The organism is Aestuariirhabdus litorea (assembly GCF_003864255.1).
Taxonomy (GTDB): Bacteria; Pseudomonadota; Gammaproteobacteria; order Pseudomonadales; family Aestuariirhabdaceae; genus Aestuariirhabdus; species Aestuariirhabdus litorea.
In genome coordinates, this window is sequence record NZ_QWEZ01000002.1 from 515,833 (window position 1) to 739,909 (window position 224,077).

Here is a 224,077-nt window from a genome sequence, read left to right on the forward strand (position 1 = left end):
TCGTAACCCCTCCGGGCGTTGCTGCCTCAAGGAGTTTCCGCGATAAGGGGCTTAGGGCAGGGCGGTATGGTGACCGGCGACCCGGTAGGCTTTGCCGGAGCGCTCAAGCCGCAGGGTCAGGCAGCGCTCCTCGTTACTGGGGTCCTCCGCATCCTGATACAGCAGGGTCAGTTTGCCCGCCGATTCGTCCCAGAAGGCTCGCTCGAATGTCCAGCGGATGCCACTGCTTTGTTGGTGGGAGCTGGCCAATTCGGCACACTGTCCGGGCTTGAGTCCCGCCTGGGTAAGCTCCTTCTCGTTTTGCAGCAGCACCAGCTGCCGGGAAAGTCGAATCACGCTGCGCTCCTGGGTTGGGTGGGTCAGTGTAAAAAAAAATCACGGCGAAAGATACGCAGCAGGGCGGCGCGGGGAAGCATCGCGCTCGGGCGCGCATGGTCGCCAGCCAGAGTCAGGTTTTCGCCGCGTAGCATGGACTCGGGGCGTGGCGAAGGGTAGTATTTCGCCGGAATTTTGAGCAATAACCCCTTGTTACAGGACCGCGCCATGAGCCTCGCCAACAAAGTACTGGCAGTGAATAATGATCTGCCCATCCGCACCAACAGCCCTGTCCACAGCGGCAAAGTACGCTCCGTCTACTGGCTGACCGATGCCGATAGCCAACGCCTGATCCGCGAGCGTGGATACGATGTCGCCAGTGACGCACCGCTGGCGATCATGGTGATCAGCGATCGTATCTCCGCCTTTGACTGCATCTGGCACGGTGAGGGCGGGATGAACGGTGTACCGGGCAAGGGGGCCGCGCTTAACGCGATCTCCAACCACTGGTTCAAACTGTTCCGCGAACAGGGCTTGGCCGACAGCCATATCCTGGAGATTCCCCACCCCTTCGTATGGATTGTACAGAAGGCGCGTCCGGTGATGATTGAGGCGATCTGTCGCCAGTACATTACCGGCTCCATGTGGCGTGCTTACTCCAAGGGCGAGCGCGAGTTCTGCGGCATCCGTATTGCCGAGGGGCTGGATAAGGACCAGCGCCTGCCGGAATTGCTGATTACCCCCTCCACCAAGGGCATTCTCAAGGGTATCCCCGGGGTGCCCGAGGCGGACGACGTCAACATCACCCGCCAGAATATCGAGGATAACTTCGAGGCGTTCAATTTCAGCCGCAAGGAGGATATCGATTACTACGAGCGACTGCTGAAGGAGGGCTTCGATGTGATCAGTGCCGAGCTGGAGAAGCTTGACCAGATCTTCGTTGATACCAAGTTCGAGTTCGGTTACGTCACCGATGCCAGTGGTCAGGAGAAACTGATCTACATGGACGAGGTGGGAACCCCTGACTCCTCCCGCATCTGGGACGGCGCCAGCTACCGCGAAGGCAAGGTGGTGGAGAACTCCAAGGAGGGCTTCCGTCAGCTGCTGCTGAACCATTTCCCCGATCCGGACATCCTGCTTAACAAGGATCGCATGGCCGAGCGCCAGGCGTTGGCACAGGACAACGCGCTTCCGGAGTCGGTGTTGATGGCGGTCTCCAAGACCTACGTGGATATTGCGGAGAAGATTACCGGCCAGACGTTGGTGATGTCGGACAACCCCAAGGCGGAGATTATCGAGATTCTTCGGGACCAGTTTGGTCTTATTGACTAGATAGCGACCGCCTTGCGGTCATCGCGGGGGAGCTCTCCCCCGCGTTCTTGCTGACCGGGCTGCACCTAAACGGTGCGCAGATACCATTTGTACTCCAGGTCGGAGATCGACTTTTCGAACTCCACCATTTCGTGCTCCTTACAGATGCAGTAGGTGTCCAGGAAGTGCTTGCCGAGATAGCTGATCAGCGGCTCCGACTCCTCCAGCAAGCGTAGTGCGTCACGCAGGTTGTCCGCCAGGCTCGGCTCGAGCTGCTTGTAGGCGTTGCCGCGCAGCACCGGGGGGCACTCCATGCGGTTGACCACCCCATGGTGGATGCCGGCCAGGATCGAGGCCATCACCAGGTAGGGGTTGGCGTCGGCGCCGGAGACCCTGTGCTCAATGCGAGTGGCGGCGCGGTCGCCGGCCGGAATCCGCAGCGCGGTGGTCCGGTTATCCACTCCCCAGCTGGGGGTGTTGGGGGTGTAGAAGTCGGGCGAAAAGCGGCGGTAGCTGTTGACGTTGGGGCAGAACAGCGCCATCGAGGCTGGCATCAGCTCCAGCAGTCCCGCCAGGGCATGCATCATCAACGGCGTAAAGCTACCGTCGGCGTTGGCAAAGGCGTTCTCACCCAGGGCATCGAGTACGCTGACATGGATGTGCATACCGTTACCGGCAAGGTCTGGATAGGGCTTGGCCATAAAGGTGGCTTCGAAACCGTGCTTGGTAGCGATGCTCTTGATCACCCGCTTGAGCAGGATACCGTGGTCGCAGGCGGCCATGGGGTCGTCCACGTGGTGCAGGTTGACCTCGAATTGCCCCGGGGCGTATTCGGCAATGATGGTGTCGGCAGGAATGCCCTGTTGTTGCGCGCTGTGGATCACATCTTCGAGGAAGTCTGCATAGTCATCCAGGTCATCCATCGAGTAGACTTGGGTGTTGTTCTCTCGCTTTCCCGACACCGGGGAGAGCGGTGGTTGCGGGGTGAGCTCGGGTGAGAATTCCTTGTCCAGCAGATAGAACTCCATCTCGACGGCGACCACCGGCTTGACCCCCAGCTCCTTGAAGCGCTCTACCACTCCGGCCAGTACCTGGCGGGGGTTGATCAAAATAGGGGTGCGGTCTGCTTCGTGCATGGTCATCAGCACTTGGGCGGTCGGGCGTCGCTGCCAGGGCACCAACGCCAACGTCCCGGGAACGGGGTAGCAATACTTGTCGGCGTCACCGGTGTCCAGGCCAACACCGGTTTCCTCAACGGTGTTACCGCGGATATCGAGGGAGAAGAGCGACTCTGGAAGGCAGATCCCTTTGCTATAGGCCTTGGCCAGCACGGAGGGGTCGACGCGCTTACCGCGGATGACGCCGTTCATGTCAGGGATCAACAGATCAATGGTGGTGAGTTCGGGGTGCTGTGCTAAAAAATCCGCCCCCTCTTCCTTATAGTCCGCAGAGTGCATTCGGGTTACCTGTTTGTAAAATATATTTATCAATGTATGTTTGAAATTCAGTGAATCCTAAGGCGCTATCAAAGTCAAGCGAGGGGCGCTTAGGTCAAGGGCTGGATCGCTATTTTATGCACCAAACTGGCAACCATAAACCCTTTTTATGCACAAAATGGAAGCGCGGGTCGATTTTTTCAAGAGGCTCGACCTTGGCGCAGAAAGAATCTTTGTGTTGCATTTTTTTTAATGATATCGTGTGAAAAATCGAACAATAACTATGCAAGCCAGGGTAGATGTATGTCCAGCAACAACGCAGTAAGCCACGGTAAACCTATGGTGGGTATCTCTGCCTGCACTCGCCAGCTGGGCATTCACCCTTTTCATGTGGCGGGCCACAAGTACATTGCGGGCGTGGTGCAGGGTTCCGACGTTCTGCCGGTGATCATCCCGTCGCTGGGAGAGGGGCTGGATGTCAAAGCTACTCTGGCAAGGCTCGACGGTCTGCTGCTGACGGGATCTTACTCCATGGTTCAGCCCCATCTTTACGGTGCGAACAGCAGTGTTGACCCCTCCGAATACGACCTTGGACGGGATGCCACCACCTTGCCCCTGATTCGCGAAGCGATCGCCAGCGGCGTACCGATCCTGGCGATCTGTCGTGGCTTTCAGGAGATGAATGTTGCCTTTGGTGGCACTTTGCATCAACGCTTGCACGAGGTAGGCGGCTACCAGGAGCACCGCGAAGATAAAGAGCAGACCATCGACCAGCAGTATGCGGTTGCGCATCCGGTGGCCATTCAACCGGGTGGCGTGCTCGCCTCTCTGGTGGACGGAGAGTCGGCGATGGTGAACTCATTGCATACACAGGGGGTGGACCGTCTTGGCGACGGTCTGCGGGTAGAGGCGTGCGCAGAAGATGGATTGGTGGAAGCCTTTTCTGTCGAAGGTGCTCCTGCATTCAGCTTGGCTGTGCAGTGGCACCCGGAATGGAAAGTGGCCGAGCATCCCTTTTATCACGCCATATTTACTGCCTTTGGTGACGCCTGTCGCCGGAGGGCCCAAGAGAACAATCGAGGTTAATCATGGAAGCCATAGAGAACTGGCTTAAAGAAAACGGCATCACGGAAGTGGAGTGCCTGGTTGCAGACTTTACCGGTATTGCCCGCGGAAAGATCATGCCAGCCAACAAGTTTATGCGCGAGCGCGGCATTCGCCTGCCGGAGTCGGTCGCCCTGCAGAGTGTCACCGGTGACTATGTTGCCGATGATCTCTATTACAAGCTGATCGATCCTGCCGAGATCGATATGCGCCTGCACCCCGACGAGAACGCGATGTTCCTGGTGCCCTGGGCGCTGGAACCGACCGCTCAGATCATTCACGACACCTACGACAAGCAGGGCAACCCGATTGAGTTGTGCCCGCGCAATGTCTTGAAAAAGGTGATGGCTCTATACGAAGCCAAGGGCTGGAGCCCGGTGGTGGCGCCGGAGTTGGAGTTTTACCTGACCAAGCCCTGCAACGACCCTGACCTGCCGTTGGAACCACCTGTTGGGCGCTCGGGGCGCCAGGAGAGTGGTCGCCAGTCCTTCAGCATCGATGCGGCCAACGAATACGATCCCCTGTTTGAGGATGTGTACGACTACGCCGAGGCGATGGGACTGGATGTGGATACCCTGATCCATGAAGAGGGAACCGCGCAGATGGAGATCAACTTCCTGCACGGAGACCCGGTTAACCTGGCGGATCAGGTGTTCCTGTTTAAGCGTGTGGTGCGTGAAGCCGCACTGAAGCATGATGTGCGGGCCACCTTTATGGCGAAACCGGTGGAGGACGAGCCGGGCAGTTCCATGCACGTGCACCAGAGCCTGATGGACACCAAGACCGGCAAAAACCTGTTCAGCAATGCCGACGGTACCCGCTCTGAACTCTTTATGAACTACATTGCCGGCCTGCAGAAATATATTCCATTCACCATGCCGCTGTTTGCCCCCAACGTGAACTCTTACCGCCGCCTGCTGCCGGATACCTCGGCGCCGGTGAACGTGGAGTGGGGAGAGGATAACCGTACTGTCGCCCTGCGCGTACCGGACTCTGGCCCCGAGGCGCTGCGGATCGAAAACCGCATTGCCGGTGCCGACGCTAACCCCTATTTGGCGCTGGCCGCCACGCTGCTCTGCGGATACATGGGCATTATGGAGGGGTTGCAGCCGAGCAAGCCTGCCTCCGGTAGTGCCTACAAGATCCGCGACCGAAACATGCCGGTTCACCTTGAGCATGCGTTGGAGAAAATGGAAAGCAGCGAGGAGATTAAAGCCATGCTGGGTGAAAAGTTCATCCGGGCTTATGTCGCTGTAAAGCGCGCGGAGTATGAAAACTTCAAACGGGTCATCAGCTCCTGGGAGCGAGAATACCTGCTGTTGACCGTATAACGAGACGGCGTGATGAAGCGCCCAATGAACACTTTAGGTGAACTATGACAATTGATATGAAAGCATTGGATACCGCACAACTGCAGGCCCTGGATCGCGAGCATCACTTGCATCCTTTTACCGACTTCAAACAGTTGGGTGAAGAGGGGACACGCGTGATTGAGCGTGCAGAGGGAATCTACCTGTGGGATAGCAACGGCAACAAGATGCTGGATGCCATGGCTGGCCTTTGGTGCGTCAATATCGGTTATGGGCGCAAGGAGCTGGCAGAGGTTGCCTATGAGCAGATGCAACAGCTGCCATTTTACAATGCCTTTTTCAAAACCACCCATCCGCCCGCTATCGACCTGGCCAAACTGATCTCAGAAGTGACACCGGCTCATATGAATCATGTGTTCTTCTGTGGCTCGGGTTCTGAGGCGAACGATACCGTGTTCCGCATGGTGCGCCGCTACTGGGACCTCAAAGGTAAACCCAACAAGAAAACCTTTATCAGCCGCATCAATGCGTACCACGGCTCAACTGTGGCGGGTGCCAGTCTGGGCGGCATGGGTTATATGCATGAGCAGGGTGACCTGCCGATTCCCGGCATTGTCCATATTGCCCAGCCTTACTGGTTCAAGGAGGGGGGAGACCTCTCTCCCGAAGAGTTTGGTATCAAGGCGGCGCAGGCGCTGGAGGAGAAGATTCTCGAGCTGGGTGAAGATTCGGTCGCGGCCTTTATCGCCGAGCCGATCCAGGGTGCTGGTGGCGTGATCGTTCCACCGGAAACCTACTGGCCCGAGATCAAGCGCATTCTCGACAAGTACGATATCCTGCTGGTGGTCGACGAGGTCATCTGCGGCTTCGGACGTACCGGGCATTGGTTCGGTAGTGACTACTACGGACTCAAGCCCGACCTGATGCCGATCGCCAAGGGGCTCTCTTCCGGCTACCTGCCGATTGGCGGCGTGGTGGTTGGAGAGCGGGTTGCCGAAACCCTGATCGAAGAGGGCGGTGACTTCAACCATGGCTACACCTATTCCGGCCACCCGGTGTCTGCAGCGGTAGCCGCGGCCAACATTCGCATCCTGCGGGATGAGGGTATCGTCGACCGCGTTCGTGAGGAGACCGGCCCCTACCTGCAGAAGCGCTGGCGCGAGCTGGCGGACCACCCGCTGGTGGGCGAAGTGCGTGGTGTAGGCCTGGTGGGCGCCCTTGAGCTGACCAACGACAAGGCGGCGCGCACCCGTTTTGATGACAAGGGTTCAACCGGTACCCTGTGCCGGGACTTCTGCTTTAACAACGGTCTGGTGATGCGGGCAACCGGCGATACCATGATCATCTCTCCTCCGCTGGTGATTACCAAGGAGGAGATCGATGAGCTGGTAGAGAAAGCGAGATACTGTCTCGATCTGACTGCCAAAGAGCTGGGTGTCATCTGATCCGTTATGGGTCGGATCGTCGATCAAAAAGGGGGTAGCCTGCTACCCCCATCCATGAAAACGGGGGAGGTATTTTTAACCATACAACCGACTGAACCGATGAATAATAAAGACTGGATTGAGCTATTGACTGAGTTGAGTAGTGTTAGCAATAGTTAGCCTTCGCATAAATATAACCAGCAACAGGAATAGTCTATGAAGAATATGATTAAAAACGGCGTAATCAGTCTCACCACTGCCTGCGCATTGGCCGCAGGCAGCCAGGCGATCGCTGCCGAGCGAGTACTCCACGTTTACAACTGGTCCGATTACATTGCAGAGGACACCATTGCCAACTTCGAGCAAAAAACCGGTATCAAGGTGACCTACGACGTATTCGACTCCAACGAGGTGCTGGAGGCCAAGCTTCTCTCCGGTGGTTCAGGTTTTGATGTGGTTGTACCCTCTGCTTCCTTCCTTGCACGCCAGGCGCAGGCCGGTGCCTTCCAGCCGCTGGACCGTGCCAAGCTGAGCAACTGGGGCAACCTGGATGCTGATATGATGAAGAACCTGGAGGTATACGATCCAGGTAACAAGTACTCCATCCCCTACCTGTGGGGAACCACCGGTATCGGATACAATCCGGACAAGGTGAAGGCTGCACTGGGCGATGCTGCCCCGGTCGATAGCTGGGACCTGTTGTTCAAGCCGGAAAACGTCAAGCAGTTGGCCTCCTGTGGTGTCGCCGTACTGGACGCTCCCACCGAGATGCTGCCTGCCGCGCTTAAGTACCTGGGCAAGGATCCCAACAGCACCAACCAGGCTGACTACGATGCCGCGACTGAGCTGCTGCTCTCCGTGCGTCCCTATATCACCTATTTCCACTCCTCCAAGTACATCTCTGACCTGGCCAATGGCGACATCTGTGTAGCCGTGGGTTGGTCTGGAGACGTCCTGCAGGCTGCTGATCGTGCCTCCGAAGCGGATAACGGAGTGACCGTTGAGTACGTGATTCCTAAAGAGGGCGCTGGCATGTGGTTCGATATGCTGGCCATTCCAACCGATGCCAAGAACGCAGACGAGGCGTACGAGTTCCTGAACTACCTGCTGGAGCCTGAAGTGATGGCGGGTATCTCCAACTACGTGGCCTATGCCAACGGCAATCGTGAAGCGACCAAGCTGGTTGACGAGGAAGTCACCTCCAACCCTGGTATCTACCCGACTCCAGCGGCGGCCAAGAACCTTTATCCCTTCAAGGTTCTGCCCAAGAAGATCGATCGTATCGTGACTCGTGCCTGGACCAAGGTGAAATCCGGCCAGTAACCGGACCGGCCACAGCGAGCGAATCCTCGCTGTGGCTTTTTAATCTTTAATTGTTATCTAATGTCGGAGATCCCGAATCATGGCAGTTTCATCGGAGTTAAACTCTTCCGGACAATCTTCTGAAGCGAGTAATAGCATTCAGGACACACAACAAAAAGAAAAACCAACGCTGTTATCGATTGAGAAGATCACCAAGCAGTTTGACGAGACGAAAGCCGTTGATGATGTCTCTTTGACGATCAAAGAAGGTGAAATTTTTGCACTTTTGGGGGGCTCTGGCTCAGGCAAATCAACGCTGTTGAGAATGCTGGCTGGTTTTGAAAAGCCTACCGCGGGTCGAGTTTTCTTGGACGGGGAGGATATTACCGACCTTCCGCCTTACGAGCGCCCGATCAACATGATGTTTCAGTCCTACGCCCTGTTTCCCCACATGAGTGTGGCCGACAACATTGCCTTTGGCCTCAAGCAGGATCGAATTCCTAAAGCTCAGATCAAGCAGCGGGTTGATGAGCTACTGGCCCTGGTTCATATGTCCGAGTACGCGCGTCGCAAGCCTCACCAGTTATCCGGTGGTCAGCGTCAGCGAGTGGCACTGGCCCGCAGCCTGGCGAAGCGACCCAAGCTCCTGCTGCTGGATGAACCCATGGGTGCCCTGGACAAAAAACTCAGAACCCGGATGCAGCTGGAGGTAGTCGAGATCCTGGAAGAGGTGGGTGTGACCTGTGTGATGGTAACCCACGACCAGGAAGAGGCCATGACCATGGCCGACCGCATCGGGATCATGGACCTGGGGGAGATCGTACAGGTGGGATCACCGGTCGATATTTATGAAACCCCCAACTCACGCATGACCGCCGAATTTATCGGATCGGTCAATATTTTCGATGGCAATATCCTCGAGGATGAGGCGGGATACGTCACCGTCCAGCCCGACGATATGCCACAACAGATCTACATTAACCACGGTATCACCACCCCTGAAGATAACCTCCGAGTCTATGTGGCCATTCGCCCGGAAAAGATCGAGATCACCCGCGAGCAGCCCGAGCATGAGACCAACTGGAGCGAGGGCGTGGTCAATGATATCGCCTACCTGGGTGGCCACTCGGTTTATTACATCAAGCTGGCCTCTGGAAAAGTTGTGCAGTCCACCTTCTCCAACGTAGAGCGCAAGATGGGACGGCCAACCTGGAACGACAAGGTGTTTATCAGCTGGGGACCTGAAAGCTGCGTGGTGCTGACCTCATGAGAATCAAGAAATACATACCCGGCGGGCGCACGCTGGTTATTGGCATACCCTATACCTGGCTGGCGCTGTTTTTCATGGTGCCCTTTGCACTGGTTGCCAAGATCAGCTTCTCGGAAGCGCAGATCGCCATTCCGCCCTATAGCGATGTTTTCCGCTATGTGGATGAAACCCTGACCGTTGTCCTTAATCTGGGCAATTACCTGTTCCTGACCGGCGATGATCTCTATATCGCCGCTTACTGGGGCTCGGTGCAGATCGCCTTCATCTCCACCCTGTTATGCCTGCTGCTGGGGTACCCCATGGCCTACGCCATGGCCCGTGCGGACGACAAGTTGAAGACCGTACTGCTGTTGCTGGTGTTGCTCCCCTCCTGGACCAGCTTCCTGATCCGTATCTACGCCTGGATCGGTATCCTCAAAAATAACGGCCTGATCAACAACCTGCTGATGGGGTTGGGAGTCATTGATGATCCGATCATCATGCTCAATACCAACTTTGCGGTTTACGTGGGTATTGTGTACGCCTACCTGCCCTTTATGGTGCTGCCGCTGTACGCCAACCTGGTGAAACTGGATGGCAGCCTGCTCGAGGCCTCCTCCGATCTGGGTGCGCGCCCCTGGAAGACCTTCCTGACCATCACCCTGCCCCTCTCCAAGGCGGGTATTATCGCCGGCTCCATGCTGGTGTTTATCCCGGTGGTGGGTGAGTTTGTTATCCCTGAGTTGTTGGGCGGCCCGGAAACCCTGATGATCGGAAAGGTGCTCTGGCAGGAGTTCTTCAACAACCGCGACTGGCCGATTGCCGCTGCCCTGGCGATTGTGATGCTGGCGCTGCTGAGTGTGCCGATCGCCTGGTTCCATCACTACCAGTCTAAAGAGATGGAGGGTGCCGCATGAGAAAGTTATCCTTCTCCAGTGTGATGCTCTGGTGTGGGCTGGTCTTCCTTTACCTGCCGATGCTGATCCTGGTGATCTACTCCTTTAATGAGTCGCGCCTGGTGACGGTATGGGCCGGTTTCAGCACCAAGTGGTATGGCGAGCTGTTCGAGGATCCGCAGCTGATGTCGGCGGTCTGGATGAGCTTGCGTATCGCCTTTGGCTCCGCCTGCATGGCGGTGATACTGGGTACCATCGCCGCCTTTGTGATGGTGCGCTTTCGCCGCTTCCCGGGTAAAACCGCCTTCTCCAGCATGATGACCGCGCCGCTGGTTATGCCCGATGTCATTACCGGTCTCTCCCTGTTGCTGCTGTTTGTGGCCATGGCGCAGATGATCGGGTGGCCGGCAGACCGGGGGTTCCTCACCATCTGGATTGCCCACACCACCTTCTGCATGGCCTATGTGGCGGTGGTGGTCTCCTCCCGATTGCGGGAGATGGATATTTCGGTGGAGGAGGCGGCCATGGATCTGGGGGCCACCCCGCTGAAAACCTTTTTCCTGATCACTATCCCCATCATCGCGCCGGCTCTTGTGGCAGGTTGGCTGCTGGCCTTTACCCTATCACTGGATGACCTGGTGATCGCCAGCTTTGTCTCCGGTCCGGGCTCGACCACCTTGCCGATGGTGGTGTTCTCCTCGGTGCGGCTAGGGGTAACGCCCAAGATCAACGCGTTGGCCACCTTGATTATCCTGACGGTATCCATCGTTGCCTTTATCGCCTGGTATATGGCTCACCGCAGCGAGAAACGCCAGCGGACCATGGCCAGCAACGCCGGGGAATAGCCGGCAGGCCCCTAAAAAAACACCGGCCATGAGCCGGTGTTTTTTTTTATCCCTGAGGGGTGCTAGATCACCTTGCCAGGGTTAAGCAGGTTTTTGGGGTCCAGGGCCTGCTTGAGGGTTTTCATCAGCGCTATCTCCACATCGCTGCGGGAGCAGGGTAGGAATTGGCGTTTTTCGAGGCCTATGCCATGCTCCGCCGATACGGAGCCGGCGAGGGGCACCAGCTTTTCGTAGACCAGGGTTTCCACCGCGTGGCGGTTGGCGTCGGTGTCGGCACCGGTGGTGATGATCAGGTGCAGGTTTCCATCGCCCATGTGCCCGAACACCAGCAGGCGCGCCTCGGGCCAGCGTGAGAGAAGTGTGGTCTCAACCTCTTGCACGTACTGCTCCATGGCTTTGATGGGCAGGCTGACATCGAAGGCGATCAAGGGGCTCATCGCCTGAACAAGGGTTTCGATGTCATCGCGCATGGCCCAGAGATTATCGGCCTGGGTTTCGGACTGGGCGATAACGGCGTCAAGTAGGGTGCCTGACTCCAGCGCCTCACCAAGGATCTGTTCGAAGCGCTGTGCGTCTTCATCGGCACTGTTACCTGTGGCTTCGATCAATACGTAGTAGGGGAGGTCGGTAGGCATGATCACCGGGTGCTTACCGGTCTGCTCGGTCATCAGGCGGTAGAAGTTACCCCACATCACCTCGAAGGAGCTGAGCTGGCCACTGAGGCTGGCACTGAGCTCGCGCAGCAGGATCGAGAGCTGGGCAAAGCTTTCGACGCCTACAAAGGCCGTGTTGCGCGAGCGGGGAAGGGGGTGCAGCCTTAACACGGCACGGGTGACGATGCCCAGGGTTCCCTCGGTACCAATGAACAGATGTTTGAGGTCATAGCCGGCGTTATTTTTCAGCATTTGGTTCATGGAGGAGAGCAGGGTACCGTCCGCCAGTACCGCCTCCAGGCCAAGCACCTGTTGGCGCATCATGCCGTAGCGAAGCACGCTGTTGCCCCCGGCATTGGTGGCGATATTGCCGCCAATGGTGGCGGTGCCGCGGGCACCCAGATCCAGGGCAAAGAGCCACCCCTTGTCGGCCGCGGCCTCCTGCACTTTTTGCATGGGGGCGCCGGCCTGAACAACGAGGATACCGGCCTGCTCGTCGAACTCCTCAATAGCGGTCATGCGCTCGAGGGAGATGGCAATCTCGTGGGGTTGGGCCGTGGCACCGTTGACCAGGCCGGTGAGGCCTCCCCAGGGCACGACGGGCTGGTCGTTGCGGTGGCACAGCGCCATCACCTGCGACAACTCTTCGGGGGTGGCGGGACGGACAATCGCCCGGGCTTCGCAGCTTCCCTTACCCAGGGACATGGCAGGTCGTTGGGCAACGTCTGCACCGAGCAGTAAGCCCGCGTCGCCGACGATGGCATGAAGATCCTGAAGAATGGTTTCCATAGGCGCCCTTTTTGTTATTGATCGGTGGAAGGATCTCAGCTCCGGCTCAAAACTGAGCGATAACTGTAGCCTACAGGGTAGGGGGTTAGCGCCGGAAAGTCTGCCATGTAGATGACAGTGTGGCGCAGGCCAACGGCTTTGGTGAGTTACTCCGGTTCATCCTGTTGGGCGAGCATATGCAACTGGTGCGGATCAATGATGCGGATATGTCCGTAGTGATAGTCGAGCACGCCGTCGTCTGACCACTCCTTAAGCAGTTTGTTGACCGCCTGGCGGGTGGCGCAGACCGAGGAGGCCAGCATCTCCTGGGTCAGGTCGAGTTCAATGTAGCCCTCCTTTGAGGGACGCCCCGCGAAGGATTGCAGGAAAAGGATCTGGTGCGCCAGCCGGCGCCGAAGGCGGAAGAAGGCACCGGATTCATACAGGCTGATCATCTCCCGGGTGCGTTGACACAGATGCTCACAGAGTACGCGATCGATCAGGGGATAGAGGGTACGTAGCGCCTCGAAGTCGGCGTAATCAAGCCGGTGGAGCTCGACGGTGCCAACGGCAATGGCGTCATGGGGGCGAGGCCCCCTATCGAGTACGGAGAGAAAGCCAAAGCAGTCCTCGGGTCCATAGATGACGTAGGTGGCCTCTTTGCCGCGCTCAGAGACGGCCCGCAGGCGTACCGAGCCGCTGATGATCTGGTACTGGTTATCCCCCACCTCACCGCGTCGGTAAATGTAGTCGCCGTCATTGAAGGTTTTGCGGCTCATGCGCTCGTGGATGACGTGGCGAAGGGAGGGAGGGAGGCGCTGGATCCAGTTGGCTGAGAATGGAGTGGTCATGGCAGGATTAGGGGCAGTGGTTCAGAGGCCGGGGAACCGGTGGCTGTACGCACCGATAAGGAACGCAAAAGCAGCCGCGGGTGACCATCCATGCTAGCGTGGGTGGCAAGGGGCTAGCAAGGCCACGGCCCATGAGGAGAGGTTCCTGGGCGCCGGATTGGCGCCCTTTGGCTCTGGTTAGCGCGGTTTTTTGGCTTTAGGCTTGGCGGCTTTGGCCGGCCGCTTTGCAGGGGCCGCTGAGCTAGTCTCGGTGCTGGCTCCCAGGCGACGGATGTTGAGCTTCTGCTGGCAGACCCAAGTACGGCGCAGCGCCTCAAAGGTCTCTTTAGGCATACCCTCCGGCAGGTCGACCGTGCTGAAGTCGTCGAAGATCTCGATATGGCCAATAAACTGACTGTCGATCTCGGCCTCGTTGGCGATGGCACCCACCAGGTTGCCGGGCTTTACGCCATGCTCGTAGCCCACATCCACCTTGAAACGCTCCATCACTACCTCGGGGTGGTCCTTGAGGGGCAGCGGCCGGTCAGAGGTGGACTTGGGTTTCTTGCGCTCGTCGTTCCGTTTGGCCCGTTCCGGGCGCTTTGCAGGGGCGGCATCAACCACTCTCACCGACTCTTTGCGGGGTTTTGGCTCGTTCTCATTAAGCAGGAAGGGCTTGCCCTTCTGGGTGAGGCTGGCGAGGGCTGCAGCGATCGCCAGGGGGTCGATCTCCTGGTCCTCGCTGAGTTCTGCCACCATGCGGTGATAGAGATCGATGTTTTGGTTCTCGAGGGTATCGAGTATCTGCTGCTTAAAGCGGCTGATGCGGTGCTGGTTGATATCAACCGCCGAGGGGATCTCCATCGGGGCGATGGGCTGGCGGGTGACCCGCTCAATGGTTTTCAGCATACGGCGTTCGCGGGGGGCAACAAACAGCAGCGCCTCACCCTTGCGACCGGCGCGACCGGTTCGACCGATGCGGTGCACATAGGACTCGACATCGTAGGGGATGTCGAAGTTCACCACGTGACTGATGCGCTCGACATCGAGCCCGCGTGCCACTACATCGGTGGCGATAAGGATATCGAGTGCCCCCTTTTTGAGGCGGTCAACGGTACGCTCACGCTGGTTTTGCGGGATGTCGCCGTTGAGCGCCTCGCAAGCATAGCCGCGAGCCGAGAGCTTTTCGGCCAGATCAACGGTGGAGGTTTTGGTGCGCACAAAAACCAGCACCGCCTCAAAGGGCTCCACCTCCAGGATACGGGTGAGGGCATCCAGCTTGTGCAGCCCGCTCACCTGCCAGTAGCGCTGGCGGATGGTTTTTGCGGTAGTGGTGGCCTCCTGGATACTAACTTCCTTGGGGTCGCGCAGGTGACGCTGGGCGACCCGCTTAATCTGGGCCGGCATGGTGGCGGAGAAAAGCGCGGTTTGCCGGCTGGAGGGGGTGTGCTCAAGAATCCACTCGATATCATCGATAAAGCCCATGCGCAGCATCTCGTCGGCTTCATCCAGTACCAGCGACGTGAGACCGTCGAGTTTCAGGGTGCCGCGGCGGATATGGTCCATGACACGACCGGGGGTACCCACCACCACCTGTACACCGCGCTTGAGGTGCTTAAGCTGTTGGTCGTAGGCCTGGCCGCCATAGATGGGCAGGACATGGAAGTTAGGCAGAAAGCGGGCATAGGTCTGGAAGGCCTCGGCCACCTGAATCGCCAGTTCGCGGGTAGGCGCCAGAACCAACAACTGAGGGCTCTGCAGGTTCACATCAATGCGTGAAAGAAGCGGTAGGGCAAAGGCTGCGGTTTTACCGGTACCGGTCTGGGCCTGGCCCAGCAGGTCGTGACCCTCGAGCAGAAAGGGGATGCTTTGGGCCTGAATGGGGGAGGGCGTTTCATAGCCTACCTTTTGCACGGCTTGCAAGACGGCGGGGGCAAGCCCGAAAGAGGCAAAATCGGTGGCGTGGTCAGCAGACATAGATGGGGAACTCGCGTGGTGGCAGAGCGGTACAGGAGGCGGGCCGCTTGGCCTGAGTGAAAAAGGGGCGCAATTATAGCAAGATAAGTGCCAGAAATCTTCTGCTAACTGATGGCGCGATCAAACCCAGTATAGACGCAGAGCCGGTTTGCCCGGCAGATTTTAATGGGAGGAAGAGCGGGGGAGGGGGGGCTGATGGAGGTGCAGGCCTGCTCGATCATACGTTGGGTGATCGGAAGCTCGTTTCCCTGATCGCCGATCAGCGCCATGTAAGTGACATTCTGGGGAAGGGACAGAGGCGTGATGGCAAACGCAGGGGTCGGTTTAGCCTGTGTCATAGCGAGCTCCTGGTGGGTTTGAAATCCATCTTAGGTGAGAGAGATGAAGGTTTTGTTAAGCGCGCCGGATTTCTGAGAGGCTGTTAATGGCGGTCGAAATAAGTGCCCGCTATGATGGGGTGAGACAAACAGAAAGGTGAGTATGATGCGTTCTTTAGGGGTAGTAATGGTCACGATAATGCCTGTATTGGCAGGTTGCATGGGGCCCACGGTGACAGAGGATATGCTGACATGCCCCGAGGACCGGTCCGTATTCCAGATCTGCACCATGGACTACAACCCGGTCTGCGGGCTGCGCAAGGATGGTACCGAAAAGAGCTACAGCAACTCCTGTGGGGCGTGCAGCGACACCCAGGTGCTGGCTTACCAACTGGGGGAGTGCCAATAGGTTCATAGCGGAAGGAGGGGCTCCTATAGGCTTTGTGAATGAGGGGTTATTTTCCTAACCCCATGCCCCCGCCCGTAGACAGCCGGTACAATTTGCTCATCACTGATGACCTGTGCCGGAGGGCGATATGTATTTCAAATTTAACGAGCAGACCGAGCAGTTAAAAGCCCGCTTGCAGAACTTTATGGATGACCACGTTGTGCCCCGGATTGGCCAGTGGCACGAAGAGGTTGAGCAGCAGGGTATCTATCCGCCCAGTTTTATGGAGGATCTCAAGGCGCTGGCTCGTAGCGAGGGGTTGTGGAATCTGTTTCTGCCCGGGCTGCGGGAGGATGAGCCAGGGACTCGGTTGAGCAACCTGGAGTACGCCCCCCTGGCTGAGATTATGGGGCGTGTCCCCTGGTCTTCCGAAGTGTTCAACTGTAATGCTCCCGACACCGGCAACATGGAGCTGCTCCATATGTTTGCCAATGAGGAGCAGCGGGAGTCCTGGTTGAAGCCCCTGATGGAGGGGAGTATCCGTTCCGCGTTTGCCATGACCGAGCCGGATGTAGCCTCCTCGGACGCGACCAATATCCAGACCCTGATCCAGCGCGATGGCGACCATTATGTGATTAACGGTCGCAAGTGGTTTATCACCGGTGCGGCACACCCCAACTGCAAACTGCTGATCGTCATGGGGCAGACTAACCCCGAGGCAGAGGTGCACCAGCGCCAGAGCATGGTGCTGGTGCCGATCGATACCGACGGCGTCGAGATTGAACGTAACATCACGGTGATGAATCACCACTCGCCTGAGGGGCATTGTGAAATCCTGTTCCGCAATGTGCGGGTGCCGGTAAGCAACTTGCTGGGTAGTGAGGGGAGCGGTTTTGCCCTTGCCCAGGCTCGCCTCGGCCCTGGCCGCATTCATCACTGCATGCGCACCATCGGCATGGCAGAGTTGGCCCTGGAGCTGATGAGCGATCGGGTGCAAGAGCGCAAGGCCTTTGGTCGCTACCTGCACGAGCACGGAACGGTGGCCGAGTGGATTGCGCTCTCGCGTATGGAGATCGACCAGACTCGCCTGCTTGTGTTGCGTGCTGCCTGGATGATGGATGAGGTGGGGGCCAAGGCGGCTCGCAAGGAGATCGGTATGATCAAGGTGGCGGCGGGGCGCATGCTGACACAGGTCGCCAATCGGGCGATACAGGCCTTCGGGGCTATGGGGTTGAGCCCGGACACGCCTCTGGCCAATATCTGGTCGGGCGGTCGTATGTTGCAGTTTGCGGATGGTCCCGATGAGGTTCACCTGCGCAGCCTGGCGCGCATGGAGCTGAAGGATCGGGCGGCCCGTCGGGGTGACTCAGCACGCTACATGACGCTGCCTGAGCGGCGCTAAGCGCTGGTGACTCCGGCCCTGGATTTGGTACGCTGGGGCCATTACACAGGAGTCGCCGGATGCCCGAATTACCCGAAGTTGAAACCACCCGTCGCGGCATTGCCCCCTATCTGGAGGGGGCAGAGGTGGAGGCGTTCGAGGTGCGTGAGCCACGCCTTCGCTGGCCGGTAGAGGCGGCCATTGCTGGTCGCATCCAGGGGCAAAGGGTAGAGCGGGTGGAGCGTCGGGGCAAATACCTGCTGGTCCAGTTTGCCGAGGGGACCCTGCTGATCCACCTGGGGATGTCGGGTAGCCTGCGGGTATTGATGCGGGATACACCCCCCGGTAAGCACGACCACGTGGATATCTGCCTGAAAGACGGCCACCGCATCCGTTTTTGTGACCCTCGCCGTTTCGGCGCCATGGTGTGGACTGAGTCGCCAGCCAGTCAACACCGGTTACTGGCCTCCCTTGGGCCGGAGCCCCTGGGGTCGGAGTTCGATGGGGACTACCTCTACAGACGCAGCCGCGGTCGGCGCAGCCCCATAAAAAGCTGGCTGATGGATAGCCACGTGGTGGTCGGCGTAGGCAATATTTACGCTAACGAGGCGCTGTTTCAGGCGGGTATCGACCCCCGACGAGCAGCCGGCCGGGTCTCCCGCCAGCGCATGCGGTTACTGGCTACCGCGGTAAGGGAGGTGTTGGCGTCGGCGATCGAGCAGGGGGGTACCACCCTCAGGGATTTCGTTGGCGGGGATGGCAAGCCAGGCTATTTCAGCCAGCAACTCCATGTTTACGGGCGCGGGGGGCAACCCTGTACCCGCTGTGGTGAGGCGCTGGTGGGTGTTCAGCTGGCCCAGCGCAGCACCGTATACTGTCGGTACTGCCAACGTTAGTGCGGCAGCACCCCTAACAACAATAAACCCTAATAAAGGGGGCCCAGGAGCCCCGTGACGATTCAGGTAACAGTCGATGAGCAGTAACTATTACCCCCGCAGCCCCTTCGCCGAGTGGGCTGGCAATACCGTCCTTAAAACCCTCGGTTGGCGAATTGACGGCGAACTTCCAACCCTGCCCAAATACGTGGCGGTGGTGGGCTACCACACCTCCAACTGGGACTTTGTGATTCTGATCGCTGCCAAGCTGGTAATGCGCCTGCGGGCTCGCTGGTTTGGCAAGCACAGCCTGTTTAAATGGCCTTTGATGGGTCGCCTGTTCAGGGCCTGGGGAGGGATTGCCATCAAACGCCATCGATCCCACGGGGTGGTAGAGCAGGCGGTGGAGGCGTTCGATCGGCATTCCCACTTTGTGCTGGGACTATCCCCGGAAGGGACGCGCTCCTTGACTCGGGGGTGGAAGGCGGGTTTTTACCACATTGCCCGTGGGGCCCAGGTTCCTATTCTGCCAGTAGCGCTGGATTTTGAGCGCAAACGCATTGTGGTGGGCGAGGCGAGGATGCCGGCACAGACCTATAGGCAGGAGCTGGAGCGGCAGCTGCGTTTTTATAACCAGTTTCCCCCACGCTACCCGGAGCGGGCCTGGCGGGGGGAGGAGGAAGCACCCACCAGCTCACAAAAGCGAACGCTGACCGGGTGTTAACGAGCATTGTTGTAGAACTTTGTTATAGTTAGTACTCGACCGGGCAACCCCGGTAAGACGGACAGCTGGAGGGAACGGAGATGCGAGGTTTAAGATCAAAGGCAGTGGCGTGGATGACCGTCCTGCTGACCACCACCGTACTGGCAATGCCTGCCAGGGCTGCGGTTGATGACCGGGCCGCGAATGAAAAAGACTTGAAAGCCTATCGAATGGCCGCTGAAGTGGTGGTACGTCCGGTGTCGTTTGGCCTGCTGGTGCTGGGCTCAGCCGCCTTTGTGCTGACCCTGCCGTTCTCGGCGCTCGGAGGCAATGTGGGTGAAGCGGCCGACAGTCTGGTGGTGGGCCCCTTCGATGCCACTTTCAGGCGCTGCCTGGGATGCACCGAACGGGAGTTTTGAGGGTCCTGTGCGATGGGGTGAAGTGATGGCTTCACCTCCACCGCAACCCGCTCAAGCGCTGGTGATGATGTTGTATTTCTCCTGCAGTTCCTCCTGGGTCTCCTCGTGGTCGGGATCTTTGGGGATGCAGTCTACCGGGCATACCAGTACACACTGGGGCTCGTCGTAGTGACCCACGCACTCGGTGCAGAGGTTGGGGTCGATCTCGTAGATCTCCTCCCCGGGAGAGATTGCACTGTTGGGGCATTCGGGCTCGCACACATCGCAGTTGATGCATTCGTCGGTAATCATCAGGGCCATAAAAGCTTCTCTTCGTTTTTCCTGCGCCTTATCGGCGACTTTATAAATAGTTAGGCAGTGGCGCCATGAAAGCGTTCCTTGAGGGCGGTTTCCACGACCGGGTGAACAAACTTGGATACGTCTCCGCCAAGGGAAGCGATCTCCCGTACCAGTGTTGAGGAGATATAGGAAAACTTTTCGGAGGGGGTCAGAAACAGGCTCTCCACCGAAGGGGCCAGTACCCGGTTCATATTGGCCAGCTGGAACTCGTACTCGAAGTCGGATACCGCCCGCAGCCCCCGCAGGATGACGTTGGCGTTGCGCTGGGTGACGAATTCGGCCAGCAGGTTATTGAAGCCGATCACTTCTACATTGCTCAGGTGTGAGGTCACCGATTCTGCGAGCTGGATGCGAGTCTCCAGATCAAACAGGGGCTTTTTCTTGGGATTGTCTGCTACCGCGATTACCACCTTATCAAACAGGCGAGCAGCGCGGTTAACCAGATCGCCGTGGCCGTAGGTGATCGGATCGAAGGTACCGGGATAAATGACGGTATTCATCGTATCAGCAGGTTCCGTATAGGGTTAGCCCGAATAGGGTTCAAAGGATGGGGATGGTAGCCCAAACACCGCTCCGGTACAAACTCCATACCCCTTGAACTCGCCGGGGCTCAGCCCGGCGGGCGGTCGCCCAGCTGTTTGGCCAGGGCGGTGGCCTGTTTGCAAGCCAGCCCGTAGATGGAGAGCTGAGGGTTGGCACCGATGCTGGTGGGGAAGGCAGAGCCATCAAAAACACTGAGGTTTTCCAGTTGGTGGTGACGCCCCAGTGAGTCGATAACGGAGTTATTGGGATCCCGCCCCATCATGCAGCCCCCCATCACATGGGCACTACCCACCATCATGCGATAGGCCTGCATGGGCAGGCGGTCAATCTGCTCGCGTACCTTGCTGAGTGAGTCGAAGTACTGGCTGTCCTGATGACTGGGGCGCACCCGCTGGGCGCCGGCGGCAAACTGGATCTCCGCCATGCTGTGGAGTGAGCGCCTGAGGCCGTCCCACAGGTAGTCGGTGAGGGGGTAGTCGAGCACCGGTGTGCCATCGTTGCGCAACTGCACGTTACCCCCCTGGCTGAGAGGGTGAAAGCCGTCCCGCATCAGTGCCAGCATTACATGGGTATTGGGCAGGGCCTCCATCACCTGGTGCAGCGAGTCGCCGGTGGTTTTGAACAGGGCCGCGGTTAGTGCCGGTTGCAGGGGAGGCACTTCGAGCTTGTAGGAGAGGGGGCCGGTGACGCCTTGATCCCACTGGAAGTGGTCCGAATAGACCGATTGGGGAGCGCCGTAATAGCCCTCCACCGGGTCGGGCATCTGCGCATAGCTGAAGGAGACCGGGTGCAGGAAGGTGCGCCTGCCGAGCAGGCTACTGGGATTGGGAACATTGGAGCGGATCAGTAACGCGGGGCTGCCGATGGCGCCGGCGGCGAGCAGGAAGTGGCGGGCCCGAATGCGCAGGGTGACGCCAGTGGGCTTGGCGCAGCGACTGTCCATCGCCGAGCAGACCAGCTCGGTGACCCGCTCTCCCTCCCAGCGCAGGTATTGTGCCCGTGCCAGGTAAAGCAGTTCCGCTCCCTGCTCAAGGGCCGCGGGTATGGTGGTTACCAGCATCGACTGCTTGGCGTTGGTGGGACAGCCGGTACCACAATAGCCGAGATTCCAGCAGCCACGCACATTACGCGGGATGATCGCGCTGCTGTAATTCAGTGCTTCGCAGCCTCGGCGCAGCAGGTCGTTGTTCTCATTGGGCGGCATCGCCCACTGCTCGATACCCAGCCGCTGCTCCATGCGCTCGAACCAGGGGGCCATGGCCTCCGGCTCGAAGCCGTCGATACCGTAGTGGTCGCGCCAGTGCTCCAGGGTCGGGGCTGGAGTACGAAAACTGGAGGTCCAGTTGACGACGGTGGTGCCGCCCACCGCTCGCCCCTGCAGGATGGTGATGCCGCCATCCTTGGTGGTTCTTGCACTGCCTTCCTGGTACAGGTCGGCGTAGGCGGTCTGCTCATCCATGTTGAAATCGTTGGAGGAGCGCAGCAGCCCCTCCTCCACGATCAGCACCCGCAGCCCGGCCCTGGCCAGAATCTCGGCGCTGGTCCCGCCTCCGGCTCCGCTGCCGATGATCACCACATCGGTTTCAAAGCTGTGGTCCTGCTCAAAAAGGGCACCCTTGTGCACCTTCCAGCCCGACTCGATACCGCGGCGGATAGGGTCATCAATCGCCATGGTCGATCTCCCGTAAATAGTGGTTGTGCGTATGGTAGTTCGGTTAGTAGTGGTTCGGTGAGGTGATCAGCTGGTCCTGGTAGGGTGGGCCGGGGTAGCCCACGGCGGGCCAACTGTCGGGCACCAGATACCAGGCCATCACCATCAGCTGCATCAACTGGCTGTAGCCCATGCGCAAGGTGGCCAGTGAGCTGTCCCGCCAGCGCAGCAGGAAGGCGTTAAGCTGTTCATCACTGGCCGACGACCAGCCCCCCCAGACGCCGGTCAGCAGGCCCCGAGTGGCACTGCTGTGCAGAAGGTCCAGCAGTTGCGTCAGCTGTTCCTGCAGCGCCGGTGAAATATGGGCAATAAAGCGGTCCAGCGAGGTGATTGCCTCCGCCAGCTGGCGGTCGCGCCGGGCGGATTCCGGGGCGAGGCTGCTGCCCAGCACCACTGGGTAGAGTGCCGCAAAAAAAGCCTGGTCCTCGGCCCTCAATCGTTGCAACCCTGTGGCGGCCGGAGGTTGTCGGGAGCAGCCCCCGAGACTGGCCAGGGTGCCCGATCCGGCCAGCAGCAGGGTACCGAGCAGACCGCTGCGCAAAAGCCGGCGGCGACTCGGGTCGGTGGCTTGCCCATCGCGCATAAAGGGGGTCATGGAGTACCCTCCCTATCGAATAAAGAGCTTATAAAGCAGTCGGTTAATCGGCTTGTTGTAGGGGGGGAAGATCATGCGCGCGGCGTTGAACTTCTGCTTGATAAACACCCCCTTGGCCTTGGAAAGGGTCTGGAAACCCTCTTTGCCATGGTAGTGACCCATGCCGGAGGGGCCGATACCGCCGAAAGGCATATCATCCACCGCCACATGGAACAGGGTCTCATTGATGCAGGCACCGCCGGAGTGGGTGTTTTCCATCACAAACTGTTGGCTCTGCTTGTCATAGCTGAAGTAATAGAGGGCCAGGGGGCGGGGGCGATCCTTCACATAATCCAGCGCCTGCTCAAGGGTGTCGTAAGGGACAATGGGCAGAATGGGGCCGAAGATCTCATCCTGCATCAGGGTCATTTCGTCGGTGGCTGCCTGCACAATCTGCAGTGGCATGCAGCGGCTGGCTTCATCGCCGTCGTCTCCCAGGGAGGTGACCCGCGCCCCCTTCTCGACCGCATCCTGCAGCCAGGCGTTAAGACGGGAGTGCTGGCGCTGGTTGATCACATGGGTGTAGTCGGGATTGCCCTTGAGACTGGGGAACATGCGAGTGAAGGCGGTACGATAGGCTTCAACGAAGGCCTCCTCCTTCTCCTTCGGCACCAGTACATAGTCAGGGGCGACGCAGGTCTGGCCTGCGTTGAAGGATTTGCCGAAGCAGATGCGCTCGGCAGCATCGGCCAGAGGGACATCCGGACCCACGATAGCGGGGGATTTACCGCCCAGCTCGAGGGTCACGGGAGTGAGGTTGTCGGCGGCGGCGCGCATGACGTGGCGGCCGACGCTGGTGGAGCCGGTAAACAGCAGATGGTCGAAGGGCAGCTCGCTGAAGCGGGCTCCTACCTCGGCTTCGCCATTGATCACTGCCACCTCCTCTTCGCTGAAGGCCGCCTCCACCAGCCGGGCGAACAGCTGCGCGGTGGCAGGGGTGTACTCGGACATTTTAACCATGGCGCGATTACCCGCTGCCAGGGCCGTGGTCAGGGGGCCGACCGCCAGGAACAGGGGGTAGTTCCAGGGCACTACAATGCCCACCACCCCCAGAGGCTGGTAGACCACCTGGGCCTTGGCCGGCGCCAGGTGGGCACCGACGTGGCGCTTACTGGGTTTCATCCAGCGCTTGAGGTGTTTGATGGCGTAATTGACGCCCTGAATGCTGGGCATGATCTCCGCCAGCAGGGATTCGTCGCTGGAGCGGCCGCCAAAATCCTCGTTGATGGCTTCAATCAGCGTCTGCTGGTGGTCGAGGATCATCTGCTTCAGCTTTTTCAGGTCCGCGATGCGCTTATCCGCGGAGGGCATGGGAGCCTCACGGAACGCCTGCTGCTGACGTTTGAACAGCGCTTGCATGCGCTCCATCTGTTGCTGTTGTTCGCCGATCTGTTTTAATTCGGTGGCCATGGGGTGTCTCCGCGATCTGGGTCAGGTTGGAAGCGGTGTGACCGCTCCTCGGTGTTATGGTTGGTCAGATATTAGTCTGGTCAATCTAGAGTAATTGCTCTAAAGTGTCAAACAGAACCTAACAGGTGAACTGCCGGTGGCCAAGCTAAAAACCCGTGATCGTATCCTCCATGCCAGCCTGGAACTCTTTAACGAGGTAGGGGAGCGTAACGTAACCACCAACCATATCGCGGCGGACCTGGGCATCTCGCCGGGTAACCTCTATTACCATTTTCGTAACAAGCAGCAGATCATCTACGAGCTGTACCTCGGTTACGAGGCTGAGATCAAGCAGATCCTGAAGTTACCCGAGGGCCGTCCCCTGACCCTGGAGGATAAGCGGGGCTACCTGGAAAACATCTTTGAGGGGATCTGGCGCTTCCGCTTTTTCCACCGCGACCTCGAACACCTTCTCGATTGCGATCCGCAGCTACGTGCAGGCTACCGGGCGCTGGCCCAGCACTGCCTGGTGCAGGGCAGGGCGATCTATCAGGGGCTGGTGGAGGCCGGATATCTCAAGGCCTCCCCCGAGGAGGTGGAGGCGCTGGCCTACAACAGCTGGATTATCATGACCTCCTGGGTGGGCTTTTTGCGAACCGTGGTACAGGAGGAGGGGGATCCGACCCTCACCTCCGACATGATCCGGCGGGGCATCTACCAGATCATGGCGCTGGAGAGGGTGTTTTTGACGGAGTTTGCCCGTGAGCAGTTTCGCCCTATGGAGGAGGAGTTTTTCGCCCCGATAGGGGGGGAGCTCTAGGGCTGTCGCTGGAACAGGCGGTAGCTCACCTGGCCGGCACTCTTTTCACGGTAGAGGGTCCAGTTGGAGGGCAGGGACTCCAGGCTCAGCTCTTTTTCGCACTCTACATAGATGCGGGCCTCCTCCGCCAGCCATCCGTTGGCTTCCAGCAGCTCGCAGCAGCGGGCCAGCATCTGGCGTCGAAAGGGGGGGTCGAGGAAAACCAGGTCGAACCGCTCGGGGGCCGGCTGCGCCAGCTGCAGCAAGGCATCTCCCTGGATCACCCGGCCACGCTGGTCATTGAGGGTGGCCAGGTTGCAGCGCAACTGCTGGGCGACCCCCTGGTCGAACTCCAGCAGGCAGGCCTGCGCTGCCCCCCGCGATAGCGCCTCCAGGGCCAGGGCCCCGGTGCCGCTAAAACAGTCGAGGCAGCGACTGCCTGGCACCCAGGGCGCCAGCCAGTTAAAGAGGGTTTCCCGCACCCGGTCAGGGGTGGGGCGCAGCCCCTCGCGATCGGCCACCGGCAGTTTTCGGCCCCGCCAGAGCCCGGCGATGAGGCGCACCTGGGAGGGGCGCCCTGGGGGTGCGGCCTTGCGCGGTGAGGGTTTCGGCTTTGCCATTAGTCTGCCTGTTCAGGCGCGGCCTGACCCACGGTGAGGGTGATCAGCTTTTGCGGGTCGAGGTGGCGCGCAAACGCCGCTCGAATCTGCTCAAGTGATACCGACTCGATCTCGCTCAGGAACTGCTCTAGCTGGTCCAAAGGCAAGTCGTAAAAGCCGATGGAGCCGAGCTGGCCAACGATGCTGCTGTTGCTGGCGGTGGTCTGGGGGAAGCTGCCAAGGATATTCTGCTTGGCGGTCTTCAGCTCCTGCTCCGTGGGCCCCTCGGCCAGGAAGCCGGAGAGGGTCTCGTTAACCACCTGCAACGCCAGCTCCGTCTGGTCAGCACGGGTTTTGAGGCTGACCAGGAAGGGGCCGCGTTCACGCATGGGGGCAAAGTGGCTGTATACGCCGTAGGTGAGCCCCCGTTTCTCGCGCACCTCTTCCATCAGCCGGGAGCCGAATCCGCCGCCGCCGAGGATCTCGTTGCCCACGTAGAGGGCCGCATAGTCCGGGTCGCCTTTGGCGACGCCAAGTCCACCAATAAGGATCTGGGTCTGCTGGCTGTTGTGGTCAATATGGGTCTGGATAGGGCCTTCGAGGGACGGAGGCTCCGGCAGTGCGGGAGCGGGTTCACCGCTGGCCAGGCTCAAGCTCACCTGCTCGACGATCGCCTCAGCCGCGCGGCGATCGAGGTCGCCGACCAGCGAGATCACCAGGTTGCGGGCCACGTAATAGCGCTGGAAAAACCCCTGTAAGTCAGCTTGTGTCATCGCCTCCAGGCTCTCTTGGGTTCCCCGGCTGGGGGTGGCGTAGGGGTGGTCCCCGTAGAGGTCACTGAAAAAACGCAGGTTGGCCAGTTCCCCGGCACGCTGTTGTTGGTACTCCAGGGAGGCGATCGCCTGGTTTTTGGTGCGCGCAAGCGCGTCTTCGGGGAAGTTGGGCTCGCTCACCACCTGGGTAAACAGTGCCAGAGCCGGTTGCAGTTGGGCGCTGGCGCTCAGGCTGCGCAGGGAGACGATGCCCATATCGCGGTAGGCGCTGGCACCGAACTCAGCCCCCAGCCCTTCAAAGCCTTCGGAGATCTGACCGGCATCGAGCTGGCGGGTGCCTTCGCCGATCAGGCCGCTGGTCATCATGGCCAGCCCCGCCTGGTCGCCATCCCGGGCCGAGCCGGCATCGAATACCAGGCGCAGGTCCACCATCGGTAATTCGGGAGCGGCGACAAAGTAGACCCGGGCGCCATTGGAGGTATTCCAGTGCTGGATCTCCAGTGGCCGGCGTTTAACCGTGGGGTTGGCCTCGATCGCAGCCAGGGACTCGAACCGTTCAACAGCTGGCGCAAGCAAGACGGGGGTCGGGCTCGGCTCGGCGGCAGGGGTCGGCTGCACGTCACTTACGGCGGAGCGGTTCAGCAGGACAATGGCCAGCGGCAGGGTGGCCACCAGCGTCCACAGGAAGAGACGATTAATGCGGGGTTTTTGCGCTTTCATGGGTGCGGTGCTCATCTACTGGCTGGCGGTGGCTTTAGGGCTGAGGGTGGCAACGGTGACCCGTTCCCGGGTCAGGTATTTCTGCGCCACCTGCTGGATCTGTTCGGGTGTGATGGCGTTGAGGCGGTCAAGCTCCTGGTCGGCTACCCGCCAGCTCTGGCCAATACTCTCTAGAATGCCGATCTGCTGGGCCTGGCTGGAGATGGAGTCCTGCTCGTAGACCAGTGAGGAGATCACCTGTGCCTTGATGCGGTCCAGCTCCTGCTGGGACGGCGGGGTCTGCTTCAGCTGCTCGATCTGTTCCCAAAAGGCGCTCTCCAACTCCTCCAGATCGTGGCCTTTCTGGGTGTTGGGCACGCCACTGAAGGTGAACAGGCTGTCGCCCCGGCTGAAGGCACTGTAGCCAACCCCGGCGCTGGAGGCGACTTCGCTGCCCCGTACCAGTCGGGTTTCGATGCGAGCGCTGTAGCCGCCATCGAGCACCCCCGACAGCATGCGCAGGGCGTAGGTTTCCCACTCCTGCTCCGCGGTGTTGAGCACCGGCACATTAAAGCCCATGTACAGCGACGGGAGGCGGGCCGTCTCCAGCTCCATCTCGATGCGGCGGGCTCCGGGGGTATTGATCTCCACCAGGGGTTTGACCTGCGGATGGGGGCGCGCCGGTATAGGGCCGAAGTAGCGGGTCGCCAGCTGCAGTACCTCTTCGGGGTCTACATCGCCAACCACCACAACGATGGCGTTATTGGGGCTGTACCAGTTTTGGTACCAGCGGCGCAGGTCGTCGGCTTGCATCGACTCGAGATCCTGCTGCCAACCGATCACCGGGTTGCCATAGGGGCTGGCCTGGTGAGCGGTGGCCTGGAAACGTTCGTAAGTGATCCCCTCGGGGCGATCTTCCACTCGTTGCCGCCGCTCCTCCAGCACCACCTGCCGCTCGCGGGTGAACTCCTCATCGGAGATCACCAGGTTCTGCATTCGCTCCGCTTCCAGTTCAAAGCTCAGGGGCAGGCGGTTGGCCGCCAGGACTTGGTAATAGGCCGTGGCATCGCGGCTGGTAAAGGCATTTTCACTGGCGCCGACACGGGCCATGATGCGTGAAAACTCACCGGTTTCGAGGCGCTTGCTGTCCTTGAACATCATGTGCTCAAGCAGGTGGGAGAGGCCGGTATGACCGACCGACTCGTAACTGGAGCCGATACGGTACCACACCTGGGAGACCACCACTGGCGCCCGGTGGTCCTCGCGAACGATCAGTTTAAGGCCATTGGGTAAAACGTATTCGTGGGTACTGCTGGCGGCGGCGAAGCCCTGGCTGCTGATAAAGAGCAGCCCAAGCAGGGAGGCGAGACGCCCCGAAAGCCAGAAAAAGCGCATGGTGGGATCGGTCCTGTATGAACGTTTACGAATGTCGAAGCGGGCTGACTAGTGATAGGATACCCATTATTCTGAGCACCGGCTATCGAACTGCCAGGGTTCCCGTTGCCACTGATTTTTGTAGATAGCCCGTTACACGATTGGTTCCATAGTTTGGGCGCATAGCCCGGGATAGGTTCATGTCCGAGAAAAAACGCTGGTTCTGGCAGCGCGGCGATAGCGCCACCCCTGAAAATGAAAACAGCACTGCCGATCACCCTGAGGTTGAGCAGCCTGAGGCTAGCGCCGCCGAGCCCGTGGCAGAGGTGGCCAGCGTCACCACCCGCCAGGAGCCCCAACCGCAAGAGAGTTCCCAGGAGGGTCTCTTTGGCCGCATGAAGCGGGGCCTCGCCAAGACCCGGTCGGGGCTGGTTGCCGGGGTGACCACCCTCTTCATTGGTAAAAAGGAGATCGATGATGACCTGCTGGAGGAGCTGGAAACCCAGCTGCTGGTGGCGGATGTGGGGATGGCCGCCACGCGGGAGATCATCGATGGCCTGATCCAGCGGGTCAAGTACAAGGAGCTTGATGATGCCGACGCCCTGTTGGGGGCCCTCAAGTCCGAGCTGCGGACTCTGCTGGAGCCTGCCAACCGGCAGCTGGCTATCGATGACAGTAAAACCCCCTTTGTCATTCTGGTGGTAGGGGTCAACGGGGTGGGTAAAACCACCACCATTGGCAAACTGGCCAAGCGGCTTCAGGTCGAGGGCAAGCGGGTGATGCTGGCGGCCGGTGATACCTTCCGGGCGGCTGCGGTTGAGCAGCTGCAGGTGTGGGGAGAGCGTAACGAGATCCCGGTGATCGCCCAGCATACCGGGGCGGATAGCGCCTCGGTGATCTTTGATGCCGTGGAGGCGGCGAGGGCACGCAATATCGATGTGCTGATCGCCGATACCGCCGGTCGCCTGCACAACAAGGATAACCTCATGGAGGAGCTGAAAAAGGTCAAGCGGGTGATGGGCAAGCTCGATGACAGTGCCCCCCACGAAGTGCTGTTGGTGGTCGATGCCAGCACCGGCCAGAACGCCCTTAACCAGGCCCGCGAGTTCAATAAGGCGGTCTCCCTCAGCGGTATGGCGCTGACCAAGCTCGATGGTACCGCCAAGGGGGGCATCGTGTTCGCCATGGCCCAGGAGATGAAGTTGCCGATCCGCTTCCTTGGGGTTGGTGAACAGATCGATGACCTGCGCCCCTTCGTGGCCGACGAGTTTGTTGATGCCCTCTTTGATATGGACCGCCTCTAGGGCTTGGGAGCGGTTGTCCAGTGATCCAGTTTGATCAGGTGAGTAAGCGCTACCCTACCGGCCAGGTAGGGCTGGAAGGGGTTAGCTTTCACATTAACGCGGGGGAGATGGCCTTTCTGACCGGCCACTCCGGGGCCGGCAAAAGCACCCTGCTGAAGTTGGTGATGCTGATGGAGCGGGCCACCCACGGCCAGGTTCGCATCGCCGGTCGAAACCTGCGCTCCATGGGGCGGGGCGAGATCCCGGCGCACCGGCGGGAGATCGGCGTGGTGTTCCAGAATCACCAGCTGCTGTTCGACCGTTCGGTTTTTGAAAATGTCGCCTTGCCCCTGCAGATCTCCGGCTATTCCCGGGTGGATATCGGCAAGCGGGTGCGGGCCGCGCTGGATCAGGTGGGCCTGCTGGATAAGGAAAAGCTGCCCCCTATTAGCCTGTCGGGTGGCGAGCAGCAGCGGGTGGGTATTGCCCGCGCGGTGGTCCACAAGCCCAAGCTGCTGCTGGCCGATGAGCCCACCGGCAACCTGGACCCCGGGCTGTCGGCCGAGATCATGACCCTGTTCGAACGCTTCAACCAGGTGGGGGTGACGGTACTGATCGCCTCCCACGACATGGCGCTGATCGAGCGCATGCGCCACCGTGTACTGACCCTGAACCAGGGGAGGCTGGTGGCCGATGGCTGATTATCCACGGGGCGCCAGCCGCAGTGGGCGGGGGGCAACCCCTGCCGCCCGACCGAAGGCTGCAGATCCGAAGCGCAGTGCCGAGTCCGGCGCACGACGCAAACGGCCCGCCGTGCAGCGTAAGGCGCGTCCCCACAGCGGTGACCGACTGGGGGGCGCCTTGCACCACCACCGGCAGATGGGGGTGCAGAGTCTGCAAAAACTCCTGCAGGCGCCAGCGGCGACGCTGATGACCTGTCTGGTGATGGCGGTGGCACTGGTCCTGCCGAGCGTGATGCTGGTGGCGGTGGCTAACCTCAAGCAGCTCAGTGCGGGCTGGGACGGTTCCCCCCAGCTGACCCTCTACCTGCGCGAAGGGGCCCAACACAGCCCCCTGATGCAGAAGCTGGGGGCCGACCCCCGCATCGAGTCCCTGGTGTACCTCTCTGCCGAGCAGGCCCTGGCGGAGTTTGAGCAGTATTCCGGGCTGGCCGATGTGACGGCCCAGCTGGAGGACAACCCCTTACCGGCGGTGTTGATTCTGCGTCCGCAGTTGGAGGCCCTGCAGGGCGAGCTGGGGCGCCAGCTGGTGGATGAGATGCAGCAGCTGGCGGATGTTGAGCTGGCCAGTCTCGATCTTCAGTGGGTGGAGCGGTTGCGGCAGATCCTGCAGCTGGGTGAGCGCAGTAGCCTGCTGCTGGCGATGCTGCTGGCGGTGGCCGTGCTGCTGGTGATCGGTAACACCATCCGCCTGGCGATCGAAAACCGGCGCAACGAGATTCTGGTGGTCAAGCTGGTAGGGGGTAGTGACGCCTACGTGCGACGCCCCTTCCTCTACACCGGCGCCTGGTACGGCGTTGGGGCGGGCCTTCTGGCGGCGGTGCTGGTGCAACTGTTGGTGTTACTGGTCGAGGGGCCGGCGGCGCGCCTGGCGGCTCTCTACCAGAGCCAGTTTCAACTGCAGGGGCTGGGATTCAGCGCTTCCCTGGCGCTGGTGCTGTTGGGGGCCGCGCTTGGCTGGTGCGGTGCCTGGCTGGCGGCGGTACGCCACCTGCGGGAGATAGAGCCCCGCTGACAGGAGAGGTCCAGGGGCGGGCCGTTCAGGTGTCGCTAAGGGGTTGATATTCTTATGCATAATTTGTCTAAGTTGGAACTTTCAACCCTATTCGCACTCTTACAGGCAGGATGCTAGAATTCACGGTCCATCAACCTATGGAGCTTTTTAATTAATGGGCAAAGAACTGCAACGAGTCGAGATGCTGGTACCGGGGCGTGACCTCGATGCTTACATTCGTGCGGCAAGTAGTGTGGCCATTCTCTCCGCCGAGCAGGAGCGGGAGCTGGCTGAGCGCCTGTTTTTTGAGAACGACCTGGAAGCCGCCCGGCAGATGGTTTTGGCGCACCTGCGCTTTGTGGTGCATATCGCCCGCAGCTACTCAGGCTATGGCCTGTCGCAAGCTGACCTGATTCAGGAGGGTAATGTGGGCCTGATGAAGGCGGTACGTCGCTTTAACCCCGAAAAGGGGGTTCGACTGGTCTCCTTTGCGGTGCACTGGATTCGCGCCGAGATTCACGAATTTATCCTGCGAAACTGGCGTATTGTGAAGATCGCCACCACCAAATCGCAGCGCAAGCTGTTCTTCAATCTGCGCAGCAACAAGAAGCGCCTGGCCTGGTTTACCAACGAAGAGGTCAGCAGCCTTGCCCGGGATCTCGGGGTCGATGAGAAAACAGTGCGTGAGATGGAGGGCCGCATGGCCAGCCAGGATACCTCTTTCGACAGCCCGCTGGGCGACGATGAGGACGCCGCCTACCTGGCACCGGCCTACTACCTTGAGGACAAACGCTTTGATCCGGCGACCCAGCTGGAGGAGGCGGACTGGAACCAGCAGTCGATCGACAGCCTGGAGAACGCCATGTCCCAGCTGGATGAGCGTAGCCGCGATATTTTACAGCAGCGCTGGTTAGCGGAGGAGAAATCCACCCTGCACGAGCTGGCCGCCCAGTACGGGGTATCGGCCGAGCGTATTCGCCAGCTGGAAAAGAATGCGATGAAAAAGCTCAAGGGCTCCATGCTGGCCTGAGGCTAGCGCACATTGCACGTCAAAAGGCTCCCGCGGGAGCCTTTTTTAATGGGGTCAATATGCCCGCTTAAGCCAGCTTGAACTGGCCGACCAACCCCTTCAGGTTTTCCGAGAGCTGTGCCAACTCCTCGGTGGCAACCGCTACCTGCTGGGCTCCGGATGAGGCCTCATGCTGGCTTTCATTGATCATGCTGACGGAACGGTTGACCTGCTCGGCGACCGCGCTCTGCTGCTCAGCGGCACTGGCTATCTGGGTGTTCATCTGGGCAATCCGGTCCACCGACTGGTTGATTTCAACCAGGGCTGAGGCCGCCTGCTCGGACAGCTCAACGGCCTGGTTGGCCTTCGCGTAGCCGCTGTTCATTGCCTCGACGGATTGTTTGGCCTCGCTCTTGAGGCTGCCGATCATGGTCTGGATGGTACTGATCGAATCCTGGGTACGTGAAGCCAGGGTTCGCACCTCATCGGCAACCACCGCGAACCCCCGCCCCTGTTCGCCGGCACGGGCCGCCTCGATGGCGGCGTTGAGCGCCAGCAGGTTGGTCTGCTCGGCGATGGAGGTGATCACCTCGAGAATCGAATCGACGTTTTCCGTTTCGTTGCTGAGGCGGGTGATGGCCTCGCTGGTGTGCTCTATATCAAGTGCCAGTTCATGGATCGAGTGGTTAACCTGCTCGACGGTCTGCTCCCCCTTGCGCGCCTCGGCCTCTGCGGTGGCGGTTGAGTCCGCTGCGTCGGAGGCATTGTGGGCGACATCGCGCACCGTGGCGGACATTTCGTTCATGGCAACCGAGGTCTGGCTCAGTTGCTCGGTTTGTAGCTCGATGTTCTTGGCGGTGCGGGTGGTGATGGTGGCCACCTCATTGGTGGCACCACTGAGCTGCTCGGTGGCTGCCGCAATCTGGGAGACCATATCCTGCAGTTTCAGGCTCATCCGCTGCATGGCGCTGAGCAGCTGGCCGGTTTCATCGGTGGAACGGGCCTCAATCTGCACCGTCAGGTCGCCGTTAGCCAGCCGCTGGGTGGCATCGACCGCTTGCGCCAGAGGGCGGGTGATCGCCCGCGTAATAAGGGTTCCCAGCAGCATGCCTAACAACACTGACAGCACAGTAAGAACGGACATGCCGGTAAACGCGGAGGCCTCATCGGCGTGAACGGTCTCAAGGGCATGCTCGGTCATCGTTTCGATGCCCTTGAGAATGGTCGCAAGGTGCTCGTTGATGGCGGCCTGGGAACTCTCCAGTGCCAGCACGGAGGCTTCCGTCACGGTCTGACCCTGATCCAGTTGTGCCAACAGCTGTTCAACCTGTGCTTCAAAGGCCTGGTGTTCATGCTCTGTCTCTTTCAGGGCGCGGCTCAGGGTCTCCAGTTCGGCGGCTAATTGAGGGCTGAGAGCATGGCTCTGGGCCTGGACCAGTATGGTCTCCCCCTGTTTGATCTCTGCATTGATCTCGGCGGACAGCGCAGTGACCTCTTCGTGCAGGAGGGCGATCGTTTGGTTGCTGCTGGTCATACCCGCCAGGCGCATGGCGCGCTCGATACGGATGGCGGTTTCCAGCTGTTTGATGGTGATATCGGAGACCACTTCGATCAGCGGCATATCCTCGGACTGTACCGTTTGCAGTTCGTTGCCGATGGCGTTCATTTTGAACAGGCCGAAGGCGGATGTGATGACGAGCAATGTCGTCAGGAGGAGGATGATAAAGCCGATCTTTTTGCCGATACTAAGGTCGTGAAAAAGTTGCATGGGAACGCCTCACTCAATAGGTGCAGCACCCAAAGTCAGCGCTCCAGTGGCCAGCAACCCCTGCCAGGACGAGCTATGAACCTGAGCGATGGGTGCGCAGTATGATTTGCATACAGACCAAGTCTAGAAGCATATTCCGGCGACGGTTGATAAATGTCAACAACCGGGGTGACGACCAGCGCTATGAAGGGCTCTAGTCGAGCGAGTTGGGCGGCGGAGTTGGCGCGAGCCTGACGGCACAGTACTTGAATTCCGGAATCTTGCCAAAGGGGTCCAGTTTGGGGTTGGTGAGCAGGTTGGCTGCCCCCTCGGCGAAGCAGAAGGGGATAAAGAGCGAGCCGGGTGGCACGGCTTCGTCGGCTCGCAATAAGGCCTTCATGGCGCCGCGGCGGCTCTCAACACGAACCGCTTCCCCGGCTTGCAGCTTCCACTCCCGCAGGGTCAGTGGGTGGGCACAGACTATGGCCCCTGGCTCCAGCGTATCCAGTACCCTGCTGCGTCGGGTCATGGCGCCGGTGTGCCAGTGCTCCAGCAGGCGGCCGGTGGAGAGAATCAGCGGATACTGGCTATCGCAGGTCTCGTCCGGGGGCAGCAGGGTGGCGGCAACCAGCCGCGCCTTGCCACTGGCGGTCGGGAAGCGATCAGCAAACAGCACATCGGTCCCCTCCCCGTCCGGGGTAGGGCAAGGGTAGGTGACCGAGTTCTCTCGCTCCAGGCGCTCCCGGTCGATATGGGTGAGCGAGGGCATCGCTTGTTGCATCTCCCGGTAGATCGCCTCGGGTCCTGGGTAGGCCCAGTCGAGCCCCATCCCCTGTGCAATGGCCTGGATAATCCACCAGTCCTGGCGGCATTGACCGGGCAGGGAGACGGCGGGGCGCCCGAGTTGAACCTGGCGGTTGGTGTTGGTCACGGTACCCGACTTTTCCGGCCAGGCGGAGGCGGGCAGAATGACATCGGCGTAGGCCGCGGTTTCGGTGATAAAGAGATCCTGGACCACCAGGTGTTCGAGGCGAGCGAGGGCCTGCCGGCTGTGGTTAAGGTCGGGATCCGACATAGCCGGGTTTTCCCCCATGATGTACATGCCGCGAATCTGGTCGTGGTGGATGGCGTCGATCATCTCCACCACGGTAAGCCCGGGCTGGGCCGCCAGCGGGGACTGCCACAGTTGCTCGAAACGGGCGCGGGCCTCGGCATTATCCACCCGCTGGTAGTCTGGCAGCATCATCGGGATCAGGCCCGCGTCGGAAGCACCCTGCACATTGTTCTGTCCCCGCAGCGGGTGCAGGCCGGTCCCGGGTCGCCCGACCTGCCCACACAACAGGGCCAGGGCGATCAGGCAGCGGACGTTATCGGTGCCGTGGGTGTGCTGGCTGATGCCCATGCCCCAGAAGATCATGGCCCGCTCCGCACGGGCAAAGAGGCGAGCCACCTCGCGAATGCGTTCAGCGTCGATGCCGCACAGCGGCGCCATCGCCTCGGGAGAGTAGTCGTCCAGGTGCGCCTGCAGGGCATCGAATCCCTCCAGTCGCTCGGCCACGAAACGGTGATCGTAAAGGGATTCGCGGATAATCACATGCAGCATGGCGTTGAGCAGGGCCACGTCGGAGCCGGGAGTGAGCTGCAGCAGATGGCTGGCGTGTTCGCGCAGGCTGTGCCCGCGGCTGTCGATCACCACCAGCTGTGTGCCGTTGCGGGCCGCCTGTTTGAAGAGGTTGGCCGCCACCGGGTGGTTGGACTCCGGGTTGCACCCGATCACGATGGCCACTTCGGCATTGACCACCTGCATAAAGGAGGCGGTCACGGCGCCACTGCCAATCCCCTCCAGCAGGGCCGCTACGGAGGAGGCGTGACAGAGACGGGTACAGTGGTCGACGTTATTGCTGCCGAAGCCGGTGCGCACCAGTTTCTGGAACAGGTAGGCCTCTTCGTTGCTGCCTTTGGCGGATCCCAGCCCGGCCAGAGCACTGGCGCCATGCTGGTGCTTGAGCCGAACCAGCCCTTCGCAGGCTCGCTCCAGCGCCTCCTCCCAGCTGGCCTCGCGGAAATAGCGGTCGCGCTCGGCCGGGTCGAAGGGGGCGCCTTTGGGGGGCGCATCCTCGCGGCGGACCAGGGGCACCCTGAGTCGGTCAGCGTGGTTGATGTAGTCGAAGCCAAAGCGGCCTTTGACGCACAGGCGTCCCTCGTTGGAGGGGCCGCTACGCCCGTCAACCGCAATGATGCGGTCGTTGCTGACCTGGTATTCGAGCTGGCAGCCAACGCCACAGTAGGGGCAGATGCTGTGCACCCGCTGCTCTACCGGTTGCCGGCTCAGGGGGGCCGCGGGGAGCAGGGCGCCGGTGGGACAGGCCTGGACACACTCGCCGCAGGCAACGCAGGTGGAATCACCTAGAGGGTCATCCAGGTCAAAGCCGATGCGAGCCTCAGTCCCCCGGCCGCTGAGGCCAATGACACGGTTAACCTGAAGATCCTGGCAGGCCTGGCGACAGAGCTGGCAGTTGATGCAGGCACTGTGGTTAACCCGAATGGCGCTGTGACTCAGGTCATCAAACTGGGCATCGCCGCCCGGGAAGCGGCTGTGGCTTACCCCCAGGGCACCCGCCCAGTGGTGCAGTTGCTGGTGCTCCTCGCTGGAGCGGCCATTGGGCAGGTCGCTGACCAGAAGCTCCAGCAATCGAGCCCGGTTGCGCTGTACCCGCTCGGAGCCGGCGCTATTGACACGCATCCCTTCGCTGACCTCGCGGCGACAGCTGGGGGCCAATGCCCGCTCTCCCTCGATCTCGACCACGCAGGCGCGGCAGTTGCCATCGGATTTGAAACCGGGGCGATCGGAACAGCAGAGGTGGGGGATCGCCTGGTGGGGTTGGGCGGCCTGCAGGATGGTTTGTCCCGGCTGCGCGCTGCAGGGCTCGCCATCGAGGAAAAAGGTGATGCGGTTGTCGCTCATTGGGCGCCCCCCTGGGTGGCAAGCAGCTCGGGGAAATAACGGATGAGGCTTAGAGCGGGGTTGCAGGCCGCCTGGCCCAGACCGCAGATGGAGCTGTCGAGCATCAGCTCACCGAGTTCCTCGATCAGGGCGCTGTCCCAGCGCGACTGCGCCACTAATCGCAGCAGGCGGTCGGTGCCGAGACGGCAGGGGGAGCACTGGCCGCAGCTCTCCTCGCGGAAAAAGTGGGCGAGATTGCACACCAGCGCCCGCAGGTCATCCTGGTCTGAGAGCACCAGCACAGCCGCGGAGCCGATAAAGCATCCGTGGGCCTGCAGGGTGCCGAAGCCCAGCGGGAGGTCCGCCAGCCGTGCCGGCAGGATGCCTCCGGAGGCGCCCCCCGGCAGGTAAGCCAGCAGCCGGTGACCAGGAAGCATGCCGCCGCAATGCTCCTCGACCAGTTCATTGAGGGTGATGCCGGCCGGCGCCTGTTTGACGCCGGGGCTCTGCACCCGACCGCTGACGCTGAAGCTGAGCAGTCCCTGCTGGCCGCGGCGGCCGAGGTCGCTGAACCACTGGCCGCCGTGTTCAAGAATCTCGCGCACCCGATAGAGGGTTTCCACGTTGTTGACCAGGGTAGGCCGGTTAAAGAGGCCTCGTTCGGCGACGAAGGGGGGACGCTGGCGGGGAAACCCACGCTTACCCTCCAACGACTCGATCAGGGCCGACTCCTCTCCACAGATGTAGGCGCCAGCGCCCCGGCGTAGTTCGATATAGCCGGGGGCGATCAGCTCGGCCTGCTCAAGGGCAGAGATCTCCTGCTGGAGCAGCAGGCGGATCGCCGGATACTCATCACGCAGGTAAAGGTAGCAGCGCTCGGCGTCGATCACCCAGGCAGCGATCAGCGCCCCCTCCAGCATGCGGTGAGGATCGCTCTCCAGGTAATGGCGATCCTTACAAGTGCCCGGTTCTCCCTCGTCGGCATTGATCACCAGATAGCGGGGCGAGGGCTGCTGGCGCACCGTCTGCCACTTGCGGGCGGCGGGAAACCCCGCCCCCCCCAGCCCCCGCAGGCCCGCACGTTCGAGCTCATCCATCACCTGCTGGGCACTCATCTCCCGATTCCGGCAACGCTCGAGCAGGCGATAGCCGCCACTGGCCCGGTACCCTTCGAGGTACAGTGCGGGAGGGAGGCGGGCGTGGTCATCCCGGGCGTCGATGGCGGCCTGAACGGAGTCGACTCGTGCTGAGGGCAGGCTATGGTGTCCCACCTGCACCGCCGGGGCCGTGGTACAGAGCCCCATGCAGGGGCTGCGCTCAAACTGCACACCGGGCTGGGGCCGGTCGCCCAGGGCTTTCCACAGGGACTCAGCGCCGGCCAGGGCGCAGCTGGGGTTGGTGCAGACGCGGACCTTGAGAGGCTTCTGCTCAGGGAGGTGACGATCCTCCACCAGATCGAAATGGGCGTAGAAGCTGGCCACGTCCCACACTTCGGCCTGGCTGATGCCGAGGCGCGAAGCGAGGGTGTAAAGCTGGGACTTGCTGATCGCCCCGAATCGGTCCTGGATGGCATGCAGGTATTCCAGCAGCCGGTCCCGTTGCAGGGGGGCTTCCCCCAACAGTAGGTTCAGGGTGGCCTGTGCCTGGGGGTCGCTGTGACGGCCTCGGGGCCGATGGCGGGGGACCGGGCGGGCAGGCTTATGATCTGAGACGGACATGATACTTTCCCTGAGACGAGTGCCTTAATCATAGAAGTCGGAGTTGTTGCTGTGCAACGGCTGGGGTGGCTGGGTAATCTCCGATATAATGCGCCCCCAATAGTAAGTCGGCGCGATGGAGTTCAAAAGCGAAATGCGCTTGATTAAGTGGATGATGGGCCTCGGTGCCCTGGGGGGTGGCTCGGCGGTGGCTCTGGGGGCCTACGGCGCCCATGGGCTGGAGGGGATGCCTGCGCCCTTGCAGCTGGCCTACCAGAGTGCGGTCCAGTACCAGTTTTACCACAGCCTGGCCCTGTTGCTGGTGGCGCTGTTCCTGCGCTTTGGGTTCAGTCGCTGGCTGCGGGTGGCGGGACTGGCTTTTGTGGCCGGCTTGCTACTGTTCAGTGGCTCGATCTACCTGCGCCTGCTGCTGGGCGTCGAGCTACCGCGGCTGTTGACCCCCGCCGGTGGAGTGGCGTTTATGGTGGGGTGGGCCGCCGTGGCCCTTGCCGCCTGGTGCCAAAGTGCGACTAAGGAGACAGAATGCAGATCCAGTTAAACGGAGAAGCGTATCAGCTGGAAGAGGGTAGCACCCTGGCGACCCTGATCACTGGTTTGGAGATGACAGGACGTATTGCGGTCGAGCTCAATCTTGAGATCGTGCCGCGCAGCGAACACGCAGAAAAAGTGTTACAGCCCGGTGATCGGGTCGAAATTGTGCGCGCCATTGGCGGCGGCTGATGACGGTGCGCTACAGAGCCCTTATTACAGAGGACAGGACAATCAATGCAACAGGATAAACCTTTTGAGATAGCCGGGGTCCAGTACGGCTCCCGCCTGCTGGTAGGAACCGGTAAGTACCGGGACCTGGATGAAACCGCAGCGGCCATCGAGGCGAGCGGCGCTGAGATCGTCACCGTAGCGATTCGTCGTACCAACATCGGCCAGAACGCCGACGAGCCCAACCTGCTGGACCGTATCTCCCCCGAGCGCTACACCATTTTGCCCAACACCGCCGGCTGTTACACCGCCGAGGATGCGGTCCGCACCTGTCGCCTGGCGCGGGAGCTGCTGGATGGTCATGACCTGGTCAAGCTGGAGGTGCTGGCGGACCAGAAAACCCTTTTTCCCCACGTCACCGAAACCCTGAAAGCAGCCGAACAGCTGGTGGCCGACGGCTTCAAGGTGATGGTCTACACCAGTGACGATCCGGTGGTGGCCCGTGAGCTGCAGGAGATCGGTTGTGTAGCGGTGATGCCGCTGGCGGGCCTGATCGGCACCGGTCTGGGCATCTGCAACCCCTACAACCTGCGCATCATCCTCGAAGAGGCTCGTGTGCCGGTGCTGGTGGACGCCGGGGTAGGTACTGCCTCCGACGCCACCATTGCCATGGAGCTGGGGTGCGACGCGGTACTGATGAACACCGCCATTGCCCACGCCGGGAACCCGGTGCTGATGGCCTCCGCCATGCGCAAGGCGATCGAAGCGGGTCGCGAAGCCTATCTGGCGGGTCGCATGCCCAAGCGCCAGTATGCATCCGCCTCCTCCCCCCTGGATGGTACCTTTTTCTGATGAGCGACAGTCCCGATAACCCAAGCCCTGACAACGTAGAACACCCCCGCCGTATTCGCAGTTTCGTGCTGCGGGCCGGGCGTATGACGACCGCCCAGCAGCGGGGGTGGGATGAGGGACGGCCCCGCTTCGGCCTCACTCTGGAGCAGGGGGCCCTCGACCCGCAGCAGGTATTCGGTCGCGATGCGCCGAGGGTGCTGGAGATCGGCTTCGGCATGGGGACCTCGTTGCTGGAGATGGCGAAAAATGATCCCGCGCGGGATTTTATCGGCATAGAGGTGCACCGCCCCGGAGTGGGTAGCCTGCTCAACGAGGCGATGAAAGCCGGTATCGAGAACCTCAGGGTCTACTGCGACGATGCCGTGGAGGTGCTCAACCGCTGCATCCCCGACGGCTCCCTGGCTCGGGTGCAGCTCTATTTCCCGGACCCCTGGCACAAGAAACGTCACCACAAACGGCGTCTGGTGCAGCCCGGATTTGTGCAGCAGATTCGGCACAAGCTGGCGGTCGGGGGGGAATTCCACATGGCCACCGACTGGGAGAACTACGCTGAGCAGATGCTCGAGGTGATGGAGGCGGCCGAGGGCTACCGCAACAGCGCGGGCAGCGGCCAGTTTACCCCGCGCCCCGACTACCGGCCGCTTACCAAGTTCGAAAAGCGCGGTGAGCGCCTTGGCCACGGGGTCTGGGACCTGGTGTTCGAGCGCATCGACTAAGGGTCGCCGCAAGCCTGTTTCGCGCCCGTTCGGGAAGGGGCTGGCGGGGAGCCATCGATCCTTGGTTGCGACACTCTGAAGGCGCTGAATGGATGGAGGTGGTCAGATTATTACCTAAACCCCGAGGCGTTTGCGCTCGGGGCTTAGCTCGAGGGGATATGCCTATCCTTGAACGCGCTTTATGGTAAGGTTTGAGCCCTATGGCGGGAGCCTTTGGGGCCGGAGCAGGGAGCAGAAGGGGCAGTGACCAGAACGTTAAGAGCGGAGGACGTGTACAGCCGCCTGTTGCGGGGCCTGGCGATGGTCGCGCTGCTGCTGTGCCTGCCCGTGCGGGCGGAACCGGTGCTGGTGGCGGCGGCTTCCAGCCTCAAGTTTGCCCTTGAGGAGGTGCTGCAAGGTTACCAGGCCGAGGGCAAGGGAGAGATACAGCTGGTGTTTGGCTCCTCCGGTAACTTCTATCGCCAGATCCGCCAGTCGGCGCCCTACCAGCTCTATCTGTCGGCTGATGAGTCCTATGTGCAGCAGCTGCAGCGGGCGGGCTTGACCGAAGGGGAAGGGGTGGTTTACTGCGTGGGTCGGTTGGCCTATTTCGCACCCACGGGCTCTCGGTTGCAGCCGGAGCAGGGCGTGGAAGATCTGCGTCGGGCGCTTGAAGAAAAGCGGCTGACCCGGTTTGCGATCGCCAATCCTGCCCACGCCCCCTATGGGCGCGCCGCCCGGGAGGTGTTGCAGCGGCTGCAGTTGATGGAGTCGATCGGCCCCTACCTGGTGATGGGAGAAAACGTTTCCCAGGCCACCCAGTTTGCGACCAGCGGCGCCACCGACGGTGGGCTGATCGCATACTCCCTCGCAGTATCACCGCCGATAGCCGCCCGCGGGCGCTATTCGCTGGTGCCCGATCATCTCTATCAACCCCTCCTGCATCGGGCGGTACTGATCAAGGGGGCCGGAGCCGGGGCGCGAAGCTTGTACACTTACCTACAGTCGGAAGCGGCGAAACGGGTATTCGCGCGCCACGGATTTGGCCTTTGAGGAGTCTCTAGCATGGATTGGAGCGCCTTTTCTCTCTCCCTCAAGCTGGCGCTGTGGACACTGCTGCTGTTGATGCCGATCGGCTTGCTGGTGGGGCGCTACCTGGCCACTACCAAAATGCGCGGCAAGCATTGGCTGGAGGCGGCCCTGACTTTGCCGTTGGTACTGCCGCCGACGGTCTTGGGTTACTACCTGCTGGTCTCCATGGGGGGGCAATCCTGGTTGGGCGGGGCCTGGCAGTGGCTGTTTTCGCGCCCACTGGCCTTCAGCTTCGAAGCCATATTGCTGGCCTCCCTACTGGTCAACCTTCCCTTTGCGATCCAGCCGGTGCAGCGCGCTTTCGAGCGTCTCGATCCTGCGTTGCTGGATGCCGCGGCCTGCTGCGGCCTGAGTCGCTGGCGCATGTTCTGGCGTATCGAGTTACCGCTGGTATGGCCCGGACTGGTCACTGCCGCGGTAATGACCTTCGCCCACACCCTGGGCGAATTTGGGGTAGTTCTGATGGTGGGCGGTAGTATTCCGGGCCAGACCCAGACCTTGTCGATAGCGATCTACGACCGTATGCAAACCTTTGACGCCGAGGGGGCGGGGGTAATGTCAGCGACCCTGGTGGGGGTTGCCCTGGTCGCCGTGACCATCAGCCTGTTCAGTATGCACCGACGACGAGGTGGCCATGGACGATAGGGCATTAAGGCTCTCGATCCAGCAGCAACGGCCGGTGTTGCTGGAGGCCGATCTGAGTTGTGAGGCTGGCGAGATGCTGGCCATCGTGGGACCCTCGGGTAGCGGCAAGTCGACCCTGCTGCGAGCGATTGCGGGACTGGGAGCGCCGGTGCGGGGGGTGATTCGCTGCGGCGGTCAGCTGTGGCGCGATTCCTCTGCGGGGGTTCGCCTGCCCACGCGTGAGCGGGGGGTGGGCATGGTGTTCCAGCAGTACGCCCTTTTTCCTCACCTCAGTGCATTGGAAAACGTGATGGAGGCGGTAACCAGCCTGCCGAGGGCCGAGCGAGCCGAGCAGGCCCAGCGCTGGCTGGCGCGGGTGAATATGTCCGGCCTTGAGCAACGCCGGCCGGAACAGCTGTCCGGCGGACAGCAGCAGCGGGTGGCCCTGGCCCGAGCGCTGGCGGGCAACCCCCGGCTGTTGCTGCTGGATGAGCCCTTCGCCGCAGTGGATCGGGTGACCCGGGAGAAGCTCTACCGTGAGTTGGCAACTTTGCGCCGTAGTCTGTCGGTACCGGCGTTGCTGGTGACCCACGATGTGGAGGAGGCGCTGATGCTGGCTGACCGCCTCTGTATCTTCGCCCAGGGGCGGGTGCTGCAAAGTGCGAGTGCGGCGGAGCTGATTGCACGGCCGGCGGACGGGCAGGTGGCTAGGTTGGTGGGACATCGCAATATATTCCGGGCCGATGTGATTCGACATGACCACTCCAGTCAGCAAACGGTGATCGAGTGGCGCGGGATCCGCCTGGTGGCAGGGTTGCAGGAGCGATTCCCGGTTGGCAGCCGGGTGAGCTGGGTGATCCCCCGTTCCCGGGTGCTGCTCTATACCCCGCGCGATGGGCTGGAGCAGCGTGAAAATACAGTGGTTGGCCAGGTTCATGAGTTAGTGCCCCTGGGCGATATGGTGGCGGTCACCGCTGCGGTGGCTGAGGGGGGGCGACCGCCGATTCACCTGATGTTGCCCGCACATGTGGTTAGCCGCCGCCGTATTGAGGTTGGCAAGGCGCTGCACATGACGCTGGAGGCGGAGGGGATCTGGCTGATGCCAGGGGATCGCTATCACATTGAGGACGATGCGCAGCCGGTAACCTCTCAGGTCGGTGCGCCACGGTAATAGTGCCAGAGGAAAAGAGAAGCGGTGCTGCGCCAGGGGCTCCAGGCAGCGGTCATCTCCCGCGCCTGCCTGGGGGTGGGTTTTTGCGGCAGCCCCTTGAGTCGACCCAGGGCCACCAGCAGGGCGAGGTCATCGGCGGGAAAGATATCGGGGCGCTGGAGGGAAAACATCAGGTAGATCTCCGCGCTCCAGCGACCAAAACCGCGCAGGGATGAGATCACCTCAATTGCCGCCTGGTCTTCCAGCCGGGCCAGCCCGTCGATATCGAGGCGCCCGCTGGTCACCGCCTCGGCCAACCCCCTGGCGTACTCAATCTTGCGGAAGGAGAGCCCGGCGGCTCTAAGCGTTGCGGCTTCCAGCTCCAAAAGGGCGCTGGCCGTGACACGAGGCATCAGTGCCTTGACCCGTCCCATGATCGCCTGAGACGCCTGGGTGGAGATCTGTTGGCTGACGATCGTGGCGAGCAGGGTCTCAAAGCCGGGCGGCCGCATACGGGGAGGCGGCGGCCCTATCCGGGCGAGTGCCTGGGCCAGTTGGGGGTCGCTTGCGGCCAGAGACTGCATCGCCCTGGTAATCTGTGCGCTATCCATCGGTGGGTGCCTCCAAACCACTCCATCCAGTTTAGTGTTCGAGCTGCCTTGGGGTAAGCCCTCCTGAATCTTTGGCGCGGAGATCGGTGACAAAGGGCGTTTGCCGATAAAATGCCACCAATCATCAAAAAAGGGTTTTAGAAATTGGCGCTTGCTGGTATTTTGATCAGCCTAAATGGCCGTTTAATACGTACGATGGTGCCATTTATCGGCGTGATCGGGGCAAAGGGTGGACCTGTCCCAGCAGAAAACAATAATCAAACCGGCGGAGCAGCAACCCCTCGCTGCCAAAAGCCGGATGCGGAGAGCTTGTATGAATCGGTATGTAGTGGCACTGGGCAGTTGCCTGGTAATGGGCGTCGCTGTGGCGGCAGTACCTGAGGATCAGGCGCAGCGCCTGGGAAAGGACCTGACGCCCCTGGGGGCTGAAAAAGGGGGCAACTCAGCGGGCACCATCCCCCCCTGGGCGGGTGGCATCCTGCAACCGCCTGCCAGTTATGTCGAGGGTAAGCAGCACACGGACCCCTTTGCCCAAGAACAGCCCCTGTATGAGATCAGTGCCGAAAACCTGGACACCTACAGCGAATTGTTAAGCCAGGGGCATCAGTACCTGCTGGCCAACTACCCGGGCTATAAGATAAAAGTGTTTCCGAGTCACCGAACCGCCTCGTCGCCCGACTATATCTATCAACGAACCCGTGAAAATGCGACCCGGGCCGAACTGATCTCTCGCGGCAACGGCGTCACTGGCGCAGCCGCCGGAGTCCCCTTCCCGATACCGGGAGATGGCCTGGAAGTGATCTGGAATCATATTCTGCGCTATCGAGGTAACAGCATCCGGTTTACGACTAATCAGGCGGCTGTTCATCGTGGTGGCAACTATACCCTTGTGCGCCAGGCCAAGGAGATTCTGTTTGAGTACGGGCAGCCGGAGATGACGCCGGAAGAGCTGGGCAACAAGATCTTTTATTACAAATATGATGTAACCTCACCTGCCAAGCTGGCGGGAAATGCACTGCTGGTGCACGAAACCCTTGACCAGATTCTCTCGCTTCGTAGTGCCTGGCGCTATACCGCCGGACAGCGTAGGGTCCGCCGACTGCCGGTGCTGGCCTATGATGACATCAGCCCCGACACCGACGGTATGCTAACAACCGATAGTGTGGATATGTACAACGGTGCGCCTAACCTCTACGAGTGGAACCTCCTGGGCAAGAGAGAAATGCTGGTTCCCTACAACAGCTACGCGCTGCACAGTGACCAGCTGGAGTATGAGCAGATACTGCAGCCCAAAATGGTCAATCCTGAATATGGTCGTTACGAGCTGCACCGGGTATGGGTGGTGGAAGGTAGTCTGCGAGACGGGCTAAGTCATCGTTACACCAAGCGTCGCTTCTATGTGGACGAGGACAGCTGGCAGATCCTGATGGTCGACCTCTACAACGAGGAGGGTGAGCTGCAGTATTTCCAGGAGGGGCACCCCATCAACTACTACGAAGTACCGGTCGTGGCATCGACACTGGAGGTGCTCTACAACTTCGACAGTGAGCGCTATTTTGTCGATGGCCTGGATAATCAGGAGTCGCCCTACGATTTCAGCTTTAAGACCCGCTCGCGCAACTTCTCATCCAGCGCTATGCGCCGCAAGGGCACCAAATAGAGACCGTTTGAGCTGGCCCCGGTGTGAACCGGGGCTAGTTGTTTCGGTCCGCGGCAAATCCGATCAGGATAAAGACCAGCAGTAGCACCGGTGAAAGCATCTCGTTATTGAGCTGGCCCAGTGCCCTCGCCAGAAGCGGGCTTAGTAGAACCAGTGAGGCACCGTAGCCGATGGCGCAGACCAGGATAAAGATCGCGGTGCGCAGCAGGAAGTTGAGCTGGCTGATGTTGCGTTTGATGGCGCGGTTGAGGCTGGAGCCATAGATCACCATCAGTGTAGCGATGATGGCGAGGGCTATCTCGGACAGGTAGCCGCGCAGCCAGTGGGAGAGGTTAATAAAGAGATCGGCAATCGGTTCCATAGCGGTCAGGGTAAAAAGAGTTCCAATAGGTTGTTGAGAAACAGGCGCCCCTGCGCGGTCGGTTGCAGGCGCTCGCCAGCGTGGATCAGCCCCTTTTCAATCGCCTGTTGCAGCGGGCGATGGATGAGATCGAGGGGCAACCCTGTGCGTTCGCTGAACAGGTTGAGTTCTACCCCGTCGTTGAGACGCAGGGCATTCATCATAAACTCGAGCGGTAACTCGCCGGCCTCAAGCACCCGCTGGCCGGCGTTAAAGTCCTTGTCGCGTGCGAGGTATTGGCTCGGCATCCGGGTTTTCCAGTTGCGGGTGATTACCCCCTCAGGGGAGCTGAACTTGCCATGGGCACCGGCGCCTATGCCGATGAAGTCACCGAAGCGCCAATAATTGAGGTTGTGCCGGCTGGGTTGGTCGGGACGGGCGTAGGCAGAGGTTTCGTACTGTTGGAGACCGGCCTCGGCCAGCAACGCTTGACCCTGTTGTTGCATCGCCCACAGAGGCTCCTCCGCCGGTAGTTGAGGAGGGCGTGAATAAAACTCTGTATTGGGCTCGATGGTGAGCTGGTACCAGGAGAGGTGGTCGGGGTTGAGGGCGATGGCCTGCTTGAGATCGGCGAGGGCCTCTGCAGGGCTTTGCCCAGGCAGGCCAAACATCAGGTCCAGGTTGATGCGCTCGAAGCCTGCAGCGCGAGCCTCTGCAAAAGCCTGCTGGGCCTGGTGGGCACTGTGGATACGCCCGAGCAGTTGCAGCTTGAGGTCGTCGAAGCTCTGAACCCCGATCGAAAGCCGATTGATGCCGATCTCCCGATAGGCACTGAAACGGCCGTGTTCGGTGGTGCCGGGGTTGGCCTCCAGGGTGATCTCGATGTCGTCACTGAAGCGAGACTGTTGCTGCAGCCCCTGAAGAAGCCTCCCCAGTGCAGCCGGGCTGAACAGGCTGGGGGTGCCTCCGCCAATAAAGAGGCTGCTGATGGGGCGATCGCGCAGGTGGGACGACTCGCTGGCAAAATCCCGTAGCAGGGCCTCGACATAGGCCTCCTCGGGTAGATGGTCACCGGCGGCGTGGGAGTTGAAGTCGCAGTAGGGACACTTGCGCACGCACCAAGGGATATGGACATAGAGTCCGAGAGGAGGTAATTGCATCGGCGACAATCAGGCGAGCCGAAGCTGCTCGACCAGCGCCTGCATCGCCTGACCGCGATGGCTAAGCCGGTTTTTGATCTCCGGTGGGAGCTCGGCACTGGCGCAGTGCTCGCTGGGCACAAAGAATAGCGGGTCGTAACCGAACCCCTGGTCGCCGCGAGGGGCTTCCAGTATGAAACCTTCCCAGGTTCCCTGGCAGATCAGCGGGGTGGGATCCTTGGCGTGACGCATATAGACCAGCAGGCAGCGGAATCGAGCGGTGCGTTGCTCCGTCGGTAGGCCGAGCAGCTCGTCCAGCAGCTTCTGGTTGTTGTCGGCATCGGTCGCTTCAAACCCGGCGAAGCGAGCCGAATAGATACCCGGAGCGCCATTGAGCGCGTCCACTTCGAGCCCGGAGTCGTCGGCAATGGCGGGTAACCCGGAAACCAGGCAGGCGTGGCGAGCTTTGAGAATGGCGTTCTCGACAAAGCTGAGGCCGTTTTCCTCTACCGATTCGATGGAGAACTGGCTTTGGGGCAACAGCTTGATGCCAAGGCCGCCCAGGCGATGCTGCAGCTCATTCAATTTGCCTCGATTATTGCTGGCCAGGACCACTTGCTGGATCTCGGTCGACATGGTGCCGGTTACTCCTGGTAGAGTGTGTGGGTGAATTTAAGGGTCAGCCGGGTGCCGTCGGCGGTCTCAATATCAACGTTGTAGTGCAGCACCTCTTCGTTGATGAAACGAAAGCTGGCTAGGTAGTAGATCGCGCTGCCCTCCTCAATGGGGAGAAACTCGAGGCTCTCCTGCTGCTGGATCAGGTTGGCGGTTTTTCCGACCAGCTGGGCCTTGACTGCCTTGTTGCCGGAGGCGGTTTTCTGGTGCACCGCGATGTTGAGGATGCCGATGTCCTGCCCCCGCTTGAGACCATAACTGCGGGCTACATCGGGTTTCAGGAAGGTGCTGTTAAAGACGCTGTAGTGGACGCTGTAGCCATCGAACTCCTTGACGCTTTGCAGCTCGTTGGCGGCCGCTGCAAGGGGCAGGGCGACCAGCAGCAGGGTGAACAGGCGAGAAAGTTGGCGAATCATGGTAAGTGCCTCCCGGTCGGGTAAGGGTGGATTAGCGCGTCAGGTGGTAGATGGCAATCTCACCAAAGAGATTGGGGGATAGCTTGCTGAGCCAATGACCCTGATGGGTTTGGTCCACCACTAATCGATCCAGAATGTGCAGGTTTTTCTGGAAGCAGAGCGCTTCAAAATCCTTGAAGGTACAAAAATGGATGTTGGGGGTGTTGTACCAAGTATAGGGCATAAATTTTGAGACCGGCATGCGCCCGCGCCAGCCCAGATAGGCCCTGCAACGCCAGTGGCCGAAGTTGGGGAAGGTGACGATACACTCGCGCCCGACCCTTAGCATCTCGTCCAGAATGAGGTCCGGGTAGTGGACCGCTTGCAGGGCCTGGGTCATGACCACAGTGTCGAAACTGCGGTCGCTGAAATTGTTCAATCCCTTGTCAAGATCCTGCTCAACCACGTTAACACCGCGCTCGACGCATTGGGCGATGTTATGGGGGTTGATCTCCAGCCCATAGCCCTGAACCGAACGGGTCTGGCTGAGGTATTCCAGCAGGGTGCCATCGCCACAGCCAAGATCCAGTACCCGGGAGTTGGGCTTGATCCAGCGTTGTATGCATTCAAAATCACTGCGCATCCGTGGACACCTCATTAGCAACGCGCGACAAATAGGCCGCCAGGGCTTCCATATAGCGGGGAATGGGCATCAGGAAGGCATCGTGGCCCTGGGGGGCGTCCACCTCGAGATAGCTGACATCTTTACGGGCCTCCAGCAATGCGGTCACGATCTCCCGCGAGCGCTCCGGTGCGAAGCGCCAGTCGGTGGTAAAGGAGATGAGCAGGAATTTGCAGAGCGCGGGCTTGAGTGCAGCCGCCAGGTCGTCGCCCTGTTCGCGGGCAGGATCAAAGTAATCCAGCGCCTTGGTCATCAGCAGGTAACTGTTGGCGTCGAAGGCTTCCGAAAAAGTCTGCCCCTGGTAACGTAGGTAACTCTCAACTTCAAAGTCGACCTCGTAGCCGAATTTAAGCTTGCCACTGCGCAGCTCGCGGCCAAACTTTTCACGCATGGAGTCATCGGACAGATAGGTAATATGGCCAATCATCCGAGCCAGCTTAAGCCCTCGTCGAGGCAGCGTATTGTGCTTCTGGTAACGCCCCTGATGGAACTCCTCGTCGCTCATGATCGCCTGGCGAGCCACTTCATTGAAGGCGATGTTCTGGGCTGAAAGTCGGGGGGCAGAGGCGATCACCAGCGCATAGCGAAGCCGCTCAGGGTAGGCGATTGACCACTGCAAGGCTTGCATCCCTCCCAGGCTTCCCCCCACCACGGCGGCCCACTGGCTGATGTTGAGGTGGTCTGCGAGCAGGGCCTGGCTATTCACCCAGTCGTGCACCGTTACCATGGGGAAATCGGGTCCGTAGTGGTGGCCGCTGGCGGGGTCAATAGAAGTGGGACCACTGGAGCCGTGACAGCCGCCCAGGTTGTTGAGGGACACTACAAAAAAGCGGTTGGTGTCGATCGGTTTTCCCGGGCCGATGGCGCTGTCCCACCAGCCCGGTTTCTTGTCCTCTATGCTGTGGTAGCCAGCAGCATGGTGATGACCGCTGAGGGCATGACAGATCAGGATTGCGTTACTGCGCGCGGCATTGAGCTCACCGTAGGTTTCATAGACCAGGGTAAACTCCGGCAGGGAGCGTCCGCTGAGTAATTTGAGGGGTTGCTGGAAGTGAGCAACCTGAGGCTCTACAAGGCCGACGGAGTCTGCGGGAATCGATACGGGCATAGGGCTGCGTGGGTCCGGAAGAGGAGTCAGGCAAGTCTAATGAGAGTGTCGCTGCGGCGCAACAAGGGGGGCGCTTTTGGACACCCCCCTTGTTGCGCAATCCCGGGTGCTTTGGGTTCAGGCCACCGATTGGCCGTGCAGATTAACTACCTTGCGACTGCGCAGGAAAGGAGGGGGCTTGCGGAACTCCTTAAGGACAGTCTCCAGTACCTGCAGCTGCATCTCCTGGGTGTGGATCATCGTGGTGAGCCGATCCATCTGCTGTTGGTGGTTCCGGTTCTCCTGGGTAAGGGACTTGAGGCGAATCATCTGTTGTTCAAGCAGTTGTTTCTGTTCGAGCATATTTTGCATTAGAGGGAGTAGGACGTCGCTTGCCCAGTGTTCCACCTGCCCGTGTAGCCGCTCAAACAGCTTGTTGATCTCGCTCACCAGGGTGGCGAAATAGCGGCTGACGACAACGCTCTGTTCAGTAAGCAGGGTTTTGAGCTGTGAACGAAAGCGGTCCGATTTGCGCTGTATAACACGAAGTTCTCTCGTGTATTGGTCCACATCCAGGGAAGGGGGCTCCATAAATGTGCCGGGATGCTCGCGACAGTAGCGACTGTAGATGGAATCGACCATCTTGTCGGCCAGTTTGGACTCTATCTGCAGGTTGTTGAGGTCGAGATAGAGGTTACGAAACAGCAGCTCCACAGATTGGTTCATCCCCAGGGTGGTCCAGCTACCGCTCATCTCGCGATGCAACGCACTGATGTGGTCATTGAACTGGTTGCTGTTACAGGCGGATTTAAGCATCTGCTGTTGGCGCATCAGCAAGCGGCGGTTGGCCCGCATGGCGATCAGGCGCTTCTGGTGCTGGTCGTATTTTTGATGGGCCTCCTCTTGCAACTCATAGATCATATGGTTGTTGTCGGACTTATTCCCCTGCAACTGCTGCTGGCGCTCGCGGGTCTGTATCAGCTGTTGGCTAAGGGCGTTGCGGCTGTTCTGGATCAGCTGCAGCATCTGCTTGACCACAGTGGTCTCCACCAACTGCTCTTTTTTCAGGATCAGGCGTTCGCAAAGCAGGGTCTCAAGCTGTTGAATCTGGCTGCGCGCCAGCAGTTTGTCATCATTTTTCACTTTCGCCAGCAGCGCCTGCTTGGCGGACAGGGTCATTACATCCTGGCTGTCGATGCGAAGCTGTCGTGCGCTGGCTTCCCTGACCTGGTCAATGGAGCGCTGGGTAAACTCCGGTCCCTGCAGGTCATCCCAAAGGATATCGATCTTGTTGAGGACTGCGTAGAGTGATCCCTGGGTATCTTCATCGAGCTGGCGAACATGGTGCTCCCACACCTGCATATCACTGGCGGTAACGCCGGTGTCCGCACTGAGCAGATAGATGATCGCCTGGGCATTGGGCAGCATACTGAGGGTGAGCTCAGGTTCGCTACCCAGAGCGTTGAGGCCGGGGGTATCCAGTATACGGATGCCCTGGCTGAGCAGCGGGTGGTCGTAGTTGATCATGGCGTGACGCCAGGCAGGAATCACCACCTGGCTGCGGTCTTTGTCACAGTGATCCAGGGAGGCGGGATCGAAGCCGAGCTGCCGAGCCTTCTCTACCGTGACCGTTTTGGTGCGTGCAACCTCGGTAAACGCCTGGGTCATCGCCTGGGGGTCACGGCTGTCGAAAAAGATGGTAACCCAGTGTTCGGGGATGCGTTTGAAACCCGTGATACTGGTGCTCGCCATGCGGGTTTCGATCGGCAGCAAACGGATGAAGCAGCGCTCGCTCTTGCGGTCGTAAAACATCTCCGTCGGGCACATGGTGGTGCGCCCGGCCTGGGAGGGCAGCATTCGCTGGCCGTACTGGGAGAAAAAAAGTGCATTGATCAGCTCGGTCTTGCCGCGGGAAAACTCCCCTACAAACGCGAGCGTAATCTCATCCTGCCGCAATACCTTGGCGGCGCGTTCCAGTTTTCCCTCAATCTCGGGGTTACTGACTTTGTTACTGCGCATCCAGGCGCGGTAGATGGACAGCTGCTTGATCAGGTGGTGCTTCCACTTGATGTAGGCATCAACCTGCTGGGTCAGCTTACCTGTACTCATAATCTCTGTCCTATGTCCCGCCGCTGTCCAGCCACTCAGTCAGGGCCAGTGGGCAGGCCATTGAGTTGATCCCGCGGATAGGTGCGGGGACAGCGTGAAACAGTATCGGTGTTGGTCTGGGTTTTACCTTAGTAAACAGGCATATAAATACAATAATTAATTCACTTTATACTTGATAAAGTGACACTGTTAGCGATTTCTGCCGATTATCCGAGCAGAGCCTGGAAGACGGCGGGCAAGATCTTCTGCAAGGAGATGATGATCAGCACGATGGCCATCAGCGACAGGTCCAGGCCACCTATCGGTGGAATCACCCGCCGTACCCGGCTACTCAGTGGCTCGGTAATCTGGTGCAGTAGCATGAGCGCCGGATGGTAGCTACCCGGAGCAACCCAGCTGGCAATGGCGATGATGATCAGGCTCCAGAGATAGAGGTTAAGGACGGTATTGATCAGCTCATAAAGACTGTTGACCAGGGCAAATCCCAAAGGGGGCGTCATGCCCTTAAGGGCAAACAGCAGATACACCAGGGCCAGCTGTAGCAGCAGCGCCAAAGCCAGAGAGGCGATATCCACCCCCCCTACACCCGGAATGAGCCTGCGCAGGGGAATCAGCAGCGGGTTCGTCGCCTTGACCACAAACTGCGACAGGGGGTTATAGAAGTCGGCGCGAACCAGCTGCAGGATAAAACGAATCAGGACCACCATGATGTAGAGGCCGCCAATGGTATGGATCAGGAAGCTGAGCGTGTCTTGCAGGGCTGCTGACATAAGCAGGGGTTCTCCGGTTGTTTATCGTCAGACTACTATGATTGGGTCCACTTCTTAAGTAAGCAAGTTATTTGGTGAGCTCGGCGGCCATCTCGGCGGCACGGGCGTGACAGCGACCCATCGCGGATTCCACCAACTGGGGCAGGCCTCCCTGTTCAAACGTTCGAATGGCCTGCTCGGTGGTTCCTCCCGGGGACATCACCCGGCGCTTGAGCTCGCCGGCATCCACATCGCTTTCCTGGGCCATTCGGGCGGCCCCGAGTGCGGTTTGCAGGGTCAGCTCGGTGGCGCTTTCGCGGCTCAGGCCAAGCTTTTCACCGGCGGCGATCATCGCTTCCATCATCATGAAGTAGTAAGCCGGGCCACTGCCCGAGACGGCGATGACCGCATCGATCAGCGCCTCACGGTCGACCCAGCTGAGAATGCCGACGGCTGCGAACAGGCTGCTGGCAATCTCCCGTTGCTCAGCGGTGACCACCGCATTGGCAAACAGGCCGCAGGCGCCGGTGCCGACCAGAGAGGGGGTGTTGGGCATGCTGCGAATGATGGGCAGCCCACCGCCACTCCAGCGGTCCAGTGCCTCCACGGTGATCCCGGCGGCCACCGAGATGATGAGTGGGCGGCGTTGCTGCAGCGTCTCCGAGAGCTCCTTCAGCAGGGCCTGCATGCCCTGGGGCTTGACGCCGAGGATGACCACGTCGGCCTGGCGCACCAGCTCGGTATTGTCGGTGCTGGTTTGGATGCCGTAGCGGGCCTTCAGTTGCTCCAGCTTTTCCGGTGTACGCGTACTTCCCCAGATGCGAGCGGCATCGTAGCCCTGTTGAATGAGTCCGCCAAAGATCGCCTGGCTCATGTTGCCGGCACCAATAAAGGCAAGGGTGGGTTGGGTCATGGGGAGGTCCTTGAGGTGGTGTTGCGGCTGCCGAACAGGGCGGTGCCGATGCGTACAAAAGTGGCGCCCTGGGCAATGGCCGCTTCCAGGTCATTGCTCATGCCCATGGAGAGGGTATCCAGGGGTTGGTCGGGCAGCTGCTCGCGCAGTTGAGCCAGCGCCTGACTGAGGCGGGCAAAGGGTTGTTGCTGGGCGTCAAAGTCATCACTGGCGGCGGGTATGGCCATGAGGCCCCGCAGGGCGAGGTTGGGGCAGCTGGCCACCTCCGCGGCCAGCGCCGGCAGCGCCTCGAGAGGAACCCCGGCCTTGCTCGGTTCATTGCTGATATTCACCTGCAGGCAGACATTAAGGGGCGGGCGCTCCGCTCCACGGGCTTCGCTCAGGCGCCGGGCAATTTTGGCGCGCTCGACGCAGTGGATCCAGTCGAACTGTTGGGCCATTAGAGTGGTCTTGTTGGACTGGATGGCGCCAATAAAGTGCCAGACGATATCCCGCCCCTTAAGCGCCTCGATCTTGTCGAGGGCCTCCTGCAGGTAGTTCTCCCCGAAGTGGCGCTGGCCGGAGAGCCAGGCGGCCTCGATATCGGCCACTGGCTTGGTCTTGCTGACGGCCAGCAGCTCAACCGGGTCGGTGCGCTGGAAGCGGTTGCAGGCGGCATCAATGCGCTGGCGCACGAGCTCAAGGTTGGCGGCGATTTGTGACATAGGTAGACTGGTTAACCTGTTAACGCTTTAACGCTCAGGGATACTAAACTATATCCCTTAAAATCAAAATGTTAAGCTGGGCTGACGATAGGGGTGCGGGCACAGGCCGCGACCGTTAAGACTGGTATCACTGGGGATCTTTATGGACATTACGGAACTGCTGGCGTTCTCTTCCAAGCAGGGAGCATCGGATCTGCACCTGTCGGCGGGTTTGCCACCGATGATTCGTGTGGATGGTGATGTGCGGCGTATCAACCTGCCTGCGCTGGAGCACAAGCAGGTTCATGCGCTGATCTACGACATCATGAACGACAAGCAGCGCAAGGATTTTGAGGAGTTCTGGGAAACCGACTTCTCCTTCGAGGTGCCCGGGGTGGCGCGTTTCCGGGTCAATGCGTTTAACCAGAACCGGGGTGCCGGTGCAGTGTTCCGGACCATCCCCTCCAAGGTGCTGACCATGGAGGACCTGGGAATGGGGCAGGTGTTCAAGGATGTCTCCATGGTTCCCCGGGGGCTGGTGCTGGTGACCGGGCCCACGGGTTCCGGAAAGAGTACCACCCTTGCGGCAATGATCGATTACATCAATGACAACAAGTACGAGCACGTACTCACCATTGAGGATCCCATCGAGTTTGTGCACGAGTCCAAGAAGTGCCTGGTGAACCAGCGGGAAGTGCACCGGGATACCCTCGGTTTCAACGAGGCGCTGCGCTCCGCCCTGCGGGAAGACCCTGATATTATCCTGGTGGGTGAGCTGCGGGACCTGGAAACCATTCGTCTGGCGCTTACAGCGGCCGAAACCGGTCACCTGGTGTTCGGCACCCTGCACACCACCTCCGCGGCCAAGACCATTGACCGGGTGATCGACGTATTCCCTGCCGAGGAGAAGTCGATGGTGCGCTCGATGTTGTCGGAGTCGCTGCAGGCGGTTATCTCCCAGACGCTGTTGAAACGCATTGGCGGCGGCCGGGTAGCGGCCCACGAGATCATGATCGGTACCCCTGCGATTCGTAACCTGATTCGGGAGGACAAGGTGGCGCAGATGTACTCAGCCATCCAGACTGGCGGCTCGCTGGGCATGGTGACCCTCGACCAGTGTCTTAAGGACCTCTTGTCGAAAGGACTCATTAGCCGTGAAGGCGCCCGCGAGAAGGCAAAGATTCCGGATAATTTTTAAGCCGATAGTTTAAGCTAGCCAGAGTAGTTAATCTCCGCTGTGCGCTACTGCGAGCGGAGAGCCGGGCTCTCCGGTGATACGCTCGGAAAGCAACATAACCCCAAGACCGAAGGGAAGGATGGAGTTCACCGATGGACTTTAACAAGCTGCTCAAACTGATGGTGGAGAAGGGCGCCTCGGACCTGTTTATTACCGCGGGCGTCGCCCCCAGCATGAAGGTGAATGGGCGGGTGGTTCCCGTCACCAAGACCGCCATGAGCCCGGAGGTGACCCGCGAAACGGTGCTGGGGGTAATGAACGAAAACCAGCGTCGTGAGTTTGCCGAAACCCACGAATGCCAGTTTGCCCTGAGCGCGCGAGGCATCGGTCGATTCCGGGTGAGCGCCTTTTACCAGCGCAACCTGGTGGGTATGGTGTTGCGACGTATTGAAACCTCGATTCCCAAGATTGATGGCCTGGGACTACCTCCCATTATCCGCGACCTGGCGATGACCAAGCGTGGGCTGATCATCTTCGTGGGGGGGACCGGTACCGGTAAGTCGACCTCGCTGGCGTCCATGATCGGCCACCGTAACGCCAACTCCACCGGTCATATCATCAGTATCGAGGACCCCATCGAGTACATTCACCAACACAATGGGTGCATCATCACCCAGCGTGAGGTGGGTATCGATACCGACAGTTTCGAGGTGGCCCTCAAGAACACCCTGCGTCAGGCGCCGGATGTGATCATGATTGGTGAGGTACGGACCCGGGAGACCATGGAGTACGCCGTGGCATTCGCCGAAACGGGTCACCTCTGCCTGGCCACCCTTCACGCCAATAACGCCAACCAGGCTTTGGACCGGATCATTCACTTCTTCCCCCCCGATCGCCACGGCCAGACCTGGATGGATCTGTCGCTGAACCTCAAGGCGATTGTCGCCCAGCAGTTGATTCCGACACCGGATGGCAAGGGCCGGCGCGCGGTTATCGAGGTACTGCTCAATACCCCCCTGGCGTCCGATATTATTCGTAAAGGGGCGGTACACGAGCTCAAGCCGTTGATGATCAAGTCCACCGAGCAGGGGATGCAGACCTTCGACCAGGCGCTCTTCCAGCTCTACAACCGGGGGGAGATCACCTACGAAGACGCCCTGGCTTACGCAGACTCGCCGAACGATTTGCGTTTGATGATCAAGCTGGGTTCGGAGTCCGATGCGGAGCACCTGACCGGTATTGCCGGCTCGTTGTCGTTGCAGGATACCGACGACGACAAAGGGGGCAGAAGCTTCCGTTAGGTGGTGCTATCGCCCTGGTGGGTCTCCAGCCAGCTGGTCAGGATCAGTTGCGCTGCGAGACCGTCCACCGGGCGCTCATTGTAATCCCCGCGGTGGCCCAGCTCGCGGGCACGCTCCTTGGCCTCGCGGCTACTAAGGCGCTCGTCCACGGCGATCCAGGGTTTCTGGAAGCGGCCGTTCAGGCGGTTGCCAAATTTTCTGGCGCGGACACTCATCTCGCTATCGCTGCCATCCATATTCAGGGGAATGCCTACGATCAGCGCATCGGGCTCCCACTCGCGGATCAGCTTTGCCACCTCGTCCCAGTTGGGCACGCCATCACGGGCCCTGAGGGGAGGCAGTGGTGAACTGGTGCCGGTCAGGGTCTGTCCTACGGCGACTCCGATGTTCCGTAGGCCGTAATCAAACGCCATGACCTGGCGTGGTGGGCGGGCCATCAAGCGTGACCGCTGTCGGGTGCGAGGCGCTGAAGGTCAACGCCGATGGACGCGGCCGCCGCCTGACGCCGAAGGTGGATGGGGGTATTGAACAGGAGTTCGGGGGACGCCTCACAGGTCAGCCAGGCGTTTTCCTTGATTTCGGCTTCCAGTTGCCCGGCGCCCCAGCCGGCATAACCCAAGGCAATAATGATCTGCTGGGGGCCTCGCCCCTCAGCGACCGCCTGCAGAATATCCCGTGAGGTGGTCAGGTTGATGCCGGGTGCCACCTGCAGGGTGGATTCCCAGACCTGCTGGGAGTCGTGCAGTACGAAGCCTCGCTCCAGTTGCACGGGGCCGCCGGCACAGATCACCTCCTCCTGGTGGGCGGCCTGCTCGAGATCCTCAATGCCAATCTGCCGATAGATCTCGCCGAGGGTGAGGTTGGTCGGGCGATTAATGACGATGCCCATGGCACCCTGGTCGTTGTGCTCGCAGATATAGGTAACGGAATCCGCGAAATTGGGATCCGCCATATGGGGCATGGCAATCAGGAACTGATTGCGCAGGCTGTTCGCTGTTTCGCTGCTCATAAACCTAGTATTGGGGCGCCCCTGTGCTTAGGCAAGGGGTTAGTTGCTTGAGAGTATATTGCTCTTCTCGAATTTCCAGGTGCGGATGATCTCGAGGATATCAACATCTTTGAGGTCGGGGGTGAAGGGGGCAAAAGGGGCGGCTAGCTTGACGATGCGAATGGCGGCATCATCCAGCACTGCTTGACCGGAGCTTTTGAGGATTTTGACCTCATGCAGTCGGCCGTCGGGCCGCAGGGCGACAAGCACCGTCAGCTGGCCATAAATTTTTTGCCGCCGAGCCTCCTCCGGATAGTTCAGGTTACCCACGCGCTCGATCTTTCGACGCCAGGTCTCCTTGTAGTAGGCCCCCTTGTCCTGCATGGTGGAGGCGGCCGTGATGCGATGGATGCGAGGGCGCTTGGCGTACTGCTGGCGCTTCTGCAGGAATTGCGCCTCAAGGCTGGCGATTTCGGCGCTCAGGTCGATCTTCTGGCGCGCTTTTTGTGCCTGCTCCACGGCGGGGTCTGTCTTGTTCTGGCGCAGTTGAGGCGCCTGCTCTGGCGATTTATTCAGGGTCGCCAGCGGCTTCTTCTGGGCCTTTTCAACCTGCCGTGGTTCAGCGGCCGTCTGCGGTGGAGGGGCGATGGATTTGATCTGGTTTTCCTGGATAGGGGATACCTGGTCGGTGCTGGGAAGCGCCTTCTCCTCCAGACTGCCGCTGCCCTTCTGGTTCGCCTGTGCGAGGTAGTCGGCCTCTTTAACCTCCTCCAGGGTTTTGAAGCTGGCCAGGGTGATTTCCAGCGTCTTCGAGAGGTTGGGGGGGTCGAACAGGTCGAAGCTGATTCCCAGCACGATGGCAGCATGCAGAGCGGTTGCCAGGAACAGCATAAAGGCGAGACGGTCGTTGGCACTCGCTGTGGATTGAGGGTTGGCCATAGTCAGCGAAGGGCTTCCTGCCTGAGTTGAAGTGCCCAACTGTTTATCATGTGCGACGACCCTTGGGAATCAGGGTGGCGATGGTGTCCATCAGTTGCCCGCCAATGTCGAGGCCAAACTGATCGTCCAGCTCGCGGATACAGGTGGGGCTGGTGACGTTGATTTCGGTAAGGTAATCGCCGATCACATCAATGCCGACAAACAGCAGCCCTTTCTCTCGCAGGGTGGGGCCGACCCTGCGGGCAATCTCCCAGTCCCGTTCGCTGAGGGGGCGGCCCACGCCGCGGCCGCCTGCGGCTAGGTTGCCGCGGGTCTCACCGCTGGCAGGAATACGGGCCAGGCAGTAGGGGATGGGCTCACCGTTGATCAGCAGGATGCGCTTGTCACCATCGAGGATTTCGGGAATATAGCGCTGCGCCATGATCTGGCTGCGACCGTGTTGGGTGAGGGTCTCGAGAATCACACTGAGGTTCGGGTCACCCTTGGTGACCCGAAAGACCGAGCTGCCGCCCATGCCATCGAGCGGCTTGTAGATCACATCCTCGTGGGTGGCGGCGAAGGCTTTCAAAAGGTCCGCTCGACGAGCCACCAGGGTCGGTGGTGTGCAGTCAGGGAACAGGGTGGCGAACAGCTTTTCGTTGCAGTCACGCAGGCTTTGGGGGCGGTTGACCACCAGGGTTCCCTGCTGCTCCGCCTGTTCCAGCAGGTAGGTGCTGTAGATGAACTCGTTATCGAAAGGGGGGTCTTTACGCATCAGGATCACATCCAGCTCTGCCAGGGGGCGAGGCTGGGCGTCACCGAGGCTGAACCAGTTGTGGGGATCGGCGGCAACCGATAGCGGGCGCATCATGCCACAGGCCTCGCCGGCCTGCTGGAAAAGATCCTTCTGTTCCATGTAGTGCAGGGTCCAGCCACGCTGCTGGGCGGCGAGTAGCATGGCGAGAGAGCTGTCTTTTTTGAAATGGATCTGATCGATCGGGTCCATCACAATGCCCAGTTGCACACTCATGGCGGAGATTCCTGTTGCTGAATTTAAGGCCCGAAGTGTAACCAATCAGCCCGCTAAAGGGGAGCGATTGCCGCGCCCATCGTCAACCTTCAAGAGGGGAAGTTGACAGAAAAGTTATCGATCTCTCACAACGTGATAAAAACCCCTAGGAATTGGCCGTAACTACCTGTGGTTTTATAGATTGCATGTGCGATGTATGTTAAAACAAGTCGTTGGAAAGGATATGAATTACACTCCTTGAGGTTGGGTGCGGCGCGGCATCCAGACGCCAACGTGGATTTCACGACCGAATGATGACGGGGTCAGAAGAGAATGGAAGATAATTTCGAGAGCTTGAAGGTGATGGTGATCGATGACAGTAAAACCATCCGCCGCACAGCTGAAACTCTGCTCAAAAAGGTTGGTTGCACGGTTATTACGGCGATCGATGGTTTTGATGCCTTGGCCAAGATAGCGGACACCCGCCCGAATATCATTTTTGTTGACATCATGATGCCGCGGCTCGATGGCTACCAGACCTGTGCCCTGATCAAGAACAACAGTGCTTTTAAATCCACTCCGGTGATCATGCTCTCCAGTAAGGATGGCCTGTTTGACAAGGCCAAGGGGCGAATTGTGGGGTCGGACCAGTACCTGACCAAACCGTTTAGCAAGGAAGAGCTGCTCGGGGCTATTCGCGCACACGTGCCGGCTGAATAGCACTAACTAATCGAAAACGGCCGTACCGGCCGCTATTGAACGCGAAGTAGATGGGGGAGCAATGGCTCGAGTATTGATCGTTGACGATTCGCCAACGGAAACGTTGAAGCTGCAAGGTATGCTGGAAAAGAATGGCCATGAGGTACTCAAGGCTGATAACGGTGCGGACGGTGTTGCGCTCGCCAAGGACCAGAAGCCGGATGCGGTGTTGATGGATATTGTGATGCCGGGCCTGAACGGCTTCCAGGCAACTCGCCAGCTCAGTAAGGATCCGGCGACCTCCCATATCCCTGTGATCATCGTCACCACCAAGGATCAGGAAACTGACAAGGTGTGGGGGCGTCGCCAGGGAGCCAAGGATTACCTCACCAAGCCGATCGACGAATCCGTGCTAATGAAGACGTTGCAAAGCGTTCTCTCCTGACCGGAGCTACGGGTAGCGGCATGACATATACGCAAGGGGAAGACCCGACTCCGTTTGAACGACTCAAGGAGATGGCGGCTCTAAGCCACCGGCATGCCCGTGGTTTGCCTCTTCAGGTTGAGTTGAAAACCTACTGGAGCGGTATCGGCTTTCGCTTGGGGGGGCAGCGCTACGTGGCTCCTCTGGGGGAGGTGGCTGAAATTCTGACGGTGCCCGGTTATACCCGCCTTCCTGGCGTAAAAAACTGGGTAAAGGGTATTGCCAATGTCCGAGGCCGACTGTTGCCGGTGATGGATCTGGGGGACTTTCTGGGGCAGCCCCTCAGTGCCCGGCGAACCCACCGGCGTATCTTGGTGGTGGACCACGAAGAGGTGTTCAGTGGGCTGGTGGTGGACGAAGTGATGGGGATGCAGCACTTCGTTTCAGACAGCTTCGACCCCGATCTGCCCGAAGACCTCTCGCCTGCGATCAAGCCCTTTATCAACGGTGTCTACGAGCGCGAGTATCAATGGCAGGTGTTCAGTTTATTTGCCCTGGCACAGCACCCTGATTTTATGCAGGTGGCTGTCTAGGTAGTTTTTTTCAGCCCTTAGGGCAACGTGATAAAAAGGCCATAGTGGAGGCCCGATAACAATGAAGGCGACTAATTCAGGTGTTCAAACCAACCGGCTCTCAGCGATCATGTTCGTTGTCCTGGTCCTCTCCCTGGTGGGGATGATTGGCAACTTCTGGTACGTCAACCAGCAGGCGGACTACGACAAGGAGTTTATCGCGCACGCGGGGGAGATGCGGGTACTTTCCCAGCAGATCGCCAAAAACGCCCTGGAGGCGGCCGGTGGTAACAAGGAAGCGTTTGAGCTGCTGCATGAAGCGCGGGACAAGTTTCAAACCCACTATGACATGATGCAAATGGGCGCCACCAGCATGCACGAGGCTGATGAACACGGGGGCGAGGGCGACCAACACGGCAGCACGGAGAACATGGCGAAGGTCGCCAAGGCGGCCAGCCATCTGATGGCCGAGATGAACCACCCCATGCTGGCCGAGATGGGCTCTGCCCGTGCCGATGAGCAGCTGGCTGAGCTGACCAAAACCTGGAATCGCACCAAGAAGGGGGCCGATGCCATTCTCGCCAGTGAGGAGACGGTGCTCTCTCTCCATGAGGTAGCGGCCGCGCTGGCGGAAACCATCCCCCAACTGCAGGTGGAATACGATGAGGTGGTGGAGATCCTGCTGGAAAACGGTGCCCCGGCTGACCAGGTCGCCATTGCCCAACGCCAGTCCTGGCTGGCGGAGCGGATTGTGGGGAGTGTCAACCGAGTGCTCGAGGGTACCGAGGACTCGGTAATGGCCGCGGACAGCTTTGGGCGTGATGCCGGTCTGTTTGGGCGAGTGCTGAACGGTATGATCGAGGGTAACCTGGCCATGCGTATCAGCCAGGTCAGCGATAGCGAGGCGCTCGACCGCCTGAACGAGATCGCCGAGCTGTTTGAGTTTGTAAACGGAAGCGTGGATGAGATCCTGGAGACCTCTCCCGAGCTGTTCCAGGTGCGTGAAGCCTCAGACCAGATCTTCGAGTTGACTCAGCAGTTGCTGCTGGAGACCTCCACCCTGGCCGAAATTTTTGAAACCATGGAGGATGAGCGCTTCTGGTCCTCCGAGACCGCGGTACTCTTCGGTTTGATCGCGGTGGCGGCCATTGTCCTGATCGGTGTCAGCATGGTGGGCAATACGCGTAAGCGTCTGGAAGAGACAGCCAGCCAGAACGAGTCCAACCAGGCGGCGATCATGCGACTGCTTGACGAGCTGGCCGACCTGGCGGATGGTGACCTGACCGTGTCGGCGACCGTAACCGAGGACTTCACCGGTGCGATTGCAGACTCCATCAACTACTCCATCGAGCAGCTGCGTGCACTGGTAACCACCATCAACGAAACGGCGGTACAGGTGGCCTCGGCTGCCCAGGAGACCCAGGCAACTGCGATGCACCTGGCGGAAGCCTCCGAGCACCAGGCGCAGGAAATTGCCGGTGCTTCTGCCGCAGTAAACGAGATGGCGGTCTCCATCGACCAGGTATCGGCAAACGCCTCCGAGTCCGCATCGGTAGCGGAGCGGTCGGTATCCATTGCAAACAAGGGCAACGAGGTGGTGCAAAACACCATCCTCGGTATGGACACCATCCGTGAGCAGATCCAGGACACCTCCAAGCGGATCAAGCGACTGGGTGAGTCTTCCCAGGAGATCGGGGATATCGTATCGCTGATCAACGACATCGCCGACCAGACCAACATTCTGGCATTGAACGCCGCGATTCAGGCGTCCATGGCCGGTGACGCGGGTCGAGGCTTCGCGGTAGTAGCGGACGAGGTACAGCGATTGGCGGAGCGTTCCTCTGCGGCAACCAAGCAGATCGAGGCGCTGGTTAAGACGATCCAGGCGGATACCAACGAGGCGGTTATCTCCATGGAGCACACCACCTCTGAGGTGGTCAAGGGTGCGCACCTTGCACAGGATGCGGGTGTGGCCCTGGAGGAGATCGAGAAGGTATCCCAGAACCTTGCGGAACTGATCCAGAACATCTCCAACGCTGCACGCCAGCAGGCCTCCTCCGCCGGCCATATCTCCAACACCATGAACGTTATCCAGGAGATTACCTCCCAGACCTCTGCCGGTACCACCGCGACTGCGAACTCGATCGGTAACCTGGCTGAGATGGCGTCTGAAATGCACCAGTCCGTCGCAGGCTTTAAGCTCCCAGAAACCGAGTCGATAGGATAAGTCGCTGAGCGATGACGTTGGCGGCAGGCCAGGACGCAGGTCCCAGGACGATGATGACGAACAAGTGGTCGATGCAACCACTGCCGGAGATGGACGAGAGCCAGTTCGAGCAGTGGCAAGCTCTGCTCGAAAGCCGCACTGGCATGCGGGTTACCGAGCAGCGTAAAACGTTTCTGCAGACCAGTGTGGGTATGCGGATGCGTGAGCTGGGGTTGAGTGACTACCAGAACTATTACAACCGGGTGAGCCAGCATCCCCCGGGAGGCATGGAGTGGACCCTGCTGGTGGATCGCCTGACGGTGCAGGAAACCAGCTTTTTCCGCCACCAGGCTTCCTTCGACCGGGTACAGCGCTTTCTGGCAGAGCGTTCAGACAAGGGCGGTACCATCGAGATCTGGTCGGTGGGTTGCTCCACTGGAGAGGAGCCCTACTCCCTCGCGATGCTGGCCCAGGAGACTCTGCAGGACAGTGGTTGCTATTTTGGGATCAGTGCCACCGACATCAGTGCCCCCGCGCTGGCCAAGGCCCGGCAAGGGATCTATTCAGACCGTAAGGTTGAGGCGCTGCCGAGGGAGCGGGCAGAACAATTTTTTACTCCGCTTGAGAAGGGACGTTATCAGGTGGTGAGCCAGTTGCGGGATCGCGTCTGCTTCTCGCAGGTGAATGTCCTCGAACTGAGCAAAACCCCGATGCATGGCATGGACCTGATCTACTGCCAGAATCTGCTGATCTACTTCCGTCGCTGGCGACGCAAGGAGATTCTGAACCGGCTTGCTGAACGCCTGGCACCGGGGGGGCTTCTGGTGGTAGGGCTGGGCGAGGTGGTGGATTGGAGCCATCCCGACCTGGAGCGTGATCGAGACCCGGCAACGTTGGCGTTTCGCAAACGTGTCAGTGGGTAAGTGAGAGGACTCAGGAGTAACTATGGCTGATCACCACGACTACGTAGCCCTCGACTGGGTTAAGGGTGAGATTCAGGAGACCCTGACGCAGGCGCGTCAGGCACTCGAGTCCTATGTTGAGAACCCCGAGGACAGCACCCGGATCCGCTTCTGCCTTAACTACATCCATCAGGTGCATGGCACCCTGCAGATGGTTGAGTTTTATGGCGCCGCCCTGCTGGCGGAGGAGATGGAGGTCCTGGCCCAGGCCATCATGAATGGCCAGGTCAGTAATCCCGACGAAGCCTACCAGGTACTGATGCAGGCGATACTGCAGCTGCCCGCCTATCTGGAGCGGGTGCAGGCCGGGCGCCGTGACCTGCCGGTCATCCTCATGCCGGTATTGAATGACATGCGCGCGGCCCGCGGTGGAAGCCTGCTGTCGGAAACCTCACTGTTCAAACCCAACCTGAGCCACCGGAACCCAAAACTTCCAATTGGTGCCCTTAAGCGTTTCAGCGGCGACAATTTCACCGCCTTCATCGGCAAGCTACGCCAGATGTACCAGTTTGCCCTGGTGGGGTTGCTACGGGACCAGAACACAGCCGAGCACCTCGGCTACATGACCAAGGTCTTTGGCCGTCTCGAGCAGCTGTTGCTGAAAACGCCGGTAGGCCAGCTGTGGTGGGTCTGTGTGGGCATTATTGATGGACTCGCCAGCGGCGCGATCCCCATGAGCACCAGTATCCGTCACCTGCTGCGCCAGGTCGACGGGGAGCTGCGCCGCATCATGAAGGGGGGCGCGGAGGCGCTTAACCAGCCGGCCCCCGATGAACTGCTGAAAAACCTCCTCTACTATGTCGCCAAGGCAGAGGATGAGAGCCTGCGCATTCGCGAGATCAAGGACAAGTTTGACCTCGACGACGCCCTCCCCGACGAGGCCACCGTGGATGAGCAGCGCCAGTTGATGGCAGGCCCCGATAAGGAGGCGATCGGCTCGGTCGTAGCAGCGCTCACCGAAGAGCTGGTGTCGGTGAAAGACGCACTCGACCTCTTTGTCCGTACTGAAAATCGTGACCTGGGAGAGCTCTCCCAGCAATTACCATTGTTGAAACAGATCTCCGACACCATGGCGGTCATGGGGCTGGGGGCGCCGCGCAAGGTGTTGCAGGAGCAGCTGGAAAGCCTGCAAGAGATCGTGGAAGGCGATCGTCATCTGGATGATGCGGTGCTGATGGATATCGCCGGATCATTGCTCTTTGTTGAAGCCACCCTGTCGGGAATGGCCGGGGATAGTGCTAATGCCCAAGGGGGAAGTAGCGGGGATATGCCCCCTACCGAGCTCAGCGATGTACACCGGGTGGTGGTGCGTGAGGCGCGTAATGGGCTGGAGCAGGCCAAGGACTCCATCGTCCAGTTCATCGGCTCGAAGTGGGACCACAGTGAGCTGGAGGATGTCCCGCAGATTCTGGATACCGTCCGCGGCGGACTGGCAATGATTCCGCTGGAGCGTGCGGCGAAGCAGCTGGGCGCCTGTGCCGGATTTATTCGGGACTCGCTGATCGCGACCAAAGAGGTTCCCGAGTGGCGAGTGCTGGATACGCTGGCCGATGTGATTGCCAGTATCGAATACTACCTTGAGCGCTTGTCCGAAGATCAGGCCGAGCAGGCGGATCTGCTGCTTGATGTGGCTGACGAGAGCCTGGCAATACTGGGCTGCGAGGTGGCGCGCCCGCCGCTTGATGAGACGGCTATCGCCGATCAGGCGTTGGAGGTAACTTCGCCGCCCCTGGAGGCAGTTGAAGAGGATTCAGAACCTGTCGAAGATACGCTGGCGCCGGAGCCAGCCGGCGTAACTGAAGCCCCTTCGGCAGGGCACGAGGTGACACCGGTTGAAGCCGACCAGGCCGAGCAGCCTGATCCGGCAGCGGCGGAAACAGTGGCAGCTGACCGGGATACGCCCGATGCCACCGAAGAGCCGACTCCTCCGCTGGCCAGCGTCGATGAAGAGGAGGACATGATCGATGACGAGGTCATCGAGATCTTCATTGAGGAGGCCGAAGAGGTTCACGAAACCATTTCAGAATTCTTCCCCAAGTGGCGTAGCAATCCGGCTGACTCCGGATCACTGACGGAGGTAAGGCGAGCCTTCCATACCCTGAAGGGCAGTGGGCGCATGGTGGGGGCCAATGTGGTAGGTGAGCTGGCCTGGTCGATTGAAAACATGTTGAACCGGGTGATCGACCATACGATCACCACCAGCGAGCCGCTGTTTGAGCTGATTGAGGGCGTGCGCCAGCTGATTCCCCAGCTGATGAAGGATTTTGAGCAAAAGTCGCAGCAGGAGACCGACCAGGTACGCCGGCTTATGGCGCAGGCCGAGGCCTACTCCAAAGGCCAGCCCTGGGAGCCGGCGCCACAGCAGGCAGAGCATGAAGAGGTGTTCGAGGTGGTTACCGATGAGGTGATCAAGCCTTTGGACCTGGAAGGTAGCGAAGCCGAAGAGGCCGAGGTGGTCGAGGTAGAGCCCGCTACCAGCCTTGAGGATGACGATTCCGATGCCGCCTTGTTGGAGATCTTTAGCGGGGAAGCCAACGCTCACCTGCAGGAGGCCGATGCCTTTGTTGCCTTGTACAACAGCAAACAACACCCCCTGACCATCAGTGAGGAGCTGCAGCGGGCACTGCATACCCTCAAGGGGAGCGCCCATATGGCGGGTATCACCCCGGTGGCGGAGGTAGTAACCCCCCTTGAGAAATTGATCAAGGAGTTGCGTGGAAACCTGATCAAGGCGGACCGCGAGGTGGTCGATCTGTTGGCCAGGGGCTCGGCCATTGTCCATGAAGCACTGACTCGCCTGCGGGTAGATGAAACCCTGGAGATTCCCCAGGCGGAGGAGTATTGCGCGGCCTTGCTGGAACTGCATGATCGCTATCTCGCGGCCAAGCGGGAAGCCGATGCAGCGAGCGGGCGCGATACCCAGATGTTGACCGTCTTCCTGGCCGAAGGGATGCAACTGCTGCTCGATGTAGAGGCCTGGCTGCCGGGGTGGATGGAGCATTGCCGGCCCGACAATCAGTACGAAGCCCTGTGCAAGGAGTTGGATACCCTGGCTCGCGGCTCATTGATGGCGGACCTGGCCCCTATATCGGATCTGGCTGAGGGGCTCAAGGCCACCTACAGCGGACTGGTGGGGCGGCACTTGATGGCGGGTGAGGAAGCCCGTACGTTGCTGGTGGAGGCTCACGAAGCCCTGCTCTTCATGCTCGACAGCATGGCTGCCCAGCAGGAGGTCGCACCACGCCAGGACCTGATTCAGCGGTTACGCGCTTTGCCAGAGACGTTATTGCTGGAGACAGAGGCGCCAACTTCCGTCGTTGAAGTCGATGACGAAGCGCTTGAGGGGCTGGATCAGGAGGAGACGGAAGAGATCCTGCTGGACAGTATTGCGCCGCTCGAAGCCCTCCAGCAACAGTATGTCGGTGAGCTGCCGGAAGCCGCGGCGGAGGAAGCGGCGGAGCTGCCACTAGCGGAAATCGACGAGGAGGCACTTGACAGCCCCCTGCCGGAGATTACGCTGGAAGCCGAAGCCGAAGCCGAAGCCGAAGCCGAAGCCGAAGCCGAAGCCGAAGCCGAAGCCGAAGCCGAAGCCGAAGCCGAAGCCGAAGCCGAAGCCGAAGCCGAAGCCGAAGCCGAAGCCGAAGCCGAAGCCGAGCAGTGGCAGGCGGTGGACGTCGATCCTGAAATGGTCGAAATCTTCCTCGAAGAAGCGGTCGACATCATGGATCGAGCGGCGGGCTCACTGCAGAACTGGCTGGAAGGCAGCACCCGCAAGGATGAGCTGGACCAGCTGCAACGGGACCTCCATACCCTCAAAGGGGGCGCCCGGATGGCAGGCATAGCCGCCATCGGAGATCTTAGCCATGAGCTGGAGTTCCTTTACGAAGGCTTGGGCAACGGTCGTTATGAACCCTCCACGGAGCTGGGTGAGCTGATCCAGGCGTGCCATGATCGCCTTGCGGTGCAGATTGAGGACGTTGGCAGTAGTGGCGGCTGTGTGCCGGCCCAGGCCTTGATCGGAGCGATCAGCCGCTACCGGGCCAACCCCGATGCGGGGGTGCAGATGGAGGCAGTGGGCAAGCCAGCGTCCCCCGGCACCCCCGCACCAACCGAACCGGAGCCCAGTCAGGTGGCTGCCGTTCCGGCCGTCGAGGAAGCCGAAGAGCTGGAATTCGATCGGCTGGACCTGAGCGAGATCGATCCCGATATTCTGGAGATTTTCCTTGAAGAGGCGGGTGACCTGCAGGAGGGGATTGAACAGAGCTGCGAAGCCTGGAGCAAGGCCCCCCAGGACGCCGAAGCCGCTGCCGAGTTGATGCGCCAGCTGCACACCCTCAAGGGGGGCGCGCGCATGGCCTCCATTACCCACCTGGGTAACTATACCCACGATTTTGAGATGCTGGTGACCCGTGCCCAGCAGGACCTCGCCAACCTGCCAGCGGATCTCTTTGATGAAGTGGAGGTGCGCCAGGATAAGCTATTCAAACACCTCGAAAATATCCGTCGCCAGGTGCAGGGCGGTGCAGCTGAGCCCGCTCCCGGCCCAGCAGCACCCGAAAGCGGCGGCGCGTCGGACAGCACCGAGAAGAGCGCAGAAGTTGTCCCTTTTGCGCCGCGCGAAACCGACAGTAGCAGTGAAGTGGCCCCCGCTGTGGTGGGGGCTGCCGAGGCGCTAAAACAGCCACGACGGATGCCGCAGGAGATGGTGAAAATCTCTGCGGATGTGCTGGAGGAGCTGGTCAACCTGGCGGGTGAAACCAGTATCTCCCGGGGCCGTGTTGAGCAGCAGGTTAATGATTTCATCTACTCGCTTGATGACATGCACGCCACCATCAACCGGGTCCGCGAGCAGCTACGCCGTCTCGATATCGAAACCCAGACCCAGATTATCTCCCGCCACGAGGCAGAGTCGGGGGTGCGAGAGCTGGAGTTTGACCCGCTGGAGATGGACCAGTACTCCGAGCTGGCCCAGCTGTCGCGCTCGCTGGTGGAGTCGGCCACTGACTTGATGGACCTCAAGGATGGCCTGACCGACAAGGCTCGGGATGCGGAAACCCTGCTGTTGCAGCAGGCACGGATCAACACCGAGCTGCAAGAGGGGCTCATGCACACCCGCATGGTGCCCTTTAACCGCATGATGCCTCGACTGCGCCGGATTGTACGCCAGGTATCGGGTGAGTTGGGCAAGCGCGTCGACTTGCAGGTGGTCAACGCAGACGGCGAGATGGACCGTACCGTGATGGAGCGGATGGTGGCACCGCTGGAACATATGCTGCGCAACGCCATCGATCACGGCATAGAAGCCGACCCCGCTGACCGAAAGGCGGCGGGAAAGGATGTAAAAGGGACCATCAAGATCGCCTTCTCCCGCGAAGGGGGCGATGTCGTCTTGCGAGTCAGCGACGACGGTCGGGGGGTCAACCTGGAGGCGGTGCGTAACAAGGCCATCGAACGCGGCCTGATGGACCGCAACTCCAGCCTGACCGACCACGAAGTGATGCAGTTTATCCTGCAGGCAGGCTTCTCCACGGCCAAGCAGGTAACCCAGATCTCCGGAAGGGGCGTGGGCATGGATGTGGTGCACTCCGAGATCAAGCAGCTCGGCGGCAATGTCACCATCCATTCGGCCCAGGGTAAAGGCTCCACCTTTGTGGTGCGCTTGCCCTTTACCGTATCGGTCAACCGCGCCCTGATGGTGTACATGGGGGATGATCTCTACGCCATCCCGCTCAATACCATTGAGGGGGTGTTGCGAATCAGCCCTTACGAGTTGGAAGCCTATTACCAGGATCCCAGTCTCGAGTTTGAATACGCGGGCCAGGGCTATCAGGTGAAGTATCTGGGTGAGGTGATGCAGCAGCGTCCCCAGCCCTCCATGGAGGGGGTCACGACTCCGCTGCCGGTGTTGCTGACCCGCGGAGCGGAGCACTCGGTGGCGCTGCAGGTGGACTCCCTCGCCGGTAGCCGTGAAATCGTGGTTAAGTCGATTGGTCCCCAGTTTGCCGGCGTTGACGGCGTGTCGGGGGCCACCATCCTGGGGGATGGCCGGGTAGTGATCATCCTCGATCTGGTAGCGATGATCCGTTCCAGCTTTGCCCACGACGCATTGCCGGTGGGAGTGACCATCGACATCGAGGCGGACAGCGAAGCCGAACAGGCCGCGGCCGAAGAGGAGGCTCGACAGCCACAGGTGATGGTGGTCGATGACTCCGTGACCGTGCGTAAGGTTACCTCTCGCCTGCTGGAGCGACAGGGCTTTGATGTGATCCTGGCCAAGGATGGGGTGGACGCCGTCTCCCAGCTGCAGGACAAGAAGCCTGACATCATACTGCTGGATATCGAGATGCCGCGGATGGACGGCTTCGAAGTGGCCAGTACCATTAAAAATGACAGCCGCTTGAAGAGTATTCCCATCATAATGATCACCTCCCGTACCGGTGAGAAGCACCGCGAGCGCGCCTTCGCCATCGGTGTCGAGGAGTATCTGGGTAAGCCCTTCCAGGAGGCCTTGCTGCTGGAAACCATTAATCAACTGTTGAATGCGGATGAGCGACAGCAACACTAAAGCGGTCGTAGGCATCATTGCAGACACGGTCCTTCAGCAACACCTGGTGGGTACCCTGCTGGCGGATGAGGAGATACTGGTGCCGGTGAACACCTCCCCGGCCCAGTTCACTACTGAAGCCTTCAACACCCCGGTTGATCTTTGGTACGTGGACCTGACCCTGGATGAAGGCTTTGATGACTTCCTTGACCTCATTCTGGAAGCGGTCGACGTACCGGTCCTGATCGGTGATGGCCAGGCACCTACCCGTAACAGCGATGAGTATCCTCGCTGGCGCCGCAGCTTTCTCGGTAAGCTAAACCAGCAGCTTGCCCTGGCTCGGGCATCGACAGCGGGTGAAGCACCCCTGTCGGTGGGACGACCCAAACTGCCACCCTTGCCGTTACCGGCGGTGCTCTCCCAGCTGGAGAATACCCCCGTACCTCAATCCGTCTGGGTGATTGGTGCCTCTTTGGGGGGACCCGGGGTGGTAAAGGAGTTCCTGGATGCCCTGCCACGGGGGCTACCGGTTGCCTTTGTATACGCCCAGCATATTGATGCGAGCTTCCAACAGGTTCTTGCCGATACCCTGGGGCGGCACAGTGCCTTTGATGTGGTCACCGCCGCTGAGGGTGCCCCGCTCGGTTATGGCAAGGTGATTCTGGCGCCGGTTGAGCAGGAGGTTCGTATCAGTGCACAGGGGCGAATCGAAGCCACCGGCAAACACTGGAGTGGGCCCTACCAGCCCAATATCGGCGAGGTGATGATGGGGGTGCTGCGACGCTTCAAGGAGCATTGTGGCGCCATCATATTTAGCGGCATGGGCGAGGATGGGGTGCAGGCCAGCCTGGAATACCAGCGCTGTGGTGCCCAGGTGTGGGCGCAGGACGCTGCCAGCTGCGCAAGCAGTACCATGCCCGATGCCATCGCCCACGACGGGTACTGCAGCTACCGGGGCACTCCCCGTGAGCTGGCCCAGCGATTGGTGGAACGATTAGCACAGGAGGTCAGCCCCAAGCTTGGCTGACCCGGCAGGGGAGCAGAAAGAGATGAGTGAAAAAACGGAAGAGGCGATCTCCGGACTGATGATTCCGTTGCGTGAGGCCCAGCTGCTGGTGCCGAACGTGACGGTGGCGGAGCTGGTGGGCTATGAGCCGCCCCAGCAGGTGGAAGATAGGCCCGAATGGTATCTGGGGCATATCATCTGGCGGGATCAGAATATTCCCCTCGTCAGCTTTGAAGGGGCCAATGGCGACCCCTTCGACCCCAGCCAGCCCTCCCAGAGGACGGTGGTCCTGAACGGTGTCAGCGGTCAGGAGGCGCTGCCTTTTTATGCGGTCGTGGTGGAGGGGATTCCCCACGCGGTGCGGGTAGGGCCCGAGGAGGCGGTACCCCAGGATCGTGAGCTGGGCGCCTGTGGCGCAGTGATGGTGCACCTCAGTGGTGAAGAGGCGCTGATTCCCGATCTCGTCAAGTTGGAAACCATGATTCTGGCTGCCCGTCAGGGCTAGGCCGGACGCTATCAGCCGATATCGCCCCACAGGTACTGGGCCAGTGCCAGGGCGGCCACCGGGGCGGTCTCTGTTCGCAGGACACGAGGGCCGAGGGCGGTAGGCCGGAAGCCAAGTTTCAGCGACTGCTCGATCTCAAGGGGGCTAAGCCCTCCCTCGGGACCGATCAGCAGTGACAGGGTGCGGGGGGCCGATAAGCTGGAGAGGGACTGCTCGGTGCGATGATGCAGCACCAGCTTGAGGTCGCTGTTTTGCTCGCTCGCCCATTGGGTGAGTGGTCGCGGTGGGTGCACCCTGGGGACCCGGTTGCGCCCACACTGCTCGCAGGCGCTGATCGCCACCTGCTGCCAGTGCTGCTGGCGCTTATCCGCTCGGTCCGAACTGAGTTTGACTTCGCAGCGCTCGCTCAGTAGCGGGGTGATTTCAGTCACCCCCATCTCGGTCGCTTTCTGGATCGCCCAATCCATGCGATCCCCCCGCGACATCACCTGCCCCAGATGAATACTCAACGGGGACTCGGTGGCCGACTCCAGAACGCTTTCGATCACCACCTGTACCCGGCGTTTCTCGACCTGGTCCACTCGCGCCTGAAAGCCATTACCCTCCCCGTCAAACAGCACCAGTGGGTCGCCCGCCTTCATGCGCAGGACGCGGGCAACGTGATTGGCTGCGGTTTCATTGAGCTCGACCCGAGCGTCGGCTTGCATCGGCTGGGGGAGGTGAATACGGGGATTTCGCATGGTGTGGCCCTGGCTCACAAAGGCTGTGAGCATAGCATGGAGGAGAGGGGCTCAGGGAGTCGTGAATACAAGGTTAAGGCTAGCTGGCAGGGCAGCCAGGCTGCTTCTGGACACGCTGGGTTGAAGCCGGGTTATTGGCCATGTGTTGTGGGGGATGAATCGGCCGCGTAACCAGGTTTCCACTGCAGTTGGAGCGCAGTTCCAGCGTTCTTGATCTCCATAATGGGGTCTCCGGTTGCTAGCGTATCCAGACGAGCCGGATGGCTAGCAACCTGAAACGCTGTCACCTAATCGAACTCCGGCTGGCTTAGGGCAGCAACGACCAGATATTGATGCCGAGCCAGACCAGGCCAGCGGCCAGCAGCAGGGTCACAGCGGCCAGCCACAGCGGGGCGGTGACGGCTGCCTCGCCATCAGGCACCTGTGAGGGCTCCTTGACCCCGGTGATCATCGGCCGAACAAGGTTGTCTTTGGCCAACCACAGGTGGGCCAAAACCGCTGCGACGTGCAGCCCTGCGACCCCCAGGATGATGTAAAAACCGCGCTGGTGCCAGCCACCCAGCCACCCCTGCCAATCGGAACTGACCTGGGAGGCCAGAGGGCCCTCCACCAGAATCTCATCGGTGGTAAAGAGGCCGAAGCAGCCCTGCAGGCCCACCAGTGCCAGTAGCAGGATTACCCCCAGGGCGCCCGCGGGGTTATGGCCAAGGTAATGGGGGGGGGAGCCCCGGCGAATGGCGCTGAGGTAACGAAACAGAGTGCGTGGGCCGCGGACAAACTGGGTAAAGCGGGCGGTGCTGCTGCCCCAGATCCCCCACAGCAGTCGAAACAGCACCAGGGTGAGCAGGGTATAGCCGTTCCACATATGCCACTGCATCTCGATATCGGCGAACTTCCAGGAGAGCCAGGCATTGGCAATCAGTAGTACCAGCAGCCAGTGAAAGAGTCGGGTGGGTAGGTCCCAGGTGGGGATGGGTCGAGGCATAGTCACTTATGAATCCGCCCGCGGCAGTGCTGCAGGCGGATGAAAGTTAAAGAAGGTTAATCTTTCTTACGGAAATCGTCGTGGCAGGATTTGCAGGCTTTACCCACTTTTTTAAAGGCATCCAGTGCTGCGCCTTTGTCGTTGGCGGAGGCGTTTAGCGCTTCGAGGGCCATACGCAGATCCTTGCCGCGCTGTTTAAAGGTATCCATATCTTCCCAGATCTCTTTACGCGCTTTGGTTTCGCCTTTATCGGAGCCCGGGGGGAAGGAGTTTCCCATATGGGAAAGGGCATCCATCATCCCCTGGGCGTGGTAGCTGACATCCTGCGGGGCATCGAAGCCCAGCACCAGAATCGACTTAAGCGCGCCCATGTGACCGCCTACGATCTTCATAATGCCCTGACGGTGGACGATGTTGGGGTTATTTTCAGCGGCCTGCAGGGCAACGGGGCTCATCAGCAGGGTGGAGGCACAGAGGCCAAGGACCAGTGGGCGTAGTTTCATAAGCGTTCACTCCAGATGGGTCGTGGATAGGGGCATAGTCTGCTCAAGGGCGCAGGGCCCGACCTGAAAAGTATAGCGCTTTACTGGGAGATACAATGTGACAAAATCACATCATTTACATCTGCGCGATGGATGTGAAGGGGTAGGGCACCGGCTCCCGGGAGGAGCCGGTGGGGAGCTTAACGACGCTCGCTGAGTTTGAGGTTGTCCCAGATTTTAAGGCTGGGCGCGGCCTGGTTCAGGGTGTAGAAGTGCAATCCCGGCGCACCGCCCTCCAGCAGGCGTTCGCACATTTGGGTCACCACCTCTTCGCCAAAGCGCTGGATGGAGACGATATCATCGCCATAGGCTTCAAGCTGCTTGCGGATCCAACGGGGAATTTCGGCGCCGCAGGCATCGGAAAAACGCGCCAGCTTGGAGTAGTTGGTGATCGGCATGATGCCGGGCATGATCGGGATGTCGATGCCAACGGACTCGCAACGATCCACAAAGTGGAAGTAGCTGTCGGCGTTGAAAAAATACTGGGTGATGGCCGCATCGGCGCCCGCTTCTACCTTGCGCTTGAAGTTGAGCAGATCCCGTTCGGCGTTGGGCGCCTGGGGATGGACCTCCGGGTAGGCCGCCACCTCGATCTCAAAATGGTCTCCGCTGTGTTCGCGAATCAGGCTCACCAGCTCGTTGGCGTAACGCACCTCGCTGCTGGCCAATCCCATCCCTGAGGGCAGGTCACCCCGCAGGGCGACGATACGCTGGATATCGTTAGCGCGGTAGTGGTCCAGCAGGTCGAGGATCTCCTGCTTGCTGTCGCCAACGCAGGAAAGGTGGGGTGCGGTAGGGACACCGGTGCTCTGCTGGGCGCCCAGTACGGTACTGACGGTGCGGTCGCGGGTGGAGCCGCCGGCACCATAAGTGACCGAGAAAAAATCGGGTTGGTAACTGGCCAGCTGTTGGGCGGTAGCCAACAGGTTGGCAGCGCCAGCGTCGGTCTTGGTGGGGAAAAACTCGAAGCTGTAGCGCTTAAGGAATCGGTTTTGTGTGTTCATGGCCTTGTCTTTATGGTGAGGGGGGCAACCACCCTGTCGCCCCCCGGTGGACCTGTACGGCTATCAGTACTTGTAGTCGTCGCTTTTGTAGGGGCCTTCCACATCGACCTTGATGTAGTTTGCCTGGGCATCGGTGAGACGGGTGATCACCCCTCCAAAACCTTCGACCATATGGCGGGCCACCTCTTCATCGAGCTTCTTGGGCAGTACCTTGACGTAGACGTTGGCAGCGCGTTCGGCTTCGGGCAGGTCGGCAAATTTCTTCTCCCACAGGTAGATCTGGGCCAGCACCTGATCGGCAAAGGAGCCGTCCATCACCCGGGAGGGATGACCGGTGGCGTTGCCCAGGTTGACCAGGCGCCCCTCGGACAGCAGGATCAGGTAGTCCTTGGCGGCGCGATCCCGGTAGACCTTGTGGACCTGCGGCTTGACCTCGTCCCACTCCCAGTGCTCGCGCATAAAGGCGGTGTCGATCTCGTTGTCAAAGTGGCCGATGTTGCACACCACCGCTCCGGTCTTCAGTGCTTGCAGCATATTTTTGTCGCACACATTGGTGTTACCGGTGGTGGTGACGATCAGGTCAGTGTTGCTGAGCAGTGCGCGGTTAACACAGTCAAGCTCGCCGGTATTGATGCCGTCGATGTAGGGGGACACCACCTCGAAGCCATCCATGCAGGCCTGCATGGCACAGATCGGGTCAATCTCGGTGACCCGCACGATCATACCCTCCTGGCGCAGGGAGGCAGCGGAGCCCTTACCGACGTCGCCGTAACCCACTACCAGCGCCTTTTTGCCGGACAGCAGGTGATCGGTACCGCGCTTGATGGCGTCATTGAGGCTGTGGCGGCAGCCGTACTTGTTGTCGTTCTTGCTCTTGGTGATGGAGTCATTGACGTTGATGGCCGGTACCTTGAGGCTGCCTTCGTCCAGCATCTCCAGCAGGCGGTGAACGCCAGTGGTGGTCTCCTCGGAGATGCCGTGGCAGTTGGCCAGCACGGCCGGGTATTTTTCGTGCAGAATCTGGGTCAGGTCGCCGCCGTCATCGAGGATCATGTTGGCACCCCAATCAGCGCCTGCCTTCTGGATGGTCTGCTCGATGCACCACCAGAACTCCTCCTCGGTCTCACCCTTCCAGGCGAACACGGGGATACCGGCGGCGGCGATGGCGGCAGCGGCATGATCCTGTGTCGAGAAGATGTTGCAGGAGGACCAGCGCACCTCGGCACCGAGGGCGATCAGGGTTTCGATCAGCACTGCGGTCTGGATGGTCATGTGGATACAACCCATGATGCGGGCACCCGCCAGGGGCTTGCTGTCGGCGTACTTGGCGCGCAGCGCCATCAGGGCCGGCATCTCGGTTTCTGCAATGTCAATCTCTTTGCGTCCCCAGCTGGCCAGGGAGAGGTCGGCGACCTTGTAATCGGTAAACGTGCTCATTGGAAAACTCCTGTGTCGAGCGGGCGACCGCCGCCAGTGCGGTCGCCGGGATAAGGGGGGGGGTTAGAGCGCCTTGGCCAGCTCGGCAGCCTTGTCGGTCTTTTCCCAGGTAAAGTTGTCGCCTTCGCGGCCGAAGTGGCCGTAGGCCGCGGTGGGACGGTAGATCGGGCGACGCAGGTCAAGCATGTCGATCAGTCCCTGGGGGCGCAGGTCGAAGTGCTCGCGCACCAGGGTACTGATCGCCTCGTCGCTGAGCTTGCCGGTGCCGAAAGTGTTGACGGCGATAGAGGTGGGCTCCGCTACGCCGATGGCGTAGGAGACCTGGATTTCGCAGCGGTCCGCGAGGCCCGCGGCCACGATGTTTTTGGCAACGTAGCGTCCGGCGTAGGCGGCTGAGCGGTCAACCTTGGAGGGGTCCTTGCCGGAGAAAGCTCCACCTCCGTGGCGTGCGGCACCGCCGTAGGTGTCGACGATGATCTTGCGCCCGGTCAGGCCGCAGTCACCCACGGGTCCGCCGATGATGAACTGGCCGGTGGGGTTGATGTGGAAGCGGGTGCCCGCGTGCAGCCACTCGGCGGGCAGGACAGGCTTGATGATCTCCTCCAGTACGGCTTCACGCAGGTCGGCCTGCTTGATGTTGGCATCGTGCTGGGTGGAAAGTACCACCGCCTCGATGGCCACCGGCTGGCCGTTTTCGTAGCGCAGGGTAACCTGGCTCTTGGCGTCGGGGCGCAACCAGGGCAATACATTTTTCTTGCGTAGCTGGGCCTGGCGTTCCACCAGCCGGTGCGAGTAGAAGATCGGGGCGGGCATCAGCACCTCGGTCTCATTGGTGGCGTAGCCGAACATCAGCCCCTGGTCGCCGGCGCCCAGGTCCTTGTTGTCACCCTCGTCAACACCCATGGCAATGTCGTGGGACTGCTTGCCGATGGCGTTCAGTACGGCGCAGGAAGCGCCGTCAAAACCCACCTCGGAGCTGTTGTAGCCGATGTCGAGAATCACGTCCCGGACCACATCCTCCAGATCGACGTAGGTGGAGGTGCGGACCTCGCCGGCGATTACCGCCATACCGGTCTTGACCAGGGTCTCAACGGCGACGCGCGCGTGGGGGTCGTCAGAGATGATGGCGTCGAGGATGGCATCGGAGATCTGGTCCGCCATCTTGTCGGGATGTCCCTCGGACACCGACTCGGAGGTAAAAATCGCATATTCGCTCATGGCGTCTTCCTGTAGCTAAGCAGAGTGCTGTTCATGAAAAGGGAGTGCCGGTTTGTCGAAGCGACGCACCTGCACCTGGAAACCGTTACGTTGCCCCAGAAAGAGGCTGTTTCCCGCGACCAACCCGGCGCGCTGCGCCCAGTCGGAAAATTCGTCGGGCTCGAAGCCCAGCCAGAGATCCCCGCAGGCATCGCGAACCCAGCTCTGGTCGTGGGAGCAGAGGTCGGTGATCACCAGTCGACCGCCGGGATTCAGCAGGCTGGCGGCCTGCTCAATCATCTCTTCCGGCGAGGGCACATGGTGCAGCACCATGTTGATGACGATGGCATCAGCCCTGAGTTCGCGGGCCAGGCCGTCGGCAGTGGTGCCCTGGATAAAATGGACATTGTCGAGCTGCTGCTGCCGGGCAAAGGCGCGGGACTTCTCCAGCATGGGGTGGGCGTTGTCGATGGCGTAGACCGCGTCAAAGTGGGGTGCCAGCTCCGCCAGGAAGGCCCCCTCACCGGGACCAATCTCAATGGCCAGCTGGTGGCGGTCCAGGTTGCCGCCCAGCAGCAGCTCCCGGGCCCCCTCGGCGTACTGGCCGTAATCGGCAATCAGTTCCTGTTGCTGGCGAAACTTGTCGGCATGGCGGGCAAAAAACTCGCGGGAGCTTTGGGCGCGCTGCTGCTGGATGGCGTCCACCCGTGCCTGAATGCTGGGCGCCAGCTCGGTGCGGTCCAGGCTGTTGAAGAGGCTGGACTGCAGTTCGGCGCCAAGGTCGCAAGGCTCGGCCAGGGCGCGGCGGTAGAAGATGGAGTTGCCTTCGCGACGGGTGTCGACCAGGCCGGCGGTGGACAGCACCTTGAGGTGGTGACTCATGCCCGATTGCTTCACATCAAAGATGGTGCACAGCTCCAGGACCCCGAAGGAGTTGCTCTTGAGTACCCGCAGCACTTGCAGGCGCAGAGGGTCCGCACTGGCCTTGCAAAGGCGGGTGAGCAGGTCAAAGGCATCCGGGGAGGCCTGGGGGGGGCAGGGGTTGGAGGCTAACATGGAGCGAAGTCTAGCAGCGGGGTGTGGGGTCCGCAAGATCTATATTGAAATATTTTGATATAGGTTCTGTGGTGGTGTAAATCGGGGGCGGGCAGCAGAAAGCCGGGTAAAAACTGTGATTTTTTTGAGCAATTCATTGCCGCTGGCAGCAATAAAGGAGAAAATACCGCCCCAATTTTTACCCTACGGTGCTACCGTAATCCCCCCTACAGGAGCCTCCCCTATGTCTTCCCGTCGCCTGCGAGCCAATGCCATCCGCGCCCTGAGTATGGATGCCGTGCAAAAAGCCAAAAGTGGACACCCCGGAGCCCCGATGGGCATGGCCGATATCGCGGAGGTGCTCTGGCGCGATTACCTGCAGCACAACCCGGCTAACCCCAACTGGGCCAACCGTGACCGTTTTGTGCTCTCCAACGGTCATGGCTCCATGCTGATCTACTCCCTGTTGCACCTGACCGGTTATGACCTCGGTATCGAGGATCTGAAAAACTTCCGCCAGTTGCACTCCAGGACCGCAGGCCACCCCGAGTATGGCTACGCGCCCGGAGTGGAAACCACCACTGGCCCCCTGGGGCAGGGAATCGCCAACGCGGTGGGTATGGCGGTGGCTGAGAAAGCGCTGGCGGCGCAGTTCAATCGCGATGGCCACTCGATCGTCGACCACAACACCTATGTATTCCTGGGCGACGGCTGCCTGATGGAGGGGATCTCCCACGAGGTGTGCTCGCTGGCCGGTACCCTGGGCCTCGGCAAACTGATCGCTTTCTATGACGATAACGGCATCTCCATCGATGGTGAGGTCGAGGGCTGGTTTACCGATGACACCCCCAAGCGCTTTGAGGCCTATGGCTGGCAGGTGATTCCCGCAGTTGACGGCCACGACCCCGAGGCGATCACCGCCGCGGTGGAGCAGGCCCGCGCTAACACTGAGCAGCCCACCCTGATCTGCTGCAAGACCATTATCGGATTCGGCTCCCCCAACAAAGAGGGGAAAGAGGATTGTCACGGTGCTCCCCTGGGTGACGATGAGATCGCGCTCACCCGCCAGCGCCTGGGTTGGGAGTATGGCCCCTTCGAAGTGCCCGCCGAGCTCTATGCCGAGTGGGACGCCAAAGCCGCAGGGGAGGCCCGCGAAGCCAGCTGGAATGAGGCCTTCGCCGCTTACCAAAAGGCCTACCCGGAGCTGGCCGCCGAGTTCCTGCGCCGTAGCCGTGGTGAACTGCCCGCCGACTTCTCTGCCAAGGCCCAGGCCTATATCGAGCAGTGCCAGCAGGAGGGTGCCACCATCGCCAGCCGTAAGGCATCGCAGAACACCCTTAACGCCTTCGGCCCCCTGCTGCCCGAGCTGCTGGGCGGCTCCGCCGACCTGGCCGGTTCCAACCTGACCCTGTGGAGCGGGTGCAAGGGGATCAGCAAGCAGGATGCCAGTGGCAACTACCTCTACTATGGGGTCCGCGAGTTTGGCATGAGCGCCATCATGAACGGTATCGCCCTGCACGGTGGCTTTGTTCCCTACGGCGCCACCTTCCTGATCTTCATGGAGTACGCCCGCAACGCCGTACGTATGGCGGCGCTGATGAAGCAACGCAGTATCTTTGTCTTCACCCATGACTCCATTGGCCTGGGTGAGGATGGACCGACCCACCAGCCGGTCGAGCAGCTCACCAGCCTGCGCACCACCCCCAACATGAACACCTGGCGCCCCTGTGACACCGTCGAGTCGGCGGTGGCCTGGAAGAGTGCCCTTGAGCGGACCGATGGCCCCTCTGCACTGATCTTCTCGCGCCAGAACCTGCCCCACCAGCCCCGGGACGCCGAGCAGTTGGCTAACGTGGCCCGCGGTGGCTACATCCTTAGCGATTGCGAGGGCACCCCCGAGCTGATCCTGATCGCCACCGGCTCCGAGATTGAATTGGCGCTGGCCGGCGCCGAGCAGCTGCGCGCCAAAGGAGCCCGCGTGCGGGTGGTCTCCATGCCGTGCACCGAGCGCTTTGAGGAGCAGGAGGTAGAGTACAAGTTGTCGGTTCTGCCGCTGGAGGTTTCTGCCCGGGTAGCGATCGAAGCCAGCCACGCCGACTATTGGTACAAGTACGTCGGCTTTGACGGCCGGGTACTGGGTATGACCAGCTTTGGCGAGTCCGCCCCCGCCGCAGACCTGTTCCGGGAGTTCGGATTTACCGTCGAGAACCTGGTCAGTATCGCCGAGGAGCTGCTGTAGTCGACCGATGAGCTACCGTATCGCGATCAACGGTTACGGCCGCATCGGCCAGTGCATCCTGCGTGCACTGTACGAGTGCGGCTACCGCGACCGTTTGCAGCCGGTGGCGATCAACGAACTCTCGGATCTGGCGACCATCGCCTACCTGACCCGCTACGACACCACCCACGGACGTTTTCCATTGCCGGTGGAGCAGAGTGATGATGGCCTGTTGATCGGCAGCGACCTGATTCGGGTGTTCAACGAAGAGAACCCTGCGCGCTTGCCCTGGCGAGAGCTGGGGGTGGATCTTGTGCTGGAGTGTACCGGCACCTGCCCGGATCGTCTCCACGGCCAGCGCCACCTTGACAGTGGTGCCGGCCGTCTTTTGATCTCACGGCCGACCGCCGGAGCGGTGGATGCCACCGTGGTGTTTGGCTTTAACGAAGCGGTACTGGGCGCCGAGCAGCGGGTGGTCTCCAACGCCTCCTGCACCACCAACGGTATCGTGCCGGTACTGCGCCTGTTGCACGAGCAGTTGGGTATTGAACAGGGCATGATCACCACCATCCACTCGGCGATGAATGACCAGCCCGTAATCGACTCGCGCCACCACAGCGACCTGCGCCTGGCGCGCAGTGCAATGCAGTCCATCGTCCCCGTCGATACCGGCCTGGCCCTCGGAATCGGGCGTCTGTTGCCGGAGCTGGCGGATCGCTTCCAGGCCCTGCACATGCGGGTGCCCACCAGCAACGTATCGCTGATGGATGTGACCCTTAACCTGTCGCGCGCTATCGATACCACCGCACTGAACCGACTGCTGCAGGATGCCAGCCGGGGCTCCCTCCGGGGTCTGCTCGGCTTCAGCGACGAACCGCTGGCGTCGGTAGATTTCAACCACGATCGCCACTCGGCCACCATCGACGCCACCCAGACCCGGGTGTGTGGCGATCGCATGGTCAAGCTGGTGGCCTGGTTTGATAATGAGTGGGGCTACAGCAACCGTATGCTGGACGTGACAGCCCATTGGCTGACCGCGGCCCTAGGCGAAATACCTCCCACCTCTTGAATGGCCCCAGGGGCCCGACCAATAAAGGAACTGAGTGATGTCCGTAATTAAGATGAGTGAACTGGATCTGGCGGGTAAGCGAGTACTGATCCGTGAAGATCTCAACGTTCCGGTAAAAGATGGCAAGGTCACTTCGGACGCCCGTATTCGCGCCGCCCTGCCGACCATCCGCCACGCCCTTGATGCAGGGGCCCGCGTGATGCTGATGTCCCATCTGGGCCGGCCGGTCGAGGGCGAGCCCGCTGCTGAGTTCTCCCTTACGCCGGTCGCGGACCACCTGTCCACCCTGCTGGGCTGCCCTGTTCGCCTGGAGAGTAACTATCTATCGGGTGTCGAGATCGCCGACGGCGAGCTGGTACTGCTGGAAAACGTGCGCTTTAACAACGGTGAAAAGAGCGATGACGAGACTCTCTCCCGCGCCTATGCCGCCCTCTGCGACATCTTTGTGATGGATGCCTTCGGCACCGCTCACCGTGCCCAGGCCTCTACCCACGGGGTGGCAAAATTTGCGCCGGTGGCCTGCGCCGGACCGCTGTTGTCCGCTGAACTCGAGGCTCTGGGCAAGGCACTGGATAACCCCCAACGTCCACTGGTAGCGATAGTCGGCGGTTCCAAGGTCTCTACCAAGCTGACGGTGCTGGAAAGTCTCTCCACCGTGGTGGATCAGCTGATCGTGGGCGGCGGCATCGCCAATACCTTCCTGGCGGCGGCGGGTAAGCCGGTGGGTAAGTCCCTGTGCGAACAGGATTTGATTCCCCAGGCCAAATCGTTACTGGAGAAGGTCGATGTACCCATGCCGGTGGATGTGGTGACCGGTAAGGCGTTTTCCGAAACCGCGGCCGCTGAGCAGAAGTCCGTAGAGGCGGTGGCCGAAGATGATATGATCTTTGATGTCGGCCCAGCGACCGCCGAGCTCTTCGCCGAGGCGCTCAAAAAAGCGCGCACCATCATCTGGAATGGCCCGGTCGGGGTGTTTGAATTTGATCAGTTTGGTGAGGGAACCCGGGCGATGTCGATGGCGATTGCTGATAGCAGCGCCTTCTCGATCGCTGGCGGCGGAGACACCCTGGCCGCGGTCGACAAGTACGGGATCGCCGACAAGGTCTCCTACATCTCCACCGGAGGTGGCGCCTTCCTCGAGTTCGTCGAGGGCAAAACCCTGCCGGCTGTGGCTATACTTGAGGAGCGTGCGCGGGGTTAACGCGCCTTCCGTTCTGGATTATCGCCGCAGGCAGAGCGCCTGCGGCTCTCTTTTTTCGACAGTTTGAGGAATCATCATGGCTTTAGTAAGCATGCGCCAATTGCTGGACCACGCCGCCGAGTACGGTTACGGCGTACCGGCGTTCAACGTCAATAACCTGGAACAGATGCGCGCGATCATGGAAGCGGCCGACCGTACCGACAGCCCGGTGATTGTGCAGGCCTCCGCCGGCGCGCGTAAATACGCAGGCGCCCCCTTCCTGCGCCACCTGATCCTGGCTGCGATTGAGGAGTTTCCCCATATCCCGGTTTGCATGCACCAGGACCACGGCACCTCACCCACCGTCTGCCAGCGCTCGATCCAGCTGGGCTTCTCTTCGGTGATGATGGATGGTTCGTTGATGGACGACGGTAAGACACCCTCCAGCTACGAGTACAACGTCGACGTAACCCGCCGTACCGTGGAGATGGCCCACGCCTGTGGGGTCTCTGTCGAGGGTGAGCTGGGTTGCCTAGGCTCGCTGGAAACCGGGCAGGCCGGAGAAGAGGATGGGGTCGGTGCCGTGGGTACCCTCAGCCACGACCAGCTCCTGACCGATCCCGATGAGGCGGCAGATTTCGTCAAGCAGACCGGCGTCGATGCCCTGGCCATCGCCTGTGGTACCAGCCACGGCGCCTACAAGTTCACCCGCCCGCCCACCGGCGATATCCTGGCGATCGATCGCATCAAGGCGATCCATGAGCGTATTCCTGGCACCCACCTGGTGATGCATGGCTCCAGCTCTGTGCCCCAGGAGTGGCTCAAGGTGATCAATGAGTTTGGTGGAGAGATCCCGGAGACTTACGGGGTGCCGGTTGAGCAGATCTGCGAAGGGATCAAGCACGGGGTTCGCAAGGTGAATATCGATACCGACCTGCGCCTGGCCTCTACCGGGGCGGTGCGTCGCTTCCTGGCCCAGAACACCTCTGAATTTGACCCCCGCAAGTACCTCAAAGAGACCACCAAGGCGATGACCGAGATCTGCCTGGCGCGCTATGAGGCCTTTGGCACCGCCGGTAACGCTTCCAAAATCAAGGTCGATAGCCTTGATCGCATGTTTGAGCGTTACCAGAGCGGCGAGCTGGATCCGCGTATCGCCTGACGGCGGTCGGGAAACAGCAGTAAAAGGCGGCCCTGGCCGCCTTTTTTGTGGGCGCCTGTTTTTGGGGCGACGCTCTGTTGGCTTTGTGTATCTGAGAGCAAGGGTCGGTTGATGCGAATTCTCAATAGGGGTACAACAACCTGATAACAATCAAAAGATCACGTGATATCAACAGGGATAGTGGGGGAATCATGAAGCGTTTGGCTTGGGCTCTTTGGGGGACGCTCTGGGTAGCGGTAACGGCGGTTGCTGAGGTTCCGCCGAATTACACGCTTTCACTCCAGACCGAAAACTTCCCGCCTTACAATTTTGCTGTCAACGGCAGTAACTACGCCAAAGAGAGTGACATCGATGGCATTTCGGTGCGTATCGTGCAGGAGTTATTCAAACGCGCCAATGTGGGCCATAAGATGACCCTGCGCTTTCCCTGGGAGCGGATCTACAAGAAGGCATTGGAAAATGAAGGCTTTGGGGTCTTCTCCATGGTGCGCAGCGATGAGCGAAGTCCGCTGTTCAAATGGGTCGGCCCGCTGGCCCCCGATGAATGGGTATTCTTTGCTCGGGATGGCAGCGACATCCAACTCAACTCCTTTGAAGATGCCAAAGGCTACAAGGTGGGGGGGTACAAGGGGGATGCGCTGACCGACTATCTGCTGGAGCAGGGGTTCAAGGTGGAACAGGCGGTGGCCGACCACCTCAATGCCAATAAGCTGGCCAGCGGCAAAATTGATCTCTGGGCGGCCAACAGCTATTCCGGGCGCTATCTTGCCCGTCAGGAGAAGGTCATCGGGATCAAGCCACTACTGACTTTCGACCAGGTGGATCTCTACCTGGGGTTGAATCGGGAGACGCCGGATGGGGTGGTTGAGGCACTCCAGTCAGCGCTGGACTCGATGCGCCAGGATGGCACCCTCGATAGCATCATCAACGACTATCTGGAGAAATAGCCGCTCCGGCCCAGGGCTTTCGCCACAGGCTCCACAGCGCACGCCCAAAGACCAGGGCGAGCAGGGCGGAAGCGACCAGATTGATAGCGACCGGTACCGGGGGGGCGGCCTCAAACGCTGTGGTGACCGTTAGCAGGCGGTGATCCAGCAGGGCATCCAACCCCAGGCCGCACAGCACGGCCGTTCCTATGACGCCCCCCAGGTAGGCCGCCAGCGCACGCCCCCCCAGTTCCCTGCGAACCAGGGCAATGGTTGAAATGTTGGTGGCTGGGCCGGCCAGCATAAAGACCAGCACGGTGCCGGGCGAAATCCCCGCCACCATCAGCCCCGCCGCGATGGGCGTGGAGGCGGTAGCGCAGACGTACATGGGAATGCTGATCAGGATCATCAAGGCCATCGCCGGCAGGCCGCTGCCCCACTGGCTCATGGTGTCGGGTGGGACCCAGGTGACCACTGCCGCGGCGAACACCAGTCCCGCCAGCATCCAGCCCGCAATCTCCTCGGCTATCTCGACAAAGCCGAAGTGCAGCCCCTGCAGCAGTCGCCGACCCAGCGGCGCATCCGTTGCGGGACCCTGGCAATCGCCCTTGCTGCAACAGCTGGAGCTGGCAACGGGGGCAGAGCTGGGCTCTTCAGGGCCGGCCAGGAGGCCGGCGGTGATGGCGCTGGCCAGGGCGGCAATGGGGCGCACGACGGCCATCAGGGGCCCCAGCAGGGCGTAGGTGACCGCAATGGAATCGACGCCGGTTTCGGGAGTCGAGATCAGGAAAGAGACGGTCGCTCCCCGCGATGCGCCTGCTCGTCGTATGCCCATGGCAGCAGGCACAACACCGCAGGAGCACAGTGGCAGCGGTGCCCCTAACAGGGCCGCCTTGACCACCGAGCGGCCACCCTCCCGGGCCAGGTGCCGCTGCAGCCAGTGGGCTGGCATCCACACCTTGAGGGCACCGGCAAACAGGAGCCCCAGCAGCAACCAGAGCGCCGCGTCGGCAAACAGGGTGGAAAAATTCTCGGCAAACAGCATCATGAAGTGGGCTCCCTCCGGGGTTGGCGAACTGGCAGCCAGATCCTGATTATGAGTTTACACCGGCGGCGAGCCATTCAGGTAGAGAGAGGCGCCCTTGCGGGCTGCTGCCAGGGGCGAAGCGGGGTGCCTGTAGCCCATATGAGACCGCTTGACGCGGGTCATGGTGGTGGGTAGTGCCGGGAGGTTATGATGGCGCCATGTTCGTCGGACTAGGAAGGCCGAAGGCTGGGAGTGTTGAAGGAGGATGTCCATGCCTGGAAAGAGGGTGCAAGGGGGTAAACAAGCGAGGGGGCGCGCAGGGTTGTGTCAGGCGTTGCTTTCTCTGTTGCTGTTCACCCTGTTGCTGCTCTGTGTGCCGGTGCGGGCTGAGCCGGTTCTGACCATGGGCTATGTGGAGTTTCCCCCCTTTTTTTTCACAGATGCCCGGGGGCAGGCCCAGGGCACCATCATAGAGATGGCACGGAAGGTCACCCAACGCGCCGGCTATCAGCTGAACCCTGTCTATTTTCCGCCCAGGCGAATGGAGAAAAGCCTGGCCGAAGGGCGCATCGACCTCTGGATCGGGCTGGATACCTTCGAACTCATGGCACACAACACCCTCTCCAGCAAAACGGTGGTCTCCACGATTGAGCTGCGCGCCTACCATAAGCCCGGTAAACCCCCAATCAGTCACCTGGACCAGTTAGCCGGCTCGCAGGTCGGGGTCTATTTCGGCTACAGCTATGGCGGCTGGATGAAGAGGATTCAGGATCCGGCCAGTGGCATCGAACCGGTTTTTGTTCGCATTCGCTCCCAGGCAGCCAGGATGTTAACCAGTGATCGTATCGACTACCTGCTCGATTACCGGGGCCCCTTTGAAAGCCAGGTTGACTCGAACATAACGGGCTACCTGGAGTATGAGACGCTGGCCACCTACAACCTTTATTTTGTGTTATCGAGGAAGCGCCCCGACACCTACCAGCTGATGAGCCAGCTGGAGAATGCCTGGCGTCAATTGAAACGTGAAGGGGAGATTTGAAACGGCCCCGTCCGTTGCCTGTTCGTTTGAACTATTCATCCGAGTGATAGTGGTTGTCTGCTGTAGTCGGCCGTAGCAGCATGCGGGGGATCAACCATTTACGAGGAGACTAGGCATGCTACAACAGGTGTCGGCGGCACAGCTGCCAGAATACATTGGAAAGGCGTTGGGAAGCTCCGACTGGTTTTGTATCGACCAGGCCCGAATCAACGCCTTTGCCGAGGCGACCCTGGATCATCAGTTTATCCATGTGGATGAGGCACGGGCGGCGACTACCCCCTTCGGAAGCACCATTGCCCATGGCTTTCTGACCCTCTCGTTGATTCCGCACCTGAGCGAATCGGTGGGGATCGTGCCGGAGAATCTCGTCATGGGGATCAACTATGGTTGTGACAAGCTGCGTTTCCTGCAGCCGGTCACGGTCGGCAGCGAGGTCAGGCTGCACTCCCGCTTGCTGGAGGTAACCGAGAAGAACCCCGGCCAGTTCCTGTTTAAAAACGAGATCACAATCGAGATCAAGGGGCAATCCAAGCCCGCCTTGATCGCCGAGTGGCTCACCATGATGATCACCTCAAACGACAACTAATTGCGGGGAGAACAACAAGATGAGTATTCGATTTGATGGCCGGGTGGCTATTGTAACCGGTGCCGGTAATGGCCTGGGACGTACCCATGCGCTGGCCTTGGCAGGGCGTGGAGCCAAGGTGGTCGTGAACGATTTGGGTGGGGCGCGCGATGGCAGTGGCCGCTCATCGGCGGCCGCCGAAGAGGTGGTGGCACTGATCCGGGAGCAGGGGGGAGAAGCGATCGCCAATGGCGCGAATGTGGCCTCCCCGGAGGAGGTTAGCGCCATGGTAGCCGAGGCGATGGATGCCTGGGGGCGCGTGGATATTCTGGTCAACAATGCCGGTATCCTGCGCGACAAGAGCTTTGCCAAGATGGAGCTGGAGGACTTCAGGGCCGTGATGGAGGTCCATGTGATGGGGGCGGTTCACTGCTGTAAGGCAGTGTGGGAGATTATGCGCCAGCAGCAATATGGCCGGATCGTGATGACCTCCTCCTCCAGTGGACTCTACGGTAACTTTGGCCAGGCGAACTACGGAGCTGCCAAGATGGCTCTGGTCGGTTTGATGAACACCCTGCATCTGGAGGGGGCCAAGTATGGCATTCATACCAATACCCTGGCACCGACGGCCGCCACCCGGATGACCGAGGATATCATCCCTGATCCGCGTGTGCTGGACCTGATGACGCCGGAGTCGGTGACCGCGGGCTTACTGGTGCTCTGTTGCGAGCAGGCGCGCTCCCGTCAAATTCTCTGCGCCGGGGCTGGGGGCTATGCCCAGGCTCGTATCTACGAGACCGACGGAATCTACCTGGCGCCAGAGCAGCAGACACCGGAAAACGTCCTGGCCGGCTGGGAAGAACTCTCCAGCAGCCAGGGTCAGAAGGAGTTGCTGGTCGGGGGAGAGCAGACCATGAAGTTTGTGGCCAAGGCCGCCGCCGCCCTCGGTATCTCCCTGGGCTAGCCGCGGATCTCGCCGGCGGCCCGTTCCGGGGCCGCCAACCCCCTTCAAGACCCGGTTCACTGGGCGGATACCCACCTCTATTGCGTTGGCGCACATTAAGTTTTGGCCGGCGCGGCCGATAGACTCATTTCAATAGCCTGGCTGAGCGGTTGGGTTATGATAGGAGTATGAATGAATCATGAGCCCGGGACATCGGGCAGTGCCCTGGCCCACCCCTGAAGGAGACAGCAATGCCATTTGTATCGAAACGCCGTTTGGAAGAGGCGTCGAGCACCATCGAGCAGCAGCGTCGCGAGATTGATCAGCTGCGTGAGCAATTGACGGCTGCCCAGGCGACGCAGATGGAGGTCGAGCAGTCGATGGTCTCGTCGGAGTCCACCATCTCGGAGCAGCGGGAGATGAACCAGCTCTGGCTAAGCTCCTCCGACCTGGTTAACGAGGTGCGAATGGAGGTGGCGGACTCGGCAACGGACCTGAGAACACACCGGGATCAGTTCCAGCAGTCGGTACAGCTGTTCGATAAGGTGATGGAGTCTTTGGTGATCACCGATGAGTCGATGGCGGTGATCCACAAGAACGCACTGTCTACGATTGAGTCAACTAACAAACTCAAGCAGGCGGCATCGGGCATCAATAGCTTCCTGGCAATGATCCGAGGTATTTCGGAACAGACAAACCTGTTGGCACTGAACGCCGCCATTGAAGCGGCGCGGGCGGGAGAACAGGGTAGAGGTTTTGCGGTGGTGGCCGATGAGGTGCGCACCCTGGCTCAACGTTCAGCCGAGGCAACCAATGAGATCTCGGCGCTGGTGGAGCAGGTCAACCAGGAGATGGATGAAGTGGCCTCGGGCATAAGCCACATCGGTGAACAGAGTCAGGCGGTGAGTGAGCGCACCACTGAAACCCATCAGATCAGTAGCCAGATTGTCGATCTGTCCCAGCAGATGTACCGGGTCATTACCCAGCATACCGACACCTCATTCCTGCTGACGGTAAAACTGGACCATATTGTCTGGAAACTGGAGGTTTACCAGGTGATGCTGGGGATGTCCAACAAGAGCATCGACCAGTTTGCGGACCACACCCTGTGCCGGCTCGGCAAATGGTATTACGAGGGGGAAGGAAGCACTAAATTCCGCCACCTGAACGCATTCCGCGCCCTCGAGAAGCCTCACGCCGCCGTCCACCAGAATGGACTTTCGGCGCTCGATGCCCACCAGACCGGCACGGGTCAGGACTGCATCGGATATTTGTCTAAAATGGAGCAGGCCAGCCGCGATGTGCTGCGCCTGCTGACCGATCTCGAACGCGAGGTCGAGCGGGCCAGTGCCTGAGGTGGCGTTCAGGAAAGGGTAACCAGAGGAGAGCATGATGAAGATGGGAATAAAAGGCTGGGCAGTGCTGGGGATGGCCATCTCCCTGTTGACCGCTCCTGCGATCGCTAAAGAGGAGAAAAAGTCGAAAGGCTATCAGCAGGGCTATGAGGAGCGTGATCGTCAAGAGGCCGAGGAACGCTATCGCAAGAAGGGTGAGAAAGATCGTACGCGTAAGGATTATGACGATGATGACCGCGACGATAAAAAAGACAAGCGCAAACGTTACGACGATGATGAGGATCGCGACGATAAAAAGGACAAGCGCAAACGTTACGACGACGATGATGATCGCGACGATAAAAAGGACAAACGCAAGCGTTACGACGACGATGAGTCAAGTAGCCGGGGTAAGAGCAGCCACAGCCAGCTGCCTCCCGGATTACAGAAAAAAGTGGCTCGGGGCGAGCCGTTGCCTCCTGGCTGGCAAAAGAAACTCAATGTGGGGGGAACCCTGCCGGCGGATCTTTACGAGCGAGGAACCGTGATCAAGCGTGATGAGGACAAGGGGGTTTCGTCGGTCGAGATCGAAAACACCGTGGTGGACGTCCTCGACACAACCCGAGAGATTATCGGTATCCTTAATCCCCAGAAATAGACCCGGTAGCAGGCACCGGCCCTCCTTCCGGTGGGGCGGTGCTACCGGTCTGGTGTGGATGAGGTTGACTTAATCCCTGGGCTGGTTGCTGGCAAACTCGGCCAGCTGCTCAGCACTGGCTTCGCGTTGGTGCTTCTCTTTCCACTGCGCGTAGGGTTCGCCATAGATCCGTTCGCGTGCCTGTTCATAATCGAGCGCTACCCCGCGCTCCTGGGCGGCGGCTACCATCCACTTTGAGAGGCAGTTGCGGCAAAAGCCAGCGAGATTCATCAGGTCGATATTCTGGACATCCTTGCGTTCGTCCAGGTGTTGGATAAGTCGGCGCAAGACCGCCGCTTCGATTTCGGTTTGTTGGTCCATGGGTCAGGTTTCTCCAGCGTGTTAAAGCTTCCTGTGTAACAGCATTGACCCCGATGATGCAACCTTAGGGGGTACCCCCGTCCCCGGGATAGGCTGAAATCACGGAGGCAACCGTCAAACCGACTTTACAGTTGCCTGAAAAAGGTCTGTAGTAAGGAAGCCGAAACGATCAAACGGGAGTGTGTAATGGCCAGCGGAACCCCTCAAATAAAGGATGACCCCCTCTACCAGCTTCTGCGCGATGAGAAGATCGAGGCGTTTAACCAGCAACGCAGCCAGGGCGTCAGTGGTGACTTGAGCGGTGCCGACCTGCGGGGGCTGGACCTGCGAGGCATGGTAGCGGCAGGGCTGGATATGTCGGGATGCTATTTTCGCAACAGCGACCTTAGGGGAATCGACTTCACCAGTACCAACCTCAACGGGGCCAGTTTCAAAGGGGCCAAAGTATCAGGCTGCTTTTTTCCTTTGGAGATACACGTCGAGGAGATACTGGCTTCCATGGAGCACGGCCTTCGCGTGCGTTACCAGCGCCCCTGACCGGTGCCGAAGAGACCCTGGCACGCAGTGCCCCTGAGAGGGGAGCGGACGCCGGGTTTGCGCTGGACTAATGGGGACAAAAACCGGTTCTGTCTAGGGCAGTCTCTTACTATAGTGGGCCCCTGATTGTTCCGCCGGAGACGTTGATGCCCCCTCAGAATAAGTTGGTACTGGCCATCGTACTGTTGGTCGTGGGTAATTTTGTGGCGGCTTTTTCGGATGCGGCCATCAAGGTTCTGGATGCCGATGTTCCCGCTTTTCAGTTTATGCTGCTGCGCCAGGTGATCGGTGTACTGCTGTTGCTGCCCCTGATGCTCGTCCTCACTCCATCACACAGGTGTACCCTGGCCATGCCACTGCACTTCTGGCGTGGTCTCTCCATGGCGCTGGGAGGAGGCTGTATGGTCTATGCGCTGGTCAACCTTCCCCTGGCGACGGCGGCCTCCCTGTTTTACACCGCCCCCCTGATGGTGCTGCCATTGGCGGCGATCTGGCTGGGAGAGCGGTTGACCGGTTTGCGGGTCGGAGCCGCCCTGTTGGGCATTGTGGGCGTGCTGGTGTTGCTACGCCCTACCCAGATTAACTGGGCCGCGCTTGCGGGGCTGGGCTGTGCCCTGAGTATTGCCTTTGGCCTGGTCACGCTCAAGCGACTGCCGGCACAGGAGACGGTGGTCACCGCACTCTTCTGGACCACAGTGTGGTCGATAGTTCCCCTGTTGCTGCTGGCCAGCCTGGAGTGGCAGCCGGTAAGCCTCCAGCTGTTGTGGGTTGCACTGCTGAGTAACCTGCTGATCATGGCTTACAATGGCTTGGCGTTACTGGCATTTCGTCTGGCCGATGCCAGCGCCATTTCACCGGTGGAGTACAGCGGCTTGCTGTTTGCTGCATTGATCGGGGTGCTGGGGTTTGGTGAGGTGCCTGACCTATACAGCCTGCTGGGCATGCTGATCATCATGGCACCCCTTTGGCTACTGGGACTGGATGGGAAACGAGCCCGCCGGCTGGCTCTGTCGCAAGAGAGCGCCTGAGCCTGGCCAATAAGAGGCGGGTTAATAGAGAGGCGAAGGAGGTCGCATGGAAGCAAACCGGGACTATCAGGAACGAGCCAGGCAGCTGCAGCAAATGCGAGAGCAGCTGCGCCCCCTCGACCTGCAAACCTGGTTGGTGCCCTCGCCGTTGGAGCAGGCCTGCCTGCAGTTCTACGGCATCCTGTTTACAGATGAGCGGGTCCAGCAGTCGGTCGGCTATCTTGACCACCAGGGCCAGAGGATCGCCCTCTACCGCTTTCGCCCCCAGCGAGTGAGCGCCAGCTGCTTTCTTCTCCACGGTTACTACGATCACGTTGGACTCTATGGCCACCTGATTCGCTTTCTGCTGGAAAATGGGGTCGAGGTGGTGGCTTTTGACCTGCCGGGTCACGGCCTGTCCGATGGTGAGCGTGCCTCCATTGACGAGTTTGGGCACTACCGGTCGGTACTGAAAACCTTGATCAGCAGCGCCGAGCGCGCCGCCCTGCCAAAGCCCTGGCTGGGTATGGGGCAGAGCACCGGCGGAGCCATCCTGGCCGATTGGGCGCTGGGGGAGGGCCGCGATTGCTTTGACCAGCTGTTGCTGCTGGCTCCACTGCTGAGGCCCCACCGCTGGCCGCTGGCGCGGGTGGCCCATTACCTGCTTCGCCCCTTTGTCAAAGCGATACCCCGCAGTTATTCAGACAACAGCAGTGACCATGCTTTCCTGCAGTTTGTCCGTCACCAGGACCCACTGCAGCCCCGCACCCTGCCGGTGGCCTGGGTGGGGGCTTTGGCCAGATGGATTCCCCATATGCTGGCGGCTAGCCCTTCACCGCTAGCGGTGCTGGTCGTGCAGGGGGACGAGGACCACACGGTCGATTGGCGCTTTAACCTCAGTGCCTACCAGCGCCTGTTTCCAGCGGCCCGGGTGTTGACGCTTGCCGGAGCGGGACACCACCTGGCCAACGAATCAATTCCCTTGCGAAAGCGTTACCTGCAATGGCTATCACAAAACCTGATCCTGGAGAGGGGTGGTGGAGTCGAGGTCAACGGTTATACTAGGGGCAGTATTGCAGAGTGAACACAGTGGAGTCGTTTGATGCAGAATGATCGTACACGGGCTGAGGGTAGCCGTCAGGAGCTGTTGCTGTTCCAACTCAATGGACGCCAGCCGTTCGGCATCAACGTGCTGAAAATTCGCGAAATCATCCCCTATGAGCCGCTTAACCAGATCCCCTACTCCCACCACGCGGTGATCGGGATCGCCAAACTCAGGGGGGTGCCGCTGACGGTCATCGACCTCTCGGCGGCGGTGGGTAAGGCACCGCTCAAGGATGCGGTCGAGGAGTCTGCATCGATCGTGATCACCGAGTTCAACCGCTCGATACAGGGTTTTTTGGTGCGCAAGGTCGATCGCATTGCCAGCTGCGACTGGAAAGATATCCTGCCGCCACCCGCTGCCAGTGGTCGCAGCAGCTACATCACAGGGGTAACCCGAATCGGTGAAGAGCTGGTGGAGATCATCGATGTTGAACGGGTGCTCAATGAGGTGACGCCTCCGGAGGATATTGCCGGAGGCTATGTCCGCCAGCTGGATGAGGCGCACCTTAAGGCCTTGCAGCAGAAGTGTATTCTGGTGGTGGATGACTCGGCCATGGCCCGTAAGCAGATATCCCGTACCCTGGATACCATCGGCGTACCCTATTACCTGGCCCGTGACGGCAAGGAGGCGCTGGAGAAATTGCGTAGCCTGAGCCAAACCGAGGGTAAGCATGTGGATATGATTATCTCCGATATTGAAATGCCGGAGATGGACGGCTACACCCTGACCAAGGAGATTCGTAAGGACGCGGACCTCTCGTCCAGCTACATTCTCCTCCACACCTCGTTGGCGGGTGAGATCAGCTCACAGAATGCAAGCCGCAGTGGCGCTGACGCCTCCCTCACCAAGTTTGTGACCGACGAGTTGACCGAGGCGGTGATCGAAGGGCTCAGCGTTTCCTGATACCCGCCGCTAACGCACAAAAAAGCCGGCATGCGAGCCGGCTTTTTTGTGGTTGCGCGGAGCGCTTAGTAAAGCACCCGGCAGCGGATGGTGCCTTCGATCTGCTGAAGTTTTTCCTGCGCGATCTGGCTCTGGTCCGCATCAACGTCGATTACCACGTAGCCCACCTTCTCGTTGGTTTGCAGGTACTGGCTACAGATGTTGATGTTGTTGTCCGAAAAAACCCGGTTGATGGAGGCCATGACGCCGGGAATATTGCGGTGAATGTGCAGGATACGGTGCTGGCCGGCATGGGTCGGCAGCGCCACCTCGGGGAAGTTGACCGATGAGGTGGAGGTACCGTTGTCACTGTATTTGGCCAGCTTCTCCGCTACCTCGACACCGATGTTGGCCTGGGCTTCCATGGTGCTGCCGCCCACGTGGGGTGTCAGGATCACGTTGTTGAGGCCGCGCAGCGGGGAGACAAACTCCTCGTCGTTGGAGCGGGGCTCCACCGGGAATACGTCGATCGCGGCGCCCAGCAGCTTGCCCTCTTTAAGGGCTGCAGCCAGCGCGTCGATATCCACCACGGTACCGCGGGAGGCGTTGATAAGAATGCCGCCATCCTTCATCGCTGCGATCTGTTCGGCGCCGATCATGTCCTGGGTGGCAGGGGTTTCGGGAACGTGCAGGGTAACGATATCGCTGGTCGCCAGCAGCTCATTGAGGCTGTTGATCTGGCTGGCGTTGCCCAACGGAAGCTTGGTGATGACGTCGTAAAAGCAGACCTCCATCCCCAGCCCCTCGGCGAGCACGCTGAGCTGACTACCGATGCTGCCGTAGCCGATGATGCCCAGTCGCTTGCCGCGAATCTCGTAGGAGTTCTTGGCGCTCTTGAGCCACACCCCCTGGTGGGCCAGCGCGCTCTTCTCGGGCACGCCGCGCAGCAGCAGGATCGCCTGGGCCAGCACCAGCTCAGCAACGGAGCGGGTGTTGGAATAGGGGGCATTGAAGACGGCGATACCGCGCTCGCGTGCCGCGTTCAGGTCGACCTGGTTGGTACCGATGCAGAAGCAGCCCACAGCGACCAGCTTCTTCGCAGCGTCGAAGATCTCTTCGGTGAGCTGGGTGCGCGAGCGGATGCCGATAAAGTGGGCATCGGCGATGCGCGCCTTGAGCTCCTCATCGGGGAGCGAGGTGGTGAGGTAATCGATATTGGTGTAACCGGCTGCCTTGAGATTATCTACGGCGCTCTGGTGCACCCCCTCAAGCAGCAGGAATTTGATCTTGCTTTTTTCTAGAGACGTAGTGGCCATGTTGGCTCGATCCTCGTGCGTTCCGGCAGGCTCAATCCGGCCGACGCTTGTTGACTGCGAAGTGATGAACAGCGGGGTGTTCCCTTTCCTTGAAGCCGGGGAAGCCGCTCTTGGAAGCGACCGGTTTAGGTGCCCGGGTCCGAGGGGCGCCTATCATAGCACAGCCTTTGCGGATTGCTGACTGGCGGCGGTTGAATTCTATTCAGGCTCTTATGAGCAAAGTGCAGCTACTGCCCCGAGGAAGAAAAATGCCCCGCTGCAGGAGGGATCGAGACGCTGGAACAGCGGCGGAACGTTTTGCTACACTCAGCCTCCAGTGCCGGTATAGCTCAGTTGGTAGAGCAACGCATTCGTAATGCGCAGGTCGGAGGTTCGACTCCTCTTACCGGCACCATCTTCTCTCTATGACTCCCTTTTACGTGATGCTCCGCCTACTCCTTTTGCTGTTTGTCTCCATGTGGTTGGCTGGCTGTGGTGGCCCGGACAACCCGCCGCTGGCTGCCGATGCGGTGGTGCTGGCCTTCGGTGATAGCCTGACCGAGGGGGTAGGGGCCGGTGGCGAGCGCCAGGCCTATCCTGCCCAGCTGCAACGCCTGACCGGTCGCCGGGTGGTCAATGGCGGGGTTTCCGGGGAAGAGACCTCGCAGGGGCGGGAGCGACTCGTTGCGCTGCTCGACGAGGTGCAGCCGGAGTTGTTGATTCTGTTGCAGGGGGGCAACGATATCCTGCGCAGCCGTCCGGTGTCGCAGATCCGCGACAACCTGGCGGCCATGATCGAAGCGGCCCAGGCCCGGGGTATCTCAGTACTGCTGGTGGGGGTACCACAAAAGAGCCTGTTCTCTGACAGCGCCCCCCTCTACGCGGAGCTGGCGCAGCAGTACGGAGTGCTCTTCGAGGAGGAGCTGGTGGCGGATCTGCTGCGCACCCCCTCCCTCAAGTCTGACCCGATTCACCTCAACGCCGAGGGCTACCGGCGCCTCGCCGAGGGGATCAGGGAGCGGTTGCACGACTCGGGGCTGCTTTAGTCCTGCCTGGTCGCGCTTCGGAACCGTTCCAGCGCCCGCTCCCGGGACTGGCGGTAATCGATGATGGGTGCCGGGTAGCCGAGTTGCTGCCGAACGGGCGCCGGGGGGTTGTGGATCTGGCGCCCATCCAGGCTGGCCAGTTCGGGCACCAGCTTACGAATAAAGTGCCCCTCGGGGTCAAAGCGCTCCGACTGGCGGGTGGGGTTGAAGATCCGGAACCAGGGCGAGGCATCGCAGCCGGTGGAGGCGCTCCACTGCCAGCCGCCGTTATTGGAGGGGAAATCGCCGTCCAGCAGCTGCTCCATAAAGAAACGCTCCCCAACCCGCCAATCGACCAGCAGCAGTTTGCAGAGGAAGCTGGCGGTCAACATCCGCAGTCGATTGTGCATCCAACCGGTCTGCTTCAGTTGGCGCATCCCTGCGTCCACCAGCGGGAAGCCGGTTTGTCCCTGCTGCCAGGCGAGCACCCCGGTCTCGTCCTCCTCCCACTGCAGCTTTCCGGTAGCGAGCAGGAAGGGCTGGTTACGGCTGAGGCGGGGAAAACCGATCATCAGGTAACGATAAAACTCGCGCCAGGCCAGCTCGCGCAGCCAGGGGTCTTCGCGCCACTCACCGCCATCGACCGCTGAGTGCTGCTGGATCAGCTGCAGGCAACGGCGCGGGCTCAGCAATCCACTGGCGAGATAGGGGGAGAGGCGACTGGTGCCGTTGACCGAGGGGATGTCCCGCATTTCACCGTAGCGGCCGCGTCGGTCCTGCAGGAAATGATGCAGTTCGGCCAGCGCCTGTGTCTCGCTGGCTGGCCAGAGATCACTGCGGTAGGGGCCAGTGCCGGGTAACCTGAGGGGGGAAGGCACCGGTAGCGGCGGGGCAACCGGAGGGGGCTCAGGCAGGGTGCACTGGCCCAGGGTTTCGACTCCCCTGAGCCAGGTTCGGTACCAGGGGGTGAACACTTTGAAGAAGTTGCCCTGCTGGTTCAGTACCGGCTTCGGCAAGATCAGGTCCGCGGGCTGTTCATGGCAAGCGATACCGAGTGCGCGCAGGGCGGCGGTCACCTGTTGGTCCCGCAGGCGCTCGTCGACAGGAACCTCGCCGTTGAACCAGAGGGCGGTAACCCCCTGCGCCTGGCAGTAGTCGGCGATGCGATGGGGCAGCGCGTCGAAGCGGTCAGCCTCAAGGCTGTCCAGCGCGATTCCCCGTTCGGCGAGCCGCTCCCCCAGGTGGTTGAGCGCGTCCTGACGAAAGGCCAGCTTGGCCGCTGATTCTTGGTGCTCCTGCCACTGCTTTGGCGTGATGCAGTAGAGGACCCGCACCGGCCCTCCCTGTTGGCAGGCATGGTAGAGGGCTGGGTGATCGTCGAGCCGCAGGTCGTTGCGAATCCAGACCAGGTTCATAAACGGTTGCTGAGACCCAGGTCTTCCGGATAGGGCTCGAGGTAGCGCTGGGCGCGCAGGTACTCGTTGCTCTCGCGGTCGATGTAGTGGCGCAGCAGGGTCAAGGGGGTGATCAGCGGGATCTTGCCCTCGCGATAACGGTCAATCACCTCCGCAATCTGCTGGCGTGCCTCGCCCTCAACGCTGCGCTTGAGGTAGCCCAGCAGGTGTTGCAGCACGTTGGTGTGCCCCTTGCGGCGTGCGGGGGTGGAGAGGGCTTCCATCAGCTGGCTGAAATAGCGTTCCAGTACCTCATCCAGTGGCTCCCGGTGGGCTTCGGCCAGCTCCCGTCCGAGCTGTTTGTAGAACACCTGGGAGTGGGCCATGAGCACATACTTGTAGCTGCTGTGGAACTGCAGCAGCCGGTGGTAACTGGGGTTGGCCAGCACCTCATGGCGGTAGTGGTAGTGGGCATAGACCCGCAGGATGAAGTTTTCCCGCAGGTGGGGGTCGTTCAGGCGACCCTCCTCCTCGACCGGTAGCCGCGGGTAGCGGTCGATCAGCGCCGCCGCGAACAGGCCGCGCCCGCGGTTGATATGGGGGTGGCCGTTGGGCTGGTACACCTTGATGCGCTCAAGCCCACAGCTGGGGGAGTTCTTCATCAGGATATAGCCATCCAGTTGGTGGTACTGATCGAGCTGGTTGGCATACCCCTGCTGCAGTTGTTGGGTGAGGTCCTGCTCGGGATGGTCGGTGTAGACCAGCTTCGGCTGGTCGGGGTCGCCGACCAGGCGTAACACCGGTCTCGGGGTTCCCAGCCCGGCGGCCATTTCGGGGCAGAAGGGGGTGAAACTGAAGTAGTGGCTGAGGGTGTTGAGGCACAGCCGTGACTGGCTGTGGCCACCGTTGTAGCGTACCTCGTGCCCCAGCAGGCAGGAGCTGATACCCACCCTGATGGGGGGCGCGGGAGGGGATGGTTGAGTCTCGGTCATGCGGCGCATCCAGAGTGAGATGGGTTCAGTATAGAGCGTGTCAGCGACTGTGCACTCAGCAGGGCGGCTTCGACACCGTCGATATGTGGGTCATCCACCAGCCAGTCACCACACAGGGCCAGCTGTAGCTGGTGGTTAAACAGGTGGCCTGCTGCCACGCCCGGCCCCCGGTGCCTTGCCAGCAGCCAGCGATGGCTGCTCAGGAGCTGGAGGTTACCGCGGGGGGAGAGGAGCTGTTGGAACCGCTCCAGCAGCTGTTGGCCGGCCTCCTCCGGCTGCAGTTGCAGGTGAGACGCACTCCATCCACTCTGGCCATGCAGCATCCACAGCTCGGAATCCTTGCTGTCCCGGCCCGGCTTGCTGCTGTCGCGAATCGCCTCAGCCAATAGGGGGTCCGATCCTGAATATCGGTCTGCCAGTTGGGGGTTGGTGCGGTCGGTAAGCAGGGCACATACCCACTGTGAGAGGGTCCGCTCACTGGCCATACGGATCAGGGCCAACCACTCATTATCCCAGGGGTAGAGCGAAAGCGCCTGGCGGGCCGGTGTGGTGACCACCACAGAGGAGGCCTGAACCGGGGCGCAGCCCTCCGCATCCAGCAATAGCCAGTGCCCCTCCCGGCGCGCCAGCTTCTCGACCTTAACCCCGGTGATCACCCGAGCCTGGGTGCACAGCTTACGGTGCCAGCTGTTCATGGAAGGGACTCCACACCACTGGGTGTCGCGCCTGAGCGCCTCGGGTGACTCAAGGGTCGCTGCGCTGTGGTGCCAGGGGCGTAATACTCCCTGCTGTTGCCAGCGCTGCAGGTCAGGGGTCAGTAGACCGGAGTTGTGCCTGAAGCTGAATGCCCCAAGGTCCACGCTCTGCTCGTCTGGCAGCCCGCGACGGCTACAGCGGCCGCCCACTCCTCGGCTCTTCTCAACCAGCGCAACCCGGTAGCCCTGCTGGCTGAGCTGCTCGGCCAGGAAACAGCCGGCGGTGCCCGCCCCCACAATAGCCAGATCACAGTAAATCATTCGGTGTTACTCCAATGGACAATGGTATGAAAGAGACTCTGGTTTCACTGTTACAGAGGTTGGTTTCATTGTGATGACTTCCCGGATTAAACCGGTCGGGTCTTTAACCGTTTTACGTGGCAGGATAACAATAGGATCACCCCGTTAATGGGGCCGTACTTTGTGTTGGATGAGTCGGCTGCAGGGAGTGCTATAGTTGGGGGGCTGGCGAGGGACTACGGTGGTCGCCTGGAGCCCGATTGTTAGTACTGGAGAGAGGCTTGAAAGCAGCGAATATTCCTAAGGATGAGCCACAGCGCATAGCGGCACTTAACCGCTTGGGCGTGCTGGATACCCCCCCGGAGCAGCGCTTTGACCGCATCACCCGGATGGCGAAGCGGATCTTTGGTGTACCGGTCGCGTTGGTCAGCCTGGTGGACAGCGAACGCCAGTGGTTCAAGTCAAAGGTGGGGCTGGAGGTGGACGAAACGCCTCGGAATGTCTCCTTCTGTGCGCACGCCATCCTCAGTAATGAGCTGTTTATGGTACCCGATGCCACCCACGACCAGCGTTTCATTGATAACCCGCTGGTGGTGGGGGAGCCCCATATTCGTTTTTACGCGGCCTGTCCATTGAAGGCCATCGACGGTAGCCGGGTGGGTACTCTCTGCCTGATCGACAAGGAGCCCCGCAACCTGGATGCGGAGCAGCAGGAGACTCTGGCGGACCTGGCCGCGATGGTCGAGCGGGAGCTGGCGGCGGTGGAGTTGGCCACCATGGATGAACTGACCGGTATCTCCAACCGGCGGGGGTTTATGCAGCTGGGGCAGCATACCCTTAATCTGTGTTTGCGCCAGCAGGTCCCGGCGACCCTGGTTTTCCTCGACATCGACCACTTCAAGCCGATTAATGACCGCTTTGGTCATGCGGAGGGGGATCGGGTACTCAGTGAATTTGCCGAACAGCTCCGGCGCAGCTTCCGGGTGACGGATCTGTTTGCCCGCCTGGGCGGGGATGAGTTTGTGGTGTTGTTGATCAACGCCGATGAGGCGCTGGCCCATGGGGTGGTGGCTAAACTGAGGACCGCTGTGAGCGAGAGGTTTGATGACGCAGGGCGTGGTTATAAGGTGACCTTTTCCCATGGCGTTGTGGGGTTCGATGTGGCCCGGCATGAGGGGATAGCTGAGCTGATGAATGACGCCGACCAGCTGATGTACCAGTGCAAGCAGCAGAGACGATAATACGGCTCCAGGCGTTTTCTGATCCATCCATCCAGGTCACATGAATAAGCCCCGGGATGTGGCATAATCGCTGTTTGTTGCCGCCCACCTGGAGCCCTGACCGTGCCAACTCACTCCCAACACTCGCGCTGGTTTATCGCCTTCCTGCTGTTCACCGCCATCCTCTGTGGTGCACTGATCATGGTGGTCGAGGTGTTGGGGTCACGGGTCATAGGTCCTTTCTTTGGGGTCAGCCTGTTTATCTGGACCTCCCTGATCGCGGTGACCATGATTTCGCTGGCCCTCGGTTATGCCGTGGGGGGCTGGCTCTCGGACCGCTATGGCGAGGCCCATAATCTGTACGCCATCATCCTGTTGGCGGGGCTCGCAGTACTCTGGATCCCGATTTTAAAAGCCCCGGTATTGCAGTTTTGCGTCCCCCTCGGGTTGCGGCTGGGCTCCTTTGTCAGCACCACCCTGCTGTTTGGCCCTTCCCTGTTTTTGCTGGGGTTTGTCTCCCCCTACCTGGTCCGCATCGCCGCCCGTGAGCTCAACAGCCTTGGGCGCACGGTGGGGAGCTTTTACGCCATCTCCACCCTGGGATCGGTGGCGGGCACGGCTCTGACCGGCTTTGTGCTGATTGCCTGGATGGGGGTTGATCGCATCTTTCAGGTGGTGGGGTTGTTGCTGGTGTTGCTGGGGGCCGGCTACCTGCTGGCGACGCGTCACTATCGCGGGTTGTGGCCCCTGCTGCTGCTGCCTCTGCTGCTGTGGATGCAGCCCAGGCAGGAGTTGCCTCGGGTGACCATGGCCAACGGCACTCAGGCTGAACTGGTGGCCAGCGTCGATAGCCACTACGGCAGTGTCAAAGTGGTGGACTACAGCTTTGGTGCCAAGCGTGTGCGGGAGCTGTTGATTGATGGCCTTGTGCAGGGCGGAGTGGACGCCAGCAATGGCGAGTCGGTTTATGAGTACCCCTATTTTTTACAGCTGTTGCCCTGGGCGATGAACCCGAAGATGGAGACTGCGCTGGTGATCGGCATGGGAGCGGGTGTGATTCCCCGCTGGTTCGATCAGCAAGGGGTGGTGACCGATGTGGTGGATATCGATCCGGTCATCTACCGTATGGCCCGGGAGTATTTTGGTGCCACGCCGCGGGGTGAATGGTATGTGGAGGACGCCCGCTACTTCCTGACCCAAAGCCCTAAACAGTACGACCTGGTGGTCATGGATGTGTTCACCGGTGATACCACCCCGGCCCACCTGCTCAGTGTCGAGGCATTGGGGTTGATCGAGAAGCGTCTGGGCGAGCGGGGCATGCTGGCGATCAACCTGGCCGGAGAGCTCCACCGGGATACCTATATGAGCGCGTCGGTGATCAAGACCCTGCGTCAGGTGTTCGAGCAGGTGGAGATCTACCCTACCTTCTCACCCGGTCCCGAATTAAGCTTTGGGAATCTCGCCGTGATCGCCTACCAGGGACCGCCCCGCCCCCTTGATAAGGAACGGCTGAACCGTTTTTCCGTCCATCCCATGGCCCGTGAGGGGGTGCAGGCCAATCTGGGCCGGCGCTTCGAATTCCCATCGGGCACCCCGGCCATTGTGCTGACGGACGACTACAACCCGATCGACTTTTTCGACTCTGAAACGCGCGAGGGGGTGCGTGAGATCATCATCAATTCTACCCCCTGGGAGATCCTTATCTACTCGGGTTGATCCTGGGCACGGCAGACAGCCCGGCGGGAATAGGATAGCCTGTACCCCGCCCGGGGAGGCGTGCGTTTAAAAATTACAGAACAGCAAAACAACAGAATAACAAATAACTAAAGAAGGAGCGGAACCATGATAGAGCAGACCCTGAAACAGTGGCACGAACTGTTGGTGAGCAAAGACCCTGCCGGTTTGCAGCAGCTGTTGGCCGAGGAGGTGGTGTTCCATTCGCCGGTCGTGCACAGCCCCCAGCAGGGAAAGCCGATCACCAGCCTCTACCTCGGTGCGGCGATGCAAGTACTCGCCAACCCCAGTTTTCGCTATCTGCGGGAGGTGGCCAGTGGAGATAACGCCGTTCTGGAATTCGAGACCGAGATCAACGGCATTCACATCAATGGGGTGGACATGATCCGCTGTAATGAAGCGGGCCAGATCGTCGACTTCAAGGTGATGCTGCGACCGCTGCAGGCGGTTAACCTGGTGCACCAGATGATGGGCCAGCGGTTGTCTAAGGCCTAACCCCAGTCAAGGGTGTGGCGCTGTAGCCTTTCCGCGAGAGAGTACGCGAACGAGGTCAGACCAAGGAGTATGTGATGGAGATGGATCAATCCCTCAATGTCTATGGTGAGGCGCTGCAGCCCTGCAGTGAACGCCCCAGGACCGGTTTTTTCCGTGATGGCTGCTGCAACACGGGCGCCCAGGATGTAGGCTCCCACACGGTGTGTGTCGAGGTCACCGATGATTTCCTGGCCTTCTCGAAGGCGCGTGGGAACGACCTGACTACCCCGGTTCCCGAGTTCGGTTTTCCGGGCCTCAAGGCGGGCGATCGCTGGTGTTTGTGCGCGGCCCGGTGGCTGGAGTCCCAGCAGGCCGACCAGGCCCCCAGGGTGCATATGACCCGAACCCACCTGCGCGCCCTCGAGGTGATCCCGCTGGAGTTATTGCGGCGTTACGCCGCTGACCTGAATTGACCCAAAGCCCACCGCCGGCGAGGGCTGACCGGGTACAGCCGGGGCCGCCCCAGGTGGCGTTTTGATCAAGAAGTGTTAGCGTGAAAGCGGCAAACTGGGTACTATCCAATGCGGCGCCCAAGACACGGAGAAGGGTGCCACAGTGCTCCATCTCCTGAACCGGGACCGCCATGTTAGAAACACTCCTACAACTACCAGATGATCCGATTTTGGGGCTTATGGCCGCCTATCGGAAAGACCCCAACCCCCTCAAAATCGACCTGGGCGTCGGTGTCTACAAAGATGAGACCGGTAATACACCCGTCCTCGAGGCCGTAAAACAGGCCCAGCTGCACCATATCCAGACGGAAACCACCAAAACCTACATCGGCCCGCCGGGATCCCCGGGCTTTGGCACATTGATCGAAGCCCTGATTCTGGGTGCCGATCACCCAGTGATTACGGCGGGGCGTACCAACACCCTGCAGACACCGGGTGGGTGCGGCGCCCTGCGGGCGGGGGCAGAACTGATCAAGCGCTGCAATGCCGGCGCGACCGTCTGGGTCAGCAATCCGACCTGGGCCAACCACATCCCGCTGATGGGCGATACCGGGCTGCAGATCAAGGAGTATCCCTACTACGATCGTGCCACCGCCAGCATCCAGTTCGAAGCGATGATCGCCACCCTGGAGCAGTTGGGGCCAAACGATGTGGTGTTGTTGCACGGCTGCTGCCATAACCCCTGTGGAGCGGACCTGAACCTGGAGCAGTGGCAGCAGGTGGCTGAGCTGGCTAAAGCCCGTGGGTTCCTGCCGCTGGTGGACCTGGCGTACCAGGGGCTGGGAGATGGCCTGGAGGAGGACGCAGCGGGACTTCGCATTCTGGCGGCCGCGGTACCCGAGATGCTGATTACCGCCTCCTGCTCTAAAAACTTCGGCCTCTACCGTGAACGCACCGGTGCGATCATCGCTATCTCCAGCAGCCCGGTGGCGCGTGATATTACCCACAGCCAGCTCTGCAACGTGGTGCGGGCGATCTACTCGATGCCCCCGGCCCATGGTGCGGCGCTGGTGGAGATCATTCTCTCGAGCCAGGAGCTGACCGCCCTTTGGAACAGTGAACTGACGGCGATGCGTAACCGCATCAATGACCTGCGCCGGCTGCTGGTGGAAAAGATCGAAGCCCGTGGAATCCAGCAGGACTTCAGCTTTATCACCCGCCAGAAGGGGATGTTCTCCTTCCTGGGCGTAAGCCCGGAGCAGGTGCGCCAGCTGAAGGCCGATAACTCCATCTACTTCGTTGAATCCAGTCGCATCAACGTGGCGGGCATCAACGCGGGCAACATCGACTACCTGGTCGACTCCCTCGCCAAGGTGCTCTAGTTCGCGACTGCCCCCCGTGGTCGAAAGGCTGTGCTAAGCTCTACGACCACGGGGGAAAACCCAAGGAGCAGAACATCCCATGAGATCAACATCCTTTTCTGTAATGGCGGCCGGCTGTCTGTTGTCGCTGATGTCGGCCAGTTCAGTCATGGCGGACCAGACCTACGTCTGCACCCAGGCGGGCATGGAGCGGATCATCAGTGTGGTCTACCAGAGCCCCGAGGAGTCGGTGCCCTGCGAAGTGGTTTACCAGAAAGATGGTGAGGTTCAAAAGCTTTGGAATGCCGACAGCGAGCAGGGCTATTGTGAGCGCAATGCCGAAGCCTTCGTCGATCGTCAGCGGGGCTGGGGCTGGGAGTGCAATTTGACCGGTAGCGGCTCCTAGATACCGGCTTTTCATCGGCCGCTGCCTGTTGGGCAGCACGCTGATGGTCGCCCCCTCCTCGGGGAGGCAAGATCTTCCCGGCTACGTCGAGTGCAGGAGATCCCATGCTGGAGCTTCGCTGGTTATCCGCAATCGAACAGATCAGCGCCGAGCAGTGGAACGGCGTTCTTAACGGCGACAACCCCTTTATGCAGCACGCTTTCCTGCTGGCGCTGGAGGCCAGTGGGGCAGTCTGTCGCGAAACCGGCTGGCAGCCCCGGCATGCGCTGTTTTACCGCCACCAGCAGCTGGTAGGCCTACTGCCTGCATACCGGAAATGGCACAGCTACGGCGAATACGTGTTCGACTTCAGCTGGGCCGAGGCCTACCACCGCCACGGACTCGATTATTATCCCAAACTGATCAGCGCGGTCCCTTTTACCCCCTCCAGCGGCCCCCGCCTCTGTACCCTGCCGGGTGAGGACCCTATAGCGCTGATCCAGCTGCTGTGTACCCGCCTGGAGCAGGAACAGGAGCAGCAAGAGGAGCGCTGCTCCTCCTGGCACCTGCTGTTTCCCGAGCCAACCCTTGCCCGGCGCCTGCCATCCCCCCTGCTCGCCCGCCAGGGGATCCAGTTCCACTGGATGAATCGGGGCTACCGCGACTTCGAGGGGTTTCTCACCGCGCTGCGCTCTCGTCACCGCAAGGCGATTCGGAAGGAACGGCGAACGGTTGAGGAGCAGGGCATTGAGTTGGAACGGTTGGGCGGGAAGGCGATCGATGCGGCCCTGTGGCGAGAGTTTCACCACTTCTATCAACTCACCTACCTCAAGCGCAGTGGCCACCGGGGCTATCTCCCGCTGGCGTTTTTTGAACAGTTGGGTCGCACTATGCCCGACCAGCTGCTGTTGGTGGTGGCGCGCCAGCAGGGGCGTCTGGTGGCAGCGGCGCTTAACCTCTGCGACAGTCAAACCCTCTTTGGACGCTACTGGGGTTGCCGACAGGAGTTCGATTTCCTCCACTTCGAGACCTGCTATTACCAGGGGATCGAATACTGCATCGAACGGGGGCTGAGCCGGTTCGATGCCGGCGCCCAGGGGCAACACAAGATCAAGCGCGGTTTTGAACCGGTGTTGACCGCCTCCAGTCACTGGATCCGCGATCCGGAGTTTCGCCAGGCGATTGCCCACTTTTTGCAGCGCGAGCAGCTCTATCTTGACCATGAGTTCACAGAAGCCCGGCGCTTACTGCCCTATAGCCAGGCGAGCGAGTGAGATCGCATTAGCGCCCTGGGTTTATACTCCCCTGTCCAGCCCGGGAAGCCGTAGCCAGGACCAGATTTTTCGCCACCCGGATGCTGGCGCCGGTGACGGCGCCGGCTCGGGCTGATCAAGGGATTGGCTGCGGTTGAGCAGGTTCACCATGCGCTCGATCATGGACTGGTCGAAAGCGAAAGGGTCAAAGCGGCCATGGCAGTACTGCCTGAGCTGCGCTTTTACCGCCGGGTCAGCCGGGATATATTTCATCGACCAGTCACCAAACACGCGGTCCTTGATCATCGCATGGCTGAGCACCGTAGAGTTACAGTGTCTGGGATCTTGGCGAATGCTGTCATAGAGACTTTGCACGGCCGAGCGCGGACCCTCCAACACCTGGAAAAAATGGCCATCACCGTAATAGAGAACCCCACCGATACCGAGCCGGGGGTTGTTGCGCCGGGACTGGCCCAGAATTCTTCCCACCTCCAGGTCAATGCCGGATTTTGGGTCGCTGGAGGCGAAGGTGGATTGGCTGGCATAGACCAGCTGGCAGAGGGGTGACTCCATAACAAGCTCCATCAAGGGGGTACCTGTTGTACGCAGGGGGGGCGCTAACGGATCACTGCCAGTAGCCTTAGGGTAACCGGGGCGTTGAGTGGGTCACAGGGGAGGGGGCGGCTGGACTTGTTGGGCGTCGCTGAGCAAAGGCGGCGTCTAACCGTTAGCAGCCAAGGGCTGGATCGTCCTGCCCGCCTGGGGTTGTCGTGCCCGGGCCCCCTCGCAGGGGGGAGGCCCGGAAAGCGGTTACAGCTCTGCGTTGTGGTAGACGTTCTGCACGTCGTCCAGGTCGTTGAGCATATCCAGGAAACGCTCGAACTGGGCGCGATCCTCCTCCGGAATCGGGGCGGTGTTCTGGGGCACAAACTGGATCTCGTCCACTTCGAAATCGATCTCCCCAAAGGCGTCGGCCAGCGCCTGTTTGGCCTTGAAGTAGTCGGTGTGGGGGGCAAAGATGGTGATCAGACCCTCCTCGTTCTCGATATCGCTGACATCCACTTCGGCCATCATCAGGGCTTCGAGGGCGGTCTCCTCGTCGTCGCCCTTGAACGCCAGGATGGCGCTGTGGTCAAACATATGGCTGACGCTGCCCTGGGTGCCGATCTTGCACTTGGTTTTGGTGAAGCAGTGACGCACATCGCCGAAGGTGCGGTTGGGGTTGTCGGTCAGGCAGTCGACAATCACCATGCAGCCGCCGGGGCCAAAGCCTTCGTAGCGGGCGGTAGCGAAATCTTCGCCGCCGCCGCCCTTGGCCTTCTCGATCGCCTTCTCGATGACGTGGCTCGGTACCTGATCTTTCTTGGCGCGGTCGATCATGCTGCGCAGTGCCAGGTTGCCGTCCGGGTCAATCCCTCCGGCTTTGGCGCAGACATAGATTTCGCGTCCGTATTTGCTGTACACCTTGGCCTTGTGATCAGAGGTCTTGGCCATGGATTCTTTGCGGTTCTGGTAGGCTCGGCCCATGGAACGGTCTCGTGTGCTGGTAAAAGGGGCGATTTTAACGCTAAGTCGGGTGATTAAAAACCGTTAACCGCGCTATATTGATCCCCTGCGTAGGGGTGCCCTGCACCGGCGCATCATTTGAGGAGGTTCCCATGGGTGAAAAGCTGCGCCGCAGTGCGCGAGGCAAGGGCAAGGCTAGCGAGGCTCAAAAGCCGGCACCGAGCCCGCAACAGATCGTTGCCCGGGCACGTCAGGATCGGGAGGCGCGGGAGGCGGGCTACCGCGCCCAGGCCTTGAAGCTTTACCCCTGGGTGTGTGGTCGCTGCGCGCGGGAGTTTGATCGCACCAACCTGCGGGAGCTCACGGTTCACCACCGCGACCACAATCACGACAACAACCCCGGCGATGGCAGTAACTGGGAGCTGCTCTGTGTCTACTGTCATGATAATGAGCACTCGCGCTACATAGACTCCGATTACGGCAGCGCAGAGAGCCACTCCCAGGCGGGAGCTGCAACCCACAGCCCCTTTGCCGGACTGGCCGATCTGCTCAAGGGGAGTGACTGACCGGCGGACGGACGGGACCACCCGCCGGGGTTGGATACGGCAGGAGCTACTGGTAGGCGCCGGATGCGTAGTGCAGCTCGTAGCTGTGGCTGTAGATCTCGAGGATATTTCCGAAGGGGTCCTCCATGTAGATCATGCGGTAGGGCTTCTCCCCCGGGTAGTAATAGCGTGGCTTGGCCATGCGCTTCTTGCCGCCGGCAGCGACGATCCGTTCCGCCAGCCCCTCGACATCGGGATCCTGCACACAGAAGTGGAAGATACCGGTTTTCCAGTACTCGAAGTTGTCCTCCGGGTTTTGCTGATTGGCAAACTGGAACAGCTCCACCCCGATGCGGTCACCGGTAGAGAGGTGGGCAATGCGGAATGAGCCCCAGCCCGCACCGAAAACATCGGTGCACATCTCGCCGATGGCGCTGTCGTCCTCGACGATCTCGGTGGGCTCCATGATCAGGTACCAGCCCAGTACCTCGGTGTAGAAACGCACGGCGGCTTCCAGATCGGGCACGGAGATGCCGATGTGGGAGAAGGTACGGGGGTAGGGGGTGTTGGCTTGGGGCAGGGAGGGGGTGGTCATGTTTAAGCTCCAGAATGGGTAACTGATGGACTGTAGTCTAGGTGTTGTTTGTGCTAATTTGAAATTATCGTTTTTCATTATTTTGATAATTTTAAATTATGATAAACCCCCTCTATCTGCGTACCTTTATGAAGTTGGCGAGTACCCACCACTTCACCCGCACCGCTGAGCTGCTGCACATGACCCAGCCCGGGGTGAGCCAGCATATCCGTAAACTGGAGGCTCAGCTCGGGAAACCCTTGTTGGCGCGCTATGGCAAATCCTTCGAGCTCACCCCGGCCGGTGAAACCCTCTATCGTTTTGGCCTGGAGCAGGTAGAGGCGGAAGCCGAACTGATGGCTCGGCTGGCTGAAGATGAGAGCAATCGGGGTGAATGTCGTCTCGCCTGCTCCGGCTCCATGGCGATGCAGCTCTACCCGCGCCTGCTGGCGTTGCAGGGCCAGTACCCGGGTTTGAGGTTTGCGCTGGAGGCGGCGCCAAACGCGGTGATTGTTGAGCGCGTAAAGCTGAATCAAACGGATATCGGGCTGGTGACCCAACCGGTGAAAGACCCCAAGCTACTGCAGCAGCCCCTGGGTGAGGACAGCCTCTGCCTGGTGGTGCCCAGGGGGGGGGGCTGGGGGTGGGAGGCTTTGATGGAGTTGGGCTTTATCAACCATCCCGATGGGCACCATTACGCAAGCGAGCTGCTTGAGCTGAATTATCCGGACCACTTCAACGGCATGGAGAAGATCCCTCACAGCGGCTACATCAACCAGCTGGGGCAGATCCTGCTACCGGTCGCCCGCGGCCTCGGCTTTACGGTCCTCCCGCAGTCGACGGTGGAAGCCTTTGCCGATACCGGCGCCATTCACTCGGTGGCGCTGCCGCGACCGGTTAGGGAGCGGGTTTACTGCCTGACCAAAAAACACCGTCGGTTGCCAGTGCGCTACCAGCTGATCACCCGGCTGCTCGAGCAGCAGTGGCCGCCGGGGGATCAGTAAACCCAGGGGAAGGCGTTCTCCTGTCCCGCCGCGCCTGGTCATCCATGACCCCGCGGTATACGACCTACAAGGACGTAGGGCGTGTCGATTGCGCAGGAGCGCAGCTATCGGCCCGACCATCCCCATGATCGCTCTTGCCATCCATGGCTCCCGCGGCATACGTCCGGCAGGGTTGCTGGGAGTGCCGATTGCGCAGGAGCGCAGCTATCGGCCCGACCATCCCCGTGATCGCTCTCGCCATCCATGGCTCCCGCGATCTACCGCCCGTCCTGCCTGCCGCTCCAGGTCATCCCTGACCCCGCGGCATACCGTACATCCTGTACATAAAAAAGGCGGCCCGAGGGCCGCCAAGTACGCGGAGAGCAGAAGCTAGGCAGCGTTGGCCGCCGAATAGAGGTGCGGGGTCGGTCGCCCCGCTTCATCGATGGAGACAAACACGATGCGGTCCACCTGGATAATCTCGGTCTGGGTGGCTTTGTTGCGCACCACACACTTGACGGTAAGGGAGCTGGTGCCGACCTCGGCAACCTCCATCCCGAACTCCACCACATCCCCGTTGCGGGCGGAGCTGAGGAAGTTGATCTCGGAGATGTATTTGGTCACCAGGTGTTGGCTCTTCATCTGGCAGCCGGCAAAGATCGCGGCTTCCTCGTCGATCCAGGCCAGCAGGGTGCCGCCAAACAGGCGATGGGCCGGGTTGAGGTCGCCGGGTTTGATGACGCGTCGGCTGAAATACTTCATGGAAGACTCCGGTGGGGGACAGATCCCCGGGTTAAACGGGCTTTCTGAATGTGTAGATGCAGAGACTGTGCCAGCTGCAGGGTGCTTAAAAACGGCTAAGGGCCCTCAATCCTGCACCAGCGCGGAGCAAAACCGGGCCGCAGTGCTCCCGTTTGAGGCTTGGAGGCGCAGATGGCACACTGTAGCCCTCTTTTCCTTCGCAGCGATCACGCCCGTGAGCAAGTCATCGGATAAACCCCTCTCCACCACCGCCCTGGCAAAATCCGTCAACAAGGAGCCCCGCGAACTTTTTATCCTGCTGGCTGACAGCGGCTGGATTGAAAAACAGGGTGAGCGCTGGCGGCTGACCCCCAAAGGCGAGTTCGAGGGGGGACGCTACGCCCAGAGTGAGAAGTACGGAGAGTACATCGTCTGGCCAGTCGCACTCACCCAGCACGCGCTCTTCAAACGACTCCCTGCGGCTCCCCTGAGCGCCTCCCAGTTGGGTGCCAAACTGGGGATCGGTGGTCGACTCTGCAATCTGTTGCTGGCGGAGCTGGGCTGGATTCGCAGCTACCGAAAGGGGTGGCAGCTGACCGAGGCCGGGGCACTGTTGGGCGGCCAGCAACGGGAAAACGAGCGCAGCGGTATCCCCTACGCCAGTTGGCCGGAGGCCATTGAGGAGAATTCGGTGCTGCAGCGGCGTACCCAGCAGCTGCTGGGGGAGGGGGAAGCGCTCTCGGTCGATGGCCGGTGGCGGGCGCTCGATGGTCACCTGCTGTCCTCGAAGGAGGAGCTGCTGATCGACAACTGGCTCTATCTCAACGGGGTGGTCCACAGCACCGGACATCCTCTGCCCTTCGATGGTGATGGCCTGGCCGACTTTTACCTGCCCGCCGGGCAGCTTTATCTCGAATACTGGGGTTTCGACAAGACCGCCGCCTATCTCAAGCGCAAGCTGGCCCGCCAGGCGCTCTACCGGGAACATCAGCTGCCGCTGGTTGAAGTGACCCCGGAGGCGCTGGACAACCTCGATGAGGTGTTACCCCGCGCCCTGCTGAAGCAGGGATTGGTGCTCTAGGCGGTGGAGTCTATCGATCCACTGGACAACCCGCTGCGGCTGGCGGTGTTGGATCTGCTGCGTCAACAGGCCGCACCGGTCAGCGAGCACCAGCTGATGAGTGCCCTGACCGAGGAGCTGGATGCCCTGCTGGGACCGGATACCGGGGATGACCTTAACCTGCGGCTGTTCCGCAAACACTTCCTGCTGATGAACGCCCTCTACCAGCTGCAGTGCTCACTTGCTGAGGAGGGGGTCTGGCTGGCTATCTCTGCCCTGTCGATCTCGCTGGGGCCCCGTCCTCCCGCCAGGGCCAGCGAGGAGGGAGCGCTGACCCGTGCCGGGGACGAGAGCCTGCGGCAGTACTATCTGGACTGGCATCACTTCCAACAAGCCGACGCCGAGTCGGTGGCCGAGCTTCTGGCCAGCTTCTGGCTGCGCTACCGTGGACAGGATCGCCAACAGCAGGCGCTTGAGTGGTTGCAGCTGGAAGCGTTGCCCAGTGCTGAGGAGCTGACGGCTGCCTATCGCCGGCTGGCAGCGCGCCACCACCCCGACCGGGGCGGGGATGCGGCGCGTTTTGTCGAAATTCGCGAGGCCTACGAGTTGCTGCGTCATGTCGTTTGAGCAGCGGGTGGCCCAGTTGCTGGTGGAGGTTACCGAGCAGGTGCTGTGGCGGGAGATTCAGCCCTGGCTGCGGGATCGCGGCCACCGTATTCAGCTTCATTGCCGGGTCGGTAGCGGTCGCGCTACCCACCACCGCCAGCAGGGGGCCCGGCACAGCATTACCTACGGTCGCAAGATGGTGGCCAGCAAGCGCTGCCCGCTGCAGGCCGAGTTGTGGACCACGGCGCGGGAGATCCGCGCGCGCGGTTACTTCAGGGGGCAATGGGGGTTGGCAGAGCTGCTGGCCCACACCTGCTGCCACGAGTTTGCCCACCTGGTCCAGTCACTGAACGGTTGGTACGGACGCGGGTCGATCCATAATGCGGGCTTTTACCAAATACTCGACCGCATCCATCGCAGCGGTAGCGCCCAGCGGGTGCTCGAGGCGCTACTGCGCGCCGCGCAGGACGCGCAACTGGAATTGGGGTTTCTCCCCCCTGGGGCCGCTGCGCGGGATACCGCACCGGTGCCAGCACCGGTACGGGGTCAACGGGTGCGTTTTCAGTATCGTGGGAAGCTGGTGAGCGGGGTGGTGACGCGCATCCATCGGCAAACGGTGCGCGTTGAGAATCATGGCATTGCCGGGGTGGGTTATTTCCGCGTGCCCCCGGCACAGCTGCAGCTGGACTAGTCCTGGGGCTTGCGTGCCGTGACCCGTAGCTCGATGGGAAACTCCTGGCGACGGGCAACCTGGGTGACAAAGAGGCGGATGGCATCCGCCATGCTCATGCCGATCTGCTCCAATACCTGCTCCGCATCGGCCTTAATCTCGGGTTCGATACGGGCGCGAACAATCTCGGTCTTCATGGTACTCATGTTGGGGGGACTCCTCCAGGCTGGAAAGGGATAGGTACTGTGCCCTATTGGGTAGTGGCACGTATGTAATAACGGTCACCATCATAGCGGTTGAAACAGTCCCCCAGGCGGGGGTGCTGAATCTGCTGATGGTCGTCGCAGGGAGCCAGGTTGCGCTCGGCCACGTAAGTGGTGCGGTCGGTTCCGTCTACCAGGACGTGGTACCAGGGGCGGTCTTTGGGAGGGCGTGAGGTGGCCATGGTTTCGTACCACTGATCATCGAGGGAGAAGCAGGGATCAACCCCGAAGATCACACCCCGGTAATGGAAACGGCGATGGCTTACAATCTGCCCAAGATCAAAGCGGGCAAGGTTCATACTCATAAAGGCGCCCTCGGTCAGGTTTGGCTGCCTTAACTATAGAGGATCAAATCCGCTATAGGTTCCCTGAGACCGGGAAAGATCCGGGGTTAGAGCACTGGGGGGCAGAGGTTGATCTTTGGCAGGCCGCTTGAAACACTAGGGGCCCATTTATCCTCGCCCCCAGGGCGCCACCCTGCTACTGACGGAGTTTCTCCATGTCCCTCGTTCTGCCCCGCGTATCCCTTGGCCACGGCCCCACCCCGCTGGAAAAACTGCCCAACCTCGGTGCTGAGCTGGGCATTGAGTTGTACATCAAGCGCGACGACTGTACCGGGCTGGCGCTGGGGGGGAACAAGACCCGAAAGCTGGAGTACCTGGTGGCGGCGGCGCTGGAGGAGGGGGCCGATACCCTGGTCACCCTCGGTGGTATCCAGTCAAACCATGCACGCCAAACGGCCGCTGCTGCCGCGCGCTTCGGGCTGGGCTGTGAGCTGCTGCTGGAGGATGTGCCGGGTACCCCCAAGCTGGATTATTACCGCAACGGCAATCTGTTACTGGACCATCTGTGCGGTGCCCGAGTGCGGGTGGTGGATGAGGGCAGTGACCTGACCCTGTGCGCCGAGCAACTGATGCGTCAGCTGCGCGAAGCGGGCAAGCGCCCTTACCTGATTCCGGTGGGAGGCTCCAACGAGGTGGGGTCGCTGGGCTATATGCGTTGCACCGAGGAGATCATCCAGCAAGCCGCTGAGCAGGGGATCGCTTTCGACCACTGGCTGGTGGCGACCGGCAGCGGCGGAACCCAGGCCGGATTGCTGGCCGGTCAGCTCAGCGCCGGGGATGACACGCCCCTGCTGGGCTTCTGTGTCAGCCGCAGCGCTGAGCTGCAGGAGGCGTTGGTGGGGGAACTGCTGGAGCGTACCCTCAAGCGCCTGGGCATTCCGTTGCGGGACGGGGCCAGCCGGGTACGGGCGAACGGCGATTACGTCGGGGCCGGTTACGGCATTCCCGGCGAGGATACCCTTGAGGCGGTGCGACTCGCAGCGAGCCGAGAAGCGATCCTGCTGGATCCGGTCTACACTGGCAAGGCGATGGCAGGCCTGATTGACCACTGTCGCCGCGGCCTTATCGCCCCGGGCTCCCGTGTCCTTTTTATCCATACCGGTGGTGCCGCCGGGTTGTTCGCCTACAGCGACAGTTTCCAGCCCGGCTGAGGTCGCAGGGCCGCCCCTCTAATCGGCAGTCCTCCAGTGCCTTTGGCTAGCGAAGCCGGGGGTAAACCATCCATCGGCTCCTACGCGGGAGGCTGAAATGATCAGTGCGCGTAATGTCCGGCCAGTGCATTTGCGTGTCGCGGGGCTGGGGTGCGCCCTGTTGCTCTCGGGCTGCCTCCACAGTGTCTACGAAAAGCCCCTCTTTGCCGGCGGTGAAGGGGTTGAGGTGGTGCTCATGGAGCAGCCTTGCAATCGCCTCGATGGGGTTGATGAAGGGGTGGACGCAGCGCAGCTGGTGCTGTCGCGGGTCGATGGGCTGGGGCGACTGGTGGCGACCGATAAGGCCTGGGAGCAGCGGGCGCGCCAGCTCGCCGTGGAGATGGATGCCCAGCGGGCGTTGGTGAAGCCCTGTGAGGGAGAGGGGCTGGTGGGCTTCGAGTTTGCGCAGATAGAGCTCTGGCGAACCGGAGTGGAGCGGCCAGCGGTTGTGGATGAGCCGCCCGCCCCCGAGGGAACCCTGCAACCACCACCCCACACCCGCTATGGTGAACGCTTGGGTATTCTGCTCGACTGCCTCACCCAGCCCGGTGGCGACACGGCGCCGTTCTCCGCGACGGAGCGGGCACGCCTCGATGGGCTCGAGGCGAGGGCCTACTTTTCATCCGATCCTCACTTTACGGGGTACGCCAAGCTGGACCCCTATTTTCGCCCTGCCCAGGAGAGCGGGCTTAGCCTGTCGATGATTGTCTCCGCCCGCGACCGGGCCGACCGGGAGGCGGCGCGATACCGCGCGGGTTCAACCGCGCAGCGAACCCGTTACGCCGAGCAGTACCTGCTTTGCCTGATGGAGCGTGGTTATGCGCGCTAAATCGTCCTTGCCGGGCACCGTGGTGGCACGTTCGCTGGTGCTCGGGTTGCTGTGCCTGTTGACGGCCTGCGCCTCGGTGACCCGCCTGGAAAAAGGGGCGCTGGTCGCCCACGGGGAGCCGCTGGACGGGGCCGCGGAGCCACTGTACTACATTCTCGCCCTCGACCTCCGGCAACTCGGGGAGGTTGAGCGCCAGCGACTGGTAGTAAAACTGGCCGCCGAGGCCGAGCTGTTGACCCTCTCAGCACTGACCCCGGAGCGGGTCTCGGGCTACCTGCCCAGGGCGCAGCCGCCGGTGATAAGGAGAGACGCCCCGGCAGGGGAAGCCTACTCGGGGGGTGGGTTTTACCTCCGATTTGAAGCCGGTCGGCTTCAATTCCTGGGGCTCTGCTCCCACTGTGCCGGCGGTCGCCAGTCGCCACTGATCGGTCGGGTCGGAGGTGAGCTGCTGGGTTTACCCCTGACCGGGACGCAGCTGGAAGCGCTGTTTGGCGCACCGGACCGGGTCTACCGGGTCAACGAAGTAAGGTATTGAAGCAGCTGGATTGGGGCCATAAAAAAACGCCCCGGAGGGCGTTTTTTTTGTGCAGGTTTTGGCGACTAGTGTCCCAGGATCTGGCTCAGGAACAGCTGGGTACGCTCGTGCTGCGGGTTATCAAAAAACGAATGCGGCTCGTTTTGCTCAATGATTTCGCCGCCATCCATGAAGATCACCCGGTCGGCCACGGTCTTGGCAAAGCCCATCTCGTGGGTGACGCAGAGCATGGTCATCCCTTCGCCGGCCAGTTCGATCATGACGTCCAGCACCTCCTTGATCATCTCCGGGTCGAGGGCGGAGGTGGGTTCATCGAAGAGCATGATCTTGGGGGCCATACACAGTGAGCGGGCGATCGCCACCCGCTGCTGCTGGCCACCGGACAGCTGGCCCGGGTACTTGCTGGCCTGGTCCGGGATCTTGACCCGCTCAAGGTACTGCATGGCGGTGGCTTCCGCTTCTGCAAGGGGGATTTTGCGCACCAGTTGCGGGGCCAGGGTCAGGTTCTCCAGCACCGTCAGGTGGGGGAAGAGGTTGAAGTGCTGGAACACCATGCCCACCTCGCGGCGTACCGACTCGATGTTTTTGATGTCCTCGTTGAGGTGGATGCCATCGACGATGATCTCGCCCTTCTGGTACACCTCGAGGCGGTTGAGGCAGCGTATCAGGGTGGATTTACCGGAGCCCGAGGGGCCGCAGATCACGATCTTTTCACCACGCTTCACATCCAGGTCGATATCCTTGAGAACGTGAAAGTCGCCGTACCATTTGTTGGCTTTTTTGATCTGGATGACGATCTCATCCTGTGGGGTCTGGGTAGTCATACTAGTGCGAATAGCCTTTCTTGAGGTCTTTCTCCAGGTACTGGCTGTAGCGGGCCATGGAGTAACAGAAGATGAAAAAGAGAGCAGCAGTGAAGACGTAGCCTTCCACGTAGAAGGCGCGCCACTGCGGATCCTTGATAGCCCCCTTGGTGGTGGCCAGCAGGTCGAACAGGCCGATGATGATCACCAGCGAGGTATCCTTGAACATGGAGATAAAGCTGTTGACGGTGGGCGGAATCACCAGCCGCAGGGCCTGGGGCAGGATGATCTTGCGCATCGACTGCCAGTAGCTCAGGGCAAGCCCCTCAGCGGCCTCGTACTGTCCCTTGGGGATCGCCTGCAGCCCGCCGCGGAACACCTCCGCCAGGTAGGCGGCGGTAAACAGGATGATCCCCACCTGGGCCCGCAACAACTTGTCGATCGTGACCCCCTCCGGCAGGAACAGCGGGAACATCACCGACGCCATAAAGAGCACGCTGATCAGCGGCACACCCCTCACCAGTTCGATAAAGCCGATGCAGATGACCCGGACCATCGGCATATGGGAGCGGCGCCCAAGGGCGAGGAAGATCCCCAGCGGGAAGGCGCAGATGGTGCCGATCACCGCCAGCAGCAGAGTCAGGGGCAGGCCACCCCAGAGGCTGTTCTCCACGTAGGTGAGGCCAAATACCCCGCCCCACATCAGGCTACCCAACAGGCCCAAGGAGACGATCCACAGAGGCAGCAGCCAGATTTTCCAGCAGCTCTTGTGCAGGCTGGCACAGATCAGGGCGATAAAACCCAGCATGGCCACCAGGGGGCGCCACTGCTCATCGTAGGGATAGGTGCCAAACAGGATGTAGCGGTGCTTTTCGGCAATAAAGCCCCAGCAGGCTCCCGCACCCGCCTTACAGGCCTGGGGATCCGCAATCCAGGTCGCCTCCAGCAACACCCAGTTGAGGGCAGCGCCCCCCACCTTGTAGAGCAGATAAAGGCAGACCAGGGTAATGAGGGAGTTCAGTGGTGAACTGAACAGGTTTTGTTTTAGCCAGCGCTGGCTGCGACTTGCCAGGGTACGCTGGGTTGCTCCGGAATCACTCATGCTATCGTTCCACCAGTGCCATGCGGTTGTTATACCAGTTCATAAACAGCGAGATACCAAGGCTGAGGCTAAGATAGATCGTCATAAAGATCGCGATCGCCTCAATCGCCTGGCCGGTCTGGTTCATGGTGGTGTTGGAGATGGAAACCAGATCGGGGTATCCCACCGCCACCGCCAGTGAGCTGTTCTTGGTGAGGTTGAGGAACTGGTTGGTCAGCGGAGGGATAATCACCCGCAACGCCTGGGGAAGAATGATCTCCCGCAGTATCTGGCCGGGCCTGAGCCCCAGCGCGTTGGAGGCTTCCCACTGTCCCTTGGGCACTGACTCGATACCGCTGCGTACGATCTCAGCGATGTAGGTGGAGGTGTAGATGGTCAGGCCCAGCAGCAGCGCGGTGAACTCGGTTGAGATATTCCATCCGCCCTTGAAGTTGAAGCCCTGCAATACCGGCGCATCCATGGCGGAGGGAGCTCCAGCCAGCAGATAGGCCGCGATCACCGCCAACAGGGTCAGGCAAAACCCCGCAATGCCGTGGTGGAAGGGTTGTCCGGTCGCCTGTTGACGGCGAATGGCCCAGCGGCGCAGCAACCACCAGCCCAACATCCCCAGCAGGGCGGCGGCGAGCATCCACCAGTAAGCGACGTGATATTCAGGAATGGCGGTGTAGATCCCCCGGTTGGTGATGAAGGTATCACCAAAGGGGTTCAGGGCCTGCCGTGGCTTGGGCAGGCTGGTGTTGATCAGGGCGTACCAGAAAAACAGTTGCAGCAGCAGGGGTACGTTTCTGAAGGTGTTGATATAGGCCCCGGAGAACTGGCGCAGCAGCCAGTTGGGGGAGAGTCGGGCGATCCCCACCAGGGTACCGATCAGGGTCGCCAGCAGGATACCCACTATAGAGACCTTGATGGTGTTGAGTATGCCCACCATCAGCGCACGACCGTAAGTATCGGCGGGGGAGTAGGCGATCATGCTTTCGCTGATGCCGAAGGAGGCTTCCAGCGACAGGAATCCGTAACCGGTCGCAATATTCTGTCGCGCCAGGTTATCCAGGGTATTGCTGACCAGGTACCAGCCCAGCAGGATCAGGGCGCCGGTGACCAAAATCTGGTAGATGATGGCTCGGGTTTTCTCTTCGTAGAACAGCTGCAAAAACCAGGGTCGTTTATTCGCATCGCTACGGGGTAGAGGGGGAGTTAATCTGGACATGTACTCGATTTTTAAAATAAAACGGGGGGCCTGACGACTTCAGGCCCCCCGTGGATTAGCAATTAGCGGATCGGGTTGGGGTACATCAATCCACCCTTGTTCCACAGCGCGTTGATGCCGCGATCGAGACCCAGTTTCTTGGTCACGTTGCGCTCATAGCTTTCGCCGTAGTTACCCACCTGCTTGATGATGTTGTAGGCCCAGGCTTCATCCAGCCCCAGAGCCTCACCCATGCCAGCGGTTACGCCCAGCAGGCGCTGTACGCCCGGGTCGCTGCTCGCTTTCAGGGAGTCGACGTTGGCGGAGGTGATGCCCTTCTCTTCTGCTTCCAGGGATGCGGTCAGGGACCAGGCTACGATATCCAGCCACTCGTCATCGCCGTGGCGAACCGCAGGGCCCAGGGGCTCCTTGGAGATGATTTCTGGCAGGATTACATAGTCATCAGGGTTGGGCGCGCTGGTCTGGCGGTAGGAGGCCAGGCCCGAGGCGTCGGTGGTGTAGACGTCGCAACGACCGGCAAAGAAGGCCTGGATCGCTTCGTTGGCATCTTCGATAACAACCGGCTCAAACTCCATGTTGTTGGCACGGAAGTAGTCCGCCAGGTTCAGCTCGGTGGTGGTGCCGGGCTCAACGCAGACGGTAGCGCCGCTCAGTTCGGTGGCACTCTTGATGCCCATGTTCTTGGCAACCATGAAACCCTGGCCGTCGTAGTAGTTAACGCCAGCGAAGTTAAGGCCCAGCTTGGTGTCGCGGGTCAGGGTCCAGGTGGTGTTACGGGTCAGTACGTCGATCTCACCGGACTGCAGGGCGGTAAAGCGCTGAGCGGCGGTGAGGGGGGTGAACTTGGTCTTGGAGGCATCGCCCAGCACCGCTGCGGCGATGGAGCGGCACAGGTCCACATCGAGACCTTCCCACTGGCCCTGGCTGTCAGGGGCCGAGAAGCCGGGCAAGCTGGTGTTTACGCCACACTGGACGAAGCCCTTTGCTTTGACGGCGTCAACGGTAGGGCCCGCAACGGCGGCGCCGCTGAAGGTTGCGGCAACAAGCGCACCACCTACCAGAGTCTTAAGTGCTTTCATTCATTCACTCCTGGTTATTTTTTAGTTATCGGTCCTGCCCAAGCCTATCGACGGCAGGTTCCCCCATGCCGTGAAGGACGATCCCGGGGCAGAACGTGGGCAAGGTATAGCACGATCGTTTACTTACTGGCAAACCCGCCATCACGGCTCGTACGGTTTTTGATCAAACATTCGCTAATGGTGCCTGAAAGGTGTTCAAACGGGCGCTGGCGAGCTCGTTTCCCTGTGCCAGGAGACGGCAGGAAAAGAGCGCCATGCCCTCGCTGAAATACTCCTGCTCCACCTCAATCTCCAGCTCACAGCCGGGTTCCAGGTGTGAGCGGTGGCTGCGGTAATGGCGCGAGCCGAGCAGGTAGCCGACCCGAACCGGCTCTCCCCGGCGCAGGCAGTGGTAGCCGGCAAAGAGGGCGACTCCCTGTGCCATCAGCTCTATGCCAAGGTAGCCGGGCAGGGTTCCCTGCCTCCCTATAAAGGGGTTGTCGGCGCGCAGGGTGAGGGCGCAGCGAGCGCGGGTTTCGTCAATCGACAGCAGGCGCTCAACCATACGCAGGGGGGGCTGGTGGAGCAGGCAGTCGGTGAGCGGGAAACGATCAGGGTTCAGGGCGGGCCTCCGGGGCGCTGAGGTTAAGCTGTAGGGTGGTAATGAACAGCTGGTAATGACGCTGCTGGTGGCTAAAGTGCAGGTTACCGGCCCAGTGATGGGGCGCTTCACCCTCGATACGGATCAGTAGTTGATCTCCCTGGTAGATGGCGCGCTCCCGGGGGGATTGCTGGAGTCGCAGCCCGGCCTCCGCCAGTACCGGTTGGAGCTGTGGGGCGCTCCAGTAACACAGCATCAGGTCGAGGAGCAGGTTCTCGGCGGCAAAGGGGAGGTCGATCAGGCTGGAATGTTCGCTTGAAAGCCGGTGACCGTCGTAGCTGAGGTTGAGCAGTGGCACACCCAAAGGGCTGAGCAGGACCAGCGACAGTCTCTGGGGGCTGAGCTCGAGAGCGACCAGCAGGCTGTGCTCATCGCCGTCGGCGCGGATCTCGAGGAGCTGGGTCAGGCGAGCGGTGGGCAGGGCAGGGTCGAGGCCCGGAAGCCGGACCTCCACCCCCCGGCTGAGTGAGGCCGAAGGCGGTGAGGGGGGGGGCGGAGTGCTGGCGCAGCCGCTAACCAGCAGCAGAAGCAGCAGGCCTATGCCGCGGTTAAGGGCCGCGCTCATGACGGTCTGCCCGTTGAGGACGCCAGGGGGGCCAGCAGATAGGCGGCCAGCAGGCCCACCAACAGGGTCTGGCCAAAGGCGCTGATCGCCGGGGTTGCGCTCAGGCTGAGCAGGCCGAAGGAGAGCAGGGTGGTGATGGCGGCCAGGGTAACGCCCAGCAGGGTGGTCTGCCAGTTATCGCCCCGCTCGGCAAAAAACAGGGCGTAATCGATGCTGATACCCAATAACAGAAGCAGAGCCAACAGGTGGAACAGGTTGACCGCCTGGCCGCTCCAGCCATTAACTCCCAGAGCCAGGCCCGCAGCCAGCAGGGGGACGGCAATAATCTTTAGCGCCCTAACAGGACCATAGCGCAGGCACAGCATCAGCCCGATGACCAGGTAGGCGGCGGCCAGCATCCAGGCGATACGGTGGCGGTAGCGGGCCAGGATGTCGGAGGTGTCGTCCGCCTGGCTGATAAAATATACCCCTTCCCGGTTTGCACCCAGGGCTTTGATCTGTGCATGACGTTCAGGGGCGAACAGCATAACGCTGGCTACGCCATAGGGTGAGTTATCCAGCCATTGGTTGGAGAGGTGTTTTTGCAGGCCAGAGGATTCAAGTTCGCTTATGGTTAAAAAGTTATCAGTAGTCACATCTGAGTTTTGTGAGTACGTGTCTTCTAATAAATCTCTGGTTATTTCGGGTAAGTTTATAAGCTCCAAATCGTATAGTTTTTTTGTAAGAGAAAAATTCTCGTTTTGTTTTTTTAGGCTTGGAATAATTGCTGAAGTCGATTTTGTATCGGAAGCAAATGATCCGTCATTCTCAATCATAGACTGTAAAAAACGCTCTTCCGCTTGCAGAAGCTGTTCATTGCTGCCTGCTATAAAAAGTATAAAGCTGTTATCAAAATGACTACTAGTCACCTTTCTGATCGCTTCATCCTCCGCCTGAATAGCGCTGTTCAGTGACTGCAACTGGCGCACATCGTCATCGGTTTGCAAGCGGAGAATACCTGCCAGGGCGATTACCCCGAGCAGCAGCAACAGACCCCACTGTTGCCTGGCCGTTGTGCCCTGCCAAAAGGTGATCAACGGACGGTAGAGGGGTAGCAGGGCGTTGGGCGCCTGACGGACACAGGGTTGCAGCAGGCTCGGGTAGACCAGCACCACAGTGAGCCAGGCGACCAGCAAACCGCTGCAGGAAAACAGCGCCAGTTGTTGCAGACCGGGGAAGGGGGTGGCCAGCAGGCCGCTGTAGCCCAACAGGCTACTGGCCAGCCCCAGGGTCAGGGCGGCCAGTATTCGTCCCAGCCCCTGCAGGGGTTGCCACTGTGTCCCCCCTTCGTGCTGCTCGGCAAAATAATGGAAGGCATAGTCGATCGATACCCCGATCAGGCAGGCCCCCATCACCAGGGTAAACAGGTGGATCTGGCCAAACAGCAGCAGGGTGCAGACCAGCCCGGTGAGGACGCCGCTGCCGATCGAAAGCAGGGCGATAAACAGGGGGGTGAAGGAGCGAAATACCCAGAGAACCAGTAACAGCACCCCGCACAGCGAGCCCAGGCCAATGGTGGAGATCTCTTCGCGCGCGCTGTCGGCCCCGGCGGCGGCATAAAAGAGGGCGCCGCTTCGTAGCAGGGTTACCCGCTCGGGTTGGGTGGCCAGAAACTGCTGCAGTCGGTCCAGCAGCTGGCGCTGGGTATTGAGGTCGAAGGGGTCGCTGTTCAGGGTGGCGCGTAATAGCACCTCGTAGCGATCGTCGCCCTGGTGAACCAGCATCCCCTCGTCGATCTCAAGCGGCCCGCCAGCGGGCAGGATCGATTGCAGGAAACGGCGAAAGAGGCCGAAAGGGTCCTGCGCAAACTGCGCGCCGGTGACCCCGGAGAAGGGGTTGTAGAGTGCTTGCAGCGCCTGTTCGCGCAGCTGGACGGACCCCCCGGCCAGTAACTGGCGGCGATCATCCGGGCTCAGCAGACCGTGACGGTGATCGAAATAGAGGCTAGCCAACGCTTGCTGATGGCTCGGGTCCAGCTCCAGCTGGAGCTCGCTGAGCAACCCGCTTGATGCCAGCTCGGCGGCGAGGGCACGTGCGCTCTGGCGTCCCTGCTCGCGCCCCTCGGCTCGAACCAGCAACAGCAGTTGCCTCGACAGGTGTTGGGAAAAGCGCTCCAGCGCCTGTTGCACCGCCGGCTGCTGCTCGCTACGGGGGAGCAGCTCGAGCAGGCTGGTGCGCGGCTGCACCCCCTGTCCAAACAGCAGCGTGGCCTGCCACAGTAGGAGCAGCATCAGCAGGGCCCAAAACGCCAGTCGGGCCGGTTGCCAGTGGGGGGTTAACAGAAGGGAGCGGAGAGGCCTCATCATCTCAAGGGGCGGAACAGCCGCTGCTCCTCCGCGGTGAGGGGTGAGGTGTCGCCACGCAGGTCACGGAACTCGATCTCGACGCCGCCCCCCCTCTTCTCCACCAGCGTCAGCCGTTCAAGCTGCGCCTGGCCCTCAATGCGCACCTCGCTGATGGCATTGCGCAGCTGGCGCTGGATGGGCCGCAACAGCAGCCCCTGTTCGGTGCGGCTGACCTGGAAATCCCGTTGCAGACTGCGCCAGTCGCCGCTGAGGAGGGCGCGAAAGAGGGTGGCGAAATAGAAAGGCACCGGGTCCTTTTCGCGGGTGAGAACAGTGGGCAGTTTGTCGCCGACCTGCTGGATCATCAGCTGGTCGGAAAACACCAGGCGGGTGGTGAATGGGCTCTGCTGCAGCCACAGCAGGCCCTGCTCGCGGGAGAGCACAAAGCGTCCCTCGGACAGCAGGGGACTACTCAGGCTGGGCAGGGTGCGGCTCTGGGTAAACTGGCCGCGCAGGGTGCGGGCCTCCTGCAGGGAGCGCAACAGGGGGGAGCTCTGCAGGCCGCGAGGGTCCCCGGCGCCGTAGCCGCCTCCACCAATGAGGCTGTCCCCCTGGGTTGAAACACAGATCAATAGCAGCAGGCTGGCCAGGGTTCGAAAACAGGTGGTCACAGGGCGCTCCTTACGCGTTGCAGCAGAATCTCCGGTGAGTGCAGGCACAGCCCTCCGCTGCCATCGACCGCCACCTGGATGCTGTGCCCTCGGGTCAGCACCTGGTTACCCGCCTGGTTGTGGATCAGGTAATTGATTCGAAGGCGGTTTTCGTACTCTGCGAGTTGGGCGCTTACCCGGATGCGGTCACCAAAACGGCAGGGCTTGACGTACTTAAGCCGCAGGTCGACCACCGGCCAGCTAAAGCCGCTGGCCGCCATCTCGCGGTAGCCGAAGTCGATCTTTTTCAGCAGCTCGCAACGGGCCAGCTCGAAGTATTTTACGTAGTGTCCGTGCCAGGTAACCCCCATGGGGTCGGTATCGAAGAAGGGGATCTCGAGCTCCAGGCCGGTCCCCGGCAGCGGTCGGCCGCTGGCGCTATCGATGACCGGTGGCAGCGGGTGTCGGCTCATGAGGGAGTCTCCCTGTCTCGTTGTCGGCCCAGAAATCGAAAAAGTTGAACCACTGCAGGGGGCGCTGCAGGCAGTGGTGTTCCAGTCGCGCGGCGTAATCGCCCACCGCCTCCGCCAGGGCAGCATCCCGCTGGCGGCGGGGCAGCTCGAGGCGCTCGCGGAAGGGTTCGAAGATGATATCGAATCCCACCGGGTTACGCAGGCAGAATAGCAACATCACCGGGCAACGCATCAGCGCCGCAAGGATAAAGGGGCCCTGGGGAAAGGGGGCGGCCTCGCCCAGGAAGGGTACCCGCACCACACGCTCGCGGGCGGTGGCGGAGGTGCGATCGCCGACAATGACCACCAGCTCCCCCTGGTCGATCTTCTGCTTGAGGGTCACCGCCAGGGCGGGATCGAAGCGACTCACCTGAATCAGGTTAAGCCGGGCGTCGGGGTTGAGGCTCTCGATCACCTCGTTGAACCGCTGCGCATGTTCGGTAAAGACGATGGCGTTGACCACCAGCCCCGGTACCCGCGTGCCGAGGGCGCGACACACCTCCAGGTTGCCGAGATGGGAACCCAGCAGCAGGGCGCCCCGTCCCTGGGCAAGGGCGTCGGTCAGCAGGGACTCATTATGGAGCTGGATGGGGGTCTTGTCGTGGTCGCCCAGCCACACCGACAGTTTGTCCAGAATCGCCTGGCCAAAGCAGTAAAAATGGGCAAAGCGGGTAGCAATGCCGGGGCTGGGGGCGGGTAACCCCCGCTGCTGAGCCCTTTGTCGAACCCGCTGGAGGTAGGCGCCGGAGGCGCGGCGGGCGCTACCGGCGCAGAGGAAGTAGTAGAGCATCACCGGCAGCAGCAGGACATTGAAGACCCTGCGACCGCACCACTGGTAACTGCGCAGCATAAAGCGGATACCGATACGGCTGCCCCGCTCTCGCCGTTCCGACCAGTGGCGCTCCGAGCCTGGCGTGGGAAGGTGGCGCTGCAGCAGGCGCGGGATACGGCGCAGCATCCCAAACACCAGTCGGGTGTGCAGGCGGGTGATCAGCCAGTTGTCCTGCCAGGCGCGAAAATGGGAGACACCATCGCTGGGGTAGGTGACGCGGGTGGGAAATTGGAGCACCGCCAGCCCCTCCCAGTAGAGGCGCACCAGCACCTCGATGTCGAAATCCATCCGCCGACCCAGCGCCTGCCGGTCCAGCAGCTGTATGCAGGCCTCGAGGGGGTAGGCACGAAAGCCGCACATGGAGTCGCGAATGCTCAGCGACAGAGTCTCTACCCAGACCCAAAAATGGGTCAGGTAGCGGCTGTAGAGGCGGGCGCGGGGCACGGAGTCGTCGTAGCGGGGCTGGCCACTGATCACCGCCTGCGGGTGCTGCCGGCACAGTTCCAGCAGGTGCTGGATATCCGCGACGTCGTGCTGGCCGTCGGCATCGACCTGGATCGCGTGGCTGAACCCCTGTCGCCAGGCCAGGCGCATGCCCGCCATCACCGCCCCCCCTTTGCCCTGGTTTTGGCTGAGCCGGGTCAGCTGCACCGGCTGCAGGGTCTTTTCAAGGCGTCGCAGCTCAGTGGAGGTGGGCTCGTCGCTACCATCATCGACCAGGATGATCGGCAGTCCATAGGGCAGGATCGATGCCACCGTCGGCGCGATGCTGTGGGGATGGTTGTAGACCGGGATCAGGATGCAGGGGCGCAGGGCGGTCACGGGGCAGGCCCCAGGTCGATCCGGCCGCTGGCGACGCTGCCCTCATCATTGCGGTAATGGAACAGTAGCTGGCCGGCATCGGCGAGGTGTTCCAGCTGCAGGTGCAAGCGGCTGCCGGGAAGCACGAGCTGTTGGAACTTGACCCGCTCCAGGGCAAGGAATTGACCCGCCACCCCCAGCCCGCTGGTGGCAAAATGCAGCGCCCAGTGGATCTGCACCACCCCCGGCAGTACCGGGTGGCCGGGGAAGTGGCCCTCGAACCAGAGCAGTTCCGGCGGTAACTCCAGCTCAAGCTCGGCTTGGTGGCTCTGGTAATGGCTGCGGATAACCCGGGGTAGTTTCATTGGTGGGACCCCAGTCGACGGCGCCGGTAAAGCCACTCCGCACCGGCCAGAGTGCCGATCAGCAGGTAGGCGATGAGGCCATTGTAGAGAGTCCAGAGCTCGAGGCTGGCCCACAGCGAGGTGTAGAGCGCCAGACTGCCATTGAGGAGAAAAAACAGGCACCAGCACAGGGTCACCTGGCGGCAATAGCGAACGCCCTCGGCGGGGAGGTCGGGTTGGGTCAGGCGGGCGATGCGCTCCGCCACCGAGGGCCCCCGCCAGAGACTGTAACCAAACAGTGCCAGCAGCGTGGCGTTGACCACCACCGGATAGACCCGCAGGGGCAGATCAGTGTTGAGTACCAGCGCGACCAGCATCAGCCCCACCCCGGCCGCGGCCACCCAGGAGCTGGTGTGCTGCGGGCCAGGGCTACTACGGCCCAATATCCAGCGCAGGCTGAACAGGGCCAGCAGCACCGGCACCACCGCCTGTGCCGACCAGTAGCTGAGGCCCAGGTAGACCGCCAGCGGGTAGAGTGCCGCCAGCAGCCCCAATAGCAGGGTGAGTGGGCGCATCGGGGTCAGCGGAGCAGGGCCTCGACGGCGTCCACCACGTCGCCGACGGTGCGCACCGCCTTGAACTCTTCGGGCTGGATCTTTTTGCCGGTGAGGTTCTGCAGTCGAACCACCAGGTCGACAGCGTCGATGCTGTCCAGGTCAAGATCCTGATAGAGCAGAGCCTGCTCGGTGACCTGTTCGGCCTCGAGCTCGAACAGCTCGACCATGGCGGTTTGCACCTCTTTAAAAATGGCCGCGCGGGTTTGCATGAATCATCCTCAGTGGGTTAGGGGCTGTTGGGGGGCTATTGTACGGATAAGCCGTGGGCTTGCCCACGTTGCTCGGCCTCCCGCTGAAGGGGGCGATTGAGCTGCTGCTGGAGTTCGCGGGTGAGCGTACGGGCTGCCACCGCCAGCGAGGGGCTTTGGTCGATCAGGGGCTGTGGGTCGATGAGGGCGCCCACCTCGATGCGAAAGCGCGGCTGCTGCGCCGGGATCCGGTACCAGGGGGTGTTGCGGGTAAAGACCGGCGGTTGGCAGTGGATGTGCACCAGGCGGATGGGACGGCCGGTCCGTACAGCGATATTGGCGGCGCCCCGGTTGAGTGTGACCGCTTGACCCGGCTCGGTACGGGTGCCCTCGGGGAAAACGATCAGACGCTCACCCGCCGCCAGGCGCTGGCGGCAACGCTCGATCATGGCCGGCCCGGTGGAGTTGGGGAGGTAATCGGCCGCGCTCACCACCCCCTTGAGGAAGGGGTTGCTCCAGAGCGCCTGCTTGACGATGCAGTCGCAGTCGGGCACTTGGGAACCGAGCAGCACAAAGTCCACCAGCGAGGGGTGGTTGGCGATGATCAGGCAGCCTCGATCTGAGCGCAGCCGGTCCGTGCCGGCAAACTCCACCCGAAATACCCCCAGCAGGGTTACGATGCGGGTGAAGGTACGGAAGGTCAGGTTGATCAGCCGCTTCACCCGCCGTTTGCGCACGCCTGAATCTCGGCTCAAGAGGTTAATCAGGGGAAAACAGAGCAGGGCCAGCAGCAGCGCCCCCAGCCCGAAGAGACTAAAACCCATGGCCGTGGCGATGAGGCGCCAGAGCCAGTCTATCGCCGGCAGCCACCGCATCACCGGTACACGCCCCTGGGGTACAGAGGGGTTGAAAGGGAGGTGTGGTAAGGCACGTTCATGGTCGAACGGTTAACCCGGCGCGGTAGAAAAGGGGGGGCATTATAGCCCCCCGGCGCAGGCTTGCGAAGAAAATCCCCACGCGCAAGGGGGGCTTTGCTGGTGCCCTTCCGGGGCCGTTGTTAGAATCGTCCTTTTTTACTGGGAGGGCCAGGCCCCCCCGGTTGTTAGCAGGAGAGTCAGCCCATGGGGCGCAGAGTATTGGTAACGGGGGCCAGCAAGGGGATCGGCAGGGCGATAGCGCTGCGCCTCGGGGCCGACGGATTTCACATCAGTGTGCACTATCACAGTGATCGCCGTGGTGCCGAGGAGACCCTGGCGGAGATTGTCCGCGCCGGTGGCAGCGGAGAGGTTCTGTCCTTCGATGTGGCCGACCGCGTTGCCTGCCGAGAGGTGCTCGAGGCGCAGATCGAGGCGCAGGGAGCCTGGTATGGGGTGGTCTGTAATGCCGGTATCTGTGCCGACACCGCGTTCCCGGCGATGACCGATGCGCAGTGGGACGGGGTCATGCAGACCAACCTTGATGGATTCTATAACGTCCTCCACCCCTGCGTGATGCCGATGGTGCGCGCGCGCGCGGGCGGTCGCATCATCACCCTCTCCTCGGTGTCCGGGTTGGTGGGTAACCGGGGGCAGGTCAACTACAGCGCAGCCAAGGCCGGTATCATCGGCGCCAGCAAGGCACTGGCGCTGGAGCTGGCCAAGCGCAGGATCACCGTCAACTGCATCGCCCCCGGGCTGATCGACACCGCCATGGTATCGGAGGTAGAAACGGCAGAGGCACTCAAGCTGATCCCGGCGCGGCGCCTGGGATCGGCCGAGGAGGTGGCGGGGCTGGCGGGCTACCTGATGTCGGACCTGGCGGGCTACGTCACCCGACAGGTGATCGCCATCAACGGCGGGATGGTGTGATGAAGCGGGTCGTTGTAACCGGGATGTCCGGGGTGACTGCACTGGGAAGCCAGTGGGGTCAGGTTGAACAGGGGTTGCGAGGACTTACTAACAGGGTACAGGTGCTGCCCGAATGGGCCCGCTACAGCGGCCTTAATACCCGCCTGGGTGCCCCCATCGAGGGCTTCGAGGTACCGGCCCACTATCCCCGCAAGAAGCTGCGTAGCATGGGGCGGGTGTCGCGCCTGGCGACGGTGGCCACCGAAGCCGCGCTGGCCGATGCCGGCCTGCTCGACCATCCGGTCCTGACCGGCGGCCGCACCGGCGTGGCCTACGGCTCCTCCACCGGCAGTACCGAGCCCTTCAAGGCGTTTGGCACCATGCTCAACGAGTACAGCACCCGCGGAGTGACCGCCAACTCCTATATCCAGATGATGTCCCACACCGCCGCAGTTAACCTGGCCCTCTTTTTTGGCGCGACGGGGCGGGTGATCACCACCAGCAGCGCCTGTACCTCGGGCAGCCAGGGGATCGGCTACGCCTGGGAGGCGATTCGCCACGGCTACCAGACGGTGATGATCGCCGGCGGTGCCGAGGAGCTGTGTCCCACCGAAGTGGCGGTATTCGACACCCTCTACGCCACCAGTGTGCGCAACGAGGAGCCCGAGGCAACGCCGCGCCCGTTCGACGCCGCGCGTGACGGGCTGGTGATTGGCGAGGGAGCGGGCACCCTGATCCTCGAGGAGCTGGAGCACGCGCAGGCGCGGGGGGCGACCATTCACGCCGAGCTGGTCGGTTTTGGCACCAACAACGATGCTCAGCACGTGACCCAGCCCACCGATGCCACCATGCGGGTGGCGATGGAGCTGGCGCTGGAATCGGCAGCCCTTGGTGGTGATGCGATCGGCTACGTCTGCGCCCACGGCACCGCCACCGAGCGGGGTGATATCGCCGAGTCGCAGGCCACCGCGGCGCTGTTTGGCAACCGGGTGCCGGTGAGCTCGCTGAAGAGCTACCTGGGCCATACCCTGGGAGCCTGTGGGGCGCTGGAATCCTGGATGGGCATCGAGATGATGAAGCGGGGCTGGTTTGCCCCCACCATCAACCTGGAGCGGGTGGACCCCGCCTGCGCGGAGCTGGACTACGTGCAGGGCGCGGGCCGTGATATCCAGTGCGAGTACTTTATGAACAACAACTTTGCCTTCGGCGGCATCAACACCTCGCTGATCTTCAAGCGTTGGGGTTAGGGGCCACAGGCAGGTCAAACAAGAAACCGGTATCCATGAAACAAGTACCCATGGAATAGGTACAAAAAAGGGGTCCCTATGGCCCAATGCTGTCACGTAAGAGGAGCAGTATTGCGATCTAGCGGATCTTCACCGTTCGAGGCGTTGCTCGCCTCGAACGTCTTTGCGAAAACAAACCTCCGATCCCCGATCTTAGCACCGCTGTCTCGATGAGATTTTACAGCTCCCGCCCCAAGCCATATGAAGGCTGATGTAAATAGGAAACCCTGCCGGCAGGAAAGCTCACAAGCCGATTAGGAGCCGTGTCAGTAACCTACCCTCATATCACCCAGAAATTTTCGAATACGCTCGCTGGAAAGGCCGGCGCTGATCAGCACCTTTTGACCCAAGATGCTGTTGGCTCAGCCCACGCTATAAGCGTGCACAAGCCAGAGCATCTCGGTGCAGATGATTTTTGACGTCTTGGTGAGACATTGGGTCGAGCCCATCCAGGATTTGATCGTGCCAGACGGGCGCCTGGCCATCAATTTGCGGGTCAGTAGCATCTCTGGCTTTCGCTAAAAAAACCCTTACACCGCTTCTAGTATTGCCTCGGTGACCTAAGTCACAAAGGCGATTGCTTGTCAAGAGGGTGATCCAGATCAATATAAAATGGGTGGTTTTGGCTATAGTGCAGAAAGTTTAAAACGGATGTTTGAATCACCTTTCCAGGGAGGATAGGGATCATGAAACACACTTCAAAGCTACTTAAGCTCTCTGGCTGGCTAGCTCTGCCGCTATTAAGTCTGGCCGCTCGCAACAGGCGCCGGCGTGGCAATGCGGAATTGAGGACGTAGGCAGTTGCCGAGAAAGGGCGCTCCGGGCTGCGTGATAGGTGTGAGTTGTTGTGAAAATGGATTTTATCCTTCCTATACCCACTTGAGACTGTTCTTAAATTCGTACAGCCGGATTAGAAGAATCCAGTCCACCAGCTACTTCTCACACAGCATCGAATAGCAACGCCCCAAATCCGGCTATGCAAACTCAACTCATGGCGAGATCTGATCACGCACATATATCAATCGATGATGGTTAATCGCTTCATTACATGACACTACGTCTTAAGAATTAGGAGTAGTTATGGAAATAGGAATTTCACGTAGGCGCTTTTTAAAGAATAGCGTCGCACTTTCGGTGGTTGGTGGAGTTACCCTATCTGGACCTCAAGTTATTGCACTGAGTAAGAGTGCCAATATCGATAAACCGGCTAAGTATAGTGTCCCAACCCTTTGTGAGATGTGCGTAAACAAGTGTGCTCTCATTGCCGATGTTCAAGATGGGATCGTTAAAAAGCTAAACCCCAACCCTCTTTTCCCTAAATCAAGAAGTATGCTTTGCGCCCGGGGAGCCGCAGGTATTCATGCCCTTTATGATCCAGATCGGTTAAAAACCCCATTGATCCGAGTAGGTGAACGCGGTGATGGTAAATATAAAGAAGCGACCTGGGATGAAGCCTTTGAATATATAAAAACCAAGCTTGTTAAGATTGTTGATGAAGAAAAAGATAATCGCTCCTGCATCGGATATTGTGCGGGCGAAGGTATGGCTGAACATACTTTTAAAAGTTTTATGGCGAATAAATTCGGCAGCACGAACTTTCTCAATCACGCAACCCTCTGTTTGCAAACTACAATTGCCGGCTATAGCACTACGATAGGCGGATATGGGCAGGCCGATCTTGAGAATGCCAAATATATCATTATGGCAGGTGCTAATCGGGCTGAGGCGATTGTTACTCCTGATACCATGGATATATTTAAACGCACCCGTGGTAGAGGTGCGAAGCTCATTACGGTAGATCCAAGGTATACCAACACAGCAATGCATGCCGACCTTCATGTACCCATTAAGCCAGGCACTGATCTGGCGTTCGTGCTTGCACTGACCTATGTGGTGATATCCAAAGAGCTCTATAACAAGGAATATGTAAAAAATAATTTCAATGACTTTGATAAATACCAAAAACATATTCTAGAAAGCGAATATAAACCCGAGTGGGCGGAACAAATTACCGGAGTGCCAGCAGGTACTATTCGCACCATAGCTCACGACTTTATGGCCGCAGCGCCACAAGCGGTTTATTACCAGGGACGACGCTCTACCTGGACTAAGAATGATTTTCAGCTTCGACGTGCAATGGCGCTATTCAGTGCTTTAGGTGGCGGAGTAGACGTAAAAGGTGGCATTGTTTTTGGCAGCAAACTGCCATTAGCTGCTCACGAAATTAATACGCCACTGTATTTTAATGCTGAGCCCAGAATTGAAGGAGATGCTGCAGCCATTATCGGCTCAAGCGGTTCTTGGGTTGAATGGCGAAATATGGTGGAGGCGGATAAAGCGCCTTACCCCATAAGAGGCATGTTCGTTTACAAACAAAACCCGATGCTTTCAGTGCCAGACACTGCTAGGACCCGCAAAGTATTTGAGAAGATGGATTTGGTAGTGGTTATCGATACGATGCCAAGTGACACCGCATTGATGGCAGATGTAATTTTGCCAGAGTGCTCTTATCTTGAACGTGAAGATCCAATACGAAGTTTTGCTGGTATCGAGCCAGCCATTGGCCTACGCCAAAAAGTTATTGAGCCAATGTACGACAGCAAACCGGTAATTGAAATTATGCGTGGCCTGAGTGCAAAACTCAGCAAGCCGCTTTGGGAAATTACTAAAAAACATGATGAAGATGTTCAGGATGAGCTTGAGGGTGAAGACGAGCTAGCCTATTACCAGGAAAACGGTTTTGATCTCACCGAGCCATATTTGCATTCCCAAGAAGAGCTGAATAAACATGCTTTTGTTGAGAAGTATGGTGAGGAAGCATGGAAAACGATCCGTAAAACAGGGGTCTATTACCCGGGAATGGAAGCGTCATTCAAGAAGATTAATAATAATAGTTATCAATATTATCCTGAAGATAAAAAAGTTTACTCTGTTCTTCCTGTTGAGGAAAAAACAGATGCTAGCCCTGCTGATATAGCGCCCTGGAAGCGTACCTTCAACACCCCAAGTAAAAAAATCGAGTGTTATCTGGGTAATTTTGCCAAAAAAGGTATCGACCCTATGCCTACCTGGCGACAGGAACAACATGTTGATGTTCCCGCCGGCAAATTTAAATTTATTACCGGCCGTCATGCACTACAAACTCAAAACTCTACCCAAAACAATGTGATGTTGTTAGAGCTGATGCGGGAAAACTTTGCCTGGATAAACGATGCTGAAGCAAGAAAGCTGGGCATTGAGCATGGCGATACTATTGAGATCGAAAGTAGTGTTGGCGCTGTTCAAATCAAAGCTTATCCCACTCCTAAAATCGTCCCAGAAACCATTTTTTACGTTCACGGATTTGGTGCGAAATCTGATGGCCTAACGTTCGCTTATCGCAACGGTGCGAGTGACAACGAAATCATAGAAGCTGGCAGTGAACCTGTTTATGGCTCAGCCATCATGCACGAAACTCTAGTGACTGTTAAGAAGGTGTAATTATGAACTATGCAATGGCGCTGGATTATCAAAACTGCATAAATTGTCGAGCCTGTGAAGTTGCTTGTAAAGAGGAAAACGGCGTTCAGCTAGGTGCTGACAAACAGCGGATTTGGGTGGGCATAGTCGAAGGTTCCTCTAATGGAAAACCTTTTGTAAATCTGTACCCTTCACAATGTAATCACTGTATCGACGCTCCCTGCGTCTCGGTTTGTCCAACAAATGCAAGCCATTATATTAAAGGTGGGATTGTAAAGGTTGAGCCGGACAAATGTATTCTTTGTAAAGCGTGCATGGAATCCTGTCCATACGATGCAAGATTTATCGATGACACCAAAGTTTCTGTAGATAAATGTACCTTTTGCGAACATCAAATTGAAGAGACTGGGACGACAGCTTGTCAGGCCACTTGCCCTACCAAGGTGCGCACATTTGGCGACCTCGATGATCCCGGCAGTGATATTGTAAAACTGCTTAAAACCAGAAAATTCTTCTTTCAAAAGGAAGAAATTGGCACCCTGCCAAAGCTTTTCTATCTGGTTCCTGAAGATGAAACCTACGCTCAACAAAGTATTGGCCCCAACACCAAAATACACACTTGGGAAGAGATTCAGCCGCTTTATGAGCGAGCAGCTATAACAAGGAGTCAATCATGGAAACAATAGCTTTTGCTGGTTTAGACATTAATAAAGTGTCTATCAAGAAAATGTTTTTTAATAAAGCGATGTTATTGGCTTACTTCCTGTTGTTTGTTGCGGTGATAGGACTGTACCAGGTTTTTGATCTTCGATACTTCGGTGCAACGTTGAATTCGCATAGCGCAGGGATGGATCCAACCAGTCCAGAGCTAAAAGAGGCAATGCGCCAGGCTATTTTTGGTTCCGTCGGAGAAATAAACAGGAATCTACCATGGACTGCTTTAATTTCCAACTACATGTTCATGCTTTACACAGGCAGTGGAATTATATTTCTTGTTGCCCTGGCAGAGCTGATGAAAGTTAAGGCTGTTGAGAAGGTTGCTGTTGGTTATATGGTCGTCGGTGTCTCTATGGTCTTCGCAGGACTATTTACCATTACAACTGACTTGCATGTATTGAATGGTCAGTGGTTGTTCCTTACACCAAATACAGAGTCAGCCATATGGATGATGATGCCACTTTATCTGGTGTATATCCCCTTTGTTTTATTTGAAATATACCTGTTGCTGACAAATAAAAGGGCGTTAGCAAGAAGGCTAGCCCTTGTTATTGTTCTCATGAGCATAGGTATTGATTTTATAGAATATTATATTCAGGCAAGCCTCTTTGCCATGAACACAGCAAGGCATTTATGGACTGAATTTCCAGCCCTGACTTTCTATTTCATTGTTTCCTCATTTGTTGCTGCTCTTGGCGTTATGGGTGTTTATACCTTCCTGGTGCACAGGAGCAAATCTGAGTATCAGCCACTGATGGATCTTGTGCGTCATGCCCTGTTTGTAGCCATCATTTTATTAGGCGTTTTTGAATTTATTGCTTATATGAGCGTTGATGAGGATTGGACTAACTTGATTCTGTTTGGTCCATTCAGTTCTCTTTATTTTGTCGGCTATGTTCTTTTCACGTTCGTACTTTCATTGCTTTTTATCGTGAAGCCGGGGAAGCCTATGCTCACTGTCGTTGCGTCCATATTTGTCATTCTTGGCGGCTATATCGGGAGAATTATCTTTGTTTACGGTGGTAACGCCGTTCCAATGTCCAATCGATTTGGTACAGGCTTTGAAAAAAAGGATATGTATGGCGTAACAGAATCATTCATCTATTCATCTCCTCATCTTGGAGAGGTGCTTATTGTTTTAGGTTCTGTCGGTGTTGCACTGATAACTTACAAATTATTTGATGGGCTTTTTTCAGTCGGTATATCAAGAGATCATTCTTAAAATATAAAACCTGAAAATACAGGTATCACTTAACAAAACTGCGGGAAATAGCATCATGAAAAAACTCATAATTTTATCCATGTCGTTAATATTATCAACACCAACAATGGCTGATGCCGACAAAGGACAAAAATACTACTTGAAGTACTTACGACCTTACTTTGACTATAACGGCCAAGTTTTTGCTACACAAAAAACTCAAAATGAATGGAAAGAAGACTTCAAAGAAGACGCGAAGATATTTATCAAGGAGTTTAGTAAAAAGCACCCCAATGCCGAGGAGTTTTTAAATGGTGCTAAATTCCAAAAAATGGCGCCACACATTGGTGACTTTGCTATCAAGTACGCATCAGATAGCGGTCAATTACCCAATTGTAACTAATGGATTTAAAAGACACCGTTTTTACTCTCTGTCTGTCAGATCAAGGAATACGATCATGAAAACTCTATATCCTCTCACCACAGCCCTGGCATTGGGTATTTCCATGCCCGCTTTTGCCGATCTCAACGAAGATGTCGAAATGCTCAAAGAGCAGGTTCGCGCACTGCAAACCAAGCAGGGCGGCAACAACCTGAAATTCAACGTCGACTATCGGGTATCGCTCGATAGCATCAAGTACAAAACCGCCGGTGGGGAGACTTATAAAAATAACGATCTGCTGTCCAACCGCCTGATTTTGAATATGGGTTATGCCTACAATGAGAACCTGGTGTTCCGTGGAGCGCTGTCCTACAACAAGGCCTACGGCGAGCAACCTAATCAGCCAGGCCCTTACGCTGGCTTTGACTGGGTCGTAAATGAAAACTTCGACAATGACAGCAACCACGTTAAGGTGAAAGAGGCCTACTTCCTTTACCTAGGTGATGCGTTCCTGGGCAACGAGATGTTGCCCTGGACCTTTAGCCTAGGTCGCCGTCCATCGACCACCGGCTTTTTGGCCAACAACCGCGAAGGCTTTGAAGAGGCCAAGTCACCACTGGCCCATTCGATCAACGTAGAGTTCGATGGCCTGAGCCTGAACGTCAAAACTGAGAAGGTGATCGGTCTGACAGGTAGCGCAATTAAACTGTGCGCCGGCCGTGGTATGTCTAACGCCCGTGCTCGTTTCGACTCTACTGGCTATGACTACAGCAAGGATAAAGCGGATCTAGACAATATCGATTTTATTGGCTTCATCATTACCCCGTATAACGATGGCCAATACAATCTGCAAACTCAGATCTACTACGCCAACCACCTTATCGGGATGGATGCAGCGGCAATCATGGCGGCTCCTATGGACCCTAATAGCTACGCGCTTAAGGAGTTCGGCGACCTGAGTAACATGACCTTATCTTTCGAAATCAACGGCATTGGCGAGTTTATCAACGAATTCCTCGATGATACTCGTGTATTTGCCTCCTACTCGATGTCTAAGACCCACCCTAAGGGTGACATGGCGATGCTGGGCTCCCCCGACAGCGAGACCGGCTCCTCCTACTGGGTTGGTGTCAATGTCCCAGGCTTCATTGAGGGCGACTCCTTCGGCGTGGAGTACAACCACGGCGACAAGTACTGGCGCAGCTTCACCTACGGTGAAGATACCCTGATCGGCTCCAAAGTAGCCGCTCGCGGTGATGCAATCGAGGCGTACTATAACCTGCCGGTCATCGACGAGGCGCTGACCGCTCAGATCCGCTACACCAAGATCGACTACGACTACACCGGCAGCAACGGTTTCTTCGGTAGCTATACCGGGGCTCCCCTTGATATGAGCAACCCTATGGCCGCCAATGCCGTCAAAGAAGCCGAAGATCTTCGCCTGATCGTCCGTTATAAGTTCTAAGCCAACCTGCCCTTCACTGAGCCCGGCCTTGCGTCGGGCTTAATGAGCGGGTTCCCCTCGCTCCAGAGCCTGGGAAAACCGCGAACAAGTCGTCCCAATTAATTTTAATAACCCTAAATCAATTGGTTACAGATGGTTGAATCGTAAATTAGGACTTGTTCGCACCTTGTATAGCCCCCCCCTCTTTGGCCGCTCCAATCAGTGCCGACAGATAGGCCTCACAGGTTGTTGGTATCGGCCTCTTACTGTGCCGTTTTATCGGCCCGGGTCCTGATGGAGAGCCGGTTACGGCTAAAACCTCCCCGCCTTTTTTATGGCGGTAACCTTTACTCGTAAGTGCAGAGGTAGGCGGTATCGCGGGCGACCTTGAGCTGGAAGCTCTGGTTGGCCTCCACCACAAAGGAGCGGCCGCTCGGGTAGCTGTCCCAGGCCTCGCTGCCGGGTAGCTTGACGGTCAGCTCGCCGCTGACCACGGTCATGGTCTCTTTCTGGCTGGTGCCGAATTCGTACTCGCCGGGTGCCATCACGCCGACGGTGGCGGGAAGTGACTCTCCCTCAAAGGCGATTGAGATAACCTTGCCATCGAAGTATTGGTTGGTCTTGAACATGCCGAATCCTGTAAGTGGAGTTGCTGGAAGGCGCATGGTAGCGGATTCCCGGCCCGCTCCAAAGCGATTTGTCGCCGGCGAAATTTCATCAAAAGGGCCAACAAAACGTCATCTCCAACCGTGACACTGGTTCGGGAGGCTGGTGATTGCCTGAGTGGGCGCATCAACGGCCATTTCCGGTCACGAACATGGAGAGCGCGTTATGAAGAAGGCCATTGTCCACCAACCCGTGGGTGAAAAAGCACGTCAGGCCGCCCTGTTACGGCAGCATGGGCAGCGGATTCTGACCCGGGGAGGACCGGTCGAGGTGATCGAGCCGGCGCCGCTGGTGGATCGGCTCCACCGGCGCTACCCGATCGGCCTCGGCGCGGAGTGGATTTAGCGGCATCAACCGGGGAGGATCTGTTCCCCCCCGGTCGGGGTCGGGATCAGGTCTTGAAACGGCCGAGGGCGGCGGCCACCGCGCTGGCCAGGGTACGGATCTCGTTGGACTCCTGCTGCGCCTGCTCGGCGCCGCTGTGGGTGTCGTTGGCGATCTCGCTGATGCCCATAATGTGACGGTTGATCTCTTCGGAGACGGAGGATTGCTCCTCGGCGGCGCTGGCGATCTGGGTCGCCATATTGGCGATCTCCGTCATATTACGGACCACTTTGGCCAGCTCATTCTTGGCCAGGTCTGCCTGGCCGGTAGCCTCATCGGCGATCTGTTTGGACTTGTCCATAATGCCAACGGCGCGCTGGGAATCACCCTGCAGCTTTTCGATGATGGTGCGGATTTCGTTGGTGGCTTCCTGGGTTCGGGAGGCCAGGCTACGGACTTCGTCGGCCACCACCGCGAAACCGCGCCCGGCTTCACCGGCCCGGGCCGCCTCAATGGAGGCGTTGAGGGCCAGCAGGTTGGTCTGGTCCGAGATGCTGCTGATCACCGAGATCACCTCGTTGATGTTTTCGCTCTGGTCCCTCAGCTGGTGGATGATCTGGGTGGCGTCGGTCATCTGCAGGTTGAGGGTGTCCATCACCGCCTTGGTGCGCTCTACCTCGGCTTCGCCAGTATGGGCCGATTCGTTAGCTTGCTCAGAGAAGTTGGCGGTTTCGGCGATGTTCTTCGCCACATCCTGGGCAGTGGCGCTCATCTCGTTCATCGCCGTTACCAGGCTGTCGATGGCGCTCACCTGCCGTTGTGATCCCTGGGCGGCACTGTCGGCAAGGGCGGCAGACTTGTCGGCCGAAAGGTGCAGCTCCTGCATCGGTTTAAGGATGTCCTGCACCAGGTTACGCAGGCTATCGATAAAGCGGTTGTAGGCGTCGGTTAGCTCCCCCAGCTCATCCTGGCTGGCCGCCTTGAGCTTGCGGGTCAGGTCGCCTTCACCCTCGGCGATCTCCTTGATCGCATCAACGATGCGATTGACCGGTTTCATCTGCAGGTGCACATAGCTGAACACCAGGGCCACCATCACCCCGATGGCCGCGACCAGAAACGTCAAACCGAGGTTGCGCATCCGGTTGAGGGGGGCATAGATCACCTTTTCCGGCACCAGCATGATCAGGCTCCAGCCGGTGTCGCCTACCGGGGAGTGGGTGACAAGGTAGGGGCTGTCGAGGTAATCGATATGCACGGTTTGGGTATCAGCCAGCCCGGCATGCACAGTGGAGATCGGTTTCAGGTAGAGCTCGCGGTTTTCCGCCGCCATGACCTGCCTCTCCTGGTTCACCAGATAGGCTTCACCCCCGCCGGGGACCTCAAGGGCGTTGACGATCTCGTTCAGGCGCACCAGGGTCATGTCACCGGCAGCCACCCCGGCAAACCGGCCGTTAAGGACGATGGGCGCGGTAATGGTCAGCACCAGGTCGCCGGTGTTGGCGTCGGTATAGGGCTCGGTGACGGTCAGTTTGCCTTGTTGCTTGGACTCCTGATACCAGCCCCGTTCGCGCACCGGGTAGCTGTTTTCCGCCTTGAAGCGGGCTTCGGTCTCTTCATCGGTGAAATAGAAATCGCCATCCTCAAAGCCAAGGTACACATCCAGGAAGTCCTGCCCGGTGGTGGATCCCCGCAGCAGGGCGCGGAACTGTTCCGGGTTCTGGCCCACTCGCTCTACCTGCTGTTTGACGGCAATGATGGTATCGAATTTGCGCTGGAACCAGCCGGAGAGCTGACCGGATACCGAACTGCTGCGGTAGTCGAGGTCGTTATCGATAAGGTCATTGATGGCGCTGCTGGAGATGCTGCTGATCAGTAGGTAGAGGGCCAGCAGCAATACGGCGCTGATGCTGCCGGCGCCGAGGGCGAACTTGTGCTTAAGGCTCATCGATTTCATGGCAGAGTCCTGTCAGTGTGAAGTGCTGATAAGTTATAGGTATAGCAGCGGCCATGGGTTTTTACCTCAGCCGTGACCCGATATTCCTTGGGGGCGCGCAGTGTAAGGGTGCCCCGGTCTTTTGAACTATCCGTAGAATCCCCTATGCTGCACTCCATGGATCTAGCGTCAGGATGGCGAATGTAATGAACAGGTGGGTACTGTGGATGTTCAGCCTGGGCGTCTCCCTCCAGGCCCTGGCCGATGACCCGAGTGCCCGTGACCTGGTGCGATCGGCACTGGATCATTGGCGCGGAGTCAGCTCCTACGCTGAGATGACCATGACCATTGAGCGCAGTGACTGGACACGCACCCTCGGCATGCGGGCCTGGACCCGGGGTGACAAACTCTCGCTGGTACGGGTCATCGACCCGCCGCGGGATGCGGGCAACGGCACCCTGCTGCGGGGACATGAGATGTGGACCTTCTCGCCCAAGGTGAACCGCATTATCAAGATTCCCTCGGCGATGATGAACCAGAGCTGGATGGGGTCGGATCTCTCCAACAAGGACATTGCCCGTTCCAGTGATATCGTCGACCAGTACCGCCACCGCCTGCTCTCCCGGGAGGCGGTCGATGGGCACCAGCTCTACTGGGTGGAGTCGATTCCGCTGGAGTCGGCGGCGGTGGTGTGGGGGAGGGAGCGGCTGGCCATCCGTGACGACTATGTACTGATGGAGCATCAGTTCTGGGACCAGGACGATGAGCTGGTCAAGACCCTCACCACCCTCAAGGTGGAGACCTTCGATGGCCGCGAGGTGGCCAGCCTGCAGCGCATGGTGAACACCGAGAGCCCCGATGAATGGACCGAGATCCGGGTGCTGCGCGCCCGCTATGATGTGCCATTGGAGGCCTATCTGTTCACCCACTCCAACCTGCGCAACCCCCGCGAGCAGCCGCTGCCATGATGCTGCGGCTGGCCTGGCGTAACCTGTGGCGTCATCCCCGCCGCACCTGGCTCACCTGCGGCGCGATGATCTTCTCCAACCTGCTGCTGGTGTTCCTCATCTCGCTGCAGTTTTCCATGTACCGCCTGATGATCGACAACAGCCTGCGGGCGGGCAGTGGCCACCTGCAACTGCAGGCTGAGGGTTACCTGGAGCGGGCCACCTTGCGCAACACCCTGGCCGATATTGGTGCGCTGGCGACACGGCTGCGTGACGACTTTCCAGAGCTGGAGGCCGGAGCCCGCGCCGAGGCGTTCGCTCTGGCCTCCAGCGAGCAGCGCTCCTACGGCGTGCAGGTGCTGGGGGTGGAGCCCGGGCAGGAGCCGCGTGTGTCGAGCCTGCCCGGGCTGGTGGTGGCCGGGCGCTACCTGGCGCCGGCGGATACCGATGCGGCGGTGCTCGGCTCCTTGCTGGCGCGCAACCTGAAGGTGACCGTTGGCGATGAGCTGACCCTGATCGGTAGCGCCCGTGACGGCTCCTTTGCCGCATTGGTGGTGGAGGTGGTTGGGGTGTTTGAATCGGGCATCGCCGAGATCGACCGTGCGCTGATCCAACTGCCCCTGACCCGTTTTGACAGCGCCTTCGTGATGCAGGGGGGCGGCCATCGGGTGGTTATCCAGCTGCCCTCCCTGGAGCAGACCGCACAGTGGCAGCAGCGGCTGCAAACCTGGCTGGCCGCCGGCTTGGAAGCCGAGGCGCAAGGGGGCGCGGTGATCGACTGGGACCAGCTACAGCCCGGCCTGCAGCAGGCGATCAAGGCCGATATGGCCAGTGCCTGGTTTATGTATGGGGTACTGGTGTTGCTGGTGGCCTGCGGGGTACTCAATACCCAGCTGATGTCGGTATTGGAGCGTACCCGTGAGTTTGGCCTGGTGCTGGCGCTGGGGATGCGGCCCGGGCGCCTCGCTCGCCTGGTGATGCTGGAGTCGCTGCTGATGGCACTGCTGGGGCTTGGGCTCGGGATGCTGGCGGGAGCGGCCCTCACCCTCTGGCTGGGGGTCAACGGTTTCAGCTATCCCGGCATGGATGAGATGGCCGCCCGCTTCAACCTGCCGTCACGGGTCTACCCCAGCCTCTCCAGCCTGAGCCTGGCGCTGGGGCCGGCCGTGGTCTTTGTCGCCAGCCTGCTGGCGGCGCTCTACCCCTCCCTGCGCCTGCTGCGGTTGCGGCCGGTCAGCGCCATGAGGGCGGTCTGATGGCGCTACTGCTGACCCTCGCCTGGCGCAACCTGTGGCGCAACTACCGCCGTACCCTGATCATGCTGGTTGCCATTGTGCTGGGGGTGTGGGCGATGATCTTTATGACCGCACTTCTGCGGGGAATGGTGGCGCAGATGCTGGAGAGTGGCATCGAGACCCTGGTGGATCATGTACAGGTGCAGGATCGCCAGTTCTCCGATGACCCCAGTATCGAACATCGCATCGAGGCCCCTGCGGGCCCGCTGCTGGAACGCCTTGGGCAGGCGGATGTGCGCGCCTGGACGACGCGGGTGCGGGTGCCGGCGGTGGTGAGCAGCGAGCGCGAATCCCGCGGCGTGACGCTGGTGGGAGTAGACCCCATGGCGGAGGCGAAGCTCAGTTTCGCGGCCGGCAGCATGATCGAGGGGCGTTGGTTGGAGCGGCCCGACGAATCGGGGGTGGTGATGGGGGAGGAGCTGGCGCGCCAGCTGCAAACCCGGCTCGGCAAGCGGGTAGTGGTGATGAGCCAGAACCCGGATAACGAGATTGCCGACCGCGGGGTGCGGGTGGTCGGCATCTACCGCGCCACCTTGCAGGGGGTTGAGCAGCGTTACCTGTTTATGGGGCGCGAGACAGCCCAGCACCTGCTGGGTATCGAGGGATCGGTGTCCGAGATCGCCCTGCAGTTGCAGGACCCCGCCGGGGCCGAGGCGGTGCGGGACCAGCTGCAGGCACTGCTACCCCCGGCGCAGCTGGCCCGCAGCTGGCAGGCCCTCGACCCCTACTTGGCCACCATGCTCGGTGTCATGGATGGCTTCGTGCTGATCTGGATGCTGGTGGTGTTCCTGGCCCTCTCTTTCGGGCTGGTCAACACCCTGGTGATGGCGCTGTTTGAACGAACCCGAGAACTGGGGCTGATGATGGCGCTGGGGCTCAGGCCGCACCGGGTTTTACTGCAGGTGCTGCTGGAGGCCATACTGCTGCTGGTGTTGGGGTTGCTATTGGGTAACCTGCTGGCGCTGGCCAGCATCCGGCCGCTGGAGGCGGGGATCGATATCTCCGCCGTGGCCCGGGGAATGGAGATGATGGGGGCGGGCAGTATGCTGTATCCGCGCCTGCAGTTGAACGATCTGGTGACCGCCAACCTGGTGGTCGTGGTGCTGGGCGTACTGGCCAGCCTGCTACCGGCCTGGCGGGCTTCGCGGCTGCGCCCGCTGAAGGCGCTGGCCAGCCACTAACAGGAGAGAGACCCTTGCAAGGCAGCAGTGATCAGCATTCCGGCGCCGGACCCTCGGCCTCCCCCAGCGCTTCCTCCAGTGAAGCGCGGCCTGCGGTGCGCTGCCAGGGGGTGAGCAAAGCCTTTTACCAGGGCGGGCAGCGGATCGTGGGGCTGGACCGGGTGGACCTGAGGGTCGATAGTGGCGAGCTGCTCTGCCTCAGTGGCCCCTCGGGGTCGGGGAAAACCACCCTGCTCAATGCGGTCGGAGGGCTCGACGGCATCGACGCCGGGCGTATTGAGGTAGCGGGCTGTGAGTTGACGCAGATGAGCGCAGGCGCTTTGGCAGACATGAGGCTGCATCATATCGGCTTTGTGTTTCAATCCTACAACCTGATCCCGGTGCTGTCGGCGCGGGAGAATGTGGAGTTCATCCTGCAGCTGCAGGGGATGTCGGCACCGGAGCGCGCTAAAATAGCCCTTGAGGTGTTAGCGGAGGTGGGGCTGGAAGCGGCCGCCGAACGGCGCCCCAGCCAGCTCTCCGGTGGCCAGCAGCAGCGGGTGGCTGTCGCGCGGGCGATCGCCTCGCGTCCCCAGTTGGTGCTGGCCGATGAGCCCACCGCCAACCTCGACTCCCACACCGCCGAGCAGTTGATGGAGCTGTTCGTGGCCCTCAACCGCGATCACGGCACCACCTTTATCATCGCCACCCACGACCAGCGGGTGATGGCCTACGCCAAGCGCCAGCTGGTGCTGTGCGATGGCCAGATCCTCTCCGATCGCCGTGTCTAGCCGGGTGCCTACAGGGCGACTGCTCGCGTTATGGCTGCTGTTGGGGACGGTGACGCCACTGCCAGCGGCGGAGCTGGGGGGGCACCTCAAGGGACGCATCGGCGTCGAGCAGTACCCGGCCCACAGCCTGTTCCGTGACGTGCTGGGTGATAGTGCACGTGACCAGGGTGCAGACCTCAGGCTGCGCTTTGGTGAGCGGGCTGGGCGCTGGTCCTTCGAGGCCCACTACCAGCTGCAGGCGCGCCAGGGGGATGGGGTGGAACTGCAGAACCGGCTGCCCCTCTCCGGCCTGTTGCCCGACAGTGCCCCCAACGATGAACGGCGCCTGATGCGGCTCACCCATGTGATCAGCGAGGGCCGTCGTGATCTGCGCCTGCATCGTCTCGATCGCCTCAGTATCGGTTGGCAGAACCCCCGCTGGGTGGCGAGGGTGGGACGGCAGGCGATCAGCTGGGGAAATGGCCTCTTCTATGCCCCCATGGACATCTTCAACCCCTTTGATCCGGCAGCGATCGACAAGGAGTACAAAAGCGGCGACGACCTGTTCTACGGCCAGTGGCTCAGCGACGGCGGTGCCGACCTGCAGCTGGTGTGGGTGGTGCGTCGTGATCCCCTGAGCCAGAGTGTGGATCCCGAGCAGGCTTCGCAGGCGCTCAAGTACCACGGCTTCTTCTCCCTCGGTCGTGACGAGGATGAGGGGGAGTTCGACCTGCTGCTGGCGCGCCACTACGATGATCCGCTGCTGGGTTTGGGGTTGTTGCACAATCTGGGGGAGGGGATCTGGCGCGGTGATTTCACCCTCACCCGCAGCGACCATCGCACGGTGGCCAGCCTGGTCAGCAGCCTGAGCTGGTCCTGGGTCGGCTGGAATAAAAACATGAGCGGTGCTCTTGAATACTATTACAACGGTTTTGGCGAGCGCGCGGGTACCCCCGGTCTCGAGGCGGTGGTGGATAACCGCGAGCTGTTGGAGCGTCTGGTCCGCGGCGAGCTGTACGCCCTTGGGCGTCACTACCTGGCCGCCTCCCTCACCCTCGAAGCGACGCCGTTGCTGCGGCTGACCCCCACCCTTTTCACCGGCCTGCAGGGCCCCTCGGCCCTGGCCCAGCTGCGGCTGGAGTATGATATGACCCAGTCGATGCGTGTGCTGGCAGCACTGGAGCAGCCGATCGGTCCCAGGGGTACCGAGTTCTCCGGCATCGAGGCGAGCGCCCTGGCTCCTTTACCGCGTCGTTACCTGAGCCGGCAGAGTCGCCTGACCCTGCAGTTGGGCTGGTATTTCTGATGGACTATACTGCAAGCGGTTTGATTGTTATGAAGTGCGCCTTAAGGAGGCAACATGAAGCGGGTAAACGGGTTGGTTGGAGTTTTTTGTGCCCTGGTGCTGGTGGGTTGTGCATCCACACCCTCCTGGGAGGGTTTGAGCGAAAGCGATATCGCGGCCTGGAAATCCGCCGGGTTTACCGTGGAGAGTGCCGATCTGTGGCGCGACTATAACTTCAGCGCGGTCGAGGCCCAGAGCTGGAGCCAGCAGGGGTTTGATCCCGAAGAGGCCGCCGAGTGGAGTAAGGAATCCTTCAGCGCCGATGAGGCGAGCCGCTGGAAAGGGGCAGAGTTTGATCTCGATACGGCCATTGAGGAACGTGCCAAGGGGTTGGCCCCTATCGAATCCCAATAGGGGGGCAGCGCTCCCCCACAACCTAAAAACCCGCCACGGCGGGTTTTTTAATGGGCGCCCTCCGGCAGGCTAGGGCAGGAGGGCGCTGGTCCGGTTGTTAGAGATCCTCCAGGTAGGTGTAGCCCACCAGCCCCTGCTCCAGCTCCGCCAGGATGGAGGCCTGGTCCTCGGCCGGCACCCGGGCCGCCACCAGTTCGGCGTAGGTCTGGCGAAACTCCCTGGGGTCCAGGTGCACGTACTCGAGCATCTGCTCGACGGTGTCCCCCAGGTTGATGCTGCCGATCGTGGTTTGCCCCTGGTCGTCCATGGTTACCACCACGCTGTGGGTGTCGCCGAACAGGTTGTGCATATCCCCCAGAATCTCCTGGTAGGCGCCCACCAGGAAGAAACCGATCAGGTAGGGGGTGTTCTGCGACCAGGCCGGTACCGGCAGGGTCGATTCGATGCCCTGCCCATCCACGTAGCTGTCCACCGCGCCATCGGAGTCGCAGGTGATGTCGAGCATCACGGCGCGACGTTCGCTGCTGCGGTTGAGGCCCGACAGCGGCAGTACCGGGAACACCTGGTCGATACCCCAGGCATCGGGCAGCGACTGGAACAGGGAAAAGTTGACGAAGAACTTGTCCGCCAGGCGCGCATTGAGCTCGTCGATCAGCGGGCGATGGAAGCGGTTTTTCGGGTCGAGTTGCTGGTGCAGTTCGTGGCTGATGCGCAGCGCGGCCTGCTCAGCCCAGGCACGCTGGGTCAGGTTGAGCACGCCGGTGGCGAACTGGCCATGGACCTCACTCAGGTCGCTCTGGATGTCGTTGTAGATCTCGATCAACGCGCGGTCGTCGATGCGTTCACTGAGCTGCTGCCAGGCATCCCACATATTGCTGAGCACCACCGGGGCGTCCGCGCCGGGATGTTCAATGGCTTCAGGCTCGTAACTCTCGGTGCCGATGACGTTGGAGATCAGCACCGCGTGGTGGGCGGTCAGGGATCGCCCCGACTCCGACACCAGCATCGGCATCGGCTGCTCGTACTGACGGCAGATATCCCCCACCGTATGCACAATGTTACGGGCATACTCGGCCAGGCTGTAGTTCATGGAGTTGCTGGACTGGCTGCGGGTGCCCTCGTAATCGATGGCCAGCCCGCCCCCCACGTCCATGGTGTGCAGGTTGTTCATCCCCAACGCCCGCAGCTCACAATAGAAGCGCGCCGCTTCGCTGACGCCGGAGCGCACATCGCGGATATTGGCCATCTGCGAGCCCAGGTGGAAATGCACCAGCTGCAGGGCATCCACCTGCCCCTCCTGTTTGAGCACCTCGATCACCTGCAGCACCTGGGAGGCGGAGAGGCCGAACTTGGATTTCTCGCCGCCGCTCGACTGCCACTTGCCCTTACCCTGGGAAGCCAGTCGCACGCGCAGGCCGAGGCGCGGGGTGACCCCCATCTCGCGGGCTTCGGCGAGCACCATCGCCAGCTCGGAAAACTTCTCCAGCACGATATGCACCTTGTGGCCGAGGCGTTCGCCGATCAGCGCCAGGCGAATGTACTCACGATCCTTGTAGCCGTTGCAGACAATAATGGAGCTGGCCTTCTGGGCCAGGGCGAGCACCGCCAGCAACTCCGCCTTGCTGCCCGCCTCCAGGCCAAGCTGCTTCCTGGAGATCTCCGCCTGGCTGGCAAGGATCTCGTCCACTACCTCGCGCTGCTGGTTGACCTTGATCGGATAGACCAGCAGGTAGTTGGACTCGTAGCCGTAGCCCTCGATCGCTTCGTTAAAGGCGTTGCACAGGCTGTGTACCCGGTGGTGCAGGATTTGCGGAAAACGCACCAGGATCGGCAGGGTTAGACCCTGCTTCTGGATACCTTCACAGATACTGGCCAGCGGCACCTGCAGCTGTGGTGATTTGGGGTGCGGCGATACGGTCACATCGCCATTATCGTCGATGCCAAAGAAGCCCTGGCTCCAGTGGCGAACGTTGTATTTAGCGCGGGCACGCTCGAGGGATAGTTGAGATTCCATTGCGACACTCTAGGAAAAGTGCAGTTGTAACCCGGAGGACTCCGGAGTTCCGTCAGGAGAAGGGTGGCTGGTGGGCTGGGATCGCCCTGACGGCTGCAGTTGAAGATAAAAGGTTAAAACTGTCAAACAGAAAATTGTTACCTTGTTGCACAGGGATAGTTACACCAGCATAGCGCAGCCCTGGCGTTCCTGCCGGTGGCTCGGCTCGCCCCAACGTTGCAGGCTCGCACAATAAAAAGGGCGGACCCCAAGGCCCGCCCCGGATACTGCCTGAGTCCCACTAGGAGGACTGAATGTCGATCTTGCGGCAGGTGCTGTCGGATTCGCCCCGTTTGGCGATGGTGAGGGTCAGCACCCCCTTGTCGACCTTGGCGTTGAGCTGCGCCGGATCCGCGTTGGCGGGCAGCGTGAGAACCCGCCGGAACGCGCCGTAGCTGCGCTCAATACAATGCATATTGTCTTTTTCTTCATTTTTCTCCTGCTTCTTCTCTCCGGTGATGGTGAGCAGGTTGCCATCGAGAGCGATATTCAGGTCATCCTTGTCGACGCCAGCCACCTCAACGGTGATGGTGTAGGTCTCCGGGGATTCGCTGATATCCAGTTTGGGCTTGAGCATAACCTCCTTCATTTCGGGAAAATCGCGTGCGCCGAAAGGCCTCAGGCCAAAACCGCTAAAAGCACCTTCGAACAGGCGATCCATTTCGTTATGCAGTTGGGTCAACGGATGCTGTGAATACTGGCGTTCGACAGGAACCGATTGGGGTTGTTCGTTGCTGAACCAGTTCCACGGCAGTGCTTTTTGCCATTCCATGATTGCCTCCTCTAATCGTGTTAATGAATCGAGACTGCATTGTTTACTATGTGATCAATGACGCTAAATTCAAGGTTTCTGGGCAGAAAAAACAGGCTTTGATGACCACCGTCAACGCTTCACTAGTGAACAAATCAGGTGGTCATGAGGGGCGGTTTTTTATAAAGGAGAGCGCTTAAAAAGAGAAATAGGGGCAAGATGAATCTTGCCCCTGAAAGGGGGATAGAATGGAGAGACCACTGCTGGGAACGGGGGGCAAAACTGATAGAGTAAACCTTGCTTTTTTCACAATCGGGCTGCTTTGCAGCGCACACCTACCGGTGCCCTCTCGATGATGCACACCAGACTCCCCATCCTCTATAGCTTCCGGCGCTGCCCCTATGCCATGCGGGCGCGGTTGGCGCTGGCCGCCAGCGGCCAGGCGGTGGAGCTGCGGGAGGTGGTGTTAAGGGACAAGCCCGAGGCGCTGAGGGTGATCTCCCCCAAGGCGACGGTGCCGGTCCTGCAGCTGGCGGATGGCCGCGTGCTGGAGGAGAGCCTCGATATCATGCGCTGGGCCCTGGGGTGCAGCGACCCCGAGGGCTGGCTTCCGGAGCCGATGCGGGCCAGCGAAGTAGATGGGCTGATCGCCCGTAACGACAGGGAGTTCAAGCCCTGGCTGGACCGCTACAAATACGCCGACCGCTACCCCGAGCGCAGCGCCTCCGATTACCGGGCCGAGGGCGAGCGTTTCCTCACCGGGCTGGAGCAGCGGCTGTCGGCCCGGGCGGCGCTGGCAGGCGCCGGTTGGGGGCTGGCGGATGCGGCGATCCTCCCCTTTGTGCGCCAGTTTGCCCTGGTCGACCGCCCCTGGTTCGACCAGGCCCCCTATCCCGCCCTCAGGCACTGGCTGGATCAGGGGATCGCCTCCCGCCGATTCCAGTCCATCATGACCAAGTATCCCCCCTGGCGAGAGGGTGACGCCCCGACCCTGTTTGCCCCAGTGCACAAGGGCTAACAGGGGAATCGCAAAGCACTGGACGAGACCCAAGCGGATCAGTATCATAGCCCGCCTGTTGCGCACCCTTAGCTCAGCTGGATAGAGCGCTGCCCTCCGGAGGCAGAGGTCAGAGGTTCGAATCCTCTAGGGTGCGCCATATAAATCAACGGCTTAGCGAATTTCGCTGGGCCGTTTTTTTTTGCCTGTGCCCAAGTTGTGCCCACTCTGTGCCCGGATTTCGATGCCACAGGGAGAGGCGGTTTTGAAATGACCATTGCCCCGTATTTGGCCTTTGCAGGGCATGGGCACAGAGCCATTAAAGCCTACTGAACCCGTTCAAGCAGTTCACCCACCTCACAATCGAACAGATCGCACAGCTTTTCTATCGCCTCCAGGTCGATACGCTGGGCCGTTTCCTTGTAAAGCAGGGTCACGGTATTGCGGTTGAGTCCGGTCTCGCGTGCGACATACACAATCTTCATTTTTCGTTCGCCCATCAGTCGGGCCGGGTGGCAGTTGATCACGCCGCAAATTCTCCAAAATGAAAAACATCCTCATAAAGCAGGTAGACCTGTTAGAGGACCTTAGCCGCTATCCCCAGCACATAGCCGATGGAAGCGGCGAACACCGCCAACGAAAGAAAAAGGAGCAAAACCAGCAGGGCCAGTTTGCGTGCGCAGGCAGCGGTCGCGGGTTGGCGAAGCGCGCCATACCAGCGTGCCAGCCCGTCGGCCGCCAGCATCAAAATGCCGCAAACAGTGAAGACCATCAGGATGCCGCTAAATAGGAGTAGGGATGAAAGGGTGGAAAAGCTCATGGTAATGCCTCGTGAGTGAAGGGTCGATCTCAGGAGTGTAAGGCGGTTTTGTCGTGAGAGAAGGGCAGTAGGGTGGTCAGGAAAATGAGTGCCCCTCAGTACGATGAATCGGTTCATCAGCGATTGGTGCTGATGCTGGGTAAGGTCGACAGCAAGCGCGCGTTATGGCCTTATCATAAGCAAGATCTAGGCAACAGGACTTAAGGCATGGCTTGCACAGTTTTTATCGATATGGACGATACGCTATGTGATTATCGGGGAGCATTTGAGCGTGACTCTAAAGCCAATCCAGAGATTGAATACCCACAATCTCAATTTGGTTTTTTCGAATCCCTGCACCCGATCGACAACGCACTGCCTGTCGTCCAGTGGCTCCAGGATGATCCCCGCTTTGAGCCTTATATCCTCACTGCCCCTTCGATTCGAAACCCCTGGTGTTACACGGGCAAACGGATTTGGGTCGAAAATCACCTGGGTCTTGATTTTTGTAACCGACTAATCATCTGCGCGCATAAAAACCTGTTGATCGGAGACTATCTGATCGATGATTACGATACAGGCAAAGGCCAGGAGTTATTTCGTGGAGAACTCGCTCACTTTGGCAGTAGTCGCTTTCCGTCTTGGGACGCAGTCAAAAGCTATCTAAACCAATCCGTTTAACTACGGAAAAAGTAGACCGGTCTCGCTCGGCAATGCTTTTTCTGTGGAGGGAGTTTGTTGAGTTTCCGCAGATGCCTGCGCAGCACTAGCTTTAGCGCCAACCTCGGGTCCGTCGGTGCCCCGATCTGGTGACGCATCATGGGCTAGCTGGAGGGAGAGTAGGCTGGCCAGGGCCTGTTTTGAAAACGAAGGTAACTGCTGGCCGCCAGCTGGCCTGTGGTGAACTGGATGGTTTTGCGCACCTCGTCAAGATAGTCGTCCATTAAGGTGTTGCGACGCGCCGGGCGCCGGTAAGCCACTGAGATTAGGCACAACAACCGTCGAATTTTATGAAAACTCTTAAATTGAGTGCGAAAGTAGGCTGGGCCCACCACTGTTTGATGGAGGCTCAAAACCAGCACTCAGCCAAATAACAACGGTCTTTTTAGGCGGTGTACAGCCGGAGGTGTATCTAGGCCATTTGTCACTAGCTGAGCCTCCCCCCGCACTGGGCGCTTGCGGAAAGGGCCTCCTGCTGTCCTCACTCTTTCTCACTCCCAGCCCATCTGCGTCCTCAGTTCATCAATCACTTGATGCATCAGTCGCAACACCTCGCGACTACTACGGCTTAGCGGTCGGTGGGTGGTACTGGTGAGAATCGCCTGTCGGGTTAACACGGGGTTAATGATCTGGCTAGCCGAGACCAGCCCCGCCTGACGTTCATGGAATACCGCACGGGCGCTGAGCACCGAGTAACAGCCGCACTGCTGGATGACATCCTTTTGGGTGCTCAACGAGTCGGCTTCCAGAATTACATTCAGCTTAATGTCCAGGCGGTTGGCGGTTTCATCCACTAGCAATCGCAGCCCATTGGGGCTAACGGGCAAGACCAGCGGCAAGCCGACCAATTTATGGAAATCGATCTGCTCGGGGACCGGCTTTTCGGAGGGGGGACCCACCAGCATCAGCCCTGAATTAAGCAGCACCTCCTCCTGCTGAGGGCGGGTAGCCCGATAACGGCTCAAGATCCCAATATCGATGAAACCAGAAGCCAGCCATTCATCGATTTTGTCGCTGAATCCCTCGTAGATTCGCAGACGCACCCCGGGGTATTGGGCTCTGACGACCTCGAACAAGCGCGCGGCAAGGTGTTGCGTCATGGACGGCAACACACCCAGCACAACGGTTCCGGTCGGTGATTTCCCTTGCTCACGGATGTCGGTCACCATCTCATCCGCATGGGCAACCAGGTTTCTCGCCAGGGGCAGTACGGTTTTGCCAAAGTCCGTCACCTCGACGCCCCTGCCCGTTCGGTAGAACAGAGAACCGCCAAACTCATCCTCCAGACTGCCGATGGCCCGGCTCAAGGTCGGCTGGGTAACCCCCAGCGCTATAGCCGCCTTGGTCAGGCTCCCCATCTCACATACCCGCAAGAAAATTTTAAGCGACTTAAGGTCCATGGCTTCCGGTATTCGCTATACGCATATTTGCTATTTAACTTATGCAGTTCACAAATATCAATAGGGGCTGCATAGTCGCTGAAGGCTGATCGGTATCCGCCTTTCTTATAACAACAAGCGCCAACGCTAACAGGATCTACCCATGCAACCATCGATTGCGATCGAAAAACAGTCCGGCATTGCCATCCTTACTCTATGCCGACCTGATGTGATGAATGCAGTCAACAGCACTATGCGTGACGAGCTGATCCGCTCGTTCCACCAGCTTGATCAGGACGAAGACGTTAGGGCGATCGTGGTGACCGGCGCAGGGGAGCGAGCCTTCTGCGCCGGGCAGGATCTGGACGAGGCCCTGGCTTTTCGCACCCATGAGGTTAAGGGGTGGATGCAGCACCAGTGCTCAATGCTGTCCGCTATTCGCGACTGCGATAAACCGGTTGTGACCGCCTTTAACGGCGTCGCCACCGGGGTGGGCTTCCAGATTGGCCTGGTATCCGACTACCGCATTACCAGCCCAGACACCCGTCTGGGACAGCCTGAAGTCCGCGTTGGCTTAGCCAGCATACTCGGATCCTATCTCATGAGTCAGTTTCTCGGCCATGGCCACAACCAGGCGCTGTCATTGGGCGGAGCACTGATCGACGGGCAGCGTGCCTACGAGCTGGGGCTGGTTAGCCGATTGGTTGCAAGGGATGAGGTCGTGGCAGCGGCCATCGAAACAGCGCAGGAGTATGCAGCCCTCCCCGCCAATGCCATTCGTCTTACCAAACAGCGGTTTCGCGTCCTCAGCCAGGCCAGCTTTGAGGATGCATGCAGGGCCGTCGCGGAGTACCAGACAGCGTGCTATGAAGGCGGCGAGCCCCAGGCCAGGATGGGCGCGTTTGTCGCCAAACGCACGGGGACAAAATCAGTAGCAAAGGGGTAGCTGTCTCAGCAACGCCACGACGTACCGAGGTCGCAGCCAACCCAAAGCGTCCGGTTAAAAATAACAACGAGACCATTTATGTCCAGCCATTTCAGTTTACAGGGCTTTTTTCACCCCGCATCGGTGGCAATCATCGGCGCAAAAGATGATCCCAACAGTGTTGGGGGCAGGCCCATCTTCTACATGCGCCGGTACGGCTATACCGGACGTATCTATCCGGTCAACCCGAAACGGGTGCACGTTCAACAGTTGACGTGTTTTCCCAACCTGAACAGCCTGCCCGAGCAACCCGATCTGGTCATCATTGCTGTGTCCGCCGAGCGCGCACTGACCGCGGTTGAAGATGCCGTTCGGGCGGGCGCTAAATCCATCATCATGATGTCGTCAGGCTTTGGGGAAACTGGTGAGGCCGGTCGTGCTCTCGAACAGAAGATTATCCGCATGGCTCAGGCGGCAGGGGTTCCCTTGATCGGACCCAATGCTCAGGGGATTGCTAACTTCAGCAACGGGGCCATTGCCAACTTCTCCACCATGTTTATGGAGATAGAGCCCGAGGATGGCCCTATCGCCATTGTCAGCCAAAGCGGTGCAGCGAGTGTGATGCCCTACGCCCTACTCCGCCAGAGAGGTATCGGCGCCCGTTACCTGGCCGCCACCGGCAATGATGCCGATATCACCAGCAGTGAGCTTTTGCTCGCGGTGCTTGAAGACCCGGAGATCAAACTGGTGCTCCTCTATCTGGAGTCCATTAGAGAGACAACTGCGCTTGCCAGCGCCGCCGAAAAGGCCCGCCGCAAAGGCGTTGCTATAGTCGCGCTCAAATCCGGCACCAGCTCCCGCGGTATATCGGCGGCCAGTAGCCATACCGGCGCCCTCGCCACCGAAGATGCCGTTGTCGATGCCTATTTCCGCCGTCACGGCATATACCGGGTTAGTGACATCAGCGAACTGGCCGCCGCAGCGGAGCTTTACCTCAGTGGACGGTCTCCGGGGAAGGGCCGAGTTCTTACTATGAGCCATAGCGGTGCGGTGGGGGTTGTTTGTGCCGATGCAGCCGAACAGATGGGGATGGATTTCGCCGACCTGTCCGACGACACCGTTTGCGGGTTGCGCGACATCATGCCCGCCTTCGGCGCCATTCATAACCCGCTGGATCTCACCGCAGGCCTGCTCAGCGATGGGTCCCTGTTTGGACGCGCATTGGAACTACTCTGCGATGATAGCAACATTGATGTCATCCATATCGGAATGCCCGTCGCGGGTCCCGGTTATGATGTTAATGGCTTTGCACAAGCTGCTCGAGCAGCCAGCGATCGTAGCGGAAAACTGATCCTGGTATCCGGCCCCCAGCTGTCGGTGCTGGACCATTTTAAGACGCAAGGCATTCCCACTTACCAGGGCGATGTCGAAGCATTGGGTCTGCTGCACCAGTACATTCAGCACCACCGACTCCTTCAGCAACAAATACCGCAGGCGGTTACGGTCACCGAGCTGGCGATGCCTGCCACCACACTGCCCTGCCTTAGCGAGGCAGACAGCCTGAAGTTGATGACCGACCTGGGTATTCCAGTAGTACAACATGCCCGCTGCCATGACCTTGACCGCGCCTTGACAGCCTTTAGCCAGATCGAAGGAAAGGTGGTTCTCAAGGCTTGCTCTCCAGAGATACCCCACAAATCCGAGTACAACCTGGTCTGGCTCGGCATCGAATCGCAAGAGGCTCTGGTGGAGGCATTCAACGCGTGCCACATCAAACTACGGCAGTTGGGTTTCCCGGCCGACGTGATTGTGGCCCGTCAGGAGTCGGGCCGTCGCGAAATCGTTCTGGGGGCCAGGCGAGATCCAGTTTTTGGACCCGTAGTACTGATTGGCGATGGCGGGAAATATCTCGAAGTCCTCAAAGATTACCTACTGCTGACACCCCCCTTTACCGCTGTCGAAGTGCTGGACGCCCTTCAGCAACTGCGCATCTGGCCAATATTGCAAGGGGTACGGGGAGACCAGCCGGCTAACCTTCAGCGCCTTTGCGAGGCAGCGGTGCAACTGGGTAACTCACTGATCGCAACACCGGCTATTGAGTCCGTGGACCTCAATCCCGTATTGATCCGCCACGACGGTGAGCTCGTTGTTCTGGACGCCCTGGTTACACGGGCCCCCGAACCCACCAATAGCGATAACTGATAAAAGGAAACAGTCATGGCGAGTGAATTGACACTGAACATTGAAAACCGGATTGCGACCATCTCCCTCAACCGGCCAGAGAAGTTGAACGCGCTGACCACCGATGGTTTCTTGGAGTTCTCCTCCTCCCTGGAAGCCCTTTCCTATGACCCGGACGTCAGCGTAGTGGTGGTCACCGGCCAGGGGCGAGCCTTCTGCGCCGGTGGCGATGTAGCTGCCATGGCAACGGGTGAGGAGTTCACCGAAGCCACCCTCGAGGGGCGGGCACAGACACTGCGACGGGCAATGGAGTGCGCCCGCTTGCTTCACGAAATGCCCAAGCCAACCATCGCAATGCTCCGGGGAGCCACTGCGGGCGCAGGCTTATCGATTGCGCTTTCGGCAGACCTGCGGATCGCATCTACTAACTGCCGCCTATTGACGGCTTTTAAGGATGTTGCTTACTCCGGCGACTTTGGCGGCAGTTATTTCATGACGCAACTGCTGGGCCCTGCCAAGGCTCGCGAACTGTACTTTCTTTCACCGCGCCTCGACGCTAATGAGGCGTTACAGCTTGGCCTTGTCAACCGCGTAGTCGAAGATGAAGCGCTCGAGTTGGCGACTCAAGCACTAGCCGCTGAACTCTCGAGTGGACCGACCATGGCCTTCCGCTACATGAAGCGCAACCTGAATGCAGCGGAAACCTGCACGTTGGCTGAGGTTATGGAGCTTGAAGCCTGGAACCACACTCGAACGGGAATGACGGAAGACCACCTTGAGGGCGCTCGGGCCTTCGTCGAAAAGCGCACACCCACCTTTAAGGGCATCTGATCACCCACTGACGCACTGAGTTGGTTAACAAGCCCTGGAGATTAAAAGATATGTTGCAATACAACACCTTATACATAGACGGCGCCTGGGTCCCGTCCCACGGAGCCTCGGTTATCAACGTTGAGTCGCCCTCAACGGAAGCCATCATCGGGAGCATCCCGGAAGGAAACTCGAGTGATGTGGATCAGGCCGTTCTTGCTGCACGGGCAGCCTTCGAGAGCTGGTCCAGCATGGCAACGGAGCGGCGTGCTGAGTACTTGCAGAAAATCCATGAGGGGCTCAACGCACGTAAGGATGAGATCGCCCGTACTATCAGCAATGAAATGGGTATGCCGCTGAAACTGGCGGGGTTGATCCAAGCCAGTTTGCCCATCGCAACCTTTGGCATGTATGCCCAAAAAGTACGAGAGTTCTCGTTCAGCGAAAATATCGGTCACTCGCTTGTAAGCCGGGAGGCGGTCGGGGTCGTCGGTTGTATCACCCCCTGGAACTACCCGCTGCATCAGATTGCAGCCAAGGTTGCAGCCGCCCTTGCGGCCGGTTGCACTGTTATTCTTAAGCCTTCTGAAGTGGCTCCGCTGAACGCTTTCATTCTGGCCGAGATCATTGATGCAGCACAGCTTCCGGCAGGGGTATTTAATCTGGTGACCGGATACGGCCCCGTGGTAGGTGAAGCGCTCGTTACCCACCCCGAGATTGATATGCTCTCCTTCACTGGATCCACCGCCGCTGGTAAGCGAATTGCGGCCCTGGCGGCAAGTGATGTAAAAAGGGTGGCGCTAGAGTTAGGAGGGAAGTCCGCCTCGGTGCTTCTCGAGGATGCCGACTTTCCCAAAGCAGTAAAGGCAACAATCAATAACTGCTTCCTCAACTCAGGTCAGAACTGCAATGCCTTCAGCCGCATGCTGGTACCGGAGGGTCGCTACGCAGAAGTAGCCGCTCTCGCCCGGGAGATAGCTGCAACATTCACCGTCGGAGACCCCTTGGGAGACAGCGCTAAGCTGGGCCCGGTGGTGACGGCAAACCAGCGAGAGAAGATACAAGAGTACGTAGGCGCCGCAATCGAAGAGGGGGCTGAGTTGCTCGCCGGAGGTGATGGCCAGCCGGAAGGGCTACCTACAGGTTACTATGTCCGGCCCACCATTTTCGGCCGGGTCGACCCCGATTCAGCGCTGGCGCAGGATGAAATTTTTGGCCCGGTGCTGGCGATCTTGACTTACCAGGACGAAGCCGAGGCTGTACGCATCGCCAACAATAGCCGCTACGGCTTGGCGGGTGGTGTATGGTCCCAAAGTGAATCCAGGGCGATGGAGGTTGCACGGCAACTGCGCGCCGGCCAAGTCGATATTAATGGTGCCCGTTTTAATCCCGAGGCGCCCTTTGGCGGCTTCAAGCAGTCTGGCTACGGCCGAGAACTGGGCCGCTTCGGAATGGAAGAGTTTTTGGAGTACAAATCGATTCAGCATTGATGGCCTATAACGCCAAACCATGAAGCACTAAGAGCTGGAGTCTTGCGCCGAGGCTTTTACTGCCCCTGAATAACCACAATAAAAACCAGGAGTATCGCCATGAAGCACTTGCTGCTCAGGCTGGTAGCTGGAACCAGTGATGAAAGTCGGTCTCAAAACATGGCCCCCAAAGAGATGTGGGGGATTGCCATTACCATGACAGCCATTGCGATGGGTCTATTCCATCTCTACTACAACAGCTATGGCTACCTGCTTTCCATACAGCTTCGCGCCGCTCACCTAGCCTTTATTCTCGCTTTAGTGTTCCTCATCTATCCGCGCCGACGGGGGAGCCCAAAGGCAGCGCCCTCCTTGCTTGACCTGGGTATGATAGCCGTCGGGGCGGGGGCCTCCCTGTATATGTTCTTCATGTACAACGAGTTTGCCACCACCGGCCGCCTGCCAGACCAGTTCGACCTTGCGATCGCCCTGTGCGGCATCATGGTTTTGTTTGAGGCCTGTCGTCGCACCATAGGCTGGCCGCTGGTCATACTGTGCGCGTTATTTCTGCTCTACGCGGCCTATGGTAATCATGCTCCAGGCCCCTTCCAGATAGTGCCCTTCTCATGGGAGCGAATCATCTACCAGATGTTTTATACCGAAACAGGAATCTTCGGTATCGTGCTTGGCGTGTCTGCAACCTTTATCTTTATCTTTATCCTGTTCGGCGCATTTTTGGGCGAAACAAAGTCATCTGAGTTTTTTAACGATGCCTCCCTGGCGATGGCCGGCCACCGACCCGGGGGGCCGGCCAAAGTGGCCGTACTCGGTAGTACCATCATGGGCACCATCAGTGGAAGTGCGGTCGCCAATGTGGCGACAACCGGCACCATCACTATTCCATTGATGAAGCGTGTCGGTTACCCGAAGCACTTTGCCGCCGCTGTCGAGGCGGTTGCATCCAGTGGCGGTTCGATCACTCCCCCCATCATGGCCTCCTCCGCATTTATCATGGCGGAGATTCTGGGTATCTCTTACGCCAACGTTATCAAGGCCGCCCTGATCCCTGCCATTCTTTACTACCTGAGCCTCTGGGTCATGCTCGATCTGCGTGCTCGAAAAGCCAATCTCAGGGGGCTGCCCAAGGACGAGCTACCCATTCTAAAAGAGATCTTGCTTGAGAAAGGGCACCTGCTCATCCCTGTGGCTGCCGTTATCTGGATGTTGGTCAGCGGTCGTACCCCGCTCTTTGCAGGCATTTGGGGCATAGGGTTAACGGTTGCGGTCAGCTATCTACGTAAAAGCACTCGAATGACCGCAGGAAAAATCGTCAATGCACTGCGTGACGGTGCCATAACCGCTCTCGGCCCAGCCGTAGCCTGTGCCATTGTCGGCATTATCGTTGGCGTCTCTTCAATGACCGGCCTCGGGCCGATGATGGCGGGCAACATTATTGATATATCCGGTGGCCTTCTGATCCCGGCCATGGTGATGACGATAGTGGCCTCTATCATCCTGGGCATGGGTTTGCCAACCGCCGCCTGCTATATCACGGCAGCTACGATCGCGGCCCCCACCCTCATTGAGTTGGGGGTACCGGATATAGCCGCCCACCTCTTTGTGCTCTATTACGCGGTTCTTTCCGGCATCACTCCGCCGGTGGCTCTGGCCGCTTTTACTGCGGCCGGTATTGCCGACGCTTCAACCAATAAAGTTGCGCTCACCAGCTTGAAGTTAGGTGCTGCCGGTTTCCTTGTGCCCATCGCCTTTGTGATGTCACCAGAGCTGCTGTTGATCGATACAGGGCATGGTCTGTTCCACCTCACACTCACAGTGTTGACAGCGCTGATCGGAGTTATTGCTGTTGGTGCGTCCCTGGAGGGTTATTTGCTCTGCGTGCTCAGCCCGCTTGAGCGGTGTTTGATGGCGGCCAGTGGGTTGATGCTGATCCTGGGCGGCAGCCTTAGTGACACCGCGGGAGCTGTCTGCTTGGCGATAGTTCTGTTGATACAGCTTACAAAGTGCCGCCAGCTCAAGCGTTACCAATCCAGCGAGGCCGGTTGAACCCCATGGCCAACCGCTGCTTTCAACCCCGTTCCAGTCACCACACAGGAGAAACATCCGAACCCTGAAATGCATCAGTGCTGAATATTAGGCACACTCATATCCATTAATAGTTTTGTCGTGATTAAGGAGATTACAATGATAAAAATTAAAAATACGATCACTCAGCTGTTTATATCCGCTGCCGTTCTCGCTGTTCTGTCGACACCCTCTGTTGGTAACGCGAAGGAGTTTGTAAAGATTGCAACGGGTAATGTCGGGGGAACTTACTATCCAGTGGGCGTAGCTATGGGTAAGCTGTTTAGTGACAAACTCCCGAACGTACTGTCTTCGGCCATGTCCACAGGAGGTTCAGTAGATAATATTGGCCTGCTGAGATCACAAGAGGCCCAGATTGCTATTCTTTCAGCTAAAGTAACCCACGATGCCTACAACGGCGCTGATCAGTTCGAGTCCAAGCCATTCAATAAGCTGCGCGCAATCACCGGAATGTGGCCTAGTTTGCAACATGTGGTCGTCTCGAGGTCAATCAAAAGCTTTGATGACCTTAAGGGGAAAAAATTTGTGGTGGGTGCGGCACGCAGTGGTACCGAGGTAGATGCCCATGCAGTGTTAACCGCTGCCAATCTTTTTTACCGCAAAGAGGATGGAGCCCAGCTCAATATTGAGCCGGTATACGTCAACTATGGAGAAGCCGTCGACCTGATGAAAAACGAACAGGTAGCTGGCGGTCTCTTTGATGCAGCGCCTCCTGGCGCAGCCATCTCCGAGCTCCTGGCCTCAGGTGATTTCCATATCCTTCAGCCAAGCGCTGAGCACTCCTCAAAGCTCATTGAGGCTAACCCGCTGTATAGCAACTATGTCGTTAAGGCTGGCACCTACCCGAATCAGGAAAACGACCTGACTTTGTCCGGATATCCTGCGGTGCTGGTCACCTCGACAGATGTCAGTGAGGAACTTGCCTACGCTTTAACAAAGACTCTGTTTACGAGTCTGCCCAGGATGCACAAAGCCCATAAAGCAACCCAGTTTATTCATCCCGACACGGCAATGAAGGGTATAAGCATCGAGTTCCATCCTGGCGTTGTTAAATATTTTAATGAGCAAAAAACTGCAAGCCAGTAAGCTATTGCCTAGAGATAAACCCTGACTCCATTTGTCCCGACATGGGTTAGTCCAAGTCGGGATTTTTTATTTATCGTCGGAAAAAAATTGTGTTCAAAAGGCTAATTGATTGAGAGGCCCCAAAAATTTAATACCAGACTGAACGTGAATTTAGGCATAGTTTGCATAGTTTTTATCGATATGGACGATACGCTATGTGATTATCGAGGAGCATTTGAGCGTGACTGTTGATTTGCATCCGAAACTGACCCACTAACACCCGATATTTGCATCGAATTTTGACCCACGTTAAACCCCTCCCTGCAATCAATGATGCAAGGTTGCCGGAATAGGGCAGAATAAATAACCGAAACAAAGACCAAAATCAGGCCATCAGGGTGGGTCAAATTTAGATACAAACCCTGGGTCAGTTTTAAGTGCAAATCAACACTGTGATACCCGCCTCAATTCAGACCGAGTCGCCCTGTTACTGGATGACTATTTTGAAGGGGGCTGTGCGTCAAATCGTGACGTGTAGAGTGGGCGCAGTGAATTTCTTGCTAGAGCTATCTGCCCACTGTACCTGGACTGCGGACGGTGTTGCAGTGGTTGTGTACTGCAACGAGGGGAGCGGCCATGAAGGGGCAAGATATTGTAGTGCTGCTCGAGCTGGAATGCCTGAAGCAGCAGCAAAGCGATCCACCATGCGGTGAATAGTGTCAACATTCACCGCATAATGTGCGGCGATTGACTTGCGCAAGCGGAGATTGCGCCCCATAATCTCCGCATGAATAGCGGTGATTGCAACTACATCTGGCAGACCAGCGACTGGCCGGCCTGGCACTTCGACCTGGCGGCGCTGGCTGAGCCAATGGCTCAGGTCAGTCGTGCCCAGGGTCTATTGATGGGACGCCTGGCCGACGTGGGCATGGCCCTGCGCGCTCAGGCAAGCCTGGCAGCGCTGACCGATGACGTGGTCAAGACCAGCGAGATCGAGGGGGAGCAGCTCAATGTCGAGTCCGTGCGCTCCTCCATCGCCCGCAGGTTGGGCGTCGATATCGGCGCGCTCGCTCCGGTCGATCGCCACGTCGAGGGCGTGGTCGAGATGGTGCTGGATGCCACGGCCAACTGCCAGTCACCGGTAACGCGGGAGCGTCTGTTCGGCTGGCATGCCGCACTGTTTCCTACCGGCTACTCCGGGCTCTCCAGGATCAAGGTCGGCGGCTGGCGCGACGATGCCACCGGCCCGATGCAGGTGGTGTCCGGCCCTATCGGCCGCCAGCGGGTGCATTTCGAAGCACCGCCGGCCGATCGCCTCGAGGCCGAAACCAGCCGTTTCCTCGATTGGCTGAATGGCACAAAGAACGAACCGCCGCTGCTGAAGGCCGGCCTCGGCCATTTGTGGTTCGTCACCCTGCATCCGTTTGACGACGGCAATGGCCGTATCGCCCGTGCAATTGGCGACCTGTTGTTGGCGCGCGCTGACGGCAGTCCGCAGCGCTTCTACAGTTTGTCGGCGCAGATCCAGCGCGAACGCAAGGCTTACTACGACATCCTGGAGAGGACGCAAAAGCGGTCGCTGGACGTCACCGAGTGGCTCGCGTGGTTCCTCGACACGCTTCATCGCGCGGTTGACCAGGCCCAGCACAGGCTGGACGGCGTCCTGACGAAAGCGCGGTTTTGGCAGCGCTGGGCGACCACGCCCTTGAACGAGCGGCAGCTGAAGTTGCTGAATCGACTGCTTGATGGCTTCGAAGGCAAGCTCACCAGTAGCAAGTGGGCATCTATCGCCAAGTGCTCGCCGGACACGGCACTGCGTGACATCAACGACCTGCTCACTCGGGGTGTGCTGCGCAAATCGGATGCGGGTGGGCGCAGCACCAGCTACGAGCTGAATGATCTGTCCGAGTAGCGGCGCTTCCTGGAATTGCCTTGGCTAGCGGGCGGAACAGCGCCTTCATGGACTCCTGCCAACTCATTCGGAAGGAGACCAAGATGGACGTCGCTCACCTCAACCAAAAACAACTCGCTGCCCGCTGGAGTATCAGTGAGGCCGCCCTGGAGCGCTGGCGCAGCGGCGGTGACCTTTCCCCCAAGTAGCTGAAGTTTTGCGGGCGGGTGCTCTACCGGCAAGCTGGCATCAAGGCCTACGAGGAGTCGTGGGCAAAGCAGTACAAAGCCATCTATCGTCTCTTTCGTAACGCTTAGGAGTGTCTGTCAGATGGCGACTACCAGATCGTAGCCGGCTGACCAAAGAGCACGATGGCTAGGCCATTATCTGCGGTTGGTGAAGACCGGTCCTGTTGGTTAAAAATGATAAAATATCATCTCTGCATGGTGCGGTGCCTGGGACCGATAGCGATCGAGATATTCTTGGCTTCAGTCAGTATTGATCAACCTTATCAGGCAGGGGCTAGAGAACAGACAATTAAATGCAAATAGGGCAGTGATCAAAACCATTTACAAATTTGCATTTCAGGAATTCCGGTTTGAGACAAGATAGTGAGGCGGATCGGTGTTAATTGGAGCGGCGAAAAAAGCGGTGTTTGCCCGTAACCTATTGAATTTTAGTGATTATGTCGATTTAAACCGCTTCAGATCTTATGCCGGCCTGCTATCCGGAGGAGCTAGACAGGTTGCTAGCCTCGCGATCTGTCCCTACTGTTTAGTAATCTTTCATTGCAAGGAAAAGTACGTTGGCCAGGTACGCATTTATCGAAGAGCCCAAAGGCGGTGTCGGCATGGAGATCATAGCCGAGGATGAGGAGTCTATTTGTAACGCCGCTTTTGCCGCGCTTTGTTTGTATTGCTGGGAGCCGGAAAGCGTTGATGAACATGATAGCGTCGAGATTGCCTGGTATGGGTTCGACCTGCGAACCGCTATCGTTGGCCTACTGTCCGAGGCCCTGTTCCGGATGGAGAACGATCAGATCGTGTTCAGGCGTTTCGAAACGCTGGCTATCGAAGAAGTCGATGATCTGGACGACCGGCATCGTCGCAAGCAGATCCGCATCAGTGGACGCGCTTATGGTGAACCTTACGATCCCGGCAAGCATCGGCGGCGCTTTCCCGTCTCTGCAGTGGTGCTGACTCACCTGCGTCTAAAGCCCTGTAACGATGGGTTGCGTTTCTATTGTGTTCTGGACGCTTGATCCGCGAAGTTTACGCAGCATATCGCTCAGCTGCGTTACCAGACGGTAACCGTACAAAAACTACGTGTTACCTACAGGTAACTTTGCGAGGTGCGGGAAAGTCATTTGTTGTGATTTTTTTTCTATATAAAACAAAAAGTTAAGTAAAAACCTTTTGGTTGGCATGGAAATAGCTGAAACCCTATTCAGTATCAGGCTATTCCGTAACAACAACCAAGAGGGTCTTACTTCATGGCTATCGGTTTGCAAACAGAGCCGTCCCTCGGGGTGCCAGGCAAGAAGCGCTGGGCTATGGTCATCGACCTGCGCCGCTGCATCGGTTGCATGGCATGCGTGTGTGCCGACAAGGCAGAATACGATGTTCCCCTGGGCGTTTGGCGCACCATCGTCAAAGTCAAAGATACTGGTGCCTATCCCAATACCCGCCGCCACTTTATGCCGCGGTTGTGCAACCACTGCGACAACCCACCCTGTGTGCGTAACTGTCCGACGGAAGCCACCTACAAGCATGAGGATGGTTTTGTCCTGCAACGCTATGAGCGATGCATCGCCTGCCGGACTTGTATCGCTGCCTGCCCCTATAACGCTCGTCACGTGCTGCCCACCAGTCGCACCAACGTCAAGGTTGGCGGCGTAGTTGACAAGTGCACTTTCTGTAATCACCGGGTGGAGAAGGGGTTGGTGCCGGCTTGTGTGCAAACCTGTCTCGGTCGCTCGCGCATCTTCGGTGACCTTAACGATCCGAACAGTGAGGTAGCGCGCCTGGTGGGTCGTCACAAGACGGTCACCCTCAAGCCAGAAAAGGGCACCGCACCACAGGTTTATTACATCAAGCCGGATCGTGGCATCACCGAGCAGTTGTTTGCTGCTCCCGAGTCCTACGCTGCCCGCTCTGATGCCGAGGCATTCTTCAAACATAACCGCGGCAGCCGATTCTTTGCCGGCGTTCTATAGGGAGCACTCATCATGTTTGAGTACATGCAATACAACATCTCCCCATGGGGATGGGAACTGTCGCTTTATTTCTTCCTGATCGGCATGACGGCGATGAGCTTTGTTTTAGTTGCGGCGCCGGCCTACGTATCCGGGTTGGGCGGGACAAGCAGCGACAACCTGCGCCGCCCGGTGGCGCTGTTGACGCTGGTGTTGCTGGCGGTCTGCGGCGCTCTGTTGATTATGGACCTGGGGCAACCCAGTCGTTTCCTCTATCCGCTGATCTATTTCCATGCCAGTTCGCCATTAAGCTGGGGGGCGTTGTTCTTTGTGGTTTTTGGGGTCTCCGTGATGGGCTATCTCTATGCCGCGTCCTTGGGAAAAACAGGCCTCCTCAAGCCCTTCGCCATCCTGGGATCGGTTTTCGGAGTCTTGCTGCCGCTCTATACCGGTTGGGACTTGATGGCGCAGCAGGCGCGTGAACTCTGGCATTCCCCCGGTATTCCGTTGCTATTCGTGGCGTTGTCTGTGACTTCCGGTGCGGGTTTGACGGCGTTGGTGGCCATGGTGACTGGAAATTTGGATGAGCGCTTTGTCATTGTACTGCGCTATGTGCTGATTGGGGGGTTGCTGGTCACACTGATGGCGTTCGCGGCCGAATCGCTGCGCATGGCCTACGGCTCCGCAGAGGAGCAGCAAGCATTGGCGATCATCAACGGCGAACTCTCTACCCGGTACTGGATACTCGGGTTTGCGGTGGGAATTGTTGCACCGCTGGCGGTCGTACTCTTTGCCGGACGCACACCGATGATGATCATGCTGGCGGGTGTGCTAAGCACGGTCGGTGCCTGGGCACTGCGCGACGTGATTTTAGTGGCAGGCCAACTGCCCATGAGCTTTTATTGATTGGGAGTCGAAACCATGATGGATTCAGCCAAACTGAACCGGCGCAACTTTCTTAAGCTAGGCAGTGCTGCTGCCGGTGCCTCGACCCTGTCCAGCAGTCGCCTAGTGGCAATGGAACAGGAACAGGGTGGCAAGGACTACTCCGCCGTCTCCGGAGCCGAGCGCGAAGCTGTCCCTTATACCTGTATGACCTGCAATATTGAAGACGGTGGTGTGGCTTACGTCGAGAACGGCCGGGTGGTTAAACTGGAGGGGAACATGGATCACCCCAACACCCGTGGCAAACTCTGCGCTAAGGGCAACTCCGGTTTTCTGCATATCTATGATCCGGATCGGATCATGACTCCGCTGCTGCGTACCGGTAAGCGCGGAGAGGGCAAATGGAAGCGGATCTCCTATGATGAAGCCACCACGCTGCTGGCCGAGAAGCTGCGAGTGGTGATCGATCGTGCCAAGGCCGAACATAAGCCTGAGGTCCTCAACGAGATGGTATTCAAGTGGGGGCGGGATCGGACCGGTGGTGCGGTGAAGCGTTTTATGCACGCGCTCGGCTCCAACGCCATGCTCAATCACACCAATATCTGCGAGTCCTCCAAGAAGGTGGGTCTAGAGCCGACCTGGGGGCCGGATATCGAATCCTGCGACTGGGCCAACACCAAGTATATCCTCAACTTCGGTTCCAATATTTTGGAGACCGCCTACTTTATGAACCCCAACGCACAACGTTGTGTGGATGGCGTGGTGGGCAACAAGGCCAAGATCGTCACCTTCGACGTGCGGATGTCCAATTCTGCGGGTTGGTCGGATGAGTGGTTTGCTCCCTTCCCGGGCACCGATGTGGCAATCGCCCTGGCGATGGCGCATGTGATCATGAACGAGGGGCTAGCCGACGAGCAGTTTATCGCCGACTGGACCAATGTGGAGGTGCAGCAACTCAAGGACCATCTCAAGCCCTACACTCCGGAGTTCGCGGAGCAGGAGTCCGGGATGAAGGCGAGCGATATTCGCCGAATCGCGCGGGAATTCGCGACCACCAAGCCAGCCACCACTTTCTCCTACCGCGGCCCCTGCAAGCATGTTTACGGTGCCTATCAGGAGGCGGCCATCAATATGCTTAACGTCATCACCGGCAACATTGAGGTAAAGGGGGGGTACTGCCTGCCGCGGGGGATGGGCTGGCCGCAGCCGGAGCCGGTTCCGCCTGCCGGTGCAACCGCCAGCGAGATCGCCGCTCCACCGGAATATCCGCTGGCTTCACATGCAGTCTCCACCCACGCACCTTACATGATCCGCAAAGGGCGGGCGAAGGTAGCTGTGTGGATGCATTACTACGACAACCCGGTGTATACCTATCCTTCCAGCCATGTCTGGGAGGATCTGCTCAAGGATGAGCAGGCGGTACCGTTCCTGGTCTCCTTCAGCCCCTACATGTCGGAGACCACCGAGCTGTCGGACCTGATCATTCCTGATGTGACCTATCTCGAGCGCCACGATCCGGAGTCCATGCCGAGCGGATTGTATCCCTGCCTGTCGATTCGCCAGCCGGTAATCAAGCCGCTGGGCGGCACCCAGGAGTTCCGCCAGACCCTGATCGACGTGATTCGCAAGGTGGATCCGGATGGTTCCTTGGGGATCAAACAGTATTTCGCCTTCAAGGACTCTGAGGCGTGGATGCGGGCGCACCTCGACAACATCCCCGGCCTCAAGGAAGCCGGAGGTTGGGACTACATGAAAAAGAAAGGTGTGTGGCCCATTTACGGCAAAGTGGACCCGGTTACCGCCAAGATCGTCGACAAGAACGGCAACGAAGTTGATCCTGGCTACGGGCTATATAAAGGGGAGTTATCGGCCGCGGAGATGGCCAGCGCGGTGGTCGGCGATGATAACCTGATCCGCAAGGACGGACACGCCATCGGTGTGCATGTGCGCGGAAAGAACTACAAGGGATTCGGTGGCGAGACTCCGAAGATCAACCTCTACAAGGAGAGCTACAAGAAGTACGGTTTCAATCCGCTGCCGGTTTACAAGCGCCTGCACGCAAGGGATAAGAAAGCCAACGAACTGGTGCTCACCACCTACAAGGTCAATGTGCATACCCAGAGCCGTACCGCATCGGTTAAGTACCTGGCTGAGCTCTACCACAAGAACCCAGCCTGGATGAACCCTAAGACGGCAGGGGCACGCGGCATCAAGGATGGCGATCTGATTCGGGTTAGTTCCAGCCTGGGGTACATCGTTACTCGCGCCCACGTGACTGAGGGGATTCACCCCGACGTTGTCGCGATCTCCACCGCTTGTGGCCACTCTGCCTATGGACGGCTGGCTCAGCTTAAGCAACAAGAGGCTGACGCCGACTGGATGCTCGGTGGAGACCCCGATATCAGCAACAACGTCTGGTGGAACGACAAGGGCGTTCATCCCAATCCGATTATCAAGCTGGCGGTAGATCCGATAGGCGGATCACAAGGCTGGTACGACACAGTAGTCACGGTAGAAAAGGCCCAGCCCGGTGATAAGTACGGTGATGTTAAGGCCAGTGTTGAGGAATCCATGAAGGATTACGAAGAGACGCTGCGCTATGCCTATGTAGGCGACCTTCATCGCGCTAACCACAAGGAGGTGGATATCGACTGGGATAGCCTGCCCAAGCCTACCGTACATGGCGGTGGACACTAGGAGGTAGCCAATGCTCGGAATACAACAACAAGATCAATCCGAACAAAGAGACGGTGCGCAAGCTGCCCCTGTCATCGACGAGCGCCTGATGGAGCTGGAAGCGCAGGCAGGGCTGTACCGCCTGTTCGGCCGGCTACTGGAAGGCGAGGTAGACTTCGAGCTACTCGCCCTGTTGCGGGGGCCACTGCGTCAACCGCTGGCTGACGCCGGCGTGGTGGTTTCTCCCGCCTTTTTTGAGGCGCCGGCTGAAGCACTGCTTGAAGCGTTGGCTGAGGAGTACACCGGGCTGATGGTGGCTCCGGGGGCGATGATGCCTTACGCCTCGGTTTTTGAGACCGGACGGATGTTCCAGGAGCCTGCGGACAGGGCGCTCGCAGCCTATCATGAGGCGGGTTGGGGCTTTCGTAACCGCCTCAGCGGTGAGTTTCCTGACCATGTTGGCGTTATGCTCTCCTTCTACGCCCTGCAGCTGCAGGCGGAGCAGGACGCCTTAGCCAGTGGCGCAGAGGAGGAAGCCGAAGCGATGCGAACCCGCGCCGACCGCTTTATGGTCGAACAGCTTGGTCGCTGGGCACCGGGTTGGTGTCGGCTCGCGGCCACAGCAGCGCTACACCCCTTCTACCAGCAGCTACTGACCCTGATCGGTCAGTTGTTGTGGGAGGATGTGTGCCTGCGCGTTTCCCACCGTGAACGGCTCAAGGAGCTGGCCGAACTAAACAACCGCGAACCGCCTCGGCTCGACTATGATGCCGACTTCCGCAAAGCTTCGGGTCTTTAACGGGAGGTCTGGATGCGGATTCTGCTGGTAGAGGGAACCGGGAACGGATTTCTGTCCCATTACGCTCACGCCTTGGCACTTGGCCTTAGCGATGCCGGGGCGCAGGTGCGTCTGCTCTCCAGCCAGAAGGCTGAGTTGGCGGATCAGCCACTGCCGTTGGAGGTGGCATATCGACTGCCGACGGGGCGGTTCGCCTGGCGGCAACTGCGCCGCGAAGTCATCCTCTATCAACCGGAGATCGTGCACTTGCAGTGGGTGGGTCACCCACTGGCAGCGTTGCGTTTTGTTCTTTTCTGTCAGCGTCGTAAGGTACGAGTGGTCTACACCCCGCACAACCTGCTGCCGCACCGTAACCGCTGGCTGAGCCAGCCGCTCTATCGTTGGCTCTATCATCGGGTCGATAAGGTAATTGCCCGAGATGCCCATATCGCCTGGGGTCTGCAGGAACTGCTGGATATGACCAGCGAACGGTGTGCACTGGTTCCTGGGAGCCCCAATCTAATTTCCAATCCGCAACTGCCACGCAGACTTCCGCTAGCGGTTGCGGCGCTGCCAGCTGCGTCTCTGCGACTGCTGCAGTTTGGTTACGGCGGGCTCAAAAAGGGCACATCGGCATTCATCGAAAGCTTGCTGGCGCAGCCGTGTCTCGATGGCGTGCAGCTGGTGCTGGCAGGTGAACGCGCGCTGGCGGGGGTTGATCCGCAGCTACTGGAGAAACTGCGTGCCAGTATCCCTGTGGTGGTGATTGATCGCTATATCAATACCAGCGAAGCCGCCGCTATCTTCGACCATGCTGATCTGTTGCTGATGCCTTACCAGATGCAGTGTCACAGCCCGGTGCTGGATCTCGCCCGTGCTCTTGATCGCCCGGTACTGCGCAGCCACCTGGCAACCCATCCCGATTTTGTCGATGGCCTCCACGGATGGAGTTACCCGGCTGATCAGCAGGGCGCGCTGACCGCTGAGCTGGCCCGTTTGATTGCCAACCCTGGGCATGTGAAGGTGTTGCACCGTGGGCAGGGGGCCCAGGAGGAGTCGAGGCTGCTGGCGCGGTTGGTGCGTCAGCATCTAGGCATCTACACAGAATTAGTTCGTGCTCCCGTTGGCGCAGTGCGTCCAGAGGTGGCCTCTGTGGCGGGGGGACTATGAACAGCGCACAGACGATCATATTGATCGCCCATGAAGCCAAAACCCAGGAGCTGATCAAACTGATTCAGAAACGTTTGCCGGTGTTTGAACACTACCGACTGCTGGCGACCCAGGAGACCTCTGAAGCGATCAGGCAGGCGACTGAGCTGGAGGTGACCGGTATGTTCTCCGGTCGCAAGGGCGGCGAGATTCAGCTCTGCGGGCTGATCTGCAGCAACTGCATTCGCGCCGTGTTCTTTATCCGCGATCCGGTCAACCCAGGCTTTGATGAGCCAGACATCAACCCCTTTTACCGCGCCTGCGACCTCAACAATGTGCCCATGGCCACCAACATGGTTGGTGCCGTGGCGCTGTGCCACTGGCTTGGCCGGCGTTTGGATGAGGAAAAGCCCCAGCTGCGTAAGGTGAATGCATGAACGCAAAGAGCGGCTTTGATCAGGCGCGTATGACCCTGGACGGTAACAGTCTGCAGGTGGATGTTGAATTTTGCATCAACCTTCGTTCCCGTTTTGAGCTGTGTAGCCGCTGCGTTGATGTCTGCCCCTCCGATGCGATTCAGGTCAGCATCGACGCGGTCGAGGTGGATCGCGAGAGTTGCCAGAACTGCGGCGCCTGCAATGCCCTGTGCCCAACTGCAGCACTTACGCTGAGCGGTTTTGATCCGCAGCGGTTTGCGGAGTCGGTCAGCGGACTGGAGGAGGTGCATCTTCACTGCCGGGAAAGCCGTGATGGCGGGGGGGGGGTGATTATTCCTTGCCATCACCTGCTGGATGCGGAACTGATAGTCGGAGCTGGCGCGGAGCGGGTCAAAAGCTGGGCACTGCATGGCCTTGATCAGTGTGAACGCTGCCTGCGTGGAGATGCCCGCGAGCACTGTGCAGCGCTCGGTGAGCAGTTGCAGAACTGGTTGGGGCCGGCCATGGCATCCAGGTGGCAACTGCAGCCGCAAGAGAAAGCCGACGGCGAGCGCCTGCGCGAAGATCAGCAGCGGCTTAGCCGGCGCGGTTTCCTCGGCTTTGCCAGTGCGCGGGGTATCGAGGAGGCGATCCGCTGGGTAGTGCCGGAATCGAGTACCCCTGCATCGCTGGACACGTTGCCCTTCTATCAGCAGAACACGCATCCACAGGCGCCGCGTCCTTATCGTGAACTACTTAATCGTGAGCGTGGGCATCTCAGCTGGAAAGAGGGGGCTGAAACACCTTGGCGTCAACGACATATCAGCGAAAGCTGCACACTCTGCGGTAGTTGTGGCTCTCGTTGCCCGACCGGTGCTCTTTTGCATTTAGAGCGCAACGGTATGGTGGCACTGGGCTACCAGAGCGACCTCTGCACCGATTGCGGGCTCTGCGAACAAGTCTGTCCGGTAGATGCGATCCGCGTGTCGGAAAAAAACACACCTGCGGCAGTGGTAAGCGATCAGCGGCAGTTGCTGATTCGGCGTAAACAAACAACCTGTAGCAACTGCGGTCACCCTTATCTGCCGGCCCTGGATCGGGCGGTTAGCGAGACCGAGCTATGCCCAAGTTGTGCCAACGAAAAGGCGCTGGACGATGACTGGATGGCGATGCTGGGGGAGTAGTGCGCGCAGTGGTTGTTATTACGCTCATGCTCGCCGGAGGAGGGTATTGGTGCTGGCGTCAACCTCAAACGCCGGCAGGGCTGTTTGAAGTGCGCTGTAGCAGTTGCCATGCGCTGCCTGTCGCAGAATTGTGTCGTTTTCCGGAACGCTTGCGCCCAGGGATTGTGGATGTAATGCGTCAGAACCAGGGAGCCGATGCAGAGATCAGTCCGAAAGAGGCCGCGCAGTTGCGTATCTATCTGAAGGAGGCGTTTAGATGTCCATGAATGCTCAACATGGTTACTCCGCTCTCGAGCAACAAGCGCTGGAGCAGTTGGCGGCAATGGCGCTGAGTCCGAGTGGCGACAGCCTGCTCGCAGGCAGGCAGGTGTATGACGTGGTGGAGACCGACGGTGTACTGCGCGTTTTTATCGACACCGAGCGCACCAGCGAACCGGAGCAGGAGATGCTTGCCGAAGTCCTTGCCCCTGCACTGAAAGCGATTCAAGGGGTGCAGCGGGTAATCGTCAAGCCGCGTCCCATGTCGGTCAGCAACGGCAAGCGTATTTCCGGCGTATCGCGAGTGGTCGCCGTGCACAGCGGCAAGGGTGGTGTGGGAAAATCCACCCTCACGGCGGAATTGGCGCTGTTGCTGGCGCGCCAGGGCATGCGTGTTGGTGTACTGGATGCAGACATCTACGGCCCCTCCGCTCCCATCCTGTTTGGTACCCACGGCGCAATCCATGAAACTGCCGGCAAAATGACACCGCTTGAGGCGCATGGGGTGAAGCTGATGTCACTTGGCTTTCTGCTACCCGACGATCAGGCGCTCATATGGCGGGGTTCACTGGTGGATTCTGGCCTGCCACAGTTCTTCAGTGATGTGGCGTGGGGCGAGCTGGATATTCTGCTGGTAGACCTGCCCCCCGGCACGTCCGACGTGCATCTGGCCGCGCTGCAGGCGTGCGAATTCGATGGCGTCATCACCATCACCGCCCCCGGACAGGTGTCGCTGGATGACGTGCGCCGAGGTATGGAGATGTTCGCCGATCTTGCCGTTCCCTGCCTCGGGCTGGTGGAGAACCAGTCCAGCGTGTTGTGCGTCCACTGCGGCACCCTGAGTCCGCTTTTTGGTAGCGAGGGAGGGGGGCTGCTGGCGGAGAAGATCGGCCTGCCGCTGCTGGCGCGGCTGCCCTTTGATCCAGCGTTGGCGGAAGCCGCCGATGAGGGGCAGCTGGCTGAAGTCCTGCGGGACGACCACCCTCTCGTGACTGCTCTGCAACCCTTGCTGGAGCGCCTGAAAGGGTTGCTGCAACGTAAGGCCCAGACGAATGCGGAGGTGCTGCAATGAGCTGTTCCGACCAACCCGCTAGCTGCATCCCGCTGACCGACGTCACCGACAGCGGTATCGACACCAGTGCGGTCGCCCCGGTGCCCAATATCGACGATATCGTGCTGGTCGCCAGTGGCAAGGGTGGGGTAGGTAAATCGACCGTCACCGTCAATCTGGCGGCCAGCCTGAGCCAGCAAGGTCTGAAGGTTGGCATTCTCGACGCCGATCTCTACGGTCCCTCCATCGCGCGGATGCTGGGCATCGGTGATGGCTTGGCTAGCGATGAGTCGGGGTTGGCAGTGCCCGCCCAACACCATGGCATTGCCGCGCTTTCGGTCGCATCCGTGATGCCGCCGGAGGCAGCACTGGTGTGGAAAGGGCCTCTGGTGAGCCAGACTCTGACACAGATGTTCCGCGACGTGGCCTGGCCGGAACTGGATATTCTATTGGTGGATCTGCCGCCCGGTACCGGCGATGTGCAGCTGACTATTCTGGAGCAGATTCCCATCACCGGCGCCGTGGTGGTTACCACACCACAGAAGCTGGCGGTGACTGATGCACGACGGGCGGTGAGCCTTTTCCACGAGCTGGATATCCCCGTATTTGGCCTAGTGGAGAACATGACCGGCTATGTCTGCCCCTGCTGCGGCGAAACTCAGCGTCTCTATCCGGGCGGCGCGGCCAAAAAGCTGGCTGCGGAGCGCTCCATCTCTCATCTGGGCAGTCTGCCCCTTGATCCGGTTGCACAGGCGCTGGCCGATAGCGGCACGCCGCTGGTGCTGGGTGCGCCGGAGAGCGCGACAGCAACCGCTTTTGCCGATCTGGCCGCGAAGGTTCGGGACGCGATTTCCAAGGAGAGGGCCTACCGCGCCTATATGGCTCGTGAGGGTCAGGCGGCGAATGGTCAGGCGGTACAGCTATGGGAAAAACTATTGGATGAGTGAGCAGAGGTTGGTATGAATCGGCACCCCGTTTATCTGTTTGTCCGTGATGAATTGGCGGAACACCCGGAATTGAATGCACTGAGTGGCTGTAGCGGCTGGATCGGCGATCCCCCCCTGAATTCCAAATTGGCTGAGCAGGCCGCATTGGCCGCTTGTTGCGGGGAGATTGAGCCGGATTTCAAGGGGTATCGGGTTGTTGATGCAGATTGTGGCCTGCCCGCCCGCAGTGAAATCCAGCCGCTGATCGTCCGGGTGGAGATCCGTCGCCCTGCGCCCAACTTCAGCCTGAACCGTTCCCAACACGGTAGCGGATTTCTATTCTATGCACCCGATCCGGCATCTCTGACCGGTTATCGTATCAATGGTCTGGAGGTTGGCCTGCGCCAGTGGTTGAGCGAGCTGGACTGCGAGCGTGTCGCCGGCGTGTGGCTCGATTGCCCAGAAGCCGAGGCAGAAAAGCGCGGTCTGGAGCTCGATGCTCTGGTGCTCGCCAGAGAGGTATTTGACGGTCTGTTGTGGCTTTCCGGTGGTGCCTGGGAAACGCGCCATATCGACAACTTGCTGCGTGAGGGTAACTGTGATGCGCTGGTGCTGGAAGCGGATCGCTTTCTGGCCTTGGGCGGCGTTGAGCTGGTGCGTAAGCTCAATCCCCCCGAACAGATACCGCTGGCAGTGGTGGATGACACCGTTGCTGGGTCTTGTCAGCGTGAAGCGGGTTAGTCGCTCTTGGAGTTGGCTGCTGGTCAGCGTTACAGCGCTGTCGGTAAATCTGCTTTGGGCTGAAACCCAGCCGACGTTTATTACCCCTGAGGAGTTGGCGTCGCGCCTACATGAGCCAGGACTTAGGGTGCTGGATCTGCGATCAGACACAGGGCAGGAGTCAGGCATGCTGTCTCATGCACTTGCCGTTAGCAACGATCCCAGTGTGCTTGCATTGCCATCGAGCGTTTCCGTGTTGGTGCTGGTGAGCGATCCCTTGGATGAGAATCGTGAAGCGTTACGTCAGCGCTGGATTGAGTGGGCCACTGTCCAGAATATGCGACTACTGTGGCTGTTGGGTAGGGTGCAAGACTGGAAGCGCTCGGGACTTGGGGTTGAGCCGGGCGACTATTCAGACAACCTTTCACCGTTACCATCGACGTTTATTATTCCCCGCGGCCTGTGCGAACTGGGAGAACCGGCGATGGTGATTGAGCGTCCCTGATGCGGTGCCTGTGGCTAGCCGGGTTAATGCTCCTACCCTGTGAGGTTGCGGCACAGTGCCGCCAGTGTCATCCGGATGCTGTCGCAAGTTATGCTGCCAGTGCGATGGCTCATGCGGCACAGTCAAGGGCGTTCAAGGAAGAATGGAAAGCGGCGGAGGACCCTCGCTGCCTCAACTGTCATGCACCCAAGGCTGCACGGGGAGTGGTTTGCCTCGATTGCCACCTAGATTCGTTGCATCAAACAAAACAGGCTGGCTGGGCCGAGCCGGTTTGCGCTCGTTGCCATGATGCGCCGCTGGAAAACACCCTTCGCCACTGGCGTCGACTGGAGGCAGCGCCTGACTGTCCACGCTGCCACCTGCCACGGATTCAGCAAGGGGATCACCGCTTCCTCGGTGTTGCGGACCATGCACTGCAGTCCAGCGCACTACAGGCCCGCTGGTTGACCAATCAGGCGGAAACGCAGCTTCAGCTTGTGTTAGCTAACCGGGCGGCCCATGCGTTGCCAGGCGGTAGCAGCGGTCGGGCGCTATGGCTGATGTTCGAAGGGGGCGGTATGAGCTTTGTGTTGCAGCGCTACGGTTGGTTTCAGGACCATCAGGGGCAATGGCATGACCGCTCCCTTCCGCCCGGCACAACGCGACTCAACGCTCCCATTCCTGAGCGTACCGGGGTCAAATGTTGGCGCATTGTTGCGTGGTTACAAACCCGTGCGGGTGACCTGGACAGGCGGCAGGATGCCGGCTTTGTGATACCTTTGGGCATTGACCCTACACTTGCTACGGTCAACAATGGCTGTATCGCTTCAATAACAAAAACAATACAGCAACAGGATAATAATGATGCCATTCAAAAGGTTACTTTTGATGCTGTGGCTACTGGGATGGAGCTGCTCGGCTTTGGCGGACAGCGCGCCGATTCGTATCGGACTGACCCCGGTCTTTCTCGATGAACAGCTCTCCTTTCTAAACGATTGGAAACGCTATCTGGAAGCCAAAGTGGGCGGTCCGGTGGAGTTCATTCAACGGCAAAGTTATCGCGAGGTAACCGAACTGCTGCTTGCCGGTGAGCTAGACGCTGCATGGCTCTGTGGTTATCCCTATAGTCAACACCAGAAGCGCCTGCGCCTACTGGCCACACCACTTTACCAGGGCAAACCACTGTATCAGGCGTATCTGGTTGTTCCCAGCGACGATACTCAAACTCAGTCACTGGATAATCTACGCGGTAAAACCTTTGCCTTTTCGGATCCGGACTCCAATTCAGGCTACCTGGTGGTACAGTCGTCATTGCGTGAGCAGGGGCGGGACGCACGCAGCTTCTTTCGGCGCAGTTTCTACACCTGGTCGCACCGCAACGTGGTCCAGGCGGTGGCCGATGGATTGGCCGATGGCGGTAGCGTTGATGGTTATGTCTGGGAGTTGTTGGCCCAAAGCAATCCTGATCTGGCCAGCAAAACACGGGTGGTATCCCGTTCAGCCCACTATGGCTTCCCCCCTTTTGTGTCTCTGCGCGAGGCAAACCCTGCCAGTCAACGCCTTCAAACCGCACTGTTCGAAATGAGCCTTGACGCGCGCGGGCAGGTACTGCTGCAGAGATTAGCGCTGGATGGTTTTGAGCGTTCACGCCCGGACCTCTATCACTCGATTGCTGAAATGGCAGAGCGCCTCTGATGCTATCGCTATTGAGCGATCTCAGCTACCGGGTCAAGGTGCCAATCAGCCTTGCGCTGGCGATTTTAATCTCGGGGCTGGTGATTACGGTAGTTTTGATTGGCCAGGGTGAGCGAGACTTGCGAGACGACCTTTTCGAGAGTGCGCGTGATGTCGGCGGCGTGCTTTCCAACACCCTGACCCCCCTCATGCGGCACGATGACCTGTGGCAGGCCTATCGGATGTTGCATCATGCAACGGAAGAATCCGGGCTGGCAAGCCAGCGGCTGCTACTGGTGGTGGATAATCAGCAGCAGGTTTACGTGTCCAACCAGCCTCGTCGTTTTCCAGTCAAAGCAGATCCAGGACAAGGGAATCCGGAGGTTGGCCAGTTGCTAAAGCGCCTGCAGCAGGATGCGTTGATCACCGACCAGCTCTATAGTCAGCGCAGCGACCAGAATCTTTACGTGGTGTTGTCATTGGTGGATGACCGGGTGCGCATCGGTTGGTTGATCATGGGTTATCCCAAATCACTCCTCACATCACGCCTCTATGACCTTTACTGGCGGGTGACTTTCAGCGCCTTCGCGGTCATCGTACTGCTGATTCCAGTGGGATGGTGGATCGGTAAGCAGATGGTCAAGCCTCTTAGCCTTCTACATCAGAGCATGGCGCAGGTAGGACAGACCCCTCTGAGTGAGATCGCGTATCAACCGCCTAGACGTAAGGATGAAATCGGCAAGCTGGGTGAGCAGTTTGGGCAGATGCTTGACTCACTGGCAGAGAAGGAGCGACTGGAGTATCAGATGGTGGCATCGGAGCGGCTAACGGCGATCGGGCGCGTAGCGGCCGGCGTTGCTCATGAAATCAACAATCCCTTGGGGGGTATGCTCAATGCGCTCAATACCTTCAAGCGCTTCAGCCAGGCGGATCCGGTGGCGGCTAAAACCGCATCGCTGATCGAGCGAGGCTTAATACAGATCAAAGATACTGTCTCGGTGCTGCTGGTCCAGGCCCGGGCCCAAAGCCACCCTTTCACACCTAAGGATATATACGATGTGATCGCGTTACTGGCGGCGGACGCGCGTAAGATGGGAGTGCAGCTGGATTTTCAAACCGAAGGTGATAAGCCGACGGAGCTGCCCTCAACGCCGATCCGGCAGATCCTGATCAATCTGACTCTGAATGCGATCCATGCTAGCTCGGAGCGCAGTACTGTCAAAGGGATGATCCGATTTGCGCCGGAAGGGATATTGATCAGCGTCGAGAACAGTGGGCCGACCATCCCGACTGAGAAGCTAGGGCGATTGTTTGAGCCTTTCGTGACAGACAACCCGAGGGCGCATGGGCATGGGCTGGGGCTTTGGGTGACCTATCAGTTGGTTCAGCAGCTCAAAGGCGAGGTAGTGGTGGTGTCTGAAGATGGACTGACCCGGTTTTATGTTCATCTGCCCGAGATAGAGCGATCAGAGGAGGTGAAGTGATGGTGAGCGTGTGTCTGGTAGAGGACGACCCGATCATGGGCGAATCACTCAAGCAGCGCTTTGAGCTGGAGGGAGTTGAGTGCGACTGGTTCGAAAGCGCCGAAGAGGCACTGCCCAGTCTGCTCAAGGGGCGCTACGGCGTGCTATTCAGTGATATTCGCCTGCCGGATATGAGCGGTGAATCTCTTTTCGACCAACTGCTGGAACAAGGGCAAGGGGTTCTTCCAACCCTGTTTATGACCGGGCACGGAACAGTGAACCAGGCAGTGGGGCTGCTCAAGCGGGGCGCTGCAGACTACATCACCAAACCCTTCGATCTGGATGAATTGCTCGCAAAATTGAAACAGATCTGCCCGGAGCTGTTTATGGTGGTAACCGAAGCTGTACCGGTACTGGGCATCTCCGAGTCGATGCGACAGATCGAGCAACAACTTCGACGAGCAACGCGATTCAATGTGCCGGTATTGATCACCGGACCGTCGGGTGCAGGTAAGGAGCACGCGGCCCAATTCTTCCGCGATCAACTGGCCGCGGGTAAACCCATGCCGTTTGTATCGATCAACTGCGCCGCGGTGCAGGACTCTCTGTTGGAAGCAGAGCTGTTTGGTCACGAGAAAGGCGCCTTCACCGGAGCAGACCGGCTGCGACCGGGGTTGTTCGAGCAGGCCGATGGCGGCGTGTTGTTTCTCGATGAGCTGGGGGAGATGTCGATGGCGATGCAGGCCAAACTGCTGCGTTCCCTGCAAACCAGCACTATACGCCGTGTAGGAGGGCGGGAAGATCTGCCAGTGAGCGTCCATCTGGTGTGTGCCACCAACCGAGACCTGCAGTCGAAGATCCGAGATGGCAGTTTCCGCGAAGACCTCTATTACCGAATCAATGTCGTTCATGTTGATATTCCGCCGCTCAGCGAGCGACCGGAAGATATACGCTGGTATGCAAATCGCCTTTTGGCTGGCTGTCCGCGACCCGACAACAGCGCTCCCTATCAATTTAGCGCGGCGGTTGAGGGGTGGCTGGCTCGTCAGCCTTGGCCGGGCAATATCCGGCAGATGAAAAACCTGATTGAGCGTGCCTGCATCAACAGCGACTCCTCTCAATTGGAGCTGAGTCTCTTCGACCGGCCCCGGCTTCAAACTGAACCCGGCGACTCCGATCTAAAGGGCTATATGGAGCAGTGCGAGCGTGAACGGATCAGCGCTGAACTCGAGCGTTGTGCTCACCAGATCAATGATACCGCCGGGGCGCTCGGCATCAGTCGCAAAAACCTATGGGAGAAGATGCGTAAATATGGCTTGTAATACGCATTTTATCTGCCTGCTGATGACCATTTAGGGAGCATGCGAACAAGTTTTTGACTATGAGCCAATAGTGCGACCTTATCCTCGACTTTGTACTCAGAAATATGATCCGCAAATTGACCTCTGGTGGCGATTCAAGGAATTCGTGAACAGACAATTAAATGCAAATAGGGCAGTGATCAAAAGTATTTACAATTTTGCATTTCAGTAATTCCGGGTTGCGGCCAGGGAGTGAGGCGGATCGGTGTTAATCGGAGCTGGTCAAAATCCTGTTTTTGCGCGTAACCTATTGAATTTTATTGGTTATGACGATTTAAACCGCTTCAGATCCTATGCCGGTCTGCTCTCCGGAGGCTGTCGCCTCAGGCGACATGAGGGTTTATACAGTCTGTTTGGACGCCGCAGGCCTCGCTATGCTGGCCCTGAACACACCATCAATCTCACTCACTACCGTTCCGGCCGCCGCGGGTCGAAGGAGTCTACGCCATGTCCAGCGAACCCATCCAACCCCTGCGGGTCGAGTACCGCGAACCGTTGCTGGCCGTTGCCGAGCCAGTTCTGGAAGGCGAGGGGGGCAGCATTACCAAAGGGGTGACCCGGGCGGGGGAACCCTGTGTGGTGGTGAATGAGAGCGCCCTGATGGACCTGCTGGATGAGGAGGATCAGATGGATGCCATCAAGTGCTACCTGTTTGCCAGCGAAGCGGAGCGGGATCAGTACATTCAGCAGCGTTGGAGTCTGGCCATCCAGTGGTACCGGGAGCGGCTGTCACGCGGGTAACCGCAGGGTTCTGCCCGGTTGTACGCCGCCATCCGCTTTATTGATCTGGCCGGTAGGCCCTTCAGCCGTTGGCGGGTACTGTTGTCCACTGTCCTCGACGCGTACTATCGTGTCAGGTTTTAGGCCGCTACCTTTTTAGGTGCAAACCCTGAGTCAGTTTTAAGTGCACATCAACACCATTCAAGCCTACTGAACCCGTTCAAGCAGTTCACCCACTTCACAATCAAACAAATCGCACAGCTTTTCTATCGTCTCCAGGTCGATGCGCTGGGCTGTTTCCTTGTAAAGCAGGGTCACGGTATTGCGGTTGAGCCGGGTCTCGCGTGCGACATCCACAATCTTCATTGTTCGTTCGCCCATCAGTCGGGCCAGATTGCATTTAATCACGCCGCAAAGTCTCCAAAATGAAAAACATCCTCATAAAGCGGGTAGACCTGTTAGAGGACCTTAGCCGCTATACCCAGCACATAGCCGATGGACGCGGCGAACACCGTCAACGAAAGAAACAGCAGCAAAACCAGCAGGGCCAGTTTGCGTGCGCCGGCAGCGGTCGTGGGTTGGCGAAGCGCGCCATACCAGCGGGCCAGCCCGTCGGCCGCCAGCATCAAAATGCCGCAAACACTAATGACCATCAGGATGCCGCTAAAAAGCAGTAGGGATGAAAGGATAGGGTTGCCCATGGTGATATCTCCTGGGTGATGGATCGATTCTCAGGAGTGTAAGGCGGTTTTTTTGTGAGAGAAGAGTATAAGGGTGGCCAAGGAAATGAAGCCTCTCAGGCCCCTGCTCAGTCACATAGCAGGTGGTACTAAAATGGGTGCCCCTCAGGCTTCAGATAGAAGTACGAATGATTGACCTCGGCGAAAAACCCTTATATACGAATAAGCATATATACTCATTACAGAAGCTGAGATGACGCTTAAAGCTAGGGTGTTGTTCCTCTGAGCCGAGAACCCGGCGAGTTTGCAAATGGCGATGGGGATGATGGGTTCAAAAAGATGGCGCAAGAGATCGCCGAGCGTATCAATATGTTCGCGCCCGTAATCCTCAATAAAGGTTGATTGGTATGCAGTCTATTCCCGCTTCGGTTTTTAAATGTTTGAGTGACGAAACCCGCTTGCGGACGTTGCTGCTCGTTCAGGCGGAAGGCGAACTGTGCGTGTGTGAAATCGCGGCTGCGCTGGATCTGTCACAGCCCAAGGTGTCGAGACATTTGGCGCAATTGCGCAACTGTAACCTGCTGCAGGACACCCGGCATGGCCAGTGGGTCTACTACCAGCGCCATCCTGACCTGTCCGCTTGGGTGGTTGACGTGTTGGGGCTGGCCGCGGGTGCCTGTCGCGCTCAATTGGATTCCGATCAACAACGCCTGCAACAGATGGGCGATCGGCCCGCACGCCAGGCAGCATGCTGCTGAGATTTTGTTAAGGAGAACAACGATGGGCTTATTTGAACGTTACCTTTCGGTCTGGGTCGGGCTTTGCATCCTGATTGGCGTATCCGTCGGCAATACCTTTCCGGCGATTTTTTCACTGATTGCCCAATTGGAGTACGCCCACGTCAATCTGGTGGTGGCGTTGTGCATCTGGGTCATGATCTACCCGATGATGATCCAGGTGGACTTCGCGGCCATTAAGGATGTGGGCAAGCGCCCTAAAGGGCTGGTGATGACACTGGTGATCAACTGGCTGATCAAGCCCTTCACCATGGCCGCGCTGGGTTGGCTGTTCTTTCGTGTTATTTTTGCCGACTGGGTCGACCCGCAGTCGGCCAGCGAATACATCGCCGGGATGATCTTGCTCGGCGTGGCGCCCTGTACCGCGATGGTATTTGTCTGGAGCCAGCTTACCAAGGGGGATCCCAACTATACCCTGGTACAGGTGTCGGTGAACGACCTGATCATGGTGTTTGCTTTTGCTCCGATCGCCGCTTTTCTGCTCGGTATCAGCGATGTCGAGGTGCCCTGGCAGACGCTGCTGCTCTCGACCGTGCTGTACGTGGTGCTGCCGCTGATTGCAGGCATTATTACCCGGCGCAAGCTGCTCACCTCCGGTGGCGAGCAGAGCCTGAACCATTTCGTACACCTGTTGAAGCCGTGGTCGGTGATTGGCCTGCTGTTTACGGTCGTGCTGCTGTTCGGTTTTCAAGCCGAGACGATCCTGACCCATCCGCATACGATTCTGCTGATCGCCATCCCCTTGTTGCTACAGACCTATGGGATCTTTGCACTGGCCTATTTCTGGGCCAGGAAGTGGCGTCTGCCGCATAACATTGCGGCCCCCGCTTGCCTCATTGGCACCTCCAATTTTTTTGAGCTAGCCGTAGCGGTAGCCATCTCGCTATTTGGGCTTCACTCGGGTGCAGCGCTGGCTACCGTTGTCGGCGTTTTGGTGGAGGTTCCGGTGATGCTGTCGCTGGTGGCCTTTGTGAATCGGACCCAGCACTGGTTTGAGCCTCGAAGGGAGCCGTTGACGGCACCCGAGTCTTCGAACGCATAGCATTCTAAGTTAGCCCCTGAATTGGAGGGGATAGCACACCCACTGGATACAAAGAGGCGCTTGGGATAAAGCAGAGGGGCTCAGCCCCCCGGCGTCTCCTCCAGCAGCACACGTATATCCGCCAGCAGCTGGGCGGGCAGCTCCACCCCATCGGCAGCGGTCTGGCGGCGCGCGGCAAAGCGGCGTTCGGAGGGCAGGCGGGCGCCCTGGGCCTGAATCGATTGGAACAGGGTCTCGGCGCGTTCGAGGTGACGCGGTGCCTCCTCTCCGAGAAAGCGTGCGGGGTCGAGGGCCAGGATCAGCTCGCCGTGGTAGGGCAGGGCATCCACACCCCCGTCCCAGGCTTTGGATTCGGCGCTGGTCAAATCGCCAATCAGGGGGCCTGCAATCAGCTCGATCATCGCCGCCAGCGCCGATCCCTTGTGCCCGCCGAAGGCCAGCATGGCGCCTTTAAGGGCCTCGCTGGCATCGGTGGTGGGGTGGCCGTCGCTGTCGATCGCCCAACCCTCGGGGATCGGTTCGCCGCTGCGGCGGTGCAGCTCAATGTCGCCCCGTGCAATGGCGCTGGTGGCAAAGTCGAACACAAAGGGATCCCTGTCCGGGCGCGGCCAGCCGAAGGCGAAGGGGTTGGTGCCAAAGGCGGGGCGCCTGCCTCCTGCCGGGGCTACCCAGGCGTGACTCGGGTTGCAGGCGAGGCCGACCAGCCCGGCCGCGGTGATGGCCTCAATCTCGACCCACAGCGCTGAAAAATGGACGCAGTGGTTAATCGCCATCGCCGCAATCCCGCAATCCCTGGCCTTATCGATCAGCAGCGGCAAGCCCCGCTTGAAGGCGAGGGGCGAGAAGGCCTGGCGGGCATCGACGCGGACAATCGCCGGCGCCTGGTCATGGACCTCGGGTTCGGCGTCGGGGCTGACCTTGCCCGCCTTCAGCGAGCGAATCAGCCCCAGCAGGCGGTAGACACCATGGGAGGCGCAGTTGTCCGCCTGGCCGGCCATCAGGGTGGCGGTCAGCTGTTCTACGTGGGGGGCGGAAAAACCGTGGTAGCTCAGCACCTGCTGGCACAGCTCACGGAGCTCCTGCAGTGAAATTCTGGCGGTAGTGTGCGGGGCCATACGGGGTCCTTGCTACGGGAGGCCGACGTTAAACGGCCAGTGGATAAAGGCACTGATTGGGCATTATCCCTGCCAGGGGCGGTACAGCCTTGCGGCTGGGCCATGATCGTGACGATATTGGCATAGTGCGCGGCGGCTGAAGTTTCTGCAAGCCGGGTTGTGGAGGGGGGTAAGCCTTCAGGCCTAACCTGGCCTCAATGGTAAAAGGCGGGCAACGGTGACCCCTGGGGCGGGCTGACAGAGGACGTGTAGCCTCTCCATCGGCGCTTTAAACCCTGTTCAGGCAGTGATAGGATCAGCCTCTTTTCGCTGCGCATTTAAGGTTTTTCATGAAATATCGACTGCTTTTGTGGCTCATTTCCCTGGCTTACCGGAGAGCGGTGCGGCGCAACGCCGCGATGCGCGAGTACCTCGACGGGGTGCAGAAAACCATCCAGTTCACCAGCGACCAGCCGGTGGTCAGTCGTTACCTGCGCTTCGAGAGCCAGGCCCTGGCCAGTGCCGCCGGCCTTACCGAGGCGGATATGACGATCCGCTTTGTCACCCCCGCTGAGGGGTTCTCCATCCTCTGGGCGATGGCCCGCGGCCGCGATAAGAACGCCTTTATGCGCGCCATCCAGGAGCAGACCGTGCGGGTGGAGGGCGACCCCATGCTGCTGCTCTGGTTCCAGAAGTCGATGAAATACCTGTAACCCGACAGGGTGGAAGTTCCCGGGGCAGGGAATCTATTTTTGTACGTGAGTCACAAATAGCGGCGCAAATTCAGCCGGGGTATCCGCTTTGGTATAGCTTCTGGTGATACCGTTTTCACCGGGTTACTCGTACAGAGACTAAGGACATCCATGCACCCCATCTGGCGTAGCCTGCCGCTGATCCTGCTGCTGATGCTGCTGACGCGATCAGGCGCTCTCTATGCCGAGCAGACCCAGATCATCGCCCATCCCGGTGTGCCGGTGTCCTACCTTTCGTTTCAACAGTTGAAAGCGATCTTTACCAGCAAGCAGAGTGTGTGGCCAACGGGCGAGCGCATCAGCCTGTTTGTGTTGCCGGCTTCCCACCCCCTGCAAAAAGCGTTTTGTGCCGAACAGATGCGGCTTTACTGTTACCAGCTGGAACGCAGCTGGCAACGGTTGCTCTACTCCGGCTTCGGTACGCCGCCGCAGCAGGTGGAGGATGAGCGGCAGCTGGTCCAAAAGGTGGCGTCGACTCCCGGCGCCATCGGTTTTGCGAGAAAGGATTATGTGGACACGCAGATCAAGATCATTCGCGTTCGCTAGCACCCTGGTGGCCGGGATGGCTGCGATGGGTGGGCGATCCGGCACGGTGCTGGCGGAGGAGCTGGTGGTGCACGGCTTTGTCTCCCAGGGGCTGGTCTACACCGACCATAACGGCTACATCGATGACGATGCCGGCTGGAGCGGTAAGCTTTCCAGTGCCGCCCTCAATGGCTCCGTCCAGTTAGGGGAACGGTGGCGTCTGGCGGGGCAGGGGATGTACCTCAATGGCGGTAACCGTTACCGCGAAGGGGGACGCCTCGACTACCTGCTGTTGGACTACAGCCTGCTCCACTACCTGGAGGGGGAGGTCCATTTGATGCTGGGGCGCTACAAAAACGCCCACGGCCTTTACCGCGACACCCGCGATGTGCCCTCGGCCCAGCCCGGTATTATCCCGCCGCAGTCGGTCTATTGGGATATCTACCGCGACATTACCCTCAATACCGACGGCGCCAGCCTGCTGGGCGTCCACTTCAGCGAGGCGGGCACTTTCGAGTGGCAACTTAGTGGCGGCAGCACCGACATCGACAACGACACCCTCAACTGGGTGCTCGGCCCCCGGGCGCGGGGCGATCTTGAAGAGGACTATGTGGCCCAGGGAAGCCTCTATTTCACCGAAGCCAGTGAGCGTTGGAAGCTGGGGGTCAGCAGTCTCTACTCCAAGTTGCGCTATGACAGCAGTGACCCCTCAACGGCGTTGTCGGGTAAATCACGGGTGTGGGAGAGCATCCTCTCGGCGCAGTACCGAAGCGAGCGCTGGGAGTGGACCTTCGAGTACATCTACGACCGCTTCGAGTTCAGGGGGCTGTTCAGCCCGCTGTTCAATGAGCGGGTCAACAGCGATGGCTACTACCTGCAGGCGCTCTACGACCTGAGCCCAGGGCTGCGCCTGATGATGCGCTACGACGCCCGCTACCTGGATACTTCGGACCGCGATGGCCACAAGCGCGAGCGGGTCACCGGCCAGCCCGAGTACTTCGCCTACGCCAAGGACCTGACGGCGGGTATCAGCTGGCAGGGCGGCGATCAGTGGGTGCTGCGGGGCGAGTATCATTACATCGACGGCACTGCCTGGATCGCGCCGCAGCTGTTTTCCGATGTGCAAACGAACGACTCCCGCTACTGGAGCCTGTTCGCTCTGCAACTCTCCTACTGGTTTTGAGCGGGGCCCCCATGCGGTTTATGAGCCTGCGCTGGAAGTCCCTGGTGCTCTACACGCTGCTGTTGCTGACCCTGCTGGGCAGCCTGACGGCACTCACCCTGGTCTGGTTTGATGAGTACCAGCGTAGCGACCAGCAGGCCCGTGTCGAGGAGCAGCGCAGCAACATCGAGCGCGTCCTGCGCCTTAACAGCCAGATGGTGATCCGCTCCCTGGAGTCCTTCCTGGACCAGGGGCGGGACCTGCTGCTTGAGGGGGGCTCGGTGAGCATGGCGGCGGCCTTCAGCGGCTTTTGGGAGAGCAACGCGCTGCGTAACGATTATGAGCATGCCTGGCTGTTCGATACCCAGGGTGCGGTGTTGGCTGAGTGGGGAGCACCTCACCCCTTTCGCTGGCAGCAGGGGGTCTCGGACGTACTCCGCAACCTGGCGCCAGTGGAGGCGATCCGCTGTAAGCAGCTATGCCTGCATTACACCGCGTTGCCTGCCCACTGGAGCGGAAGCGAGGAGCGGGTTCTGGTGATCGCCTCTTCGCTGATCCAGCCGGTGATCTCCCTGCGGGAGGTGCACCGGGTCGACATCGCCCTGCTGATCACCGATTCCGGCAGCCGATTTGGTGACTGGCCTGTGCGCATCCAGTCCCTCTCCAACCGGCCGCTGCTGGAGCCGGTACTGCGTGAAGCCAGTGCCCGCTATGGGTTGAGCGAACTGGTGGCGGGGAGCCGGCGGATTGCGGTGAACGACCACTATTACCTGCTCTGGTCACAGCCGTTGGGAAGCGAACCGGAATCGGGACAACTGCTTTTTATCGAGGATGTGACCCAGCAGGAGGAGGCACTTAACCACTACCTGTGGCAGGTTTCGCTGCTGGCGCTGGCGATCCTGCTGGTGGGGCAGGGGATTGGCACCCTCGCCTACAGCGCCCCCATCCGGCGCCTCAATCTCCAGGCCCGGGCACTGCCGCTGCTGGCCTACCAGCGCTTCGATGAAGCCCGCGCACTGCTGCGCCATGAGCCCGCTTACGTGGCAGACGAGCTCGACCAGCTGGAGGCGGCCGGCGTCCAGCTGGCGGACCAACTTGAGGCGCTGACCCGGGAGGTGCAGCAGCGCACGGAGCAGCTGGAAAAGATGGCGCTGTTCGATCCCCTCACCGGCTTGCCGAACCGGAACTGGCTGCTGCAGTTTCTCAGTCGTTCGTTGCAAACCCTGAATTCCGACCAGCAGCTGCTGGCGGTACTGCTGCTCGACCTGGACGATTTCAGGCGCATCAACAACACCCTGGGGCACGCCATTGGCGATAACCTGCTGGTGGCGCTCTCGCAGCGGCTGGCCAATCGGCTGCAGGGGCGTGAGATGGTGGGGCGCTTTGGTGGCGATGTGTTTGTGGTGATACTGCCCCAGGCCCAATCCCGCGAGCGGGTACTGGCCACTATCGACTCGCTGATGGAGGAGATCCGCCAGCCCCTGCAGCTGCTCGACCAAACCTTTGTGATCGCCGCCAGCCTCGGGGTCACCTTTGCCAGCCCCCAGCACCAGGGCGGGGCGGAGGAGCTGATCAAGCAGGCGGACACCGCCATGCATGAAGCCAAGGCACGGGGCAAGAACATGTTCTGTATCTTCGACAAGCAGATGACCCGCAGTGTCGAAACCCGGGTAGCGATGGAGCAGGAGCTGCGCCAGGCGGTGGAGCAGCGCCAGTTCTGCCTCCACCTGCAACCCCAGGTATCGCTGGCCAGTGGCCACCTGACCGGCTTTGAAGCCCTGATCCGCTGGCGACATCCCCAGCAGGGGCTGCTGGCTCCCGCCGCCTTCCTGATCGACCTGGAAAACAGTGAGCACAATATCCCGGTGGGGTTCTGGGTCATCGAGCACGGCCTTGAGATCCTGGCGAGCCTTTGCCGCCACACCGGGCTTAAACTCAAGCTGGCGATCAACATGAACCCCGAGCTGTTTCTCGACAAGCGGCTTACCGCTCTGGTGCAGCAGCAGCTGGCCAGGCAGGGGCTCGCTCCCAGCCAACTGGAGCTGGAGCTGACCGAGAGCTTGCTGGTGGAGGATATGGGGGCGGTAGCGGCGCAGATGGCAGCGCTAGCGCGGATGGGGGTGACCATCGCCATCGACGACTTCGGCACCGGTTATTCGTCGCTGGCCTACCTGCGCCAGTTACCGGTGGATGTGCTCAAGATCGATCGTTCCTTTGTCGCCAACGTGCCCGGCAACCAGAAAGATGCGTTGCTGGTCTGCAGTATCCTGTCGATGGCCAAGCAGCTGCAGCTGCAGGTGGTCGCCGAAGGCATCGAGAACCCGCAGCAGGCGGAGTTCCTGCGGCAGCAGGGATGCCCCCTGGGCCAGGGGTTCGGCATCGCCCGCCCGATCGACGAAACCGAGCTGCTGGCGGTGCTCGACGCGCGCCTGCAGCAGGGTCGCTGGCTGGACGTCGACTGAGCCTTGTGGCATAAGCGGCGGGACAGGCTCGGATAATAAGGAAAAGCACTTGGACGTTTTTATCGCGTATTCAGTACTGGGGGCGATCGGTGGTGTGCTGGCGGGCATGCTGGGCATCGGTGGAGGGGTGGTGATTGTGCCCGCGTTGATCTTTCTGCTCGGCTGGCAGGGGTTTCCGCCGGAGCTGATTGTGATCACGGCGGTGGCCAGTTCCCTGGGCACCATTATTTTTACCTCGATCTCTGCAACCCGCGCGCAGATCAAGCGCGGGGCGGTCGACTGGGTGATTTTTCGGCGCTGGGTGCTGCTGGTGATCGGCGGCAGTTTCCTCAGTGGTTTCGTCGCCCAGCAGCTGCCGCCCCAGGTGATGAAGGTGGCGATAGCGATCTTCCTGCTGCTGGTGGCGCTGATCATGCTCAGTAAATGGATTCCCAACCCCTCGCGGCAGATGCCGGGGCGGGCAGGGACCTCCCTGTTGGGGTTGCTGTCGGGGCTGGTGTCGGGGCTGGCGGGGATCGGTGGGGGCAATGTCATGGTGCCCCTGATGGTGCTCTTCAATACCCCCATGCAGCGGGCCACGGCCACCTCCAGCGCGCTGGGCTTTCCGCTCGCCAGCGTGGGGGCCTTGGGCTATGTGGTGGCGGGTTGGGGACAGGGCACCCCGGAGGGGTCGCTGGGCTACATCTACCTGCCCGCCACCCTTACCATCGCCGCCTTTACCGTACTGACCGCCCCCCTCGGGGTAGCCCTGGCGCACCGCATTTCCGCTCCCCTGCTCAAGCGCTGCTTCGGCGGCCTGCTGCTGCTGGTGGCGCTGCGCATGCTGTTCGCCAGTCTCGTCTAGGAGGCCGGCACCAGGGCGCAGCACCTATTTGAGGTGGTCGTAGGAGAAGAGGAACTCCTGGTCGGAGAGCGGGTTATGGCAGGCCCGGCAGGCGGTTATGTCCTTGTCGAGGCGCTGGCCGTCGGGGCTGAAGACAGCAAACTCCCAGTCCCCCACCTTAAGGGCCTCGGGATAGTCGGCATCAAAGCCGGCGCCCCGCTCCATCACCACCAGCACCTCGAGGGTGTTGGCGATGCGCCGCCCCAATGAGCTTTTCAGGGGTTGGCCGCTGGCATCCAGTTTGGCCGAATAGAGCTCGCCCACCAGTACCGATCCATAGGGGAGCTTGCCCTCTTTTTTGGCCCCCTCAAGGGCAATATCGTTGGCGTAGACGCGGATGATCTGCGTGTTGTTGGCGGTGCGGTCACCGCTGTAGTAGTGGGTGAAGTTGGCCCGGTAGTCGCCGGGGGATTTGACGTTTTCAGGGCCGGCCTGGGCGTTGCCGATAAGGAGGCTGAGGGCGGCGGCCACGAGGGGGACGAGGCGTTTCATAGGCGTGTCCTTTTGAGAGAGCGCAAGGGGGGGAGAGAGAACTCCCCTGGCAAGCGTAGCTGCCCGTTTGCCCGCCATCGACCCCGATTCCTGACGCTGGGGGGTGTCTCGAATAGAGGGGGGCGTTTTTCAGCATGTTTGCCGCTATGACCCCGAGAGCTTATGACCGGATCTGCTGACAAGCCCGTTTTGTGGGGTCTGTTATCCAGCTTCGTACTAACCATAACCGGTTAATCGCAAGAAAATCTGTACAGAACGGTGGCTATACTCATCAAGTGTGCTTGTCACTTCGCGGAGGGTTCCACTATGTTGCTTCGTTGTGCGCTGTCGCTGCTGCTGGCGTTGGGAGGTGTGACCCCGGTCATAGCGGGCGAGGCCGGCAGTGCATCGGTTCAACGGCCGTCGGTTGAGTATGAGCAGGGGGTGGAGGCGATTACGCTCGCCAATTACGAGAAGGCGATACGGCTATTTGATCGGGTGGTAGACGCCGAGCCGGATAATGCCGATGCCTGGAACTACATCGGCTTCAGCCAGCGCAAACTGTTCCGTTTCGAGGAGGCGTTGGAGGCCTTCCAGGTGGCACTCAGGATCGACCCCGACCACCGTGGGGCCAACGAGTACCTGGGCGAGCTCTACCTGCAGACCGACCAGCTGGACAAGGCGCGGGAGCGGCTCAGTCGGCTCGATAGGGTCTGCTTTTTCGGTTGTGAGGAGTACGACCAGTTGAAGTCCGCCATCGAGCTTTATGAGAAGCGCTAAGGGACGCTGAGTCGCAGTTTTTCTTCTGCCAATACAGCCCGATGGGCAATCGATATGGCGCGAGGCGGGTGCCTGGCCGCATGAGCGGCCAGAAAACGAAAACGGCCGGGAACGCCAACCGATAGCTGAACGCGGGGGTACCGCCTATTAGCCCCAGTGCTTATTCCGCGGAATGGATCACCTTGCTGTTTTCCAAAGCCACCACTTCCTCTTCTGTGTAGCCATGTTTGATTAGCTGCTCCCGGGTATGGGCGCCAACTGCCGCCGAGGGTGTGTAGTCGGGCTTTCCCTCTTTACGAAATTGAATCGGTGGGGTGGGAAGGTAGAACGTGTTGCCTGAGGGATAGGTGATCGGGCGCAGGAAGTCATTAACCAGTGCCTGCTCATCATGCGCGACGTCGTCCATGTGGCGCAGGTGCTCAAAAGGAATATCCGCCTGGTGCCACTTTTCGGCCCAATCCTTCAGCGGCCTGGATGCGATCAGGGGGGCAAGAATTTCCACCATGGCGCTCTGGTTCTGCTTGTTGCTCACCCTGGAGTTGAAACGTGAGTCTTCAATCAGGTCCTGCCTGTCCAGTGACTCGCAGAGGGGCTTCCAATAGCGATCGAAGTCAAACAGCATGAAGATGACCCACTCACCGTCGAGGGTTTTGTAGGGGTGGCCCATCACCGGCAACAAGACCGGTTGCTTGTAGGGCTGTGGGTAACGATGGCCGACCTGAACAGCCGCTTGCATGGTGGCTGAGGTCCAGATACCGGTGTGATATAGAGAGACCGATACCTTGTCTCCCTGCCCGCTCTTAAGCTGACGGTAGAGTGCCGCAGAGACACCCTGAGCCAGCGCTATACCCGTGGGGTGATCACCCATGCCGCCCAGATTGACCAGGGGATAACTTTCGGATGTGCCGGTATCGAGCCCCATCCCGGTCCTGCCGAAATAGGCGATAATGTCATAACCCGGCTTTTGGGCTTCCTTTCCTTTTTCACCGTACGCGTTGATGTGGCCATAGACCAGGCCAGGAAACTCGCTGGACAAATCCTCATAGGTGAGCCCCAATCGCTTAAGGGCATCTTCCCGATAATTGGTTATGAGAACGTTGGCATCTTTCAGCAACGTACGGATGATCCGTTGCCCCTCCGGCCGTTTCAGGTCGAGTGCGATAAACTTCTTGTTGGCATTTTCCAGGTCGAATACCGGGTTTTCGTCATGGGTGGCGGGTACACCTAATATAGGGCCCTGCACACGGTGCAGATCCCCTCCGAGCGATTCAACCTTAATGACTTCGGCTCCCTGGTCCGCCAGAATCCGGGCAGCGCTGGCCGCCGCAATCACGGTTGAAAGATCGATAACTTTTACGCCTGCAAATGGTTTCAAGAGGTGTTCTCCAACGTTTATACGGCAGCTTATCAAGCCGAAGGCCAGCCATTATACCTCAGGAGATCAGTGCGGCCAGCCGGGGTTCCAGTTCGGACATGCGCTGGGACCCTTCGGGGTTGGCCTTGACCGTCTCCCGCCAGTCATCAAACAGCGACTGCAACTCACTGATGGTCTGGCAGGCTTCCACCTTCTGGATCAGGGGTTCACCGGTGTAACCGATAAAGGTGCGGGTGGTGTTGACCATAAAGTTACGGGCCAGCTCAATGCGCTCGTTGTCGTCCTTGGGCTTGGGGCCTTCGTCGGGTACCGCCCGCCGGAGGGAAAAACCAAGGCCGGCTTTGGGGGGATCGCTCTTGAGGGGGGTGATGTAGCCATCGGCCAGCAGCTGGTCGAGGGCCTCTTTCATGCGGTCTCCGGGGAGCATGGCGGTGAGTGCTTCCAGGTCGCGTTTACCATCGACCAACAGCAGCATCTGCCGTGCCCGAGCGGGCAATCCCTGGTTGCGTTGACCAACGGCTTCAATGCCCTTGGGGGTTTTTACGTAAAGGGTGCCCGTGTCGCTCAAGCTGCCACTCCTGTTAACCATTTTATTGTTGTTTGTCGGTTGTGGGCCCCGGACTGCCTGTCAGGGCCGGGCTTCACGCCATAACGGCGGCAAGCCTTATTGAGGATAAAATCCCACCCGCCAAATGTCTATGGCCTGCAGCGGCGGGGTGGCAAGGCGAAGCGGGCGGTTGGTCACAGTTGGGGCCGGAATCCTGCCCCGGGCGGTCAGTCTCATCGGCAGGGTTCAGAGGAGATGAATCGGGGCGCTGTGGGCCGAGGCGGGCTCAATCCGGCCGATTATCGCCGCCTGGGGATAACCCGCCCGCTGCAAGGCGTCGAGGCAGGCGCTGGCCTGCGCCTGCGGGACGCCCGCCAGCAGGCCCCCGGCGGTCTGGGGGTCGAACAGCAACGCAAAGGCGTGCTGGTGGCGCTGGGCGTCGTTCGCCTGCAGGGCACGTCTCAGGCGCAGGTTTTGGGGCTGCAGCGAGGAGAGGATACCAGCCGCCACCGTATCGAGGGCACCCTCGAGCAGGGGCAGGGCATCCAGTTCCAGCGCGGCGTCGACTCCCGAGGCGCGGGTCATCTCCAGCAAGTGGCCGGCAAGGCCGAAGCCGGTCAGGTCAGTGCAGGCGGTGGCACCGAAGCGCTGCAGGCACTCGGCGGCCTGCTGGTTGGAGAGCCGCATCGACTGCAGGGCGGCGTCCACCCAGCGTCCCTTGGCTTGACCGCGCATGTCGGCGGCGAACAGGGTGCCGGTGCCGATCGGCTTGGTGAGAATCAGGGCATCGCCGGGCTGCAGGCCGCTCTTGCGCCAGACCCGCTGGGGATCCACCAGGCCGTTGACCGTCAGCCCGAAAGCCAGCTCGGCCCCTTCGCTGGAGTGCCCTCCGGCCAATACCGCTCCGGTGGGCTTGAGGGTCTCCAGCGCCCCCGCCAGCAGTTCGTAGAGGGTCTCCTCCACTACCCGCTCGCGGCCGTAAGGCACCGTGGCGATAGCGAGCACCGACTGCGGCTCGGCCCCCATGGCAAAAAGGTCACCCAGGGCGTGGTTGGCGGCGATGGCCCCAAAGGTATAGGGATCGTCGATAAAGGCGCGAAAGTAATCGACGCTCTGAACCATCAGCTTACCCTCGGGCACTGCCAGCAGGGCGCAATCATCGGCACCGCTGCGGCCGATCAGTACATCGGCACGCTGTTCGTCCGGCAGGCGCTGCATCACCCGCTCGAGGACCGTAGCCCCCACCTTGGCGCCACAGCCGCCGCAGCGCATTGCCAGGCTCGATAGCTCCTTGATCGCCTGCCGGTCGGCCAGGCCGGAGGCCAGGCTCGGGGTCGCTTCGCTGGCCATGGTCGGTAGCTGGTTGAAACGGCGCATAAAGCGGCGGTCGATCCAGTCCTTGAGGGTCCATAGCGCAGCCGACTCCAGCGAGAGGGGGCCCTGGGAGGCGATGGCGTAGGGGTTGCCGGTACTGATCAGGCCGAGGAAATGTTTCTGCGGGCGGTAGGCCCGTAATGGCTTGCCACGCAGGGCTGCGCACAGGTTATGAGCCAGTATGGGTCCCTCACGTACCGCGAAGACCCCCGACTTGGGACGTGGGTCGGGCAGCGCGGCGATATCTCCGGCGGCGAAGACCGCCGGATGGGAGATCGACTGCAGCTGCTCATTGACCCGCACAAACCCGCGGGTGTCGACCGTCAGGCCGGCCTCGGCCAGCCAGTCCGGGGCGGATGCGGTGGTGACCCATATCACCGCATCGGCGGGGCGCTGGCTACCGTCGTCGAGCCATACCCGCTCCGCTTCCACCGCCACCACCCGACGCTGGGGAATAAGGGCGATGCGGCGCTCGGCGAAGATCCTTTGCAGGCGCTGTCGGACTCCCGGGTTATGGGTCGGCATGATGCCATCGCTGTGAGTGACCAGTTCGAACCGCAGGCGGTCGGGATCGTCTCCGGCCTCGCGCAGTCGCTGTTGCAGGCGGTACTGGATGCTCAGGGCCAGCTCTACGCCACCGGCGCCACCGCCCACCACCAGTACCCGAAACGCCCCCTGGCTGGCCGCCACCCGTTCCACCAACTGTTGCCAGCGGCTCAGGAAACGGTCGATCGGCTTGGCCGCCAGGGCAAACTGCTCTACCCCGGGGATATCGAGGCTGTGAGGGCGCGAGCCGGTGTTGATGGAGAGCAGGTCGTAGCTGATGGGGGGACGGTTGGCAGCCAGCACCCGCTGGTTGGCCAGGTCGAGCCCCTCCACCGGTGCGTGGTAGAGACGGGCACCGGCGAAGCGGGCCAGGGGACCCAGGTCGATGTGACAGTCGTCGTAGTCGTAATGGCCCGCCACATAACCGGGTAGCATGCCGGAGTAGGGGGTGTGGATATCCCGTGTGACCAGGGTGATGCGCAACCCTGCCACCGGCTTCATCCCCAGCCGCTTGAGCACCTGTACGTGGGCGTGTCCGCCACCAACCAGCACCAGATCTTTCACTACCGGGGTTTGGGGGCTCATCATGATGGGGGGTAACTCCTCGTAACCTGTCCGGGGGGCGCGTCGGCGGAGGTGCTGGCTACCCGGAGCAGGTGGACGCTGAACAGCTTCGCGGGGTCACTCCAGAGCGCCTGGCCATGAAATCCCGCCTTGCCGGCCAGAGTAGCAAACTCCTCGCCACTGTACTTATAGGAGTTTTCGGTATGGATCGTCTCCCCCTCCTTAAAGTGGAAGGGGTGCCCCTCGACCACCACCTGCTGTGGCCTGAGGCTCAGCAGGTGCATCTCGATGCGGCCCGGCCCGGGGTTATAAAACGCCCGGTGCCGCCACTGCGGTAGATTGAAATTCGCCTCCAGCTCGCGGTTGATACGGGTCAGCAGGTTGAGGTTGAACGCTGCGGTGACCCCGGCGGCATCGTCGTAGGCCGCCTCCAGAATGGCGGACTCCTTTTTGAGGTCGACCCCGATCAGCAGGTAGCCCCCGGGCCCTACCAGCTCGGCGATCGCTCGTAGGAAACGGACCGCCTCCGGCGGGTCAAAGTTGCCGATGCTGGAACCGGGGAAGAAGGCGAGGGTGGTGCCTGTGGGGGTGCTCGCCGGTAATTGCATGAGCCGGCTGTAGTCGGTGCAGGTGGCGTGGATCTCCAGCCAGGGGAAGTCCTCGGCCAGCGCGGCGGCCGACAGGCGCAGGTGGTCGCGGGAGATGTCCATAGGCACATAGGCCAGGGGTCGCAACCCCTCAAGCAGGATGCGTACCTTTGCAAGGCTGCCACCGCCCGGCTCCACCAGCAGGCTGGTGCTCCCCACTTCGCGAGCGATGTCAGCGGCATTGTCGCGGAGAATGCCGATCTCGGTGCGGGTGGGGTAGTACTCCGGCAGCTCGGTGATGGCCTCAAACAGGGCGGAACCGCGCTCGTCGTAAAAATATTTGGGGGCCAGGGTGGCGGGGCGCTGGCTGAGCCCGGCGATTACATCCTCGGCAAAGCGATCGATCTGGGAGTGGAGGTCGTGAAAATGAATGCTGCTCATATGAAATGGTCTCGTGTCTACAGGGCGCAGGTGCGGAAACCGGCAAATACATCGTTGCGCTCCGGTCCGTAGTAGGTGCGCCAGCTGTTGCGGATCATGGGAGCGTGGGTTGCCCAGCCTCCACCGCGCAGTACCCGGGTGTGGCCAAACAGAGGCTGTGAGTAATCGGCATACATATCCGGAGTAAAGCCGGGATAGGGGCCAAACCGATCGGCGGTCCACTCCCACGTGTTGCCAATCATCTGGCGGCAGCCGAAGGCGCTGTCGCCGCCCGGGCAGGCATTCACATCCACCGTTCCCAGCGCCGTACCGCCGAGGTTGGCCTGCCCAGGGGCGGGTGCAGAGTCTCCCCAGGGGAAGCGGCGCTTATGGGGAGAAAGCCCCAGACCCCCGGGGCCGGGCTCAGCGGCGGCGGCCATCTCCCACTCTACCTCGCTAGGCAGGCGCCGTTCGGCCCAGCGGCAGTAAGCCTGAGCCTCGTACCAGCAGACGTGGATCAGGCCATGGTCCGGCAGCAGTGGCTGCCAGCGGTCAAAATGGCGCTGTTGCCAGTCGCCGCCCTGTTGCCGCCAGTAGAGCGGGTGTTCGAGACCCGTGCGCTTTCGCCAGTCCCACCCTTCATTCGACCAGTAACGGCGCTGCCGGTAGCCGCCCGCCTCCACAAAGGCGAGGTAATCGCCGTTGCTGACCGCGGTGCGGGCGATGGCGAAGGGGGCGACCTCGACCGGGTGGGCCCATTTTTCGTTGTCGAACACGAATCCGTCCCTGGGGCTGGCCCCCAGCATAAAGAGGCCGCCGGGGATCAGTGCATCGCCCGTCGCGGCTGTACCAGGCTCGAACAGGGGGGCGGGGCCCAGGTCGGGCGTGGGGTACGCGAGGGTCTGGCGGCTGTAGGTGTAGGCTTCGTTGTGCATCGCCTGGTGGAAGAGGGCGTATTGGGCCAGGTAGTCCCGCCTGGGGTCCTCCTCCTCCGTCAGGCAGGCCAGCACCCGTTCCTGCACCTGCTCGAGGTAGTGCAAGGTGTCGGGCAGCGAGGGTAACGGCAGATCCCAGCGCTGGTCATGGGCGATGCGGATCGAGTCGTAGAGTTGGTCGGCATCGGCGCGCAGCGGCGGCTGCCCGAGGTGGTGGCGCAATAGCCAGTATTCGTAGAAATAGGCGGCGTGGCCGATCTCCCAACGCAGGGGATTCACAATCGGCAGGCGGGGGCCCATCATCTGTTCGGAGTTGAGCCCGGCAATCAGTTGCAGGGTACGCTGGTGAGCCTGCTGGATGAGCAGTGCGATGGTGGCGGACGTGAGTGAACTCATGGATGATCCTCGGCGCTAACCTATAAGAGCGTAGCCTAACCCGGGACCGGCGCGTGGCAGGAAACGGGAGCGGCCGGGTAGGTCGGTCGCAACATTTTGATCCATACTCAGCTACTCACCGGCCGTGAACAGAATCCTGGACCCATGCGCATTATCCTGATCACCCCCGCCCCGCTGCGCTCCAGGGCGGGCAACCGCACAACAGCGGCCCGCTGGGCCCATCTATTGCGGTCCCTGGGCCACCGGGTAGAGGTGGCCACCCGCTATGAGGGGCAGGCGGCCGAGCTGATGATCGCCCTGCACGCCTGGCGCAGCGCCGACTCGGTGGTGGCGTTTCGGGCGCGTTATCCCGACCGGCCCCTGGTGGTTGCGATTACCGGTACCGATGCCTATCGCTTTATCCACAGCGATCCCGAAGTCACCCTGCGCAGCCTGGCGCTGGCCGACCGGCTGGTGGGGTTGCACGACCGCATCGCCGAGGCCTTGCCGGCGGATGTCCGCCACAAGCTGCAGGTGATCTACCAGTCGGCCGAGCCGGTCAGCCGGCGCCAGCCCTACACTCGCTATTTTCACGTGGCGGTGATGGGGCACCTGCGCGAGGAGAAGGACCCCCTGCGACCGGCGCTGGCCGCGCGCCTGCTGCCGGCCAGTAGCCATATCCAGATCCACCAGTACGGCAAGGCCCACAGTCCGGAGTGGGCGGACCAGGCGCGAGCGGAGATGGCCATCAACCCGCGCTACCACTGGCATGGTGAGTGCCCCCACTACCAGGTGCGCAGGGTCTATCAGCGCACCCACTTGCTGCTGCTGCCCTCGCGCATGGAGGGGGGCGCCAACGTGATCTCGGAGGCGGTGGTGGCCGGGGTGCCGGTGATTGCCTCGGATATCGAAGGCTCGAAGGGGCTGCTGGGGGAGTCATATCCCGGTTATTACCCGGTGGGGGACGAGAAGGCTTTGTCTACACTGCTGCTGAGGGTAGAATCCGACCCCACTTTTTACCGCTCGCTGCAGCGCGCCGGCCAGGCCATCCGCGGGCGTTTTACCCAGGCCGGTGAAGCCCGCGCCTGGCAACGCTTGCTGGGGCAGTTGGACGCTGGGGCGTAAGCACTTGATAACCACCATGAGGAAGAGAGCATGAAAAACGGTAAAGGGCGTGTATTGGCGGTGCTGCTGTTCTCGCTGTCGCTGCTGGGCTTCGCGGGCCCGGTCCAGAGCGCACCCAAAACCCTGGTGTTCTCGGCCATTCCCGACCAGGACCAGGCGCAGCTGGTGCAGCGCTTCAGCAAGGTGGCGGACTACCTGACCAACGCCCTGGGGGTACCGGTCAAGTACGTACCGGTCAACTCCTACGCCGCGGCGATCACCGCGTTTCGCAACGACCAGGTGCAGCTGGCCTGGTTTGGTGGCCTCTCCGGGGTGCGCGCGCGCCTGCTGGTGCCGGGCTCCGAAGCGATCGCCCAGGGGGTGGAGGACACCGAGTTTGTCTCCTACTTTATTGCCCACAGCAGCAGCGGCCTCAAGCCCGCCGACCAGCTGCCCGCCGAGCTGGCCGATAAAACCTTTACCTTCGGCTCCAAGGGTTCCACCTCCGGTCGCCTGATGCCCGAATTCTACCTGCGCGAGGCCTTCGGCAAGGCCCCCGAGGCGCTGTTCTCCTCCGTTGGCTTCAGCGGCAACCATTCGCGCACCATCGCCCTGGTGCAGACCGGGGCCTACCAGGTGGGCGCCACCAACTACAAGGTGTGGGAAGAGGAGCTGGCGGCTGGCAAGATCGATACCTCCAAGGTCTCCGTGATCTGGAAAACCCCCTCCTACCCCGACTACCAGTGGACCATCCGCGGTGATGTGGACGTGGTCTGGGGCGAAGGCTTCAAGGCGCGGGTCAAACAGGCGCTGTTGGATATGAAGGATCCGGAACTGCTTAATGCCTTCCCCCGCAGCGGCTTTATCGAGGCGGGCAACGGCGACTACCAGCCGATCCTCGATACCGCCAAGAAGATCGGCCTGATCGACTGATCCCCCGGTCACCCTGTCTTATGTTGACTCTCGAATCGGCAAGCGCCTCCTACCAGGACAGGGTTGCCCTCAGTGATATCAGCCTGCAGATCCCGGCGGGGCAGAAGGTGGCATTGATCGGCCGCAGCGGGGCGGGCAAGTCCACCCTGCTGAAGCTGCTGTACGGCCAGCGCCCCGCCGATATCGCCCTGGTGCCCCAGGATTACGGTCTGGTCAGCAGCCTGTCGCTCTACCACAACGTCTACATGGGCCAGCTCGGGCGACGCCCGCTCTGGTACAACCTGCTCAACCTGGTGAAGCCCCTGGCGCAACCGGTGGCCGAGGTGAAGGCGGTCCTGGAGCAGCTGCAGTTGGGGGACAAGCTGTTTGAACCCGTGGCCCAGCTCTCCGGCGGCCAGCAGCAGCGTGCCGCTATCGCCCGCGCGATGATGCAGGGCGGGCGTATCCTGTTTGCCGACGAGCCGGTCTCCTCACTGGACGAGCAGCAGTCCAAACTGGTGATGGCGGTACTGCGGGACCATTTCGATACCCTGGTGCTGGCGATGCACGATATCGACCTGGCGCTGGCCTACTGCGATCGCATTATCGGCCTCGACGGCGGGCGCATCACCCTCGATGCCCCCACCGCCTCGCTCAAGCGTGACGATCTGCTCGAGATCTACGGTGAGTAACGCCCCCTATCGGCGCTCGGCGCGCTGGAAGCTGAGCTGGTGGTTTGTCGCCATCGCCGTTGGCTGTCTCCCTTTCGCCGACCTCAGCATCACCACCTACGATCCCTGGGGGGAGCTGGGCCGCCTCTTCGGCGGGTTGCTGAACCCCTCGCTGGCGGGTATCGAAAAGCCCCTTGAGGCGCTGCTGCAAACCCTGGCGTTTGCGATGCTGGGGGTGTCGGGGGGGGCCGCAGCGGGGTTTGTGCTGGCGCAGCTGTTCCACTGGCGCTGGGTGCGGGTGATGTGCGCTTCGCTGCGGGCGGTTCACGAGCTGTTCTGGGCACTGATCTTCCTGCAGATCTTCGGCCTGCACCCCCTCACGGGCCTGCTGGCGCTGGGGATTCCCTACGCCGCCACCTTCGCCAAGGTCTACGCCGAGATCCTGGAGGAGGGGGATCGGCGCGCCTTTGAGGCGGTGCGGCAGCGCTCGGGACCCCTGTCGGCCTTCTTCTACGCGCGCCTACCGGATTTGTGGCAGCACTTCGTCAGTTACACCAGCTACCGGCTGGAGTGCGGGTTGCGCTCCAGCGCGGTGCTGGGGTTTGTCGGCCTGCCCACCCTGGGGTACTACCTGAGCACCGCCTTTCTGGAGGGGAACTACGCCGAGGTGTGGGCGCTGCTGATCCTCTTCTATCTGGTGATCGCAACCCTGCGCTACTGGGCGAGGCCGAAGCTGCTGCCCCTCTACTGGCTGGCGGCCCCCTTTATTATCGCCAACGACAGCAGCATCTCCCTGGGCAATGTGAGCCGTTTTTTTACCCAGGACATCGTGCCGCTGCCGCTGCGCAACGGCGAGGGTGTCATGGGACTGTGGCACTGGTTTAGCGACCTCTGGGTCAGCGATGCGCTGCCCGGTATCCTCAACACCCTGCTGCTCACCCAGATGGCACTGGTGTTGACCGGGGTGATCACGCTGCTCTGGTTTCCGCTGGTTTCGAAACTGTTTTTTGACCGCGTGGGGCGAACCCTGGGCCACCTGTTCCTGGTGGTGGTGCGCTCGACGCCGGAATATATCCTCGCTTTTATCCTGCTGGCCCTGTGGGGACCCTCGATGCTGCCGGCGGTGGTGGCGCTGGCGCTGCACAACGGCGCCATCATCGCTCACCTGGTGGGACGCTACAGCGACTCGCTCAGGCTCAGGGCCGATAGCATAGCTGGCCTTAACCGCTACGCCTACGAGGCGGTGCCGGGGGTCTATAACCAGTTTCTGGCCTTCCTCTTTTACCGTTGGGAGATCATCCAGAGGGAGACCGCGATCCTCGGTATTCTGGGGATCACCACCCTGGGGTTTTACATCGACAGTGCGATCCAGGATATCCGCCTTGACCGCGCCATGGTGCTGATTGCCATCACCGCGCTGCTGAATATCACTATCGATGCCCTCTCCCACCGCATCCGCTCGCGCCTGCGCCTCAGCTTCGGACTCGACGCCAGCTCGGTACGGCGTTAGCCCCGGCCCCCTGTTGTAGACCCCCTTTGTGTTCCCCTTTAAGTCCACCTTAAGGTGGGACGTCTAGCATTCCCTCCCACAGACGATGATGTCTTGCTTATTGAGAGGGAAATAGGATGAAAACAAATATTGACGCGGTACGGCCGGGTGTCCTGATCTGCCTGTTGATCATGCTGTTTGGCATTGGCCTGGGGATTGGCTTTGGGGTGAATGAGGATGCCTTCAAGGACTACATCGCCCAAGGGATAGCGGCCGCTCCCCAGCTACACGATGGCAACAGCGCCGGCAAAATCTGGCGTTATGCCCAGCGCGCCCATTTCCACGCCCTGGGCATCGCCGCCTTCTCCCTGGGGCTGATCCTGGTGGTGGCGCTGTCGTCGCTGGCGGCGTCCCTGAAAAAGGTAACGGCGGTACTGATCAGCCTCGGCGGCCTCTATGCACTGGCCTGGTTTACTATGTTCCTGCTCTCACCCTCCATGGGACGTGACGGGGCGCATGAAGCCTTGATGACCAGCGTCTGGATCTACCTCGGGGTGGGCTCACTGACGGTGGGCATGTTGATCCTGATCGCTAACCTGGCGTTTGGGTTCGGCCGCGCCTCCAACGCACGGGCGGCTACCGCTTACGCCCGCTAGCCCTCCCTGGCTGTGATCTTTCAATAGGTTGCTCACTCGGTGCCGGGTCGGGTCAGTGGCTCGGGGTCCAGCAGCTGGCGGAGCTCCTGCTCCGAAAGGTCGCTCATCTCCTGGGCGACCGCGAGGATCGGTCGCTGCTGCTCCATCGCCCGGTGAATGATGCGGGCACAGAGATCGTAGCCGAGGCGCGGTACCAGAGCGGTGGCGATCACCGGGTTGCGGGACAGGCTCTGCGCTATCTGCTGGCGGTTGACGGCGATGCCCGCAATCGCCTTGTCGGCCAGTACCCGGCAGGCGTTGTGCAGCAACAGCTGGCTCTGGTCGAGGTTGTAGGCCACCAGTGGCAGCATGGTATTGAGCTGGAACTGTCCCGACTGGGCACTGAGACCGACGGCCGTGTCCAGGCCGATCACCTGGGTCGACAGCATGATGATCGCCTCGCAAATCACCGGGTTGACCTTGCCCGGCATGATGCTGGAGCCCGGTTGCAGGGCCGGCAGGGTGATCTCATTGAAGCCGCAAACGGGCCCGGAGTTCATCAGTCGCAGGTCGTTGCAGAGTTTGATCAAAACCTGCGCCAGTCCCCGGAGGTCTGCGCTGTAAGCGGCGCACCGGTCGACACTGGCCTGGGCGGCAAAGTGGTTGGGGGCCTCGGTCAACATTACGCCGCTAAGTTCGGCCAGCTGCTGCAGGCAGAGGCTGGCAAAGCGGGGGTGAGTGTTGAGCCCGGTGCCGACGGCGGTGCCCCCCAGTGCGACGGGGGAGAGCTCCGAGGCCGAGTGCTGGATGCGCTCCCGGGCGTCTTCCAGCTGGGCTGACCAGCCACTGAACTCCTGCTCCAGCCGAATCGGCACCGCATCCATCAGGTGGGTTCGCCCGCACTTCACCAGGTCGGCAAACTCCTCCCCCTTGGCGGAGATGGTCTCTTGCAGATGGCTGATTGCCTGCAACAGCGAGGGGTTACGCTGCAGCGTTGCCAGGTGGATCGCAGTAGGGATCAGGTCGTTGGAGGATTGACCCAGGTTCACCTCATCGTTGGGGTGCAGTAGCAGCCCCGACTGCTGCTTTGCCAGATGGACGATCACCTCGTTCATATTCATGTTGGTGCTGGTCCCGGAGCCGGTCTGGAACAGGTCAATCGGGAACTGGTCGTCATGCCGGCCGGCGCTGATCGCCTCTGCGGCCTGCACGATGGCCTGGCACCTCTCCTCCGCCAGTAACCCCAGTTGCTGGTTGGCCCGGGCCGCGGAGGACTTGATCTGGGCCAGGGCATGGATGAAGTGGCAGGGCATGGGGGTGCCGCTGAGGGGGAAGTTTTCCAGTGCTCGCTGGGTCTGGGGGCCGTAGAGTGCCTGTTGGGGTATACGGACCTCGCCCAGGGCATCCTGTTCCGTACGGTAAGACTTCATGCGGGGTTCCCCTGTTTTGATAATGACCCCCTAACTATAGGAGACTATAAGAGGGTATCCGTTCAGGGCTGCAGCGCGGGGCGTCTATACTGGGGGCTACCCACCCATGAATTAACCTGAGCGCTCACCCATGAGCGCGGGAGTACTGTTGCTGTGACGAATGAAACCGCTTCCCGATACCGATTACCGCCGCGCCGCGAGCGTGCATCGGGGGCTGAGCGGCGGGTTGGCTTTGAGCTGGAGTTTTCCGGCGTCTCGCTGGAGCAGGCCAGTGCGGCGGTGGAAGCACTCCCGGGGGGCCGCATTGTGGACTCGACCGTGGCGGAGCGGGTCATTGATACCGATCTGGGACGCTTTCGGGTAGAACTGGACTGGAACTTTCTCAAACAGCAGGCGGCGCAAAACCACGGGCAGGAGGAGTGGCTGGGAACCGTTGCCGATGTGGCCGCCCTGCTGGTACCGGTGGAGGTGGTCTGTCCGCCGGTTGAGATTGGTCACCTGGAGCAGCTCGATGGACTGGTGGATGCCCTGCGGGCCGGTGGCGCCACCGGCACCGGTGAATCGATGCTGGCCGCCTATGGCCTGCACATTAATCCGGAGTCCCCGGATCTTGAAGCCAGCACCCTGAGTGCCTACCTGAGCGCCTTCGCACTTTTGCAGTGGTGGCTCAGCGAAGCCCACCAGGTGGACTTGACCCGCAAGGTGAGCCCCTATATCGACCTCTTTAGCGAGTCCTTTGTCCGCCCCCTGCTGCTGGAGCCCCCCGGTACGATGGAGTCCTTGATGGAGCTTTATCTTCAGCACAACCCAAGCCGTAACCGTGCCCTGGATATGTTGCCCCTGTTGGCCGAGATCGACGAGGAGCGGGTTCGGTCGAGGGTGGACGATCCCAAGATTAAAGCGCGGCCCACCTTCCATTACCGGCTGGCCAACTGCCAGATTGAGCAGTCGGACTGGTACCTGAGCGACCCCTGGAATATCTGGTGTGTGCTGGAGGCGGTGGCGGAGCGGCCGGACTGGCTGGAGGAGCTGGGGCGTGAATTCCTGGCGCGATCACGGCCCCTGCTGGGGGTCAACCGAACGGAGTGGGTGGATTATCTCAAGCAATGGCTAGACGACCACGAATTGGTGTAACGGGCAACGCCCGACGCTGGGCGCCGGGCTGGTGGTGCAGCTGGCTGGTACTGCTGTGGGTGGGCGCGCGGCCGCTGCGGATCAGCGTTAAACACAATGTTCATATCGAAGAGCTCGATGGACTGGTGATCGGCGGAGGCAGTGATATTGCCCCGGAGCACTACGGTGGTGACCTCAATCGGCAAGTGCGAGCCGATCCGGCGCGGGACGAGCTGGAGATTGCCTGGATTCAGCGGGGGCTGAGCCACAACCTGCCGATTCTGGGTATCTGTCGCGGCGCCCAGCTGCTCAACGTGGTGCTGGGGGGGAACCTCTACGGGGATATACGGGAGCTGCGACGACGCACCCATAACCGCCCGGGGCTGATGCCCACCAAGCGAGTTGAACTGGCCAGCGGGAGTCGGCTGCAGGAGCTGGTCGAGAGGCAGAGACTGCGGGTCAACAGCCTGCACCACCAGGCGATTCGGGACCTGGGGGAGGGGTTACGGGTGGTCGCCCGGGACCGCGATGATTTCGTGCAGGCGGTGGAGGCCGAGGATGGCCGTCCCCTGCTCGGGGTGCAGTGGCATCCCGAGTATCTGGCCTACCTGCCCGCCCAACGGGCACTGTTCCGCTGGCTGGTGGAGAACGCCGATCGTGATTGAGCTGCTGGTACTCTTTGGCAGTGCCTTCCTGGCCGCCACCCTGTTGCCCTTTTACTCCGAAGTGGTCCTGCTGGTGCAACTGCAACAGGGGGGCGACCCCTATCTGCTGGTGCTGGTGGCGACCCTGGGGAATACCCTGGGCGGGGTGGTCAACTGGGGGCTGGGGCGCTACCTGTTGCACTTCAGGGATCGGCGCTGGTTCTATTTCAGTGCCGCCCAGATCGAGCGCAGCCAGCGCTGGTTCCAGCGCTACGGCTTCTGGACCCTGCTGTTGAGCTGGCTGCCGGTGGGCGGCGATGCCCTGACCTTTATCGCCGGCGTGATGCGGGTCAGGCTATGGCTGTTTCTGCTGCTGGTCGGGCTGGGCAAGGGAGCGCGCTATGCCGTGCTGGTGATCCTCTACAGCAGTACCCAGATGCTTATCTAACATGAGGCAGGCTCAATAGCGCCAGCCCTTCAGAGGTTGTCTCAGGGCCAGTGCTATCGTCGTTAGCAAAATGCCATTAGACTGTAGCCCTCCCTGGTCGAGGCTCCCCCTTTCATGCTTGAGTTACTGTTCCTGTTTGGTGCCGGTTTTTTCGGTGGCGTGATTAACTCCATCGCCGGCGGCGGTAGCTTTATCACCTTTCCCGCGTTGCTGTTTGTGGGGGTGCCGCCCATCAGTGCCAACGCCACCAACACCTTCGCCTCCTGCGCTGGCTACATGAGCGGGGCTTACGCCTTTCGCCGGGATATGGCCGAATACCGCGCCGAGCTGCCGCGCATCCTGCTGCTGAGCCTGGTGGGCGGGGCGCTGGGTGCCTGGTTGCTGCTCAATACACCCGAGGCCCTGTTTATGGAGGCGGTGCCCTGGCTGCTGCTGTTTGCCACCGTGCTCTTTATCTTTGGTGGCCAGCTTTACAGCCTGTTCAAGGGGTTGTCGGCCCGGCATCGGCACGCCTCCTCGGTGGGCGGCTTGCTGTTGGCGCTGGGGTTACTGGGGGTGTGCCTGTACGGCGGCTTTTTCAATGCCGGCCTGGGCATCATCACCCTCAGCTACCTGGCGCTGGCGGGTTACACCAACATCAACGCCATGAACGGCCTCAAGCTGCTGGTCTCCACGGCGGTCTCCCTGGTGGCGATCCTGATCTTTATCCTCGATGGCGCCATCGCCTGGTACCAGGGGTCGCTGGTGCTGCTGGGGACCCTGGCAGGGGGGTACGTGGCCGCCCACCTGTCGCGCAAGTTGCCGCAGTCGCTGGTGCGGGGTTTTGTGATCCTCGCCAGCTGCGGCATCACCCTCTACTTTTTTATCGACATCTACCTCGTGGCCTGATCGTTTTGGGGGCATTAACGCGCTGAATGGTGCGCTATCGACGGCAACCACTGTATCTCCCGGTCGGCCGCGCTAGGATGGGGGGCAAAGCCACCCAACAACGTCCGAGGCCGATCACCATGAACCCATTTTTTGACCTGAGCGGAAAAGTAGCCCTGGTAAGCGGCGGCTCAAGCGGCCTTGGGCTGGCCATTGCCGAGGGGCTGCTGCAGCAGGGCGCGCGGGTCTATATCGCCTCGCGCAAGCCGGAGGCACTGGCTGCGGCGGTAGAGCAGCTTTCCAAGGTCGGCCCCTGCGTGGGGCTGCAGGCCGATCTCAGCGACGGTGAGGGCAGCAAGGCCCTGGCTGCCCGCTTTGCCGAGCAGGAGACGCGCCTCGACATTCTCGTCAACAACGCCGGCAACAGCTGGGGGGCGCCGCTGGAGAGCTTTCCCGACGAGGCCTGGAACCGGGTGATGAACCTGAACGTGCGGGGGGTGTTTAACCTCACCCGCGACCTGCTGCCGCTGTTGCGGGCGGCGGCCAGCCCCCGCAGCCCGGCGCGGGTGATCAATATCGGCTCGGTGGCCGGCATCATCAGCAGCAGCCTGGGGGCCTACTCCTATGGTGCCAGCAAGGCGGCAGTGCACCAGCTGACCCGCAACCTGGCGCGGGAGTTTGCCGAGCACCACATCAATGTGAATGCCATTGCGCCGGGGCGTTTTCCCAGCCGTTTGACCCGCCACCTCACCGAGGACAGCGAGGCCTACGCGGCCGACTGCCGGATGATCCCCCTGGGGCGCTTCGGTGAGCCGGAGGAGATCGCTGCCCTGGCGGTCAGCCTGGCCTCCACCGCCGGTGCCTACATGACCGGTGCCATTATCCCCATCGACGGCGGTGCCAGCCTGATGGCCTAGGCCTGCGGCCGAACAGCGGGCAAAAAAAAGCCCAACCGAAGGGTTGGGCTTGCTGGCGCGGGGCGCCGCCTGCAGCGGGCTAGTTGCCGGACAGCAGGGCGTTAAGGGTGGCGCTGGGGCGCATGGCGGCGCTCACCTTGTTGGTATCGGGCTGGTAGTAGCCGCCCATATCGACGTGCTGGCCCTGGCTCTCCTTGAGCTCGGTGAGGATCTTCTCCTCGTTGTCCCGCAGCGATTTGGCCAGACCCGCAAAGGCGGCGGCCAGTTCCGCATCCTCGGTCTGGTTGGCCAGCTCTTCGGCCCAGTAAAGGGCGAGGTAGAAGTGGCTGCCACGGTTGTCCAGCTCACCCACGGTGCGTGAGGGGGATTTGCCGGTCTCCAGCAGTTTGCCGGTGGCCAGGTCCATGGTCTTGGCGAGGATCTGGGCCTTGGCGTTGTTATCCTTGCTGGCCAGGTCCTCCAGGGAAACCGCGATGGCGAGGAATTCACCGAGGGAGTCCCAGCGCAGGTGATCCTCCTCCACAAACTGCTGCACGTGCTTGGGCGCAGAGCCGCCGGCTCCGGTTTCAAACAGGCCGCCGCCGGCCATCAGCGGCACGATGGAGAGCATCTTGGCGCTGGTGCCCAGCTCCAGGATCGGGAACAGGTCGGTCAGGTAGTCGCGCAGTACGTTACCGGTCACGGCGATGGTGTCCAGGCCGCGCTTGAGGCGCTCCATGGTGTAACGGATGGCGCGGTCGGGGTTGAGGATGTGGATCTTCAGCCCTTCGGTGTTGTGATCCTTGAGGTACTTTTCCACCTTCTTGATCATCTGCGCATCGTGGCCGCGGTGCTCGTCGAGCCAGAAGATGGCTGGCATGCCGCTGGCGCGGGCACGGTCCACGGCCAGCTTGACCCAGTTCTGGATGGGGGCATCCTTGGCCTGGAACATACGCCATACGTCGCCGGCTTCCACGTTATCGTGTTGCAGCAGCACGTTACCGGCGCTGCCGACCACGCGCATGGTGCCATCGGCGGGCAGCTCGAAGGTCTTGTCGTGGGAGCCATACTCCTCAGCCTTCTGCGCCATCAGGCCCACATTGGGTACAGTACCCATGGTGCGGGGATCGAAGGCGTCGTGGTGTTTGCAGAAGTTGATCATTTCCTGGTAGATGGTGGCGTAGCAGCTGTCCGGAATCACCGCCTTGGTGTCGAGCAGTTTGCCGTGGGCGCTCCACATCTTGCCGCCGTTACGGATCATGGCGGGCATGGAGGCATCCACGATTACGTCGCTGGGGACGTGCAGGTTGGTGATGCCCTTGTCGGAGTCCACCATCGCCAGTTCAGGGCGTTGCTCATAGCACTTGCGGAAATCGGTTTCGATCTCGGCGCGCTTGGAGTAGGGCAGGCTGTCGATCTTGTAGAGTACGCTACCGACGCCATCGTTGGGGTTAACGCCCAGCTCGGCCAGGGTGTCGGCGTGCTTCTCGAAGGCGTCCTTAAAGTAAACGGTGACGGCGTGGCCGAAGACGATGGGGTCGGAGACCTTCATCATGGTGGCCTTGAGGTGCAGTGAGAAGAGCAGGCCGGCGTTGCGGGCCCCTTCCATCTCCTCGTCGAGGAACTTGCGCAGCTTGCGGGTGCTCATGAACTGGGCGCTGATGATCTCACCGTCCTGAACCGGCACCTCTTTCAGTACCTTGACGCTGCCGTCCTTCTCAACCAGCTCAATGCGAACGGTGTCGGCCTTGTCCATGGTGGTGGAGATATCGCTGGAGTAGAAATCACCTTCACGCATATGGGCAACATGGGTGCGGCTGGCCTGGCTCCACTTGCCCATGGAGTGGGGATTTTTGCGGGCGTACTGCTTGACGGCTGCCGGCGCGCGACGGTCGGAGTTACCTTCACGCAGGACCGGGTTTACCGCACTGCCCAGTACCTTGGCGTACTGCGCCTTGATCGCTTCCTCTTCGGCATTGGCGGGGGACTCGGGGTAGCCCGGCACCTTGTAGCCGTGCGCCTGCAGCTCGGCGATGGCGGCCTGCAGCTGCGGGATGGAAGCGCTGATGTTAGGCAGCTTGATGATGTTGGCCTTGGGGTCCTGGGTCAGTTCGCCCAGCTCCTTGAGGGCATCGCTGACGCGCTGCTCTTCGCTCAGGTACTCGGGGAAGTGGGCCAGGATACGGGCCGCCAGGGAGATGTCCCGAGTCTCTACGTTGATGCCGGCAGCGGCGGTGAAGGTGTTAACAATCGGGAGCAGGGAGTAGGTCGCCAGTGCGGGCGCTTCATCTGTGAGGGTATAGATAATCGTGGAAGTTTTGTCGGTCATTTTGTTCCCTACCTTGCTGTCTGAATGGCCTTCGTGGGTTGCCGGCCATGTATCTGAGAAAAGCGTTCGCCTGTGCGAATCCTGGCGCGGAGTATACCAGAATTGGCGCTAAATAATTGTCCTGCCCGGAGGTAGAGCCTCCGTTGTAGGGAGCTGCCCCGGGCTGATGTTCTGCGCTCCAGCCCAGGCGCCGGTGAAAACGGGGGGCCGATAGGGCGGTTGGTAAGCGAGTACGGCGGGCCGGTCGCTGTGTGCAGATTGTCGACAATTTGCGATAGATCGGCATTGTACGGCGAAATGGAAGCGAATGCTTATACGACTATGGTACTAGCCGTAAGCTGTCTGAGAAGATCGCTCATTATTGCGCGTCGATCTGATTGATCTATATCAACTGAGCTAGGCTCACAGAAGGGGTTGTCGATGGGTGCGGCACGCTTTTGTCGCGGTCGGCAACACCCTGGCGGGCGGGCGCTGCATCTCCCCAACTTCAGGTTCTGGGTCTCGGGACGGTTGCGGGTTGAGCGCCGGGAGTGACCGTTCTAACCGCCATCTCCAGGGGGTGATCCTATCAAAGGACGCGTACATGATCCGCTCTACTGTTCGGCCTGTGGGTCGATGGCGGACCCCTCTCACTCCCGATCCCGCTGCTGGGACTGTGATACCCCCCTGCCCAGGTCCTGTTCGGCCTGCGGCCAGCTGTGCGTGATTGGCCAGACCTTCTGCGGGAGCTGCGGCCATAAGCTGACCGGACTCGAGGCTCGGGACCGGGAAGCGCTGGCGGAAAGGCGGCAGCTGACGGTGATGTTTTGCGACCTGGTCGGCTCGACGGCGCTTTCCCAGCGGTTGGATCCGGAGGATCTGCGGGAGCTGATCCATGCCTACCAGCAGCTGTGCCGGGAGCGAGTCACCCAGTTCGGTGGTTACATTGCCCGCTATATGGGAGACGGGGTGCTGGTTTACTTTGGCTACCCCCGGGCCCATGAGCTGGATGTGGAGCGGGCGGTGCGGGCGGGGCTGGCCATCGCGGAGTCGGTGGGCCGCATTGTGGTGGGCGAACATCCGCCCCTTAGTGTACGGGTGGGGATCGAAACCGGGCTGGTGGTGGCGGGCGATATCATTGGGGAGGGGGAGTCCCAGGAACACAGTGTGCTGGGGGATACCCCCAATCTGGCGGCGCGCCTGCAAGCGCTCGCCCGCCCCGGCAGCGTCGTGGTGGGGCCTGGAACCTACCGCCTGATCAGCCGGCGCTTTCGACTGCAGGCGCTCGGCGAGCACTCGCTAAAGGGGATGAGTCTGCCGGTCCCGGCGTACAGGGTCGAGGGGGCTTTGGAGCATGCCCGCAGTGATCCCTCGGTACCGGTTCTGGGGCGCCAGCCGGAGATCGACCTGCTGGCGGGACGGTTACTGGAGTCGGGGCAGCAGGGTGCTGTGCTGCTGCTGGAGGGGGAGTCGGGCCTCGGTAAGTCGCGACTGGTCCGCCATCTGGTGGGGCTTGCCTCAGGGCGCTTTGAGCGTGCCGTCCTGCACTGCTCTCCCTTCTACTCCAACCGTCCGCTCTACCCGGTGCGGCGCCACTGGAATAACCTCTTGGGGATGCAGGGGACAGCGGACAGGTCGCGAGCGCTGCGGCAGCTGTGTGAAGCCCATGGTGTTCGCAACCCGGAGTTGCTGGAATGGCTGGAGCGCGCCTTACTGATCGGCGACACCACGGCCAGCGATGGAGCCAGCGAAACACTGGTCGGGTTCAGGGATGTGCGCAGGGTTCAGCAGGAGCGCAATGAGATGCTGTCTGCCCTGCAAGAGGTGGTGTTGAGGTTCAGCCATCATAAGCCCCTGCTGCTGGTGGTGGAGGATGCCCACTGGGTCGACTCGAGCACCGCAGAATTTCTGCGGCGGCTGTGCCAGCGTCCGGAACGGGTGGGGCTGGCGATCCTGGTCACCTCCCGTGAACCACTTGACTGGATGCCGGAGGTGGAGGGGCGGTTCCTGCGGGTCGGCCTGCAACCCCTGGATCCGCTTTCGGCCCAGGCACTGGTGGCGGCCGTGGCAGGCGGCCGGACACTGCCACCCCTGACCTGTGAAACCATTGTCCAGCGCTCGGGCGGCTCGCCTCTTTACGTGGAGGAGCTCACCAAGGCCGTGCTGGATGCTTCGCAGCAGGGGGAGGGAGCGCAGCGGGTGCCCTCCTCACTGGAGGACTCGCTGCGGGCCCGGCTTGACCGGTTGGGCCCCAGTAAGGCGATAGCCCAGTTTTTGGCGGTGCTGGGCCGCCACTTCAGCCACCGCCTGGTGATGGCCTGTGCCCCCTTCGGGCGGGCGGAGTGCGAGCGGGGCCTGGGGCAGCTGCTCGAGGCCGGCTTGCTGATGGGCACCGGAAGGGGGGAGCGACGGGGTTATGCCTTTCGTCACTCGATGGTGCAGGAGGTCGCCTATGCCTCGCTGCTGAACCGTACGCGGCGGGGACACCATCGGCGTATAGCCGAGCGCATCCTGCAGCGATTGCCGGAGTTGGCATCCAGCGCCCCCGATATGCTGGCGTCGCATTTTGACCAGGGGCAGCGATATACAGAGGCGATCGAATACTGGTACCAGGCTGGCTTGCAGGCAGCAGCCAGCTGGGCTCATGTGGAAGCCGTGAACCACTTTAACCTGGCCCTTAAACGGCTGGAGGCGCAGGGGGACCCCTCCCCTCTGGCGGAGCGGGAGCTGGCGATACGCATTGAGCTGGTACGCTCGCTGCGGGTGCTTGAACGGGTGGATGAGGGGCTTGAGCAGTTGCCACCGGCGATGCGTGTGGCCCGCCAACTGGGGGGCGGTGAGGCGATGGCCATGCTGCAGAACCTGCAGGGCAACCTGCAGTTCTCGCGGGGGGATATAGAGGCCTGCCTGCTGAGTCACGGGCAGGCGTTGGAGACGGCGCGCAGTATCGGTTCTGTCGCCGCCCAGGTGCAGGCCTTAAGCGGCATTGGCGATGCCAACCTGTTGCGGGGGATGCTGGTGACGGCGGAGCAGGCCTACGACCGATGCCTGGCACTGTGCAGTGGAGAGGCGTTGCGACCTTTACGCTCACCGAACCTGTGCCTGCGGGGACATATGCGGCTCTACCTTAACCGGCTGCCCGAGTCGGAGGAGGATATCCGTGAAGCGATTGGGCTGGCTCTGGAGCTGCAGGATAAGCGCACCGAGATGATTGCCCGCGGCAGCTGCCTCGCCAAAACCCTGTGCGAGCAGGCCCGTTATGAGAGTGCTTGCCAGGAGCTGGAAAGCGCGTTGGAGGTTGCCTGCGGCCTGAAGGCGGAACGCTTTGAGGCGCTCTACCGGTTGTTCCTGGTGCGGGCGCGCTATGGAGCCGGTGTGGCGGGGGACCTTAACCCCCTGGCAGACCAGGCGATTGAGATCGCTGAAGCGACCGGCTTTGGCTATGTAGGCGCTATCGTGTTTGGTGCTAAAGCCCTGGTGGCTCCCGACCGGGAGGCATGCCAGAGGGCGTTACGGTCAGGCGAAACCCTGTTGACCTCGACGGCCCCCAGCCAGAACCACCTCTGGTTTTTGCGTGATGCGATCGAAGTATCACTGCGGGATGCGCAGTGGCGGCAGGCCCAGTATTACGCGGCCCGGCTCGAGCAGTACACGCGGCGCCAGCCGCTGGCGTGGGCGACGCTCTATATTGACCTGGTGGCCCTCTGCTTGAGCGCGCGCTCCGCTGCTCGCCCCGAGGGGGTGGAAAAACAGGTGCAGGGGTTTCGTCGGCGCTGCGGGGACGGGGGAATGCAGGCGGCGCTGCAACTACTGGAGCGGATTGAGGGCCGCTCGCCTTAACAGCGGCCTGGCGCCCCTTTTCCACTTTGGTACGCTTTGCATTTGCCGGTGTATCCGACACACTGCAAGTAAGTCGAGTCTCAAGGGAGCTGGAGTATGACAGAGGGCAGTGAGTTTCTGACCCGCATCCGCAAGCTGAAGTGGATCAACCGCTGGGGGCTGTCGAAGAACCTGGTGGCGGAAAACGTGATGGAGCACAGCTGGGAGGTGGCGGTGATCGCGCACCTGCTGGGGCTGCTGGCGCGCCGCAACGGCGAGCGGGTGGACCCGGCACAGCTGGCGCTGGCGGGCCTCTACCATGACGCCACCGAGTCCCTCACCGGCGATCTCCCCACCCCGGTCAAGTACCACTCTCCGCAGCTGCAGCAGGCCTACAAGGCGCTCGAACACGAGGCGGTGGAGATGCTGTCGGCGGATCTGGCGCCGGACCTGGGGGCCGAGATACGTGCGCTGTTGTCGGGGGAGCATCTCAACGAGAAGGAGGCGCAGCTGCTCAAGGCGGCGGATATGGTCGCCGCCTACCTCAAGGCGGAGGAGGAGCGCGACGCGGGGAATAATAGCTATGAACGGCCGCTGGGCTACCTGCGCGAGCGCATGGAAAAACTCAGCTGCCCCGAGGTGGAGCAGCTGTTTGCGGAGTTCATCAATATAGAGACCCGCTCCCGGGGACCCATCCGGGAGTGATTCTTAGTCACCTCTATAGACGCAGCCGCAGGTGCAGGTTTCTTTTACCTCGACCCGGCTGAGTAGCTCGAGCCCGGGCTTGAGTTGTTGCCAGATCCAGCGCGCCAGCACCTCGCTGGTGGGGTTGTCCAGCCCCTCGATCTCATTCAGGTAGTGGTGATCGAGGCGCTCGTAGATCGGCTTAAAAGCGGCTTTGAGGTCGGCGAAGTCGAGGATCCAGCCGGTGTGGGAATCTACCTCGCCGCTGACCACGATGCGCACCTGGAAGGAGTGGCCATGCAGGCGTCCACATTTGTGCCCGTCGGGAACGTTGGGTAACCGGTGAGCCGCTTCAAAAGTGAAATCTTTATATATTTCCATTATTCAATGCCTATCATTTTGTGGGTCTGCAGGCTAAGGCGCCACTGGGGATGCTGCAGGCAGTAGTCGATGGTTGAGCGCAGGGCAGTCTCGTCACCGGGCTGCCCTGCGAGCCCTGCAACAGATGCCATTGGTTGCAGATAAAAATGACTGAATTTCATTTTATCGAAGCGCCCGGGCAGGGCCTGCGGCTGTGGGTAGACCAGTTTCAGCTCGTCCCCCTCGGTGACCACCAGCTCGGTGTTGCCCTTGGGGCTGACGCAGACCCAGTCGATCCCCTGCGGCAGCGGGCGGGTACCGTTGGTCTCGATGGCCACCTCAAAGCCCTGGGTATGGAGGGCGTCGACCAGGGCTGGGTCGAGCTGCAGGGCCGGCTCGCCACCGGTAAGGATCACGTAGGGGATGCCTGGCCCGTTGAGGGTTGGCCAGAGCGACCTGAGGTGGCGGGCGAGCTGGTCGGCGTCGCGAAACTTGCCGCCGTTCTGGCCGTCGCTGCCAACAAAGGCGGTATCGCAAAAGTCACAAACGGCGCCAGCGCGGTCGCGTTCGCGCCCCGACCAGAGGTTGCAGCCGCTGAAGCGACAGAATACCGCGGGTCGACCGCTGTGGGCACCCTCACCCTGTAGTGAGTAGAAAGCCTCCTTGATGCTGTACATGGAGACTCCCGCCTACTCGTAGGGTAAAGGGTCGGTGGCCTGGTTGAGGCTGAAGGCCTCCAGGCGCTCGCAGCAGGAGCCGCACTTGCCGCAGGCTTTTTCGCGGCCGTTGTAGCAGGTCCAGGTGTCGGCGTAGTCAAGGCCGCGGGCCAGCCCCCAGCGCAGGATCTCGATCTTGTCCTGCTCGAGGAAAGGGCTGACGATCTCCACCGGCTCGAAGTTGGCGATGCGGGTGACGCTGTTCATGGCCTCGACAAACTCGGGGCGGCAGTCGGGGTAGATGGTGTGATCGCCGGAATGGGCGCCGTAAAATACCCGGTCGGCGCCAATCGAGACCGCATAGCCCACCGCCAGCGACAGCAGAATCATGTTGCGGTTGGGCACCACGGTGCTCTTCATATTTTCGGCGGTGTAGTGCCCCTCGGCCACCTCGATCTCGCTGGAGGTAAGGGAGGAACCCTGCAGCAGGGCGTTGATGGACGTAATATCCGAAACAAGGTGGGGTACCCCCAGGCGTGAGCAGACCCGGCGGGCATAGTCGAGCTCGCGCTGGTGGCGCTGGCCGTAGTTAAAGCTGAGGGCGTGCACCTCGAGCCCCTCTTCGATGGCCCGGTGCAGCACGGTAAAGGAGTCCATTCCCCCGGAATAGATAACAACCACTTTTTTGTTCATGAGGGACCTGCTGGATAGTGCATGGCGCTCGCGCGGGTATGGCGTTCGGTGAGGCGAGCAAAAGTGGCCACATTTTATCCGATCAGCCCCTGAAAATCGATGCGGGCAGAGGCTCCGGCGGTTGCGGCTTGTACGCATCGCCCGAGGCGGCCCTACGGGTGCTGGGCAAGCGGGGCGAACTATGGTGCACTTAGCTCACTCACAGCGGTGAGCGACAGCAGGAGGAGCGGGTGTGAAGGGAATGGGTGGTCTGTGGGCGAATCTCAAGACAGGGGGGCGGCTGTTGTTTCTGCGCCCCCTGCAGGCGGCGCAGCTGGCGGTCTCTTTCGACCAGCTGCTGGCGCTGGTGTTGATCGACCTGGGATTGCAGATTACCGGCGACTGGCTGCAGGCCCCTGCAACGGCCCAGTTCAACCCCTGGTCGCTGCTCTACAGCTGCGCGGGCTGGACCCTGGTGGGGCTGGCGGCCTGGCTGGTGAGCCGTTTTCTGCGGCGGCGCGAGCTGTTGCTGCCCCTCTTGGTCGGGCTCTACTCGCTGTTGCCCCTGCTGCACCTGATCCAGTGGCTGGGGGTAGCGGTTGAGAGCGCCTCCCTGGCCATTGAAGGGTTGGCCCCGGCGCTGGCTGCACTGGTGCTGCTGGGGCTGGCCGTTGGCCTGCAGCGACTGCTGAGATGGAAGGGGGTTGCCCCCCTGCGGGCCTCCTTCTCGGCCCTGCTGCTGTTGCTGCTGTGGTTACCCCTGACCGCTACCTACGCCCCCTACGCGGGGTTTTGGCTGGCACCCTATGAGGTGGGTGAAGAGGCCATCGTGCCGGCGACGGCCCCCTATGCCCCCCTGGATGCCGAAACCCTGCTCATGGCCCAGCACCAGCAGCTCACTAAGGCCCTTAACGGGCTGGAACCGCAGCGCCCGGGGGTAACCGACCTCTACTTTATGGCCTATGCACCCTTTGCCAGCGAGACGGTGTTTCTCAGCGAGGTGCAGATCATCCGCCGCCTGCTGGAGCAGCGGTTCGATGCCCAGGGTCGCGCCCTGACGTTGGTGAACCACAGTGACACCTTTTTGCAGCAGCCACTGGCCACCGCCGCTAACTTGCGGTTGGCGCTGCAGGGGCTGGGACAGCTGATGGACCCTGAGGAGGATGTTCTGGTGCTCTACCTGACCTCCCACGGTTCACCGGATCATCGGTTAGCCGCCGAGTTTGGCGAGCTGCCGCTGACGGAGCTGACGCCCGGCTATCTGGCGCGCCTGCTGGAGCAGACGGGTATCCGCTGGCAGGTGGTGCTGGTCTCCGCCTGCTATGGCGGCGGCTATCTGCCCTACCTGGAGGGGGAGAGTCGCTTTGTGGCGGCGGCAGCGGCGGCGGACCGCACCTCCTTCGGTTGCGGTAACGACCATGACATGACCTATTTCGGTAACGCTCTTTTCCGTGAGCAGCTCAGCCAGGAGTTTTCGCTCATCAAGGCCATGCGGCAGGCCCAGCGCTCGATCCTGGAGCGCGAGCGGCAGGAGAGCTTGCCCCCGTCCCTGCCGGAGTTCCGGGTGGGGGAGGCGATGGCGATCAAATGGCAGCAGTTGAGCGAGCGACTGGCGGGCGTTGCGTGCTCCCGCACAGATAAGCCCCTGGTGGAGGCGGATGATCCGCAGCGGGCGCAGGAATATTGCAAGAGAGCGGCCGCCGCCTCCCCCTGATGTGCCCGCTAGCGGGGCAGGCTCAGTTCGATCTCTTCGATGCTGGGGGCGCAGTCGGGCAGCAGCGGCTCCCGGGTGCTGGCCCCCTTCCAGTAGGGTACGGCCTCCAGCTGGGCGGGATCGAGCCCGTGCTGGCGCAGGCGGTTGACCAGGTAGTTGAACAGCTCATAGGCGATGGGCACCTGCCCCAGGCAGCTCAGGCAACCCAGTACCCGACTGATACGCAGCTGGTTGTGGCTGGCCGGGCAGCACCAGAGCGGCTCCTGCTCCCCGGCCAGTTCGTTGGGGCTGAAGTGCAGCTGTCGGCGGACTATTCCCCAGAAATGGGCGATGCAGTCGAGGGAGGTCAAGAGTTCACTTTCGGCGTTGGGGTGGGCCATAAAGCGACGGGCCAGTGCCGGGGTCAGCAGGGGCGATTGCTGGTTGGCACCGCTGGCCTCGGGCAGGGGAAATAACCACTGCACATAGTCGTGGGTTCCCTCCAGCCAGCTGAAACGCTGGCTACGGATATGGGCCAGAGTACGACCGCGGTTATCTTCGCCACCGTGCAGGTAAAACTGCAGCCATTGCAGTTGCATGGGATTCAGGCGTGAGTCCATGGGAAAAACCTCGTACAACACTCAACATTGAGTGTAGACCCTTTGTATTTTCATGGCAGCCCCCCCCTCTGCTGGGCAGGGAGGGTTCCCGGTAGTATGCTAACCGGTTGACGCGAAATTAACTCGAGAACCCCGTGAAACACCCGCCCAGCAAACAGGACGTACGCCAGCAGTTGCAGAAGGAGATGGAGGAGTTCCTCTCCGGTGGCGGGGAGGTGCGCCAGATCCCCCGCGGCCAGTCAGCGATTGCGCCGGGGGAGTTGCCACCGGGACTGGGGCGCAAGATCGCGCCCGGCCCTCCGGCTCCCAAGCGGGAGTCGCTGCTGCACGTCACCCAGGCGATCGATGAGCGCCGCCGCCAGCGACAGCAGCACCGCACCCCTAAAATGCCCCGCAAAGCCGACCGCAGCCCCCGCAAAGTGCCTGTGTATGATGACTTTGGCGAGGTGGTGCGTTGGGAGTGGCGTTCCCCCAAATCCTGAGCATGGCCTGGTGGGTTTGTGATTTTAGTCACAGTTCTCATGCTGTTGCCAATGGGTGCTATATTGGACCGAGCGACTGCAATATGGTTACGCCTGCGAAATTGACAACAGCCTCGTCCTGCGCGGACGAAGGAACAAGGAGAGCAACGTGAACGCAATGGTTAAAACAGGATTGTCGGTACTGCTGCTGGGACTGTCGGCGCTAGCCGGAGCGGCTGATTACATCACCAACGCCTCGGAGATTGTCGGCAAGACCAATTGGGAGACGATGGAAACGGTCCGGGTCACCATCGGTGAGCAGGGAGACAAGCTATTCTACAAACCCAGCGATCTGCGTTTTAAAGCCGGCCAGCCCTACAAACTGGAACTGGTCAACAAGGGTAAGAAGAAGCATTACTTCACCGCCGAATCTTTCTTTCGCAATATTGCTACCCGCAAGGTACAGTCGGATAAGGATGGTGAGATCAAGGCACCCTACTTTCTGGCGCTGGAAGTGATGCCCAAGGGTGGCAAGCTGGATCTCTATTTTGTGCCGGTAACCCCGGGAGAGTACCAGGTGATCTGTACCATTGATGACCATGTCGACCGGGGGATGCACGGCACTCTGACCATTGAGCCTTAGGGGCAAACTTTCGTGCTGTATATAGGCCCGGGAGAGCGCCTCGATGCTGGAGGTGATGGGGTGATATTCAGAAAAATCGGCCAC

The 224,077-nt window shown here is 60.2% G+C and carries 217 protein-coding genes, 2 tRNA genes and 1 pseudogene (2 of these 220 running past the window's edge); 133 read left to right on the top strand and 87 right to left on the bottom strand.

Going from position 1 to position 224,077, the window contains the following annotated elements; genetic code table 11:
* Positions 1 to 46, top strand: the 3' portion of a protein-coding gene (locus tag D0544_RS12385) for a putative iron-sulfur cluster-binding metallochaperone (protein ID WP_125016599.1). Its footprint begins 386 nt before the window's first position; only the last 46 of its 432 coding nucleotides appear in the window; its start codon lies off the left edge, out of view; its stop codon occupies positions 44 to 46.
* A gap of 5 nt (positions 47 to 51) precedes the next feature.
* Here the strand turns inward: D0544_RS12385 and D0544_RS12390 are convergent, their stop codons facing one another.
* Positions 52 to 336 (bottom strand): hypothetical protein, encoded by a 285-nt coding sequence (locus tag D0544_RS12390; RefSeq protein ID WP_125016601.1) that lies wholly within the window; start codon positions 334 to 336, stop codon positions 52 to 54.
* Between the two features lie 207 nt (positions 337 to 543).
* Between D0544_RS12390 and D0544_RS12395 the strand changes: the two genes are divergently transcribed.
* Positions 544 to 1,647, top strand: coding sequence for a phosphoribosylaminoimidazolesuccinocarboxamide synthase (locus D0544_RS12395; protein ID WP_125016603.1), 1,104 nt, complete (start codon positions 544 to 546; stop codon positions 1,645 to 1,647).
* Positions 1,648 to 1,712: 65 nt separating this feature from the next.
* On the opposite strand, the gene D0544_RS12400 is transcribed toward D0544_RS12395, so the two are convergent.
* On the bottom strand, positions 1,713 to 3,083 hold the full coding sequence (locus tag D0544_RS12400) for a glutamine synthetase family protein (RefSeq protein WP_125016605.1): 1,371 nt from the start codon (positions 3,081 to 3,083) through the stop codon (positions 1,713 to 1,715).
* Positions 3,084 to 3,365: 282 nt separating this feature from the next.
* On the opposite strand from D0544_RS12400, the gene D0544_RS12405 reads away from it, so the two are divergent.
* From D0544_RS12405 to D0544_RS12435, 7 genes are all read left to right on the top strand, one after another.
* A complete protein-coding gene (locus D0544_RS12405; protein ID WP_207905872.1) occupies positions 3,366 to 4,148 on the top strand; it encodes a gamma-glutamyl-gamma-aminobutyrate hydrolase family protein in 783 nt (260 codons plus the stop codon).
* Between the two features lie 2 nt (positions 4,149 to 4,150).
* Positions 4,151 to 5,497, top strand: coding sequence for a glutamine synthetase family protein (locus tag D0544_RS12410; RefSeq protein ID WP_125016607.1), 1,347 nt, complete (start codon positions 4,151 to 4,153; stop codon positions 5,495 to 5,497).
* Positions 5,498 to 5,553: 56 nt separating this feature from the next.
* On the top strand, positions 5,554 to 6,921 hold the full coding sequence (locus tag D0544_RS12415) for an aspartate aminotransferase family protein (protein ID WP_125016609.1): 1,368 nt from the start codon (positions 5,554 to 5,556) through the stop codon (positions 6,919 to 6,921).
* A 195-nt stretch (positions 6,922 to 7,116) separates the two neighbouring features.
* Positions 7,117 to 8,223 carry an extracellular solute-binding protein gene (locus tag D0544_RS12420; protein ID WP_243647333.1) on the top strand — a complete coding sequence of 369 codons (1,107 nt, stop codon included), beginning with the start codon at positions 7,117 to 7,119 and terminating at the stop codon, positions 8,221 to 8,223.
* A gap of 79 nt (positions 8,224 to 8,302) precedes the next feature.
* Entirely contained in the window at positions 8,303 to 9,472 is a 1,170-nt protein-coding gene (locus D0544_RS12425; protein ID WP_125016611.1) for an ABC transporter ATP-binding protein, read from the top strand.
* A complete protein-coding gene (locus D0544_RS12430; RefSeq protein WP_125016613.1) occupies positions 9,469 to 10,368 on the top strand; it encodes an ABC transporter permease subunit in 900 nt (299 codons plus the stop codon). The genes D0544_RS12425 and D0544_RS12430 overlap by 4 nt, the downstream gene beginning before the upstream one ends.
* A complete protein-coding gene (locus tag D0544_RS12435; protein ID WP_125016615.1) occupies positions 10,365 to 11,192 on the top strand; it encodes an ABC transporter permease subunit in 828 nt (275 codons plus the stop codon). The genes D0544_RS12430 and D0544_RS12435 overlap by 4 nt, the downstream gene beginning before the upstream one ends.
* A gap of 62 nt (positions 11,193 to 11,254) precedes the next feature.
* On the opposite strand, the gene D0544_RS12440 is transcribed toward D0544_RS12435, so the two are convergent.
* The 4 genes from D0544_RS12440 to D0544_RS12455 form a co-directional block, all read right to left on the bottom strand.
* Complete coding sequence (locus D0544_RS12440) at positions 11,255 to 12,634, bottom strand: FAD-binding oxidoreductase (RefSeq protein WP_125016617.1); 1,380 nt, start codon at positions 12,632 to 12,634, stop codon at positions 11,255 to 11,257.
* Positions 12,635 to 12,780: 146 nt separating this feature from the next.
* The gene (locus tag D0544_RS12445) at positions 12,781 to 13,464 is read right to left on the bottom strand and encodes a Crp/Fnr family transcriptional regulator (RefSeq protein WP_125016619.1); all 684 of its coding nucleotides are present in this window, start codon (positions 13,462 to 13,464) and stop codon (positions 12,781 to 12,783) included.
* A gap of 177 nt (positions 13,465 to 13,641) precedes the next feature.
* Positions 13,642 to 15,420, bottom strand: a complete 1,779-nt coding sequence (locus tag D0544_RS12450) for a DEAD/DEAH box helicase (protein WP_125016621.1) — start codon at positions 15,418 to 15,420, stop codon at positions 13,642 to 13,644.
* 104 nt (positions 15,421 to 15,524) lie between these two features.
* Complete coding sequence (locus D0544_RS12455; RefSeq protein WP_125016623.1) at positions 15,525 to 15,758, bottom strand: hypothetical protein; 234 nt, start codon at positions 15,756 to 15,758, stop codon at positions 15,525 to 15,527.
* A gap of 223 nt (positions 15,759 to 15,981) precedes the next feature.
* Between D0544_RS12455 and D0544_RS12460 the strand changes: the two genes are divergently transcribed.
* The 5 genes from D0544_RS12460 (at position 15,982) to D0544_RS12480 (ending at position 19,503) form a co-directional block, all read left to right on the top strand.
* Positions 15,982 to 16,146, top strand: a complete 165-nt coding sequence (locus D0544_RS12460) for a Kazal-type serine protease inhibitor family protein (protein WP_164880922.1) — start codon at positions 15,982 to 15,984, stop codon at positions 16,144 to 16,146.
* Positions 16,147 to 16,273: 127 nt separating this feature from the next.
* Complete coding sequence (locus tag D0544_RS12465) at positions 16,274 to 17,527, top strand: acyl-CoA dehydrogenase family protein (protein WP_125016627.1); 1,254 nt, start codon at positions 16,274 to 16,276, stop codon at positions 17,525 to 17,527.
* Positions 17,528 to 17,586: 59 nt separating this feature from the next.
* Positions 17,587 to 18,402, top strand: a complete 816-nt coding sequence (mutM, locus tag D0544_RS12470; protein ID WP_125016629.1) for a bifunctional DNA-formamidopyrimidine glycosylase/DNA-(apurinic or apyrimidinic site) lyase — start codon at positions 17,587 to 17,589, stop codon at positions 18,400 to 18,402.
* Between the two features lie 76 nt (positions 18,403 to 18,478).
* The gene (locus D0544_RS12475; protein WP_125016631.1) at positions 18,479 to 19,105 is read left to right on the top strand and encodes a 1-acyl-sn-glycerol-3-phosphate acyltransferase; all 627 of its coding nucleotides are present in this window, start codon (positions 18,479 to 18,481) and stop codon (positions 19,103 to 19,105) included.
* Positions 19,106 to 19,218: 113 nt separating this feature from the next.
* Positions 19,219 to 19,503 (top strand): multidrug transporter, encoded by a 285-nt coding sequence (locus tag D0544_RS12480; RefSeq protein WP_125016633.1) that lies wholly within the window; start codon positions 19,219 to 19,221, stop codon positions 19,501 to 19,503.
* 51 nt (positions 19,504 to 19,554) lie between these two features.
* Here D0544_RS12480 and D0544_RS12485 read toward each other — a convergent pair whose 3' ends face one another.
* From D0544_RS12485 to D0544_RS12505, 5 genes are all read right to left on the bottom strand, one after another.
* Positions 19,555 to 19,803 (bottom strand): YfhL family 4Fe-4S dicluster ferredoxin, encoded by a 249-nt coding sequence (locus tag D0544_RS12485; RefSeq protein ID WP_125016635.1) that lies wholly within the window; start codon positions 19,801 to 19,803, stop codon positions 19,555 to 19,557.
* Positions 19,804 to 19,853: 50 nt separating this feature from the next.
* Complete coding sequence (gene coaD, locus D0544_RS12490) at positions 19,854 to 20,342, bottom strand: pantetheine-phosphate adenylyltransferase (protein ID WP_125016637.1); 489 nt, start codon at positions 20,340 to 20,342, stop codon at positions 19,854 to 19,856.
* A 110-nt stretch (positions 20,343 to 20,452) separates the two neighbouring features.
* Entirely contained in the window at positions 20,453 to 22,057 is a 1,605-nt protein-coding gene (locus D0544_RS12495) for a GMC family oxidoreductase (RefSeq protein ID WP_125016638.1), read from the bottom strand.
* 43 nt (positions 22,058 to 22,100) lie between these two features.
* Entirely contained in the window at positions 22,101 to 22,691 is a 591-nt protein-coding gene (locus D0544_RS12500; RefSeq protein ID WP_125016640.1) for a twin-arginine translocation pathway signal protein, read from the bottom strand.
* A gap of 12 nt (positions 22,692 to 22,703) precedes the next feature.
* Positions 22,704 to 24,140, bottom strand: coding sequence for a coniferyl aldehyde dehydrogenase (locus tag D0544_RS12505; RefSeq protein ID WP_125016642.1), 1,437 nt, complete (start codon positions 24,138 to 24,140; stop codon positions 22,704 to 22,706).
* Positions 24,141 to 24,276: 136 nt separating this feature from the next.
* On the opposite strand from D0544_RS12505, the gene D0544_RS12510 reads away from it, so the two are divergent.
* Positions 24,277 to 24,939, top strand: a complete 663-nt coding sequence (locus D0544_RS12510; protein ID WP_125016644.1) for a TetR/AcrR family transcriptional regulator — start codon at positions 24,277 to 24,279, stop codon at positions 24,937 to 24,939.
* On the opposite strand, the gene rsmD is transcribed toward D0544_RS12510, so the two are convergent.
* Genes rsmD through D0544_RS12525 form a run of 3 tightly spaced genes read right to left on the bottom strand, consistent with a single transcriptional unit; the run spans position 24,936 to position 28,384 of the window.
* Positions 24,936 to 25,538, bottom strand: a complete 603-nt coding sequence (rsmD, locus tag D0544_RS12515) for a 16S rRNA (guanine(966)-N(2))-methyltransferase RsmD (protein ID WP_125016646.1) — start codon at positions 25,536 to 25,538, stop codon at positions 24,936 to 24,938. The two genes, D0544_RS12510 and rsmD, sit on opposite strands and share 4 nt — an antisense overlap.
* Positions 25,538 to 27,010: a M16 family metallopeptidase gene (locus tag D0544_RS12520; protein WP_164880923.1), complete on the bottom strand. Its 1,473-nt coding sequence runs from the start codon at positions 27,008 to 27,010 to the stop codon at positions 25,538 to 25,540. The genes rsmD and D0544_RS12520 overlap by 1 nt, the downstream gene beginning before the upstream one ends.
* A gap of 15 nt (positions 27,011 to 27,025) precedes the next feature.
* Positions 27,026 to 28,384, bottom strand: coding sequence for a M16 family metallopeptidase (locus tag D0544_RS12525; RefSeq protein ID WP_125016650.1), 1,359 nt, complete (start codon positions 28,382 to 28,384; stop codon positions 27,026 to 27,028).
* Between the two features lie 179 nt (positions 28,385 to 28,563).
* Here D0544_RS12525 and ftsY point away from each other — a divergent pair, with 179 nt between their 5' ends.
* The 4 genes from ftsY to rpoH all read left to right on the top strand — a co-directional run bounded on the left by ftsY (position 28,564) and on the right by rpoH (position 32,410).
* Positions 28,564 to 29,667: a signal recognition particle-docking protein FtsY gene (gene ftsY, locus D0544_RS12530; protein ID WP_125016652.1), complete on the top strand. Its 1,104-nt coding sequence runs from the start codon at positions 28,564 to 28,566 to the stop codon at positions 29,665 to 29,667.
* A gap of 20 nt (positions 29,668 to 29,687) precedes the next feature.
* On the top strand, positions 29,688 to 30,347 hold the full coding sequence (ftsE, locus tag D0544_RS12535; protein ID WP_125016653.1) for a cell division ATP-binding protein FtsE: 660 nt from the start codon (positions 29,688 to 29,690) through the stop codon (positions 30,345 to 30,347).
* Entirely contained in the window at positions 30,340 to 31,401 is a 1,062-nt protein-coding gene (gene ftsX, locus D0544_RS12540; protein WP_125016655.1) for a permease-like cell division protein FtsX, read from the top strand. The genes ftsE and ftsX overlap by 8 nt, the downstream gene beginning before the upstream one ends.
* A gap of 154 nt (positions 31,402 to 31,555) precedes the next feature.
* A complete protein-coding gene (rpoH, locus tag D0544_RS12545; protein WP_125016657.1) occupies positions 31,556 to 32,410 on the top strand; it encodes an RNA polymerase sigma factor RpoH in 855 nt (284 codons plus the stop codon).
* A 67-nt stretch (positions 32,411 to 32,477) separates the two neighbouring features.
* On the opposite strand, the gene D0544_RS12550 is transcribed toward rpoH, so the two are convergent.
* The 3 genes from D0544_RS12550 to D0544_RS12560 form a co-directional block, all read right to left on the bottom strand.
* A complete protein-coding gene (locus D0544_RS12550; protein ID WP_125016659.1) occupies positions 32,478 to 34,157 on the bottom strand; it encodes a methyl-accepting chemotaxis protein in 1,680 nt (559 codons plus the stop codon).
* Positions 34,158 to 34,350: 193 nt separating this feature from the next.
* Positions 34,351 to 37,101: a formate dehydrogenase subunit alpha gene (gene fdhF / locus D0544_RS12555; RefSeq protein ID WP_125016661.1), complete on the bottom strand. Its 2,751-nt coding sequence runs from the start codon at positions 37,099 to 37,101 to the stop codon at positions 34,351 to 34,353.
* The gene (locus D0544_RS12560; RefSeq protein ID WP_125016663.1) at positions 37,098 to 38,798 is read right to left on the bottom strand and encodes an NAD(P)H-dependent oxidoreductase subunit E; all 1,701 of its coding nucleotides are present in this window, start codon (positions 38,796 to 38,798) and stop codon (positions 37,098 to 37,100) included. The genes fdhF and D0544_RS12560 overlap by 4 nt, the downstream gene beginning before the upstream one ends.
* A 133-nt stretch (positions 38,799 to 38,931) precedes the next feature.
* Between D0544_RS12560 and D0544_RS12565 the strand changes: the two genes are divergently transcribed.
* From D0544_RS12565 to D0544_RS12595, 7 genes are all read left to right on the top strand, one after another.
* Positions 38,932 to 39,336: a DUF423 domain-containing protein gene (locus D0544_RS12565; RefSeq protein ID WP_243647334.1), complete on the top strand. Its 405-nt coding sequence runs from the start codon at positions 38,932 to 38,934 to the stop codon at positions 39,334 to 39,336.
* Positions 39,321 to 39,518 carry a sulfur carrier protein ThiS gene (gene thiS, locus D0544_RS12570; RefSeq protein ID WP_125016665.1) on the top strand — a complete coding sequence of 66 codons (198 nt, stop codon included), beginning with the start codon at positions 39,321 to 39,323 and terminating at the stop codon, positions 39,516 to 39,518. Before D0544_RS12565 ends, thiS begins: the two co-directional genes overlap by 16 nt.
* Before the next feature lie 45 nt (positions 39,519 to 39,563).
* Positions 39,564 to 40,349 carry a thiazole synthase gene (locus D0544_RS12575; RefSeq protein WP_125016667.1) on the top strand — a complete coding sequence of 262 codons (786 nt, stop codon included), beginning with the start codon at positions 39,564 to 39,566 and terminating at the stop codon, positions 40,347 to 40,349.
* Entirely contained in the window at positions 40,349 to 41,065 is a 717-nt protein-coding gene (gene trmB / locus D0544_RS12580) for a tRNA (guanosine(46)-N7)-methyltransferase TrmB (RefSeq protein ID WP_125016669.1), read from the top strand. Before D0544_RS12575 ends, trmB begins: the two co-directional genes overlap by 1 nt.
* 243 nt (positions 41,066 to 41,308) lie before the next feature.
* Positions 41,309 to 42,097 carry a molybdate ABC transporter substrate-binding protein gene (modA, locus tag D0544_RS12585; protein ID WP_207905874.1) on the top strand — a complete coding sequence of 263 codons (789 nt, stop codon included), beginning with the start codon at positions 41,309 to 41,311 and terminating at the stop codon, positions 42,095 to 42,097.
* Between the two features lie 12 nt (positions 42,098 to 42,109).
* Entirely contained in the window at positions 42,110 to 42,781 is a 672-nt protein-coding gene (gene modB / locus D0544_RS12590) for a molybdate ABC transporter permease subunit (protein WP_125016671.1), read from the top strand.
* Positions 42,771 to 43,931, top strand: a complete 1,161-nt coding sequence (locus D0544_RS12595; protein WP_125016673.1) for an ABC transporter ATP-binding protein — start codon at positions 42,771 to 42,773, stop codon at positions 43,929 to 43,931. Before modB ends, D0544_RS12595 begins: the two co-directional genes overlap by 11 nt.
* Here D0544_RS12595 and D0544_RS12600 read toward each other — a convergent pair.
* Positions 43,910 to 44,521: a DNA-3-methyladenine glycosylase family protein gene (locus D0544_RS12600; protein ID WP_125016674.1), complete on the bottom strand. Its 612-nt coding sequence runs from the start codon at positions 44,519 to 44,521 to the stop codon at positions 43,910 to 43,912. The genes D0544_RS12595 and D0544_RS12600 overlap by 22 nt on opposite strands.
* A 313-nt stretch (positions 44,522 to 44,834) precedes the next feature.
* Here D0544_RS12600 and D0544_RS12605 point away from each other — a divergent pair, with 313 nt between their 5' ends.
* A complete protein-coding gene (locus tag D0544_RS12605) occupies positions 44,835 to 46,181 on the top strand; it encodes a DUF1329 domain-containing protein (protein ID WP_125016676.1) in 1,347 nt (448 codons plus the stop codon).
* Between the two features lie 34 nt (positions 46,182 to 46,215).
* Here the strand turns inward: D0544_RS12605 and D0544_RS12610 are convergent, their stop codons facing one another.
* The 10 genes from D0544_RS12610 to D0544_RS12655 form a co-directional block, all read right to left on the bottom strand.
* The gene (locus tag D0544_RS12610; RefSeq protein WP_125016678.1) at positions 46,216 to 46,542 is read right to left on the bottom strand and encodes a DUF3392 domain-containing protein; all 327 of its coding nucleotides are present in this window, start codon (positions 46,540 to 46,542) and stop codon (positions 46,216 to 46,218) included.
* 5 nt (positions 46,543 to 46,547) lie between these two features.
* Positions 46,548 to 47,681, bottom strand: a complete 1,134-nt coding sequence (hemW, locus tag D0544_RS12615; RefSeq protein ID WP_125016680.1) for a radical SAM family heme chaperone HemW — start codon at positions 47,679 to 47,681, stop codon at positions 46,548 to 46,550.
* Between the two features lie 9 nt (positions 47,682 to 47,690).
* Positions 47,691 to 48,296, bottom strand: coding sequence for an RdgB/HAM1 family non-canonical purine NTP pyrophosphatase (gene rdgB, locus D0544_RS12620; protein ID WP_125016682.1), 606 nt, complete (start codon positions 48,294 to 48,296; stop codon positions 47,691 to 47,693).
* Positions 48,297 to 48,304: 8 nt separating this feature from the next.
* The gene (locus D0544_RS12625; protein ID WP_125016684.1) at positions 48,305 to 48,751 is read right to left on the bottom strand and encodes a DUF4426 domain-containing protein; all 447 of its coding nucleotides are present in this window, start codon (positions 48,749 to 48,751) and stop codon (positions 48,305 to 48,307) included.
* Between the two features lie 31 nt (positions 48,752 to 48,782).
* Positions 48,783 to 49,373 carry a methionine biosynthesis protein MetW gene (metW, locus tag D0544_RS12630; RefSeq protein ID WP_125016686.1) on the bottom strand — a complete coding sequence of 197 codons (591 nt, stop codon included), beginning with the start codon at positions 49,371 to 49,373 and terminating at the stop codon, positions 48,783 to 48,785.
* On the bottom strand, positions 49,363 to 50,520 hold the full coding sequence (gene metX, locus D0544_RS12635) for a homoserine O-succinyltransferase MetX (protein WP_125016688.1): 1,158 nt from the start codon (positions 50,518 to 50,520) through the stop codon (positions 49,363 to 49,365). The genes metW and metX overlap by 11 nt, the downstream gene beginning before the upstream one ends.
* 117 nt (positions 50,521 to 50,637) lie before the next feature.
* Positions 50,638 to 52,608 carry a dynamin family protein gene (locus tag D0544_RS12640; protein WP_125016690.1) on the bottom strand — a complete coding sequence of 657 codons (1,971 nt, stop codon included), beginning with the start codon at positions 52,606 to 52,608 and terminating at the stop codon, positions 50,638 to 50,640.
* A gap of 206 nt (positions 52,609 to 52,814) precedes the next feature.
* Positions 52,815 to 53,378: a YggT family protein gene (locus D0544_RS12645; protein WP_125016692.1), complete on the bottom strand. Its 564-nt coding sequence runs from the start codon at positions 53,376 to 53,378 to the stop codon at positions 52,815 to 52,817.
* Between the two features lie 67 nt (positions 53,379 to 53,445).
* Positions 53,446 to 54,270 carry a pyrroline-5-carboxylate reductase gene (proC, locus tag D0544_RS12650; RefSeq protein WP_125016694.1) on the bottom strand — a complete coding sequence of 275 codons (825 nt, stop codon included), beginning with the start codon at positions 54,268 to 54,270 and terminating at the stop codon, positions 53,446 to 53,448.
* The gene (locus tag D0544_RS12655; RefSeq protein WP_125016696.1) at positions 54,267 to 54,974 is read right to left on the bottom strand and encodes a YggS family pyridoxal phosphate-dependent enzyme; all 708 of its coding nucleotides are present in this window, start codon (positions 54,972 to 54,974) and stop codon (positions 54,267 to 54,269) included. The genes proC and D0544_RS12655 overlap by 4 nt, the downstream gene beginning before the upstream one ends.
* 142 nt (positions 54,975 to 55,116) lie before the next feature.
* Between D0544_RS12655 and D0544_RS12660 the strand changes: the two genes are divergently transcribed.
* Entirely contained in the window at positions 55,117 to 56,151 is a 1,035-nt protein-coding gene (locus tag D0544_RS12660) for a type IV pilus twitching motility protein PilT (protein WP_125016698.1), read from the top strand.
* Between the two features lie 131 nt (positions 56,152 to 56,282).
* Positions 56,283 to 57,431: a PilT/PilU family type 4a pilus ATPase gene (locus D0544_RS12665; protein ID WP_125016700.1), complete on the top strand. Its 1,149-nt coding sequence runs from the start codon at positions 56,283 to 56,285 to the stop codon at positions 57,429 to 57,431.
* Here D0544_RS12665 and ruvX read toward each other — a convergent pair.
* The 4 genes from ruvX to gshB are packed head-to-tail and all read right to left on the bottom strand — an operon-like array spanning position 57,428 to position 60,367.
* On the bottom strand, positions 57,428 to 57,868 hold the full coding sequence (gene ruvX, locus D0544_RS12670; RefSeq protein ID WP_125016702.1) for a Holliday junction resolvase RuvX: 441 nt from the start codon (positions 57,866 to 57,868) through the stop codon (positions 57,428 to 57,430). The two genes, D0544_RS12665 and ruvX, sit on opposite strands and share 4 nt — an antisense overlap.
* The gene (locus D0544_RS12675) at positions 57,868 to 58,440 is read right to left on the bottom strand and encodes a YqgE/AlgH family protein (RefSeq protein WP_125016704.1); all 573 of its coding nucleotides are present in this window, start codon (positions 58,438 to 58,440) and stop codon (positions 57,868 to 57,870) included. The genes ruvX and D0544_RS12675 overlap by 1 nt, the downstream gene beginning before the upstream one ends.
* A 39-nt stretch (positions 58,441 to 58,479) precedes the next feature.
* On the bottom strand, positions 58,480 to 59,358 hold the full coding sequence (locus tag D0544_RS12680) for an energy transducer TonB (protein ID WP_125016706.1): 879 nt from the start codon (positions 59,356 to 59,358) through the stop codon (positions 58,480 to 58,482).
* Positions 59,359 to 59,404: 46 nt separating this feature from the next.
* Positions 59,405 to 60,367, bottom strand: coding sequence for a glutathione synthase (gshB, locus tag D0544_RS12685; protein WP_125016708.1), 963 nt, complete (start codon positions 60,365 to 60,367; stop codon positions 59,405 to 59,407).
* 312 nt (positions 60,368 to 60,679) lie between these two features.
* On the opposite strand from gshB, the gene pilG reads away from it, so the two are divergent.
* The 8 genes from pilG to D0544_RS12725 all read left to right on the top strand — a co-directional run bounded on the left by pilG (position 60,680) and on the right by D0544_RS12725 (position 73,264).
* Positions 60,680 to 61,066, top strand: a complete 387-nt coding sequence (gene pilG / locus D0544_RS12690) for a twitching motility response regulator PilG (protein WP_125016709.1) — start codon at positions 60,680 to 60,682, stop codon at positions 61,064 to 61,066.
* Between the two features lie 61 nt (positions 61,067 to 61,127).
* Entirely contained in the window at positions 61,128 to 61,490 is a 363-nt protein-coding gene (gene pilH / locus D0544_RS12695) for a twitching motility response regulator PilH (RefSeq protein ID WP_125016711.1), read from the top strand.
* A 20-nt stretch (positions 61,491 to 61,510) separates the two neighbouring features.
* Positions 61,511 to 62,062: a chemotaxis protein CheW gene (locus D0544_RS12700; RefSeq protein ID WP_164880924.1), complete on the top strand. Its 552-nt coding sequence runs from the start codon at positions 61,511 to 61,513 to the stop codon at positions 62,060 to 62,062.
* 142 nt (positions 62,063 to 62,204) lie between these two features.
* Complete coding sequence (locus D0544_RS12705) at positions 62,205 to 64,268, top strand: methyl-accepting chemotaxis protein (protein WP_125018293.1); 2,064 nt, start codon at positions 62,205 to 62,207, stop codon at positions 64,266 to 64,268.
* A gap of 50 nt (positions 64,269 to 64,318) precedes the next feature.
* On the top strand, positions 64,319 to 65,170 hold the full coding sequence (locus D0544_RS12710; protein ID WP_125016713.1) for a CheR family methyltransferase: 852 nt from the start codon (positions 64,319 to 64,321) through the stop codon (positions 65,168 to 65,170).
* Positions 65,171 to 65,192: 22 nt separating this feature from the next.
* Positions 65,193 to 71,774: an Hpt domain-containing protein gene (locus D0544_RS12715; protein ID WP_125016715.1), complete on the top strand. Its 6,582-nt coding sequence runs from the start codon at positions 65,193 to 65,195 to the stop codon at positions 71,772 to 71,774.
* Complete coding sequence (locus D0544_RS12720; protein ID WP_164880925.1) at positions 71,755 to 72,780, top strand: chemotaxis protein CheB; 1,026 nt, start codon at positions 71,755 to 71,757, stop codon at positions 72,778 to 72,780. Before D0544_RS12715 ends, D0544_RS12720 begins: the two co-directional genes overlap by 20 nt.
* 22 nt (positions 72,781 to 72,802) lie before the next feature.
* A complete protein-coding gene (locus D0544_RS12725; protein WP_125016719.1) occupies positions 72,803 to 73,264 on the top strand; it encodes a chemotaxis protein CheW in 462 nt (153 codons plus the stop codon).
* Between the two features lie 11 nt (positions 73,265 to 73,275).
* On the opposite strand, the gene D0544_RS12730 is transcribed toward D0544_RS12725, so the two are convergent.
* The 7 genes from D0544_RS12730 to D0544_RS12765 all read right to left on the bottom strand — a co-directional run bounded on the left by D0544_RS12730 (position 73,276) and on the right by D0544_RS12765 (position 80,225).
* Entirely contained in the window at positions 73,276 to 74,004 is a 729-nt protein-coding gene (locus D0544_RS12730) for a 16S rRNA (uracil(1498)-N(3))-methyltransferase (protein WP_125016720.1), read from the bottom strand.
* A gap of 307 nt (positions 74,005 to 74,311) precedes the next feature.
* Positions 74,312 to 74,989 (bottom strand): cytochrome b/b6 domain-containing protein, encoded by a 678-nt coding sequence (locus D0544_RS12740; protein WP_243647365.1) that lies wholly within the window; start codon positions 74,987 to 74,989, stop codon positions 74,312 to 74,314.
* A gap of 56 nt (positions 74,990 to 75,045) precedes the next feature.
* Positions 75,046 to 75,492, bottom strand: coding sequence for a c-type cytochrome (locus tag D0544_RS12745; RefSeq protein ID WP_125016724.1), 447 nt, complete (start codon positions 75,490 to 75,492; stop codon positions 75,046 to 75,048).
* Between the two features lie 179 nt (positions 75,493 to 75,671).
* Positions 75,672 to 76,535 (bottom strand): methylenetetrahydrofolate reductase [NAD(P)H], encoded by an 864-nt coding sequence (gene metF, locus D0544_RS12750; protein ID WP_125016726.1) that lies wholly within the window; start codon positions 76,533 to 76,535, stop codon positions 75,672 to 75,674.
* A 63-nt stretch (positions 76,536 to 76,598) separates the two neighbouring features.
* Complete coding sequence (gene ahcY, locus D0544_RS12755) at positions 76,599 to 77,972, bottom strand: adenosylhomocysteinase (RefSeq protein WP_125016728.1); 1,374 nt, start codon at positions 77,970 to 77,972, stop codon at positions 76,599 to 76,601.
* Between the two features lie 63 nt (positions 77,973 to 78,035).
* Entirely contained in the window at positions 78,036 to 79,190 is a 1,155-nt protein-coding gene (metK, locus tag D0544_RS12760; RefSeq protein WP_125016729.1) for a methionine adenosyltransferase, read from the bottom strand.
* 15 nt (positions 79,191 to 79,205) lie between these two features.
* Positions 79,206 to 80,225, bottom strand: a complete 1,020-nt coding sequence (locus tag D0544_RS12765) for a metalloregulator ArsR/SmtB family transcription factor (protein ID WP_125016731.1) — start codon at positions 80,223 to 80,225, stop codon at positions 79,206 to 79,208.
* 223 nt (positions 80,226 to 80,448) lie between these two features.
* On the opposite strand from D0544_RS12765, the gene tkt reads away from it, so the two are divergent.
* From tkt to D0544_RS12790, 5 genes are all read left to right on the top strand, one after another.
* On the top strand, positions 80,449 to 82,443 hold the full coding sequence (gene tkt, locus D0544_RS12770) for a transketolase (RefSeq protein ID WP_125016733.1): 1,995 nt from the start codon (positions 80,449 to 80,451) through the stop codon (positions 82,441 to 82,443).
* A gap of 7 nt (positions 82,444 to 82,450) precedes the next feature.
* Positions 82,451 to 83,491, top strand: coding sequence for a type I glyceraldehyde-3-phosphate dehydrogenase (locus D0544_RS12775; RefSeq protein ID WP_125016735.1), 1,041 nt, complete (start codon positions 82,451 to 82,453; stop codon positions 83,489 to 83,491).
* Positions 83,492 to 83,528: 37 nt separating this feature from the next.
* Positions 83,529 to 84,692, top strand: coding sequence for a phosphoglycerate kinase (locus D0544_RS12780; RefSeq protein WP_125016737.1), 1,164 nt, complete (start codon positions 83,529 to 83,531; stop codon positions 84,690 to 84,692).
* A gap of 76 nt (positions 84,693 to 84,768) precedes the next feature.
* Positions 84,769 to 85,833, top strand: a complete 1,065-nt coding sequence (gene fba, locus D0544_RS12785; RefSeq protein WP_125016738.1) for a class II fructose-bisphosphate aldolase — start codon at positions 84,769 to 84,771, stop codon at positions 85,831 to 85,833.
* Positions 85,834 to 86,024: 191 nt separating this feature from the next.
* Complete coding sequence (locus D0544_RS12790) at positions 86,025 to 86,780, top strand: substrate-binding periplasmic protein (RefSeq protein WP_207905876.1); 756 nt, start codon at positions 86,025 to 86,027, stop codon at positions 86,778 to 86,780.
* Here D0544_RS12790 and D0544_RS12795 read toward each other — a convergent pair.
* Complete coding sequence (locus D0544_RS12795) at positions 86,758 to 87,807, bottom strand: SO_0444 family Cu/Zn efflux transporter (protein WP_125016742.1); 1,050 nt, start codon at positions 87,805 to 87,807, stop codon at positions 86,758 to 86,760. The genes D0544_RS12790 and D0544_RS12795 overlap by 23 nt on opposite strands.
* Before the next feature lie 250 nt (positions 87,808 to 88,057).
* On the opposite strand from D0544_RS12795, the gene D0544_RS12800 reads away from it, so the two are divergent.
* The 5 genes from D0544_RS12800 (at position 88,058) to D0544_RS12820 (ending at position 92,325) form a co-directional block, all read left to right on the top strand.
* On the top strand, positions 88,058 to 88,825 hold the full coding sequence (locus D0544_RS12800; RefSeq protein WP_164880926.1) for a substrate-binding periplasmic protein: 768 nt from the start codon (positions 88,058 to 88,060) through the stop codon (positions 88,823 to 88,825).
* A 115-nt stretch (positions 88,826 to 88,940) separates the two neighbouring features.
* The gene (locus D0544_RS12805; protein WP_125016745.1) at positions 88,941 to 89,411 is read left to right on the top strand and encodes a MaoC family dehydratase; all 471 of its coding nucleotides are present in this window, start codon (positions 88,941 to 88,943) and stop codon (positions 89,409 to 89,411) included.
* 19 nt (positions 89,412 to 89,430) lie between these two features.
* Positions 89,431 to 90,354 carry an SDR family NAD(P)-dependent oxidoreductase gene (locus tag D0544_RS12810; RefSeq protein ID WP_125016747.1) on the top strand — a complete coding sequence of 308 codons (924 nt, stop codon included), beginning with the start codon at positions 89,431 to 89,433 and terminating at the stop codon, positions 90,352 to 90,354.
* Between the two features lie 230 nt (positions 90,355 to 90,584).
* Positions 90,585 to 91,688: a methyl-accepting chemotaxis protein gene (locus tag D0544_RS17420; RefSeq protein ID WP_125016749.1), complete on the top strand. Its 1,104-nt coding sequence runs from the start codon at positions 90,585 to 90,587 to the stop codon at positions 91,686 to 91,688.
* Positions 91,689 to 91,725: 37 nt separating this feature from the next.
* Positions 91,726 to 92,325, top strand: a complete 600-nt coding sequence (locus D0544_RS12820) for a hypothetical protein (RefSeq protein ID WP_125016750.1) — start codon at positions 91,726 to 91,728, stop codon at positions 92,323 to 92,325.
* Between the two features lie 69 nt (positions 92,326 to 92,394).
* Here D0544_RS12820 and D0544_RS12825 read toward each other — a convergent pair whose 3' ends face one another.
* Positions 92,395 to 92,685, bottom strand: coding sequence for a DUF1244 domain-containing protein (locus D0544_RS12825; protein WP_125016752.1), 291 nt, complete (start codon positions 92,683 to 92,685; stop codon positions 92,395 to 92,397).
* A 186-nt stretch (positions 92,686 to 92,871) separates the two neighbouring features.
* Here D0544_RS12825 and D0544_RS12830 point away from each other — a divergent pair, with 186 nt between their 5' ends.
* From D0544_RS12830 to D0544_RS12845, 4 genes are all read left to right on the top strand, one after another.
* Positions 92,872 to 93,222, top strand: coding sequence for a pentapeptide repeat-containing protein (locus tag D0544_RS12830; protein ID WP_125016754.1), 351 nt, complete (start codon positions 92,872 to 92,874; stop codon positions 93,220 to 93,222).
* 146 nt (positions 93,223 to 93,368) lie between these two features.
* Positions 93,369 to 94,250, top strand: coding sequence for a DMT family transporter (locus D0544_RS12835; protein WP_125016756.1), 882 nt, complete (start codon positions 93,369 to 93,371; stop codon positions 94,248 to 94,250).
* 46 nt (positions 94,251 to 94,296) lie between these two features.
* The gene (locus D0544_RS12840) at positions 94,297 to 95,313 is read left to right on the top strand and encodes an alpha/beta hydrolase (RefSeq protein WP_125016758.1); all 1,017 of its coding nucleotides are present in this window, start codon (positions 94,297 to 94,299) and stop codon (positions 95,311 to 95,313) included.
* Between the two features lie 18 nt (positions 95,314 to 95,331).
* On the top strand, positions 95,332 to 96,237 hold the full coding sequence (locus tag D0544_RS12845; RefSeq protein WP_125016760.1) for a chemotaxis protein: 906 nt from the start codon (positions 95,332 to 95,334) through the stop codon (positions 96,235 to 96,237).
* 65 nt (positions 96,238 to 96,302) lie between these two features.
* Here D0544_RS12845 and serA read toward each other — a convergent pair whose 3' ends face one another.
* Positions 96,303 to 97,532 carry a phosphoglycerate dehydrogenase gene (gene serA / locus D0544_RS12850; protein WP_125016762.1) on the bottom strand — a complete coding sequence of 410 codons (1,230 nt, stop codon included), beginning with the start codon at positions 97,530 to 97,532 and terminating at the stop codon, positions 96,303 to 96,305.
* A gap of 318 nt (positions 97,533 to 97,850) precedes the next feature.
* Here serA and D0544_RS12855 point away from each other — a divergent pair.
* Positions 97,851 to 97,926 (top strand) — tRNA-Thr (locus D0544_RS12855).
* Positions 97,927 to 97,954: 28 nt separating this feature from the next.
* A complete protein-coding gene (locus D0544_RS12860) occupies positions 97,955 to 98,557 on the top strand; it encodes an arylesterase (RefSeq protein ID WP_125016763.1) in 603 nt (200 codons plus the stop codon).
* On the opposite strand, the gene D0544_RS12865 is transcribed toward D0544_RS12860, so the two are convergent.
* From D0544_RS12865 to D0544_RS12875, 3 genes are read right to left on the bottom strand one after another with little or no spacing between them, the layout of a single operon-like run.
* Positions 98,554 to 99,951 (bottom strand): cryptochrome/photolyase family protein, encoded by a 1,398-nt coding sequence (locus D0544_RS12865; protein WP_125016765.1) that lies wholly within the window; start codon positions 99,949 to 99,951, stop codon positions 98,554 to 98,556. The genes D0544_RS12860 and D0544_RS12865 overlap by 4 nt on opposite strands.
* Entirely contained in the window at positions 99,948 to 100,922 is a 975-nt protein-coding gene (locus D0544_RS12870; protein WP_125016767.1) for a YbgA family protein, read from the bottom strand. Before D0544_RS12870 ends, D0544_RS12865 begins: the two co-directional genes overlap by 4 nt.
* Entirely contained in the window at positions 100,919 to 101,938 is a 1,020-nt protein-coding gene (locus tag D0544_RS12875) for an NAD(P)/FAD-dependent oxidoreductase (protein WP_125016769.1), read from the bottom strand. Before D0544_RS12875 ends, D0544_RS12870 begins: the two co-directional genes overlap by 4 nt.
* A gap of 260 nt (positions 101,939 to 102,198) precedes the next feature.
* On the opposite strand from D0544_RS12875, the gene D0544_RS12880 reads away from it, so the two are divergent.
* The 7 genes from D0544_RS12880 to D0544_RS12910 all read left to right on the top strand — a co-directional run bounded on the left by D0544_RS12880 (position 102,199) and on the right by D0544_RS12910 (position 108,817).
* Positions 102,199 to 103,158, top strand: a complete 960-nt coding sequence (locus D0544_RS12880; protein WP_125016771.1) for a GGDEF domain-containing protein — start codon at positions 102,199 to 102,201, stop codon at positions 103,156 to 103,158.
* A 102-nt stretch (positions 103,159 to 103,260) separates the two neighbouring features.
* Entirely contained in the window at positions 103,261 to 104,853 is a 1,593-nt protein-coding gene (locus tag D0544_RS12885; protein WP_125016773.1) for a fused MFS/spermidine synthase, read from the top strand.
* A 126-nt stretch (positions 104,854 to 104,979) separates the two neighbouring features.
* On the top strand, positions 104,980 to 105,366 hold the full coding sequence (locus D0544_RS12890; protein ID WP_125016775.1) for a nuclear transport factor 2 family protein: 387 nt from the start codon (positions 104,980 to 104,982) through the stop codon (positions 105,364 to 105,366).
* Between the two features lie 74 nt (positions 105,367 to 105,440).
* Positions 105,441 to 105,818, top strand: a complete 378-nt coding sequence (locus D0544_RS12895) for a DUF2237 family protein (protein WP_125016777.1) — start codon at positions 105,441 to 105,443, stop codon at positions 105,816 to 105,818.
* Between the two features lie 170 nt (positions 105,819 to 105,988).
* Entirely contained in the window at positions 105,989 to 107,179 is a 1,191-nt protein-coding gene (locus D0544_RS12900; RefSeq protein WP_125016779.1) for an amino acid aminotransferase, read from the top strand.
* 79 nt (positions 107,180 to 107,258) lie between these two features.
* Entirely contained in the window at positions 107,259 to 107,564 is a 306-nt protein-coding gene (locus D0544_RS12905) for a hypothetical protein (protein WP_125016781.1), read from the top strand.
* Positions 107,565 to 107,668: 104 nt separating this feature from the next.
* Positions 107,669 to 108,817, top strand: coding sequence for a GNAT family N-acetyltransferase (locus D0544_RS12910; protein ID WP_125016783.1), 1,149 nt, complete (start codon positions 107,669 to 107,671; stop codon positions 108,815 to 108,817).
* 21 nt (positions 108,818 to 108,838) lie between these two features.
* Here D0544_RS12910 and D0544_RS12915 read toward each other — a convergent pair whose 3' ends face one another.
* Both D0544_RS12915 and D0544_RS12920 read right to left on the bottom strand, forming a co-directional pair.
* A complete protein-coding gene (locus D0544_RS12915; protein ID WP_164880927.1) occupies positions 108,839 to 109,369 on the bottom strand; it encodes a BLUF domain-containing protein in 531 nt (176 codons plus the stop codon).
* 237 nt (positions 109,370 to 109,606) lie between these two features.
* Positions 109,607 to 110,323, bottom strand: a complete 717-nt coding sequence (locus tag D0544_RS12920) for a YebC/PmpR family DNA-binding transcriptional regulator (RefSeq protein WP_125016787.1) — start codon at positions 110,321 to 110,323, stop codon at positions 109,607 to 109,609.
* Positions 110,324 to 110,454: 131 nt separating this feature from the next.
* Between D0544_RS12920 and D0544_RS12925 the strand changes: the two genes are divergently transcribed.
* Entirely contained in the window at positions 110,455 to 110,868 is a 414-nt protein-coding gene (locus tag D0544_RS12925; RefSeq protein ID WP_125016789.1) for a YajD family HNH nuclease, read from the top strand.
* A gap of 46 nt (positions 110,869 to 110,914) precedes the next feature.
* On the opposite strand, the gene D0544_RS12930 is transcribed toward D0544_RS12925, so the two are convergent.
* Positions 110,915 to 111,442: a lactoylglutathione lyase family protein gene (locus D0544_RS12930; RefSeq protein WP_125016791.1), complete on the bottom strand. Its 528-nt coding sequence runs from the start codon at positions 111,440 to 111,442 to the stop codon at positions 110,915 to 110,917.
* 98 nt (positions 111,443 to 111,540) lie between these two features.
* Between D0544_RS12930 and D0544_RS12935 the strand changes: the two genes are divergently transcribed.
* Entirely contained in the window at positions 111,541 to 112,425 is an 885-nt protein-coding gene (locus D0544_RS12935) for a LysR family transcriptional regulator (protein ID WP_125016793.1), read from the top strand.
* Positions 112,426 to 112,794: 369 nt separating this feature from the next.
* Here the strand turns inward: D0544_RS12935 and D0544_RS12940 are convergent, their stop codons facing one another.
* On the bottom strand, positions 112,795 to 113,166 hold the full coding sequence (locus D0544_RS12940; protein WP_125016795.1) for an acyl-CoA thioesterase: 372 nt from the start codon (positions 113,164 to 113,166) through the stop codon (positions 112,795 to 112,797).
* A 214-nt stretch (positions 113,167 to 113,380) separates the two neighbouring features.
* On the opposite strand from D0544_RS12940, the gene D0544_RS12945 reads away from it, so the two are divergent.
* From D0544_RS12945 to D0544_RS12955, 3 genes are read left to right on the top strand one after another with little or no spacing between them, the layout of a single operon-like run.
* Positions 113,381 to 114,226 carry a 4-alpha-glucanotransferase gene (locus D0544_RS12945; RefSeq protein ID WP_125016797.1) on the top strand — a complete coding sequence of 282 codons (846 nt, stop codon included), beginning with the start codon at positions 113,381 to 113,383 and terminating at the stop codon, positions 114,224 to 114,226.
* A 3-nt stretch (positions 114,227 to 114,229) separates the two neighbouring features.
* Entirely contained in the window at positions 114,230 to 114,832 is a 603-nt protein-coding gene (locus D0544_RS12950) for a DNA-J related domain-containing protein (RefSeq protein WP_125016799.1), read from the top strand.
* Positions 114,822 to 115,502: a hypothetical protein gene (locus D0544_RS12955; RefSeq protein ID WP_125016801.1), complete on the top strand. Its 681-nt coding sequence runs from the start codon at positions 114,822 to 114,824 to the stop codon at positions 115,500 to 115,502. The genes D0544_RS12950 and D0544_RS12955 overlap by 11 nt, the downstream gene beginning before the upstream one ends.
* Here the strand turns inward: D0544_RS12955 and D0544_RS12960 are convergent.
* Together D0544_RS12960 and hspQ are read right to left on the bottom strand one after the other, a co-directional pair.
* Positions 115,499 to 115,687, bottom strand: coding sequence for a type II toxin-antitoxin system RelB/DinJ family antitoxin (locus D0544_RS12960; protein WP_125016803.1), 189 nt, complete (start codon positions 115,685 to 115,687; stop codon positions 115,499 to 115,501). The genes D0544_RS12955 and D0544_RS12960 overlap by 4 nt on opposite strands.
* 44 nt (positions 115,688 to 115,731) lie before the next feature.
* Positions 115,732 to 116,049 (bottom strand): heat shock protein HspQ, encoded by a 318-nt coding sequence (hspQ, locus tag D0544_RS12965; RefSeq protein WP_243647335.1) that lies wholly within the window; start codon positions 116,047 to 116,049, stop codon positions 115,732 to 115,734.
* 194 nt (positions 116,050 to 116,243) lie between these two features.
* Between hspQ and D0544_RS12970 the strand changes: the two genes are divergently transcribed.
* From D0544_RS12970 to D0544_RS12980, 3 genes are all read left to right on the top strand, one after another.
* Positions 116,244 to 117,239, top strand: a complete 996-nt coding sequence (locus D0544_RS12970) for a D-cysteine desulfhydrase family protein (protein WP_125016805.1) — start codon at positions 116,244 to 116,246, stop codon at positions 117,237 to 117,239.
* 97 nt (positions 117,240 to 117,336) lie between these two features.
* Positions 117,337 to 118,107 carry a hypothetical protein gene (locus tag D0544_RS12975; protein ID WP_125016807.1) on the top strand — a complete coding sequence of 257 codons (771 nt, stop codon included), beginning with the start codon at positions 117,337 to 117,339 and terminating at the stop codon, positions 118,105 to 118,107.
* Complete coding sequence (locus D0544_RS12980; protein WP_125016809.1) at positions 118,097 to 118,642, top strand: hypothetical protein; 546 nt, start codon at positions 118,097 to 118,099, stop codon at positions 118,640 to 118,642. The genes D0544_RS12975 and D0544_RS12980 overlap by 11 nt, the downstream gene beginning before the upstream one ends.
* 65 nt (positions 118,643 to 118,707) lie before the next feature.
* On the opposite strand, the gene D0544_RS12985 is transcribed toward D0544_RS12980, so the two are convergent.
* The 14 genes from D0544_RS12985 to D0544_RS13050 all read right to left on the bottom strand — a co-directional run bounded on the left by D0544_RS12985 (position 118,708) and on the right by D0544_RS13050 (position 131,181).
* On the bottom strand, positions 118,708 to 119,466 hold the full coding sequence (locus tag D0544_RS12985; protein WP_125016811.1) for an amino acid ABC transporter ATP-binding protein: 759 nt from the start codon (positions 119,464 to 119,466) through the stop codon (positions 118,708 to 118,710).
* A 1-nt stretch (position 119,467) separates the two neighbouring features.
* Positions 119,468 to 120,547 carry an amino acid ABC transporter permease gene (locus tag D0544_RS12990; protein WP_125016813.1) on the bottom strand — a complete coding sequence of 360 codons (1,080 nt, stop codon included), beginning with the start codon at positions 120,545 to 120,547 and terminating at the stop codon, positions 119,468 to 119,470.
* Between the two features lies 1 nt (position 120,548).
* Positions 120,549 to 121,754, bottom strand: coding sequence for an amino acid ABC transporter permease (locus tag D0544_RS12995; protein ID WP_125016815.1), 1,206 nt, complete (start codon positions 121,752 to 121,754; stop codon positions 120,549 to 120,551).
* A gap of 62 nt (positions 121,755 to 121,816) precedes the next feature.
* Positions 121,817 to 122,833, bottom strand: a complete 1,017-nt coding sequence (locus tag D0544_RS13000) for an amino acid ABC transporter substrate-binding protein (protein ID WP_125016817.1) — start codon at positions 122,831 to 122,833, stop codon at positions 121,817 to 121,819.
* 163 nt (positions 122,834 to 122,996) lie between these two features.
* A complete protein-coding gene (locus D0544_RS13005) occupies positions 122,997 to 123,533 on the bottom strand; it encodes a hotdog family protein (protein WP_424220790.1) in 537 nt (178 codons plus the stop codon).
* Entirely contained in the window at positions 123,424 to 124,038 is a 615-nt protein-coding gene (locus tag D0544_RS13010) for a DUF3261 domain-containing protein (protein ID WP_125016821.1), read from the bottom strand. Before D0544_RS13010 ends, D0544_RS13005 begins: the two co-directional genes overlap by 110 nt.
* Complete coding sequence (locus D0544_RS13015; RefSeq protein WP_164880928.1) at positions 124,035 to 126,308, bottom strand: MMPL family transporter; 2,274 nt, start codon at positions 126,306 to 126,308, stop codon at positions 124,035 to 124,037. Before D0544_RS13015 ends, D0544_RS13010 begins: the two co-directional genes overlap by 4 nt.
* A 71-nt stretch (positions 126,309 to 126,379) precedes the next feature.
* Positions 126,380 to 127,033: a LolA family protein gene (locus tag D0544_RS13020; RefSeq protein ID WP_164880929.1), complete on the bottom strand. Its 654-nt coding sequence runs from the start codon at positions 127,031 to 127,033 to the stop codon at positions 126,380 to 126,382.
* Entirely contained in the window at positions 127,030 to 127,485 is a 456-nt protein-coding gene (locus tag D0544_RS13025) for an acyl-CoA thioesterase (RefSeq protein ID WP_125016827.1), read from the bottom strand. Before D0544_RS13025 ends, D0544_RS13020 begins: the two co-directional genes overlap by 4 nt.
* Positions 127,451 to 129,178 carry a glycosyltransferase family 2 protein gene (locus tag D0544_RS13030; protein WP_125016829.1) on the bottom strand — a complete coding sequence of 576 codons (1,728 nt, stop codon included), beginning with the start codon at positions 129,176 to 129,178 and terminating at the stop codon, positions 127,451 to 127,453. The genes D0544_RS13025 and D0544_RS13030 overlap by 35 nt, the downstream gene beginning before the upstream one ends.
* The gene (locus D0544_RS13035; RefSeq protein ID WP_125016831.1) at positions 129,175 to 129,522 is read right to left on the bottom strand and encodes a 3-hydroxyacyl-ACP dehydratase FabZ family protein; all 348 of its coding nucleotides are present in this window, start codon (positions 129,520 to 129,522) and stop codon (positions 129,175 to 129,177) included. Before D0544_RS13035 ends, D0544_RS13030 begins: the two co-directional genes overlap by 4 nt.
* The gene (locus D0544_RS13040) at positions 129,519 to 130,076 is read right to left on the bottom strand and encodes a COG4648 family protein (protein ID WP_125016833.1); all 558 of its coding nucleotides are present in this window, start codon (positions 130,074 to 130,076) and stop codon (positions 129,519 to 129,521) included. The genes D0544_RS13035 and D0544_RS13040 overlap by 4 nt, the downstream gene beginning before the upstream one ends.
* 5 nt (positions 130,077 to 130,081) lie before the next feature.
* Positions 130,082 to 130,327, bottom strand: a complete 246-nt coding sequence (locus D0544_RS13045) for an acyl carrier protein (RefSeq protein WP_125016835.1) — start codon at positions 130,325 to 130,327, stop codon at positions 130,082 to 130,084.
* 35 nt (positions 130,328 to 130,362) lie between these two features.
* A complete protein-coding gene (locus D0544_RS13050; protein ID WP_125018302.1) occupies positions 130,363 to 131,181 on the bottom strand; it encodes a lysophospholipid acyltransferase family protein in 819 nt (272 codons plus the stop codon).
* Between the two features lie 246 nt (positions 131,182 to 131,427).
* On the opposite strand from D0544_RS13050, the gene D0544_RS13055 reads away from it, so the two are divergent.
* The 7 genes from D0544_RS13055 (at position 131,428) to D0544_RS13085 (ending at position 140,642) form a co-directional block, all read left to right on the top strand.
* Positions 131,428 to 132,153 carry a 3-ketoacyl-ACP reductase FabG2 gene (locus D0544_RS13055; RefSeq protein ID WP_125016836.1) on the top strand — a complete coding sequence of 242 codons (726 nt, stop codon included), beginning with the start codon at positions 131,428 to 131,430 and terminating at the stop codon, positions 132,151 to 132,153.
* Positions 132,153 to 133,379, top strand: a complete 1,227-nt coding sequence (locus D0544_RS13060; protein ID WP_125016838.1) for a beta-ketoacyl-ACP synthase — start codon at positions 132,153 to 132,155, stop codon at positions 133,377 to 133,379. The genes D0544_RS13055 and D0544_RS13060 overlap by 1 nt, the downstream gene beginning before the upstream one ends.
* A 1,119-nt stretch (positions 133,380 to 134,498) precedes the next feature.
* The gene (locus D0544_RS13065) at positions 134,499 to 136,898 is read left to right on the top strand and encodes a molybdopterin-containing oxidoreductase family protein (RefSeq protein WP_125016840.1); all 2,400 of its coding nucleotides are present in this window, start codon (positions 134,499 to 134,501) and stop codon (positions 136,896 to 136,898) included.
* 2 nt (positions 136,899 to 136,900) lie between these two features.
* Positions 136,901 to 137,563 carry a 4Fe-4S dicluster domain-containing protein gene (locus D0544_RS13070; protein ID WP_207905878.1) on the top strand — a complete coding sequence of 221 codons (663 nt, stop codon included), beginning with the start codon at positions 136,901 to 136,903 and terminating at the stop codon, positions 137,561 to 137,563.
* Complete coding sequence (nrfD, locus tag D0544_RS13075) at positions 137,551 to 138,816, top strand: NrfD/PsrC family molybdoenzyme membrane anchor subunit (RefSeq protein ID WP_125016844.1); 1,266 nt, start codon at positions 137,551 to 137,553, stop codon at positions 138,814 to 138,816. Before D0544_RS13070 ends, nrfD (D0544_RS13075) begins: the two co-directional genes overlap by 13 nt.
* A gap of 55 nt (positions 138,817 to 138,871) precedes the next feature.
* Positions 138,872 to 139,198, top strand: coding sequence for a hypothetical protein (locus D0544_RS13080; protein WP_125016846.1), 327 nt, complete (start codon positions 138,872 to 138,874; stop codon positions 139,196 to 139,198).
* A gap of 55 nt (positions 139,199 to 139,253) precedes the next feature.
* On the top strand, positions 139,254 to 140,642 hold the full coding sequence (locus D0544_RS13085) for a DUF3373 family protein (RefSeq protein ID WP_164880930.1): 1,389 nt from the start codon (positions 139,254 to 139,256) through the stop codon (positions 140,640 to 140,642).
* Positions 140,643 to 140,968: 326 nt separating this feature from the next.
* On the opposite strand, the gene ppnP is transcribed toward D0544_RS13085, so the two are convergent.
* Positions 140,969 to 141,250, bottom strand: coding sequence for a pyrimidine/purine nucleoside phosphorylase (ppnP, locus tag D0544_RS13090; RefSeq protein WP_125016851.1), 282 nt, complete (start codon positions 141,248 to 141,250; stop codon positions 140,969 to 140,971).
* A gap of 202 nt (positions 141,251 to 141,452) precedes the next feature.
* On the opposite strand from ppnP, the gene D0544_RS13095 reads away from it, so the two are divergent.
* Positions 141,453 to 141,632 (top strand): hypothetical protein, encoded by a 180-nt coding sequence (locus D0544_RS13095; RefSeq protein ID WP_125016853.1) that lies wholly within the window; start codon positions 141,453 to 141,455, stop codon positions 141,630 to 141,632.
* A gap of 46 nt (positions 141,633 to 141,678) precedes the next feature.
* Here the strand turns inward: D0544_RS13095 and D0544_RS13100 are convergent, their stop codons facing one another.
* Entirely contained in the window at positions 141,679 to 143,565 is a 1,887-nt protein-coding gene (locus D0544_RS13100; protein ID WP_125016855.1) for a methyl-accepting chemotaxis protein, read from the bottom strand.
* Positions 143,566 to 143,750: 185 nt separating this feature from the next.
* Between D0544_RS13100 and D0544_RS13105 the strand changes: the two genes are divergently transcribed.
* Genes D0544_RS13105 through D0544_RS13130 form a run of 6 tightly spaced genes read left to right on the top strand, consistent with a single transcriptional unit; the run spans position 143,751 to position 149,415 of the window.
* Positions 143,751 to 144,512, top strand: coding sequence for an outer membrane lipoprotein-sorting protein (locus tag D0544_RS13105; protein ID WP_207905879.1), 762 nt, complete (start codon positions 143,751 to 143,753; stop codon positions 144,510 to 144,512).
* Complete coding sequence (locus tag D0544_RS13110) at positions 144,509 to 145,747, top strand: ABC transporter permease (protein WP_125016857.1); 1,239 nt, start codon at positions 144,509 to 144,511, stop codon at positions 145,745 to 145,747. Before D0544_RS13105 ends, D0544_RS13110 begins: the two co-directional genes overlap by 4 nt.
* Positions 145,747 to 146,967 (top strand): ABC transporter permease, encoded by a 1,221-nt coding sequence (locus D0544_RS13115; RefSeq protein WP_125016859.1) that lies wholly within the window; start codon positions 145,747 to 145,749, stop codon positions 146,965 to 146,967. Before D0544_RS13110 ends, D0544_RS13115 begins: the two co-directional genes overlap by 1 nt.
* 14 nt (positions 146,968 to 146,981) lie before the next feature.
* Positions 146,982 to 147,737, top strand: coding sequence for an ABC transporter ATP-binding protein (locus D0544_RS13120; protein WP_243647337.1), 756 nt, complete (start codon positions 146,982 to 146,984; stop codon positions 147,735 to 147,737).
* A complete protein-coding gene (locus tag D0544_RS13125) occupies positions 147,706 to 149,022 on the top strand; it encodes a hypothetical protein (protein WP_125016861.1) in 1,317 nt (438 codons plus the stop codon). The genes D0544_RS13120 and D0544_RS13125 overlap by 32 nt, the downstream gene beginning before the upstream one ends.
* A 54-nt stretch (positions 149,023 to 149,076) precedes the next feature.
* Positions 149,077 to 149,415: a hypothetical protein gene (locus tag D0544_RS13130; protein ID WP_125016863.1), complete on the top strand. Its 339-nt coding sequence runs from the start codon at positions 149,077 to 149,079 to the stop codon at positions 149,413 to 149,415.
* Positions 149,416 to 149,512: 97 nt separating this feature from the next.
* Here the strand turns inward: D0544_RS13130 and speA are convergent, their stop codons facing one another.
* Positions 149,513 to 151,429, bottom strand: coding sequence for a biosynthetic arginine decarboxylase (gene speA, locus D0544_RS13135; protein ID WP_125016865.1), 1,917 nt, complete (start codon positions 151,427 to 151,429; stop codon positions 149,513 to 149,515).
* Between the two features lie 280 nt (positions 151,430 to 151,709).
* Positions 151,710 to 152,240 carry an Hsp20/alpha crystallin family protein gene (locus D0544_RS13140; RefSeq protein ID WP_125016867.1) on the bottom strand — a complete coding sequence of 177 codons (531 nt, stop codon included), beginning with the start codon at positions 152,238 to 152,240 and terminating at the stop codon, positions 151,710 to 151,712.
* Between the two features lie 331 nt (positions 152,241 to 152,571).
* Here D0544_RS13140 and D0544_RS13145 point away from each other — a divergent pair, with 331 nt between their 5' ends.
* Positions 152,572 to 153,237 carry a glutathione S-transferase gene (locus D0544_RS13145; RefSeq protein ID WP_341538855.1) on the top strand — a complete coding sequence of 222 codons (666 nt, stop codon included), beginning with the start codon at positions 152,572 to 152,574 and terminating at the stop codon, positions 153,235 to 153,237.
* A 62-nt stretch (positions 153,238 to 153,299) separates the two neighbouring features.
* A tRNA-Arg gene (locus D0544_RS13150) sits at positions 153,300 to 153,376 on the top strand.
* A gap of 166 nt (positions 153,377 to 153,542) precedes the next feature.
* On the opposite strand, the gene D0544_RS13155 is transcribed toward D0544_RS13150, so the two are convergent.
* Both D0544_RS13155 and D0544_RS13160 read right to left on the bottom strand, forming a co-directional pair.
* Positions 153,543 to 153,716, bottom strand: a complete 174-nt coding sequence (locus tag D0544_RS13155) for a helix-turn-helix domain-containing protein (protein WP_481147842.1) — start codon at positions 153,714 to 153,716, stop codon at positions 153,543 to 153,545.
* A gap of 77 nt (positions 153,717 to 153,793) precedes the next feature.
* Positions 153,794 to 154,036 (bottom strand): hypothetical protein, encoded by a 243-nt coding sequence (locus tag D0544_RS13160; protein WP_125016871.1) that lies wholly within the window; start codon positions 154,034 to 154,036, stop codon positions 153,794 to 153,796.
* Between the two features lie 207 nt (positions 154,037 to 154,243).
* On the opposite strand from D0544_RS13160, the gene D0544_RS13165 reads away from it, so the two are divergent.
* Entirely contained in the window at positions 154,244 to 154,696 is a 453-nt protein-coding gene (locus D0544_RS13165) for a 5' nucleotidase, NT5C type (protein ID WP_125016874.1), read from the top strand.
* A 530-nt stretch (positions 154,697 to 155,226) separates the two neighbouring features.
* Here D0544_RS13165 and D0544_RS13170 read toward each other — a convergent pair.
* Positions 155,227 to 156,135: a LysR family transcriptional regulator gene (locus D0544_RS13170; RefSeq protein ID WP_125016876.1), complete on the bottom strand. Its 909-nt coding sequence runs from the start codon at positions 156,133 to 156,135 to the stop codon at positions 155,227 to 155,229.
* A gap of 142 nt (positions 156,136 to 156,277) precedes the next feature.
* On the opposite strand from D0544_RS13170, the gene D0544_RS13175 reads away from it, so the two are divergent.
* The 24 genes from D0544_RS13175 to D0544_RS13295 all read left to right on the top strand — a co-directional run bounded on the left by D0544_RS13175 (position 156,278) and on the right by D0544_RS13295 (position 184,518).
* Positions 156,278 to 157,060 carry an enoyl-CoA hydratase/isomerase family protein gene (locus D0544_RS13175; RefSeq protein WP_125016878.1) on the top strand — a complete coding sequence of 261 codons (783 nt, stop codon included), beginning with the start codon at positions 156,278 to 156,280 and terminating at the stop codon, positions 157,058 to 157,060.
* 78 nt (positions 157,061 to 157,138) lie between these two features.
* Positions 157,139 to 159,241 (top strand): acetate--CoA ligase family protein, encoded by a 2,103-nt coding sequence (locus D0544_RS13180; RefSeq protein ID WP_125016880.1) that lies wholly within the window; start codon positions 157,139 to 157,141, stop codon positions 159,239 to 159,241.
* A 15-nt stretch (positions 159,242 to 159,256) separates the two neighbouring features.
* Positions 159,257 to 160,051, top strand: coding sequence for an enoyl-CoA hydratase (locus D0544_RS13185; protein ID WP_125016882.1), 795 nt, complete (start codon positions 159,257 to 159,259; stop codon positions 160,049 to 160,051).
* Positions 160,052 to 160,101: 50 nt separating this feature from the next.
* On the top strand, positions 160,102 to 161,520 hold the full coding sequence (locus D0544_RS13190) for an aldehyde dehydrogenase family protein (RefSeq protein ID WP_125016884.1): 1,419 nt from the start codon (positions 160,102 to 160,104) through the stop codon (positions 161,518 to 161,520).
* A gap of 99 nt (positions 161,521 to 161,619) precedes the next feature.
* A complete protein-coding gene (locus tag D0544_RS13195) occupies positions 161,620 to 163,563 on the top strand; it encodes a TRAP transporter permease (protein WP_125016886.1) in 1,944 nt (647 codons plus the stop codon).
* A 138-nt stretch (positions 163,564 to 163,701) separates the two neighbouring features.
* Positions 163,702 to 164,688 carry a TAXI family TRAP transporter solute-binding subunit gene (locus D0544_RS13200; RefSeq protein WP_125016888.1) on the top strand — a complete coding sequence of 329 codons (987 nt, stop codon included), beginning with the start codon at positions 163,702 to 163,704 and terminating at the stop codon, positions 164,686 to 164,688.
* Between the two features lie 766 nt (positions 164,689 to 165,454).
* On the top strand, positions 165,455 to 166,579 hold the full coding sequence (locus D0544_RS13205; protein WP_125016890.1) for a Fic family protein: 1,125 nt from the start codon (positions 165,455 to 165,457) through the stop codon (positions 166,577 to 166,579).
* Between the two features lie 784 nt (positions 166,580 to 167,363).
* Positions 167,364 to 167,819 carry an archease gene (locus D0544_RS13215; protein ID WP_125016892.1) on the top strand — a complete coding sequence of 152 codons (456 nt, stop codon included), beginning with the start codon at positions 167,364 to 167,366 and terminating at the stop codon, positions 167,817 to 167,819.
* A 231-nt stretch (positions 167,820 to 168,050) separates the two neighbouring features.
* Positions 168,051 to 168,773 (top strand): 4Fe-4S dicluster domain-containing protein, encoded by a 723-nt coding sequence (locus D0544_RS13220; protein ID WP_125016894.1) that lies wholly within the window; start codon positions 168,051 to 168,053, stop codon positions 168,771 to 168,773.
* A gap of 12 nt (positions 168,774 to 168,785) precedes the next feature.
* On the top strand, positions 168,786 to 169,658 hold the full coding sequence (gene nrfD, locus D0544_RS13225) for an NrfD/PsrC family molybdoenzyme membrane anchor subunit (protein ID WP_125016896.1): 873 nt from the start codon (positions 168,786 to 168,788) through the stop codon (positions 169,656 to 169,658).
* Positions 169,659 to 169,673: 15 nt separating this feature from the next.
* Positions 169,674 to 172,334, top strand: a complete 2,661-nt coding sequence (locus tag D0544_RS13230; RefSeq protein ID WP_207905880.1) for a molybdopterin-dependent oxidoreductase — start codon at positions 169,674 to 169,676, stop codon at positions 172,332 to 172,334.
* Between the two features lie 10 nt (positions 172,335 to 172,344).
* Complete coding sequence (locus D0544_RS13235; protein ID WP_125016898.1) at positions 172,345 to 173,112, top strand: TorD/DmsD family molecular chaperone; 768 nt, start codon at positions 172,345 to 172,347, stop codon at positions 173,110 to 173,112.
* Between the two features lie 12 nt (positions 173,113 to 173,124).
* Positions 173,125 to 174,261: a glycosyltransferase family 4 protein gene (locus D0544_RS13240; RefSeq protein WP_125016900.1), complete on the top strand. Its 1,137-nt coding sequence runs from the start codon at positions 173,125 to 173,127 to the stop codon at positions 174,259 to 174,261.
* The gene (locus tag D0544_RS13245) at positions 174,258 to 174,677 is read left to right on the top strand and encodes a methylglyoxal synthase (protein WP_125016902.1); all 420 of its coding nucleotides are present in this window, start codon (positions 174,258 to 174,260) and stop codon (positions 174,675 to 174,677) included. The genes D0544_RS13240 and D0544_RS13245 overlap by 4 nt, the downstream gene beginning before the upstream one ends.
* Complete coding sequence (locus D0544_RS13250) at positions 174,674 to 175,840, top strand: 4Fe-4S binding protein (RefSeq protein WP_125016904.1); 1,167 nt, start codon at positions 174,674 to 174,676, stop codon at positions 175,838 to 175,840. The genes D0544_RS13245 and D0544_RS13250 overlap by 4 nt, the downstream gene beginning before the upstream one ends.
* A gap of 256 nt (positions 175,841 to 176,096) precedes the next feature.
* The gene (locus D0544_RS13255; protein WP_125016906.1) at positions 176,097 to 177,170 is read left to right on the top strand and encodes an Mrp/NBP35 family ATP-binding protein; all 1,074 of its coding nucleotides are present in this window, start codon (positions 176,097 to 176,099) and stop codon (positions 177,168 to 177,170) included.
* Positions 177,167 to 178,096: an Mrp/NBP35 family ATP-binding protein gene (locus tag D0544_RS13260; protein ID WP_125016908.1), complete on the top strand. Its 930-nt coding sequence runs from the start codon at positions 177,167 to 177,169 to the stop codon at positions 178,094 to 178,096. Before D0544_RS13255 ends, D0544_RS13260 begins: the two co-directional genes overlap by 4 nt.
* Positions 178,097 to 178,108: 12 nt before the next feature.
* A complete protein-coding gene (locus D0544_RS13265) occupies positions 178,109 to 178,816 on the top strand; it encodes a hypothetical protein (RefSeq protein WP_125016910.1) in 708 nt (235 codons plus the stop codon).
* 166 nt (positions 178,817 to 178,982) lie between these two features.
* On the top strand, positions 178,983 to 179,300 hold the full coding sequence (locus D0544_RS13270) for a hypothetical protein (protein WP_125016912.1): 318 nt from the start codon (positions 178,983 to 178,985) through the stop codon (positions 179,298 to 179,300).
* 557 nt (positions 179,301 to 179,857) lie between these two features.
* The gene (locus D0544_RS13275) at positions 179,858 to 180,253 is read left to right on the top strand and encodes a hypothetical protein (protein ID WP_125016914.1); all 396 of its coding nucleotides are present in this window, start codon (positions 179,858 to 179,860) and stop codon (positions 180,251 to 180,253) included.
* On the top strand, positions 180,168 to 180,974 hold the full coding sequence (locus D0544_RS13280; RefSeq protein ID WP_125016916.1) for a substrate-binding domain-containing protein: 807 nt from the start codon (positions 180,168 to 180,170) through the stop codon (positions 180,972 to 180,974). Before D0544_RS13275 ends, D0544_RS13280 begins: the two co-directional genes overlap by 86 nt.
* A complete protein-coding gene (locus D0544_RS13285; RefSeq protein WP_125016918.1) occupies positions 180,974 to 182,437 on the top strand; it encodes a sensor histidine kinase in 1,464 nt (487 codons plus the stop codon). The genes D0544_RS13280 and D0544_RS13285 overlap by 1 nt, the downstream gene beginning before the upstream one ends.
* Positions 182,437 to 183,738, top strand: coding sequence for a sigma-54-dependent transcriptional regulator (locus D0544_RS13290; protein WP_125016920.1), 1,302 nt, complete (start codon positions 182,437 to 182,439; stop codon positions 183,736 to 183,738). The genes D0544_RS13285 and D0544_RS13290 overlap by 1 nt, the downstream gene beginning before the upstream one ends.
* A 486-nt stretch (positions 183,739 to 184,224) precedes the next feature.
* Positions 184,225 to 184,518, top strand: a complete 294-nt coding sequence (locus D0544_RS13295) for a hypothetical protein (protein ID WP_125016922.1) — start codon at positions 184,225 to 184,227, stop codon at positions 184,516 to 184,518.
* Positions 184,519 to 184,704: 186 nt separating this feature from the next.
* On the opposite strand, the gene D0544_RS13300 is transcribed toward D0544_RS13295, so the two are convergent.
* Entirely contained in the window at positions 184,705 to 184,905 is a 201-nt protein-coding gene (locus D0544_RS13300; protein ID WP_125016924.1) for a helix-turn-helix domain-containing protein, read from the bottom strand.
* Between the two features lie 50 nt (positions 184,906 to 184,955).
* Positions 184,956 to 185,198, bottom strand: coding sequence for a hypothetical protein (locus tag D0544_RS13305; RefSeq protein WP_125016925.1), 243 nt, complete (start codon positions 185,196 to 185,198; stop codon positions 184,956 to 184,958).
* A gap of 386 nt (positions 185,199 to 185,584) precedes the next feature.
* Here D0544_RS13305 and D0544_RS13310 point away from each other — a divergent pair, with 386 nt between their 5' ends.
* Positions 185,585 to 185,935, top strand: coding sequence for an ArsR/SmtB family transcription factor (locus D0544_RS13310; protein WP_125016927.1), 351 nt, complete (start codon positions 185,585 to 185,587; stop codon positions 185,933 to 185,935).
* A gap of 22 nt (positions 185,936 to 185,957) precedes the next feature.
* Positions 185,958 to 187,016, top strand: coding sequence for an ACR3 family arsenite efflux transporter (gene arsB, locus D0544_RS13315; RefSeq protein ID WP_125016929.1), 1,059 nt, complete (start codon positions 185,958 to 185,960; stop codon positions 187,014 to 187,016).
* A gap of 80 nt (positions 187,017 to 187,096) precedes the next feature.
* Here the strand turns inward: arsB and D0544_RS13320 are convergent, their stop codons facing one another.
* On the bottom strand, positions 187,097 to 188,131 hold the full coding sequence (locus D0544_RS13320) for an Ldh family oxidoreductase (RefSeq protein WP_125016931.1): 1,035 nt from the start codon (positions 188,129 to 188,131) through the stop codon (positions 187,097 to 187,099).
* 329 nt (positions 188,132 to 188,460) lie between these two features.
* On the opposite strand from D0544_RS13320, the gene D0544_RS13325 reads away from it, so the two are divergent.
* From D0544_RS13325 to D0544_RS13345, 5 genes are all read left to right on the top strand, one after another.
* A complete protein-coding gene (locus tag D0544_RS13325; protein WP_125016933.1) occupies positions 188,461 to 188,823 on the top strand; it encodes a hypothetical protein in 363 nt (120 codons plus the stop codon).
* Between the two features lie 150 nt (positions 188,824 to 188,973).
* Positions 188,974 to 189,408, top strand: coding sequence for a type 2 periplasmic-binding domain-containing protein (locus D0544_RS13330; RefSeq protein ID WP_125016934.1), 435 nt, complete (start codon positions 188,974 to 188,976; stop codon positions 189,406 to 189,408).
* A 25-nt stretch (positions 189,409 to 189,433) separates the two neighbouring features.
* Entirely contained in the window at positions 189,434 to 190,570 is a 1,137-nt protein-coding gene (locus tag D0544_RS13335) for a TonB-dependent receptor (protein ID WP_125016936.1), read from the top strand.
* 11 nt (positions 190,571 to 190,581) lie between these two features.
* On the top strand, positions 190,582 to 193,011 hold the full coding sequence (locus D0544_RS13340; protein WP_125016938.1) for a putative bifunctional diguanylate cyclase/phosphodiesterase: 2,430 nt from the start codon (positions 190,582 to 190,584) through the stop codon (positions 193,009 to 193,011).
* Between the two features lie 49 nt (positions 193,012 to 193,060).
* On the top strand, positions 193,061 to 193,855 hold the full coding sequence (locus D0544_RS13345; protein ID WP_207905881.1) for a sulfite exporter TauE/SafE family protein: 795 nt from the start codon (positions 193,061 to 193,063) through the stop codon (positions 193,853 to 193,855).
* 24 nt (positions 193,856 to 193,879) lie between these two features.
* Here D0544_RS13345 and D0544_RS13350 read toward each other — a convergent pair whose 3' ends face one another.
* Positions 193,880 to 194,386, bottom strand: coding sequence for a cytochrome P460 family protein (locus D0544_RS13350; RefSeq protein WP_164880932.1), 507 nt, complete (start codon positions 194,384 to 194,386; stop codon positions 193,880 to 193,882).
* A 306-nt stretch (positions 194,387 to 194,692) separates the two neighbouring features.
* Between D0544_RS13350 and D0544_RS13355 the strand changes: the two genes are divergently transcribed.
* Entirely contained in the window at positions 194,693 to 195,145 is a 453-nt protein-coding gene (locus tag D0544_RS13355) for a tetratricopeptide repeat protein (protein ID WP_125016942.1), read from the top strand.
* A 160-nt stretch (positions 195,146 to 195,305) separates the two neighbouring features.
* Here the strand turns inward: D0544_RS13355 and D0544_RS13360 are convergent, their stop codons facing one another.
* The 5 genes from D0544_RS13360 to senA form a co-directional block, all read right to left on the bottom strand.
* Positions 195,306 to 196,520: a CaiB/BaiF CoA transferase family protein gene (locus tag D0544_RS13360; protein ID WP_164880933.1), complete on the bottom strand. Its 1,215-nt coding sequence runs from the start codon at positions 196,518 to 196,520 to the stop codon at positions 195,306 to 195,308.
* 58 nt (positions 196,521 to 196,578) lie between these two features.
* Positions 196,579 to 197,088 carry a hypothetical protein gene (locus D0544_RS13365; RefSeq protein WP_125016946.1) on the bottom strand — a complete coding sequence of 170 codons (510 nt, stop codon included), beginning with the start codon at positions 197,086 to 197,088 and terminating at the stop codon, positions 196,579 to 196,581.
* A 225-nt stretch (positions 197,089 to 197,313) separates the two neighbouring features.
* Complete coding sequence (selD, locus tag D0544_RS13370; protein WP_125016948.1) at positions 197,314 to 199,575, bottom strand: selenide, water dikinase SelD; 2,262 nt, start codon at positions 199,573 to 199,575, stop codon at positions 197,314 to 197,316.
* Positions 199,572 to 200,579 (bottom strand): L-histidine N(alpha)-methyltransferase, encoded by a 1,008-nt coding sequence (egtD, locus tag D0544_RS13375; protein ID WP_125016950.1) that lies wholly within the window; start codon positions 200,577 to 200,579, stop codon positions 199,572 to 199,574. Before egtD ends, selD begins: the two co-directional genes overlap by 4 nt.
* A gap of 17 nt (positions 200,580 to 200,596) precedes the next feature.
* On the bottom strand, positions 200,597 to 201,889 hold the full coding sequence (gene senA / locus D0544_RS13380) for a selenoneine synthase SenA (protein WP_125016952.1): 1,293 nt from the start codon (positions 201,887 to 201,889) through the stop codon (positions 200,597 to 200,599).
* A gap of 144 nt (positions 201,890 to 202,033) precedes the next feature.
* Between senA and senB the strand changes: the two genes are divergently transcribed.
* The 5 genes from senB (at position 202,034) to D0544_RS13405 (ending at position 206,700) form a co-directional block, all read left to right on the top strand.
* Positions 202,034 to 202,993 carry a selenoneine biosynthesis selenosugar synthase SenB gene (gene senB / locus D0544_RS13385; RefSeq protein WP_125016954.1) on the top strand — a complete coding sequence of 320 codons (960 nt, stop codon included), beginning with the start codon at positions 202,034 to 202,036 and terminating at the stop codon, positions 202,991 to 202,993.
* A gap of 30 nt (positions 202,994 to 203,023) precedes the next feature.
* Positions 203,024 to 203,905 (top strand): putative selenate ABC transporter substrate-binding protein, encoded by an 882-nt coding sequence (locus tag D0544_RS13390; RefSeq protein ID WP_125016956.1) that lies wholly within the window; start codon positions 203,024 to 203,026, stop codon positions 203,903 to 203,905.
* Between the two features lie 20 nt (positions 203,906 to 203,925).
* Positions 203,926 to 204,576: a phosphonate ABC transporter ATP-binding protein gene (locus D0544_RS13395; RefSeq protein ID WP_125016957.1), complete on the top strand. Its 651-nt coding sequence runs from the start codon at positions 203,926 to 203,928 to the stop codon at positions 204,574 to 204,576.
* A complete protein-coding gene (locus tag D0544_RS13400) occupies positions 204,569 to 206,065 on the top strand; it encodes a PhnE/PtxC family ABC transporter permease (protein ID WP_125016960.1) in 1,497 nt (498 codons plus the stop codon). The genes D0544_RS13395 and D0544_RS13400 overlap by 8 nt, the downstream gene beginning before the upstream one ends.
* Before the next feature lie 116 nt (positions 206,066 to 206,181).
* Positions 206,182 to 206,700 (top strand): hypothetical protein, encoded by a 519-nt coding sequence (locus tag D0544_RS13405; RefSeq protein WP_125016962.1) that lies wholly within the window; start codon positions 206,182 to 206,184, stop codon positions 206,698 to 206,700.
* A gap of 32 nt (positions 206,701 to 206,732) precedes the next feature.
* Here the strand turns inward: D0544_RS13405 and D0544_RS13410 are convergent, their stop codons facing one another.
* Positions 206,733 to 208,109 carry a class II fumarate hydratase gene (locus tag D0544_RS13410; protein ID WP_125016964.1) on the bottom strand — a complete coding sequence of 459 codons (1,377 nt, stop codon included), beginning with the start codon at positions 208,107 to 208,109 and terminating at the stop codon, positions 206,733 to 206,735.
* A gap of 153 nt (positions 208,110 to 208,262) precedes the next feature.
* On the opposite strand from D0544_RS13410, the gene D0544_RS13415 reads away from it, so the two are divergent.
* From D0544_RS13415 to D0544_RS13435, 5 genes are all read left to right on the top strand, one after another.
* Positions 208,263 to 209,243, top strand: coding sequence for an amidoligase family protein (locus D0544_RS13415; RefSeq protein WP_125016966.1), 981 nt, complete (start codon positions 208,263 to 208,265; stop codon positions 209,241 to 209,243).
* Positions 209,216 to 209,887 carry a gamma-glutamyl-gamma-aminobutyrate hydrolase family protein gene (locus D0544_RS13420; protein WP_125016968.1) on the top strand — a complete coding sequence of 224 codons (672 nt, stop codon included), beginning with the start codon at positions 209,216 to 209,218 and terminating at the stop codon, positions 209,885 to 209,887. Before D0544_RS13415 ends, D0544_RS13420 begins: the two co-directional genes overlap by 28 nt.
* Complete coding sequence (locus tag D0544_RS13425; protein WP_207905883.1) at positions 209,880 to 210,314, top strand: YqaA family protein; 435 nt, start codon at positions 209,880 to 209,882, stop codon at positions 210,312 to 210,314. The genes D0544_RS13420 and D0544_RS13425 overlap by 8 nt, the downstream gene beginning before the upstream one ends.
* A gap of 114 nt (positions 210,315 to 210,428) precedes the next feature.
* A complete protein-coding gene (locus D0544_RS13430) occupies positions 210,429 to 211,202 on the top strand; it encodes a sulfite exporter TauE/SafE family protein (RefSeq protein ID WP_125016972.1) in 774 nt (257 codons plus the stop codon).
* Between the two features lie 119 nt (positions 211,203 to 211,321).
* A complete protein-coding gene (locus D0544_RS13435) occupies positions 211,322 to 212,098 on the top strand; it encodes an SDR family oxidoreductase (RefSeq protein WP_125016974.1) in 777 nt (258 codons plus the stop codon).
* A 79-nt stretch (positions 212,099 to 212,177) separates the two neighbouring features.
* On the opposite strand, the gene D0544_RS13440 is transcribed toward D0544_RS13435, so the two are convergent.
* Positions 212,178 to 214,406, bottom strand: a complete 2,229-nt coding sequence (locus D0544_RS13440; protein WP_125016976.1) for an NADP-dependent isocitrate dehydrogenase — start codon at positions 214,404 to 214,406, stop codon at positions 212,178 to 212,180.
* A 615-nt stretch (positions 214,407 to 215,021) separates the two neighbouring features.
* Between D0544_RS13440 and D0544_RS13445 the strand changes: the two genes are divergently transcribed.
* A complete protein-coding gene (locus D0544_RS13445; RefSeq protein ID WP_125016978.1) occupies positions 215,022 to 218,225 on the top strand; it encodes an adenylate/guanylate cyclase domain-containing protein in 3,204 nt (1,067 codons plus the stop codon).
* Between the two features lie 96 nt (positions 218,226 to 218,321).
* Positions 218,322 to 218,909 (top strand): 5'-deoxynucleotidase, encoded by a 588-nt coding sequence (gene yfbR / locus D0544_RS13450; protein WP_125016980.1) that lies wholly within the window; start codon positions 218,322 to 218,324, stop codon positions 218,907 to 218,909.
* Between the two features lie 3 nt (positions 218,910 to 218,912).
* On the opposite strand, the gene queD is transcribed toward yfbR, so the two are convergent.
* The 3 genes and pseudogenes from queD to queC all read right to left on the bottom strand — a co-directional run.
* Entirely contained in the window at positions 218,913 to 219,269 is a 357-nt protein-coding gene (queD, locus tag D0544_RS13455; protein WP_125016982.1) for a 6-carboxytetrahydropterin synthase QueD, read from the bottom strand.
* The gene (queE, locus tag D0544_RS13460; RefSeq protein ID WP_125016984.1) at positions 219,269 to 219,925 is read right to left on the bottom strand and encodes a 7-carboxy-7-deazaguanine synthase; all 657 of its coding nucleotides are present in this window, start codon (positions 219,923 to 219,925) and stop codon (positions 219,269 to 219,271) included. Before queE ends, queD begins: the two co-directional genes overlap by 1 nt.
* Before the next feature lie 12 nt (positions 219,926 to 219,937).
* Positions 219,938 to 220,612 (bottom strand): annotated as a pseudogene (gene queC / locus D0544_RS13465) (7-cyano-7-deazaguanine synthase QueC); the annotation flags it as partial.
* Between the two features lie 226 nt (positions 220,613 to 220,838).
* On the opposite strand from queC, the gene D0544_RS13470 reads away from it, so the two are divergent.
* Complete coding sequence (locus tag D0544_RS13470) at positions 220,839 to 222,290, top strand: C13 family peptidase (RefSeq protein ID WP_243647367.1); 1,452 nt, start codon at positions 220,839 to 220,841, stop codon at positions 222,288 to 222,290.
* 8 nt (positions 222,291 to 222,298) lie between these two features.
* On the opposite strand, the gene D0544_RS13475 is transcribed toward D0544_RS13470, so the two are convergent.
* Positions 222,299 to 222,889 carry an opioid growth factor receptor-related protein gene (locus tag D0544_RS13475; protein ID WP_125016990.1) on the bottom strand — a complete coding sequence of 197 codons (591 nt, stop codon included), beginning with the start codon at positions 222,887 to 222,889 and terminating at the stop codon, positions 222,299 to 222,301.
* A 134-nt stretch (positions 222,890 to 223,023) separates the two neighbouring features.
* Between D0544_RS13475 and D0544_RS13480 the strand changes: the two genes are divergently transcribed.
* The 3 genes from D0544_RS13480 to D0544_RS13490 all read left to right on the top strand — a co-directional run.
* Positions 223,024 to 223,371 (top strand): hypothetical protein, encoded by a 348-nt coding sequence (locus tag D0544_RS13480; RefSeq protein ID WP_125016992.1) that lies wholly within the window; start codon positions 223,024 to 223,026, stop codon positions 223,369 to 223,371.
* A gap of 148 nt (positions 223,372 to 223,519) precedes the next feature.
* Positions 223,520 to 223,993, top strand: coding sequence for a cupredoxin domain-containing protein (locus tag D0544_RS13485; protein WP_207905884.1), 474 nt, complete (start codon positions 223,520 to 223,522; stop codon positions 223,991 to 223,993).
* A gap of 60 nt (positions 223,994 to 224,053) precedes the next feature.
* Positions 224,054 to 224,077, top strand: partial view of a diguanylate cyclase gene (locus tag D0544_RS13490; protein ID WP_125016994.1) — the start only. 1,662 nt of this gene lie beyond the right edge of the window; the window shows 24 of its 1,686 coding nt (coding positions 1–24); its start codon is at positions 224,054 to 224,056; its stop codon lies off the right edge, out of view.

What these genes read in the sequence shown, in the direction of transcription:
- D0544_RS12395 (WP_125016603.1), top strand. Translation starts at nt 544, where the DNA reads ATGAGCCTCGCCAACAAAGTACTGGCAGTGAATAATGATCTGCCCATC.
- D0544_RS12400 (WP_125016605.1), bottom strand. Translation starts at nt 3,083, where the DNA reads ATGCACTCTGCGGACTATAAGGAAGAGGGGGCGGATTTTTTAGCACAG.
- D0544_RS12405 (WP_207905872.1), top strand. Translation starts at nt 3,366, where the DNA reads ATGTCCAGCAACAACGCAGTAAGCCACGGTAAACCTATGGTGGGTATC.
- D0544_RS12410 (WP_125016607.1), top strand. Translation starts at nt 4,151, where the DNA reads ATGGAAGCCATAGAGAACTGGCTTAAAGAAAACGGCATCACGGAAGTG.
- D0544_RS12415 (WP_125016609.1), top strand. Translation starts at nt 5,554, where the DNA reads ATGAAAGCATTGGATACCGCACAACTGCAGGCCCTGGATCGCGAGCAT.
- D0544_RS12420 (WP_243647333.1), top strand. Translation starts at nt 7,117, where the DNA reads ATGAAGAATATGATTAAAAACGGCGTAATCAGTCTCACCACTGCCTGC.
- D0544_RS12425 (WP_125016611.1), top strand. Translation starts at nt 8,303, where the DNA reads ATGGCAGTTTCATCGGAGTTAAACTCTTCCGGACAATCTTCTGAAGCG.
- D0544_RS12430 (WP_125016613.1), top strand. Translation starts at nt 9,469, where the DNA reads ATGAGAATCAAGAAATACATACCCGGCGGGCGCACGCTGGTTATTGGC.
- D0544_RS12435 (WP_125016615.1), top strand. Translation starts at nt 10,365, where the DNA reads ATGAGAAAGTTATCCTTCTCCAGTGTGATGCTCTGGTGTGGGCTGGTC.
- D0544_RS12440 (WP_125016617.1), bottom strand. Translation starts at nt 12,634, where the DNA reads ATGGAAACCATTCTTCAGGATCTTCATGCCATCGTCGGCGACGCGGGC.
- D0544_RS12445 (WP_125016619.1), bottom strand. Translation starts at nt 13,464, where the DNA reads ATGACCACTCCATTCTCAGCCAACTGGATCCAGCGCCTCCCTCCCTCC.
- D0544_RS12450 (WP_125016621.1), bottom strand. Translation starts at nt 15,420, where the DNA reads ATGTCTGCTGACCACGCCACCGATTTTGCCTCTTTCGGGCTTGCCCCC.
- D0544_RS12455 (WP_125016623.1), bottom strand. Translation starts at nt 15,758, where the DNA reads ATGACACAGGCTAAACCGACCCCTGCGTTTGCCATCACGCCTCTGTCC.
- D0544_RS12460 (WP_164880922.1), top strand. Translation starts at nt 15,982, where the DNA reads ATGCTGACATGCCCCGAGGACCGGTCCGTATTCCAGATCTGCACCATG.
- D0544_RS12465 (WP_125016627.1), top strand. Translation starts at nt 16,274, where the DNA reads ATGTATTTCAAATTTAACGAGCAGACCGAGCAGTTAAAAGCCCGCTTG.
- mutM (WP_125016629.1), top strand. Translation starts at nt 17,587, where the DNA reads ATGCCCGAATTACCCGAAGTTGAAACCACCCGTCGCGGCATTGCCCCC.
- D0544_RS12475 (WP_125016631.1), top strand. Translation starts at nt 18,479, where the DNA reads ATGAGCAGTAACTATTACCCCCGCAGCCCCTTCGCCGAGTGGGCTGGC.
- D0544_RS12480 (WP_125016633.1), top strand. Translation starts at nt 19,219, where the DNA reads ATGACCGTCCTGCTGACCACCACCGTACTGGCAATGCCTGCCAGGGCT.
- D0544_RS12485 (WP_125016635.1), bottom strand. Translation starts at nt 19,803, where the DNA reads ATGGCCCTGATGATTACCGACGAATGCATCAACTGCGATGTGTGCGAG.
- coaD (WP_125016637.1), bottom strand. Translation starts at nt 20,342, where the DNA reads ATGAATACCGTCATTTATCCCGGTACCTTCGATCCGATCACCTACGGC.
- D0544_RS12495 (WP_125016638.1), bottom strand. Translation starts at nt 22,057, where the DNA reads ATGGCGATTGATGACCCTATCCGCCGCGGTATCGAGTCGGGCTGGAAG.
- D0544_RS12500 (WP_125016640.1), bottom strand. Translation starts at nt 22,691, where the DNA reads ATGACCCCCTTTATGCGCGATGGGCAAGCCACCGACCCGAGTCGCCGC.
- D0544_RS12505 (WP_125016642.1), bottom strand. Translation starts at nt 24,140, where the DNA reads ATGGCCACCGAATTAAAACAGATCGGCGAACAACAGCAACAGATGGAG.
- rsmD (WP_125016646.1), bottom strand. Translation starts at nt 25,538, where the DNA reads ATGGCAAAGCCGAAACCCTCACCGCGCAAGGCCGCACCCCCAGGGCGC.
- D0544_RS12520 (WP_164880923.1), bottom strand. Translation starts at nt 27,010, where the DNA reads ATGAAAGCGCAAAAACCCCGCATTAATCGTCTCTTCCTGTGGACGCTG.
- D0544_RS12525 (WP_125016650.1), bottom strand. Translation starts at nt 28,384, where the DNA reads ATGCGCTTTTTCTGGCTTTCGGGGCGTCTCGCCTCCCTGCTTGGGCTG.
- ftsY (WP_125016652.1), top strand. Translation starts at nt 28,564, where the DNA reads ATGTCCGAGAAAAAACGCTGGTTCTGGCAGCGCGGCGATAGCGCCACC.
- ftsX (WP_125016655.1), top strand. Translation starts at nt 30,340, where the DNA reads ATGGCTGATTATCCACGGGGCGCCAGCCGCAGTGGGCGGGGGGCAACC.
- rpoH (WP_125016657.1), top strand. Translation starts at nt 31,556, where the DNA reads ATGGGCAAAGAACTGCAACGAGTCGAGATGCTGGTACCGGGGCGTGAC.
- D0544_RS12550 (WP_125016659.1), bottom strand. Translation starts at nt 34,157, where the DNA reads ATGCAACTTTTTCACGACCTTAGTATCGGCAAAAAGATCGGCTTTATC.
- fdhF (WP_125016661.1), bottom strand. Translation starts at nt 37,101, where the DNA reads ATGAGCGACAACCGCATCACCTTTTTCCTCGATGGCGAGCCCTGCAGC.
- D0544_RS12560 (WP_125016663.1), bottom strand. Translation starts at nt 38,798, where the DNA reads ATGTCCGTCTCAGATCATAAGCCTGCCCGCCCGGTCCCCCGCCATCGG.
- D0544_RS12565 (WP_243647334.1), top strand. Translation starts at nt 38,932, where the DNA reads ATGCGCTTGATTAAGTGGATGATGGGCCTCGGTGCCCTGGGGGGTGGC.
- thiS (WP_125016665.1), top strand. Translation starts at nt 39,321, where the DNA reads ATGCAGATCCAGTTAAACGGAGAAGCGTATCAGCTGGAAGAGGGTAGC.
- D0544_RS12575 (WP_125016667.1), top strand. Translation starts at nt 39,564, where the DNA reads ATGCAACAGGATAAACCTTTTGAGATAGCCGGGGTCCAGTACGGCTCC.
- trmB (WP_125016669.1), top strand. Translation starts at nt 40,349, where the DNA reads ATGAGCGACAGTCCCGATAACCCAAGCCCTGACAACGTAGAACACCCC.
- modB (WP_125016671.1), top strand. Translation starts at nt 42,110, where the DNA reads ATGGATTGGAGCGCCTTTTCTCTCTCCCTCAAGCTGGCGCTGTGGACA.
- D0544_RS12595 (WP_125016673.1), top strand. Translation starts at nt 42,771, where the DNA reads ATGGACGATAGGGCATTAAGGCTCTCGATCCAGCAGCAACGGCCGGTG.
- D0544_RS12600 (WP_125016674.1), bottom strand. Translation starts at nt 44,521, where the DNA reads ATGGATAGCGCACAGATTACCAGGGCGATGCAGTCTCTGGCCGCAAGC.
- D0544_RS12605 (WP_125016676.1), top strand. Translation starts at nt 44,835, where the DNA reads ATGAATCGGTATGTAGTGGCACTGGGCAGTTGCCTGGTAATGGGCGTC.
- D0544_RS12610 (WP_125016678.1), bottom strand. Translation starts at nt 46,542, where the DNA reads ATGGAACCGATTGCCGATCTCTTTATTAACCTCTCCCACTGGCTGCGC.
- hemW (WP_125016680.1), bottom strand. Translation starts at nt 47,681, where the DNA reads ATGCAATTACCTCCTCTCGGACTCTATGTCCATATCCCTTGGTGCGTG.
- rdgB (WP_125016682.1), bottom strand. Translation starts at nt 48,296, where the DNA reads ATGTCGACCGAGATCCAGCAAGTGGTCCTGGCCAGCAATAATCGAGGC.
- D0544_RS12625 (WP_125016684.1), bottom strand. Translation starts at nt 48,751, where the DNA reads ATGATTCGCCAACTTTCTCGCCTGTTCACCCTGCTGCTGGTCGCCCTG.
- metW (WP_125016686.1), bottom strand. Translation starts at nt 49,373, where the DNA reads ATGCGCAGTGATTTTGAATGCATACAACGCTGGATCAAGCCCAACTCC.
- metX (WP_125016688.1), bottom strand. Translation starts at nt 50,520, where the DNA reads ATGCCCGTATCGATTCCCGCAGACTCCGTCGGCCTTGTAGAGCCTCAG.
- D0544_RS12640 (WP_125016690.1), bottom strand. Translation starts at nt 52,608, where the DNA reads ATGAGTACAGGTAAGCTGACCCAGCAGGTTGATGCCTACATCAAGTGG.
- D0544_RS12645 (WP_125016692.1), bottom strand. Translation starts at nt 53,378, where the DNA reads ATGTCAGCAGCCCTGCAAGACACGCTCAGCTTCCTGATCCATACCATT.
- proC (WP_125016694.1), bottom strand. Translation starts at nt 54,270, where the DNA reads ATGACCCAACCCACCCTTGCCTTTATTGGTGCCGGCAACATGAGCCAG.
- D0544_RS12655 (WP_125016696.1), bottom strand. Translation starts at nt 54,974, where the DNA reads ATGTCACAAATCGCCGCCAACCTTGAGCTCGTGCGCCAGCGCATTGAT.
- D0544_RS12660 (WP_125016698.1), top strand. Translation starts at nt 55,117, where the DNA reads ATGGACATTACGGAACTGCTGGCGTTCTCTTCCAAGCAGGGAGCATCG.
- D0544_RS12665 (WP_125016700.1), top strand. Translation starts at nt 56,283, where the DNA reads ATGGACTTTAACAAGCTGCTCAAACTGATGGTGGAGAAGGGCGCCTCG.
- ruvX (WP_125016702.1), bottom strand. Translation starts at nt 57,868, where the DNA reads ATGGCCCGCCCACCACGCCAGGTCATGGCGTTTGATTACGGCCTACGG.
- D0544_RS12675 (WP_125016704.1), bottom strand. Translation starts at nt 58,440, where the DNA reads ATGAGCAGCGAAACAGCGAACAGCCTGCGCAATCAGTTCCTGATTGCC.
- D0544_RS12680 (WP_125016706.1), bottom strand. Translation starts at nt 59,358, where the DNA reads ATGGCCAACCCTCAATCCACAGCGAGTGCCAACGACCGTCTCGCCTTT.
- gshB (WP_125016708.1), bottom strand. Translation starts at nt 60,367, where the DNA reads ATGAGTGTGCAACTGGGCATTGTGATGGACCCGATCGATCAGATCCAT.
- pilG (WP_125016709.1), top strand. Translation starts at nt 60,680, where the DNA reads ATGGAAGATAATTTCGAGAGCTTGAAGGTGATGGTGATCGATGACAGT.
- pilH (WP_125016711.1), top strand. Translation starts at nt 61,128, where the DNA reads ATGGCTCGAGTATTGATCGTTGACGATTCGCCAACGGAAACGTTGAAG.
- D0544_RS12700 (WP_164880924.1), top strand. Translation starts at nt 61,511, where the DNA reads ATGACATATACGCAAGGGGAAGACCCGACTCCGTTTGAACGACTCAAG.
- D0544_RS12705 (WP_125018293.1), top strand. Translation starts at nt 62,205, where the DNA reads ATGATTGGCAACTTCTGGTACGTCAACCAGCAGGCGGACTACGACAAG.
- D0544_RS12710 (WP_125016713.1), top strand. Translation starts at nt 64,319, where the DNA reads ATGATGACGAACAAGTGGTCGATGCAACCACTGCCGGAGATGGACGAG.
- D0544_RS12715 (WP_125016715.1), top strand. Translation starts at nt 65,193, where the DNA reads ATGGCTGATCACCACGACTACGTAGCCCTCGACTGGGTTAAGGGTGAG.
- D0544_RS12720 (WP_164880925.1), top strand. Translation starts at nt 71,755, where the DNA reads ATGAGCGACAGCAACACTAAAGCGGTCGTAGGCATCATTGCAGACACG.
- D0544_RS12725 (WP_125016719.1), top strand. Translation starts at nt 72,803, where the DNA reads ATGAGTGAAAAAACGGAAGAGGCGATCTCCGGACTGATGATTCCGTTG.
- D0544_RS12730 (WP_125016720.1), bottom strand. Translation starts at nt 74,004, where the DNA reads ATGCGAAATCCCCGTATTCACCTCCCCCAGCCGATGCAAGCCGACGCT.
- D0544_RS12740 (WP_243647365.1), bottom strand. Translation starts at nt 74,989, where the DNA reads ATGCCTCGACCCATCCCCACCTGGGACCTACCCACCCGACTCTTTCAC.
- D0544_RS12745 (WP_125016724.1), bottom strand. Translation starts at nt 75,492, where the DNA reads ATGAAACTACGCCCACTGGTCCTTGGCCTCTGTGCCTCCACCCTGCTG.
- metF (WP_125016726.1), bottom strand. Translation starts at nt 76,535, where the DNA reads ATGAACACACAAAACCGATTCCTTAAGCGCTACAGCTTCGAGTTTTTC.
- ahcY (WP_125016728.1), bottom strand. Translation starts at nt 77,972, where the DNA reads ATGAGCACGTTTACCGATTACAAGGTCGCCGACCTCTCCCTGGCCAGC.
- metK (WP_125016729.1), bottom strand. Translation starts at nt 79,190, where the DNA reads ATGAGCGAATATGCGATTTTTACCTCCGAGTCGGTGTCCGAGGGACAT.
- D0544_RS12765 (WP_125016731.1), bottom strand. Translation starts at nt 80,225, where the DNA reads ATGTTAGCCTCCAACCCCTGCCCCCCCCAGGCCTCCCCGGATGCCTTT.
- tkt (WP_125016733.1), top strand. Translation starts at nt 80,449, where the DNA reads ATGTCTTCCCGTCGCCTGCGAGCCAATGCCATCCGCGCCCTGAGTATG.
- D0544_RS12775 (WP_125016735.1), top strand. Translation starts at nt 82,451, where the DNA reads ATGAGCTACCGTATCGCGATCAACGGTTACGGCCGCATCGGCCAGTGC.
- D0544_RS12780 (WP_125016737.1), top strand. Translation starts at nt 83,529, where the DNA reads ATGTCCGTAATTAAGATGAGTGAACTGGATCTGGCGGGTAAGCGAGTA.
- fba (WP_125016738.1), top strand. Translation starts at nt 84,769, where the DNA reads ATGGCTTTAGTAAGCATGCGCCAATTGCTGGACCACGCCGCCGAGTAC.
- D0544_RS12790 (WP_207905876.1), top strand. Translation starts at nt 86,025, where the DNA reads ATGAAGCGTTTGGCTTGGGCTCTTTGGGGGACGCTCTGGGTAGCGGTA.
- D0544_RS12795 (WP_125016742.1), bottom strand. Translation starts at nt 87,807, where the DNA reads ATGATGCTGTTTGCCGAGAATTTTTCCACCCTGTTTGCCGACGCGGCG.
- D0544_RS12800 (WP_164880926.1), top strand. Translation starts at nt 88,058, where the DNA reads ATGCCTGGAAAGAGGGTGCAAGGGGGTAAACAAGCGAGGGGGCGCGCA.
- D0544_RS12805 (WP_125016745.1), top strand. Translation starts at nt 88,941, where the DNA reads ATGCTACAACAGGTGTCGGCGGCACAGCTGCCAGAATACATTGGAAAG.
- D0544_RS12810 (WP_125016747.1), top strand. Translation starts at nt 89,431, where the DNA reads ATGAGTATTCGATTTGATGGCCGGGTGGCTATTGTAACCGGTGCCGGT.
- D0544_RS17420 (WP_125016749.1), top strand. Translation starts at nt 90,585, where the DNA reads ATGCCATTTGTATCGAAACGCCGTTTGGAAGAGGCGTCGAGCACCATC.
- D0544_RS12820 (WP_125016750.1), top strand. Translation starts at nt 91,726, where the DNA reads ATGAAGATGGGAATAAAAGGCTGGGCAGTGCTGGGGATGGCCATCTCC.
- D0544_RS12825 (WP_125016752.1), bottom strand. Translation starts at nt 92,685, where the DNA reads ATGGACCAACAAACCGAAATCGAAGCGGCGGTCTTGCGCCGACTTATC.
- D0544_RS12830 (WP_125016754.1), top strand. Translation starts at nt 92,872, where the DNA reads ATGGCCAGCGGAACCCCTCAAATAAAGGATGACCCCCTCTACCAGCTT.
- D0544_RS12835 (WP_125016756.1), top strand. Translation starts at nt 93,369, where the DNA reads ATGCCCCCTCAGAATAAGTTGGTACTGGCCATCGTACTGTTGGTCGTG.
- D0544_RS12840 (WP_125016758.1), top strand. Translation starts at nt 94,297, where the DNA reads ATGGAAGCAAACCGGGACTATCAGGAACGAGCCAGGCAGCTGCAGCAA.
- D0544_RS12845 (WP_125016760.1), top strand. Translation starts at nt 95,332, where the DNA reads ATGCAGAATGATCGTACACGGGCTGAGGGTAGCCGTCAGGAGCTGTTG.
- serA (WP_125016762.1), bottom strand. Translation starts at nt 97,532, where the DNA reads ATGGCCACTACGTCTCTAGAAAAAAGCAAGATCAAATTCCTGCTGCTT.
- D0544_RS12860 (WP_125016763.1), top strand. Translation starts at nt 97,955, where the DNA reads ATGCTCCGCCTACTCCTTTTGCTGTTTGTCTCCATGTGGTTGGCTGGC.
- D0544_RS12865 (WP_125016765.1), bottom strand. Translation starts at nt 99,951, where the DNA reads ATGAACCTGGTCTGGATTCGCAACGACCTGCGGCTCGACGATCACCCA.
- D0544_RS12870 (WP_125016767.1), bottom strand. Translation starts at nt 100,922, where the DNA reads ATGACCGAGACTCAACCATCCCCTCCCGCGCCCCCCATCAGGGTGGGT.
- D0544_RS12875 (WP_125016769.1), bottom strand. Translation starts at nt 101,938, where the DNA reads ATGATTTACTGTGATCTGGCTATTGTGGGGGCGGGCACCGCCGGCTGT.
- D0544_RS12890 (WP_125016775.1), top strand. Translation starts at nt 104,980, where the DNA reads ATGATAGAGCAGACCCTGAAACAGTGGCACGAACTGTTGGTGAGCAAA.
- D0544_RS12895 (WP_125016777.1), top strand. Translation starts at nt 105,441, where the DNA reads ATGGAGATGGATCAATCCCTCAATGTCTATGGTGAGGCGCTGCAGCCC.
- D0544_RS12900 (WP_125016779.1), top strand. Translation starts at nt 105,989, where the DNA reads ATGTTAGAAACACTCCTACAACTACCAGATGATCCGATTTTGGGGCTT.
- D0544_RS12905 (WP_125016781.1), top strand. Translation starts at nt 107,259, where the DNA reads ATGAGATCAACATCCTTTTCTGTAATGGCGGCCGGCTGTCTGTTGTCG.
- D0544_RS12910 (WP_125016783.1), top strand. Translation starts at nt 107,669, where the DNA reads ATGCTGGAGCTTCGCTGGTTATCCGCAATCGAACAGATCAGCGCCGAG.
- D0544_RS12915 (WP_164880927.1), bottom strand. Translation starts at nt 109,369, where the DNA reads ATGGAGTCACCCCTCTGCCAGCTGGTCTATGCCAGCCAATCCACCTTC.
- D0544_RS12920 (WP_125016787.1), bottom strand. Translation starts at nt 110,323, where the DNA reads ATGGGCCGAGCCTACCAGAACCGCAAAGAATCCATGGCCAAGACCTCT.
- D0544_RS12925 (WP_125016789.1), top strand. Translation starts at nt 110,455, where the DNA reads ATGGGTGAAAAGCTGCGCCGCAGTGCGCGAGGCAAGGGCAAGGCTAGC.
- D0544_RS12930 (WP_125016791.1), bottom strand. Translation starts at nt 111,442, where the DNA reads ATGACCACCCCCTCCCTGCCCCAAGCCAACACCCCCTACCCCCGTACC.
- D0544_RS12935 (WP_125016793.1), top strand. Translation starts at nt 111,541, where the DNA reads ATGATAAACCCCCTCTATCTGCGTACCTTTATGAAGTTGGCGAGTACC.
- D0544_RS12940 (WP_125016795.1), bottom strand. Translation starts at nt 113,166, where the DNA reads ATGAAGTATTTCAGCCGACGCGTCATCAAACCCGGCGACCTCAACCCG.
- D0544_RS12955 (WP_125016801.1), top strand. Translation starts at nt 114,822, where the DNA reads ATGTCGTTTGAGCAGCGGGTGGCCCAGTTGCTGGTGGAGGTTACCGAG.
- D0544_RS12960 (WP_125016803.1), bottom strand. Translation starts at nt 115,687, where the DNA reads ATGAGTACCATGAAGACCGAGATTGTTCGCGCCCGTATCGAACCCGAG.
- hspQ (WP_243647335.1), bottom strand. Translation starts at nt 116,049, where the DNA reads ATGAGTATGAACCTTGCCCGCTTTGATCTTGGGCAGATTGTAAGCCAT.
- D0544_RS12970 (WP_125016805.1), top strand. Translation starts at nt 116,244, where the DNA reads ATGTCCCTCGTTCTGCCCCGCGTATCCCTTGGCCACGGCCCCACCCCG.
- D0544_RS12975 (WP_125016807.1), top strand. Translation starts at nt 117,337, where the DNA reads ATGATCAGTGCGCGTAATGTCCGGCCAGTGCATTTGCGTGTCGCGGGG.
- D0544_RS12980 (WP_125016809.1), top strand. Translation starts at nt 118,097, where the DNA reads ATGCGCGCTAAATCGTCCTTGCCGGGCACCGTGGTGGCACGTTCGCTG.
- D0544_RS12985 (WP_125016811.1), bottom strand. Translation starts at nt 119,466, where the DNA reads ATGACTACCCAGACCCCACAGGATGAGATCGTCATCCAGATCAAAAAA.
- D0544_RS12990 (WP_125016813.1), bottom strand. Translation starts at nt 120,547, where the DNA reads ATGAGTGATTCCGGAGCAACCCAGCGTACCCTGGCAAGTCGCAGCCAG.
- D0544_RS12995 (WP_125016815.1), bottom strand. Translation starts at nt 121,754, where the DNA reads ATGTCCAGATTAACTCCCCCTCTACCCCGTAGCGATGCGAATAAACGA.
- D0544_RS13000 (WP_125016817.1), bottom strand. Translation starts at nt 122,833, where the DNA reads ATGAAAGCACTTAAGACTCTGGTAGGTGGTGCGCTTGTTGCCGCAACC.
- D0544_RS13010 (WP_125016821.1), bottom strand. Translation starts at nt 124,038, where the DNA reads ATGAGCGCGGCCCTTAACCGCGGCATAGGCCTGCTGCTTCTGCTGCTG.
- D0544_RS13015 (WP_164880928.1), bottom strand. Translation starts at nt 126,308, where the DNA reads ATGCTGCTCCTACTGTGGCAGGCCACGCTGCTGTTTGGACAGGGGGTG.
- D0544_RS13025 (WP_125016827.1), bottom strand. Translation starts at nt 127,485, where the DNA reads ATGAGCCGACACCCGCTGCCACCGGTCATCGATAGCGCCAGCGGCCGA.
- D0544_RS13035 (WP_125016831.1), bottom strand. Translation starts at nt 129,522, where the DNA reads ATGAAACTACCCCGGGTTATCCGCAGCCATTACCAGAGCCACCAAGCC.
- D0544_RS13040 (WP_125016833.1), bottom strand. Translation starts at nt 130,076, where the DNA reads ATGCGCCCACTCACCCTGCTATTGGGGCTGCTGGCGGCACTCTACCCG.
- D0544_RS13045 (WP_125016835.1), bottom strand. Translation starts at nt 130,327, where the DNA reads ATGCAAACCCGCGCGGCCATTTTTAAAGAGGTGCAAACCGCCATGGTC.
- D0544_RS13050 (WP_125018302.1), bottom strand. Translation starts at nt 131,181, where the DNA reads ATGCGGTGGCTGCCGGCGATAGACTGGCTCTGGCGCCTCATCGCCACG.
- D0544_RS13055 (WP_125016836.1), top strand. Translation starts at nt 131,428, where the DNA reads ATGGGGCGCAGAGTATTGGTAACGGGGGCCAGCAAGGGGATCGGCAGG.
- D0544_RS13060 (WP_125016838.1), top strand. Translation starts at nt 132,153, where the DNA reads ATGAAGCGGGTCGTTGTAACCGGGATGTCCGGGGTGACTGCACTGGGA.
- D0544_RS13065 (WP_125016840.1), top strand. Translation starts at nt 134,499, where the DNA reads ATGGAAATAGGAATTTCACGTAGGCGCTTTTTAAAGAATAGCGTCGCA.
- D0544_RS13070 (WP_207905878.1), top strand. Translation starts at nt 136,901, where the DNA reads ATGAACTATGCAATGGCGCTGGATTATCAAAACTGCATAAATTGTCGA.
- nrfD (WP_125016844.1), top strand. Translation starts at nt 137,551, where the DNA reads ATGGAAACAATAGCTTTTGCTGGTTTAGACATTAATAAAGTGTCTATC.
- D0544_RS13080 (WP_125016846.1), top strand. Translation starts at nt 138,872, where the DNA reads ATGAAAAAACTCATAATTTTATCCATGTCGTTAATATTATCAACACCA.
- D0544_RS13085 (WP_164880930.1), top strand. Translation starts at nt 139,254, where the DNA reads ATGAAAACTCTATATCCTCTCACCACAGCCCTGGCATTGGGTATTTCC.
- ppnP (WP_125016851.1), bottom strand. Translation starts at nt 141,250, where the DNA reads ATGTTCAAGACCAACCAATACTTCGATGGCAAGGTTATCTCAATCGCC.
- D0544_RS13095 (WP_125016853.1), top strand. Translation starts at nt 141,453, where the DNA reads ATGAAGAAGGCCATTGTCCACCAACCCGTGGGTGAAAAAGCACGTCAG.
- D0544_RS13100 (WP_125016855.1), bottom strand. Translation starts at nt 143,565, where the DNA reads ATGAAATCGATGAGCCTTAAGCACAAGTTCGCCCTCGGCGCCGGCAGC.
- D0544_RS13105 (WP_207905879.1), top strand. Translation starts at nt 143,751, where the DNA reads ATGAACAGGTGGGTACTGTGGATGTTCAGCCTGGGCGTCTCCCTCCAG.
- D0544_RS13110 (WP_125016857.1), top strand. Translation starts at nt 144,509, where the DNA reads ATGATGCTGCGGCTGGCCTGGCGTAACCTGTGGCGTCATCCCCGCCGC.
- D0544_RS13115 (WP_125016859.1), top strand. Translation starts at nt 145,747, where the DNA reads ATGGCGCTACTGCTGACCCTCGCCTGGCGCAACCTGTGGCGCAACTAC.
- D0544_RS13125 (WP_125016861.1), top strand. Translation starts at nt 147,706, where the DNA reads ATGGCCAGATCCTCTCCGATCGCCGTGTCTAGCCGGGTGCCTACAGGG.
- D0544_RS13130 (WP_125016863.1), top strand. Translation starts at nt 149,077, where the DNA reads ATGAAGCGGGTAAACGGGTTGGTTGGAGTTTTTTGTGCCCTGGTGCTG.
- speA (WP_125016865.1), bottom strand. Translation starts at nt 151,429, where the DNA reads ATGGAATCTCAACTATCCCTCGAGCGTGCCCGCGCTAAATACAACGTT.
- D0544_RS13140 (WP_125016867.1), bottom strand. Translation starts at nt 152,240, where the DNA reads ATGGAATGGCAAAAAGCACTGCCGTGGAACTGGTTCAGCAACGAACAA.
- D0544_RS13145 (WP_341538855.1), top strand. Translation starts at nt 152,572, where the DNA reads ATGATGCACACCAGACTCCCCATCCTCTATAGCTTCCGGCGCTGCCCC.
- D0544_RS13155 (WP_481147842.1), bottom strand. Translation starts at nt 153,716, where the DNA reads ATGGGCGAACGAAAAATGAAGATTGTGTATGTCGCACGCGAGACCGGA.
- D0544_RS13160 (WP_125016871.1), bottom strand. Translation starts at nt 154,036, where the DNA reads ATGAGCTTTTCCACCCTTTCATCCCTACTCCTATTTAGCGGCATCCTG.
- D0544_RS13165 (WP_125016874.1), top strand. Translation starts at nt 154,244, where the DNA reads ATGGCTTGCACAGTTTTTATCGATATGGACGATACGCTATGTGATTAT.
- D0544_RS13170 (WP_125016876.1), bottom strand. Translation starts at nt 156,135, where the DNA reads ATGGACCTTAAGTCGCTTAAAATTTTCTTGCGGGTATGTGAGATGGGG.
- D0544_RS13175 (WP_125016878.1), top strand. Translation starts at nt 156,278, where the DNA reads ATGCAACCATCGATTGCGATCGAAAAACAGTCCGGCATTGCCATCCTT.
- D0544_RS13180 (WP_125016880.1), top strand. Translation starts at nt 157,139, where the DNA reads ATGTCCAGCCATTTCAGTTTACAGGGCTTTTTTCACCCCGCATCGGTG.
- D0544_RS13185 (WP_125016882.1), top strand. Translation starts at nt 159,257, where the DNA reads ATGGCGAGTGAATTGACACTGAACATTGAAAACCGGATTGCGACCATC.
- D0544_RS13190 (WP_125016884.1), top strand. Translation starts at nt 160,102, where the DNA reads ATGTTGCAATACAACACCTTATACATAGACGGCGCCTGGGTCCCGTCC.
- D0544_RS13195 (WP_125016886.1), top strand. Translation starts at nt 161,620, where the DNA reads ATGAAGCACTTGCTGCTCAGGCTGGTAGCTGGAACCAGTGATGAAAGT.
- D0544_RS13200 (WP_125016888.1), top strand. Translation starts at nt 163,702, where the DNA reads ATGATAAAAATTAAAAATACGATCACTCAGCTGTTTATATCCGCTGCC.
- D0544_RS13205 (WP_125016890.1), top strand. Translation starts at nt 165,455, where the DNA reads ATGAATAGCGGTGATTGCAACTACATCTGGCAGACCAGCGACTGGCCG.
- D0544_RS13220 (WP_125016894.1), top strand. Translation starts at nt 168,051, where the DNA reads ATGGCTATCGGTTTGCAAACAGAGCCGTCCCTCGGGGTGCCAGGCAAG.
- nrfD (WP_125016896.1), top strand. Translation starts at nt 168,786, where the DNA reads ATGTTTGAGTACATGCAATACAACATCTCCCCATGGGGATGGGAACTG.
- D0544_RS13230 (WP_207905880.1), top strand. Translation starts at nt 169,674, where the DNA reads ATGATGGATTCAGCCAAACTGAACCGGCGCAACTTTCTTAAGCTAGGC.
- D0544_RS13235 (WP_125016898.1), top strand. Translation starts at nt 172,345, where the DNA reads ATGCTCGGAATACAACAACAAGATCAATCCGAACAAAGAGACGGTGCG.
- D0544_RS13240 (WP_125016900.1), top strand. Translation starts at nt 173,125, where the DNA reads ATGCGGATTCTGCTGGTAGAGGGAACCGGGAACGGATTTCTGTCCCAT.
- D0544_RS13245 (WP_125016902.1), top strand. Translation starts at nt 174,258, where the DNA reads ATGAACAGCGCACAGACGATCATATTGATCGCCCATGAAGCCAAAACC.
- D0544_RS13250 (WP_125016904.1), top strand. Translation starts at nt 174,674, where the DNA reads ATGAACGCAAAGAGCGGCTTTGATCAGGCGCGTATGACCCTGGACGGT.
- D0544_RS13255 (WP_125016906.1), top strand. Translation starts at nt 176,097, where the DNA reads ATGTCCATGAATGCTCAACATGGTTACTCCGCTCTCGAGCAACAAGCG.
- D0544_RS13260 (WP_125016908.1), top strand. Translation starts at nt 177,167, where the DNA reads ATGAGCTGTTCCGACCAACCCGCTAGCTGCATCCCGCTGACCGACGTC.
- D0544_RS13265 (WP_125016910.1), top strand. Translation starts at nt 178,109, where the DNA reads ATGAATCGGCACCCCGTTTATCTGTTTGTCCGTGATGAATTGGCGGAA.
- D0544_RS13270 (WP_125016912.1), top strand. Translation starts at nt 178,983, where the DNA reads ATGCTGTCTCATGCACTTGCCGTTAGCAACGATCCCAGTGTGCTTGCA.
- D0544_RS13275 (WP_125016914.1), top strand. Translation starts at nt 179,858, where the DNA reads ATGAGCTTTGTGTTGCAGCGCTACGGTTGGTTTCAGGACCATCAGGGG.
- D0544_RS13280 (WP_125016916.1), top strand. Translation starts at nt 180,168, where the DNA reads ATGCTGTGGCTACTGGGATGGAGCTGCTCGGCTTTGGCGGACAGCGCG.
- D0544_RS13285 (WP_125016918.1), top strand. Translation starts at nt 180,974, where the DNA reads ATGCTATCGCTATTGAGCGATCTCAGCTACCGGGTCAAGGTGCCAATC.
- D0544_RS13290 (WP_125016920.1), top strand. Translation starts at nt 182,437, where the DNA reads ATGGTGAGCGTGTGTCTGGTAGAGGACGACCCGATCATGGGCGAATCA.
- D0544_RS13295 (WP_125016922.1), top strand. Translation starts at nt 184,225, where the DNA reads ATGTCCAGCGAACCCATCCAACCCCTGCGGGTCGAGTACCGCGAACCG.
- D0544_RS13305 (WP_125016925.1), bottom strand. Translation starts at nt 185,198, where the DNA reads ATGGGCAACCCTATCCTTTCATCCCTACTGCTTTTTAGCGGCATCCTG.
- D0544_RS13310 (WP_125016927.1), top strand. Translation starts at nt 185,585, where the DNA reads ATGCAGTCTATTCCCGCTTCGGTTTTTAAATGTTTGAGTGACGAAACC.
- arsB (WP_125016929.1), top strand. Translation starts at nt 185,958, where the DNA reads ATGGGCTTATTTGAACGTTACCTTTCGGTCTGGGTCGGGCTTTGCATC.
- D0544_RS13320 (WP_125016931.1), bottom strand. Translation starts at nt 188,131, where the DNA reads ATGGCCCCGCACACTACCGCCAGAATTTCACTGCAGGAGCTCCGTGAG.
- D0544_RS13325 (WP_125016933.1), top strand. Translation starts at nt 188,461, where the DNA reads ATGAAATATCGACTGCTTTTGTGGCTCATTTCCCTGGCTTACCGGAGA.
- D0544_RS13330 (WP_125016934.1), top strand. Translation starts at nt 188,974, where the DNA reads ATGCACCCCATCTGGCGTAGCCTGCCGCTGATCCTGCTGCTGATGCTG.
- D0544_RS13335 (WP_125016936.1), top strand. Translation starts at nt 189,434, where the DNA reads ATGGGTGGGCGATCCGGCACGGTGCTGGCGGAGGAGCTGGTGGTGCAC.
- D0544_RS13340 (WP_125016938.1), top strand. Translation starts at nt 190,582, where the DNA reads ATGCGGTTTATGAGCCTGCGCTGGAAGTCCCTGGTGCTCTACACGCTG.
- D0544_RS13350 (WP_164880932.1), bottom strand. Translation starts at nt 194,386, where the DNA reads ATGAAACGCCTCGTCCCCCTCGTGGCCGCCGCCCTCAGCCTCCTTATC.
- D0544_RS13355 (WP_125016942.1), top strand. Translation starts at nt 194,693, where the DNA reads ATGTTGCTTCGTTGTGCGCTGTCGCTGCTGCTGGCGTTGGGAGGTGTG.
- selD (WP_125016948.1), bottom strand. Translation starts at nt 199,575, where the DNA reads ATGATGAGCCCCCAAACCCCGGTAGTGAAAGATCTGGTGCTGGTTGGT.
- egtD (WP_125016950.1), bottom strand. Translation starts at nt 200,579, where the DNA reads ATGAGCAGCATTCATTTTCACGACCTCCACTCCCAGATCGATCGCTTT.
- senA (WP_125016952.1), bottom strand. Translation starts at nt 201,889, where the DNA reads ATGAGTTCACTCACGTCCGCCACCATCGCACTGCTCATCCAGCAGGCT.
- senB (WP_125016954.1), top strand. Translation starts at nt 202,034, where the DNA reads ATGCGCATTATCCTGATCACCCCCGCCCCGCTGCGCTCCAGGGCGGGC.
- D0544_RS13390 (WP_125016956.1), top strand. Translation starts at nt 203,024, where the DNA reads ATGAAAAACGGTAAAGGGCGTGTATTGGCGGTGCTGCTGTTCTCGCTG.
- D0544_RS13395 (WP_125016957.1), top strand. Translation starts at nt 203,926, where the DNA reads ATGTTGACTCTCGAATCGGCAAGCGCCTCCTACCAGGACAGGGTTGCC.
- D0544_RS13405 (WP_125016962.1), top strand. Translation starts at nt 206,182, where the DNA reads ATGAAAACAAATATTGACGCGGTACGGCCGGGTGTCCTGATCTGCCTG.
- D0544_RS13410 (WP_125016964.1), bottom strand. Translation starts at nt 208,109, where the DNA reads ATGAAGTCTTACCGTACGGAACAGGATGCCCTGGGCGAGGTCCGTATA.
- D0544_RS13420 (WP_125016968.1), top strand. Translation starts at nt 209,216, where the DNA reads ATGGCTAGACGACCACGAATTGGTGTAACGGGCAACGCCCGACGCTGG.
- D0544_RS13430 (WP_125016972.1), top strand. Translation starts at nt 210,429, where the DNA reads ATGCTTGAGTTACTGTTCCTGTTTGGTGCCGGTTTTTTCGGTGGCGTG.
- D0544_RS13435 (WP_125016974.1), top strand. Translation starts at nt 211,322, where the DNA reads ATGAACCCATTTTTTGACCTGAGCGGAAAAGTAGCCCTGGTAAGCGGC.
- D0544_RS13440 (WP_125016976.1), bottom strand. Translation starts at nt 214,406, where the DNA reads ATGACCGACAAAACTTCCACGATTATCTATACCCTCACAGATGAAGCG.
- D0544_RS13445 (WP_125016978.1), top strand. Translation starts at nt 215,022, where the DNA reads ATGGCGGACCCCTCTCACTCCCGATCCCGCTGCTGGGACTGTGATACC.
- yfbR (WP_125016980.1), top strand. Translation starts at nt 218,322, where the DNA reads ATGACAGAGGGCAGTGAGTTTCTGACCCGCATCCGCAAGCTGAAGTGG.
- queD (WP_125016982.1), bottom strand. Translation starts at nt 219,269, where the DNA reads ATGGAAATATATAAAGATTTCACTTTTGAAGCGGCTCACCGGTTACCC.
- queE (WP_125016984.1), bottom strand. Translation starts at nt 219,925, where the DNA reads ATGTACAGCATCAAGGAGGCTTTCTACTCACTACAGGGTGAGGGTGCC.
- D0544_RS13470 (WP_243647367.1), top strand. Translation starts at nt 220,839, where the DNA reads ATGGGTGGTCTGTGGGCGAATCTCAAGACAGGGGGGCGGCTGTTGTTT.
- D0544_RS13475 (WP_125016990.1), bottom strand. Translation starts at nt 222,889, where the DNA reads ATGGACTCACGCCTGAATCCCATGCAACTGCAATGGCTGCAGTTTTAC.